At 66.4% G+C, this 226,740-nt stretch carries 211 protein-coding genes, 3 tRNA genes, 1 other RNA gene, 3 pseudogenes and 1 riboswitch (2 of these 219 only partly in view); of the genes and pseudogenes, 110 read left to right on the top strand and 108 right to left on the bottom strand.

Annotated features, from left to right (window positions below; all coding sequences use genetic code 11):
• The 5 genes from H681_RS22320 to H681_RS22300 form a co-directional block, all read right to left on the bottom strand.
• Positions 1–1,043, bottom strand: the 5' portion of a protein-coding gene (locus H681_RS22320) for a hypothetical protein (protein ID WP_015479160.1). It extends 751 nt beyond the left edge of the window; only the first 1,043 of its 1,794 coding nucleotides appear in the window; the start codon lies at positions 1,041–1,043; its stop codon lies beyond the left edge, outside the window.
• Positions 1,044–1,171: 128 nt separating this feature from the next.
• Positions 1,172–2,149, bottom strand: coding sequence for an HPP family protein (locus tag H681_RS22315; RefSeq protein WP_015479159.1), 978 nt, complete (start codon positions 2,147–2,149; stop codon positions 1,172–1,174).
• Positions 2,150–2,226: 77 nt separating this feature from the next.
• Positions 2,227–3,096 (bottom strand): archaetidylserine decarboxylase, encoded by an 870-nt coding sequence (asd, locus tag H681_RS22310; RefSeq protein ID WP_015479158.1) that lies wholly within the window; start codon positions 3,094–3,096, stop codon positions 2,227–2,229.
• Positions 3,097–3,099: 3 nt separating this feature from the next.
• Positions 3,100–3,912 carry a thiosulfate sulfurtransferase gene (gene rhdA, locus H681_RS22305; RefSeq protein WP_015479157.1) on the bottom strand — a complete coding sequence of 271 codons (813 nt, stop codon included), beginning with the start codon at positions 3,910–3,912 and terminating at the stop codon, positions 3,100–3,102.
• 141 nt (positions 3,913–4,053) lie between these two features.
• Positions 4,054–5,577: an HDOD domain-containing protein gene (locus tag H681_RS22300; protein WP_015479156.1), complete on the bottom strand. Its 1,524-nt coding sequence runs from the start codon at positions 5,575–5,577 to the stop codon at positions 4,054–4,056.
• Positions 5,578–5,698: 121 nt separating this feature from the next.
• Here H681_RS22300 and motA point away from each other — a divergent pair, with 121 nt between their 5' ends.
• Both motA and motB read left to right on the top strand, forming a co-directional pair.
• Positions 5,699–6,550, top strand: a complete 852-nt coding sequence (gene motA, locus H681_RS22295) for a flagellar motor stator protein MotA (protein ID WP_015479155.1) — start codon at positions 5,699–5,701, stop codon at positions 6,548–6,550.
• A 15-nt stretch (positions 6,551–6,565) separates the two neighbouring features.
• The gene (gene motB, locus H681_RS22290) at positions 6,566–7,621 is read left to right on the top strand and encodes a flagellar motor protein MotB (RefSeq protein WP_015479154.1); all 1,056 of its coding nucleotides are present in this window, start codon (positions 6,566–6,568) and stop codon (positions 7,619–7,621) included.
• 169 nt (positions 7,622–7,790) lie between these two features.
• On the opposite strand, the gene rsgA is transcribed toward motB, so the two are convergent.
• Positions 7,791–8,822, bottom strand: a complete 1,032-nt coding sequence (rsgA, locus tag H681_RS22285) for a small ribosomal subunit biogenesis GTPase RsgA (RefSeq protein WP_015479153.1) — start codon at positions 8,820–8,822, stop codon at positions 7,791–7,793.
• A gap of 89 nt (positions 8,823–8,911) precedes the next feature.
• On the opposite strand from rsgA, the gene orn reads away from it, so the two are divergent.
• Positions 8,912–9,454 (top strand): oligoribonuclease, encoded by a 543-nt coding sequence (gene orn / locus H681_RS22280; protein WP_015479152.1) that lies wholly within the window; start codon positions 8,912–8,914, stop codon positions 9,452–9,454.
• Positions 9,455–9,544: 90 nt separating this feature from the next.
• Here the strand turns inward: orn and queG are convergent, their stop codons facing one another.
• Complete coding sequence (queG, locus tag H681_RS22275; protein WP_015479151.1) at positions 9,545–10,606, bottom strand: tRNA epoxyqueuosine(34) reductase QueG; 1,062 nt, start codon at positions 10,604–10,606, stop codon at positions 9,545–9,547.
• A 104-nt stretch (positions 10,607–10,710) separates the two neighbouring features.
• Between queG and H681_RS22270 the strand changes: the two genes are divergently transcribed.
• From H681_RS22270 to H681_RS22215, 12 genes are all read left to right on the top strand, one after another.
• Entirely contained in the window at positions 10,711–12,207 is a 1,497-nt protein-coding gene (locus H681_RS22270; RefSeq protein ID WP_015479150.1) for a bifunctional ADP-dependent NAD(P)H-hydrate dehydratase/NAD(P)H-hydrate epimerase, read from the top strand.
• Positions 12,195–12,662, top strand: a complete 468-nt coding sequence (gene tsaE / locus H681_RS22265; RefSeq protein ID WP_015479149.1) for a tRNA (adenosine(37)-N6)-threonylcarbamoyltransferase complex ATPase subunit type 1 TsaE — start codon at positions 12,195–12,197, stop codon at positions 12,660–12,662. Before H681_RS22270 ends, tsaE begins: the two co-directional genes overlap by 13 nt.
• Before the next feature lie 8 nt (positions 12,663–12,670).
• A complete protein-coding gene (gene amiB / locus H681_RS22260; protein WP_041712214.1) occupies positions 12,671–14,101 on the top strand; it encodes an N-acetylmuramoyl-L-alanine amidase AmiB in 1,431 nt (476 codons plus the stop codon).
• On the top strand, positions 14,098–16,008 hold the full coding sequence (gene mutL, locus H681_RS22255; RefSeq protein ID WP_015479147.1) for a DNA mismatch repair endonuclease MutL: 1,911 nt from the start codon (positions 14,098–14,100) through the stop codon (positions 16,006–16,008). Before amiB ends, mutL begins: the two co-directional genes overlap by 4 nt.
• Before the next feature lie 98 nt (positions 16,009–16,106).
• Positions 16,107–17,060 (top strand): tRNA (adenosine(37)-N6)-dimethylallyltransferase MiaA, encoded by a 954-nt coding sequence (gene miaA, locus H681_RS22250; protein ID WP_015479146.1) that lies wholly within the window; start codon positions 16,107–16,109, stop codon positions 17,058–17,060.
• Positions 17,061–17,167: 107 nt separating this feature from the next.
• Positions 17,168–17,416: an RNA chaperone Hfq gene (hfq, locus tag H681_RS22245; protein ID WP_015479145.1), complete on the top strand. Its 249-nt coding sequence runs from the start codon at positions 17,168–17,170 to the stop codon at positions 17,414–17,416.
• 12 nt (positions 17,417–17,428) lie between these two features.
• The gene (gene hflX / locus H681_RS22240; RefSeq protein ID WP_015479144.1) at positions 17,429–18,730 is read left to right on the top strand and encodes a ribosome rescue GTPase HflX; all 1,302 of its coding nucleotides are present in this window, start codon (positions 17,429–17,431) and stop codon (positions 18,728–18,730) included.
• A gap of 95 nt (positions 18,731–18,825) precedes the next feature.
• Positions 18,826–19,992: an FtsH protease activity modulator HflK gene (hflK, locus tag H681_RS22235; protein ID WP_015479143.1), complete on the top strand. Its 1,167-nt coding sequence runs from the start codon at positions 18,826–18,828 to the stop codon at positions 19,990–19,992.
• A complete protein-coding gene (gene hflC, locus H681_RS22230) occupies positions 19,992–20,861 on the top strand; it encodes a protease modulator HflC (RefSeq protein ID WP_015479142.1) in 870 nt (289 codons plus the stop codon). The genes hflK and hflC overlap by 1 nt, the downstream gene beginning before the upstream one ends.
• Before the next feature lie 341 nt (positions 20,862–21,202).
• Positions 21,203–21,388 (top strand): DUF2065 domain-containing protein, encoded by a 186-nt coding sequence (locus tag H681_RS22225; protein ID WP_015479141.1) that lies wholly within the window; start codon positions 21,203–21,205, stop codon positions 21,386–21,388.
• A gap of 31 nt (positions 21,389–21,419) precedes the next feature.
• Entirely contained in the window at positions 21,420–22,598 is a 1,179-nt protein-coding gene (locus tag H681_RS22220; RefSeq protein ID WP_015479140.1) for an ATP phosphoribosyltransferase regulatory subunit, read from the top strand.
• Between the two features lie 66 nt (positions 22,599–22,664).
• Positions 22,665–23,960, top strand: a complete 1,296-nt coding sequence (locus H681_RS22215) for an adenylosuccinate synthase (protein ID WP_015479139.1) — start codon at positions 22,665–22,667, stop codon at positions 23,958–23,960.
• Between the two features lie 213 nt (positions 23,961–24,173).
• Here H681_RS22215 and H681_RS22210 read toward each other — a convergent pair.
• Together H681_RS22210 and H681_RS22205 are read right to left on the bottom strand one after the other, a co-directional pair.
• Positions 24,174–24,260 (bottom strand) — tRNA-Leu (locus H681_RS22210).
• A gap of 147 nt (positions 24,261–24,407) precedes the next feature.
• Positions 24,408–24,494, bottom strand: a tRNA-Leu gene (locus tag H681_RS22205).
• A gap of 205 nt (positions 24,495–24,699) precedes the next feature.
• Here H681_RS22205 and rnr point away from each other — a divergent pair.
• The 8 genes from rnr to alr all read left to right on the top strand — a co-directional run bounded on the left by rnr (position 24,700) and on the right by alr (position 33,163).
• Positions 24,700–27,438 carry a ribonuclease R gene (gene rnr / locus H681_RS22200; protein WP_015479138.1) on the top strand — a complete coding sequence of 913 codons (2,739 nt, stop codon included), beginning with the start codon at positions 24,700–24,702 and terminating at the stop codon, positions 27,436–27,438.
• Entirely contained in the window at positions 27,435–28,187 is a 753-nt protein-coding gene (rlmB, locus tag H681_RS22195; RefSeq protein WP_015479137.1) for a 23S rRNA (guanosine(2251)-2'-O)-methyltransferase RlmB, read from the top strand. Before rnr ends, rlmB begins: the two co-directional genes overlap by 4 nt.
• 259 nt (positions 28,188–28,446) lie before the next feature.
• Entirely contained in the window at positions 28,447–28,863 is a 417-nt protein-coding gene (rpsF, locus tag H681_RS22190) for a 30S ribosomal protein S6 (protein ID WP_015479136.1), read from the top strand.
• Between the two features lie 29 nt (positions 28,864–28,892).
• Positions 28,893–29,123 (top strand): 30S ribosomal protein S18, encoded by a 231-nt coding sequence (gene rpsR, locus H681_RS22185; RefSeq protein WP_003095634.1) that lies wholly within the window; start codon positions 28,893–28,895, stop codon positions 29,121–29,123.
• A gap of 34 nt (positions 29,124–29,157) precedes the next feature.
• Positions 29,158–30,027: a hypothetical protein gene (locus tag H681_RS22180; RefSeq protein ID WP_015479135.1), complete on the top strand. Its 870-nt coding sequence runs from the start codon at positions 29,158–29,160 to the stop codon at positions 30,025–30,027.
• Positions 30,028–30,048: 21 nt separating this feature from the next.
• Entirely contained in the window at positions 30,049–30,495 is a 447-nt protein-coding gene (rplI, locus tag H681_RS22175; protein WP_015479134.1) for a 50S ribosomal protein L9, read from the top strand.
• 126 nt (positions 30,496–30,621) lie between these two features.
• Complete coding sequence (gene dnaB, locus H681_RS22170) at positions 30,622–32,016, top strand: replicative DNA helicase (RefSeq protein ID WP_015479133.1); 1,395 nt, start codon at positions 30,622–30,624, stop codon at positions 32,014–32,016.
• 70 nt (positions 32,017–32,086) lie between these two features.
• Complete coding sequence (gene alr, locus H681_RS22165; RefSeq protein ID WP_015479132.1) at positions 32,087–33,163, top strand: alanine racemase; 1,077 nt, start codon at positions 32,087–32,089, stop codon at positions 33,161–33,163.
• Here alr and H681_RS22160 read toward each other — a convergent pair whose 3' ends face one another.
• Positions 33,164–35,035 (bottom strand): GGDEF domain-containing protein, encoded by a 1,872-nt coding sequence (locus H681_RS22160; protein WP_015479131.1) that lies wholly within the window; start codon positions 35,033–35,035, stop codon positions 33,164–33,166.
• A 199-nt stretch (positions 35,036–35,234) separates the two neighbouring features.
• On the opposite strand from H681_RS22160, the gene H681_RS22155 reads away from it, so the two are divergent.
• The 9 genes from H681_RS22155 (at position 35,235) to H681_RS22115 (ending at position 47,820) form a co-directional block, all read left to right on the top strand.
• A complete protein-coding gene (locus tag H681_RS22155; RefSeq protein WP_015479130.1) occupies positions 35,235–37,490 on the top strand; it encodes a YgiQ family radical SAM protein in 2,256 nt (751 codons plus the stop codon).
• Positions 37,491–37,679: 189 nt separating this feature from the next.
• Positions 37,680–38,924 (top strand): parallel beta-helix domain-containing protein, encoded by a 1,245-nt coding sequence (locus H681_RS22150; protein ID WP_015479129.1) that lies wholly within the window; start codon positions 37,680–37,682, stop codon positions 38,922–38,924.
• Positions 38,921–40,045: an SO2930 family diheme c-type cytochrome gene (locus H681_RS22145; RefSeq protein WP_015479128.1), complete on the top strand. Its 1,125-nt coding sequence runs from the start codon at positions 38,921–38,923 to the stop codon at positions 40,043–40,045. The genes H681_RS22150 and H681_RS22145 overlap by 4 nt, the downstream gene beginning before the upstream one ends.
• 110 nt (positions 40,046–40,155) lie before the next feature.
• Entirely contained in the window at positions 40,156–41,001 is an 846-nt protein-coding gene (locus H681_RS22140) for a mechanosensitive ion channel family protein (RefSeq protein ID WP_015479127.1), read from the top strand.
• A gap of 274 nt (positions 41,002–41,275) precedes the next feature.
• Complete coding sequence (pilV, locus tag H681_RS22135; RefSeq protein ID WP_015479126.1) at positions 41,276–41,851, top strand: type IV pilus modification protein PilV; 576 nt, start codon at positions 41,276–41,278, stop codon at positions 41,849–41,851.
• A 10-nt stretch (positions 41,852–41,861) separates the two neighbouring features.
• Positions 41,862–42,662: a PilW family protein gene (locus tag H681_RS22130; RefSeq protein ID WP_015479125.1), complete on the top strand. Its 801-nt coding sequence runs from the start codon at positions 41,862–41,864 to the stop codon at positions 42,660–42,662.
• A complete protein-coding gene (locus tag H681_RS25555) occupies positions 42,659–43,213 on the top strand; it encodes a pilus assembly PilX family protein (RefSeq protein ID WP_015479124.1) in 555 nt (184 codons plus the stop codon). Before H681_RS22130 ends, H681_RS25555 begins: the two co-directional genes overlap by 4 nt.
• A gap of 15 nt (positions 43,214–43,228) precedes the next feature.
• A complete protein-coding gene (locus tag H681_RS22120; RefSeq protein ID WP_015479123.1) occupies positions 43,229–47,386 on the top strand; it encodes a pilus assembly protein in 4,158 nt (1,385 codons plus the stop codon).
• Positions 47,383–47,820 carry a type IV pilin protein gene (locus H681_RS22115; protein WP_015479122.1) on the top strand — a complete coding sequence of 146 codons (438 nt, stop codon included), beginning with the start codon at positions 47,383–47,385 and terminating at the stop codon, positions 47,818–47,820. The genes H681_RS22120 and H681_RS22115 overlap by 4 nt, the downstream gene beginning before the upstream one ends.
• A 7-nt stretch (positions 47,821–47,827) precedes the next feature.
• On the opposite strand, the gene H681_RS22110 is transcribed toward H681_RS22115, so the two are convergent.
• On the bottom strand, positions 47,828–48,415 hold the full coding sequence (locus H681_RS22110; RefSeq protein ID WP_015479121.1) for a TIGR00730 family Rossman fold protein: 588 nt from the start codon (positions 48,413–48,415) through the stop codon (positions 47,828–47,830).
• A gap of 370 nt (positions 48,416–48,785) precedes the next feature.
• Between H681_RS22110 and azu the strand changes: the two genes are divergently transcribed.
• Both azu and trhA read left to right on the top strand, forming a co-directional pair.
• Positions 48,786–49,232, top strand: coding sequence for an azurin (gene azu / locus H681_RS22105; protein ID WP_015479120.1), 447 nt, complete (start codon positions 48,786–48,788; stop codon positions 49,230–49,232).
• 119 nt (positions 49,233–49,351) lie between these two features.
• A complete protein-coding gene (gene trhA / locus H681_RS22100) occupies positions 49,352–49,978 on the top strand; it encodes a PAQR family membrane homeostasis protein TrhA (RefSeq protein WP_015479119.1) in 627 nt (208 codons plus the stop codon).
• 39 nt (positions 49,979–50,017) lie between these two features.
• Here trhA and nadE read toward each other — a convergent pair whose 3' ends face one another.
• On the bottom strand, positions 50,018–50,845 hold the full coding sequence (nadE, locus tag H681_RS22095; protein WP_015479118.1) for an ammonia-dependent NAD(+) synthetase: 828 nt from the start codon (positions 50,843–50,845) through the stop codon (positions 50,018–50,020).
• Positions 50,846–50,943: 98 nt separating this feature from the next.
• A complete protein-coding gene (locus H681_RS22090; RefSeq protein ID WP_015479117.1) occupies positions 50,944–51,840 on the bottom strand; it encodes a LysR family transcriptional regulator in 897 nt (298 codons plus the stop codon).
• Between the two features lie 117 nt (positions 51,841–51,957).
• On the opposite strand from H681_RS22090, the gene amaB reads away from it, so the two are divergent.
• The 10 genes from amaB (at position 51,958) to H681_RS22040 (ending at position 63,601) form a co-directional block, all read left to right on the top strand.
• Positions 51,958–53,448 carry an L-piperidine-6-carboxylate dehydrogenase gene (gene amaB / locus H681_RS22085; RefSeq protein WP_015479116.1) on the top strand — a complete coding sequence of 497 codons (1,491 nt, stop codon included), beginning with the start codon at positions 51,958–51,960 and terminating at the stop codon, positions 53,446–53,448.
• Positions 53,449–53,610: 162 nt separating this feature from the next.
• Positions 53,611–54,894, top strand: coding sequence for an L-pipecolate oxidase (gene amaA / locus H681_RS22080; RefSeq protein WP_015479115.1), 1,284 nt, complete (start codon positions 53,611–53,613; stop codon positions 54,892–54,894).
• A 401-nt stretch (positions 54,895–55,295) separates the two neighbouring features.
• Positions 55,296–56,429, top strand: coding sequence for a branched-chain amino acid ABC transporter substrate-binding protein (locus tag H681_RS22075; protein WP_015479114.1), 1,134 nt, complete (start codon positions 55,296–55,298; stop codon positions 56,427–56,429).
• Between the two features lie 218 nt (positions 56,430–56,647).
• Complete coding sequence (locus H681_RS22070; protein WP_015479113.1) at positions 56,648–57,562, top strand: ABC transporter permease subunit; 915 nt, start codon at positions 56,648–56,650, stop codon at positions 57,560–57,562.
• A 5-nt stretch (positions 57,563–57,567) separates the two neighbouring features.
• The gene (gene livM, locus H681_RS22065) at positions 57,568–58,869 is read left to right on the top strand and encodes a high-affinity branched-chain amino acid ABC transporter permease LivM (RefSeq protein ID WP_015479112.1); all 1,302 of its coding nucleotides are present in this window, start codon (positions 57,568–57,570) and stop codon (positions 58,867–58,869) included.
• Positions 58,866–59,741 carry an ABC transporter ATP-binding protein gene (locus H681_RS22060; protein ID WP_015479111.1) on the top strand — a complete coding sequence of 292 codons (876 nt, stop codon included), beginning with the start codon at positions 58,866–58,868 and terminating at the stop codon, positions 59,739–59,741. Before livM ends, H681_RS22060 begins: the two co-directional genes overlap by 4 nt.
• Positions 59,738–60,454, top strand: coding sequence for an ABC transporter ATP-binding protein (locus H681_RS22055; protein WP_015479110.1), 717 nt, complete (start codon positions 59,738–59,740; stop codon positions 60,452–60,454). The genes H681_RS22060 and H681_RS22055 overlap by 4 nt, the downstream gene beginning before the upstream one ends.
• Before the next feature lie 116 nt (positions 60,455–60,570).
• Positions 60,571–61,494, top strand: coding sequence for an ornithine cyclodeaminase family protein (locus H681_RS22050; RefSeq protein ID WP_015479109.1), 924 nt, complete (start codon positions 60,571–60,573; stop codon positions 61,492–61,494).
• A gap of 513 nt (positions 61,495–62,007) precedes the next feature.
• Positions 62,008–62,769 carry an SDR family oxidoreductase gene (locus H681_RS22045; protein ID WP_015479108.1) on the top strand — a complete coding sequence of 254 codons (762 nt, stop codon included), beginning with the start codon at positions 62,008–62,010 and terminating at the stop codon, positions 62,767–62,769.
• Positions 62,770–62,872: 103 nt separating this feature from the next.
• A complete protein-coding gene (locus tag H681_RS22040) occupies positions 62,873–63,601 on the top strand; it encodes a GntR family transcriptional regulator (RefSeq protein WP_015479107.1) in 729 nt (242 codons plus the stop codon).
• Between the two features lie 177 nt (positions 63,602–63,778).
• Here the strand turns inward: H681_RS22040 and H681_RS22035 are convergent, their stop codons facing one another.
• Positions 63,779–64,723, bottom strand: a complete 945-nt coding sequence (locus H681_RS22035) for a PDR/VanB family oxidoreductase (protein ID WP_015479106.1) — start codon at positions 64,721–64,723, stop codon at positions 63,779–63,781.
• Between the two features lie 52 nt (positions 64,724–64,775).
• Positions 64,776–65,831 carry an aromatic ring-hydroxylating oxygenase subunit alpha gene (locus tag H681_RS22030; protein WP_015479105.1) on the bottom strand — a complete coding sequence of 352 codons (1,056 nt, stop codon included), beginning with the start codon at positions 65,829–65,831 and terminating at the stop codon, positions 64,776–64,778.
• Positions 65,832–66,192: 361 nt separating this feature from the next.
• Here H681_RS22030 and H681_RS22025 point away from each other — a divergent pair, with 361 nt between their 5' ends.
• Entirely contained in the window at positions 66,193–67,518 is a 1,326-nt protein-coding gene (locus tag H681_RS22025; protein ID WP_015479104.1) for an MFS transporter, read from the top strand.
• A 7-nt stretch (positions 67,519–67,525) separates the two neighbouring features.
• Here H681_RS22025 and H681_RS22020 read toward each other — a convergent pair whose 3' ends face one another.
• Entirely contained in the window at positions 67,526–68,422 is an 897-nt protein-coding gene (locus H681_RS22020; protein ID WP_015479103.1) for a LysR family transcriptional regulator, read from the bottom strand.
• A gap of 110 nt (positions 68,423–68,532) precedes the next feature.
• On the opposite strand from H681_RS22020, the gene mdlC reads away from it, so the two are divergent.
• The 4 genes from mdlC (at position 68,533) to H681_RS22000 (ending at position 74,352) form a co-directional block, all read left to right on the top strand.
• Entirely contained in the window at positions 68,533–70,119 is a 1,587-nt protein-coding gene (gene mdlC, locus H681_RS22015; RefSeq protein WP_015479102.1) for a benzoylformate decarboxylase, read from the top strand.
• A gap of 59 nt (positions 70,120–70,178) precedes the next feature.
• Positions 70,179–71,516 carry an MFS transporter gene (locus H681_RS22010; protein ID WP_015479101.1) on the top strand — a complete coding sequence of 446 codons (1,338 nt, stop codon included), beginning with the start codon at positions 70,179–70,181 and terminating at the stop codon, positions 71,514–71,516.
• 13 nt (positions 71,517–71,529) lie between these two features.
• Positions 71,530–72,999 (top strand): aldehyde dehydrogenase family protein, encoded by a 1,470-nt coding sequence (locus tag H681_RS22005; RefSeq protein ID WP_015479100.1) that lies wholly within the window; start codon positions 71,530–71,532, stop codon positions 72,997–72,999.
• A 96-nt stretch (positions 73,000–73,095) separates the two neighbouring features.
• Positions 73,096–74,352, top strand: coding sequence for an OprD family porin (locus H681_RS22000; protein ID WP_015479099.1), 1,257 nt, complete (start codon positions 73,096–73,098; stop codon positions 74,350–74,352).
• A gap of 59 nt (positions 74,353–74,411) precedes the next feature.
• Here H681_RS22000 and H681_RS21995 read toward each other — a convergent pair whose 3' ends face one another.
• The 5 genes from H681_RS21995 to H681_RS21975 all read right to left on the bottom strand — a co-directional run bounded on the left by H681_RS21995 (position 74,412) and on the right by H681_RS21975 (position 77,891).
• Positions 74,412–74,984, bottom strand: a complete 573-nt coding sequence (locus H681_RS21995; protein WP_015479098.1) for a HupE/UreJ family protein — start codon at positions 74,982–74,984, stop codon at positions 74,412–74,414.
• A 55-nt stretch (positions 74,985–75,039) separates the two neighbouring features.
• Entirely contained in the window at positions 75,040–75,654 is a 615-nt protein-coding gene (ureG, locus tag H681_RS21990) for an urease accessory protein UreG (protein ID WP_015479097.1), read from the bottom strand.
• Positions 75,655–75,664: 10 nt separating this feature from the next.
• Complete coding sequence (locus H681_RS21985) at positions 75,665–76,342, bottom strand: urease accessory protein UreF (RefSeq protein ID WP_015479096.1); 678 nt, start codon at positions 76,340–76,342, stop codon at positions 75,665–75,667.
• 84 nt (positions 76,343–76,426) lie between these two features.
• Entirely contained in the window at positions 76,427–76,927 is a 501-nt protein-coding gene (gene ureE / locus H681_RS21980; protein ID WP_015479095.1) for an urease accessory protein UreE, read from the bottom strand.
• A 328-nt stretch (positions 76,928–77,255) separates the two neighbouring features.
• Positions 77,256–77,891, bottom strand: a complete 636-nt coding sequence (locus tag H681_RS21975) for a TetR family transcriptional regulator (RefSeq protein WP_015479094.1) — start codon at positions 77,889–77,891, stop codon at positions 77,256–77,258.
• A 165-nt stretch (positions 77,892–78,056) separates the two neighbouring features.
• Here H681_RS21975 and H681_RS21970 point away from each other — a divergent pair, with 165 nt between their 5' ends.
• Together H681_RS21970 and H681_RS21965 are read left to right on the top strand one after the other, a co-directional pair.
• Positions 78,057–79,157, top strand: a complete 1,101-nt coding sequence (locus tag H681_RS21970) for a ferredoxin reductase (protein ID WP_015479093.1) — start codon at positions 78,057–78,059, stop codon at positions 79,155–79,157.
• A gap of 24 nt (positions 79,158–79,181) precedes the next feature.
• The gene (locus H681_RS21965; RefSeq protein ID WP_015479092.1) at positions 79,182–80,258 is read left to right on the top strand and encodes a fatty acid desaturase family protein; all 1,077 of its coding nucleotides are present in this window, start codon (positions 79,182–79,184) and stop codon (positions 80,256–80,258) included.
• A gap of 6 nt (positions 80,259–80,264) precedes the next feature.
• Here the strand turns inward: H681_RS21965 and H681_RS21960 are convergent, their stop codons facing one another.
• Together H681_RS21960 and H681_RS21955 are read right to left on the bottom strand one after the other, a co-directional pair.
• Positions 80,265–80,480, bottom strand: a complete 216-nt coding sequence (locus tag H681_RS21960) for a hypothetical protein (protein ID WP_015479091.1) — start codon at positions 80,478–80,480, stop codon at positions 80,265–80,267.
• Between the two features lie 103 nt (positions 80,481–80,583).
• Positions 80,584–80,826, bottom strand: a complete 243-nt coding sequence (locus tag H681_RS21955) for a DUF6868 family protein (protein ID WP_015479090.1) — start codon at positions 80,824–80,826, stop codon at positions 80,584–80,586.
• 209 nt (positions 80,827–81,035) lie between these two features.
• On the opposite strand from H681_RS21955, the gene H681_RS21950 reads away from it, so the two are divergent.
• Positions 81,036–82,346 carry an MFS transporter gene (locus H681_RS21950; RefSeq protein ID WP_015479089.1) on the top strand — a complete coding sequence of 437 codons (1,311 nt, stop codon included), beginning with the start codon at positions 81,036–81,038 and terminating at the stop codon, positions 82,344–82,346.
• 7 nt (positions 82,347–82,353) lie between these two features.
• Here the strand turns inward: H681_RS21950 and H681_RS21945 are convergent, their stop codons facing one another.
• The 3 genes from H681_RS21945 to H681_RS27305 all read right to left on the bottom strand — a co-directional run bounded on the left by H681_RS21945 (position 82,354) and on the right by H681_RS27305 (position 84,309).
• Positions 82,354–82,866 carry a GNAT family N-acetyltransferase gene (locus H681_RS21945; RefSeq protein WP_015479088.1) on the bottom strand — a complete coding sequence of 171 codons (513 nt, stop codon included), beginning with the start codon at positions 82,864–82,866 and terminating at the stop codon, positions 82,354–82,356.
• A gap of 110 nt (positions 82,867–82,976) precedes the next feature.
• A complete protein-coding gene (locus tag H681_RS21940; RefSeq protein WP_015479087.1) occupies positions 82,977–83,378 on the bottom strand; it encodes a hypothetical protein in 402 nt (133 codons plus the stop codon).
• 325 nt (positions 83,379–83,703) lie between these two features.
• Positions 83,704–84,309: a hypothetical protein gene (locus H681_RS27305; RefSeq protein ID WP_015479086.1), complete on the bottom strand. Its 606-nt coding sequence runs from the start codon at positions 84,307–84,309 to the stop codon at positions 83,704–83,706.
• Positions 84,310–84,854: 545 nt separating this feature from the next.
• Here H681_RS27305 and H681_RS21930 point away from each other — a divergent pair.
• Entirely contained in the window at positions 84,855–86,939 is a 2,085-nt protein-coding gene (locus H681_RS21930; RefSeq protein WP_015479085.1) for an AsmA family protein, read from the top strand.
• A 24-nt stretch (positions 86,940–86,963) separates the two neighbouring features.
• Here H681_RS21930 and H681_RS21925 read toward each other — a convergent pair whose 3' ends face one another.
• Complete coding sequence (locus H681_RS21925) at positions 86,964–87,419, bottom strand: GyrI-like domain-containing protein (protein ID WP_015479084.1); 456 nt, start codon at positions 87,417–87,419, stop codon at positions 86,964–86,966.
• A 111-nt stretch (positions 87,420–87,530) separates the two neighbouring features.
• Between H681_RS21925 and H681_RS21920 the strand changes: the two genes are divergently transcribed.
• Positions 87,531–87,914 (top strand): hypothetical protein, encoded by a 384-nt coding sequence (locus H681_RS21920; RefSeq protein ID WP_015479083.1) that lies wholly within the window; start codon positions 87,531–87,533, stop codon positions 87,912–87,914.
• A gap of 45 nt (positions 87,915–87,959) precedes the next feature.
• Here H681_RS21920 and osmE read toward each other — a convergent pair whose 3' ends face one another.
• The 3 genes from osmE to H681_RS21905 form a co-directional block, all read right to left on the bottom strand.
• Entirely contained in the window at positions 87,960–88,304 is a 345-nt protein-coding gene (osmE, locus tag H681_RS21915) for an osmotically-inducible lipoprotein OsmE (protein ID WP_015479082.1), read from the bottom strand.
• 92 nt (positions 88,305–88,396) lie between these two features.
• Entirely contained in the window at positions 88,397–88,615 is a 219-nt protein-coding gene (locus H681_RS21910; protein WP_015479081.1) for a hypothetical protein, read from the bottom strand.
• Between the two features lie 134 nt (positions 88,616–88,749).
• Complete coding sequence (locus tag H681_RS21905; RefSeq protein WP_015479080.1) at positions 88,750–90,015, bottom strand: Hsp70 family protein; 1,266 nt, start codon at positions 90,013–90,015, stop codon at positions 88,750–88,752.
• A gap of 207 nt (positions 90,016–90,222) precedes the next feature.
• Between H681_RS21905 and H681_RS21900 the strand changes: the two genes are divergently transcribed.
• Complete coding sequence (locus H681_RS21900) at positions 90,223–91,086, top strand: isocitrate lyase/PEP mutase family protein (RefSeq protein WP_015479079.1); 864 nt, start codon at positions 90,223–90,225, stop codon at positions 91,084–91,086.
• Between the two features lie 19 nt (positions 91,087–91,105).
• On the opposite strand, the gene H681_RS21895 is transcribed toward H681_RS21900, so the two are convergent.
• Positions 91,106–91,765, bottom strand: a complete 660-nt coding sequence (locus tag H681_RS21895) for a hypothetical protein (protein ID WP_015479078.1) — start codon at positions 91,763–91,765, stop codon at positions 91,106–91,108.
• Between the two features lie 180 nt (positions 91,766–91,945).
• On the opposite strand from H681_RS21895, the gene H681_RS21890 reads away from it, so the two are divergent.
• Positions 91,946–92,212: a DksA/TraR family C4-type zinc finger protein gene (locus H681_RS21890; protein WP_015479077.1), complete on the top strand. Its 267-nt coding sequence runs from the start codon at positions 91,946–91,948 to the stop codon at positions 92,210–92,212.
• 168 nt (positions 92,213–92,380) lie between these two features.
• On the opposite strand, the gene ureC is transcribed toward H681_RS21890, so the two are convergent.
• From ureC to H681_RS21770, 24 genes are all read right to left on the bottom strand, one after another.
• The gene (gene ureC, locus H681_RS21885; protein WP_015479076.1) at positions 92,381–94,081 is read right to left on the bottom strand and encodes an urease subunit alpha; all 1,701 of its coding nucleotides are present in this window, start codon (positions 94,079–94,081) and stop codon (positions 92,381–92,383) included.
• 151 nt (positions 94,082–94,232) lie between these two features.
• Positions 94,233–94,538 (bottom strand): urease subunit beta, encoded by a 306-nt coding sequence (locus tag H681_RS21880; protein ID WP_015479075.1) that lies wholly within the window; start codon positions 94,536–94,538, stop codon positions 94,233–94,235.
• Positions 94,535–95,041, bottom strand: coding sequence for a GNAT family N-acetyltransferase (locus H681_RS21875; protein ID WP_015479074.1), 507 nt, complete (start codon positions 95,039–95,041; stop codon positions 94,535–94,537). Before H681_RS21875 ends, H681_RS21880 begins: the two co-directional genes overlap by 4 nt.
• Before the next feature lie 59 nt (positions 95,042–95,100).
• The gene (locus H681_RS21870) at positions 95,101–95,403 is read right to left on the bottom strand and encodes an urease subunit gamma (RefSeq protein WP_015479073.1); all 303 of its coding nucleotides are present in this window, start codon (positions 95,401–95,403) and stop codon (positions 95,101–95,103) included.
• 1 nt (position 95,404) lies between these two features.
• The gene (locus H681_RS21865) at positions 95,405–96,238 is read right to left on the bottom strand and encodes an urease accessory protein UreD (protein ID WP_015479072.1); all 834 of its coding nucleotides are present in this window, start codon (positions 96,236–96,238) and stop codon (positions 95,405–95,407) included.
• Positions 96,239–96,532: 294 nt separating this feature from the next.
• Complete coding sequence (locus H681_RS21860) at positions 96,533–96,985, bottom strand: GNAT family N-acetyltransferase (protein WP_015479071.1); 453 nt, start codon at positions 96,983–96,985, stop codon at positions 96,533–96,535.
• Positions 96,986–97,143: 158 nt separating this feature from the next.
• Entirely contained in the window at positions 97,144–97,842 is a 699-nt protein-coding gene (urtE, locus tag H681_RS21855) for an urea ABC transporter ATP-binding subunit UrtE (protein WP_015479070.1), read from the bottom strand.
• A 172-nt stretch (positions 97,843–98,014) separates the two neighbouring features.
• The gene (gene urtD, locus H681_RS21850) at positions 98,015–98,860 is read right to left on the bottom strand and encodes an urea ABC transporter ATP-binding protein UrtD (protein WP_086009577.1); all 846 of its coding nucleotides are present in this window, start codon (positions 98,858–98,860) and stop codon (positions 98,015–98,017) included.
• Positions 98,857–99,936 (bottom strand): urea ABC transporter permease subunit UrtC, encoded by a 1,080-nt coding sequence (urtC, locus tag H681_RS21845; protein ID WP_015479068.1) that lies wholly within the window; start codon positions 99,934–99,936, stop codon positions 98,857–98,859. The genes urtD and urtC overlap by 4 nt, the downstream gene beginning before the upstream one ends.
• Before the next feature lie 124 nt (positions 99,937–100,060).
• A complete protein-coding gene (urtB, locus tag H681_RS21840; protein WP_015479067.1) occupies positions 100,061–101,635 on the bottom strand; it encodes an urea ABC transporter permease subunit UrtB in 1,575 nt (524 codons plus the stop codon).
• 171 nt (positions 101,636–101,806) lie between these two features.
• Positions 101,807–103,075 (bottom strand): urea ABC transporter substrate-binding protein, encoded by a 1,269-nt coding sequence (gene urtA, locus H681_RS21835; protein ID WP_015479066.1) that lies wholly within the window; start codon positions 103,073–103,075, stop codon positions 101,807–101,809.
• A 236-nt stretch (positions 103,076–103,311) separates the two neighbouring features.
• A complete protein-coding gene (locus H681_RS21830) occupies positions 103,312–103,905 on the bottom strand; it encodes a MarC family protein (RefSeq protein ID WP_015479065.1) in 594 nt (197 codons plus the stop codon).
• Between the two features lie 263 nt (positions 103,906–104,168).
• Positions 104,169–106,928 carry a hybrid sensor histidine kinase/response regulator gene (locus H681_RS21825; RefSeq protein ID WP_015479064.1) on the bottom strand — a complete coding sequence of 920 codons (2,760 nt, stop codon included), beginning with the start codon at positions 106,926–106,928 and terminating at the stop codon, positions 104,169–104,171.
• A 163-nt stretch (positions 106,929–107,091) separates the two neighbouring features.
• Positions 107,092–108,381, bottom strand: coding sequence for a phosphoribosylamine--glycine ligase (gene purD / locus H681_RS21820; RefSeq protein WP_015479063.1), 1,290 nt, complete (start codon positions 108,379–108,381; stop codon positions 107,092–107,094).
• 236 nt (positions 108,382–108,617) lie between these two features.
• Positions 108,618–110,225 (bottom strand): bifunctional phosphoribosylaminoimidazolecarboxamide formyltransferase/IMP cyclohydrolase, encoded by a 1,608-nt coding sequence (purH, locus tag H681_RS21815; RefSeq protein WP_015479062.1) that lies wholly within the window; start codon positions 110,223–110,225, stop codon positions 108,618–108,620.
• An 88-nt stretch (positions 110,226–110,313) separates the two neighbouring features.
• Positions 110,314–110,634, bottom strand: a complete 321-nt coding sequence (fis, locus tag H681_RS21810) for a DNA-binding transcriptional regulator Fis (protein ID WP_015479061.1) — start codon at positions 110,632–110,634, stop codon at positions 110,314–110,316.
• On the bottom strand, positions 110,631–111,572 hold the full coding sequence (gene dusB / locus H681_RS21805; RefSeq protein WP_051070489.1) for a tRNA dihydrouridine synthase DusB: 942 nt from the start codon (positions 111,570–111,572) through the stop codon (positions 110,631–110,633). The genes fis and dusB overlap by 4 nt, the downstream gene beginning before the upstream one ends.
• Positions 111,573–111,860: 288 nt before the next feature.
• Positions 111,861–113,498 (bottom strand): DUF3426 domain-containing protein, encoded by a 1,638-nt coding sequence (locus tag H681_RS21800; protein WP_041712206.1) that lies wholly within the window; start codon positions 113,496–113,498, stop codon positions 111,861–111,863.
• A gap of 58 nt (positions 113,499–113,556) precedes the next feature.
• Positions 113,557–114,435, bottom strand: a complete 879-nt coding sequence (prmA, locus tag H681_RS21795) for a 50S ribosomal protein L11 methyltransferase (protein ID WP_015479058.1) — start codon at positions 114,433–114,435, stop codon at positions 113,557–113,559.
• A 175-nt stretch (positions 114,436–114,610) separates the two neighbouring features.
• A complete protein-coding gene (gene accC, locus H681_RS21790; RefSeq protein ID WP_015479057.1) occupies positions 114,611–115,960 on the bottom strand; it encodes an acetyl-CoA carboxylase biotin carboxylase subunit in 1,350 nt (449 codons plus the stop codon).
• Between the two features lie 17 nt (positions 115,961–115,977).
• The gene (gene accB / locus H681_RS21785; protein ID WP_015479056.1) at positions 115,978–116,445 is read right to left on the bottom strand and encodes an acetyl-CoA carboxylase biotin carboxyl carrier protein; all 468 of its coding nucleotides are present in this window, start codon (positions 116,443–116,445) and stop codon (positions 115,978–115,980) included.
• Positions 116,446–116,469: 24 nt separating this feature from the next.
• On the bottom strand, positions 116,470–116,913 hold the full coding sequence (gene aroQ / locus H681_RS21780) for a type II 3-dehydroquinate dehydratase (RefSeq protein WP_015479055.1): 444 nt from the start codon (positions 116,911–116,913) through the stop codon (positions 116,470–116,472).
• A gap of 162 nt (positions 116,914–117,075) precedes the next feature.
• On the bottom strand, positions 117,076–118,941 hold the full coding sequence (locus H681_RS21775) for a protein-disulfide reductase DsbD (RefSeq protein ID WP_041712205.1): 1,866 nt from the start codon (positions 118,939–118,941) through the stop codon (positions 117,076–117,078).
• Positions 118,942–119,075: 134 nt separating this feature from the next.
• The gene (locus tag H681_RS21770) at positions 119,076–119,984 is read right to left on the bottom strand and encodes a LysR family transcriptional regulator (protein WP_015479053.1); all 909 of its coding nucleotides are present in this window, start codon (positions 119,982–119,984) and stop codon (positions 119,076–119,078) included.
• 109 nt (positions 119,985–120,093) lie between these two features.
• Here H681_RS21770 and H681_RS21765 point away from each other — a divergent pair, with 109 nt between their 5' ends.
• Positions 120,094–121,197, top strand: a complete 1,104-nt coding sequence (locus H681_RS21765) for a polyamine ABC transporter substrate-binding protein (protein ID WP_086009576.1) — start codon at positions 120,094–120,096, stop codon at positions 121,195–121,197.
• 121 nt (positions 121,198–121,318) lie between these two features.
• Positions 121,319–122,281, top strand: a complete 963-nt coding sequence (speB, locus tag H681_RS21760; protein WP_015479051.1) for an agmatinase — start codon at positions 121,319–121,321, stop codon at positions 122,279–122,281.
• Positions 122,282–122,426: 145 nt separating this feature from the next.
• Here speB and H681_RS27300 read toward each other — a convergent pair.
• Both H681_RS27300 and H681_RS21750 read right to left on the bottom strand, forming a co-directional pair.
• Positions 122,427–122,942: pseudogene (locus H681_RS27300) on the bottom strand (methyl-accepting chemotaxis protein); the annotation flags it as partial.
• Between the two features lie 1,572 nt (positions 122,943–124,514).
• Positions 124,515–126,128 (bottom strand): response regulator, encoded by a 1,614-nt coding sequence (locus H681_RS21750; RefSeq protein WP_015479049.1) that lies wholly within the window; start codon positions 126,126–126,128, stop codon positions 124,515–124,517.
• Between the two features lie 288 nt (positions 126,129–126,416).
• On the opposite strand from H681_RS21750, the gene H681_RS21745 reads away from it, so the two are divergent.
• The 4 genes from H681_RS21745 (at position 126,417) to speA (ending at position 130,890) form a co-directional block, all read left to right on the top strand.
• Positions 126,417–127,481 (top strand): DUF2333 family protein, encoded by a 1,065-nt coding sequence (locus H681_RS21745; protein ID WP_015479048.1) that lies wholly within the window; start codon positions 126,417–126,419, stop codon positions 127,479–127,481.
• The gene (locus tag H681_RS21740) at positions 127,481–128,023 is read left to right on the top strand and encodes an NUDIX hydrolase (RefSeq protein WP_015479047.1); all 543 of its coding nucleotides are present in this window, start codon (positions 127,481–127,483) and stop codon (positions 128,021–128,023) included. The genes H681_RS21745 and H681_RS21740 overlap by 1 nt, the downstream gene beginning before the upstream one ends.
• A 309-nt stretch (positions 128,024–128,332) precedes the next feature.
• On the top strand, positions 128,333–128,704 hold the full coding sequence (locus H681_RS21735) for a translation initiation factor Sui1 (protein WP_015479046.1): 372 nt from the start codon (positions 128,333–128,335) through the stop codon (positions 128,702–128,704).
• Positions 128,705–128,976: 272 nt separating this feature from the next.
• Complete coding sequence (gene speA, locus H681_RS21730) at positions 128,977–130,890, top strand: arginine decarboxylase (protein WP_015479045.1); 1,914 nt, start codon at positions 128,977–128,979, stop codon at positions 130,888–130,890.
• A 225-nt stretch (positions 130,891–131,115) separates the two neighbouring features.
• On the opposite strand, the gene H681_RS21725 is transcribed toward speA, so the two are convergent.
• The 4 genes from H681_RS21725 to pdxR all read right to left on the bottom strand — a co-directional run bounded on the left by H681_RS21725 (position 131,116) and on the right by pdxR (position 135,789).
• On the bottom strand, positions 131,116–131,814 hold the full coding sequence (locus H681_RS21725; protein WP_015479044.1) for an anaerobic ribonucleoside-triphosphate reductase activating protein: 699 nt from the start codon (positions 131,812–131,814) through the stop codon (positions 131,116–131,118).
• The gene (gene nrdD / locus H681_RS27075) at positions 131,811–131,957 is read right to left on the bottom strand and encodes an anaerobic ribonucleoside-triphosphate reductase (RefSeq protein ID WP_015479043.1); all 147 of its coding nucleotides are present in this window, start codon (positions 131,955–131,957) and stop codon (positions 131,811–131,813) included. The genes H681_RS21725 and nrdD overlap by 4 nt, the downstream gene beginning before the upstream one ends.
• A 40-nt stretch (positions 131,958–131,997) precedes the next feature.
• Positions 131,998–134,022 carry a ribonucleoside triphosphate reductase gene (locus H681_RS21715; protein WP_015479042.1) on the bottom strand — a complete coding sequence of 675 codons (2,025 nt, stop codon included), beginning with the start codon at positions 134,020–134,022 and terminating at the stop codon, positions 131,998–132,000.
• A gap of 336 nt (positions 134,023–134,358) precedes the next feature.
• A complete protein-coding gene (pdxR, locus tag H681_RS21710; protein WP_015479041.1) occupies positions 134,359–135,789 on the bottom strand; it encodes a MocR-like pyridoxine biosynthesis transcription factor PdxR in 1,431 nt (476 codons plus the stop codon).
• A gap of 256 nt (positions 135,790–136,045) precedes the next feature.
• Between pdxR and cbpA the strand changes: the two genes are divergently transcribed.
• Both cbpA and H681_RS21700 read left to right on the top strand, forming a co-directional pair.
• On the top strand, positions 136,046–137,014 hold the full coding sequence (cbpA, locus tag H681_RS21705; RefSeq protein WP_015479040.1) for a curved DNA-binding protein: 969 nt from the start codon (positions 136,046–136,048) through the stop codon (positions 137,012–137,014).
• On the top strand, positions 137,011–137,313 hold the full coding sequence (locus tag H681_RS21700) for a chaperone modulator CbpM (RefSeq protein ID WP_041712201.1): 303 nt from the start codon (positions 137,011–137,013) through the stop codon (positions 137,311–137,313). Before cbpA ends, H681_RS21700 begins: the two co-directional genes overlap by 4 nt.
• A gap of 35 nt (positions 137,314–137,348) precedes the next feature.
• Here the strand turns inward: H681_RS21700 and H681_RS21695 are convergent, their stop codons facing one another.
• Positions 137,349–137,909 carry an NADPH-dependent FMN reductase gene (locus H681_RS21695; protein WP_015479038.1) on the bottom strand — a complete coding sequence of 187 codons (561 nt, stop codon included), beginning with the start codon at positions 137,907–137,909 and terminating at the stop codon, positions 137,349–137,351.
• 197 nt (positions 137,910–138,106) lie between these two features.
• Between H681_RS21695 and H681_RS21690 the strand changes: the two genes are divergently transcribed.
• The 3 genes from H681_RS21690 to H681_RS21680 are packed head-to-tail and all read left to right on the top strand — an operon-like array spanning position 138,107 to position 140,195.
• Positions 138,107–138,847 (top strand): NAD-dependent epimerase/dehydratase family protein, encoded by a 741-nt coding sequence (locus tag H681_RS21690; protein WP_015479037.1) that lies wholly within the window; start codon positions 138,107–138,109, stop codon positions 138,845–138,847.
• A complete protein-coding gene (locus H681_RS21685; protein WP_015479036.1) occupies positions 138,844–139,326 on the top strand; it encodes a cupin domain-containing protein in 483 nt (160 codons plus the stop codon). The genes H681_RS21690 and H681_RS21685 overlap by 4 nt, the downstream gene beginning before the upstream one ends.
• Positions 139,327–139,349: 23 nt before the next feature.
• Positions 139,350–140,195, top strand: coding sequence for an arylamine N-acetyltransferase family protein (locus tag H681_RS21680; RefSeq protein ID WP_015479035.1), 846 nt, complete (start codon positions 139,350–139,352; stop codon positions 140,193–140,195).
• A gap of 9 nt (positions 140,196–140,204) precedes the next feature.
• On the opposite strand, the gene H681_RS21675 is transcribed toward H681_RS21680, so the two are convergent.
• From H681_RS21675 to H681_RS21655, 5 genes are all read right to left on the bottom strand, one after another.
• Positions 140,205–140,660: a DUF2214 family protein gene (locus tag H681_RS21675; protein WP_015479034.1), complete on the bottom strand. Its 456-nt coding sequence runs from the start codon at positions 140,658–140,660 to the stop codon at positions 140,205–140,207.
• A gap of 186 nt (positions 140,661–140,846) precedes the next feature.
• On the bottom strand, positions 140,847–142,196 hold the full coding sequence (locus tag H681_RS21670) for an MATE family efflux transporter (RefSeq protein ID WP_015479033.1): 1,350 nt from the start codon (positions 142,194–142,196) through the stop codon (positions 140,847–140,849).
• A 173-nt stretch (positions 142,197–142,369) separates the two neighbouring features.
• Positions 142,370–142,771 (bottom strand): YkgJ family cysteine cluster protein, encoded by a 402-nt coding sequence (locus H681_RS21665; RefSeq protein WP_015479032.1) that lies wholly within the window; start codon positions 142,769–142,771, stop codon positions 142,370–142,372.
• A 116-nt stretch (positions 142,772–142,887) separates the two neighbouring features.
• Positions 142,888–143,436, bottom strand: a complete 549-nt coding sequence (gene idi / locus H681_RS21660; RefSeq protein ID WP_015479031.1) for an isopentenyl-diphosphate Delta-isomerase — start codon at positions 143,434–143,436, stop codon at positions 142,888–142,890.
• A gap of 42 nt (positions 143,437–143,478) precedes the next feature.
• Positions 143,479–143,928, bottom strand: coding sequence for a DMT family transporter (locus tag H681_RS21655; RefSeq protein WP_015479030.1), 450 nt, complete (start codon positions 143,926–143,928; stop codon positions 143,479–143,481).
• Between the two features lie 90 nt (positions 143,929–144,018).
• On the opposite strand from H681_RS21655, the gene H681_RS21650 reads away from it, so the two are divergent.
• Positions 144,019–144,423, top strand: a complete 405-nt coding sequence (locus H681_RS21650; protein ID WP_015479029.1) for a hypothetical protein — start codon at positions 144,019–144,021, stop codon at positions 144,421–144,423.
• Positions 144,424–144,521: 98 nt separating this feature from the next.
• On the opposite strand, the gene H681_RS21645 is transcribed toward H681_RS21650, so the two are convergent.
• Complete coding sequence (locus H681_RS21645) at positions 144,522–146,549, bottom strand: NADPH-dependent 2,4-dienoyl-CoA reductase (RefSeq protein WP_015479028.1); 2,028 nt, start codon at positions 146,547–146,549, stop codon at positions 144,522–144,524.
• 189 nt (positions 146,550–146,738) lie between these two features.
• Here H681_RS21645 and H681_RS21640 point away from each other — a divergent pair, with 189 nt between their 5' ends.
• The 8 genes from H681_RS21640 (at position 146,739) to H681_RS21600 (ending at position 156,502) form a co-directional block, all read left to right on the top strand.
• Positions 146,739–146,927 carry a hypothetical protein gene (locus H681_RS21640; protein WP_041712200.1) on the top strand — a complete coding sequence of 63 codons (189 nt, stop codon included), beginning with the start codon at positions 146,739–146,741 and terminating at the stop codon, positions 146,925–146,927.
• Between the two features lie 153 nt (positions 146,928–147,080).
• Positions 147,081–150,158 carry a formate dehydrogenase-N subunit alpha gene (fdnG, locus tag H681_RS21630; protein WP_086009575.1) on the top strand — a complete coding sequence of 1,026 codons (3,078 nt, stop codon included), beginning with the start codon at positions 147,081–147,083 and terminating at the stop codon, positions 150,156–150,158.
• 8 nt (positions 150,159–150,166) lie between these two features.
• The gene (fdxH, locus tag H681_RS21625; RefSeq protein WP_015479025.1) at positions 150,167–151,099 is read left to right on the top strand and encodes a formate dehydrogenase subunit beta; all 933 of its coding nucleotides are present in this window, start codon (positions 150,167–150,169) and stop codon (positions 151,097–151,099) included.
• A 72-nt stretch (positions 151,100–151,171) separates the two neighbouring features.
• Entirely contained in the window at positions 151,172–151,798 is a 627-nt protein-coding gene (locus tag H681_RS21620) for a formate dehydrogenase subunit gamma (protein WP_015479024.1), read from the top strand.
• 125 nt (positions 151,799–151,923) lie between these two features.
• Positions 151,924–152,856, top strand: a complete 933-nt coding sequence (gene fdhE, locus H681_RS21615; protein WP_015479023.1) for a formate dehydrogenase accessory protein FdhE — start codon at positions 151,924–151,926, stop codon at positions 152,854–152,856.
• A gap of 122 nt (positions 152,857–152,978) precedes the next feature.
• A complete protein-coding gene (selA, locus tag H681_RS21610; protein WP_015479022.1) occupies positions 152,979–154,385 on the top strand; it encodes an L-seryl-tRNA(Sec) selenium transferase in 1,407 nt (468 codons plus the stop codon).
• Positions 154,382–156,298, top strand: a complete 1,917-nt coding sequence (selB, locus tag H681_RS21605; protein ID WP_015479021.1) for a selenocysteine-specific translation elongation factor — start codon at positions 154,382–154,384, stop codon at positions 156,296–156,298. The genes selA and selB overlap by 4 nt, the downstream gene beginning before the upstream one ends.
• A 108-nt stretch (positions 156,299–156,406) precedes the next feature.
• A tRNA-Sec gene (locus tag H681_RS21600) sits at positions 156,407–156,502 on the top strand.
• 81 nt (positions 156,503–156,583) lie between these two features.
• Here H681_RS21600 and H681_RS21595 read toward each other — a convergent pair.
• From H681_RS21595 to H681_RS21570, 7 genes and pseudogenes are all read right to left on the bottom strand, one after another.
• A complete protein-coding gene (locus H681_RS21595) occupies positions 156,584–156,919 on the bottom strand; it encodes a type II toxin-antitoxin system RelE/ParE family toxin (protein ID WP_015479020.1) in 336 nt (111 codons plus the stop codon).
• Positions 156,916–157,152 (bottom strand): type II toxin-antitoxin system ParD family antitoxin, encoded by a 237-nt coding sequence (locus H681_RS21590; RefSeq protein WP_015479019.1) that lies wholly within the window; start codon positions 157,150–157,152, stop codon positions 156,916–156,918. Before H681_RS21590 ends, H681_RS21595 begins: the two co-directional genes overlap by 4 nt.
• A gap of 41 nt (positions 157,153–157,193) precedes the next feature.
• Positions 157,194–157,445 (bottom strand): annotated as a pseudogene (locus H681_RS21585) (tyrosine-type recombinase/integrase); the annotation flags it as partial.
• A gap of 138 nt (positions 157,446–157,583) precedes the next feature.
• Positions 157,584–157,778 (bottom strand): type II toxin-antitoxin system RelE/ParE family toxin, encoded by a 195-nt coding sequence (locus H681_RS26105; RefSeq protein WP_015479017.1) that lies wholly within the window; start codon positions 157,776–157,778, stop codon positions 157,584–157,586.
• 85 nt (positions 157,779–157,863) lie between these two features.
• A pseudogene (locus tag H681_RS21580) lies at positions 157,864–158,123 on the bottom strand (antitoxin of toxin-antitoxin stability system).
• Positions 158,124–158,370: 247 nt separating this feature from the next.
• Positions 158,371–158,679, bottom strand: a complete 309-nt coding sequence (locus H681_RS21575; protein ID WP_015479014.1) for an excalibur calcium-binding domain-containing protein — start codon at positions 158,677–158,679, stop codon at positions 158,371–158,373.
• 131 nt (positions 158,680–158,810) lie between these two features.
• Complete coding sequence (locus H681_RS21570; RefSeq protein ID WP_015479013.1) at positions 158,811–159,014, bottom strand: hypothetical protein; 204 nt, start codon at positions 159,012–159,014, stop codon at positions 158,811–158,813.
• 237 nt (positions 159,015–159,251) lie between these two features.
• Here H681_RS21570 and H681_RS21565 point away from each other — a divergent pair, with 237 nt between their 5' ends.
• Entirely contained in the window at positions 159,252–159,743 is a 492-nt protein-coding gene (locus tag H681_RS21565) for a hypothetical protein (protein ID WP_041712735.1), read from the top strand.
• Between the two features lie 36 nt (positions 159,744–159,779).
• Here the strand turns inward: H681_RS21565 and H681_RS21560 are convergent, their stop codons facing one another.
• The 9 genes from H681_RS21560 to H681_RS21520 form a co-directional block, all read right to left on the bottom strand.
• Positions 159,780–160,475, bottom strand: coding sequence for a M15 family metallopeptidase (locus tag H681_RS21560; RefSeq protein ID WP_015479011.1), 696 nt, complete (start codon positions 160,473–160,475; stop codon positions 159,780–159,782).
• Positions 160,472–160,933: a glycine cleavage system protein H gene (locus H681_RS21555; protein WP_015479010.1), complete on the bottom strand. Its 462-nt coding sequence runs from the start codon at positions 160,931–160,933 to the stop codon at positions 160,472–160,474. The genes H681_RS21560 and H681_RS21555 overlap by 4 nt, the downstream gene beginning before the upstream one ends.
• Positions 160,934–161,072: 139 nt before the next feature.
• Positions 161,073–161,447, bottom strand: a complete 375-nt coding sequence (locus tag H681_RS21550; RefSeq protein WP_015479009.1) for a DsrE family protein — start codon at positions 161,445–161,447, stop codon at positions 161,073–161,075.
• The gene (locus H681_RS21545) at positions 161,434–161,928 is read right to left on the bottom strand and encodes a GNAT family N-acetyltransferase (RefSeq protein WP_015479008.1); all 495 of its coding nucleotides are present in this window, start codon (positions 161,926–161,928) and stop codon (positions 161,434–161,436) included. Before H681_RS21545 ends, H681_RS21550 begins: the two co-directional genes overlap by 14 nt.
• Positions 161,929–161,941: 13 nt before the next feature.
• On the bottom strand, positions 161,942–162,502 hold the full coding sequence (locus H681_RS21540; RefSeq protein ID WP_015479007.1) for a DUF4136 domain-containing protein: 561 nt from the start codon (positions 162,500–162,502) through the stop codon (positions 161,942–161,944).
• Between the two features lie 119 nt (positions 162,503–162,621).
• Positions 162,622–163,203, bottom strand: a complete 582-nt coding sequence (locus tag H681_RS21535) for a DUF4136 domain-containing protein (RefSeq protein ID WP_015479006.1) — start codon at positions 163,201–163,203, stop codon at positions 162,622–162,624.
• A gap of 53 nt (positions 163,204–163,256) precedes the next feature.
• A complete protein-coding gene (locus H681_RS21530; RefSeq protein WP_015479005.1) occupies positions 163,257–164,027 on the bottom strand; it encodes a methyltransferase in 771 nt (256 codons plus the stop codon).
• Positions 164,024–164,341, bottom strand: coding sequence for a nucleotide pyrophosphohydrolase (locus H681_RS21525; RefSeq protein WP_015479004.1), 318 nt, complete (start codon positions 164,339–164,341; stop codon positions 164,024–164,026). The genes H681_RS21530 and H681_RS21525 overlap by 4 nt, the downstream gene beginning before the upstream one ends.
• Positions 164,342–164,394: 53 nt before the next feature.
• Positions 164,395–165,252 carry a MaoC family dehydratase gene (locus tag H681_RS21520; protein ID WP_015479003.1) on the bottom strand — a complete coding sequence of 286 codons (858 nt, stop codon included), beginning with the start codon at positions 165,250–165,252 and terminating at the stop codon, positions 164,395–164,397.
• Between the two features lie 205 nt (positions 165,253–165,457).
• Between H681_RS21520 and H681_RS21515 the strand changes: the two genes are divergently transcribed.
• Together H681_RS21515 and H681_RS21510 are read left to right on the top strand one after the other, a co-directional pair.
• Complete coding sequence (locus tag H681_RS21515; protein WP_015479002.1) at positions 165,458–166,465, top strand: AraC family transcriptional regulator; 1,008 nt, start codon at positions 165,458–165,460, stop codon at positions 166,463–166,465.
• A gap of 65 nt (positions 166,466–166,530) precedes the next feature.
• A complete protein-coding gene (locus H681_RS21510; protein WP_015479001.1) occupies positions 166,531–166,935 on the top strand; it encodes an EF-hand domain-containing protein in 405 nt (134 codons plus the stop codon).
• A gap of 222 nt (positions 166,936–167,157) precedes the next feature.
• Here H681_RS21510 and H681_RS21505 read toward each other — a convergent pair whose 3' ends face one another.
• Complete coding sequence (locus H681_RS21505; RefSeq protein ID WP_015479000.1) at positions 167,158–168,513, bottom strand: 3-oxoacyl-ACP reductase; 1,356 nt, start codon at positions 168,511–168,513, stop codon at positions 167,158–167,160.
• 163 nt (positions 168,514–168,676) lie between these two features.
• Between H681_RS21505 and H681_RS21500 the strand changes: the two genes are divergently transcribed.
• The gene (locus tag H681_RS21500) at positions 168,677–169,954 is read left to right on the top strand and encodes an acetyl-CoA C-acetyltransferase (RefSeq protein WP_015478999.1); all 1,278 of its coding nucleotides are present in this window, start codon (positions 168,677–168,679) and stop codon (positions 169,952–169,954) included.
• Between the two features lie 315 nt (positions 169,955–170,269).
• Here the strand turns inward: H681_RS21500 and H681_RS21495 are convergent, their stop codons facing one another.
• On the bottom strand, positions 170,270–170,716 hold the full coding sequence (locus tag H681_RS21495) for an Lrp/AsnC family transcriptional regulator (protein WP_015478998.1): 447 nt from the start codon (positions 170,714–170,716) through the stop codon (positions 170,270–170,272).
• A 178-nt stretch (positions 170,717–170,894) separates the two neighbouring features.
• On the opposite strand from H681_RS21495, the gene yedA reads away from it, so the two are divergent.
• Positions 170,895–171,782 carry a drug/metabolite exporter YedA gene (gene yedA, locus H681_RS21490; protein WP_015478997.1) on the top strand — a complete coding sequence of 296 codons (888 nt, stop codon included), beginning with the start codon at positions 170,895–170,897 and terminating at the stop codon, positions 171,780–171,782.
• A 380-nt stretch (positions 171,783–172,162) separates the two neighbouring features.
• A complete protein-coding gene (locus tag H681_RS21480) occupies positions 172,163–174,202 on the top strand; it encodes an OPT family oligopeptide transporter (RefSeq protein WP_015478996.1) in 2,040 nt (679 codons plus the stop codon).
• Between the two features lie 166 nt (positions 174,203–174,368).
• Here the strand turns inward: H681_RS21480 and betT are convergent, their stop codons facing one another.
• A complete protein-coding gene (gene betT / locus H681_RS21475; protein WP_086009626.1) occupies positions 174,369–176,324 on the bottom strand; it encodes a choline BCCT transporter BetT in 1,956 nt (651 codons plus the stop codon).
• 774 nt (positions 176,325–177,098) lie between these two features.
• Here betT and H681_RS21470 point away from each other — a divergent pair.
• Positions 177,099–177,434 carry a hypothetical protein gene (locus tag H681_RS21470; RefSeq protein ID WP_015478994.1) on the top strand — a complete coding sequence of 112 codons (336 nt, stop codon included), beginning with the start codon at positions 177,099–177,101 and terminating at the stop codon, positions 177,432–177,434.
• Positions 177,435–177,502: 68 nt separating this feature from the next.
• Here H681_RS21470 and H681_RS21465 read toward each other — a convergent pair whose 3' ends face one another.
• The gene (locus H681_RS21465) at positions 177,503–178,480 is read right to left on the bottom strand and encodes a sigma 54-interacting transcriptional regulator (RefSeq protein ID WP_015478993.1); all 978 of its coding nucleotides are present in this window, start codon (positions 178,478–178,480) and stop codon (positions 177,503–177,505) included.
• Positions 178,481–178,702: 222 nt separating this feature from the next.
• Entirely contained in the window at positions 178,703–179,482 is a 780-nt protein-coding gene (locus H681_RS21460) for a MetQ/NlpA family ABC transporter substrate-binding protein (RefSeq protein WP_015478992.1), read from the bottom strand.
• A 479-nt stretch (positions 179,483–179,961) separates the two neighbouring features.
• On the opposite strand from H681_RS21460, the gene H681_RS21455 reads away from it, so the two are divergent.
• The 3 genes from H681_RS21455 to H681_RS21445 are packed head-to-tail and all read left to right on the top strand — an operon-like array spanning position 179,962 to position 182,572.
• Positions 179,962–181,401 carry a cytochrome ubiquinol oxidase subunit I gene (locus H681_RS21455; protein ID WP_015478991.1) on the top strand — a complete coding sequence of 480 codons (1,440 nt, stop codon included), beginning with the start codon at positions 179,962–179,964 and terminating at the stop codon, positions 181,399–181,401.
• A gap of 3 nt (positions 181,402–181,404) precedes the next feature.
• On the top strand, positions 181,405–182,412 hold the full coding sequence (gene cydB / locus H681_RS21450; protein WP_015478990.1) for a cytochrome d ubiquinol oxidase subunit II: 1,008 nt from the start codon (positions 181,405–181,407) through the stop codon (positions 182,410–182,412).
• A 10-nt stretch (positions 182,413–182,422) separates the two neighbouring features.
• Complete coding sequence (locus H681_RS21445; protein WP_015478989.1) at positions 182,423–182,572, top strand: DUF2474 domain-containing protein; 150 nt, start codon at positions 182,423–182,425, stop codon at positions 182,570–182,572.
• 210 nt (positions 182,573–182,782) lie between these two features.
• Here H681_RS21445 and H681_RS21440 read toward each other — a convergent pair whose 3' ends face one another.
• Positions 182,783–183,994, bottom strand: coding sequence for an MFS transporter (locus H681_RS21440; RefSeq protein WP_015478988.1), 1,212 nt, complete (start codon positions 183,992–183,994; stop codon positions 182,783–182,785).
• Positions 183,995–184,324: 330 nt separating this feature from the next.
• Between H681_RS21440 and H681_RS21435 the strand changes: the two genes are divergently transcribed.
• From H681_RS21435 to H681_RS21415, 5 genes are read left to right on the top strand one after another with little or no spacing between them, the layout of a single operon-like run.
• A complete protein-coding gene (locus H681_RS21435; RefSeq protein ID WP_015478987.1) occupies positions 184,325–187,156 on the top strand; it encodes a xanthine dehydrogenase family protein molybdopterin-binding subunit in 2,832 nt (943 codons plus the stop codon).
• Positions 187,149–187,688: a (2Fe-2S)-binding protein gene (locus H681_RS21430; RefSeq protein ID WP_015478986.1), complete on the top strand. Its 540-nt coding sequence runs from the start codon at positions 187,149–187,151 to the stop codon at positions 187,686–187,688. Before H681_RS21435 ends, H681_RS21430 begins: the two co-directional genes overlap by 8 nt.
• Positions 187,689–187,690: 2 nt before the next feature.
• Complete coding sequence (locus tag H681_RS21425) at positions 187,691–188,902, top strand: cytochrome c (protein WP_015478985.1); 1,212 nt, start codon at positions 187,691–187,693, stop codon at positions 188,900–188,902.
• A 3-nt stretch (positions 188,903–188,905) separates the two neighbouring features.
• Positions 188,906–189,877 (top strand): XdhC family protein, encoded by a 972-nt coding sequence (locus tag H681_RS21420; RefSeq protein WP_015478984.1) that lies wholly within the window; start codon positions 188,906–188,908, stop codon positions 189,875–189,877.
• Positions 189,874–190,440 carry a nucleotidyltransferase family protein gene (locus tag H681_RS21415; protein WP_015478983.1) on the top strand — a complete coding sequence of 189 codons (567 nt, stop codon included), beginning with the start codon at positions 189,874–189,876 and terminating at the stop codon, positions 190,438–190,440. The genes H681_RS21420 and H681_RS21415 overlap by 4 nt, the downstream gene beginning before the upstream one ends.
• Positions 190,441–190,544: 104 nt before the next feature.
• Here H681_RS21415 and H681_RS21410 read toward each other — a convergent pair whose 3' ends face one another.
• The gene (locus H681_RS21410; protein WP_236620497.1) at positions 190,545–191,408 is read right to left on the bottom strand and encodes an alpha/beta fold hydrolase; all 864 of its coding nucleotides are present in this window, start codon (positions 191,406–191,408) and stop codon (positions 190,545–190,547) included.
• 65 nt (positions 191,409–191,473) lie between these two features.
• Entirely contained in the window at positions 191,474–192,598 is a 1,125-nt protein-coding gene (locus tag H681_RS21405) for a methyltransferase (RefSeq protein WP_015478981.1), read from the bottom strand.
• A 340-nt stretch (positions 192,599–192,938) separates the two neighbouring features.
• On the opposite strand from H681_RS21405, the gene H681_RS21400 reads away from it, so the two are divergent.
• From H681_RS21400 to H681_RS21390, 3 genes are all read left to right on the top strand, one after another.
• The gene (locus H681_RS21400; protein ID WP_015478980.1) at positions 192,939–193,931 is read left to right on the top strand and encodes a TRAP transporter substrate-binding protein; all 993 of its coding nucleotides are present in this window, start codon (positions 192,939–192,941) and stop codon (positions 193,929–193,931) included.
• A gap of 107 nt (positions 193,932–194,038) precedes the next feature.
• Positions 194,039–194,815 carry a ferredoxin--NADP reductase gene (locus tag H681_RS21395; protein ID WP_015478979.1) on the top strand — a complete coding sequence of 259 codons (777 nt, stop codon included), beginning with the start codon at positions 194,039–194,041 and terminating at the stop codon, positions 194,813–194,815.
• A gap of 229 nt (positions 194,816–195,044) precedes the next feature.
• Positions 195,045–196,595: a TerC family protein gene (locus tag H681_RS21390; protein WP_015478978.1), complete on the top strand. Its 1,551-nt coding sequence runs from the start codon at positions 195,045–195,047 to the stop codon at positions 196,593–196,595.
• Positions 196,596–196,612: 17 nt separating this feature from the next.
• On the opposite strand, the gene mscL is transcribed toward H681_RS21390, so the two are convergent.
• On the bottom strand, positions 196,613–197,020 hold the full coding sequence (mscL, locus tag H681_RS21385) for a large-conductance mechanosensitive channel protein MscL (RefSeq protein WP_015478977.1): 408 nt from the start codon (positions 197,018–197,020) through the stop codon (positions 196,613–196,615).
• 154 nt (positions 197,021–197,174) lie between these two features.
• Between mscL and H681_RS21380 the strand changes: the two genes are divergently transcribed.
• The 3 genes from H681_RS21380 to radA all read left to right on the top strand — a co-directional run bounded on the left by H681_RS21380 (position 197,175) and on the right by radA (position 199,359).
• Positions 197,175–197,417 (top strand): YdcH family protein, encoded by a 243-nt coding sequence (locus H681_RS21380; RefSeq protein WP_015478976.1) that lies wholly within the window; start codon positions 197,175–197,177, stop codon positions 197,415–197,417.
• 76 nt (positions 197,418–197,493) lie between these two features.
• Positions 197,494–197,736: a hypothetical protein gene (locus H681_RS21375; protein ID WP_015478975.1), complete on the top strand. Its 243-nt coding sequence runs from the start codon at positions 197,494–197,496 to the stop codon at positions 197,734–197,736.
• 243 nt (positions 197,737–197,979) lie between these two features.
• Positions 197,980–199,359: a DNA repair protein RadA gene (gene radA, locus H681_RS21370; RefSeq protein WP_015478974.1), complete on the top strand. Its 1,380-nt coding sequence runs from the start codon at positions 197,980–197,982 to the stop codon at positions 199,357–199,359.
• A 108-nt stretch (positions 199,360–199,467) separates the two neighbouring features.
• Here the strand turns inward: radA and H681_RS21365 are convergent, their stop codons facing one another.
• The gene (locus tag H681_RS21365; protein WP_015478973.1) at positions 199,468–199,836 is read right to left on the bottom strand and encodes a PilZ domain-containing protein; all 369 of its coding nucleotides are present in this window, start codon (positions 199,834–199,836) and stop codon (positions 199,468–199,470) included.
• 191 nt (positions 199,837–200,027) lie between these two features.
• On the opposite strand from H681_RS21365, the gene H681_RS21360 reads away from it, so the two are divergent.
• The 4 genes from H681_RS21360 to yjiA all read left to right on the top strand — a co-directional run bounded on the left by H681_RS21360 (position 200,028) and on the right by yjiA (position 204,207).
• Positions 200,028–200,534, top strand: a complete 507-nt coding sequence (locus H681_RS21360) for a DUF3015 domain-containing protein (protein ID WP_015478972.1) — start codon at positions 200,028–200,030, stop codon at positions 200,532–200,534.
• 184 nt (positions 200,535–200,718) lie between these two features.
• Positions 200,719–202,785 carry a carbon starvation CstA family protein gene (locus H681_RS21355; RefSeq protein ID WP_015478971.1) on the top strand — a complete coding sequence of 689 codons (2,067 nt, stop codon included), beginning with the start codon at positions 200,719–200,721 and terminating at the stop codon, positions 202,783–202,785.
• Positions 202,786–202,797: 12 nt separating this feature from the next.
• Complete coding sequence (locus H681_RS21350; protein ID WP_015478970.1) at positions 202,798–203,001, top strand: YbdD/YjiX family protein; 204 nt, start codon at positions 202,798–202,800, stop codon at positions 202,999–203,001.
• Positions 203,002–203,208: 207 nt separating this feature from the next.
• Positions 203,209–204,207, top strand: a complete 999-nt coding sequence (yjiA, locus tag H681_RS21345; protein WP_015478969.1) for a GTPase — start codon at positions 203,209–203,211, stop codon at positions 204,205–204,207.
• 197 nt (positions 204,208–204,404) lie between these two features.
• On the opposite strand, the gene H681_RS21340 is transcribed toward yjiA, so the two are convergent.
• The gene (locus H681_RS21340) at positions 204,405–205,091 is read right to left on the bottom strand and encodes a GntR family transcriptional regulator (protein WP_015478968.1); all 687 of its coding nucleotides are present in this window, start codon (positions 205,089–205,091) and stop codon (positions 204,405–204,407) included.
• A gap of 84 nt (positions 205,092–205,175) precedes the next feature.
• Between H681_RS21340 and H681_RS21335 the strand changes: the two genes are divergently transcribed.
• From H681_RS21335 to H681_RS21320, 5 genes are all read left to right on the top strand, one after another.
• Positions 205,176–205,463 (top strand): ATP-binding cassette domain-containing protein, encoded by a 288-nt coding sequence (locus tag H681_RS21335; protein WP_015478967.1) that lies wholly within the window; start codon positions 205,176–205,178, stop codon positions 205,461–205,463.
• A gap of 37 nt (positions 205,464–205,500) precedes the next feature.
• The gene (locus H681_RS26795) at positions 205,501–205,761 is read left to right on the top strand and encodes a hypothetical protein (protein WP_157883349.1); all 261 of its coding nucleotides are present in this window, start codon (positions 205,501–205,503) and stop codon (positions 205,759–205,761) included.
• On the top strand, positions 205,739–206,332 hold the full coding sequence (gene cysC / locus H681_RS21330; RefSeq protein WP_015478966.1) for an adenylyl-sulfate kinase: 594 nt from the start codon (positions 205,739–205,741) through the stop codon (positions 206,330–206,332). The genes H681_RS26795 and cysC overlap by 23 nt, the downstream gene beginning before the upstream one ends.
• Positions 206,333–206,501: 169 nt before the next feature.
• Positions 206,502–207,173, top strand: a complete 672-nt coding sequence (locus H681_RS21325; RefSeq protein ID WP_015478965.1) for a YceH family protein — start codon at positions 206,502–206,504, stop codon at positions 207,171–207,173.
• A gap of 113 nt (positions 207,174–207,286) precedes the next feature.
• Positions 207,287–207,592, top strand: coding sequence for a hypothetical protein (locus tag H681_RS21320; protein ID WP_015478964.1), 306 nt, complete (start codon positions 207,287–207,289; stop codon positions 207,590–207,592).
• A gap of 172 nt (positions 207,593–207,764) precedes the next feature.
• Here H681_RS21320 and ssrA read toward each other — a convergent pair.
• The 10 genes from ssrA to H681_RS21275 all read right to left on the bottom strand — a co-directional run bounded on the left by ssrA (position 207,765) and on the right by H681_RS21275 (position 222,340).
• Positions 207,765–208,122, bottom strand: a transfer-messenger RNA (tmRNA) gene (gene ssrA / locus H681_RS26100).
• Positions 208,123–208,195: 73 nt separating this feature from the next.
• Entirely contained in the window at positions 208,196–208,873 is a 678-nt protein-coding gene (locus H681_RS21315) for a type 1 glutamine amidotransferase domain-containing protein (protein ID WP_015478963.1), read from the bottom strand.
• An 88-nt stretch (positions 208,874–208,961) separates the two neighbouring features.
• Positions 208,962–209,972, bottom strand: a complete 1,011-nt coding sequence (locus H681_RS21310; RefSeq protein ID WP_015478962.1) for a sodium:calcium antiporter — start codon at positions 209,970–209,972, stop codon at positions 208,962–208,964.
• A gap of 52 nt (positions 209,973–210,024) precedes the next feature.
• Positions 210,025–210,196, bottom strand: a riboswitch (yybP-ykoY riboswitch).
• Between the two features lie 38 nt (positions 210,197–210,234).
• The gene (locus tag H681_RS21305; RefSeq protein ID WP_015478961.1) at positions 210,235–213,519 is read right to left on the bottom strand and encodes an acetyl-CoA carboxylase family protein; all 3,285 of its coding nucleotides are present in this window, start codon (positions 213,517–213,519) and stop codon (positions 210,235–210,237) included.
• Positions 213,520–213,720: 201 nt separating this feature from the next.
• A complete protein-coding gene (locus H681_RS21300; protein WP_015478960.1) occupies positions 213,721–213,972 on the bottom strand; it encodes a hypothetical protein in 252 nt (83 codons plus the stop codon).
• An 85-nt stretch (positions 213,973–214,057) separates the two neighbouring features.
• A complete protein-coding gene (locus tag H681_RS21295; protein ID WP_015478959.1) occupies positions 214,058–215,464 on the bottom strand; it encodes a sensor histidine kinase in 1,407 nt (468 codons plus the stop codon).
• The gene (locus H681_RS21290) at positions 215,461–216,138 is read right to left on the bottom strand and encodes a response regulator (protein WP_041712195.1); all 678 of its coding nucleotides are present in this window, start codon (positions 216,136–216,138) and stop codon (positions 215,461–215,463) included. The genes H681_RS21295 and H681_RS21290 overlap by 4 nt, the downstream gene beginning before the upstream one ends.
• Before the next feature lie 177 nt (positions 216,139–216,315).
• Positions 216,316–219,138 (bottom strand): FAD-binding and (Fe-S)-binding domain-containing protein, encoded by a 2,823-nt coding sequence (locus H681_RS21285; RefSeq protein WP_015478957.1) that lies wholly within the window; start codon positions 219,136–219,138, stop codon positions 216,316–216,318.
• 166 nt (positions 219,139–219,304) lie between these two features.
• Positions 219,305–220,450 carry an FMN-dependent L-lactate dehydrogenase LldD gene (gene lldD, locus H681_RS21280; protein WP_015478956.1) on the bottom strand — a complete coding sequence of 382 codons (1,146 nt, stop codon included), beginning with the start codon at positions 220,448–220,450 and terminating at the stop codon, positions 219,305–219,307.
• Between the two features lie 213 nt (positions 220,451–220,663).
• Positions 220,664–222,340, bottom strand: a complete 1,677-nt coding sequence (locus H681_RS21275; RefSeq protein WP_015478955.1) for a lactate permease LctP family transporter — start codon at positions 222,338–222,340, stop codon at positions 220,664–220,666.
• 348 nt (positions 222,341–222,688) lie between these two features.
• On the opposite strand from H681_RS21275, the gene H681_RS21270 reads away from it, so the two are divergent.
• Positions 222,689–223,465: an FCD domain-containing protein gene (locus tag H681_RS21270; protein ID WP_015478954.1), complete on the top strand. Its 777-nt coding sequence runs from the start codon at positions 222,689–222,691 to the stop codon at positions 223,463–223,465.
• Positions 223,466–223,502: 37 nt separating this feature from the next.
• Here the strand turns inward: H681_RS21270 and smpB are convergent, their stop codons facing one another.
• A complete protein-coding gene (gene smpB, locus H681_RS21265) occupies positions 223,503–223,982 on the bottom strand; it encodes an SsrA-binding protein SmpB (RefSeq protein WP_015478953.1) in 480 nt (159 codons plus the stop codon).
• A 153-nt stretch (positions 223,983–224,135) separates the two neighbouring features.
• On the opposite strand from smpB, the gene H681_RS21260 reads away from it, so the two are divergent.
• The gene (locus H681_RS21260; RefSeq protein WP_015478952.1) at positions 224,136–224,570 is read left to right on the top strand and encodes a type II toxin-antitoxin system RatA family toxin; all 435 of its coding nucleotides are present in this window, start codon (positions 224,136–224,138) and stop codon (positions 224,568–224,570) included.
• On the top strand, positions 224,563–224,871 hold the full coding sequence (locus H681_RS21255) for an RnfH family protein (RefSeq protein ID WP_015478951.1): 309 nt from the start codon (positions 224,563–224,565) through the stop codon (positions 224,869–224,871). Before H681_RS21260 ends, H681_RS21255 begins: the two co-directional genes overlap by 8 nt.
• A 72-nt stretch (positions 224,872–224,943) precedes the next feature.
• On the opposite strand, the gene H681_RS21250 is transcribed toward H681_RS21255, so the two are convergent.
• A complete protein-coding gene (locus tag H681_RS21250; protein WP_041712194.1) occupies positions 224,944–225,480 on the bottom strand; it encodes an outer membrane protein assembly factor BamE in 537 nt (178 codons plus the stop codon).
• Between the two features lie 96 nt (positions 225,481–225,576).
• Here H681_RS21250 and fur point away from each other — a divergent pair, with 96 nt between their 5' ends.
• Complete coding sequence (fur, locus tag H681_RS21245; protein ID WP_015478949.1) at positions 225,577–225,981, top strand: ferric iron uptake transcriptional regulator; 405 nt, start codon at positions 225,577–225,579, stop codon at positions 225,979–225,981.
• A gap of 143 nt (positions 225,982–226,124) precedes the next feature.
• On the opposite strand, the gene recN is transcribed toward fur, so the two are convergent.
• Positions 226,125–226,740 carry the 3' end of a DNA repair protein RecN gene (gene recN / locus H681_RS21240; protein ID WP_015478948.1) on the bottom strand. It continues 1,061 nt past the right edge of the window, so the window shows 616 of its 1,677 coding nt (coding positions 1,062–1,677); the start codon falls outside the window, past its right edge — the gene reads right to left on this strand; the stop codon is at positions 226,125–226,127.

Here is a 226,740-nt window from a genome sequence, read left to right as displayed (position 1 = left end):
GCGAGGAAGTAGTGCAGGGCGCTCATGCCGATGCACAGGGTGAGCTGGCCGCGGCCGAGGGTGCGCTGGAAGGTCCGTTCGGCGATGTCGCCCCAGGCGGCGGCGAGGTGCTGCAGCAGGTCCACGGAGACGCCCTCGGGCACCTTCAGGCGCGCCTGGGCGCGGTTCTCCGGGAGGAGCAGCAGGTATTCCTTGATCAGGTCCACCAGGGGCTGCGGATCGATCCCCAAGCCACCCGGCAGTTCGCCTTCCTTGAACAGGGTGCGGTAGCGCGGCGCCCCGTCCACCTGGGGGGCGACGACGAACAGGGTCGAGGGCGCATCGGCGGACTGGACGCGTATCTGCGGGCCCCAGTTTTCCAGCACTTCCGCCAGGCGGGCGATGTTGTGCTGGCGCATCTGGTTGCAGCGCGCCGAGCCGAGCATCACGGCCACCAGGTAGGACTGCTCGATGGTCAGGCCCTGGGCGTCACGGGCCAGGGCGTCGCGGATGCTCAGGTTCTGCAGGCCGTGCTGGCGCGCCAGCTGGTACAGCTGATGGAGTTCCAGCCAGAGCCCTTCCGGTACCGGGCAATACAGCTGCGAGGCGCGGACCAGCGGTCCGCACAGGGCGCGGATGGCGCGCTGGATGGAGGCCGCCAGCAACTGCGCGCGCTCACGGGAAACGCGGCCCGCCTCGCGCACGACGATCAGCTTGTAGCCGATGGCCAGGTGGTTCTGCAGGGCCTGGCAGAGGTTGGCCACCTTGCGCGGGCGCTCGTCGAGGACGATGGACTGGTTGAGGAAGTGGCGTTCCAGGTGCTGGCAGACGAACTGGACTTCCGGGCGAAACAGCTCCAGCAACTGCAGGCGCGCTTCCACCGGCAGCTTCAGCTGGTTCAGCTCGATCAGCCCCTGATAGAGCTGGCGGGCGGTTTCGCCCAGATTGGCCTTGGGCAGGTGATCCAGCCAGTATTTCAGCTCGCGCGGGGTGGCGTTGCAGAAGCTCAGGCTTTCGTGCGTCGGAGTGGGGACGCGCAGAAACTGCTGGGGACTGTTGTCCATGCTGGGTTCGGATTCTCCACAATCTGGGCCGTTTGGTGGACCGGCCGGTCGTCACGCTCGGCTTTTTCCGAACTCTAGCAGCATCCGTCGCGCACCGCAGCCCATCGCTGGATGGGTGCGCCGACGGGTCACGGACGGGGAGTTTCGCCCCTGATCTGGCGCTGCAGGGCGTCGCTGGCGGAGGCTTGCGGAGTGACGCGCAACCAGCCGTCGCCCTGGGGAATCACCGCATGGGCGGCCCATTCGACCAGGTCCTGGCGACGGCAGGCGCCAGTGTTGCCCTTGCCGGCGCCGGCGACCACCTTGTAGACCAGCTGGTCCTGGCGCGTGCGCTTGCCGGGGTGGTCGTCGATCACCTGGCGCACCGCCCAGGCGTTGCCGCTCAGCGCGTTGCTGTAGCAGGCGCCCAGGAGGATGTCGTCGGGCGTCAGGCGCTGCGCCTGGGCGTGCTCCTGGGCCAGTTGGAGGATCTTCAGCAGGTCGTCGAACTGTACGTCGATGAACGAATCCATCTTGCGCAGCGCGTGGTAGAGGTCTTCCGGGGCGGGCCCCGCGGGCAGCTTCGGCGTGTCGGGCAGGCGCGCCAGAGGCGCGGGGTAGCGGCGCCAGGCGAACATGCCGTTGAAGGCCACGGCCACGGCGAGGATCAGCACCACGTTGAGCAGCACCGGGCTGAGCACGTAGTCGAAGCCCAGCGCGCTGATCGCCGGCCCGCCGGACACCGCCGCCAGCGCGGTGGCGCCGCCCGGGGGATGGATGCAGCGGGTGTAGTGCATGACCAGGATCGCCGCGCCGACCGCCAGGGCCGGGGTGAAGGGCTGCTCGGGGAAGAGTTTCTGGCAGATCACCCCGACGACGGCCGACAGCACCTGGCCGCCGAGCACCGCCCAGGGCTGGGACAGTGCGCCGTGGGGCACGGCGAACAGCAGCACGGCGCTGGCGCCCATCGAGGCGACGACCCAGATAGCCGCTTCGCTGGGCAATACCCAGTGAGTGACGGCGTAGATGGCGGCGAGGCCGCACAGCGCTCCGAGCGCGGAGAGCCACTTTTCCAGATGGCTGGTGGCGTTGGCGCGCCAGCCCATGAGGTGCAGGAAGCGTTTCATGGCAAGGGACAGCAAGGCAGTAAGGCAAGAAGCAGGGCGGGCGGCTCATTGGCCACCCGCCTTATAGGAAACGGGCGTCAGCCCTGGCGCGCGCCACCCAGGCGCTGTCCCATACGGACCGGGCTGGTGGCCGCCAGGTTTTCAGCCCAGCTGACCTGCTGCGGTCCGAACAGCACGATGGCGGTGGAACCCAGCTTGAAGCGGCCCAGCTCGGCGCCTTTCTCCAGGTGGATCGGCGCGCGGGCGGCTTCGTCATAGGCGAAGGACTTCAGCTCGCGCTTGGGCGGTGTGACCAAGCCGGCCCAGACGGTTTCGATGGAGGCGACGATCATCGCCCCGACCAGCACCACCGCCATCGGCCCGCGCTCGGTGTCGAAGATGCACACCACGCGCTCGTTGCGGGCGAACAGCTCCGGCACCTGCGCGGCGGTCAGCTGGTTCACCGAGAACAGCCGGCCCGGTACGTAGACCATCTCGCGCAGGGTGCCGGCCAGCGGCATGTGCACGCGGTGGTAGTCCTTGGGTGACAGGTAGACGGTGGCGAATTCGCCGCCCATGAAGGGCGCGGCGCGCTCGGCGTCGCCGCCCAGCAGTTCCATCAGGCTGTAGCTGTGGCCCTTGGCCTGGAACACGCGGCCGTGCTCGATCGGGCCGAGCTGGCTGATGGCACCGTCGGCGGGGCTCAGCACGCTGCCTTCGCTCTCGTCCAGCGGACGGGCGCCGTCTTTCAGGACGCGGGTGAAGAAGGCATTGAAGTGCTCATAGGCGCGCAGGTCCTCGACCTGGGCCTCGCGCATGTCCACCTGGTAGCGGCGGGCGAACCAGGGGATCAGGCGGTCCTTGAACCAGGGCGCGCGGCATTCGGCGGCGCAGCCGATCAGGCGCGACAGCAGGTGGTGCGGCAGCAGGTACTGGGCGAGGATGAACAGACGATCTTTGAACGACATTCCTTAAACCTCTACAGGGGTGTCGGGGTGGTTGCCCCATTCCGACCAGGAGCCGGCGTAGCCCTTGACCCGCGGATAGCCGAGGGCCTTGGCCACCAGGTAGGTGAAGCCGGAGCGGTGATGGGTCTGGCAGTGGGTGATCACTTCCTTGTCCTTGGTGATGCCCAGGTTCTGCAGAATCTGCGGCATATCGGTTCGGATGCGCAGGGCGCGGGCCGGGTCCATGCCGGCGGTCCATTCGAAGTTGACCGCGCCCGGAACGTGTCCGCCCTTGGCGGCGAGGACTTTCTGGCCGCTGTATTCGCTGGGGTTGCGCGCGTCCCAGATGGCCAGGTCGGCGGCGCCCAGGCGGCTCTGCAGGTATTCGCGGGTGGCGGTGGGCTCGTCGTGCAGGGTCAGCGGCAGCGGGTCGCCGGCCGGCGCCGGGACGTCCTGGCTCAGCGGCAGGCCATCGGCCAGCCAGGCATGCAGGCCGCCGTCGACGTAGTGGTAGTGGTGGTGGCCGATCACATCCAGTAGCCAGATGAAGCGGCCGGCCCAGCCGCCGCCCTCGTCGTCGTAGACCACGTAGACGGCGTCGGGGTTGTGGCCCAGTTCGCCGAACAGCGCTTCCAGGTCGGCCTTGGCCGGCAGCAGGCCCGGTGCCGGCCCGCCCAGCTGGGTGCGCGCCGGAGCGATGAAACGGGCGCCGGGAATGTGGCCTTCGGCGTAGCGCGCGGCACTGGTCAGGTCGACCAGGATCAGTTCGGCGGCGTCGAGGCGGCTGGCGAGGTCGGCCGGTTCGATCACCAGGGGCAGTGCGGAGAAGGCGGACATGTCGAAGTCTCCCGGTACGGCGGACGGCCCGCCGCGAGGGTGGACGCGGCGGCGTGAGCTGGCGGCCCTGGGCTGCCGTTGAGGGGCGATAGTCTAAAGGGGGACGCAGTGTACCGGAAATCCCGGCGATCGCCGCGCGGCTCAGGATGCGCTGCGGGACATTTGCCGCACGGCCTGCTCGATGCACTGCGCGGTGCGGCCGAAGGCCTGAGCGTGCAGGTCGCCCAGCGGCTGGCCGTTGCGGTCGGCGGCCAGCAGCATGATGACCCGGCTGCCGTTGCCGAGCGAGCGCAGCAGCAGGTGTTCGCTGGGCAGCAGCGCCTTCAGCGCGCCGGGCAGCACGGCGGAGAAGTCGGCCATGTTCGCCGGGCTCAGGCGCAGTTGCGCCGGCTGTTGCATCAGCTTGCGCAGCAGGGCGCTGGCCGCGACTTCCAGTTTCAACTCGCCGGCCTGCTCCGGCAGGCCGAAGTGGTGGCGGGTTTGCAGCCACGCCTGGCCGCGGTCGGCGAGCAGGATCAGGCCGCGTTGCAGGCCGCCGGCCTGGAGGGCGGCGCTGGCGGTGTCGAGCAACTGCATGGCGTTGCCGAACGGCGAGGGATTCTGCAGCAGGCGCGCGCAGTGCTGGCGCCACTCGCCGAGCGTATCCGGTGGCGTGGGCGCGCTCGCTGCAGGGGGGCCGAGCCAGCGTTGGCTGTCCCAGGGCCAGAGCAGCGCTTGCGCCGGATGCCAGAGCTGCGGTCGGGCGTGGCGTCGCGCGCTTTGCGCCGCGAGGCCGTGAACCTGCTGCTGCAGTTCGGCCAGCGGCATCTGCAGGTAGAGCGCGGTCAGGCGTTGCCAGCGCAGCATGTGCGGTCCGCCCCAGGACTGGTGCGCGGCCATCGCCAGGCTGTTGGCCAGCAGGATGGTGTTGGCCGGGCGGGTCAGCCAGCGGGCCAGTTCCGGATCGGCGTCCAGGCGTCGCTGCTGGCCCAGCGGCTCGGGCTCGGTGTGCGCCACATGCAGGGCGCGCACCAGCAGGCGGCGGTCATCGTTGAGCAGGATGAAGCCCTGGCCGATCCATTCGGGCAGCCGCCAGCGTTCGGCGAGCGCCCGGCACAGTGGCAACAGACGCATGCCCAGCAGCTCCTGTTCGACGTCGGAGCTGCTGCGTCCGAGTCCGCAGACCTGGCGCTGCCAGGTTTCCAGCAGGTCCGGCCGCGCGGTGGCCAGTGCCCACAGCGGCGCCAGGGCGAACAGGCTGCCCCAGTGGATTTCCTGCCAGAGTCGCGCCAGGCGGTTGGCGAACAGACCGCTGGCCTGCTGCATGGCATGGCGGCTGATCAGCAGGAGCTGGCTGAGGGCGCGGGGCATCTGCGCCTCGGGCTGGCTCGGCAGGTGTTCGAGCAACTGGGTGACCCGCGCCAGGCCCAGGCGGTTGAGGGCGACTTCCAGGCTTTCCGCCGGATTGTCGCGGGCGCTCTCGGCGCGGTTGGCCTCGCGCAGGATGGCCAGGGCCAGGGTCGGGCAGTCCTGCAACAGGTCGGCGATGTCGCGGATCGAGCGGTGGCTGTCATCCAGCGCCCGGCGAATGGCGTCGCGCTGCTCCTGGGGGACGGGCAAAGGCAGCTCTTCCAGCAGGGAGAGCCAGGCCGCGAGACGCTCTGGGTTGGGCACGGTGGTGGGCATGCGTGAGGCGCCGAACTGGTTTTTAGTGTTTTCGGCCTATAGTCTTGCCCGAATTCTCCGATAACAACAGGGAGGCAGGAAAAGTGCCTCCCTTTCTGTTCACAGTTTCAGTCCGGTCCCCATGTCAAAAATCATCGGCATCATCGTCATCCTGGGCAGTGTGCTCGGCGGATACATGCTCTCTGGCGGCAAGATCGCGGCCATCATCCAGCCGTTCGAACTGCTGATCATCGGTGGTGCGGCGCTGGGCGCCTTCCTGCAGGCGAACCCCGGCAACACCTTCATGACGGTGCTCAAGAAGGCGCCGAAGATGTTCAGCAACCGCTTCACCCACACCTTCTACCTGGAAGTGCTGGGCATGCTCTACGAGGTACTCAACAAGAGCCGCCGCGAGGGCATGATGGCGATCGAGGCGGACGTCGAGGATCCGGATGCCAGCCCGATCTTCAGCAAGTACCCGGCGGTGCTCAAGGATGAACGCATGACCGCGTACATCTGCGATTACCTGCGCATCATGTCCTCCGGCAACATGGCGCCCCACGAGCTGGAAGGCCTGTTCGACATGGAGCTGGGCAGCCTCAAGGAAGACCTCGACCACCCCGCCCACGCGGTGACCCGCGTGGCCGATGCCCTGCCGGGATTCGGTATCGTCGCCGCGGTGCTCGGCATCGTGATCACGATGGCGCTGCTCGGGCAGGGCAGCCAGGCGGAGATCGGTCACCACGTGGCCGCCGCGCTGGTGGGCACCTTCCTCGGTATTCTCGCCGCCTACGGTTTCGTCGGCCCGCTGTCCAACGCCCTGGAGCACGACGCCAAGGAAGAGCTGAACCTCTACGAAGCCATCAAGGCCTGCCTGGTCGCCTCGGCCTCGGGCATGCCGCCGTCGCTGGCCGTGGAGTTCGGCCGCAAGGTCCTGCTGCCGGCGCACCGCCCGAGCTTCACCGAGCTTGAACAGGCCGTTCGCGGTCGCTGACAGGTCGCCTGACGCATGGATAACAACCAGCCGATCATCGTCAAGCGGGTCAAGCGCTACGCCGCGGGTCATCACGGGGGCTCGTGGAAGATCGCCTTCGCCGACTTCGCCACCGCCATGATGGCGTTCTTCCTGGTGCTCTGGCTGTTGTCGTCGGCCACGCCGGAGCAGAAGAAGGCCATCTCCGGCTACTTCCAGGACCCCATCGGTTTCACCGAAAGCGCCAGCCCCTACGTCATCGACCTGGGTGGCACGCCGACGCCCGCGCCGGACAAGACCCTGAACCCGCAGATCCAGGCGCAGCCCGAGGCGGACGAAACCCGCGTCAGCCCGCAGGACGGGACCACGGTCAACGCCGAGCAGGCGGAAAATCTTGCCGAGAAGATCGAGCGCGAGCGCCTGGAACTGTTGCTGCAGGAGCTGCAGAACAAGGTCGACGAGAACCCCACGCTCAAGCGCTTCAAGGACCAGATCCTGTTCGAGATCACCCAGGACGGCCTGCGCATCCAGATCGTCGATTCCGACAACCGACCGATGTTCGACCTGGGCAGCGCGCGGCTGCAGCCGTACTTCGAGGACATCCTGCTGGCGCTGGCGGAGACCATCAAGCAGGTACCGAACAAGATCAGCATCAGCGGCCATACCGATGCCAAGCCCTATGCGGGCAATGGCGAGTTCGGCAACTGGGAGCTCTCCGCCAACCGCGCCAACGCCGCGCGGCGCGCGCTGGAGGCCGGCGGTTATCCGGAGGACCAGATCGCCCGCGTGGTGGGCTATGCCTCCTCGGCGCTGTTCGATCGCGACCAGCCGCTCAACCCGGTGAATCGCCGCATCGACATCATCGTCCTGACCAAGAAGGCCCAGCGGGCCATCGAAGGCCAGGACGGCGGGGCCGAGAAGCCGGCCGATGGCGCGTCGCCGGTGGCTCCAGGCTCGGCTGCACCCAATGCCGCTCCGGCCCAGCCGGCGGCCGGGCAGGGCGACCCGCTACCGCCGGACCAGCTCGAGCAGAAGCTCAACCTTTTCGACGACGGTGGCACGCTGAAGCTCGATGAGCTGAACAAGCAGTAGTGAGAAACGCGAAGGCCAGCTGAAAAGCTGGCCTTCTTCTTTGTGACTGAATCATGGGACTCTTCGTAGGAGCGAGCTTGCTCGCGAACCGCATCGCAAGGGACTGTTCGCGAGCGAGCTCGCTCCTACAGGTACGGGCAGCGTCGGCGCTTTGGGCAAGGCCCGCCGATCAATATTCGTCTTCCGGCAGGCTGGCGAGGATGTGTCGGTAGCTGGACATCCGTTGCGGCGAGACACGCCCCTCTTCCAGCGCCTTGAGCAGCGCGCAGCCCGGCTCGCGGTCGTGCTTGCAGTCGCGGAAGCGGCAGTGGCCGAGCAGGTCGTGGAACTCGATGAAGCCGGCTTCCACGTCGTCACGGCTCACATGGCCCAGGCCGAACTCGCGGATGCCGGGCGAATCGATCAGGTCGCCGCCGGCGGGGAAGTGGAACAGCCGTGCGGTGGTGGTGGTGTGGGTGCCCTTGCCGGTGACTTCCGAGAGGTCGCCGACGCGGGTGTCGACGCCTGGCAGCAGCGCGTTCACCAGCGATGACTTGCCAACGCCCGACTGGCCGACGAACACGCTGACGTGCTCGTTCAGCGCGGCGCGCAGGGCGTCCAGGGCCAGGCCGTTGAAGGCCGAGACCTCCAGCAGCGGGTAGCCGAGTTCGCGGTAGGTGCCCAGCAGCGAGTCGAGGAACGGAGCGTTCTCCTCATCGATCAGGTCGGCCTTGTTCAGCAGCAGCAGCGGCTTGATGCCGGCGTGCTCGGCGGCCACCAGGTAGCGGTCGATCAGGTTGGCGTGGGGTTCCGGGCGTGGGGCGAAGACGATCACGATGCGGTCGACGTTGGCCGCCACCGGCTTGAGCACGCCGCGCATGTCCGGGCGGCGCAGCTCGGAGGTGCGCGGCAACTGCGCGACGATCACGCCGATGCCCTGGTTGCCGGGGCGCCAGACCACCTGGTCGCCGGTCACCAGTGGCGGCAGGTTGGCGCGCAGGTGGCAGCGGAACACTTCGCCGGCGTGGTCGCCTTCCTGCGCCTCGACTTCCACCTGCACCCCGAAGTGGGCGATTACCTGGCCGGTCTGCTCCGGGCCGAGGTCGCCGCCTTCCAGCTCTTCCAGGGCGCGCGATTCGCGCTTCGCCGCGCGGGCAGCACGCTCTTCCTGGACTTTTTCGATCCGCCAGCTCTGCCGGCGGGTGAGGTGACGCTTGGCCATAGGGTATCCACAGGGAAAATCGCCGCGGAGTTTAGCATGCGTATGCCCGCTTCCCGCTAAACTAGAGGGCTGAGCTGAGGAGCCCCATCATGCAGAACCCACAGAACCTGATCTGGATCGACCTGGAAATGACCGGTCTGGACCCGGACAAGGACGTCATCATCGAGATGGCGACCATCGTCACCGACAGCGACCTCAATATCCTCGAGGAAGGCCCGGTGATCGCGGTGCACCAGAGCGAAGAACTGCTCGCCGGCATGGACGAGTGGAACACCCGCCAGCACGGCCAGTCCGGCCTGACCCAGCGGGTGCGCGAAAGCACCATTTCCGCCGCCGAGGCCGAAGCCATGACCATCGCCTTCCTGGAAAAGTGGGTGCCCAAGCGCAGCTCGCCGATCTGCGGCAACAGCATCTGCCAGGACCGCCGCTTCCTCTATCGGCACATGCCGAAGCTGGAAGGCTACTTCCACTACCGCAACCTGGATGTCTCCACCCTCAAGGAACTGGTCGCGCGCTGGGCCCCGCAGTTGCGTGACGGCTTCAAGAAAGGCAACACCCACCTGGCCCTGGACGACATCCGCGAGTCCATCGCCGAGCTGCGCTACTACCGTGAGCATTTCATCAAGGTGTAAGCCGGCAGCTCTTCGTAGGAGCGAGCTTGCTCGCGAACAAACCCCTGCTGCGAAGCTGTTCGCGAGCAAGCTCGCTCCTACAAATACCTTTCAGGCCTGATGCCGGCCCAGTGCCCACTCCACATGCTCGCGCACCAGTTCCGACGGGAACGCCCGGCGCGCCTTCAGCGCCTCGATCACCGGGATGGTGGACGGCGCATTGCCCAGGCCCACGGCCAGGTTCCTCAGCCAGCGCTCATAACCGGCGCGCCGCAGCGGCGAGCCTTCGGTGCGGCTGAGAAACTCCTCCTCCGTCCACAGGAACAGTTCCGCCAGCGCCGCGTTGTCCAGGCTGTGCCGGGGCTGGAAGTCGCCCTGGTCGGTGGCGCGGGCGAAGCGGTTCCACGGGCAGACCATCTGGCAATCGTCGCAGCCGAACACGCGGTTGCCGATCAGCGGGCGCAGGTCCTCGGGAATCGGGCCTTTCAGCTCGATGGTCAGGTAGGAAATGCAACGCCGCGCGTCCAGCACGTAGGGGGCGACGAAGGCGGCGGTGGGGCAGATGTCCAGGCAGGCCGAGCAGCGCCCGCAGTGCTCCGTGCCGTGGGACTCGTCCACCGGCAGCGGCAGGTCGGTGAACAGCTCGCCGAGGAAGAAGTAGCTGCCGGCCTTGCGGTTGAGCACCAGGGTGTTCTTGCCGATCCAGCCGAGGCCCGACTGCTCGGCGATGGCCTTCTCCAGTACCGGCGCGCTGTCGACGAAGGCGCGGAAGCCGAACGGCCCGACCTGCTGCTGGATGCGCTCGGCCAGTTGCTGCAGGCGCTTGCGGATCAGCTTGTGATAGTCGCGGCCCAGGGCGTAGCGCGAGACGTAGGCTTTCTCCGGGTTGCCCAGCACCTGTGCCATGCGGGTGTCGCCGGGCAGGTAGTCCATGCGCAGCGAGACCACCCGCAGCGTGCCGGGCACCAGTTCGTCCGGCCGCCAGCGCTTGCTGCCGTGGGCGCCCATGTAGTCCATCTCGCCGTGGTAGCCCGCTTCCAGCCAGCGTTGCAGGTGCTCGCCGTGCTGCTCCAGGTCGAGCCCGGCGATGCCGACCTGCTGGAAGCCGAGTTCGCGCCCCCACTCCTTGATGGAACGGGCGAGGTCGGTGTAGTCGAGTGTCGAATCGTGCATGGAAGGCGAGAAACGGAAGTCCGGGTGGGTATAATTCTGCCAGACCTTGCCGGCGTCGGCCCGTCCGTACGCCAAGGCGACACAATCTGCCGCCCGGAACAGCGATGACTGCCCACGACGATCTGCCCCTTAACCTCTACAGCGCCCAGCAGGTACGCGACCTCGACGCGCGCCTGATCGCCGCCGGCACGCCCGGCTTCGAACTGATGCGTCGTGCGGCCCACGCCGCCTGGCGTGCCCTGCGCCGGCACTGGCCGGACGCGGGCGAGATCAGCGTGCTCGCCGGCCACGGTAACAACGCCGGCGACGGCTACCTGATCGCCGCCCTGGCCCTGCGTGCCGGCTGGCGCGCGCGGGTGCTGGCGGTGGGGGATGCCGCGCGGTTGTCCGGCGACGCGGCGTCCGCCCACGGCGAGGCGCGGGCGGCGGGTGTGGATATCGAAGCCTGGAGTGACCGCGCGGAGCTGCGTGGGGTGCTGGTCGATGCGTTGCTCGGCACCGGTCTGGGCGGTGCGGTGCGCGAGCCTTATGCCTCGGCCATCGCCGCGATCAACGCCAGCGGCCTGCCGGTGCTGAGCGTGGACATCCCCTCCGGCCTGAGCGCGGACACCGGCCAGGTGCTGGGTTGCGCCGTTCGTGCGGACCTGACCGTGACCTTCATCGGCCTCAAGCTGGGGCTGTTCACCGCGAACGGGCCGGACCAGTGCGGCGAGCGGGTGTTCGACGCTCTGGATGCCGATCCGGCGCTGATTCCCGACGACTGCGTTGCCCGTCGTCTCGCTCCCGCATCCTTGGCTCGCCTGGCCGCGCGCCCGAAGGCCGCGCACAAGGGCCTGTTCGGCCACGCGCTGGTGATCGGCGGCGATACCGGCATGGGTGGCGCGGTGCTGCTGGCCGCCGAAAGCGCGCTGCGTTGCGGCGCCGGACTGGTATCGCTGGCGACCCGCGCGCCGCACGTCGTCGGTGCCCTGGCCCGCTGCCCGGAGCTGATGGCGCGTGGCGTTTCCTCGTCCGCCGAACTGTTGCGCGTGGCCGAGCGGGCCAGCGTGCTGGTGGTGGGGCCGGGTGTGGGGCGTGAGGCCTGGGGGCGTGTACTGGTCAGCGCGGCGGCCAGCCTGGAGCGTACCCAGGTTTGGGACGCCGATGCGCTCAACCTGTTGGCGGAGGGCCTGGTTTCGCGCCCGTCCGGCGACTGGGTGATGACCCCGCATCCCGCCGAAGCGGCACGATTGCTGGGCGTCTCCACGGCCGACGTTCAGGCCGACCGGCCGAGCGCGGCCCACGCGCTGGCGCAACGGTACCAGGCGGTTGTGGTGCTCAAGGGTGTCGGCAGCCTGATCGCCGCTCCGGATGGACGGCTGGCGCTGTGCAGTCACGGCCATCCGATCATGGCCGGCGCCGGGCTGGGCGACGTGCTCTGCGGCATACTCGGCGCGTTGCTGGCGCAGGGGATGCCCTGTTTCGATGCGGCCTGCCTGGCCGTCTGGCTCCACGCCCGCGCCGGCGAGTCGCTCGGTCCGCAGGGCAGGGGGCTGGCCGCCACCGATCTGATCCCTGCCGTTCGTCAGTTGCTCGAGGAGCACAGTCCATGCCTGAACTGAATCTGTTCGCCGAGGGCGAAGAGGCCATGTACGACCTCGGACGGAAGATTGCCTCGGCGACCGGCGGACGCGGCATCATCTATCTGCACGGCGACCTGGGCGCCGGCAAGACCACGCTGTCGCGCGGCATCCTGCGAGGATTGGGGCATGGCGGGGCGGTGAAGAGTCCGACCTTCACCCTGGTCGAGCCCTACGAGATCGGACCGGTCCGCGCCTTCCACTTCGACCTCTACCGCCTGGCCGACCCGGAGGAGCTGGAGTTCCTCGGCATCCGCGACTACTTCGAGGGTGATGCCCTGTGCCTGATCGAATGGGCTGAACGGGGCACAGGCATTTTGCCAAAGGCCGACATGGACATTACCATTACCCCGCATGCGGGCGGTCGCATGCTGCGCCTGACGCCGCAGGGTGCGCGGGGCGAAGCCTGGTGTGCCGCCCTGGCCACGGGAGCATGAGAAAAAAGATGGGTTGGGGGTTGCGCCTGCGGGCGCTATTGACGGGGATGACTGTTTTGCTGGCAATGATTGCCGGCGAGGCTTTTGCCGCCACGCAAATCAAGAGTGTCCGTATCTGGCGGGCGCCGGACAACACCCGCCTGGTGTTCGATCTGTCCGGTCCTGTGCAGCACAGCCTGTTCACGCTCAGCGCGCCTAACCGCATCGTCGTCGATATCAACGGCGCGCAGATGTCCACCGCGCTGGACAAGCTCAAGCTCGGCAACACACCCATTAGCGCGGTGCGCTCGGCCCAGCGTTCGCCCACCGACTTGCGCCTGGTGCTGGACCTGAAGAACCCGGTCACGCCCAAGAGTTTCGTGCTGGCGCCGAACCAGCAGTACGGCAACCGCCTGGTCGTCGACCTGTACGACCAGGGGGCCGACATCGCGCCGGACGTTCCGGCCACGCCGACTCCCGGCGTGCCCGCCGTACCTGTCAGTCCCGCACAGTCGGTGACCAGGATTCCCGCGCCCAGCACGGGCGGCAAGCGTGACATCGTCGTCGCCATCGACGCCGGCCACGGCGGCGAAGACCCGGGCGCCCTCGGTCCGAACGGCCTGCATGAAAAGAACATCACCCTGGCCATCGCCCGCGAGCTGCAGCGCCAGATCAACCAGATGAAAGGCTTCCGCGCGGAACTGACCCGTACCGGCGACTACTTCATCCCGCTGCGCGGGCGTACCGCCATTGCCCGCAAGAAGGGCGCGGACCTGTTCGTCTCCATCCACGCCGATGCCGCGCCCAGCCGCAGCGCCTTCGGTGCCTCGGTGTTCGCCCTGTCCGACCGTGGCGCTACCTCCGAAACCGCGCGCTGGCTGGCCGACAGCGAAAACCGTTCTGACCTGATCGGCGGCGATGGCGGCGTGAACCTCGACGACAAGGACAAGATGCTCGCCGGCGTGCTGCTCGACCTGTCGATGACCGCCACCATGTCCTCCAGCCTGGATGTCGGCCACAAGGTGCTGACCAACGTCGGCCGGATCACGTCGCTGCACAAGCGGCGCGTGGAGCAGGCTGGCTTCATGGTGCTGAAGTCCCCGGACATTCCGTCGATCCTGGTGGAAACCGGCTTCATCTCCAACCCGAGCGAATCGCAGAAACTCGCCAGCCGCTCGCACCAGCAAGCGCTGGCGCGCTCCATTGCCGGTGGCGTTCGCCAGTACTTCGTGCAGACGCCGCCGCCGGGCACCTATATCGCCTCGCTGCGCGACGGCGGCCAGCTCTCCAGCGGTCCGCGCGAGCACGTGGTGCGTCCCGGCGAGAGCCTGGGCATGATCGCCAGCCGCTATGACGTGAGCACCGCTTCCATCCGCAGCGCCAACAACCTCAAGAGCGACAGCCTGAAGGTTGGCCAGGTGCTGAAGATTCCGGGCACCGCCCTGGCGTCGCAGCAATGAGTGACGTTCGCCGTATCCAGCTGCTGACGCCGCGGCTGGCCAACCAGATCGCTGCCGGCGAAGTGGTCGAACGCCCTGCGTCGGTCATCAAGGAACTGCTGGAAAACTGCCTGGACGCCGGCGCCAAGCGCATCGATATCGAAGTCGAGCAGGGCGGCGTCAAGCTGCTGCGCGTGCGCGACGATGGCAGCGGCATTCCCGCCGAGGACCTGCCGCTGGCCCTGGCGCGCCACGCCACCAGCAAGATCCGCGAACTGGAAGACCTCGAACGGGTAATGAGCCTGGGCTTCCGTGGCGAAGCGCTGGCCTCGATCAGTTCCGTCTCGCGCCTGACCCTGACTTCGCGCACCGCCGACGCCGAGCAGGCCTGGCAGGTCGAGGTCGAGGGCCGCGACATGGAATCCACTGTGAAGCCGGCGGCCCACCCGGTGGGCACCAGCATCGAAGTGCGCGACCTGTTCTTCAATACCCCGGCGCGGCGCAAGTTCCTGCGCGCCGAGAAGACCGAGTTCGATCATCTGCAGGAAGTCATCAAGCGCCTCGCCTTGGCGCGCTTCGACGTGGCTTTCCACCTGCGTCACAACGGCAAGACCATCCTCTCGCTGCATGAAGCGAAGGACGAAGCCTCCCGCGCCCGCCGCGTCGGTGCCGTGTGCAGCTCCGGCTTCCTCGAGCAGGCCATGCCCATCGAGGTGGAGCGCAACGGTCTGCACCTGTGGGGCTGGGTCGGCCTGCCGACTTTCTCCCGCAGTCAGCCGGACCTGCAGTACTTCTATGTGAACGGCCGCATGGTGCGCGACAAACTGGTCGCCCACGCCGTGCGCCAGGCCTATCGCGATGTGCTGTACAACGGCCGCCATCCGACCTTCGTGTTGTTCTTCGAGGTCGATCCGGCGGTGGTGGATGTCAACGTCCACCCGACCAAGCACGAAGTGCGCTTCCGCGACAGTCGCATGGTCCACGACTTCCTCTACGGCACCCTGCACCGGGCGCTGGCGGAAGTGCGTCCGGACGACCAGCTGGCGCCGCCAGGGGCGACCACCCTGACCGTGCCGCGCCCGACCGGTGCGGAAGCCGGCGAGTTCGGCCCGCAGGGCGAAATGCGCCTGTCCGAGACCGTGCTGGAGGCTCCGGCCGCCGCGCGCGCCTGGCAGCCCGGCCCGGTTTCCGGCAGTTCTGGCTCCGGCGGTGGTGGCGGCTACGGTTATCAGCCGAACCGCCCGGAAATGCCGCCTATCCAGGAGGCGCAGGGCGCCTACAAGGCCTATTTCGCACCGCTGCCCGAGCAGGCGCCGCAAGCGCTGCCGGAAAGCAGCCAGGACGTGCCGCCGCTGGGCTACGCCCTGGCGCAGCTCAAGGGTATCTATATCCTCGCCGAGAACGCCCACGGCCTGGTGCTGGTGGACATGCACGCGGCGCACGAGCGCATCACCTACGAGCGCCTGAAGACGGCGATGGCCAGTGAGGGGCTGCGTGGCCAGCCGCTACTGGTGCCGGAGTCCGTCGCCGTCAGCGAGCGTGAGGCGGACTGCGCCGAGGAGCATGGGGAGTGGTTTTCCAGGCTCGGCTTCGAACTGCAACGGCTCGGCCCGGAAACCCTGGCGATCCGCCAGATTCCCGCGCTGCTCAAGCAGGCCGAGGCCACCCAACTGGTGCGTGATGTGCTCGCCGACCTGCTGGAGTACGGCACCAGCGACCGCATCCAGGCGCACCTCAACGAGCTGCTCGGCACTATGGCCTGCCACGGCGCCGTGCGCGCCAACCGCCGGTTGACCGTGCCGGAAATGAACGGCCTGCTGCGCGACATGGAAGTGACCGAGCGCAGCGGCCAGTGCAACCACGGCCGACCGACCTGGACGCAACTGGGCCTCGACGAGCTGGACAAACTGTTCCTGCGCGGACGCTGATCATTCCCGTAAGGTGGCGTTCAGCTTTCTGCAGTACACTGCGCGCCAAACGATTCAGCAGCGCGCAATAACCAGCAGTACGTAATAACGAGCTCTCGATGTCCTCCCTGCCTCCCGCGATTTTCCTCATGGGCCCCACCGCCGCCGGCAAGACCGACCTGGCGCTGGAGCTGGCGCGCCTGTTGCCGGTGGAGCTGATCAGCGTGGATTCGGCGCTGATCTACCGGGGCATGGACATCGGTACCGCCAAGCCGCCCCGCGAGGTGCTGGCAGAGTTTCCGCATCGCCTGATCGACATCCGCGACCCCGGCGAAGCCTATTCGGCGGCGGAGTTTCGCGCCGACGCCCTGGCGGCGATGGACGAGATCACCGCCGCCGGCCGCATTCCGCTGCTGGTCGGCGGCACCATGTTGTATTTCAAGGCATTGCTGGAAGGCCTGGCCGACATGCCCGGCGCCGACCCCGCGGTGCGCGTCGAACTGGAGGCCTGGGCCGAGGCCGACGGCTGGGGCGCCCTGCACGCGGAGCTGGCGCGCGTGGACCCGGAGTCGGCCGCGCGCATTCATCCGAACGATCCGCAGCGGCTCGTCCGGGCGCTGGAGGTCTATCGCGTAAGCGGTATGTCCATGACTGCACACCGCCATCGCCAGGCGAGTGAAAGTGCGGGTTTCGGCGGACAATTGCCGTATACTGTCGCCCATCTGGCGATTGCGCCTCTGCAGCGCCAGGTGCTGCACGCGCGTATCGCGCAACGTTTTGACCAGATGCTGGAACAGGGCTTCATCGCCGAGGTCGAACGCCTTCGCGCAAGAGGTGATTTGCATGCGGGGCTGCCGTCCATACGAGCGGTGGGTTACCGTCAGGTATGGGATTACCTTGAAGGCAAACTGTCCTACGCTGAGATGGTGGAGCGCGGCGTCATCGCCACGCGACAGCTGGCCAAGCGCCAGTTTACCTGGCTGCGCAGCTGGAGCCATCTACACTGGTTGGACAGCCAGGCAAGCGACAATTTGCCGCGTGCCTTGAAATACCTTGAGGCGGTCTCCATATAGGCTCGAGACCTTAATTCCGGCCGTCTATCCTTGGGGTTCAGGACGGCGTTAAGCCAAATTCGACTACTTACTAAATCAGCTTTTTACCCTTACAAGGAGTGCGGCATATGTCAAAAGGGCATTCGCTACAAGACCCTTACCTCAATACCCTGCGCAAAGAGCGCGTCCCGGTTTCCATCTATCTGGTCAACGGCATCAAGTTGCAGGGGCAGATCGAATCCTTCGACCAGTTCGTTATTCTGCTGAAGAACACTGTCAGCCAGATGGTCTACAAGCACGCTATCTCCACCGTTGTTCCCAGCCGTCCGGTGCGTCTGCCCAGCGGTGATCAGCCGGCCGAGCCGGGCAACGTTTGACGGGAGTCCGCCTTGTTCTTTGAGCGCCCGGGTGGTGGGGAACGGGCCATTCTGGTCCATCTGGAAGGTCAGGACCCCGAGGCGCGCGAAGACCCGCAGGAGTTCCAGGAGCTGGCACGTTCGGCGGGCGCGGAATCCGTAGCGTTCATCAGCATTTCGCGCCACCAGCCTTCAGCCAAGTACCTGATCGGCAGCGGCAAGGTCGATGAGTTGCACGACCTCGTCCATGCCGAGAAGGTCGAGCTGATCATCTTCAATCACACCCTTACTCCGAGTCAGGAGCGCAACCTCGAGCGTGCGCTCGAATGCCGTGTGCTCGACCGGACGGGGTTGATCCTCGATATCTTCGCTCAACGTGCGCGTACCCATGAGGGTAAGTTGCAGGTGGAGCTCGCCCAGTTGGAACACATGAGCACGCGCCTGGTGCGCGGCTGGACTCACCTCGAACGCCAGAAGGGCGGTATCGGCCTGCGTGGTCCGGGTGAAACCCAGCTGGAAACCGACCGTCGCCTGCTGCGCGGACGTATCCGCCAGATCAAGTCGCGCCTGGAGAAGGTCCGCAGCCAGCGTGAGCAGGCTCGTCGCGGCCGTCGTCGCGCGGAGATTCCTTCGGTATCCCTGGTCGGCTATACCAACGCCGGCAAGTCCACGCTGTTCAACGCGCTGACCACCTCCGAGGTCTATGCCGCCAACCAGCTGTTCGCCACCCTGGACCCGACCCTGCGCCGCCTGGAGCTGGATGACGTCGGACCGATCGTGCTGGCGGACACCGTAGGCTTCATTCGTCATCTGCCGCACAAGCTGGTCGAGGCGTTTCGAGCTACCTTGGAAGAGTCGAGCAATGCCGACCTGCTGCTGCACGTTATCGACTCCCACGAGCCGGAACGTGATGCGCAGATCGAGCAGGTACTGGCGGTACTGCAGGAAATCGGTGCCAATGAGCTGCCGATACTCGAGGTGTACAACAAGATCGACCTGCTGCCGGACATGCGGCCGATGATTCAGCGCGACGAACTCGGCAAGCCCGTCCGAGTCTGGGTGTCGGCGCGCGAATCCCGTGGGCTGGAGTTGGTGGAGCAGGCGGTCGCCGAGTTGCTGGGGGAGGACATGTTCGTGGGAACGCTCTGCCTGCCGCAACGCCTGGGACGACTTCGTGCTCAGTTCTTCGAGCTGGGTGCGGTACAGTCCGAGGGGCATGACGAGCAAGGATGCGCCGTGTTGCAGGTTCGCCTGCCGCGTGTCGAGTTGAACCGGTTGGTCAGTCGTGAGGGCTGGCAGCCGGCGGAGTTCATTGCGCAACACACTTTGCAATAAAGCCCGGAACACTGCTTTTGGCAGTGGCGGGGGCATTCGGTAGCATGGGTGGGCGCGCCGTGGGCGCGTTTTCGCGTTATCAGATGGAGAGCGCTATGGCTTGGAATGAGCCGGGTGACAACTCGAACAAGAACGATCAGGACCCTTGGGGTGGACGCCGTGGTGGCGGTCGCCAGGGTCCGCCTGATCTGGATGAAGCCTTCCGCAAGCTGCAAGACAGCCTGAACGGAATTTTCGGCAAGCCCAAGCGTGGCAGCGGTACTGGTGGTGGCGGCAGGGGCGGCAGCCTGGGGCTGTTCGGCATCGGCCTGGCGATCCTCGCCGTGCTGTGGCTGTACAACGCCGTCTACGTGGTGGATGAACAGGAGCAGGCGGTGATCCTGCGCTTCGGCAAGTACTACGAGACCGTAGGGCCCGGCCTGAACATCTACTTCCCGCCGATCGACAAGAAGTTCCAGGAGAACGTCACCCGCGAGCGTGCTTACAGCAAGCAGGGGCAGATGCTCACCGAGGACGAGAACATCGTCGAGGTTCCGCTGACCGTGCAGTACAAGGTCAGCAACCTGCAGGACTTCGTGCTCAACGTCGAGCAGCCCGAGGTGAGCCTGCAGCAGGCTACCGAGAGCGCGCTGCGCCACGTGGCGGGTTCGACGACTATGGATCAGATCCTCACCGAGGGCCGCGAGCAGATGGCCACCGAGGTGCGCGAGCGTCTTCAGCGTTTCATGGACACCTACAAGACCGGCATCGCCGTGACCCAGGTGAACATCCAGAGCGCCGCCGCGCCGCGTGAGGTGCAGGAAGCGTTCGACGACGTGATCCGTGCCCGCGAGGACGAGCAGCGCGAGAAGAACCAGGCCGAGGCCTACGCCAATGGCGTGGTGCCGGAAGCCCGTGGTCAGGCGCAGCGCGTCATCGAGGAGGCCAATGGTTACCGCGATGCAGTGGTGTCCCGCGCCCAGGGTGAGGCAGACCGCTTCACCAAGCTGGCCGCCGAATACCACAAGGCGCCGGAGGTCACTCGCCAGCGTCTGTACCTGGATACCATGCAGGATGTCCTGAGCCAGACCAGCAAGGTTCTGGTCACCGGCCAGCAGGGTCAGAACAACCTGATCTACCTGCCGCTGGACAAGATGATGGACGGCCGCGGTTCGGCAACCCCGAGCAGCACGCCGAGCACGACCAGCACTGCGCAAGACATCGGTTCGCGGGTGGCCAACGACCTGCAGCAGCGTGACATGCGTACCAGGGAGAGCCGCTGATGAGTAACAAGTCTCTGATTGCCCTGATCGCTGCTGTCGTTGCCGCGGTTGCGCTGTGGAGCACCGTCTATGTCGTCCAGCAGACCGAGCGCGCCGTGCTGCTGCGCTTCGGTCGCGTGGTCGACGCGGACGTGAAGCCGGGTCTGCACTTCAAGATTCCGTACGTCAACCAGGTACGCAAGTTCGACGGCCGCCTGCTGACCCTGGATTCGCCGACCCAGCGCTTCCTGACGCTGGAGAAGAAAGCGGTGATGGTCGACGCCTACGCCAAGTGGCGCGTCTCCGATGCCGAGCGCTTCTACACCGCGACCTCCGGCATGAAGCAGATCGCCGACGAACGTCTGTCCCGGCGCCTGGAAGCCGGTCTGCGTGACCAGTTCGGCAAGCGCACCCTGCACGAAGTGGTGTCCGGTGAGCGCGATGCGCTGATGGGTGACATCACCGCATCGCTGAACCGCATGGCGCAGAAGGAGCTGGGGATCGAAGTCATCGACGTTCGCGTCAAGGCCATCGACCTGCCCAAGGAAGTGAACCGCAGCGTGTTCGAGCGCATGAGCACCGAGCGTGAGCGGGAAGCCCGCGAGCACCGCGCCAAGGGTCGCGAACTGGCCGAAGGTATCCGTGCGGATGCCGACCGTCAGCGTCGTGTGCTGCTGGCCGAGGCCTATCGCGAGTCGGAAGAGACCCGCGGTGACGGCGATGCCAAGGCGGCGGCGATCTATGCCAAGGCCTACACCGCCGATCCGGAGTTCTACGCCTTCACCCGCAGCCTCAAGGCTTACCGCGAGAGCTTTGCCGACAAGAAGGACGTGCTGGTGCTCGATCCGAGCAACGAGTTCTTCCGTTATCTGGAAAAAGCTAAACCTTAAGGGTCCGTCGACGCTTCGTCGTGACCGCGCCGAACCCCGTGTTGCGAGTTGTCCCGATGCTGAATTGAGGTCCGGGCGCCGCGCAACACGGGGTTCGTCCCTTCGGGTTGCGCGTCAAATCACGCCATGCGTCGTTGCGGGACTAGGCAAGGGGCGGCCATTACCGTCGCCCCGCGTCTAGCCTGGCGTGATTTGCCGCGGCAACGCGATTCACGCCGAAACATCAACGGACCCTTGCAAGTCTCCGGCGGGCGGCAGCGCCCGTCGGAGAAATCGTGTTATCATGGGTCAGCCGGGAAATCCCGGCTTTTTTGCGTCCGCGAGAATGATGTACGAGAGCCATGTGGCAGGAATTCGGCAAGGCGTTCTGTCTGTTGCTGGTGCTGGAAGGCATCCTTCCATTCCTGTATCCGCGTGGTTGGCGCGACGCCGTGAGCGGGCTCGGGCGCCTTGGCGACCGCAGTCTGAGACTCATCGGGCTGGGCAGCATGCTGCTCGGCACCGTCTTTCTTTACTGCATTCATTGAAGTGCCGCCCGGCTGAAAGGGGAGAGGCGACATGGCAACGGTAGACCGCTGGCTACTGCCGGATGGGATCGAAGAAGTGCTGCCACCGGAGGCGGCGCGCGTTGAAGCAGCCCGCCGTCAGGTGCTGGACCTGTTCCAGCGCTGGGGTTACGAGTTCGTCGTCACCCCGCATATCGAATATCTGGAATCCCTGCTGACCGGTGCCGGCCAGGATCTGGACCTGCGTACCTTCAAGGTCACCGACCCGGCGTCCGGCCGCCTGATGGGCTTCCGCGCGGATATCACCCCGCAGGTCGCCCGCATGGACGCCCACAGCCTGCGTCGTGAAGGCCCGAACCGCCTGTGCTACGCCGGCAGCGTGCTGCACGCCCGTCCGCGTGCGCTGGCGACTTCGCGCAGCCCGATCCAGCTGGGTGCCGAGCTTTATGGCAATACCGGTTCGGCTGGCGACGTCGAAGTCATCAGCCTGATGCTCGACATGCTGGAAATGGCCCAGGTGCCGGACGTGCACATGGACCTCGGGCATGTCGGCATCTACCGTGGCCTGGCCCAGGCCGCCGGGTTGTCCGGCGAAGTCGAGCAGCTGCTGTTCGACGCCCTGCAGCGCAAGGCGGTGGACGAGGTCGCGGCGCTGACCGAAGGCCTGCCCGCCGAGCTTGCCGGCATGCTCCGTGCGCTCGCCGAGCTGTGCGGCAGCCGCGAAGTGCTGGACCAGGCGCGCGAAGTGCTCGCCGGCGCTCCGGCTGCGGTACAGGTCGCGCTGGCCGACATCACGGCCATCGCCGACTCGCTGGCCGCGCGCTTCCCGCAGTTGCCGTTGTACTTCGATCTCGGCGAACTGCGTGGCTATCACTATCACACGGGCGTGGTGTTCGCTGCGTTCGTGCCTGGGGTTGGCGAGTCCATTGCCCAGGGCGGCCGTTACGACGACATTGGCGCGGACTTCGGTCGCGCACGTCCGGCCACCGGTTTTTCTACCGACCTGAAGACCCTGGTCACTCTCGGCCGCGCCCAGCTCGACGAGCCGCGCACCGGAGTCTGGGCGCCGGCCGACGGGGCTGGCTTGTGGCGGGCGGTGCAGCAGTTGCGCCGTCAGGGTGTGCGCGTGGTGCAGGCGCTGCCCGGGCAGGATGCGGCTTCGGCTACCGAAGCGGGCTGCGACCAGCAATTGCTGGTTCGCGATGGCAATTGGCAGGTGGCTGCGCTCTGAGGCGTGCCACTTCGAGTTTCCGCCGGCCGCGGCCGGCACCGAACATCCACGATGGGGACAAGTGTTATGGGTAAGAATGTCGTAGTCCTGGGCACCCAGTGGGGTGATGAGGGCAAAGGCAAGATCGTCGACCTGCTGACCGACCAGGCTGCTGCCGTGGTGCGTTACCAGGGCGGCCACAACGCCGGTCACACCCTGGTGGTCGGCGGCGAGAAGACCGTTCTGCACCTGATTCCGTCGGGCATCCTGCGCGAAGGCGTGCAGTGCCTGATCGGCAACGGCGTGGTGCTGGCGCCCGATGCGCTGATGCGCGAGATCGCCAAGCTGGAAGAGAAGGGCGTACCGGTGCGCGAGCGCCTGCGCATCAGCCCGTCCTGCCCGCTGATCCTGTCCTTCCACGTGGCCCTGGACCAGGCCCGCGAGAAGGCTCGTGGCGACGCGAAGATCGGCACCACCGGCCGCGGCATCGGCCCGGCCTACGAAGACAAGGTGGCTCGTCGTGGCCTGCGCGTGGGCGACCTGTTCCATCGCGAGCGCTTCGCCGCCAAGCTGGGCGAGGTTCTGGACTACCACAACTTCGTCCTGCAGCACTACTACAAGGAGCCGGCCGTCGACTTCCAGAAGACCCTGGATGAGTGCATGGCCTACGCCGAAGAGCTGAAGCCGCTGATGACCGACGTGACCTCGACCCTGCACGACCTGCGTCGCAGCGGCGGCAACATCATGTTCGAAGGCGCCCAGGGCTCGCTGCTGGACATCGACCACGGCACCTACCCGTTCGTCACCAGCTCCAACACCACTGCGGGCGGCACCGCCACGGGTTCGGGCTTCGGTCCGCTGTACCTGGACTACATCCTGGGCATTACCAAGGCCTACACCACCCGCGTGGGCTCCGGTCCGTTCCCGACCGAGCTGTTCGATGACATCGGCGCACGCCTGGCCAAGGTAGGTCACGAGTTCGGCGCCACCACTGGTCGTGCTCGTCGTTGCGGCTGGTTCGATGCCGTCATCCTGCGTCGCGCCATCGAGATCAACAGCCTGTCCGGCCTGTGCCTGACCAAGCTGGACGTCCTCGACGGCCTGGAAACCGTACGCATCTGCACCGGTTACAAGAATGCCGCCGGCGAACTGCTGACCGATGCGCCGACCGACGCCGACAGCTACATCGGCCTGCAGCCGATCTACGAAGACCTGCCGGGCTGGAGCGAATCCACCGTCGGTGTCCAGTCGCTGGAAGGCCTGCCGGCCAATGCGCGCGCTTACATCAAGCGCATCGAGGAGCTGGTCGGTGCGCCCATCGACATCATCTCCACCGGCCCGGACCGCGCCGAGACCATCGTCCTGCGCCATCCGTTCGGCTGATTCGCGTTGTGGATCGCAGCGGGCCGCTTATGCGGCCCGTTGTCGTTTCTGGGGGTGCGAGCGAATCGGAGGGGCATGCTGCTGGTTGGGTTGAGGCTGATTCGCCGCGTGCCTGTCCGTACGCTGGGGTGGCGAGTGGGGGCGGAGAGGGGCTGAATTGCAGAAAGCCGAAAACGAAAAAGCCGAGCAGTGCTCGGCTTTTTCGTTTGAAGATGGTGCCCAGGAGAAGACTCGAACTTCCACGGTGTTGCCACCGCTAGGACCTGAACCTAGTGCGTCTACCAATTCCGCCACCTGGGCATGCTTTTCAGCATGGGGTGCGATGATCGCTCATCGTCTTGCGGTGATGCAACCCTTGGCTGCATCGGGCGGTCTATCGTTCGGTTATCAGGGTTCCGAACCCGCCGGGATGAAGTCTGTCATCGACTGACTTTATCCTTGAATAAGTGGTGCCCAGGAGAAGACTCGAACTTCCACGGTGTTGCCACCGCTAGGACCTGAACCTAGTGCGTCTACCAATTCCGCCACCTGGGCACGGGATGTGATGATCGCTCATCGCTTCCGTGTTACAACGTCTGTGTGACGCTGTGGGCGCGAACTATACGGAGCCAGGTTTCGCTTGTAAACCCCTGATGCGATAAAAAATTTATTCGTGCCCAAAGCTGACCGACGAGCGGATTTCGCGCTTCAATAAGCAGATGGCGAACCATCCCTATATAGATAAGGTGACCTCACTTTAATGGCCGATTGGCAAAACCTCGATCCCGAGGCCGCCCGCGAGGCGGAAAAATACGAAAACCCCATCCCCAGCCGCGAACTCATCCTGGCGCATCTCGCCGAACGCGGCGCGCCTGCCACGCGGGCCCAATTGCTCGATGAATTCGGTCTCTCCGGCGAAGAGTCGGAAGAGGCGCTGCGCCGGCGCTTGCGCGCGATGGAGCGCGACGGCCAGCTCATCTATACCCGCCGTGGCGCCTACGCGCCGGTGGACAAGCTCGACCTGATCCTCGGCCGCATCGCCGGCCACCGCGACGGCTTCGGCTTCCTGATCCCCGATGACGGCAGCGACGACCTGTTCCTCAGCCCGACGCAGATGCGCCTGGTGTTCGACGGCGACCGTGCCCTGGCGCGCGTGTCCGGCTTCGATCGCCGTGGCCGCCGCGAAGGTGCCATTGTGGAAGTGGTCGAACGCGCCCACGAGACCATCGTCGGCCGCTACTTCGACGAGAGTGGCATCGGTACGGTGGTGGCCGACAACCCGAAGATCCAGCAGGAAGTGCTGATCCCGCCGGGCAAGGCCGGCAAGGCCAAGCACAACCAGTTCGTCCAGGTGCGTATCGATGTCTGGCCGAGCGTGCATCGCCAGGCCCAGGGTGAGGTGCTGGAAGTGCTCGGCGACTACATGGCGCCGGGCATGGAGATCGAAGTCGCCCTGCGCAGCTACGACATTCCCCACACCTGGCCCGAGGCCGTGGAGAAGGAAGCGGCCAAGCTCAAGCCCGAAGTGGCGGAAAAGGACAAGGAGAAGCGCGTCGACCTGCGCGCCCTGCCTTTCGTGACCATCGATGGTGAGGACGCCCGCGACTTCGACGACGCGGTCTACGCCGAGAAGCGCAAGGGTGGCGGCTGGAAGCTGTTCGTCGCCATCGCCGACGTCTCTCATTATGTGAAGGTCGGCTCGGCCCTGGATGAGGAGGCGGCCAAGCGCGGCAACTCGGTGTACTTCCCCGGGCGCGTGATCCCGATGCTGCCGGAGATCCTCTCCAACGGCCTGTGCTCCCTGAATCCGCTGGTCGATCGCCTGGCCATGGTCTGCGAGATGAATCTCTCCAAGGCCGGCAAGATGACCGACTACCAGTTCTACGAGGCGGTCATCCATTCCCATGCGCGCCTGACCTACACCAAGGTCAGCCAGTACCTGGAAACCCCGGACAGCTCCGAAGGCCAGCGCCTGAAGGAGCAGTTGCCGGCGGTGGTGCCGCACCTGAACACGCTTTATGACCTGTACAAGGTGCTGGTCGGCGCGCGCCACGTGCGCGGGGCGATCGACTTCGAGACCCAGGAAACCCGCATCGTCTTCGGTGCGGATCGCAAGATCTCGGAGATCCGCCCGACCCAGCGCAACGACGCGCACAAGCTGATCGAGGAATGCATGCTGGCGGCCAACGTCGCCACCGCCAAGTTCCTCGAGAAGCACGCTATCCCGGCGCTGTACCGCGTCCACGACGGTCCGCCGCAGGAGAAGCTGAACAACCTGCGGCAGTTCCTCGGCGAACTGGGCCTGACCCTGTATCGCGGCAAGGGCGAGCCGACCCCGGCGGATTACCAGAAGCTGTTGGAGTCGATCCAGGGTCGCCCGGACCTGCAACTGATCCAGACCGTGATGCTGCGCTCCCTGAGCCAGGCGGTGTACAGCCCGGAGAACGCCGGCCACTTCGGCCTGAACTACGAGGCCTACACCCACTTCACCTCGCCGATCCGGCGCTACCCGGACCTGCTGACCCATCGCGCCATCCGCGGCCTGATCCGCTCCAAGGCGGCCTCCGAGCACGTACAGCGTGTCGGCGCCGCCAGCATGCCCAAGGCGCGCATCTATCCGTACGACGAAGTCCGCCTGGCGCAACTGGGCGAGCAGTGCTCGATGACCGAGCGCCGAGCCGACGAGGCGACCCGCGACGTCACCAACTGGCTGAAGTGCGAGTTCATGCGCGAGCGCGTGGGCGAGACCTTCCCCGGCGTGATCACCGCGGTGACCGGCTTCGGCATCTTCGTCGAACTGACGGACATCTATGTCGAGGGCCTGGTCCACGTTACCGCACTGCCGGGCGACTACTACCATTTCGATGCCGTCCACCATCGCCTCTCCGGCGAGCGTACCGGCCGTAGCTTCCGCCTTGGCGACACCGTGGAAGTGGTGGTGGCGCGCGTCGACCTGGACGAGCGCAAGATCGACTTCGAGCTCTCCGATAACGTGCTCAGCGCGCCCATCGGCCGCAAGAAGCGTGGCGAGAAGGCTGAGCCGGCCAAGGGCAAGGTTGCGAAGGGCAAGGCGCCCAAAGGTGCTGCAGCCAAAGAGAAGCCGGCCAAGGCCCGTCGTCAGGTAGCGGACGATCCGTTCTTCGCGCCCGACGTGGCCGTGGTGCCGTCGCACCAGCCGCGCAAGCGCAAGGTTGGCGTGGTCCAGGCGCTGCCTTCGGTGGCCCCGGAAATGCTGGCCAAGGCCGAGGAAATGCTTGGCAATACCGATGTGCGCAAGAGCCGCGAAGTGAAGAAAGCGCTGCTCGATGAAGCCAAGGTCGGCAGCAAGAAACCGGCCAACGGCAAAGGCAAGGGCGCGCCCGCTGCGGGCAAGCCGCGCAATCCTTCGAAACAGAAAGCCCGGTCCGCCAAGCCGACCAAGCATCGCAAGGGCTCGTCCGCGCCCAAGGCGGGTGCGGCGGGCGGCGCGCCGGCCAGCAAGCGTAAGGCGAAGAAATGAGTCAGTGGGAAAAGGTCTACGGGGTCCATGCCGTAGAGGCGTTGCTGCGCCATCATCCGAAACGGGTCAAGCAGCTGTGGTTGGCCGAGGGCCGGCATGATCCGCGCGTCCAGGCGCTGGTCGAGCTGGCCGGCCAGGTGCGCGTGCCGGTGGGCACGCGCGACCGCAAGGAGTTGGACGAGTGGGCCGAGGGCGTGCACCAGGGCGTGGTCGCCGAGGTCAGCCCGAGCCAGGTGTGGGGCGAGAACATGCTCGAGGAACTGCTGGAGCGCACGCCCGGTCCGGCGCTGCTGCTGGCCCTGGACGGAGTGACCGATCCGCACAATCTCGGTGCCTGCCTGCGCACCGCCGATGCGGCGGGCGCGCTGGCGGTCATCGTGCCGAAGGACAAGTCCGCCACCCTCAATGCCACCGTGCGCAAGGTTGCCTGCGGTGCCGCCGAAGTCATCCCGCTGGTGGCGGTGACCAACCTCGCGCGCACCCTGGAGAAACTCCAGCAGCGTGGTCTGTGGATCGTCGGCACCGCTGGCGAGGCGACCCAGATGCTCTACGAACTCGACCTCACCGGGCCGACTGTGCTGGTGATGGGCGCCGAGGGCAAGGGTATGCGCCGCCTGACCCGCGAGCATTGCGATTACCTGGCCAAGCTGCCGATGCAGGGCAGCGTCAGCAGCCTGAACGTCTCGGTGGCCACCGGCGTCTGCCTGTTCGAGATTGTCCGGCAGCGCCAGCCCAAGGCCGGCGCCTGACGTTGCTTTTGTAGGAGCGAGCTTGCTCGCGAACGGTGCCGGCTCCGTGCTTGCCCGGTTCGCGAGCAAGCTCGCTCCTACGAAAAGCCCGTTGTACAAATAATCGTCAATTGCCTTGCGCCACCTTCCCCCCTTCTCTAGAATGTCGGCCCTTGTCGTCCGGGCAGGCGTTCGCACGTCCTTCCCAGTGGCAAGGTAAAAATCATTCACTCCTTGCCTGACCGCTTCGTCGGCAGGCTGCAATCCGTAAGGAGCATTTATGCGTCATTACGAAATCGTGTTCCTGGTTCACCCGGACCAGAGCGAACAAGTCGGTGGCATGGTCGAGCGTTACACCAAGGCCATCGAAGAAGACGGCGGCAAAGTCCACCGTCTGGAAGACTGGGGCCGTCGTCAGCTGGCTTACGCCATCAACAACGTGCACAAGGCCCACTACGTTCTGATGAACGTCGAGTGCACTGCCAAGGCCCTGGCAGAAATGGAAGACAACTTCCGTTACAACGACGCCGTGATCCGTAACATGGTCATCCGTCGCGACGAAGCCGTTACCGGCCAGTCCGAAATGCTGAAGGCCGAAGAGAGCCGCAACGAGCGCCGCGAGCGCCGTGAGCGTCCCGAATCGAACGAGGGCGAGTCCGCTGACGGCGAAGATAGCCGCGACAGCGCTGACGAGTAATCCCGGACCAGTATTGAGGAGCCACACACATGGCACGTTTCTTCCGTCGTCGTAAGTTCTGCCGTTTCACCGCTGAAGGCGTGAAAGAGATCGATTACAAGGATCTCAACACCCTGAAGGCCTATGTTTCCGAAACCGGCAAGATCGTTCCGAGCCGCATCACCGGCACCAAGGCCAAGTACCAGCGTCAGCTGGCCACCGCTATCAAGCGCGCCCGCTACCTGGCCCTGCTTCCCTACACCGACAGCCACGGCCGTTGATCGGGCAGTCGACTGGAATTGATGGATAGATCGCATGCGCGCATTGGCTGAATTCGTCATGCGAGGCCGCATGCAGGCGACCCTGGTGGTCGTCGCAGCCGCGGTACTGCAGCCGTTGTTCTGGCTTGGTGCCGCAGCAGGCAGTCTGGTGCTGTTGCGTCGTGGTCCGCGTGATGCCTTTGGCATCCTGGCCTGGGCGCTGCTTCCGGCACTGGCCTGGTGGTACCTGGGTGACCCCAGCGTGAGTCTGGTTCTGGTGGGTAGTGCCGTGCTGGCGCAGGTTCTGCGCAGCAGGGTGTCCTGGAACCAGGTGATGCTGGCGAGCGTTGTGCTCGGTGCGGTGTTCGTGCTGCTGCTCAGCACGGTGTCGGCCGGGTTGGTCGCTGCTCTTGCCGATGCGTTCGGCAAGGCACTGCCGCAGGTTCTGGCCGAAGCCAAGCTTTCGCCGGAACAGATGGCCGCCCTGCAGGCGGAGATGGTTCCGACCATCACCGGCCTGATGGCAGCCTCGCTGCAGACGATCAGCCTGATGTGCCTGATGCTGGCGCGTTATTGGCAGGCAGTGCTGTTCAACCCGGAAGGGTTTGGCCGCGAGTTCCGCGCACTGCGCCTGTCGCCGGGCACGGCTATCGCGCTGCTGGTCGGTGTCGTGGCGCTGCCCTTCGCAGGTCCCGCGGCCACCATGCTGGCGCCGCTGTGCATGATCCCGCTGCTGTTCGCCGGGATCGCACTGGGCCACGGGCTGGTCGCGCTGAAGAAGCTTCCGGGCTTCTGGCTGGCACCGCTGTACCTGCTGGTATTCGTACTGGGCAATGTGATCTGTCTTGTCGCCGTAGTCGACAGTCTGTTTGATTTTCGCGGTCGTCTGGCGAAGCGCCAGGGTGCCGCGAACGGTGAAGGTTAAAAGTTAAGAGGTAAGACTCAAATGGAAGTCATCCTGCTGGAAAAGATCGCCAAACTGGGCAACCTGGGCGACAAGCTGAACGTAAAGGGCGGTTACGCCCGTAACTACCTGCTGCCGCAGGGCAAAGCCACCGCTGCCACCGCTGCCAACGTCGCTGCTTTCGAAGAGCGCCGCGCAGAGCTGGAAAAAGCCGCTGCCGAGAAGAAAGCCGCTGCTGAAGCCCGTGCTGCCCAACTGGCCGAACTGATCGTGACCATCGGCGCCCACGCTGGCGACGAAGGCAAGCTGTTCGGTTCGATCGGCACCCGCGACATCGCCGACGCCGTTTCGGCTGCCGGCTACCCGCTGGAAAAGAGCGAAGTTCGCCTGCCCGACGGCGCCCTGCGCGCTGTAGGCGAATACAACATCGAAGTGCAACTGCACATGGATGTTGATGCAACCCTGCACGTGGTTGTAGTCGCCGAGTAAGCGATCCGTCGCTAGGACGATTCACGCGGCTTGCCTGGGTGAATCAGTCCAATAACAATGGGCACGGTACCGATCCTCGGTCCGTGCCCTTTGTTTTTCCGCCGTTTCACACAACACGAAGAGCCCATGAACGACATCACCGTCCCCGAGCAATACGACCTGCAGACCGCTTCCCTCAAGGTGCCGCCGCACTCGATCGAAGCCGAACAGGCGGTGCTGGGTGGCCTGATGCTCGACAACAATGCGTGGGAGCGGGTGTCGGACGCGGTGTCCGATGGCGACTTCTACCGTCATGACCATCGGCTGATCTACCGCGCGGTTTACAAGCTCGCCGAAAGCAACCAGCCGATCGACGTGGTGACCCTCTCCGAGATGCTCGAACGCGAGGGCCAACTGTCCCAGGTGGGCGGTCTTGCCTACCTTGCCGAGCTGGCGAAGAACACGCCCTCGGTAGCCAACATCAAGGCCTACGCGAACATCATTCGCGAGCGCGCCACGCTGCGGCAGCTGATCGGCATCAGCAGCGATATCGCCGACAGCGCCTTCAATCCGGAAGGGCGCAGCGCCAACGAAGTGCTCGACGAAGCCGAGCGCAAGATCTTCGAGATCGCCGAAGCGCGCCCGAAGACCGGCGGTCCGGTGGGGATCAGCGATATCCTGGTGAAGACCATCGACCGCATCGACCATCTGTTCAACACCACCGATGCGCTGACCGGGATTTCCACCGGCTTCACCGATCTCGATGAAAAGACCAGCGGCCTGCAGCAGGCTGACCTGGTCATCGTTGCCGGCCGTCCGTCGATGGGCAAGACCACCTTCGCCATGAACCTGGTGGAGAACGCCCTGATGCGCAGCGACAAGGCGATCCTGGTGTACTCCCTGGAAATGCCCTCCGACTCCATCGTCATGCGTATGCTTGCCTCGCTCGGCCGCATCGACCAGACCAAGGTGCGTTCGGGCAAGCTGGACGACGAGGATTGGCCGCGCCTGACCTCGGCGGTGAACCTGCTCAATGACCGCAAGCTGTTCATCGACGACACCGCCGGCATCTCGCCCTCGGAAATGCGTGCGCGTACCCGCCGCCTGGCCCGTGAGCACGGCGAGATCGGCCTGATCATGGTCGACTACCTGCAGCTGATGCAGATTCCCGGTTCCGCCGGCGACAACCGGACCAACGAGATTTCCGAGATCTCCCGCTCGCTCAAGGCGCTAGCGAAGGAGTTCAACTGTCCGGTGGTGGCGCTCTCCCAGCTCAACCGCTCGCTGGAACAGCGTCCCAACAAGCGCCCGGTGAACTCCGACCTGCGTGAATCCGGAGCAATCGAGCAGGACGCCGACGTGATCATGTTCGTCTATCGCGACGAGGTGTATCACCCGGAAACCGAGTTCAAGGGTGTCGCCGAAATCATCATCGGCAAGCAGCGTAACGGTCCCATCGGCACGGTGCGCGTGGCCTTCCTCGGCCGCTACAGCCGCTTCGAGAACCTCGCCCCCGGCATGTACAACTTCGAAGACGAGTGACGCGGCCACATATCGCGTGATCGACGGGCGCCTTAATATGGGCGCCCGTTTCGTTTCAGGACCCGCAGCCATGCGTCCGCTCGTCGCCACCGTCGATCTTTCCGCCATCCGCCACAACTATGCCGTGGCCAAGCGCTGCGCGCCGGGCCGCCAGGCGTTCGCGGTGGTCAAGGCGAATGCCTATGGGCATGGCGCGCGAGAGGTGGTCAGCAGCCTGCACGATGAGGCCGACGGCTTTGCCGTGGCCTGCCTGGAGGAGGCGGCGGAAGTGCGCGCGCTGCATGCCGATGCACGCATCCTGCTGCTGGAAGGTTGCTTCGAGCCGGGCGAGTACCTGATCGCCGCGCAACTGCGCCTGGACGTGGCCGTGCAGGGGCCGGAGCAGGCCCAGGCGCTGCTCGCCACGCAACTGCCGAGCACGCTGAACGTATGGATGAAGCTGGATTCGGGCATGCATCGTCTGGGTTTCTCGCCCCAGGCGCTGCGCGACTGGCACCCGCGCCTGCGGCAAGCGGCGCAGGTGGCCGAGCTGAACCTGATGAGCCACTTCGCCAATGCCGACCTGCGCGGCGATGAGCTGACCGAAGACCAGGTAGCCTGTTTCCTCAGCGTGCTCGACCTGGATTTCGACCAGCGCTCACTGGCCAACTCCGCTGCCGTGCTGACCATTCCCGCCGCCCACATGGACTGGACTCGCCCCGGCATCATGCTCTATGGCGCTACGCCCTTCGCCGATATCGGCGCGGCCGAGCTGGGCCTGCGCCCGGCGATGAGCCTGGAGGCGCAGTTGATCGCGGTGCGCGAGGTACCGGTCGGGGAGTGTGTCGGCTATGGCGCGACCTGGGTGGCGCAGCGTCCGTCGCGCATCGGCACGGTCAGTTGCGGCTACGCCGATGGTTATCCGCGCCATGCGCCGAGCGGCACGCCGGTGCTGGTGGGCGGACGGCGGGTGCCGTTGGCGGGCCGGGTATCGATGGACATGCTGGCCGTCGATCTCACTGATCTGCCCCATGCGGTCGTCGGCGAGCCGGTGGAACTGTGGGGTGCGAGTCTCCCGGTGGACGAGGTGGCAAGCCACGCCGGGACCATCGGTTACGAGCTGCTGACCAAGGTTACTGCCCGCGTGCCGCGCCGCTATCGCAGCTGATCAGGCGCGGCCTTCCGTGGCCTTGTTGCCGTCTTGCCAGAGGTCGCTGGCGTCGTTGCCGCCCTCGTTGGCGATGGCGAAGCTGGCCCGGCCGTTGCCCTTCACGTCGTACAGCGCCTGATCGGCGGCCTTGTAGAGCTTGCTGAACTGCATCGCATGGCTGGGGTAGATGGCGACGCCGATGCTGGGCGTGACGCGCAGTTCGAGGGCGTCGAACTGCACCGGGCGCGACAGCTCGTTGAGCAGGCGTCTGGCGATCTCGCGGGCATGGCCTTCGGCGTCCGGGCCGGCGATCAGCGCGGCGAACTCGTCGCCACCCAGTCGCGCTACGCAGTCGCTGGCGCGCACGCATTGGCGCAGGCGGTGGCCGACGTTCTGCAGCATGAAGTCGCCGGCGTCGTGTCCGTGGCTGTCGTTGATCGGTTTGAAGTGGTCGAGGTCGATCAGCATCAGGGCCAGGGTTTCGCCGTTCTGCTGGGCGCGTTCCAGTGCATGCTCGGCGTGTTCGACCAGGAAGCGGCGGTTGGGCAGGCCGGTCAGCGGATCGTAGTGTGCTGCGTGCTGCAACTGGGCTTCGCGCTCGCGCAGCAGCTGGTTGCTCTGGGTCAGCTCGGCGGTGCGTTCGGCCACCGCCTTGGCCAGGTCGTGCTGCGCGCTCTGCATCAGCGTCAGGCGTGCGTTCTTTTCCCGGTCGGCCTGCTCCACGGCCTGCGCGCGCTCCCGCTTGAGGCTGCGGATGCGCGAGGTGAGGGCGAAGGAGAAGAGTATCGATTCCATAGCGACGACGATCGGGAAGATGTAGGTGGTGATCGGCGTGGGTTGCACGACCGCCAGGGCGCGCATCACCGAGATGCTGACGCTGCCCAGTACCAGGCCGAAGCCGAGCAGGTAGAGGAAGGCGGGGAAGCAGCCCTGACGCCAGCGCGTCAGCGCCGCTCCCATCGCCGCCGGCACGCCGATGAAGGTGATCGCCACCAGCATCCAACTGGCAATGCCGCGCAGTTGCAGAGCGCCGAGGGCAACGGTGAGCAGGTACAGCGCACAGTTCAGGTTCAGCAGGCGGTGTGCCCACGGCACGTACTTGCGGGTCTGCAGCAGGGTGATGGTGAAACGGTGCACGCACAGCCCCCACAGCGAGGGCAGGGTGATGCGGTCCAACCACCAGGGTACCGCGTGTTCCGGCCAGAGGTACTTGAAGCCGTGGCCGCTCATGCCGAGGCTGAACAGCAGCGCCGCGGCGGTGGTCAGCACGTACCAGAGGTAGGCGCGGTCGCGCAGGGTCAGCAGGATGAACAGGTTGTACAGCAGCAGGGCGGCGATCAGGCCGTAGATCACGCCGAGGAAGAGGTTGGTGTCGGCGCGATGGTCCTGCAGGTCGTCCAGTGTCCAGATGCGCAGGGGGAAGGAGTTGCCGGCGGGGTCATAGGTACGCAGGTAGAGTTGCAGCGGCCCGGTGCCGTCGGGCAGGTGGAAAACCGGACGCCGGTAACCACGGTCGCGGCCGGCGGAGAAGGGCACCGCTTCGCCTGAGAGCCGCTCGTCGTAGCGGCCCTGCTCATCGGGCAGGTACAGGCGCAGGTCCTTGAGGTTGACCGCGTCCACCTCCAGCCACCAGCCGCCGGGCGGTACCTGCCGGCGCTCGAGATCCAGGCGCAGCCACCAGGCGCTGGGGCTCTGGCCGACGCTGGTGCGACCGTTGGCCGGAATGAAATCACGACTACGCTGAACTTCGTCGAACGGCATCCCGCCGCTACGGTCCTCGAGGAGTTCCAGGCGACCATTGAGCCAGGTGCCGCTGGCGCCTGAATCCAGCTCGACTGCGGCGACCGGGCCGCTCAGCAGCGCGAGCAGTAGCACGAAAAGATGACGCACGACACGCACTCCCTGTGCCTTGTGGGTATCCCGGCACCTACTGCGGATAGTGGCTGAAGTATAGCTAGATGATGGCACTGGCAATCCGTCGCGCACCGGTTAAATCTGAGTTCATCGGTCGGATTTGTACACTTTTTGTGCTATATTCCGCGCCCGCGTTTTTTCGCGATACCTACTTCGAGATACCCCGGTGCCCGTGATGCAAGCCGCCAAACCGCTGTTCGACTATCCCAAGTTCTGGGCCGAGTGTTTCGGCCCGGCGCCGTTCCTGCCCATGAGCCGGGAAGAGATGGATCAGCTGGGCTGGGATTCCTGCGACATCATCATCGTCACCGGGGATGCCTACGTTGACCATCCGTCGTTCGGCATGGCCATCATCGGCCGCCTGCTGGAGGCCCAGGGCTTCCGCGTCGGCATCATTTCCCAGCCCGCCTGGCAGTCGAAAGACGACTTCATGAAGCTGGGCAAGCCGAACCTGTTCTTCGGCATCGCCGCCGGCAACATGGACTCGATGATCAACCGCTACACCGCCGACCGGAAGATCCGCTCCGACGACGCCTACACACCCGGCGGCGAAGCCGGCAAGCGCCCGGACCGCGCCAGCATGGTCTACAGCCAGCGCTGCCGAGAGGCGTACAAGGGCGTGCCGATCATTCTCGGCGGCATCGAGGCCTCGCTGCGCCGCATCGCGCACTACGACTACTGGCAGGACAAGGTCCGCCACTCGATCCTGATGGACGCCAAGGCCGACATCCTGCTGTTCGGCAACGCCGAGCGCGCCGTGGTGGAAGTGGCCCAGCGCCTGTCCGCCGGCGAATCCATCGACTCGATCACCGACGTGCGCGGCACCGCCTTCGTCCGTCGCGACACTCCCGAGGGCTGGTTCGAGCTGGACTCCACCCGCATCGACCGTCCGGGCAAGATCGACAAGATCATCAACCCGTACGTGAATACCCAGGACACCGCCGCCTGCGCCATCGAGCAGGAGAAGGGCGAGCAGGACGACCCGAACCAGGCCAAGGTCGTCGAGCTGCTACCGCACCCGCGCCTGGAGCGCGAGCGCACGGTGATCCGCCTGCCGTCCTTCGAGAAGGTCAAGAGCGACCCGGTGCTCTATGCCCACGCCAACCGCGTGCTGCACCTGGAAACCAACCCCGGCAACGCCCGCGCGATGGTCCAGCGCCACGGCGAAACCGACGTGTGGTTCAACCCGCCGCCCATCCCGCTGACCACCGAGGAGATGGATTACGTCTTCGGCCTGCAGTACGCCCGCGTGCCGCACCCGACCTACGGCGGCGCGAAGATCCCGGCGTACGAGATGATCCGCTTCTCGGTGAACATCATGCGTGGCTGCTTCGGCGGCTGCACCTTCTGCTCGATCACCGAGCACGAAGGCCGCATCATCCAGAGCCGCTCGGAAGACTCGATCATCCGCGAGATCGAGGAAATCCGTGACAAGGTCCCCGGCTTCACTGGCGTCATCTCCGACCTCGGCGGGCCGACCGCGAACATGTACCGCATCGCCTGCAAGGACCCGGAGATCGAGAAGCACTGCCGCAAGCCGTCCTGCGTCTGGCCGGGCATCTGCGACAACCTCAATACCGACCATTCCTCGCTGATCCAGCTGTACCGCCGCGCCCGCGACCTGCAGGGGGTGAAGAAGATCCTCATCGCCTCGGGCCTGCGCTACGACCTGGCGGTCCAGTCCCCGGAATACGTCAAGGAGCTGGTGACGCACCACGTCGGCGGTTACTTGAAGATCGCCCCGGAACACACCGAGGAAGGCCCGCTGTCGAAGATGATGAAGCCGGGCATCGGCACCTATGACGTGTTCAAGCGGATGTTCGAGAAGTTCTCCAAGGAAGCGGGCAAGGAACAGTACCTGATCCCGTACTTCATCGCCGCGCACCCGGGCACCAGCGACGAGGACATGATGAACCTCGCCCTGTGGCTCAAGCGTAACGGCTTCCGCGCCGACCAGGTGCAGGCCTTCTACCCCTCGCCTATGGCCACCGCCACGGCCATGTACCACTCGGGCAAGAACCCGCTGCGCAAGGTCACCTACAAGAGCGATGGCGTGGAGATCGTCAAGGGCGAACGCCGTCGCCGGCTGCACAAGGCCTTCCTGCGCTACCACGATCCGAACAACTGGCCGATGCTGCGCGAAGCCCTGAAGGAAATGGGTCGCGCCGACCTGATCGGCAACGGCAAGCACCAGCTCATCCCGACGCACCAGCCGACCGCTGATGGCGGCTACCAGAGCGCGCGCCGCAAGAACTCCACCCCGGTGGGCAGCAAGAAGACCGGCAAGCCGCTGCTGACCCAGCATACCGGCCTGCCGCCGCGCGCCAGCGATGGCTCCAAGCCGTGGAACAAGGCTGCGGAGGACAAGGCCAGCGGCTACGCCAAGGGCAAGAAACGCAGCACCAAGCGCCAGCCGAACATTCCGCGCTGAGCCTTCGTCGCCCTCGCCGCAATACCCCAGGCCCCGCACATGCGGGGCCTGTCTATTTCGGGGGATGGCTGGCCGGCCGCATGGCTGAAGAGCCCGGGCGGCGCGGCTTTCATGCACCTGGGGCTATCCATAGGAGTTACTTGGTACTATAGTTCCATAATCATAAGAACAAGACCGGAGTGCCCTGCCATGCGTCTCGCTTGCTTGTCCCTGATTGCCGTCTCCGTTGCCCTGGCCGCTTGCGGCGAAGGGGAGAAAACCGCCGCTGTCAGCAGCGACTTCCAGAAGGACCTGCAGGCCCGCCTGATCAAGGCCAAGGCTGGCGATGTCATCGACATTCCCGCGGGCACCTACCACCTCGATCGCAGCCTGAGCCTGAAAGTGGACGGCGTGACCATTCGTGGCGCCGGCATGGACAAGACCATCCTGAGCTTCAAGAACCAGAAGGCCGGCGCCGAAGGGTTGTTCGTCGACGCCTCCGACTTCACCCTGGAAAACCTCGCCATCGAGGACACCAAGGGCGACGGCCTGAAGGTCATCGGCGGCAAGAACATCGTCATCCGCAACATCCGCACCGAGTGGACCAACGGCCCGTCCACCGAGAATGGCGGCTACGGCATCTACCCGGTGCAGACCGAGAACACCCTGCTCGAGGGCAACGTCGCCATCGGCGCCTCGGACTCGGGCATCTACGTCGGCCAGTCGCGCAACGTGGTGGTGCGCAACAACCGCGCCGAGCGTAACGTCGCCGGTATCGAGATCGAGAACACCATCGGCGCCGACGTCTACAACAACGTCGCCACCGACAACACCGGCGGCATCCTCGTCTTCAACATGCCCAACCTGCAGCAGCCAGGGCGCGGCACCCGGGTCTTCGACAACGACGTGCAGGGCAACAACCACGACAACTTCGGCCACAAGGGCACCCCGGTGGCCAGCGTGCCGGCGGGCTCGGGCGTGGTGGTGAACTCCAACGACGACGTGGAGATCTTCAACAACAAGATCGGCAACCACAAGACCGCCAACGTCATCATCAGCAGCTACTTCAGCACCAACTACTCGGACAAGGCGACCCAGCCGAACTTCGACCCCTATCCCGAAGGCATCTACATCCACGGCAACACCTTCGGCCCCGGCGGCGACAGCCCCGACCACCTGGAGCTGAAGGCGCTGAAGGTCGCCAAGTTCGGTCTCACCGGCCGCCTGCCGGACATCCTCTGGGACGGCTACTTCAACCAGAAGAAACTGGTCGACGGCAAGCTGCCCGAGGCGCTGTCGATCTGCATCGACAATGGCGAAGCCGGTATCGTCAACGTCGACGGCCCCAACGGCTACAAGAACATCAGCACCGACATGAGCGTGCATCAGTGCAAGCTCAAGCCGTTGCCGAAGATCGAGCAGGCTGGCCTGGGCGAGAAGGGCGGCAAGGCATGATCAGACACGCTTCGTTCCTGTTGTCGCTCGCCCTGGCCGTGGGATTGGCCGGGTGCGGGCAGGAGAGCAAGCCACGTTATCAGCCCGAGGGCGACGACTACCCGGAAAAGCTCAGCGGTTGGGGCATGCTGCACCTGGCGGACGGCCACTTGACGCCGGCGGCCGAGGTGCTGCCCTATGACCTGAACACCTCGCTGTTCACCGACTACGCGCACAAGCTGCGCACCGTATGGATGCCCGAAGGACAGTCGGCGCAATACGCCGAGGAGCGCTTCGACTACCCCGTCGGCAGCGTGCTGACCAAGACCTTCTATTACCCCAGGGACGCCCAGGGCAACCTGTTGCAGAACAGCCAGGACGACCGCGATCCCAAGGCTGGGTTGGACATGGCCAGGGTTCATCTGGTGGAAACCCGCGTGCTGGTGCGCCAGAAGGATGGCTGGGCGGCGCTGCCCTATGTCTGGGACAAGGACCAGCGCGAGGCGCACCTGGAATTGGCCGGCGACAGCCCGGTGCTGGAACTGAGCGCCGAGGACGGCAGGAAGACCGCCTTCACCTACATGGTCCCCGACGCCAACCAGTGCTCCGAATGCCACGCCGAACAGAAGGGCGGCGGCATCGCCCCGCTGGGGCCCAAGGCGCGGCATCTGAACAAGGACTTCGCCTACGCCGAAGGCAACGAAAACCAGCTGCAGCACTGGCAGGCGCGCGGCTTCCTCAAGGGCCTGCCGGCGCTGGCGCAGGTGCCGCAGAACGCGCTGTGGGGCCATCCGCGAGCCGGAGAGGACCTGGAGAAACAGGCGCGCAGCTATCTCGACGCCAACTGCTCGCACTGCCACAACCCGAAGGGGGCCGCCCGCACCTCCGGCCTCTATCTTGACCCGCACACGCCGGTGTCCATCGCCTACGGCCTGTGCAAACCGCCGGTGGCGGCGGGTGGCGGCACCGGCGGGCGGCTGGAGGACATCCATCCCGGCCGCCCGGACAAGTCAGTACTCAGCTACCGCGTCGGCAGCGACAGGCCGGGCGACATGATGCCCGAGCTGGGGCGCACCCTGGTGCACCGCGAGGGGCTGGAACTGCTCAACCGCTGGATCAGCGGACTGCCCGGCGGCTGCTGACCGGGAATGGCCCGGAGCCCGCCAGGGCTCTGGGCTGCGCGCTGCGACGAGCAAATGGCTGGGGCCGTGCTAGTTTTCATCAAGTCCCTTTCTCTCGCAGGTGCGCTTCAATGGAAGATACGAACATCATCAATGTGGGTACGGAGAAGATCAACGCGCTATGGGCAACGGTTTCGCAGTACGCCTTCGCCTTCGGCATGAAGATTCTCGCGGCCATCGCCTTCTGGGTTATCGGTCGCTGGCTGATCGGCCTGGCCGTGAGGATGGTGGAGAAGGCGCTCTCCAGGCAGAGCGTTGACCCCACGGTACTGCGCTACGTCGGTTCCTTCATCACGGTCACCCTGAACATCCTTCTGGTGATCGGCATCCTCGGCTATTTCGGCGTGCAGACCACCAGCATCGCCGCGCTCATCGCCGCCGCGGGCGTCGCCATCGGCATGGCCTGGTCCGGGTTGCTGGCGAACCTCGCGGCAGGCGGCTTCATCATCGTGCTGCGGCCGTTCAAGGTGGGCGACTTCATCACCGCTGGCGGCGTCACCGGCACGGTCAAGGAGATCGGCCTGTTCGTCACCGCCATCAATACCCCGGACAACGTGCTGAGCCTGGTGGGCAACAACAAGATCTTCGGTGACACCATCCAGAACTACAGCCAGAACGACTTCCGCCGCGTGGACCTCAAGGCCCAGTTGTCCGGCGCGGCGGACTACCAGGCGGCAACCGCGGTGCTCAAGCAGCGCATCGCGGCCATCCCCAACGTGCTGAGCGACCCGCCGGTGGATGTGGAAATCCTCGAGTTCAACCTGGTCGGCCCGGTGCTGGCGGTGCGCCCGTACTGCCATAACGACAATTACTGGCAGGTCTACTTCGACACCAATCGCACCATCAAGGACGCCCTGGGCACCGATTTCCCGGCGCCGATGCCGGCACAAACGGTGATCGTGCAGCAGACGCAGTAAGCGTTCGACCCAATCCCTTGCGCCGCCCTCATGGGGCGGTTTTTTTATGTCCGGTCCTTTCCCCTCCGTCTTGCTCAACGACATGGCTAATACGGACGCGGTATTCCCATACCGATCCTTCCGTTCGCTGAGATTTGCTTTTCACACCGGGCGGACAAATCACCCTCGAACACCATCCCTGTCTGACTGACCCGGGCAGCTTCGCGGTCGCAGGCTATGCACACCCGGTGATTGGCAATTTCGCCGATTCACCTCTCCCGTGTGAGGCACAGCCATGTTCCTTCTCTGGCATCGCGCAGCTTCCAGCGCTGGTTCGCATGCCGCGCGAGCGGGAGCCGGGAAGCACTCCTTCGGCTTCAGCCTGATCGAGGTGCTGGTGGCGGTGCTGCTGACTTGCGTCGGGCTGTTGGGGATGGTGGCCTTGCAGGGCCGGACGCTGCAATACGTCCAGGACTCGGCGCAGCGCAACACGGCGGCGGCGCTGGCGAACGACCTGGTGGAGATGATCCGCCTGCGCAGCGGCGGCAAGCCGGTTCCGGCGGGTTACCTCAAGGCGCCCGGTGCGGGTTTTCCGAGTGCGCCCGCCAACTGTGCGGATACGCCCGGCGCTGCCGATCGGCAACTGGCGTGCTGGTCCAGGCGGGCGAGCGCGTTGCTGCCGGGCGCCAGGGAGTTGCTGGTCGACGAGTTTCATATCTGCCGGTCGAGTGGGGAAAACCACTGCGCCGCAGAGGGGAGTGTTCTGGAGATCCAGGTGGCCTGGAAGGTCAGGCCGGGCGAGTGCCTGGACCCGCATGCCGCTGAAGCGGCGGAGACGGTCTGCCGTTACCGATTGCGTACCCAAATCTAGGAGTCGAGGCATGGATGGCCCGCACCATCAGGGTGGATTGTCCCTGGTTGAGTTGATGATCGCGCTCGTGTTGAGCAGCTTTCTGGTTCTGGGGATCACCCAGGTCTATCTGGACAATCGGCACAGCTATCTCTTTCAGCAGGGGCAGTTGCAGAACCAGGAGAACCGGCGCTTCGTCTCGATGTTCCTGCAACAGGAACTCGGCAAGGCCGGTTACAGGCGAAGCCCGGCGATACAGGATATGGACGCGGCATTCAGCGAGACGTCCGGCGGTATCGTCAAAGGCTGCAGTTTTCCCCCGGGGCGGGCCGTGCAATACGTGGACAGGTCGGCGATCTGCATTCGCTATCAGCCACGGGACAAGTGGGATCGCGACTGTCTGGGCAATCGGGCGCCCAATCTTGCGGAGCTTGCCGAACCCTATACCGGCACCCGCTTCGTCTTCGTCGAAAAGCTCTACCTGGGCAGCGCCGGTGACTTGCGCTGCGCCAGCGCCCAGGGGGATGAGGCGCTGGTGGACGGGCTGGTCGATCTGGTTTTCCAGGTGGCGGTCGCCAGTGCCGCGCAACCCAGGCAAGTGTCGAGCTATATCAGTAGCGCCCTCGAGGATGGGCAATCCGTGGTCGGGGTGGGTTACAGGGTTTTGCTGCGCAGTAGCGGCAAGGGCCTTCGGGATGCTGTCAGCAAGACAACGGCTGTCGCCGACTGGAAGTTGCTGACCGGGGTGGAGGCCACCGGAGTACCTGGCGATTCCGGCCAGTTGTACCTGGTCGGCCAGGGGACCGTCATGCTGAGGAACCTCATGCCATGAGGCGCGCGCGCTATCGGACTTCCCAGCGTGGAGCCTCGCTGTTCGTCGCGCTGATCCTCCTGCTGATCATGACGATGCTTGCCTTGTCCGGCGCCAGGAACGCCGTGATCGAGTCGCGTATCGCCGGCCGCTCCGTCGAGCAGCAGCGGTTGTTCAATGACGCCGAGGCCGGCCTTCGCATGGCCGAGGCACGGGTGGGCTTCTATTCCGCCGCGGCGCTCGCTGCGCTGGCCATGAGTTGCAGCCCGCAACTGTGCATGCCCTACCGCGATGCCGTACGCAGTGGCGGCTATATCGCTCCACGTTTCGGGCAGGGTGATGAGGTCGCCACGTACACGGCCCTTTCCAGCGGCTCGGGCTCTTCCGAGGGACGGCCGGTCAGATGGTACGTGGCGTTGATCGGAGGCGGGGGCGACTGCGTCAGTACGGATTGCACGGCTGGCGGCAAGGGCGGGACCTTCCTGTATGAGGTCAACAGCTGTGCCGGCAATTGCTCTGGCAATGGTAGCCAGAAGCTGCGTTCGGTTTACGCCAAACACCACGATGATTGAGCAGGGAGGCTGCCGATGGATCTTCATCGTAATGGGCTCATGCTGCTGGCCGGACTGCTGGGCCAGGGCGTCGCGGCGGCGTCCCCGACCGTGGAGACGATACCCGCCACGGGGACTGCGCCGGCCCAGACACCGCTGTTCGTGAGCCCGTCCATGCCGCCCCTGAACCTTCTGGTGGTCGGTCTGGATCAGTCGTTGTTTCTTCCGGCCTATCCCGATGCCGTCGATATCCAGGGCAATGGCGTCCCGGCGTTTCACTACGACCCGACAACCGCCCATGACGGCTATTTCGACTCCGGAAAGTGCTATCGATATGCGGCTGCTGAGCAGTTGTTCATGCCGGTCGCGTTCACTGGCGACAAGACGTGCAGGACCAGCTCCGGGCGCTGGAGCGGAGACTTCCTCAATTATCTGACCGCCTCGCGGATCGACACTCTGCGCGCGATTCTCTATGGCGGTTATCGCTCGACGGACACCGAAGAAGAAACGGTGCTGGAGCGTGCGTCGATTCCCCGGAACGCTCTTGCCTGGGGACGGGAATATGCCGGTACGGCGGATGCCGGATTCGATCTGGCGGACTACACCCCCTTCTCTGCGCCCGCTGGGATGAACCGCACGCTGTTCGCCAATACCCCTGCCCACCTGAGCGTTCTGCCCGACGTCGCCAACCTGCATGTCTGGGATTGGCTGAGGCCGAGTGACGGAGACGAGCGGGTAGAGGGCGTGACGCCGGTCGACGTTGTCGTGAGGGTTCGGGTGTGTGTGCCGGGATTGCTCGAAAGCAACTGCAAGCAATATCCGAACAAGCGCTACAAACCGACGGGGTTGTTGCAGGCGTATGGCGAAGATAACCAGATGTATTTTGGTCTGATGGCGGGCTCGGGTACCCGCGACCTGCGCGGCGGCGTGTTGCGCAAGGCCATCGGTTCGTTCGCGGATGAGGTTGACGCGGACACCGGGATCTTCGCCACGAAAGGGACGGATAGGCCGGCCATCATTGCCAGCCTGGACGGCTTGCCTGCCCAGCTATCGGCGCTTTGCGGCGCCACGAACGGCCTGGCCTGCAGGACCGGGGCAAATCCCCTGGGAGCCGTCATGTTCGATGCGCTGCGTTACTTCAGCGGCGCCGGGAGTCCCGCTTCCGTCGATCGTCCCGCGATGGAAGGCGAGGTTTCCAACTGGCGTGATCCCTACGCATCGGACTTCGCCTACCGTTGTTCGAAGCCCCTGCTCACTGTCGTCAGTGAGGCGAGCCCCAGTTACGACTCACAGTTGCCAGGCAGCCCTTTCGGCCCGTCCGGGCAGGCCAGTGGCACCTTGGCAAAGCTGGACGTTTCCGCGTTGGGCACAACCCTCTGGGATCACGAGCTGGGCAGCGGTGCAAAGCGGATCTCCATCGGGGAAGTCAGTGGCGGCGCCACGGATGCCGCGCCGACCGCCAAGCTGGCCAGCAGCTTCGGCAGCATTCGCGGGCTGCCTGAAGAGCCGGCGCGGGAAGGAACCTACAACGCCGCCGCCGTCGCCTATTACGGGAACCTGCAACCCATCACCACGACCGGCCTGTCGGTCAGGACATTCGCCGTTGCCCTCTCAACGCCCTCATCCAGCATTCGGATTCCCGTGGGCGACGGCACGGCAACCCTGATTCCCTTCGCCAGGGTCGTATCCCCGGACAAGCCCCCGGCGCCCGCGCAAATGAGCGCATTCTTCGTGCAGTCGATGCACAACATGCCGGGGCAGAAGGTGGCCGCGGAAGTAAATGGCGGGCGTCCGGAGATCGTGCTCCGTGTGGCGTTCGAGGGTGACGACGGCGATGCCAGCCTTCTGTACAGCGCCCGGGTGAATGCGGACAACACGCTGAGCGTCACGCTGAAGACCCTGCGCGCCGACAGGGGCACGGTATTGCACCTGGGGTACGCGATGGCCGGGACTACGCGGGATGGCCTCTATCTCGAGGTCACCAACGAAAGTGCCGGCACTCTGAGCGATCCGTTCGACACGCCGTCCGGGCGATGGGCGGGCGAGTGCCGGATGTCCGGCAGCACCTGCCCGCCGCTGGAGCCCACTAGTTCCGTCCGCACCTTCATCCCGACTGGGAACAACCCCGTCACCCCGTTGCATGACCCGCTCTGGTACGCCGCCAAGTGGGGTGGATTCGATGCGCAGCGGTCGCCGCTTCCGGTCGATGGCGACTGGGATTCGCACAAGCCAGGCACCCCGGACAGCTACTTCCAGGTGACCGATGCGGCTCATCTGAGGACTCAACTGTCCAGGGGGTTCAGCCCAATCCTGCAACGCCAGATGTCCATCGCCGCTCCCATCGCCCTGCAACAGGCGCTCGGAGGGGACGGTTTCGAGCTGTACACCACGCAGTTGGAAGTGGCGACCTGGGGCGGTGACCTGCTCAAGCGCGTGGCGCCCAGGGCTGGCAGCTCCGCCGCTGCACTGCTCGCATGGAAAGCCAGCGACCGACTGCCACGCTGGAGTGAGCGCCGTATCCTGATGGCCAATGCCAGTGGAACCGGTTTGCAGGATTTCACCTTCGAGAACCTGGCGGGACGCAGTTTCGCCGGGGTGGGGCTGCAGGACCATCTGGACGCCCCCCGCGTGAACTTCCTCAAGGGTGATACCCGTCATGAGGACCGCTATCGCAAGCGCACGACGCTGATTGGCGACATCGTCAACTCGGCCCCTGTGCTGGGGAGCAAGGCGCGCCTGCTGGCGGGCGTTGCCGAGGGCCTGGATGGCGGCAACGGAGAGTATCGGGCATTCGCTGCGGCGCAGGCGCGGCAGGACGACCAGGTCTACGTCGGGGCCAACGACGGCATGCTGCATGCTTTCAACGCCAGGTCCGGGGAGGAAACCTTTGCCTACATTCCTACGCCGGTCATCCCGCATCTCCACCTGCTGGCCGACCGCCGATACGCCAGCGAACCGGAGCGTCACCGCTATTACGTGGACGGCTCGCCGGCCGTCGCCGATGTGTATTTCAGCGGCGCATGGCACAGGGTGCTGATCGGTACGCTGGGGGCGGGAGGGCGTGGTGTCTTTGCGCTGGATATCAGCGATCCCGACGCCGCCTCGTTGCTGTGGGAGTTCACTGCGCAGGACGATCCCGAACTGGGCCATGTGCTTTCGGCCCCGGTAATCGCCCGTCTGCACAGCGGCCAATGGGCTGTCCTGCTGGGCAACGGCTATGGCGGGGACGACGGGAAGGCCAGCCTGTTCCTGCTCGATGTGGCCAATGGACGGCTGTTGACCAAGCTCACGACGGCGGAAGGTGGGGCCAATGGCCTTTCGGCGGTCAACGCCGCGGACGTGAATGGCGATGGCATCGCCGACTATGCCTATGCGGGCGACCTGCTGGGCAATCTGTGGCGCTTCGACCTGCTCGATTCGGCGGCCGTTGACGGGCCGACGGCGGCGGTGAGCACTTCCCGTTTCGTCGTCGCCTTCGGCAACCAGCCGCTCTATCACGCAACCGTCAGCGCATCGGACCCGACTGCCCAGGCGATCAGCGCCGCCCCGGCCTTCATGAGGCATCCGTCTGGGCAGGGGCTGATGGTCTACTTCGGCACCGGCCGCTATTTCACCGTCAGCGACAAGGCCTCCCGTACGCTGCAATCGATCTACGGCATCTGGGACCCGCAGGCCGCTGGCAAGACTGCCGAGATGACGCGACATCTCACCCGCGCCGATCTGCGCGTGCAGGCATTCGAGAGCGAGAGCCCGACGGGAACCCGCCAGGTGAGCCAGGGGACCATCGACTGGACGCGCGACTCCGGCTGGGTGCTGGACCTCGAGGTTGGCGACCGCCTGAGGGGCGAGCGGGTCATCGCGGCGCCCAGGGTGCGCGGGAACCTGCTTCAGGTCGTGACCGTGACGCCCAATGCCGATCCCTGTTCACCCGGCCTGGAGGGGCATGTCCTGGCGCTGGGCGCGAATGCGGGAGGGGCGACGCCGTTCCCGGTGTTCGACCTGAATGGCGATGGTGAGGTGGACGACCAGGACCGGGTGGACGGTACGGTTCCCAGCAGCGTTCCGCTTGCCGCGGGTGGTGTGACTTTCAGTGGCGATTCGCTGTTCGACGCCAGTGGCGCGCAGCACAGGCTCGCATTCGGCGAACTGAACGGTCGGCAGACCTGGACTGTGATGCCGGAGACCGGGCAATGAAAGGACCACGGGAGGCCGGCGTTACCCTCATCGAACTCATGATCGTGGTGGCTATCGCCGCCATTCTGGCGGCGGTCACCTACCCCGGTTATCGACAGTACATCCTGCGCGCCAATCGCACCGAGGGGCAGGCGCTGCTGCTCGACGCGGCGGCGCGGCAGGAGCGCTACTTCGCCCAGAACAGCCGCTACGTCGTGGCTACCGGCGAACTCGCCAGCTTGGGGTTGCCCCGCGCGGGCGCAAAGGGGGCGGCTTCTCCTGGCGGCTGGTACCTGCTTACCGTCGAGCCGGGGACGGAGGCGGACGGCGGCTATCGGCTCACCGCCACCCCGCAAGGCGCCCAGGCACAGGACCTGCATTGCGCTGCGCTGAGCCTGAATACCCTGGGAGAGCAACGCTCGACGGCGGGGGAAACCGCCGATTGCTGGCGCTGAAGCGGGCTCAGGTGGGGTTTCGGTCCACCCATTTGGGCGCCGCCGAGGGCGTCCAGGCTTGCAGGGCGTCGACCAGTTCGGCCGGCGTGCTGGCGCGCTGGAGCATCTCGCGGTGCTGCGGGCGTACGAAGCGCTCCTGCACCAGGTGATCGAGGAAGGTCAGCAGCGGCTCGTAGAAACCGTTCACCTCCAGCAGCCCCAGCGGTTTGCCGTGGTAGCCCAGTTGACCCCAGGTCCAGACCTCGAACAGCTCTTCCAGCGTGCCCAGGCCGCCGGGCAGGGCGATGAAGGCGTCGCTCAGTTCGGCCATGCGTGCCTTGCGCGCGTGCATGCCGTCCACCACTTCCAGGCGCGTCAGGCCCTTGTGGCCGATTTCCGCTTCTTTCAGGCTCTGCGGAATGATGCCGATGACCTCTCCGCCCGCCGCCAGCGCGGCGTCGGCCACCATGCCCATCAGGCCGACCGCGCCGCCGCCATAGACCAGGCGGATGCCACGTTCGGCCAGATGGCGGCCAAGGGCCTCGGCGGCTTCCTGATAGATCGGAGTGGCGCCGGGGCTGGCGCCGCAGAATACGCAGATGGAACGCAAGGCCATGAAAAACTCCCACACTTGTGAAGGTCGTCAGGGTAGCGGCAGATGCGAGAGCGACCAAGACTTGCGCGACGGAATTCAGCCGTGCTGACCGCCACCACCGGAGGCGGCCAGTGCGTAGCTGACGAGCAGGCTTTGTAACAGGGCGTGAAGTTTCACGGTGCGGATTCCTGTGATGCCGGGGTGTGGCGTCTATGCTAGGCGGGGTGCGCTGATCTGCCTCGTTGATGATATGGATGAGCCTGATAGATATTTAGAGGCTTGCGCCGAGGTCGACGACCTGTATGTCGTTGACCTGAATCAGGGGAACTCGACCGTTCATCGCTCGGTCTCCCCTTCAGGTTTCTCCGCCCAACCTGCCTAGGAGGCTTGTATGTTCCGTAAACTCGCTGCTGTATCCCTGCTCGGCCTGTTCAGTGCTCCGCTGCTGGCTGCCGAATGCTCCGTGGACATCCAGGGCAACGACCAGATGCAGTTCAGCACCAACGCCATCACTGTCGACAAGAGCTGCAAGACCTTCACCGTCAACCTGTCCCACCCCGGCAGCCTGCCGAAGAACGTGATGGGCCATAACTGGGTGCTGACCACCGCCGCCGACATGCAGGGCGTGGTGACCGACGGCATGGCCGCCGGCCTGGACAAGAACTACGTCAAGGATGGCGACACCCGCGTGATCGCCCACACCAAGATCATCGGCTCCGGCGAGAAGGACTCGGTGACCTTCGATGTGTCCAAACTCAAGGCCGGCGATGCGTACGCCTTCTTCTGCTCCTTCCCGGGGCACTCGGCCATGATGAAGGGCACCCTGACCCTCAAGTGATCCCTGCCTGGCTTTAGTACGAAGAGCCGACGATACGAAAAGCCCGACACATGGTCGGGCTTTTTATTTCATGCAACCGGGATAGGGTGTCTCTGGTCGAATCCGCAGCGGGAGACTCCATGTACCACGGTGAACGCTTCAACGCCTGGACCCACCTGATCGGCGCCGTGCTGGCGCTGGTGGGCGGTATCTGGCTGCTGGTTGCCACCAGCCTGCTCGGCGAGCCGCTGCGCATCGTCAGCGTGGCGGTGTATGGCACCACGCTGACCATGCTCTACAGCATCTCCACGCTTTACCACAGCGTGCGTGGGCGGGCGAAGGTGATCCTGCGCAAGCTCGACCACCTGTCCATCTACCTGCTGATCGCCGGCAGCTATACGCCGTTCTGCCTGGTGACGCTCAAGGGCGCCTGGGGCTGGACCCTCTTCGGCATCGTCTGGAGCATGGCGGTGATCGGCATGCTGCAGGAGATCAAGCCGCGCTCCGAGGCGCGGGTGCTGTCGATCATCATCTACGCGGTGATGGGTTGGATCGTGCTGATCGCCGTGGGCCCGTTGTACCGGGCGCTGGGCGGTGCCGGGTTTGCATGGCTGGTCGGCGGCGGCGCCTTCTACACCATCGGCATCATCTTCTTCGCCTATGACAGCCGCTTCCGCCACTGGCATGGCATCTGGCACCTGTTCGTGATCGCCGGCAGCCTGCTGCACTTCATCGCCATCTGGCGCTACGTCATTCCCCAGCATTGAGCCACAACGACGCGGGATTGCTCCCGCGTCGGCGCTTGCTTACGGCGCGGTCGGCAACGCGCGCTTGTGGCGGGTCTTCTCGAAGGTGCGGACGATGATGTCGAACGCCTCCTGGCTGACCTCCTGGCCGTGCAGGAAGGCGTCGATTTCCTGGTAGGTCACGCCGTGGGAGTGCTCGTCCGGCTTGCCGGGGGCGAGGTCCTCGAGGTCGGCGGTGGGCACTTTTTCCACCAGGCCTTCCGGCGCACCGAGGGTGCGGGCGATGCTGCGTACCTGGTTCTTCACCAGGCCGGTGAGCGGGGCGAGGTCGCAGGCGCCGTCGCCGAACTTGGTGAAGAAGCCCATCACCGCCTCGGCGGCATGGTCGGTGCCGACCACCAGGCCCTGGCGGGCGTTGGCGATGGTGTACTGGGCGACCATGCGGATGCGCGCCTTGGTGTTGCCCAGGGCGAAGTCGCGGGTGGCTGGGGCCAGGCCTTCCAGCGCCTGGGTTTCGGCAGCCAGCGCCTGCACCGACGGGCCGATGTTCACGGTGTGGCGCTCGTCCGGGGCGATGACGTCCACCGAGTCCTGGGCGTCCTGTTCGTCGCCCTGCACGTTGTAGGGCAGGCGCACGGCGAGGAAGCGGTAGTCCTGGTTGCCGGTCTCGGCGCGCAGGCCTTCCACCGCGCGCTGGCAGAGCATGCCGGCGGTGAGCGAGTCGACGCCGCCGCTGATGCCCAGCACCAGGGTCTTCATCCCCGAGCTCTTCAGGCAGTCCTGGATGAAGCGCACGCGGCGCTGGATTTCCGCCTGGACGTCGTCCGGGCCCTGGAACGGCGGCTGGACATTCAACTCGGTCGCGATGGCTTGCTGGGTGGCTTTCATGGATGTACCTCGATCCGGACAGTGACAGGCCAGCGCCTGTCGGAATGCAGGAAAAATACCAGTGACTGCGGCGCTGGGTCGATGGTCAATTGCGCCAATCAGGGCGCCTGCAGGCGGGCCTGGATCCATTCCACGAAGGCGCGCACCTTGGGGACCGCCGCCGCATGCTCGGGGTAAGCCAGATAATACCCGCTGCGGCTTTCCAGCCCGTGCTCCCAGGCAACCACCAGCTTGCCTTCGGCCAGCTCCTCTTCCACCAGGAAACGCGGCAGCAACGCCACGCCACAGCCGGCCTGGGCGGCGCGGATGCACATGTAGAAGGTGTCGAAGCGCGGGCCGTGGTAGCTGTGCTCGCTGCGCTTGCCCAGGCTCTGGAACCACTCGTGCCAGGCTTCCGGGCGGGTGGCGTTCTGCAGCAGAACCCGTTCGGCCAACTGGGTCGGATCGGCCAGCGGCTGCTCCGGGAGGAGGTCCGGCGAGCACACCGGCAGCATTTCCTCGCCGAACAGATGCAGGCATTCGGCGCCGGGCAGGGTGCCGGCGCCGAAGAAGAACGCGATGTCGCAGCGCGATTGCAGCAGGTCGCTCGGCTCCAGCTCCTGGCGCAGGTCCAGGTGGATGTTCGGGTGCAGATGGCGCCAGCCATTGAGCCGCGGGATCAGCCAGCGCGCGCCGAAGGTGGGCGGCGTGGCCACGCGCAGGACTTCGGTTTCCCCGCCGTAGGAGAGCAGGTAGTGAGTGGAAATCTCCACCTGGGTAAGGATCTTGCGCACCTCCAGCAGGTACAGCTCGCCCGCCGGGGTCAGTTGCAGGCGACGCCGCACGCGGCGGAACAGCAGGTGCTGCAGCATTTCCTCCAGCTGCGCCACCTGTTTGCTGACCGCGCTCTGGGTCAGATTCAGCTCTTCCGAGGCGCGGGTGAAGCTCAGGTGCCGGGCTACCGCTTCGAAGCATTGCAGGGCGGTCATGGAGGGCAGATGGCGTTTGCTCAGCATGTTGGTAGTTCATGAATTTACGGAATGATGTGCATAGGAAACGTCGTTTGTTGTGCCTCGGCAAGCCGTTTATTACTGCTGGCATTCCAGATGGTTCTGAACCCCACAGGAGTCCGCATGATTTCCGCACTGCTCGAATCCCTCGGCGTCGACGCCCGCCTGGCTACCGCTGGCGACCAGGTCATCCACTCTCCCATCGACGGCAGCCGCCTGGGCGCGGTGCGCCTGGAAAGTGCCGCCGAGGTGGAGCAGAAGATTGGCCGCGCCGCCCATGCTTTCGACGCCTGGCGCAAGGTGCCGGCGCCGCGTCGCGGCGAGCTGGTGCGGCTGTTCGGCGAGGAGCTGCGGGCGAGCAAGGCGGCCCTTGGCGAACTGGTGTCCTGGGAGGCCGGCAAGATCACCCAGGAAGGCCTGGGCGAGGTGCAGGAGATGATCGACATCTGCGACTTCGCCGTCGGCCTGTCGCGCCAGCTCTATGGCCTGACCATCGCCTCCGAGCGCCCCGGCCACCACATGCGCGAAACCTGGCACCCGCTGGGCGTGGTCGGGGTGATCAGCGCCTTCAACTTCCCGGTCGCGGTGTGGTCGTGGAACACCGCGCTGGCGCTGGTCTGCGGCAACTCGGTGGTGTGGAAACCCTCGGAGAAAACCCCGCTCACCGCGCTGGCCTGCCAGGCGCTGTTCGAGCGTGCGCTGAGCAAGTTCGGCGACGCACCGGCGCATCTCAGCCAGGTGGTGATCGGCGATCGCAGCGCCGGCGAGGCGCTGGTGGACGACGCGCGCGTCGCCCTGGTCAGCGCCACCGGCAGCACCCGCATGGGCCGCGAAGTCGGCCCGCGCGTGGCGGCGCGCTTCGGCCGCAGCATCCTCGAGCTGGGCGGCAACAACGCGATGATCCTGGCGCCCAGCGCCGATCTGGACATGGCCGTGCGCGCCATCCTGTTCAGCGCCGTCGGCACCGCCGGGCAGCGCTGCACCACCCTGCGCCGGCTGATCGCCCACAGGTCGGTGAAGGACGAGATCGTCAGCCGGCTGAAGGCCGCCTACGCCAGGGTGCGCATCGGTCATCCGCTGGAAGGCAACCTGGTCGGCCCATTGATCGACGAGCGCAGCTTCCTGGCCATGCAGGGCGCGCTGGAGCAGGCGCGCGGCGAGGGCGGCGTGGTGTTCGGCGGCGCGCGGCAACTGGCCGACAAATTCCCCGAGGCCTATTACGTGTCGCCGGCCATCGCCGAGATGCCGGAGCAGAGCGACGTGGTGCGCCACGAGACTTTCGCGCCGATCCTCTACGTGGTGCCCTACGAGACGTTCGACGAGGCGGTGGCGCTGAACAACGCCGTGCCCCAGGGCCTGTCGTCCTGCATCTTCACCACCGACCTGCGCGAGGCCGAGGCCTTCCTCTCGGCGGTGGGCAGTGATTGCGGCATCGCCAACGTCAACATCGGTCCGAGCGGCGCGGAGATCGGCGGCGCCTTCGGGGGTGAGAAGGAAACCGGCGGCGGCCGCGAGTCCGGCTCCGATGCCTGGAAGGGCTACATGCGCCGGCAGACCAACACCGTGAACTACTCGCGGGAACTGCCGCTGGCCCAGGGCATAGTCTTCGACTGAGGTTGCTCTTCGTAGGAGCGAGCTTGCTCGCGAACGGAGTCCGGTGGGGCTTCAGCGTTATGCGGTTCGCGAGCAGGCTCGCTCCTACAGGAAGCCCCCGGCTCGCAATGGGGGCTTGCAGTACAGAGTCATTCACAAAGGTTCGCGTAGAAGGATCGCTGGATGTCGCTTCGCCAAGAGTGCCTGTGGGAATACCTGACCCCCGAACGCCCGGAAGCTCCGATGTTGCGCGGGGATCGCAAGGTCGACGTGTGTGTCGTCGGCGCGGGCTTCACCGGCCTGTCCGCTGCGTTGCATCTGCTGGAGCGGGACCAGAAGGTCTGCGTGCTGGAGGCCCATACCACCGGGTACGGTGGCTCCGGGCGCAACGTCGGGCTGGTCAACGCCGGCCTGTGGATTCCCCCGGACGAGATCGAGGCAGGCATGGGTGTGGAGATCGGGCAGCGGGTCAACCGCATGCTCGGCAATGCCCCTTCGCTGGTGTTCTCGCTGATCGACAAGTATGCCATCGATTGCCAGGCGCGCCGCGAAGGCACGTTGCACATGGCGCACAACGCCCGTGGCCTGGCCGACCTGCGCAGCCGCTGCGAGCAATGGGGCCGTCGCGGCGCCCCCGTCGAACTGCTGACCGGCGCCGAGTGCGAGCAGGCCTGCGGCACCGACAAGATCGCCGGTGCGCTGCTCGACCGCCGCGCCGGTACCCTCAACCCGATGGCCTACGTCAGCGGCCTGGCCCGCGCGGTGGTCGGCCTGGGCGGCGAGCTGTACCACCACTCCCCGGTGGTCGGGCTGGTACGCGTCGGTAACGCCTGGAACGTGATCACCCAGGGTGGCGTGGTGACCGCCGGGCAGGTGGTGATCGCCTCCAGCGCCTACACCGAAGGCGAGTGGACTCAGCTGCGGCGCACCTTTTTCCCCGGTTACTACTACCAGGTCGCCTCACGCCCGCTGGAGGGCGCCGAGGCTGCGCGCATCCTGCCGGGTGGGCAGGGCTCCTGGGACACCCGCCAGGTGCTCAGCAGCATCCGCCGCGATGCCGACGGTCGCCTGTTGCTCGGCAGCCTCGGCAAGGGCACCGGCAAGCCGGCGTGGTTCCTCAAGAGCTGGGCGGACCGCATCCAGCAGCACTACTTCCCGAAGCTGGGCAAGGTGGACTGGGAGTTCACCTGGACCGGCTGCATCGACTTCACCCCCGACCACCTCATGCGCCTGTTCGAGCCGGCGCCGGGGCTGGTCGCCATGAGCGGCTACAACGGTCGTGGCGTCACCACCGGCACGGTGGTGGGCAAGGCCTTCGCCGACTTCCTGCTGGGCGGCGACGCCAGCGTGCTGCCGATGCCGCTGCGGCCGATGGAGGAGATTTCGGCCGCTGGCCTGCGTAGTTGCCTGTACGAAACGGGGTTCTCGCTCTACCACGCCGGGCAGTGCCTGCGGGTGGTGATCTGAGCCAGGCGAGGCGTGGGCGGGGCCCTCCCGCCGCGTCTGCCCCGACGCTCGCTGCACTTTGGTCTAGCCTCTTATGGTGCGTTACCCCTGCGGGTCTGCACCGTGGATGTGCAGTTCGGTGACAGCGATGGTTACGGATGGGGTTGCGCCTGTGGTGGCTGGTTGTGTCAGCTCACGGGAAGGAGGGTTGCGCCTTTTCGATTTCACGGTTGCACCTTCTGTTTTCGATGGGTTGCACATGTCTAGCGCTGATGCCTGCCAGCTCTGGCTGTTTTTGCTGTAGGACTTGGTTAATAACAAAAACGAATGGCACGCGGCTTGCTGTCGATAAATCGCTGAATCAAGAAAATCGCCAACACTCGTTCGTACGCCATTACAAAAACCCTCAGGAGCAAAACTCCATGTCGCAGAAGATTTTCAGAAAAGGCTTTCTGGCCCTGGCGGTAACTACCGCGCTGGGCGTGTCTTCCTTTGTCGAGGCTGATGTCGTTATCGGGGTCGCGGGACCGCATACCGGGGCGAACGCCTCGTTCGGCGAACAGTACTGGCGGGGGGCCAATGCGGCCGCCGACGTGATCAACGCCGCCGGCGGCGTGAACGGGGAGAAGATCAAGCTGGTGAAGGCGGACGATGCCTGCGAGCCCAAGCAGGCCGTGTCGGTCGCCAACCGCCTGGTCGACCAGGACAAGGCCATCGCCGTGGTCGGCCACTTCTGTTCGTCCAACACTATCCCCGCCTCCGAGGTGTACGACGAGGCCGGCATCATCTCCATCACCCCCGGCTCGACCAACCCGAAAGTCACCGAGCGCGGCATGACCGGCATCTTCCGCATGTGCGGTCGTGACGACCAGCAGGGCGTCGTCGCCGGCAACTACATCGTCAACGTGCTGAAGGCCAAGAAGGTCGCGGTGATCCACGACAAGGACACCTACGGCCAGGGCCTGGCCGATGCGACCAAGGCGCAACTGAACAAGCTGGGCGTCAAGGAAGTCCTCTACGAGGGCCTGACCCGTGGCGAGAAGGACTTCAACGCCCTGGTCACCAAGATCCGTGCCTCGGGCGCGGAAGTGGTGTTCTTCGGCGGCCTGCACCCCGAAGCCGGTCCACTGGTACGGCAGATGCGCGAGCAGGGCCTGAACACCGTGTTCTTCTCCGACGACGGCATCGTCACCGACGAACTGGTCACCACCGCCGGCGGCCCGCAGTACACCAAGGACGTGCTGATGACCTTCGGCGCCGACCCGCGCCTGATCCCGGACGGCAAGGCCGTGGTGGACAAGTTCCGCGCCGACGGCTTCGAGCCCGAAGGCTACACCCTGTACGCCTATGCCTCGCTGCAGGCGCTCGCCGCGGCCTTCAACGGCGCCGGCAAGAACGATCCGCAGGCCGCCGCCAAGTGGCTGCACAGCAACCCCGTGCAGACCGTGATGGGCAAGAAGGAGTTCGACGAGAAGGGCGACCTGAAGGTCTCCGACTATGTCGTCTACCAGTGGGACGACAAGGGCAAGTACCACCAGTTGGAAAAACAGCAGTAAGCGTTCGCGATCTGTGACCGGTCCCGTCGCGCGCCGCCCGCTTCATCCGGCCTGGGCGGCGGGGCTGGCGCAGGTTGCGTGCTCCGCGCCCGACCTGCCGGCAGCGCCACGAGCGCTGCCGGCATCCCCGCAGGTCGGCGCTTGCCCGGCGACGGTCACGAGCCGTTCAGCCCGCTTGCCGCCCGCCTTTCCTGCCCTGTCTGTGTGAGTACTCAATCGTGGACGGTATCTTTCTCCAGCAAATGATCAACGGGCTGACCCTGGGGTCGGTCTACGGCCTGATCGCCATCGGCTATACGATGGTCTACGGCATCATCGGCATGATCAACTTCGCCCACGGCGAGGTGTACATGATCTCCGCCTACCTCTCGGCGGTCGCCCTGGCGCTGCTGGCCTTCTTCGGCCTGCAGTCCTTCCCGCTGCTGATCCTCGGCACCCTGGTCTTCACCATCTTCGTCACCGGTGTCTACGGCTGGGTGATCGAGCGCATCGCCTACAAGCCGCTGCGCAACTCCACGCGCCTGGCGCCGCTGATCTCCGCCATCGGCATGTCGCTGATCCTGCAGAACTACGTGCAACTGGCCCAGGGCCCGCGCCAGCAAGGCGTGCCGACCCTGCTCGACGGTGCCTTCAAGTTCCACATCGGCGAAGGCTTCGTGCAACTGACCTACACCAAGGTGTTCATCCTCATCGCTGCCTTCATCGGCATGGCGGCACTCACCTACGTGATCCAGTACACCAAGCTCGGGCGCATGTGCCGCGCCACCCAGCAGGACCGCAAGATGGCCTCGATCCTGGGGATCAACACCGACCGGGTGATCTCCTACGTGTTCGTCATCGGCGCCGCGATGGCCGCGCTGGCCGGCGTGCTGATCACCATGAACTACGGCACCTTCGACTTCTATGCCGGCTTCATCATCGGCATCAAGGCGTTCACCGCCGCAGTGCTCGGCGGCATCGGTTCGCTGCCCGGCGCGATGCTCGGCGGGCTGATCCTCGGGGTCGCCGAGGCGCAGTTCTCCGGGATGATCAACACCGACTTCAAGGATGTGTTCGCCTTCGGCCTGCTGGTGACCATCCTGATCTTCCGACCGCAAGGGCTCCTGGGGCGTCCCCAGGTATCGAAGGTGTGAGCATGATGGCCGTTTCCCAGACCACCGCCGCGCCGAAGACCGCGCGCATCGATATCAAGAAGAGCGTCGTCGATACCGTGCTCGCCGGCCTGATCGCCCTGGTGGTGTTCGGCCCCATCGTCGGCGTGGTGCTCGATGGCTACAGCTTCAACCTCGAACCGGTTCGCCTGGCCTGGATGGTCGGCGCGGTAATGCTCGGCCGGCTGCTGCTCAGCCTGTTCATGCAGACGCCGGCCGGCCTGCGCATCATGGATCGCTTCGAATCCTCCGATTCGGGCATCACGGTGCTGCAGCCGGGCTACAAGACGCGCCTGCGCTGGATCGTCCCGTTGCTGATCGTCGCGGCGGTGATCTTTCCGTTCTTCGCCAGCAAGTACCTGCTCACGGTGATCATCCTCGGGCTGATCTACGTGCTGCTGGGCCTGGGCCTGAACATCGTGGTCGGCCTCGCCGGCCTGCTCGACCTCGGCTACGTGGCCTTCTACGCCATCGGCGCCTATGGCCTGGCGCTGGGCTACCAGTACCTGGGCCTGGGTTTCTGGACTGTGCTGCCGCTGGCGGCCGTCACCGCCGCGCTGGCGGGAGCGCTCCTGGGCTTCCCGGTGCTGAGGATGCACGGCGACTACCTGGCCATCGTGACGCTCGGTTTCGGCGAGATCATCCGCCTCGTCCTCAACAACTGGCTGTCCTTCACGGGCGGCCCGAACGGCATGTCGGTGCCGTCGCCGACCTTCTTCGGCCTGGAGTTCGGTCGCCGGGCGAAGGAGGGCGGCACGCCGATCCATGAGTTCCTCGGCATCGATTACAACCAGAACCTCAAGTTCATCTTCATCTACGCGGTGCTGTTCCTGGTGGTGCTGCTGGTGTTGTACATCAAGCACCGGCTGACCCGCATGCCGGTGGGCCGCGCCTGGGAAGCGCTGCGCGAGGATGAGATCGCCTGCCGCGCGATGGGCCTGAACCACGTGCTGGTGAAACTCTCGGCGTTCATGCTCGGCGCCTCCACCGCGGGCCTCGCCGGGGTGTTCTTCGCCAGCTACCAGGGCTTCGTCAACCCGTCGTCCTTCACCTTCTTCGAGTCGGCGCTGATCCTCGCCATCGTGGTGCTCGGTGGCATGGGCTCCACCGTGGGCGTGGTGATCGCCGCCTTCGTCCTCACCGTGGCGCCGGAACTGCTGCGCAGCTTCGCCGACTACCGGGTGCTGCTGTTCGGCATCCTCATGGTGCTGATGATGATCTGGCGCCCGCGCGGGCTGATCCGCATCAGCCGCACCGGTTTTGCCGTCCGCAAGGGGGTGGCGCCATGAGCGGTGACAAGATCCTCAGCGTCGAGCACCTGATGATGCATTTTGGCGGCATCAAGGCGCTCAACGACGTCAACCTCGACGTGGAGCGTGGCTCCATCACCGCGCTGATCGGCCCCAACGGCGCCGGCAAGACCACGGTGTTCAACTGCCTCACCGGTTTCTACAAGGCCACCGGCGGCAACATCCTGCTCAACACCCAGGGCGGCACCACCGACGTCATCAAGGTGCTCGGCCAGCCGTTCCAGGGCAGTGATTTCGTCAACCCGGCGCGGCTCGGCAACCGCGTCTTCTACAAGATGTTCGGCGGCACGCACCTGGTAAACCGCGCCGGTTTGGCGCGGACCTTCCAGAACATACGGCTGTTCCGCGAGATGTCGGTGGTGGAGAACCTGCTGGTGGCCCAGCACATGTTCGTCAACCGCAACCTCATCGCCGGCGTGCTCAACACCCCCGGCTACCGTCGTGCGGAAAGCGAAGCGCTGGACCACGCCTTCTACTGGCTGGAAGTGGTGGACCTGGTGGACTGCGCCAACCGCCTGGCCGGCGAGATGTCCTACGGGCAGCAGCGTCGCCTGGAGATCGCCCGCGCCATGTGCACCCGGCCCGAGCTGATCTGCCTGGACGAACCCGCCGCCGGCCTCAACCCCGCCGAGACCCAGGCGCTGGCGCGCATCGTCCGTTACCTGCGCGACCACCACGGCATCACCGTCCTGCTGATCGAACACGACATGGGCATGGTGATGAACATCTCCGACCACATCATCGTGCTCGACCACGGCGTGGTCATCGCCCGTGGCGCGCCGGACGAGATCCGCCACAACGAGAAAGTGATCGCCGCCTATCTCGGCGCAGACGAAGAGGAGTTGGCATGACGGCGCCGATGTTGGAATTCCGTGAGGTCGATGTGTTCTACGGGCCGATCCAGGCGCTGAAGAAAGTCTCGCTGACCGTCAACGAAGGGGAAACCGTGGCGCTGATCGGCGCCAACGGCGCGGGCAAGTCGACGCTGCTGATGTCGATCTTCGGCCAGCCGCGCGCGGCGTCCGGCTCGATCTTCTACAAGGGCCAGGACATCCGCCAGAAATCCGCGCACTACGTGGCCTCCAACGGCATCGCGCAGTCGCCGGAAGGGCGCCGGGTGTTCCCCGACATGACCGTGGAGGAGAACCTGCTGATGGGCACCATCCCCATCGGCATGGAGCACGCCCAGGAAGACATGCAGCGCATGTTCGACCTCTTCCCGCGCCTGAAGGAGCGGCGCAACCAGCGTGCCATGACCATGTCCGGCGGCGAGCAGCAGATGCTCGCCATCGCCCGCGCGCTGATGAGCCGGCCCAAGCTGCTGCTGCTCGACGAACCCTCGCTGGGCCTGGCGCCCATCGTGGTCAAGCAGATCTTCCAGACCCTGCGCGAGCTGGCGAAGAGCGGAATGACGCTGTTCCTCGTGGAGCAGAACGCCAACCATGCGCTGAAGCTGTCCGACCGTGGCTACGTGATGGTCAACGGCGAGATCCGCCTGAGCGGCACCGGCGCCGAGCTGCTGGGTAACCAGGAGGTTCGCAACGCGTATCTGGGGGGGCACTGAAGTCCATTGCTCTTCGTAGGAGCGAGCTTGCTCGCGAACGGCTCCGCAGCAGGGCTGGTTCGCGAGCAAGCTCGCTCCTACAGGGGCGTTCACCGCAATCCCCTGGAGGGGCCTTCATGCAAGACCTCCGCTTCCTCACCAACGCCGACGTCGCCGAACGCCTGGGTTATCCGCCGCTGATCGAGGCCCTGCGCATCGGCCTCGCCGGAGCCTGCGAAGCCCCGGTGCGCGGCTGCCATGCGCTACCCGACAACGCCTCGCTGCTGACCATGCCGGTCTGGCGGCCGGGACAGGACATCGGCGTCAAGCTGGTCACCGTGTTCCCCGGCAACGGCGCGAAGAACCTGCCGGCGGTGGCCGCGCTGTTCTGCCTGTTCGACGGCGCGACGGGCCTTCCGCTGGCGATGCTCGAAGCTTCCGAACTGACCGCCCGGCGCACCGCCTGCACGTCGGCGCTGGCCGCCGACTACCTGGTGCGCCGCGATGCGCGGCGGCTGCTGGTGGTCGGCAGCGGCACCCTGGCGCCGCACATGGTCCGCGCCCATTGCTCGGTGCGCGAGTACGAAGACATCGCCATCTGGGGCCGCCACGAGGACAGGGCTCACGCACTGGTGAAACGCCTGCAGGACGAAGGCTACCCGGCGCATGCCTGTGCCGACCTGCGCGGCGCCGTGGCGGCGGCGGATTGCATCAGCTGCGTGACCACTTCCCGCGAGCCCATCGTGCACGGCGAATGGCTACGCTCGGGCTGCCATCTCGATCTGGTCGGCGCCTTCCTGCCGAGCATGCGCGAGACGGACAACGAGGTCGTGCGTCGGGCGCGCATCGTGGTCGATACCCGCGAAGGGGCATTGGAGGAGGCAGGCGACCTGCTGATCCCGATGGGCGAGGGAGTGATCGACGAGAGCGCCATCCACAGCCAGCTCGCGGACCTGTTGCAAGGTCGCGGTACGCGCAAGGACGACAGCGAGATCACCCTGTTCAAGTCGGTGGGTCATGCGCTGGAAGACCTGATCGCGGCGCGCCTTCTCGTGCCGTGAGGTTGTCCAGAAAATCTGTGGACCGGCCTGTGGATAAGGTTTGGACGAGTCCGTGCAAGCCCCGTGGTCAGGGGCTTTGTCGAGGGCGACTGATTTCTGTTCGATTGCCCTGGAGCCCTGTATGGATGGACAGTTACAGCATTCCGGAAAAGTTCCCGGAGGCGCCCGGTTGTCCACGCCAGTCGTTGAAAGAGCTGTGGATAACCTTGGGAAGAGCTTCCCTGGCGCAGGACTGGCGCGGCTTGCGGCTAGGCGTTCGAAATTCGTCCAGCGAAAATGCGCCGCCGCGCTTGCCCACAAAATCCGTGGAGCAGCCTGTGGACAAGGTGGGTGCAACTGCGAACGGCCCCGCAGCGACGGGGCTTTCGGCCAGCTGTGCGGGTTTTATCCAGCGCCGCTGTAGCGCAACGGGTTGCGGTCAGGCTGTTATCCTGCGGAAACCGATAAGAACGCGCCCGCCATGACACGTCGACATCGACCGGCGGAACGAGGGCCAACCAAGAGGATCACGCGATGACTTCCACCCTGTTCATTACCGGCGCCACCTCCGGCTTTGGCGAGGCCTGCGCGCGCCGTTTCGCCCGCGATGGCTGGTCGCTGGTGATCACCGGCCGTCGCGAGGAGCGCCTGAAGGCGCTGGCGCAGGAGCTGTCGGCGCAGACCGACGTGCTGCCGCTGGTGCTCGACGTGCGCGACCGTGCGGCGATGACCGCGGCGGTGGACAGTCTGCCGGAGAAATTCGCCACGCTGCGCGGCCTGATCAACAACGCCGGCCTCGCGCTGGGCGCCGACCCCGCGCAGGACTGCGACCTGGACGACTGGGACACGATGGTGGACACCAACATCAAGGGCCTGATGTACGCCACCCGCCTGCTGCTGCCACGCCTGATCGCCTACGGGCCGGGCGCGAGCATCCTCAACCTCGGCTCGGTGGCGGGCCGCTGGCCCTATCCGGGCGGTCACGTGTACGGCGCCACCAAGGCGTTCGTCGAGCAGTTCTCGCTGAACCTGCGCTGTGACCTGCAGGGCACCGGCGTCCGCGTCACCAACCTCGAGCCCGGCATGTGCGAGAGCGAGTTCTCCCTGGTGCGCTTCGGCGGCGACCAGGCGAAGTACGACAAGACCTACGCCGGCGCCGAACCCATCCAGTCCGTCGACATCGCCGAGACCATCCACTGGATCCTGAACCAGCCGCCGCACATCAACATCAACACCCTGGAACTCATGCCGGTGAGCCAGGCCTGGGCGGGGTTCGCGGTGCACCGCAAGGGCTGAGGCGCAGCCGGCGCGCAGGGCGGAAAAGCGTTCCTGGTTTTCCGCCTGAACGTCCCCGTGCGCGTTATCATGCGCCGCCTCCTCCCGCCACAAGAGCCTTCCGATGAGTAAACCGGGCCAACGCGTGCTGGCTGAACTGCGCAAGATGATCGCCTCTGGCGAGCTGGCCGCCGGCGAAAGAATCGTCGAGATTCCCACCGCCGAACGCCTGCAGGTTTCGCGCATGCCGGTGCGCATGGCATTACGCACGCTGGAACAGGAAGGCTTGCTGATCAAGGCCGGCAGCCGTGGCTACACGGTGCGCGAGGTCACCGAGCAAGACATCTCCGGCGCGGTGGAAGTGCGTGGCGTGCTGGAAGGGCTGGCAGCCCGCCAGGCCGCCGAACAGGGTGTTTCGGAGGAAACCCGGGCGCTGTTGCAGGCCTGCCTGGACGAAGGGGATCGCATCTTCGACAAGGGCCATGTGTTGCCCGAGGACCTGGAGGCGTACCACAGCCTCAACATGCGCTTTCACCAGGCGATCATCGAAGCCAGCGGCAACCGCGCCATCGCCGAGGCGCTGGCGCGCAACGACCACCTGCCGTTCGCCTCGGTCAGTTCGCTGGCGGTGGATCGCGACAATCTCAAGCGCGAGTACCAGCGCTTCAACTTCGCCCACCAGCAGCACCACGCCGCCTTCGATGCCCTGATCAACGGCCAGGGCGCGCGGGCGGAGGCGATCATGCGCGAACACGCCAACGCCACCCTGCGCTACGCCGAATACTTCAATCCGCGGCGCGAGGGCGTGGCGGTGCTGAAGAAGTCCGCGACGACGGAAAACGACAGATCATAGCAACTGCCGTTCTGGCGGCACCGATAGGCTATCTGCACCCGCAGGAGCGACCGTCCCGGCATATTCGCAGGATGGGTATCGCAAGCTCTGCCGGTGGCTGATTTCGATTCCAGCAGGCGATGCCTTCGTCACTATGCGTAGGGCGGATAACCGCTCGCGGTAATCCGCCGCTGGCACCTACAGGTCGAGCACCAGGCGCGGGCTGCGCGAACGCGAGCAGCAGGGCGTGAACTGGTCGTTGGCGGCTTGCTCGTCCTCTGTCAGGTACTGGTCCCGGTGCTCCGGCACGCCGTCCAGCACACGGGTCAGGCAGGTGCCGCAGATGCCCTGTTCGCAGGCTACCTGCACCTCCACGCCGACGCCGCGCAGCGCTTCCACCACGCTCTGCCCGTCCTCCACGCGCACCACCTGGCCGCTGCTCGCCAACTGCACCTCGAAGGCTTCGCCGCCGACATCCGCTTCGGCGCCGAAATGTTCGTGGTGCAGGCGCGATTCTTCCCAGCCCAGGGCGCGGGCGCTGTCCAGCACGTGCGCCATGAAGCCGGCCGGGCCGCAGGTGTAGAGCTGCGCGTCGCTTGCCTGGGGCGCCAGCAGCGCCGCCATGTCCAGGCGTCGCGCCGGGTCGCCATCGTCGAAATGACATTGCACTCGGGTGGCGAACTCGCACTGCGCCAGGTGCGCGACGAAGGCCGCCTGAGCAGCCGAGCGGGCGCAGTAGTGCAGTTCGAATTCGGCGCCCTGGCGGGCCAGGTGTTCGGCCATGCTCAGCAGCGGCGTGATGCCGATGCCGCCGGCCAGCAGCAGGCGCCGGCCGGTGCCCTCGGCGAGAGGGAACAGATTGCGCGGCGGGCCGATTCGCAATGCCTGGCCGGCGGCCAGTTCGTGCACCGCGAGCGAACCGCCGCGCGAGTCGGCGCAGCGCAGCACGGCGATGCGGTAGCGGTGGGTTTCCTCCGGTGCATTGAACAGCGAGTACTGGCGCACCAGCCCGTTGGGCAGGTGCAGGTCGATGTGCGAACCGGCGCTGAAGGTGGGCAGGGGGCCGGCATCGGCGCGGGCCAGTTCGAGGCTGAGGATGTCCGGGGTTTCCCGCGTGAGGCGGGTGATGACGACGTCTAGCACGGCGATGTTCTCGTGGCTGGCCGGCCTCGCGGGCCGGCGCTGGAAGAGGGAGTCAGGCGCTGGCGATGAGCGCACTGGCGGGCTGCTGCTCGGCTTCGCAGAGCCGTTCGAGGATGCGCCGCGACTGCACGCCGCCGGCATCGATGTTCAGCTTCAGCAGTTGCCGCTGCGGGTGCAGCAGCAGGTTCTGCTGCTGCCGTTCGAGCATCTCCAGGTCTTCGCCGAAGATCCTTCCCTGTCCCTCGCGAATGGTCGCGGTGAGTGCGGCGTCCTGCGGCTGGAAGTTGCGTGCCATGCCCCAGAAGTACCAGATCGAGGTCTCGGTCTCGGGGGTGATGAAGTCGACCACGATGCTCGACGCCTTGTGCTGCGCCGGCGCGTGGTAGCCGCCGTGGCCGGCGTGGGCCACGCCCACTTCGATCAGCACGTGGCTGGGCGGGGTGAAGCGGCAGATCTGCCAGCGGTCCACCGGCACCTCGTCGGCCAGGCCGTTGCCGCGCAGGGCCATGCGCCAGAACGGCGGGGCCATGACGTTCTCCATGTGCCGCTCGGTGATCACCTCGTCACCTTCCACGCGGGTCTTGGGCGCCGCCTCATCGATCTCCTTCTGGCCAATGCTGCTGGCGTGCACGTAGGTCTCATGGGTGAGGTCCATGAGGTTGTCGATCATCAGCCGGTAGTCGCACTGGATGTGGTACAGGCCGCCGCCGTAGGCCCAGTCCGGGTTGTCGGCCCATTCCAGGTGGTGGATCAGCGCCGGATCGGCCTCGGCGGCGTCGCCCGGCCAGACCCAGATGAAGCCGTAGCGTTCTTCCACGGCGAACTTGCGGATCGCCGGGAAACCGCGCACGCGCTGGCCGGGCATGGACTCCGTGTGGCCCGAGCAGCCCATCGCCAGGCCGTGGTAGCCGCAGATCAGCTTGCCGTCCTCGACGAAGCCCAGCGACAGCGGCGCGCCACGGTGCGGACAGAAGTCTTCCAGCGCCGCCACGCGACCCTCGGCGCCACGGTAGAAGACCATCTTCTCGCCGCACACCTGCCGCCCCAGGGGCTTCTCGGTGATCTCGTCGGGCGTGCAGGCAACGTACCAGGCGTTCTTCGGAAACATGGGGGCGATCCTCATCTTTTGGTTTTTATTGGATCCAATGGTTTGCTTTGAGGCGAAGACCTGTCAACCCGAAGAGGGGCGAGTGCTCGAAAAATAATCAGTTCGATGATCGCACGAATTCGCCTGGAGGCCTGTAGGTGCCGGTGTAGGCGGTGCGCGGCTCCGATACGGTCTGGCGCAGGGTGCAGGCATGCACGTGTTATGGGTTGCTTGGGATCCAATCTGGCTTGTTTTCGGGGTCCACTGCTGCCAGGGTGTGCGCCACCAAGCCTCCACAACAAGAAAAAGAGGAATCTGCCATGCCGGCCCTGCCTTGCCTGCGCTGTGCCTTCCACCGTGTCTCCCTCGCGGAGGTGCGCCCATGAATCGCGATCTGCGCGGGGCCCTGGAACAGGGGGCGATGAACCGCTTCCAGTGGACTGCCATCGGCGTCTGCATCGTGCTCAACATGATCGATGGCTTCGACGTGCTGGTGATGGCCTTCACCGCTGCATCGGTCTCCGCCGAGTGGGGCCTGAACGGTGCACAGGTCGGCCTGCTGCTCAGCGCCGGGCTGTTCGGCATGGCGGCCGGATCGCTGTTCATCGCCCCGCGCGCCGACCAGTTCGGCCGTCGCCCGCTGATCCTCTTCTGTCTGCTGCTGTGCGGTGTCGGCATGCTGCTCTCGGCCCTGAGCCAGACGCCGACGCAGCTTGCGCTACTGCGCGGCCTCACCGGCCTGGGCATCGGCGGCATCCTCGCCAGCAGCAACGTGATCGCCGCCGAGTACGCCAACAAGCGCTGGCGGCCCCTGGCGGTGAGCCTGCAATCCACCGGCTACGCCCTGGGCGCTACCTTTGGCGGGTTGCTGGCGGTGTGGCTGATCGACCATTGGGGCTGGCGTTCGGTGTTCCTCGCCGGCGGCCTGATTTCCCTGGCGGCCATCCCGCTGGTGCTGGCGGGCCTGCCGGAATCCCTCGACTTCCTGCTGGCGCGCCGTCCGGCCAATGCCCTGGCGCGGGTCAACGCCCTGGCCAGGCGACTGGGCCTGGCGAGCCTGGACGCGCTGCCCGAAGCCCGTGCCCGCGAGCAGGGCGGGGTGGCGATGCTGCAGTTGCTGGCGCCCGAGCTGCGCCGTCCGACCCTGCTGATCTGGCTGCTGTTCTTCCTCGCCATGTTCGGCTTCTACTTCATCATGAGCTGGACGCCGAAGCTGCTGGTGGCTGCCGGCCTGACCGCGCAGCAAGGCATCACCGGCGGCGTGCTGCTGAGCATCGGCGGGATATTCGGCGCGGCGCTGGTCGGCGCGCTGTCGGCACGGCTGCCGCTGGCGCGGGTGCTGCAGGGCTTCATGCTGGTCACCGCCGCGCTGCTGGTGCTGTTCCTGGCCTCGGCCACTTCGCTGGCGGCCGCGCTCGGCCTGGGGCTGCTCATCGGTCTGTTCGCCAACGGCTGCATTGCCGGGCTCTACGCGTTGTCGCCGCTGGTCTATCCGACCGGCGTGCGGGCCACAGGTGTGGGCTGGGCGATCGGTGTCGGCCGCCTGGGCGCGATTCTCTCGCCGACCGTCGCGGGTGTGCTGCTCGACGATGGCTGGCAGCCGCTGCACCTGTACGGGCTGTTCGCCGTGGTCTTCGTGCTGGCCGCCGGGGTTCTGCTGGGGCTGCGCCCCGCGGCCCGGTCCGCCGAGCCGCTGGCCGCGCACTGAGGGCGCGTCAATGCTGACCGTCGATGATCGCCTCGGCGATGGTGTTGCGGAACCAGTCCAGCGCCGCCGAATGCTCGCTGCTCGCGCGCCAGTGCAGGGAGACCTCGAACGCTGGCACGGCAAAGGGCAGTTCGAGCATCTTCAGCCCGCCCTCGGTGACGAACATGCGGGCGATCTGCGCCGGCAGGATGGTCAGCAGGTCGGTGCCGGGAATGATCTTCGGCAGCACCGAGAAGTGCGGTACGCGCAGGGCGATGCGGCGCTCCAGCTTCATTGCCTGGAGCACGTCCTCGGCGATCCCGTGGCCGGAGGTGCGGGTCACCACCACGTGGCGCTCGCCGAGATAACTGGCGAGGTCCAGGCGGTCGGCGATGCGCGGGTGATCGGCGCTCAGCAGGCAGACGTAGCGTTCCTCGATCAGCACCTGGCTGCGGCTGCCGGGTACCGCCTGGCGGCAGATGGCGGTGTCGACCTTGCCGCTGGCCAGCCAGTCGCCGACCTGATCCACCTGCAACGCCAGCACCTCCACCTCGGCCAGCGGCGCCTCACGGTTCAGCCGCGCCAGGATCAGCGGCAGGAAGCCCAGCTCGCCAAGGTCGGAGAGGGCGATGCGGAAGCGTCGTTCGGTGCTCGCCGGGTCGAACTGGCGGGTGCTCTGCACGGCGCCCTCGATGCGCGTCAGCGCCTCGCGCAGGGTGCCGTACAACTGCTCGGCGACGAAGGTCGGCTGGATGCCGTCGCGACTGCGGCTGAACAGCGGATCGTCGAACAATTCGCGCAAGCGGGCCAGGGCATAGCTCACCGAGGGCTGGGTGACGAACAGGCGTTCGGCGGCGACGGTCACGCTGCCGGCCTCGTAGAGGGTGACGAAGGTGCGGATCAGGTTGAGGTCGGTCTGGGCCATGACATCCACATAGATGGTTTTTATTTTCGATAGAAAGACTATCGATTTGATCGATTATCAGGCCGCTGCGAGAGTAGCGCAAACCCTAAGAACGAGCCTGAAGGGCCAGTATGAAAACCGTCCATAACGCCTCCTACGACATTCTTCGCCGCCACGGCCTGACCACGATCTTCGGCAACCCCGGTTCCAACGAGCTGCCGTTCCTCAAGGATTTCCCCGAGGATTTCCGCTACATCCTCGGCCTGCACGAGGGCGCGGTGGTCGGCATGGCCGACGGCTTCGCCCTGGCCAGCGGCAAGCCCGCCTTCGTCAACCTGCATGCCGCGGCCGGCACCGGCAACGGCATGGGCGCGCTGACCAACGCCTGGTACAGCCATAGCCCGCTGGTGATCAGCGCCGGCCAGCAGGTGCGCTCGATGATCGGCGTCGAGGCCATGCTGGCCAACGTCGATGCGGCGCAACTGCCCAAGCCGCTGGTGAAGTGGAGCGCCGAGCCGGCCTGTGCCCAGGACGTGCCGCGCGCGCTGAGCCAGGCGATCCACATGGCCAGCCTGGCACCCAAGGCTCCGGTGTATCTGTCGATTCCCTACGACGATTGGGCGCAACCGGCGCCGGTCGGTGTCGAGCACCTGGCCGCGCGCAGCGTTGCCAACGCCGGGTTGCCCTCGGCGGCGCAGTTGGGCGAGCTGGTCGAGCGCCTGTCGCGGGCGAACAACCCGGTGCTGGTGCTCGGCCCGGATGTCGATGGCGCCAACGCCAACGAGCTGGCCGTGCAACTGGCGGAGAAGCTGCGGATGCCGGCCTGGGTCGCGCCGTCGGCCTCGCGCTGCCCGTTCCCGACGCGCCATCGCTGCTTCCGTGGCGTGCTGCCGGCGGCGATCTCCGGCATCTCCAGGCTGCTCGACGGGCACGACCTGATCCTGGTGGTGGGCGCCCCGGTGTTCCGCTATCACCAGTTCGCTCCGGGCGACTACCTGCCCGCCGGCGCCGCGCTGGTGCACCTGACCTGCGACCCCGGCGAGGCCGCGCGCGCGCCGATGGGCGATGCCCTGGTCGGTGACATCTATCTCACCCTTGAAGCCCTGCTGGAGTCGGTGCGAACCAGCCAGCGCCCGCTGCCCGAGGCGCTGCCGCGCCCGGCGCCGCGTGCCGCCGAGGAAGGCACACTGCACCCGGAAACGGTGTTCGACGTGATCGACGAGCTGGCGCCGGAGGATGCCATCTTCGTCAAGGAGTCCACTTCCACGGTCAGCACCTTCTGGCAGCGTGTGGAGATGCGCCAGCCGGGCAGCTACTTCTTCCCGGCGGCCGGCGGCCTGGGCTTCGGCCTGCCGGCGGCGGTCGGCGTGCAACTGGCGCAGCCGCAGCGGCGGGTCATCGGGATCATCGGCGATGGCTCGGCGAACTACGGCATCACCGCCCTCTGGACTGCCGCGCAATATCGCGTGCCGGCGGTGTTCATCATCCTCAAGAACGGCACCTACGGCGCGCTGCGCTGGTTCGCCGGGGTGCTCGACGTACCCGACGCTCCGGGCCTGGACGTGCCGGGCCTGGACTTCTGCCAGATCGGCCGTGGCTACGGCGTGCGCTCGGTGCAGGCGGCCGACGCCGCGACCCTGCGCGAGGAACTGGCCCGTGCCCTGGCCGGCGACGAGCCGGTGCTGATCGAGGTTCCCACCCTGACCATCGAACCCTGAGGCGTGCGCGCCCTGCCTGGGGCGCTCTCCATGACCGACAAAAATAACAAGAGGTGGCTATGCACAAGACGACCGTTGCGGCGGTGATCGACTCCGCCCGATTCAACCGCACCCACTGGCTGATCCTCGCCTGGGGCTGCTTCATCATGCTGTTCGACGGCTACGACATGGTGGTGTACGGCTCGGTGGTGCCACGGCTGATGCACGAGTGGCAACTCAGCCCGGTAGAGGCTGGCACGCTGGGCAGTTGCGCGTTGTTCGGCATGCTCTTCGGCGGGACGCTGCTGGCGCCGCTGGCCGACCGTTTCGGCCGGCGCCGTCTGGTGATCCTCATGACCCTGCTGGCGAGCCTCGCCGCGTTCCTCACCGGCCATGCGCGCACACCGCTGGAACTGGGCGCCTGCCGTTTCGTCACCGGCCTGGCGCTGGGCGCACTGGTGCCCAGCGCGGTCAACCTGATCAGCGAGTTCGCCCCGGCCGGGCGCCGCGCCACGCTGATCACGGTGATGTCCAGCTTCTACTCGGTGGGCGCCGTGCTGTCGGCGCTGGTCGGTATCGCGTTGATCCCGCAGTGGGGCTGGCAGTCGGTGTTCTATGTGGCTGTGCTGCCGGTGCTGGCCGTGCCGCTGATGCTGCGCTATCTGCCGGAGTCGGCGGCCTTCCTCGAACTCAAGGGACGTCGCGCCGAGCTCGATGCGCTGCTGGTGAAGGTCGACCCGGCCTACCGTCCCGGCACCGAGCTGGTGCTCGCAAGCCTGGATGCCGATGCCGAAAAGGCGCGCCTGCCGCAACTGTTCGGCGCCGGTCAGGCGCTGGGCACCTTGCTGCTGTGGGTCGGCTTCGCCATGTGCATGCTGATGAGCTACGGCCTCAATACCTGGCTGCCGAAGCTGATGGCCAACGGCGGCTATCCGCTCACCTCCAGCCTGGTGTTCCTGGTCACCCTGAACGTCGGCGCGACCCTCGGCGCGCTGTTCGGTGGCTGGCTCGCCGACCGCCTGGGCACCCAGCGCACGCTGGTGCTGTTCTTCGCCCTGGCCGCGGCCTCGCTGGCGGCGCTGGGCATCAACCCCGGCCCGTGGCTGCTCAACACGCTGCTGGTGATCGCCGGCGCCACCACCATCGGCACCCTGGCGGTGATTCACGCCTACGCCGCGCAGTTCTACCCGACCCACGTGCGCTCCACCGGTGTCGGCTGGGCCGCCGGCATCGGTCGGCTCGGCGCCATCGCCGGCCCCATGCTCGGCGGCAGCCTGCTCGCCCTGGAGCTGCCGTTCCAGGAGAACTTCCTCGCCTTCGCCCTGCCCGGTGTGGTGGGTGCGCTGGCCATCGGTTTCATCCGCGTGCGACCGCGCGAGTCCGCCGGCGCCTTCGTCGCCCGCGAAAAATCCGTTTGAAAGGAGAACGTCCATGACCGCTTCGACCTACACCGATTTCCACCTGCAGCCCCTGGCCGGCGAATGGCGTACCGGCAGCACCGGCAGATCGCTGCGCGACTGCAATCCGTATGACGGCAGCCTGCTGGTGGAGATTCCCCAGGCCAGCCGCGACGATCTCGATGCCGCCTACCGCAAGGCCGCCGAGGTGCAGCCGGCCTGGGCCGCGCTGCCGCCGGCGGAACGCGCCGCGCTGCTGCACCGCGTGGTGGCGGTGTTCGACAAGCGCCGCGAGGAGATCATCGACTGGATCATCCGCGAGTCCGGCAGCACCCGCCTGAAGGCCACGCTGGAGTGGGGTGCGGCGCGCGCCATCACGCTGGAATCCGCCTCCTTCCCCAGCCGCGTGCATGGGCGCATCGTCGACTCCAACGTCCCCGGCAAGGAAAGCCGCGTGTACCGCAGTGCCATCGGGGTGGTGGGTGTCATCAGCCCGTGGAACTTCCCCCTGCACCTGACCCAGCGCTCGCTGGCGCCGGCCCTGGCGCTGGGCAATGCGGTGGTGGTCAAGCCGGCCAGCGACACCCCGGTGTGCGGCGGCCTGCTGCTGGCGAAGGTTTTCGAGGAAGCCGGGCTGCCGGCCGGCGTGCTCAGCGTGGTGGTCGGCGCGGGCAGCGAGATCGGCGATGCGTTCGTCGAGCATCCGCTGCCGGGGCTGGTGACCTTCACCGGGTCGACCCCGGTGGGCCGCAACATCGGGCGTATCGCCAGCGGCGGCGCGCACCTCAAGCATGTGGCGCTGGAGCTGGGCGGCAACAGCCCGTTCGTGGTGCTGGAAGACGCCGACCTCGAACAGGCGGTGAATGCCGCGGTGTTCGGCAAGTTCCTGCACCAGGGCCAGATCTGCATGGCGATCAACCGCATCATCGTCGCCGACGCGCTGTACGACGTCTTCGCCGAACGCTTCGTCGAGCGGGTGAAGCAGGTGAAGGTCGGCGACCCGCAACTGGCGGAGACGGCGGTTGGCCCGATCATCAATGCGCGCCAGCTCGAAGGCTTGCTGGAGAAGGTGGCCCTGGCGCGCCGCGAGGGTGCCAGGCCGCTGTACGAAGGTGGCGTGCAGGGGCAGTTGCTGGCGCCGCATGTGTATGGCGAGGTCGGCCCGGAGATGGAGATCGCCCGCGATGAAATCTTCGGCCCGCTGATCGGCCTGCTGCGCGCCCGCGACGAGGAGCATGCGCTGGAGCTGGCCAACGCCAGCGAGTACGGCCTGGCCAGCGCCGTGTTCACCCGCGACCTCGACCGTGGCGTGCGCTTCGCCCGCCGTATCCACGCGGGCATGACCCATGTGAACGACATCCCGGTCAACGACGAGGCCAACGCGCCATTCGGTGGAGAGAAGAACTCCGGCCTCGGCCGCTTCAACGGCGACTGGGCGATCGACGAGTTCACCCGCGACCACTGGGTGAGCGTGCAGCGGGAGGCGCGTCACTACCCCTTCTGAATGCCTGACCGGTAACACCTCAGATCCAGCCCAGGGCGTGTCCGCGCGGACGCGCCCCGGGTCGCTGCACCCCTGAAAAAACGGAGAACAATAACAATGATCAGCCGTCACACCCGCGTACTGCCGTCCCTCGCCTGCGCGGCCCTGCCGCTCCTGGCCTGCACCCACGCACAGGCCGCCGAGGAGGGTGGCTTCTTCGAGGACGCGCGCACCGACCTGGTGCTGCGCAACTACGCCTTCAACCGTGATTTCCGCGACCACAGCGCCGGCAAGAGCCTGGTCAACGAGTGGGCGCAGGGCTTCATTCTCAAATTCACCTCCGGCTATACCCGTGGCCCGCTGGGCTTCGGCGTCGACGCCCTGGGCCTGTACGGCGTGAAGCTGGACAGCAGCCGCGACCAGAGTGGTTCCGAACTGCTGCCGGTCCATGACGACGGCAAGGCCGCTGACGAATATGGGCGCGTGGCAGTGGCGGCGAAGCTGCGGCTGTCGGCCAGCGAGCTGAAGATCGGCGAGATGCTCCCGGACATCCCGGTGTTGCGCTACGACGATGGCCGCCTGTTGCCGCAGACCTTCCGTGGCGCCGCGCTGGTGTCGCGCGAGTGGGAAGGCGTGAGCCTGTACGGCGGGCGCTACGACCAGGTCAGCCTGCGCAACTCGGCGGACCTGCAGGACCTGTCGTCGTGGTCGGCTCCGACGGCGAAGTCCGATGCCTTCAACTACGCTGGCGCGGAGTACCGCTTCAACGACCAGCGCACCCTGGTCGGCGCGTGGTATGCGCAACTGGAGGACATCTACACCCAGAGCTACTTCAACCTGCTGCACAAGCAGCCGGTGGGCGACTGGGTGCTGGGCGCCAACCTCGGCCTGTTCTTCGACCGCGACGATGGCCGCGCCCTGGCCGGCGACATCGACAGCCACACCGCCTACGCGCTGCTCTCGGCCAATCGCGGCGGGCACACGGTCTACCTCGGCCTGCAGAAGGTCGGCGGCACCGGCATGTGGCAGTCGGTCTACGGCAGCAGCGGGCGGACGATGGGCAACGACATGTTCAACGGCAACTTCACCAACGAGGACGAGCGCTCGTGGCAGGCGCGCTACGACTACGATTTCGCCGCCGTGGGTGTGCCAGGCCTGGTGAGCATGGTGCGCTACGGCAAGGGTGATAACGCCACCACCAAGGCGGGCAGCGGCGGCAAGGAATGGGAGCGCGACGTGGAACTGGGCTACACGGTGCAGAGCGGGGTGCTGAAGAAGCTCAACGTGCGGGTCAACCACGCCAGCAACCGGCGCAGCTTCAACAGCGATTTCGACCAGACCCGGTTGATCTTCAACTACCCGATTTCACTCTGACGGCACGCAGGGGCGTGTGGCTGGCGAGCGGGTTGCCTCGCCAGCCCGATGACGGCGGCTCAGCCCGCCAGCAGCCACGCCCCGGCGCCCGCCGACGCCAACCCGGCGCAGCGCACCAGGGACGAAGCCGCCTGCGGCAGCACGCGCACGATCCCGTACCCCGCCGCATGCAGCGCGGCGGTGGCAGCGACGAAGCCCGCCGCATACAGCCACGGACTGCTCAGCTCCGGCAGTTCCAGCCCGTGGGCCACGCCGTGGGCGAGGGCGAACAGTGCGGTCGCGCCCATCGCCAGGAATAGCGGCGGACGCACCGCCAGCGCCACGCACAGCCCCAGCGCCAGCACCGAAGCGGCAATGCCGGTCTCCATGAATGGCACCTGCAGTCCTTCGAAGCCCACCAGCCCGCCGGCCAGCATGGCCGCGACGAAGGTGCACGGCAGCGCCAGCCGTGCAGCGCCTTGCTGCTGTGCTGCCCAGAGGCCGACGGCGAACATCGCCAGCAAGTGGTCGAGGCCGGTGACGGGGTGGGCGAGGCCGGCGATCAGGCCGTGGTCGCCGTGGCCGGGATGGGCGAAGGCCACCGCCGGGGTGAGGAGCAGCGCGATACTGTAGAGGGCTTTGCGCAGTTGCATGGAAGACTCCCTGGTTCTTCTCGTGGGGCGGCCGGCATCCGCGGCGGCGAAAAAGTCAGGCGGCGCTCAGCAGGCCCTGGCGCTCGATGAAGGCGATGATTTCGGCCAGGCCCTGGCCGGTCTTCTGGTTGCTGAACACGAAGGGCTTGTCACCGCGCATGCGCGTGGCGTCCTGGTCCATCACGTCCAGCGAGGCGCCCACCAGCGGGGCCAGGTCGATCTTGTTGATCACCAGCAGGTCGGACTTGCAGATGCCCGGCCCGCCCTTGCGCGGGATCTTGTCGCCGGCGGACACGTCGATCACGTACAGCGTCAGGTCCGACAGCTCGGGGCTGAAGGTGGCCGACAGGTTGTCGCCGCCGGACTCCACCAGGATCAGGTCCAGTCCGGGGAAGCGGCGGTTGAGCTGGTCCACGGCTTCCAGGTTGATCGAGGCGTCCTCGCGGATTGCGGTGTGCGGGCAGCCGCCGGTTTCCACGCCGATGATCCGCTCCGGCTCCAGGGCCTCGTTGCGTACCAGGAACTGCGCATCCTCCTGGGTGTAGATGTCGTTGGTGACCACGGCGATGTTGTAGCGCTGGCGCAGGGCGCGGCACAGCGCCAGGGTCAGGGCGGTCTTGCCGGAGCCCACCGGGCCGCCGATGCCGACGCGAAGAGGTTGAGAGGTCATGGCAGTTCTCCTAGGAGCGGAACAGACGGCTGTATTGGGTTTCGTGGTTCATGCTGGCCAGCGCCAGGCCGAAGGGCGCGCCGCCCGTCGGCGGGTTGGCGAGTGCGCTGCGGCAGGCCTGGTCAAGGTCGGGGAGCAATTGCGAGGTGAGCTTCTGCGCGGCCAGTTGGCCCAGCGGCAGGGTCTTCATCAGCACCGCCAGCTGGTTTTCCAGCCAGCTCCACAGCCAGGCGCCGAGGGCCTGCTCCGGGGATAGACCCCAGGCGCGGGCGGCCAGCGCCCAGGCGGCGGCGAAGGAGGGTTCGGCTTGCGTGGCGAGCCACTCGCGCGCGGTCTCGTCCAGTTCGGGCAGCGCTTCGAGCAATTGGCCGAGGGAGAAGCCCATCTGCCGGTTCTCCAGGCCCAGCTCGCGGGTCTCGCGGCTGGCGCGGTGACGCTCGGCGGCGTCGCGCAGGGCGTCCCAGTCGGCGGCTTGTGCGGCGCGCAGCAGCTCGGCCAGCAGCGGGCCCTCGAAGCGTGCGAGGTTCAGGTGCAACTGATCGGCGAGCCAGGTACGGGCTTCGTCGGCGTCTTTCACCTGAGCCTGGTCGATGGCGCTTTCCAGGCCCTGGGAGTAGCTGTAGCCGCCGATGGGCAGCTGCGGACTGGCCAGGCGCAGCAGCGACCAGAGTCTTGAAAGCTCAACCATGACGACAGGACTTCACAAGCACAGCGGACAGCTCCCTCTCCCTGAGGGAGAGGGCTGGGGTGAGGGGGATGCGCCGGCGCAAAGTCACTGGCGCACTCCGAACTGGTGCAGCTTCGGCGCGTAATTGAACTGCTCTTCGCCATGGTGCGAGTGGTGATGGCCGCCACCGTAGGCGCCGTGCTCGGGCTGGAAAGGCGCTTCGATGGCCTCCACCGTGGCGCCGAGCTGGTCGAGCATGGCCTTGAGCACGTAGTCGTCGAGCAGGCGCAGCCAGCCCTCGCCGACCTGCAAGGCGACGTGGCGGTTGCCCAGGTGATAGGCCGCGCGGTTCAGCTCGCGGGCGTTGGCGCAGGTAACGTGGAGGAGCTTTTCCGGCGCCGCGCAGACGCGCACCACGCGACCGTCGTTGGCCAGCAGGCACTCGCCGTCCGCCAGCGGCGCCTGGCCGCGTTCGAGGAACAGGCCGACATCTTCGCCAGTACTGGTGAAGCAGCGCAGGCGGCTCTTGCTGCGCGCCTCGAAGTTCAGGCGCAGTTCGGCGTCCCAGTGCTCGCGGGGTTCGGTTCGTTGGTGGATGACCAGCATGGCAGCGTCCGGCAGTAGCAATGGCGGTGCTACAGCAAGGGGCTTGCCAGTGCGGGCCCGCGTCAATGCTGGCGCGGGCTGCAGCGCTTGTCCGAGCGATCAGGAGTGGTGCTTGCGCGCAAGGATGGTGCGCACGAAAACGGTGCGCACCAAGGCGGGGCGGATGTGCTTTTTGTAGGCGCGAGGGGGACGCCCAGTCATTGCTCGCGAACAGAGTCCGCTGCGGGTTGGTTCGCGAGCAAGCTCGCTCCTGCAGGGAAGCCCCTGCGCTCGGGTCAGTGCGTAGGGCGGATAACGCTTGGGGCGTTATGCGCCCCATGGGAATTGGTCAGGGCCGAGAACCTATCCCCGTCCAGTGCTTGGCGCCGATCATGATGAAGCGCAGTTGCTGGGTGACCTTGGCCTCCGGCGACAGGTGCGTGGGCAGCGTGTCGGCCGGCGGGTCGATCAGCTCGGGCAGGGTGGCGAATACCGTCTTCACCACCAGGTCGGCGATCACGTCGAGGTCCTGTGCCTGCAGGTGCGGCAGCTTGTTCAGCAGCACGAGGTCGGCGGCGAGGTCGTCGGTGATGCGCTGGCGCAGCTCGCCCACGGCCTGGCGGATCGACAGCGAGCCGCCATACTGCTCGCGGGCGAGGAAGAGGAACTGGGTGCGGTTGGCGCTGACCGCGTCGAGGAAGATGCGTACCGAGGCTTCGATCACGCCGCCCAGCTCGAACTCGTTGCGTCGCACCACGCGCAGGGTCTGGCGGAAGGTTTCGTCGACGTCGGCTACCAGCGCGAGGCCGAGCTGATCCATGTCCGCGAAGTGCCGGTAGAAGCCCGCCGGCACGATGCCCGCCGTCTTCGCCACTTCCCGCAGGCTCAGGCTGCCGAAGCCGCGCCCGCTGTCCATCAGACTCCGGGCGGCATTCATCAGGGCCAGGCGGGTCTGCTGTTTCTGTTCGGCGCGGGGAGTGGACATACGGCGATGCGTTCCATGGCGAAGGCTGAGGCGAGAGCGCAGGCACTCTAGCAAATGCCGGTTGGCGCAGGGGAAGTTCCTACATAACACAGTGAACATGTGTTGACTGAAATCTCCCATGCATGAGATGTTTAGTGAACATCTGTTTACTATTCGGTGTCGCTCATGTCGATCCTTCCTTTCGCCGGCTTGCGCCTGCTCCGGCCGCTGCTCGTGCCCTTGCGCGCCCTGGTGCGCGGCCAGTGGCTGCGCGAGTCGGATGTCGATGCCGTGCTGCGTACGCTCAATCCCGGCTGGGCGCTGGACAGGGTGTACGCTCGAGTCGAGGCGCGGCAATGGGTGGCGGACGACATGCTCGAACTGCGCTTGCGGCCGAACGCCCATTGGAGCGGGGCGCAGCCCGGCCAGCACGTACAGTTGTACATCGAGCGCGATGGCGTGCGCTGCAGCCGCAGCTACAGTCTGACCCGCATCGCCGCGGACGGTTGCCTGGAATTCGCGGTGAAGCTGCAGCCCGGCGGCCGCGTGTCCTCCTACCTGCTGCACCAACTGGCGGTGGGCGAGGTGCTGGAGCTGGGCCGGCCGGACGGCGACCTGAGCTGGCCGCAGGACGGGCAGGGTGTACTGCTGCTGGCGGCGGGCAGTGGGCTGACGCCCCTGCTCGGCCTGCTGCGCGAGGCGCTGGCGCGTGGCTATAACGGGCCGGTGACGCTGCTGCATTACGTCCGCGAACGTGGCCAGCGTGCGTTCGTCTCCACGCTGGAGACGCTGGCGCGGCAGCATCCCAACCTCGAACTGCGCTGGGCCCTGAGCGGCGATGCGCCGGTGAGCGGCGAGTTGCGCGGGCGTTTTCACCTTGAGCATGTCCAGGCGCTGGGCGAGCGCCATGTACTGGCCTGCGGCCCCGGCGGCTTCGTCGACAGCGTGCGCCAGGCGCTCGGGGCGAGCAGCCGCAGCCTTCAGCTGGAAAGCTTCAGCCCGCCGCGCTGGAACGAGGGTGAGCCCGCCAAATCGGTGAGCCTACGCTTTGCCCGCAACGCGCTGGAAGTCGCCGGCGACAGCCGCCGCAGCCTGCTGGAACAGGCCGAAGCCATCGGCCTGCGTCCGGCCCACGGTTGCCGCCAGGGCGTCTGCGCCAGCTGCACCTGCACCCTGGTCAGCGGCTGCGTGCGCGACCTGCGCAGCGGCGAGCTGTTCAGCGAGCCGGGTCAGCCCATCCGTATTTGCATCAGCGCGCCCCAGGGCGACCTGACCGTCGACCTCTGATCCAGGCCCAGGAAAAAATTCCCCATGCGCGACGACCGCGATCTATCCGCCGCCGAGCTGGCGTCCTTCGGTGCCGAACTGGACGCCCTGCGCCAGCTCACCCTGCACGATCTGGGCGAGACCGACGCCCGCTACATCCGCCGCATCCGCGCGGCGGTGCGCTTCTGCTGCTGGAGCGGCCGTGCGCTGCTGATGGCCGGCTGGTTCCCGCCCACCTGGCTGCTCGGTACCTTCCTGCTCGGGCTGGGCAAGATCCTGGAGAACATGGAGCTGGGCCACAATGTCATGCATGGCCAGTACGACTGGATGAACGATCCGGGGTTCGCCGGCCGCCACTACGAGTGGGATATCGTCGGCCCCTCGGACTTCTGGCGGCATACCCACAATCACATCCACCACACCTACACCAACGTGCTGGGCAAGGACGACGACGTCGGCTACGGCGTGGTGCGCCTGTTCCCCGAGCAGAAGTGGAAACCCTTCTACCGCTGGCAGCCGCTGTGGGTCACGATCCAGGCGTTGCTGTTCCAGTACGCCGTGGCCATCCAGCACCTGCGCCTGGACAAGTACCTGAAGGGTCGCATGAGCCGGGACGAGCTGCGCCCGCTGCTGCGCCAGTTCAACGCCAAGGTGCTGCGCCAGTGGCTCAAGGATTACGCGGTGTTCCCGCTCCTGGGGCTATTCAGCGGGGCGTTCGGCGCGGTACTGCTGGGCAACGTGATCGCCAACCTGATGCGCAACCTGTGGACCTTCACCGTGATCTTCTGCGGCCACTTCACCGAGAAGGCGGCGGTGTTTGCGCCGCAGGTGCTGGAGAACGAGACGCGCGGCCACTGGTACCTGCGCCAACTGCGCGGATCGAGCAACCTGGAGGGCGGGCGGCTGTTCCACATTCTCACCGGCAACCTCAGCCACCAGATCGAACACCACTTGTTCCCCGACCTGCCGGCGCGCCGCTACGCCGAGCTGTCGCGCCAGGTGCGCGAGATCGCCGCGCGCTACGGCCAGACCTACAACAGCGGCCGGCTGTCCGCACAGTTCGCCACGGTCATCCGGCGAATCTGGATCTACCGCCTGCCCAACGCGGCGGCGAATGGGTGAGGCGGATCAGGCGCGCCGGCTCAGCGGCGCGTTGACTTCCTCGCGCAGGGCGCGCAGGTCGGTGGCGTCCTGGTTGAGGTGGTGGATGGCTTTGAGCAACTTCTGCCGCAGCAGGTCGTCCTGGACCTGATCGACGGCTCGCATGATTTCCAGCGCCGTGGCTTCGTTGTTGGCGGCAACGGCGTCGAGGGTTTTTCGCAGGCTGCGAGTAGCGTGGTGCACGGGGATCTCCTTCAAACTGCGTGCACCCTACGACACGAATATTTCCAATAAATTTCAGCACTTAGCTATTGGACGGGCGGTCATTTCGTCGCAGGGCGCGGTGTCACTGGATCAGGTGGAGGGCGATCAGCGGCGCCAGATTCAGCACCAGCACGCCGATCTTGTACACGGCCATGCCGCCATAGTGCAGCGCGTCGAAGTGCTCGGGCGAAATCTTGAACCAGCGCGAATGCAGGCGATAGAGACCGTCGTGGGCGAAGCTGAAGGCGGCGAACCAGATCAGCAGGATGACGTAGTTGATCAGGGTGCAGTAGAGCAGGAACGGCTTGAGATCCTGGAGCAGCATGGCGATTCTCCGGCCACATACTGCGTTGGAGGGGCCGGCTGGCGGAATGGTTTCCCCGATTTGCCGGCGGACGCGCAGCCGATAGCCGGCGCACCGGTCGCCGGCCATAATGCGCTCGGCGTCACGCCATGTGATCTTTGCCGGGCGGCCGCTGTCCGATGTCGGACGGTCATCTCGCCGCCCCATCCCCACTATCTGCCGGACTCGCCATGTTCAGCCCGCTCGTCACCTTTCCCGCGCTTTATACCGCCACCTTGCTGATGCTGGCCGGCTCCGGCCTGTTCACCACCTACATGGGCCTGCGCCTGACCCAGGAAGGCGTCAGCGACCTGTGGGTCGGTGGCCTGATGGCCGCCTACTACTTCGGCCTGGTCTGCGGCGGCAAGTTCGGTCACAAGCTGATCGCCGGTTTCGGCCACATCCGCTCCTACGTGGCCTGTGCGGGGCTGGCGACGGTGATCGTGCTGATCCACGCGCTGGTCTCGCAGCTGGAAGTCTGGGTGGTGCTGCGCTTCGTGATGGGCGCGGTGATGATGAACCAGTACATGGTCATCGAGAGCTGGCTCAACGAGCAGGCCGAAGGACACCAGCGCGGCAAGGTGTTCGCCGGCTACATGGTGGCGGTGGACGCCGGCCTGGTGATTGGCCAGGGGCTGCTGGCGATGAGCCCGGCGCTGGACTACAAGCCGCTGCTGCTGGTCGCCATGTGCTTCTCCTCCTGCCTGATCCCGCTGGCGCTGACCCGCCGGGTGCATCCGGCCAAGCTGGTGGCGGCGCCGCTGGAGATCGGTTTCTTCTGGAAGCGCGTACCGCAATCGCTGGGCACCATCTTCGTCGCCGGCCTGATGGTCGGCGCCTTCTACGGCCTGGCGCCGGTGTATGCGGCGCGCAACGGCCTGGATACCTCGCAGTCGAGCCTGTTCGTTGGCATGTGCATCATCGCCGGCTTCTGTGCGCAGTGGCCGCTGGGCTGGCTGTCGGACCGGATGAACCGCAGTTGGCTGATTCGCGGCAACGCGCTGCTGTTGTGCCTGGCGTCGGTGCCGATGTGGGGGCTGGTTTCACTGCCGTACTGGGCGTTGCTGGCCAATGGTTTCGTGACCGGCATGCTGTTGTTCACCCTCTATCCGCTGGCGGTGGCGCTGGCCAACGACCATGTCGAGCAGCCGCGCCGCGTGGCGTTGTCGGCGATGCTGCTGACCACCTACGGCGTCGGCGCCTGTATCGGCCCGCTGTTCGCCGGCGCGATGATGCGGCACTTCGGGCCGGGCATGTTCTACATGCTGGTGTCGGCCTATGCGCTGGTGCTGATCTTCTGGGTCCAGCCCAAGCGCGTGACCGGCGTGCACCGCGTCGACGAGGCGCCGCTGCACCACGTGGCCATGCCCGATACCGTCAGCCCGATGGCCGCCACCCTCGACCCACGCGTCGACGAGGTGCCGGAGGAACTGGTGGTGGAAGCACCGGCGACCATCGGCCGCTCCGATGGCGAGCCGGATAGCGCCGAAACCAAGGCCTGACGCTACTTCACGGGTTCAGCTCGCGCTGCAGGTAGACGGTGTCCACCCAGCGGCCGAGCTTGAAGCCGACCTTCTCCAGCACACCCACCTCGCGGAATCCGAAACGCCGATGCAGCGCCCGCGAGGCGTGGTTTTCGCTGTCGCCGACCACGGCGATCACCTGCTTCCACGGGCCGCGCCCGCAGCGCGCCAGCAGTGTCCGCAGCAGGGCGCTGCCGACTCCCTGGCCGCTTGCATCGTGGCGCACGTAGACCGAGTTCTCCAGGGTGAAGCGGTAGGCCGGGCGCTGGCGGAACGGCGTGGCGTAGCAGTAGCCCAGCACCTCCCCCTCGCGCTCGGCCACCAGGTAGGGCAGGCCGCTGGCGACGACGCCGGCGTACCGCTGTTCCAGCTCGGCGGTTGTGGGCGGCGTTTCCTCGAAGGTGGCACAGGAGTGCAGCACGTAGTGGCGGTAGATCGCGGCGATGGTGGACAGGTCATCCGGGTGGGCGTCGCGGATGTTCAGGGGGGATGCGTGCATGGGCGGCTCCTTGGGGTGTCGTCGTGACGATGCAAACCCCGGACCGCTTCGGAAATAAGAAAGCCCGGCACAGGCCGGGCTTTTCTGGCGCCTTGCGGCGTACTGCTGGATCAGGCTTTGAGGTGGGCGTCGAAGACGATATCGCCACCGGATTCGGCAACCATGTTGCCGTGCAGGCGATCGACGCTGTGTTCGGAGCCATTCTCGGCGACGCGAACCTGGTTCATTTCCTGGTGCAGACGGTCGATGGTGTGCTCGGAACCGTTGGCGGCGACACGGGCCTCTTCACTCATCTGCTTGTGCAGACGATCGATGGTGCGTTCGGTGCCGTTGTCGGCCACGCGGACTTCTTCGCCCATCTGCTTGTGCAGGCGGTCGATGGTACGGTCGGAACCGTCCTGGGCGATGATTTGCGGCTGGGCGGCGGGAGTCAGGATGGCCGGGGCGGCGAAGACGGCGTTGGCGGTCATCAGGGAGGTGAGTGCAAGGCTGAGGGCGATCTGACGTTTCATTTTGTGCGGCTCCAAAGGGGGAGGAAGTTTCTGGCTACGGGTTCATTTTCCCTTCGGATTAATCGATTTAAAAACGATGCTTCTCAATACAGTGGATCAACGATGTCGATTATTTAGGGGGCTAATTTCAACTATCGCTGGAAATGATGGAGCGACGGAAAGCACTCTGGGGCGGTGCTTCCAGGCGTTCGCGGCGATGCGCTGGGTAGGATGCCGTTACAAAACCGGACTGGCCTTGCATCGAGGGTGCTGTTGCAGCGACCCCGGGCATAAGAAAGCCCGGCGTGGCCGGGCTTTTCTGGCGCCTTGCGGCGTACGGCGTGGATCAGGCTTTGAGGTGGGCGTCGAAGACGGTATCGCCACCGGATTCGGCGACCATGTTGCCGTGCAGGCGGTCGATGGTCTGGCTGGAGCCGTTTTCGGCAACGCTCATGTTCCTGTGCAGACGGTCGACCGACTGGCTCGAACCGTTCTCGGCAACGCCCAGTTGCTTGTGCAGACGGTCGATGGTCTGGCTGGAGCCGTTTTCGGCAACGCTCATGTCCTTGTGCAGGCGGTCGACCGTCTGGCTCGAACCGTTCTCGGCAACGCCCAGTTGCTTGTGCAGGCGGTCGATGGTCTGGCTGGAGCCGTTTTCGGCAACGCTCATGTCCTTGTGCAGGCGGTCGACCGTCTGGCTCGAGCCGTTCTCGGCAACGCCCAGTTGCTTGTGCAGACGATCGATCGATTGGCTGGAGCCGTTTTCGGCAATGCGGGCCTTGGCTGCGTCCAGTTGTTTCTGTTGTTGATCCAGGGTGCGTTCGGCGCCGTCCTGGACCAGCATCTGAACGTGGCTGGCGTTCACGACCGGGGACTCTTGCTGGGCGCCGGCGAAAGCGGCATTGGCAGCAAGTACGGAGAGGGCAAGGCCAAGTACGAGGGTGCGTTTCATGATGCGGCTCCAGAAAGAGTGGGGGAGTTCGTTGGACACGGGCTCAGTATCTGTTCTGGATTGTCGATTGGAAAACGATCTGGGGAGATAGTCTGTATCGATGTCGATGATTATTATATTTATCCTTTTAAAACAATTAGTTGATAATTAAATCTGTCATCTATCAATGGCCTCGATGGAGGCTATCGGTGTAATCGTTAATATTTAATTGATCGATATATTTCCCGAAAAGCTACCCAGGATCGCTCTGGAACGCCACTTTCACTGTTTCAGCGGCGGGCTGTGGAGCGGCGGAGTCTGGCGAGAGGTCCCAGGGGGTTTGCAGGCTTTCCTTCCCTGGCAGGAGGCGTTTCGTACGCCGGCGTCGGTCGTTGTACCGCCTGTTGCGGGAGATTTACCCCGGCAACGGTGGTCCAAACTGACGGACCAAGGGAGAATGCCGACACGGCGGACTCCGGCGACCGTGGTTTCATCGCACCCCATGCACGGGCTCTGGCGCCGGGATGCCAGGCCTTCCACCGACGCGGCAACCAGGGAGTTCATGTATGACGCGCGGCCAGCGAATCTGCCTTTGGACCGTCACCGGCTTCGTCGCGCTCTTCGCGGCCTTGCTGGTCTTCATCGCCACCTTCGATTGGAACCAGGTGAAGCCGATGATCAACGAGAAGGTGTCCGCCGAACTGGGGCGCTCCTTCGCCATCAACGGCGACTTGCAGGTGCTCTGGCGTACCGAGCCGGAAGAGGGCGGCTGGCGGGCCTGGGTGCCCTGGCCGCATTTCAGCGCCGCCGACATCACGCTCGGCAATCCCGATTGGGCCACCCGCCCGGACAGCCAGGATCGGTTCGCCAGCCTGGAAAAGGTCGAGTTCCGCCTGGCGCCATTGCCGTTGCTCTGGCGGACCGTGAAGATCCCGCAGATCATCCTCACACGCCCCAGCGCGGACCTGCTGCGCCTGGCCGACGGCCGCGCCACCTGGACCTTCGAGCTGCCCAGGCGCGAGGCGGAGCCCAGTCCCGAGCCGTCGTCCTGGACGCTGGAGATCGGCGAGATCGGCTTCGACAAGGGACGCATCACCCTCGATGACCGGAGCCTCGGGACCCGTCTGGAGCTACTGGTGGACCCCCTCGGCAAGCCGGTGCCCTTCGGTCAGTTGGCCGGCAAGGCGCTGGCCGGGGCGGGCGCGGCGGATATCCAGGATTATGTGTTCGGCTGGAAGCTCAAGGGCGAGTACAAGGGCCTGCCTTTGAACGGTGCCGGCAAGGTGGGCGGCATGCTGGCGTTGCAGGACGCCGCCAAGCCCTTCCCGGTGCAGGCGGATATCGCCGCCGGCAGCACCCGCGCCAGTGTGGTCGGCCGGCTGACCGATCCGCTGAACCTGGGCGCGCTCGACCTGCGCCTGAAGCTGGCCGGCAGCAGCATGGCCAACCTGTTCCCGCTCACCGGCGTGACCCTGCCCGATACCCCGGCCTACGAGACCGACGGCCGCCTCACGGCGCAACTGAAGGACCCCGACGGCGCGACCTTCCACTATGAGGACTTCAACGGCAAGGTCGGCGGCAGTGATCTCCACGGCAGCCTGTTGTTCGTCAATCGCCAGCCGCGTCCCAAGCTCTCCGGCAAGCTGCGTTCCGAGCAGTTGCGCATGGTCGACCTGGGCCCGCTGATCGGTGCCGATTCGAACAAGGACAAGCAGGCGCGCGGCCAGGCCAGCCGTCAGCCGCCGGACAAGGTGCTGCCGGTGGAAGCCTTCCGCACCGATCGCTGGCGCGCGATGGATGCCGACGTGGAGTTCACCGGCAAGCGCATCGTGCACAGCAACAAGCTGCCGATCAGCGACCTCTATACCCACCTGGTGCTCAACGACGGCCAACTGACCCTGGAGCCGCTGCGTTTCGGCGTGGCGGGTGGCGCGCTGGATGCACACATCCGCCTGGACGGCGGCAAGACGCCGATGCAGAGCCAGGTGGAACTGAAGGCGCGCGGCTTCAAGCTCAAGCAATTGTTCCCCAGCTTCGCGCCAATGCAGACCAGCTTCGGCGAGCTCAACGGCGACGCCGCGCTCAGCGGCACCGGCAACTCGGTGGCGAGCATCCTCGGCGGCGCCAACGGGCAGATGAAACTGCTGATCAACGATGGGCGGATCAGCAAGGGGCTGATGGAGATCGCCGGCCTGAACCTGGGTAACTACGTGGTGGCCAAGCTGTTCGGCGATGACGAGGTGAAGATCAACTGCGCCGCCGCCGATGTCGGCATCACCCGGGGCCTGGCGCAGCCACGGGTGTTCGTGTTCGACACCGAGAACGCCATCATCAACGTGCAGGGCACCGCCAACTTCGCCACCGAGCAGCTGGACCTGGACGTGATTCCCGAGAGCAAGGGTCTGCGCATCTTCTCGCTGCGCTCGCCGCTCTACGTCCAGGGCACCTTCAAGAATCCCCGCGCCGGAGTACACAGCGGGCCGCTGGTACTGCGCGGCGCGGGCATGCTCGCGCTGGGCGTGGCGGTGGCGCCGGCCGCCGCGTTGCTGGCACTGGTGGCACCCAGCCAGAAGGACGACAACCAGTGCGGGCCGCTGCTGCAGCAGATGAAGCAGCCGGCGAAGGCGCCGGCGCCGGGCAAGCGCAAATAGAGGCGGGGCTGGCGGCAGCCTGGGTCAATAGACCGGAATGTACAGGTCGGTTTCCGAGGCCGGATTCTCCGGGCCGAGGAAGCGTTCGGTGTAGCGTTCCAGGTCGATCCCCTTGCGCGGCGTGAGACCGGCGCGGGCGAGCAGACTGGAATAGATGGCCTGGAAGCTGTCGGCGATCCCCTGTACCGGGCCGATGTGGGTGAATACGGCGTATTTCTGCGCCGGCACCTCGAACTTCAGCATGCCGTCGGGCACCGCGGCGTCGGCCTCCACCGGCAGCGCCGCGATGTAGTGGAACTCGCCGCCCGGCAGCTGGGTGCAGACGCCATAGGCGTTCTTGTCCCGGGCGCTGGCGCCGATTTCGTGCTCGCGCGGCAGGAAGCGCTGCCAGAGCTGGCCGATGCTGTCGCCGGGGGCGTTGCCCCGATACTCCAGGCCCACCACGGTGAAGGCGGGCAGTTCGATGATCCGGTGTTTCATGGTGTGGGGCTCCTGGCTGGGTGTTCGCATGATAGACGGCGGCACATCGGAGTGAATATTTCAACGCGGGGCCGGTCCACTCCCGGTAGACCTTCGAGCAAGGAGAATGTCATGCCCCGTGGAGACAAGAGCCTGTACAGCGCCCGCCAGAAGCGCAAGGCAGCGCATATCGAAGAGAGCTACCGGCACCTGGGAATGAGCCGCGAGGAAGCCGAGGCGCTGGCCTGGGCCACGGTCAATCGCCAGTCCGGCGGCGGCGAACGCAAGGGTGGCGGCGCTCAACGCAAGAGCGAAGAGGCCAAGGGCATGGCCCGCAGCGCCTCGGCACGGCGCGCGGCCAAGGCCCGCAAGGGCACATCGCCCAAGCCCGGCGGGCGGAGCCTGGCACCCCTGGCGGAGCTGACCCGCGAGCAGTTGCTCGAGCGGGCCGGGCGCAAGGGCATCCGCGGGCGCTGGCGCATGCGCAAGGATGAACTGATCGAGGCGCTGCGCTGAGCGGCGGGAGACGGCCCTCGTCCGGAAGGGACGAGGGCCGTGGGCTCAGGGCTGGTAGTCGCGCTCGTGGCGGTCCAGTTCGGAACAGCTCATGAAGCCCGAGCCATCGACCTTGCCGCTGCCGTCGAAGCTGACGTAGAAGGGCTGCTGCTGGCCATCCTTGCTGAGGATGTAGCTGTTGCAGCTACCGGGATTCATCAGGCGCTTCTGCGTGGCCGAGGGTGGCCCGCCGATGCGCAGCACCTGTTCCCCGGTCATGCCTTTGTCGACATTGCGGACCAGCGGCTCGTCGCGGAAGGTGATGTAGTTGACCGGGTTCTGCACCCTGGTGGAGGCGCAGCCCGCCAATGACGCCAGTACGAGCAATGCCAGCAGTGATCGTTTGTCCATAGGGCTCTCCTGGGTTCGAAGCGGCTTGGTGTGAGCGACACACTTGCACAACTTGGAGCGGCAACGCGGCCGGGGAGTTCGAGAAATCTGCGCTATTGCGCGTCTTTCAGCGCATCGTCCAGGCGTTGCTGGTTCTGCACATTGGCCTGGTCGATCTGCTGTTGGATCTGTTGCATCTGCTGCTGGGCCTGTTGCGCCCGCTGGGCTTGCAGGCTGGCCGCGGTGGTTGCGGTGGCGGCCGTTTCGCCCAGGCCGCAGGCGGCGAGCGCACACGGCAGGCTGACGAGGATGGCGAGACGGAGGAGTGACATGGCGGCTTCCAGCGTGAGGGGATGATTCTCAACGCTAGCGCAAGGCGGGACGGGCGTCAGTGCGCTCCGGCGCAATCCGCGCACGGCGGGGGCGGCGACGGCCCCGGGGCGAGGGGCCGCCGGGGCAGCGCTGCTCAGCCGTAGCGCTTCTTCGCTTCGATGGCCAGGCCGCTGCCGATGCCGCCGAAGCGGTCGCCGTCCACGTGCCGGGCGTTGGGCAGCATCGCCGCCACGCTCTGGCGCAGCGCCGGTACGCCGGACGAGCCGCCGGTGAAGAACACGCTGTCGACCCGCGCCGGCTCCACGTCGGCGGAGTTGAGCAGTTCGCCGATGCTGCCGCGCACGCGCTCCAGCAGTGGGCCGATGGCGCCTTCGAACAGCTCGCGGCTCAGCTCGGCGACCAGGCCGGCCTCGACGCGCGCGAGGTCGATATCGCGGCGATCGGCGTCGGACAGTTCGATCTTGCTGGCTTCCACCTGCATCGCCAGCCAGTGGCCGGCGCGCTGCTCGATGAGCTTGAACAGGCGGTCGATGCCGGTGGCGTCGACGATGTCGTAGCGCATGTTCTGCAGCGCCAGCTGGGACTTCTGCGCATATACCGCGTTGATGGTGTGCCAGGTGGCGAGGTTGAGGTGGTAGCTGGTCGGCATGAAGGCGTCGCTCTTCATCCGGCTGCCGTAGCCGAACAGCGGCATTACGCCCTGGATGCTCAACTGCTTGTCGAAGTCGGTGCCGCCGATGTGCACGCCGCCGGTGGCGAGGATGTCGCCGTGGCGGTCGGCCACTTCACGGCGCTCCGGCGACAGGCGCACCAGCGAGAAGTCGGAAGTACCGCCGCCGATGTCGACGATCAGCACCAGTTCTTCGCGCTGGATGCCGCGCTCGTAGTCGAAGGCCGCGGCCAGCGGTTCGTACTGGAAGGAGACCTCCTTGAAGCCGAGCTTGTGCGCCACGGCCACCAGGGTGTCCTGGGCTTCCTGGTCGGCCTTGGGATCGTCGTCGACGAAGAACACCGGACGGCCCAGCACCACGGCGTCGAACTCGCGGCCGGCGACGGCCTCGGCACGTTTCTTCAGCTCGCCGATGAACAGCCCCAGCAGGTCCTTGAACGGCATGGCACTGCCCAGCACGGTGGTCTCGCTTTTCAGCAGCGAGGAGCCCAGCAGGCTTTTCAGCGAGCGCATCAGGCGGCCTTCGTAGCCTTCCAGGTACTCGTGCAGGGCCAGGCGGCCGTACACCGGGCGACGCTCCTCGACGTTGAAGAAGATCACCGAGGGCAGGGTGATCTTGTCGTCTTCCAGGGTGATCAGCGGTTCCGTGCCCGGACGCCACCAGCCGACGGTGGAGTTGGAGGTGCCGAAGTCGATGCCCAGGGCGCGGGCTTCAGTGGTCTGGAACATGGTGCGCGGGTGTCCGGAGAAAAAACGGCCGCGCAGTTTACGCGAGCGTGTGGGGAAAGCCAGGGTATCTGTCGGGAAGCGGTGGTGGCAAAGAGGGCTTGGGGAGTAGCTTGTAGTTTTGCTACATTGCGTTCCTGTAGTTTTCCTACAAGAGTTTTTGCCCACTGATTTTTCTTTCCCACCCCGTATAAGCCGTTGGACCCCACCATGCACAGAGCCTCCTTTCACGAATTGCGCAAGGAATTTCGCGCCTTACTGACTTCCTCCTCCTGCTACCACACCGCCTCGGTGTTCGATCCGATGTCGGCGCGCATCGCCGCGGACCTGGGGTTCGAGGTAGGTATCCTGGGTGGTTCTGTAGCTTCACTACAAGTTCTGGCGGCGCCGGACTTCGCCCTGATCACCCTCAGCGAGTTCGTCGAGCAGGCCACCCGCATCGGCCGTGTGGCTCGCCTGCCGGTGCTCGCCGACGCCGACCACGGCTACGGCAACGCGCTGAACACCATGCGCACCGTGGTCGAGCTGGAACGCGCCGGCGTGGCCGCGCTGACCATCGAGGACACCCTGCTGCCGGCGCAGTTCGGCCGCAAGTCCACCGACCTGATCAGCGTGGAAGAAGGCGTGGGCAAGATCCGAGCGGCCATCGAGGCGCGCATCGACGAAGACATGGCGATCATCGCCCGCACCAACGCCGAAGTGCTGGAAGTGGACGACGTGATCCGCCGCACCCTGGCCTACCAGGCCGCCGGCGCCGACGGCATCTGCATGGTCGGTATCCGCGACTTCGACCACCTGGAGGCGATCTCCCGCCACCTCTCCGTGCCGCTGATGCTGGTGTCCTACGGCAACCCGGCGCTGCGCGATGACCAGCGCCTGGCGGAATTGGGCGTGCGTATCGTGGTGGACGGCCACGCCGCCTACTTCGCGGCGATCAAGGCGACCTACGACTGCCTGCGCGAGCAGCGCGGCGTGCACGCCTCCGATCTCACCGCGTCGGAGCTGGCGAAGAAATACACCCTGCCCGAGGAGTACCAGATCTGGGCACGGGAATACATGGAAGTGAAGGAGTAAGACTGCTTCCGTGCCCCACTCAGCTTTGGGGGATATGGCTGCTGAGGTACTCGATCTGCGCGTTGAACGGGTAGAGCAGGGTGCCACCGGCCGCCTGGCTCTTGCGCAGGAATGTCCAGTGCGCCATCAGGCTGTCGCGCGCGGGATTGTCCGGCAAGGCCTCAAGGCGGGACTGCAGGCTTGCACACAGCGCTTCGATGCGCTCGCTCTGCGTCGCGGACGGCTCACCCAGTAACTTGCGGTTGGCCTTCCGGGCTTCCAGCAGCGCCAGTTCGCGCAGTTCTCCGCGCATCGACGGTACGCTGTCCGAGGAACTCTCCAGGAAGCTGTCGAACAGATCGGCGACCTCCTGGGTCTGCTGCAATGCTTCTTTCAGATCGACGTCCTTCTTGGTGTGAGCATCGCGCACCTTGCTCAGCGTCTGCTGATGCAATTGCCAGATGTCCTTCAGCGTCCTGGCTTGCTTCTGCTCGCCGAGCTGGCTTTCGAACACCACGCCAAGGCTGTCCAGCCGAGTCAGGAAGCGATCATCGCCGGTGGCCGCGTAGAGCAGCAGATAGCGCTCGATATCCTGCAACAGCGGATCGGTCTGACGGGCGCTGGCCTCGGCAGCGGATACGAGGCCGGGCAGCGCTCCCGTCAGCATCAGACCGGCGAACAGCGCGTAAACGAATCGCATGATGGGTTCCTTGGATGACGTGGAGGGCGTCATTCTCGGTTTCATGCTCCGCTCTGCCTGTAAGATGAGTCCGATAATGCTGGTGTAATGCGCCGTTTCGCCTCAGGACGACGACCCCTTGCAATTGCCTCAGACACCCTTCATATCTGTATGAATAGTGATCAATCGACGGAGGTCGCCATGGCCAGCGGCTGGGCAAACGACGGAGCGGTTCAGGAGCAGATCGACAGCACCATCGAGGACGCCATCGCACGGGCGCGCAACCAGTTGCCCAAGGGCGAGAGCCTGACCCATTGCGAGGAATGCGATGCGCCGATCCCCGAGGCGCGGCGCAAGGCTATCCCCGGCGTGCGCCTGTGCGTGAACTGCCAGGCCGAGCATGACAAGGAGCAGGCGGCCTATTCCGGTTACAACCGACGCGGCAGCAAGGACAGCCAGTTGCGCTGAAATGCCTCGGTCCGATTATGAAAGCGGCGCCCGACAGCGCCGTTTTCTGTTTCCGGACGTCGGCGCGGTCGGTCTCAGCGGCACCAGCACGCTACCGTCGGCCTGTTCGACCTCGATCCGTCCACCCCTGCTCTCGTTGCGCCGTGGCCGAGCACGGAGGAGCCTGCCTCAAAAGAGAAAATACCGCTGCGCCATCGGCAGCACGTCAGCCGGTTCGCACCACAGCAACTGACCGTCGGCGCGTACCTGGTAGTTCTGCGCGTCGACCTCGATGTGCGGCAGGTAGGCGTTGTGGATCAGGTCGGTCTTCTGCACGCTGCGGCAGCCCTTCACCACGCCGATGGCCTTGCGCAGGCCCAGTTCGTGGTGCACGCCGAGGTCGAACGCGGCCTGGCTGAGAAAGGTCAGGCAAGTGGCGTGGCGGCTGCCGCCGTAGCTTGCGAACATCGGTCGGTAGTGCACCGGCTGTGGCGTCGGAATCGACGCGTTGGCGTCGCCCATCAGGCTCGCGGCGATGGCGCCGCCCTTGAGGATCAGGCTTGGCTTCACACCGAAGAACGCTGGACGCCAGAGCACCAGGTCGGCCAGCTTGCCCACTTCGATGCTGCCCACTTCATGGGCGACGCCGTGGGTGATCGCCGGGTTGATGGTGTACTTGGCGATGTAGCGCTTGGCGCGGAAGTTGTCGTTGCGCGCGCCGTCGCCGTCCAGTGCGCCGCGCTGTTTTTTCATCTTGTCGGCGGTCTGCCAGGTGCGCGTGATCACTTCGCCGACGCGGCCCATGGCCTGGCTGTCGGAGCTGATCATGCTGAAGGCGCCGAGGTCGTGGAGGATATCCTCGGCGGCGATGGTCTCGCGGCGGATGCGCGACTCGGCGAAGGCCACGTCCTCGGCGATGCTCGGGTCGAGGTGGTGGCAGACCATGAGCATGTCCAGGTGTTCGTCGATGGTGTTGCGGGTGAAGGGCCGGGTCGGGTTGGTCGAACTGGGCAGCACATTGGCGAAGCCGCAGGCCTTGATGATGTCCGGCGCGTGGCCGCCACCGGCGCCCTCGGTATGGTAGGTGTGGATGGTGCGGCCCTTGAACGCGGCGAGGGTGGTTTCGACGAAGCCGGACTCGTTGAGGGTGTCGGTATGGATCGCCACCTGCACGTCGAGGCGGTCGGCCACCGAGAGGCAGTTGTCGATGGCCGCCGGGGTGGTGCCCCAGTCCTCGTGCAGCTTCAGGCCGATGGCGCCGGCGCGCACCTGCTCTTCCAGCGGCAGCGGCAGGCTGGCGTTGCCCTTGCCGGTGAAGCCGATGTTCATCGGGAAGGCATCCGCGGCCTGGAGCATGCGCGCCATGTGCCAGGGACCGGAGGTGCAGGTGGTGGCGTTGGTGCCGGTGGCCGGCCCGGTACCGCCGCCGATCATGGTGGTGATCCCGCTCATCAGCGCCTCTTCGATCTGCTGCGGACAGATGAAGTGGATGTGCGTGTCGATGCCGCCGGCGGTGAGGATCATGCCCTCGCCGGCAATCACTTCGGTGCTGGCGCCCAGGGCGATGGTCACGCCGGGCTGGATGTCCGGGTTGCCGGCCTTGCCGATGGCGGCGATGCGCCCGTGCTTGAGGCCTACGTCGGCCTTGACGATGCCCCAGTGGTCGAGGATCAGCGCGTTGGTGATCACCGTGTCGACGACCTGCGCGGCGCACAGCTGGCTCTGGCCCATGCCGTCGCGGATGACCTTGCCGCCGCCGAACTTCACTTCCTCGCCGTAGACGGTGAAGTCCTGCTCCACCTCGATCCACAGGCCGGTATCGGCCAGGCGCACGCGGTCGCCGACGGTGGGGCCGAACATGTCGGCGTAGGCTTGTCTGCTGATCTTCATCGGGGCTCCCTGATCGATCCGTGCATTGGCGCTGCCCTCACCCCAACCCTCTCCCAAGGGGAGAGGGGGCTGATCGGCGCGCTGAACTATCCCGCTGCAGCGGGCTGCTTTTCTCCCTCTCCCTCCGGGAGAGGGCCGGGGTGAGGGGCTTTCAGAGTGCGCCCATCACCCGTCCGGCAAATCCATACACCTTGCGCTCGCCTGCCAGCTCCACCAACTCCACCTCGCGGCTCTGCCCCGGTTCGAAGCGCACCGCGGTGCCGGCCGGGATGTTCAGGCGCATGCCGCGCGCCGCGTCACGGTCGAACAGCAGCGCGTCATTGGTCTCGAAGAAGTGGTAGTGCGAGCCGACCTGGATCGGCCGGTCGCCGCTATTGGCGACCGTCAGGCCGAGCGTGCGGCGGCCGGCGTTGAGCTCGATCTCGCCGCTCTGGATGTCGTATTCGCCAGGGATCATGGGGAGCTCCGTGGGTCGAGGATCAGTTGCATGAAGGTCAGGTCCAGCCAGCGGCCGAACTTCTGGCCCACCTGCGGCATCTGCCCGCGGGTGATGAAGCCCAGACGCTCGTGCAGACGGATCGACGCGATATTGCCGCTCTCGATGGCCGCGACCATCACGTGCAGGCCCTGGGCGCGGGCGCGCTCGATCAGCGCCTGCATCAGCAGCGGGCCGAGGCCCTTGCCGCGTTGGTCGGCGCGCACGTAGACCGAGTGCTCGACCGTCTCGCGAAAGCCGTCGAAGGCGCGCCACGGGCCGTAGCTGGCGTAGCCCACCACTTCGCCGCCGTCTTCGGCCACCAGCACCGGGAAGCCCTGCTGCGCGCGCAATTCCAGCCAGGCGCGGCGGTTCTCCAGGTCGATGGCGACCTCGTTCCAGATCGCGGTGGTGTTGAGCACGGCGTCGTTGTAGATATCGCGCAGACTGCCGAGGTCGGCTTGGCTGGCGTCGCGGATGAGCATGTCGGTTCCTTCTTTCGTAGGGCGAATAAAGCGGAGCGCTTTATTCGCCGAATGGGGCGTCAAGCGATGGGCTGGTGCACGGTGACCAGCTTGGTGCCGTCCGGGAAGGTGGCTTCCACCTGGATCTCCGGGATCATCTCCGGCACGCCTTCCATCACCTGTTCGCGGCTCAGCAGCGTGGTGCCGTAGTGCATCAGGTCGGCGACCGTCTGGCCATCCCGCGCACCTTCGAGCAACGCGGCGGAGATCAGCGCCACGGCCTCCGGGTAGTTGAGTCTTACACCTCGGGCGAGGCGGCGCTCGGCGACCAGGCCGGCGGTGAAGATCAGCAGCTTGTCCTTCTCGCGGGGAGTCAGGTCCATGTCAGGTGCTCCAGATTCGGGGAGGAACGGCCTCGCGGCCGAGCAGCGCCGGCCGCAGCCGGCGCCAGAGTTCGATGAGCCAGGCGCGGGCGTGCAGCGCCTCGTGGGCGAGGCAGCGGGCGACCACCAGGCCGGGCAGTTGGGTGAGGTTGCCACGCCCCTGGCAGGGGATGGCGCGACAGGCTTCGATCAGCGCCGCGTCGATCTGCCCGCTGGCGATCAGCGTGGCCATCACCGGGTGGCCGGCCAGGCCGATGGGCGAGTCGAGCAGGCGGTCGTTGCCCTCCACGCGCTGGCGCTCGTGCCACAGGCGCTGGCCGTCGCGGCGAATGTCCAGGGCGGCGGCGAAGTGGCCGTCGTCGAAGCGCTCGCCGCTGGCCGGGCGGCCGAGGGCGACGACGTCCCAGTAGAACAGCCGGGCATCCGCTTCGAGGTCGATGCGGGTCGTCAGCTCGGCCTGCGCGCCGGAGTAGACGATGGTTTCCTGCGGCAGCCATTCCAGCGTGGCGCCGGGACCGACGCGCACGTTCAACTGCTGTTTCGCCGGGCAACCGGCGCGGTACCACTTGGCCGCGCCGGGGCTGGTGAGCTGCGCCCAGCCGTCCTGACCGGCGTGGATATCGAGGTTCAGCGTATCGCCGCCGGCGATGCCGCCGGGCGGGTGCACGACGATGTGCTGGCAGACCTGCGGCCCTTCCGCGTACAGGTGCTTCTGCACCCGCAACGGGCCGAGATGACGCCGGGTGACCGGCCGCGTGCCGTCGCCGACGCGGGCGTAGGCCAGCTCCAGCTCGGCGTGCCAGGCGGGGTGGAAGAGGGTGGCCGGTGCGTTCATGGGCAGCTTCGAAACGAAGGATGCTCAGGACAGAGCAAGCAGCGTGCCGGGCGCGCCAGGATAGTGCGCTGTTCGCTGTCGAGGACGAGCAGGTCAGGCGGGGCGAGGGATCGAGACAGAAAAGTGGGCTTGTCCGATCGGTCAGGTAAGGGCGCTTTTGCGGTGCGTCATCGACATGAATGCACCTGATCGGTGCGTAGATCCCTGTAGGAGCGAGCTTGCTCGCGAACCGGCCTGAGCTTCGACGCCCGCCGGTGTTCGCGAGCAAGCTCGCTCCTACAAAAAAGCCGGGTCTCAGCCCAGTTGCTTGCGCATGTACACGCGGTGGAAGCCGCTCTCCAGCCGGCGCGCGTATTCCTGATAGCCGTTCTTCGCATACAGCTCGATGTTCTCCACCATGCGTTCGTTGGTGTAGAGGTACAGCGACGGGTAGCCCAGCTTTGCGGCGGCTTCCTCGGCGTGCACCAGCAGCTCGCGACCGATACCCTGACCGGCGCACTCGGGCAGCACGGCGATGTTGTCGAGCAGGAAGCCCTCGTCGGTCTCGCGCATCACCAGCAGGCCGACCGGTGCGCCGTCCTGCTCGGCGATCAACACACGGTCCTCGGCGATGATGGCGTGGTAGTCGTCCAGCATCGGTCCCGGCTTTCGGCCGAGCCTGGGAATCCACTGGGCGTAGGCGGCTGCCACGCAGACTGCGGCGAAACCGGCGTCGTCATTGACGGCTGGACGCAGGACGAGGGGCATGACCAACTCCGGAAAAGCCGATACGGGCCTGGCAGCTTGCCACCCGCCACGGTCGTTCGCCAGTGACAGGTCGTCTCGGTGTGGACCTGGGTTCGCGAGCAAGCTCGCTCCTACAAGGAGCACCCATACTGATCCTGTAGGAGCGAGTTGCCCTCACCTCAGATGGCTACCAATCCGCGCACGCCCTCGGCTTCCATGTCCGCGCCGCGCCCCTGCTGGACGATCTCGCCACGGGACATCACCAGGTACTGGTCGGCCAGTTCGGCGGCGAAATCGTAGAACTGCTCCACCAGCAGGATGGCCATGTCGCCACGTTCGGCGAGCTTGCGGATCACCGCGCCGATCTCCTTGATCACCGACGGCTGGATGCCTTCGGTGGGCTCGTCGAGGATCAGCAGGCGTGGCCGGCTGGCCAGGGCGCGGCCGATGGCGAGCTGTTGCTGCTGGCCGCCGGAGAGGTCGCCGCCGCGCCGCTGCTTCATTTCCCGCAGCACCGGGAACAGCTCGTAGATGGGCTCGGGCACCGTCTTGGCCTGGCCGGCGCTGAACCGCGACAGGCCCATCAGCAGGTTTTCCTCCACCGTCAGGCGCGGAAAGATTTCCCGCCCCTGCGGCACGTAGGCGATGCCGGCATGCACGCGCTGGTGCGGTTTGAGGCCGGTGATCGGCTTGCCCTCCCAGCTGACCATGCCGTCCTTGGCCGGCACCAGGCCCATCAGGCAGCGCAGCAGGGTGGTCTTGCCCACGCCGTTGCGCCCGAGCAGGCAGGTGACCTCGCCGATCTTCGCGTCGAACGACAGGCCACGCAGGATGTGGCTGCCGCCGTAGTACTGGTGCAGATTGTCGACTTGCAGCATGGATTGGTTCCTGGGCTCTTGGCTTTGAGAACGCCGTTGTAAAGGGCCGTGATCGCGCCTGTGGATGCAAGGCGCCGGACACTTCACCCAGCGGAGTTGCCGACTGGCAATGAGCATGGGGGAAGTGTCCGGCAACGCCGCAGACGCGGGTGCGAGCGCGGCCAATTCAGAACTAGCGGCCGAGATAGACCTCTATGACCTGCTCGTTCGCCTGCACTTCCTCCAGTGAGCCCTCGGCCAGTACATGCCCCTGGTGCAGCACGCTGACGTGGTCGGCGATGCTGCCGACGAAGCCCATGTCGTGCTCCACCACCATCAGCGAATGCTGGCCGGCGAGGGATTTGAACAGCTCGGCGGTGAACTCGGTCTCGGCGTCGGTCATGCCCGCCACCGGCTCGTCCAGCAGCAACAGTTGCGGCTCCTGCACCAGCAGCATGCCGATCTCCAGGAACTGCTTCTGCCCGTGGGAGAGCAGCCCGGCGGGGCGGTTGCGCGACTCGCGCAGGCGGATGGTGGTGAGCACTTGCTCGATGCGGTCCTTCTGCTCGCCGGAGAGCTTCGCCCGCAGGCTGGCCCATACCGACTTGTCGGTCTTCTGCGCGAGCTCCAGGTTCTCGAATACCGAGAGCGCCTCGAACACCGTGGGCTTCTGGAACTTGCGGCCGATGCCGGCCTGGGCGATTTCCACCTCGCTCATGCGGGTCAGGTCGAGGGTTTCGCCGAAGAACGCCTTGCCGTTGTCCGGACGGGTCTTGCCGGTGATCACGTCCATCAGCGTGGTCTTGCCCGCGCCGTTGGGGCCGATGATGCAGCGCAACTCGCCGACGCCGATATACAGCGTCAGGTCGCGCAGGGCGCGAAAGCCATCGAAGCTGACGTTGATGTCTTCCAGGGTGAGGATGGTGCCGTGGCGCACGTCCAGCAGGCCGCTGGCGCTCGAACCGATGCCGATGGCATCGCGGCTGGCGCCCGACGGGTCGTAGGCCGGCTCCAGCATCAGGTGGGGGACCGCTCTCATTGCTCTTTCTCCCGCTTGATCAGGCCGAGGATGCCGCGCGGCAGGTACAGGGTGACGACGATGAACAGCGCGCCGAGGAAGAACAGCCAGTACTCGGGAAAGGCCACGGTGAACCAGCTCTTCGCGCCGTTCACCACGCCTGCGCCGAGCAGCGGGCCGATCAGCGTGCCGCGCCCGCCGAGGGCGACCCAGACGGCGGCCTCGATGGAGTTGGTCGGCGACATTTCGCTGGGGTTGATGATCCCCACCAGCGGCACGAACAGCGCGCCGGCGAGACCGCAGAGCACGGCGCTCAGGGTCCAGACGAAGAGCTTGTAGCCGCGCGGGTCGTAGCCGCAGAACATCAGGCGGTTCTCGGCATCGCGCAGGGCGGTGAGCACCCGGCCGAACTTGCTGCGCGCCAGGGCGAAGCCGATGGCCAGGCTTGCCGCCAGCAGCAGGACGATGGCGATGAACAGCGCCGCGCGGGTGCCCGGCGCGGTGATCGGAAAGCCCAGGATGCTGCGGAAGTTGGTGAAGCCGTTGTTGCCGCCAAAACCGGTCTCGTTGCGGAAGAACAGCAGCATGCCGGCGAAGGTCAGCGCCTGGGTCATGATCGAGAAGTACACGCCCTTGATCCGCGAGCGGAAGGCGAAGAAGCCGAACACCAGCGCCAGCAGGCCGGGCGCCAGCACCACCAGGCACAGCGCCCAGAGGAAGTGCTGGGTGCCGGCCCAGTACCAGGGCAGCTCCGTCCAGGAGAGGAAGGTCATGAACGGCGGCAACTGGTCGCCGGCGGCCTCGCGCATCAGGTACATGCCCATGGCGTAGCCGCCCAGGGCGAAGAACAGCCCGTGGCCCAGCGACAACAGGCCGGCATAGCCCCAGACCAGGTCCAGGGCCAGGGCGACGATGGCATAGCAGAGGATCTTGCCGGTGAGCGTCAGCCCGTAGGCGGAGAGGTGCAGCGGATTGCTCTCTGGCAGCAGGTGCAAGAGCGGCAGGGTCAGCAGCGCGACGAGCGCGGCGCCGACGAGGCCGGCGGTGAGTTTCGGGCCGGCCTTCTGCGCGGCCGTCACGGTGAGTGGCTGGTTCATGGGCAAGTTACCTGTAGGAGCGAGCTTGCTCGCGAACAGATTTTCCGGCGGCGCCGCGGCTGGGCGGGTTCGCGAGCAAGCTCGCTCCTACGAAGAGCAATCAGCTCCCATATGGTTTTTTTCATCAATCGATGACCCTCCCTTTCAGAGCGAAGAGCCCCTGCGGACGTTTCTGGATGAACAGGATGATCAGCGCGAGGATCAGGATCTTGCCCAGCACCGCGCCGATCTGCGGTTCGAGGATCTTGTTCGCCACGCCCAGGCCGAAGGCGGCCAGCACGCTGCCGGCGAGCTGGCCGACACCGCCGAGCACCACCACCAGGAAGGAGTCGATGATGTAGCTCTGGCCCAGGTCCGGGCCGACGTTGCCGACCTGCGACAGCGCCACGCCTCCGAGGCCGGCGATGCCCGAGCCGAGGCCGAAAGCGAGCATGTCCACGCGGCCGGTGGGCACGCCGCAGCAGGCGGCCATGTTGCGGTTCTGGGTGACGGCGCGGACGTTCAGGCCCAGCCGCGTGCGGTTGAGCAGCAGCCAGGTAAGCGCGAGCACGAACAGCGCGAAGCCGATGATGACGATGCGGTTCCACGGCAGCACGAGGTTGGGTAGCACCTGGATGCCGCCGGACAGCCACGCCGGGTTGGACACCTCGACGTTCTGCGCGCCGAACAGCACGCGCACCAGTTGGATCAGCACCAGGCTGATGCCCCAGGTGGCGAGCAGGGTTTCCAACGGTCGACCGTAGAGATGGCGGATCACCGTGCGCTCCAGCGCCATGCCGATGCACGCGGTGACCAGGAAGGCCACCGGCAGGGCGAGCAGCGGGTACAGCTCCAGCACACCAGGCGCGTAACGCTGGCAGAGCAACTGCACCACATAAGTGGAGTAGGCGCCGAGCATCAGCATTTCTCCGTGGGCCATGTTGATCACCCCGAGCAGGCCGTAGGTGATGGCCAGGCCCAGGGCGGCCAGCAGCAGGATCGAGCCCAGCGACAGGCCGCTGAACGCCTGGCCGAACAGATCGCCCATCAACAGGCGGCGCTTGACCTGGCCGAGGCTGGTGGCGGCGGCGGTGCGCACCGAGTCGTCCGGTTCGACGGCGGGGTCGAGGAGGTTTTCCAGGCGGGTGCGCGCCTGCGGATCGCCGGACTCGCCCAGCAGGCGTACGGCGGAGAGGCGCACTGTGGGGACGGGATCGGCCAGCTGCAGGTTGGCCAGGGCCAGTTGCAGGGCAGCTTTGACGTCGTTGTCGGACTCTTCGTTGAGGCGATATTCGAGCAACGTGCGTTGCGCCGGACGGGCGCTCTTCTGCAGCTGACGCGCGGCGTCCAGGCGCACGGAGGGACTGTCGGCGACCAACTGGTGGCTGGCCAGTGCGGTGTTGAGCAGCCCGCGCAGGCGGTTGTTCAGGCGCAGCTTCTGCGGCTCACCATCCGCAGCGGCATCGCCTTCGGCGGCGTGGTACTGACCATCGTCACCGAGCAGGAAGGCGCTGTTCTGCGCATCGACGGCGACGCGGCCGGATTGCAAGGCGACGAGGAAATCCAGGCGTGCGGCATCGGGAGCGGCGGCCCAGGATTCCAGCAGCTTCGCCTGCTCGGGAGCGTCGGCGCGGGTGAAATCCTGCGCGGGGGTGGCCAAGGCTGGATTAGCCAGCAGCAGGGCCAAGAGCAAGACGCAGGTGTGGATAAGTTGGGGCATTAGGATTTTCCTGGTGGAACTGATGCCAGACGATTCCCTCACCCCGGCCCTCTCCCGGAGGGAGAGGGGGCAGATTGGCGTCAGGATGAATGCCGTGCCAACCGACAACTCCGAACAGTCCCCTCTCCTGAGGGAGAGGGCTAGGTGAGGGTGCTCTCGCGCCGAAAAGAATCAGTTACCGCGCACCGCGTAATCCGGCTTCTTGTCGTTGCCCGGAATGAAAGGGCTCCACGGCTGCGCGCGGATCGGCTCGGGGGTTTTCCAGACCACGTTGAACTGACCGTTGTCCTCGATCTCGCCGATCATCACCGGTTTGTGCAGGTGGTGGTTGGTCTTGTCCATGCTCAGGGTGAAGCCCGACGGCGCCTTGAAGGTCTGCCCGGCCATGGCCTCGCGGACCTTGTCGACATCGGTGCTGCCGGCCTTCTGCACGGCCTGCGCCCACATGTGGATGCCGACGTAGGTGGCTTCCATCGGGTCGTTGGTCACGGCGGTGCTGTAGTTGGGCAGGTTCTTGGCCTTGGCGTACGCCTTCCAGTCAGCGACGAACTTTGTGTTCTCCGGGTTCTTCACCGACTCGAAGTAGTTCCACGCGGCGAGGTTGCCCACCAGCGGCTTGGTGTCGATGCCGCGCAATTCTTCCTCGCCCACGGAGAAGGCCACCACCGGCACTTCGGTGGCTTCCAGGCCCTGGTTCGCCAGCTCCTTGTAGAACGGCACGTTGGAGTCGCCGTTGACGGTGGAGATCACTGCGGTCTTGCCGCCGGCGGAGAACTTCTTGATGTCGGCGACGATGGTCTGGTAGTCGCTGTGGCCGAACGGCGTGTAGACCTCCTGGATGTCCTTGTCGGCCACGCCCTTGCTGTGCAGGAAGGCGCGCAGGATCTTGTTGGTGGTGCGCGGGTAGACGTAGTCGGTGCCCAGCAGGAAGAAGCGCTTGGCGCCGCCGCCGTCCTCGCTCATCAGGTATTCCACCGCCGGGATGGCCTGCTGGTTCGGCGCCGCGCCGGTGTAGAAAACGTTGGGCGACATCTCTTCACCCTCGTACTGCACCGGGTAGAACAGCAGGCCGTTGAGTTCCTCGAACACCGGCAGCACGGATTTGCGCGACACGCTGGTCCAGCAGCCGAAGACCACCGCGACCTTGTCCTGGGTCAGCAACTGGCGCGCCTTCTCGGCGAACAGCGGCCAGTTGGAGGCCGGGTCGACCACCACCGCTTCGAGCTGCTTGCCGTTCACCCCGCCCTTGGCGTTGATCTCGTCGATGGTCATCAGCGCCATGTCCTTGAGCGAGGTCTCGGAGATCGCCATGGTGCCGGACAGCGAATGCAGGATGCCGACCTTGATGGTCTCGGCGGCCTGGGAGCTGAACGGGAACAGACCGGTGAGCAGCAGGGCGCTCATGGCCAGCGTACTTTTCAACAGCGGACGACGTTTCATCGCGGCAGCCTCCTTGGCTATCCAGGGGCGGGGAGTTGCCGGTGCGGCAGCTTCCCCGGAAATGGGGCGACCCCGAGCGGGATCGAAGCTGCCATCGCAGCATCCGTGCCAAACAGGCAAAAGCCTTGGCGCAGATGGGTTGGACGCGATTTTCTGTCGTAGGAGTGGGTTTTTTTAGTGCGCGGCTTTGGTGCGCCGAACACGCTTTGGCGCACGGCGCTCCCCAATGGTGCGCATTACTGCGGAATGAAGTAGCCGCGCACGCCGGTCATGATGATCTGTGCCGCCAGGGCGCAGACGAACAGGCCCATCAGCCGGCTGACGATCTGCAGGCCCTGGTCGCCGAGGATCTTTTCGATCTTGTCGGAAAGGTACAGCATGATGCCCAGAGTCAGGCAGGCGAGGAAGATCGCGGCGATGGCCAGCAGCTTGTTCTCCCATTCCTGGTTCACCCCCATGACCAGCAGGGCTCCGATGGTGCCGGGGCCGACGGTGATCGGGATGGTCAGCGGGACGATGGTGACGTCCTGCTGTACGTTGTCGCTCTGCACCGCCGAGCGTCCCTGGGCCATGCTCAGCGCGGAGATGAACAGCACGCTGCCGGCGCCGATGCGAAAGGCGTCGGCGGTGATGCCGAACAGGGTGAAGATGTAGCGCCCGAACAGGTACAGCAGCACGCTGGCGACCAACGCCGCCAGGGCCACGCGCCACGCCATGTGCTTGCGATCGCGCGGACCGAAACCACGGCTCAGGCTGATGAAGCAGGACAGCACGAAGAAGGGGCTGTAGAGCACCAGCATCTTCAGGTACACGCTGGACAACACATGCATGGGGGAAACTCGTCCGGGTTGAGAGAGGTGTGGCAGGCAAAGCATAGCGGGTGGGGCGGTGCGGGAGAAATGCCCTGGCGTGTAGGAGCGGACTCTGTCCGCGATCCCGCATGGCACGCTGCATGATCCATCGCGGACTAGGGTTGGGCGAAGTGCCTGGGTGACGGGAAGTGCCTGTAGGAGCGAGCTTGCTCGCGAACCAGCCCCCCGCAGCGGAATCTATTCGCGAGCAAGCTCGCTCCTACGAAAAGCCGAAACCGGGATCAGGACGGCAACGCGTCGCTCTGCTGGCGCAGCCGGCGGTCGCGCTCGCCGACCCAGTAGGCCACCAGCTCGCGCAACTGCGACAGCTCCACCGGCTTGGCCATGTGGCCGTCCATCCCGACCAGCCGCGCGCGCTCTTTGTGCTCGCTGAGGATGTGCGCGGTAAGCGCCACCACCGGGGTGTGCGGCCGGTGTTCGTTGGCTTCCCAGGCACGCAGGCGCTCGGTGGCGGAGAAGCCGTCGAGCACCGGCATCTCGCAGTCCATCAGTACCAGGTCGTACTGCGTGGACTTCATCGCCGCCAGGGCTTCCTCGCCATTGCTGGCGGTGTCCGGCTGCAGGTTGAGCTTGCTCAGCATGCCGCGGATGACCTTGGTGGAGATGCTGTTGTCCTCGGCCACGAGGATGCGGAAATCGCCCGGCAGTACCGCCGGCGCCGGTTCGCTGCTGGGCTGCAGGTAGTTGCTCACGCCGCTGGGGCCGCGTCGCGCCAGTTCCTCGGCAAGGGTTGCCTTGAGGGTGTAGCCGGCCACCGGTTTGGCGAGGATGCGCTTGATCCCGGCGTTGCGGGAGATGATCTTGCTCGGCGCGTTGCTGATGCCGGTGAGCATGACCAGCAGGATGTCGTGGTTGAGGTTGGGGTCTTCCTGGATCTTGGTGGCCAGTTGCATGCCGGTCATGCCGGGCATGTCCTGGTCGAGCAGGACCACGTCGAAGTACTCGCGCAGGTGCGCCTTGGTGCGCAACTGGGCCAGCGCTTCCTTGCCGGAGGAAACGGCGCTGACGTTCATGCCCCAGGCGCTGCACTGCTGCACCACGACCTTGCGGCAGGTCTGGTTGTCATCCACCACCAGAATGCGTGCGCCCTGCAACGGGCTGTCGAGGTCGGCGGAGGGTTGCTGCAACTGCTGTGGGTCCAGCGGCAGGCTCAGCCAGAGCAGGTTGCCCGTGCCTTCGGCCATGCCGCCGCTTTCGATGCCGTTCTCGATACCGAAATCGCCAGACATCAGGCGGATCAACTGGCGCGCGATGATCAGCCCGAGGCGGCTGCTCAGGCGGGTGGCGGAGAGGAAATCGCGGCTGTGCAGTTCGGCGGTGAGCAGAGCCTGACGGTCGGCGCTGTCCAGCGGGCGGCCGCTGTCCTGCACGGCGATGCGCAGGCGCGGATGTTCCGGCGGGCCGTCGAGCGCGACCACCAGCAGGATCTCGCCTTCGTCGGTCTGCTTGAAGGCATTGTCCAGCAGGCTCAGCACGGCCTGGCGCAGGCGCGTCGGGTCGCCGCTGACGATGCGCGGCACCTGCGGCTGGGTGAAGCTGATCAGCTCGACCTTCTGCTGCTCGGCCTTGGCGCGGAAGATCGCCAGGCAGTCTTCGATCAGCGCGCCGAGGTCGAACTGCACTTCGTCCAGCTCGATCTGCCCGGACTCCAGCTTGGAGATGTCGAGGATCTCGTTGATCAGTGCCAGCAGTTCGTTGCCGGCACTGTGGATGGTCTGTACGTAGTCGCGCTGCTTGGCCGACAACGGCGTGCCGAGCAGCAGTTCGGTCATGCCCAGCACGCCGTTCATGGGGGTGCGGATCTCATGGCTGATCTTGGCCAGGAAGTCGCCCTTGGCCTTGAGTTCGGCGACGCTGGCGGCGCGCTGGCGGCTGGCGGCGAACTGCTCGTCCTGGAGTTTGCGCTGGCGTTCGGCGAGGGCGAGGCTGAGCAGGAACCCGACCAGCGCGGTAAGACCGAGCAGGCCACTGCCCAGCCATTCGGCGCGGGTCGGCAGGTAGCCCAGCAGCGAGGGCAAGCTCAGGCACCAGACCAGCACGAAGAGGCCCATGCCCACGGCGAACAGGCGCGCCGGATGGTAGCCGTGGGTCCAGTAGTAGACCGCTACCGAGAGCATGCCCAGGCTGACCAGGGTGATCAGGCCGTAGACCAGGTCGCTCAGCGGCAGCGCGAGCAGCAGGTGCGCAGCCGCGCCGAGGACCATCAGGGCGGCGGTGCCGCCCAGCAGCAGCCGCTTGAGCGGCAGGCGCGGGGCGAGGCCTGTGAAGAAACTGGCGGTGTAGCCCAGGGCGCAGAACAGCGCCAGCATCAGGCTGAACTGTGCGGTGAGCGGCTGCCAGGTCTGATGCGGGCCATACCAGGGGCTCAGCAGGCCGAACAGGGTGAGGCAGGCCAGCAGCAGGCTCGCATGCACGCCGGCGAGCCACAGGCCGCTGGGGACGCGGGTGTAGGCGAAGCGCACGAGGTTGTAGATCAGCAGCATGGAGAGGCAGCCGATCAGGATGCCGAAATGCAGCGGGCGCTGCTCGTTGTCCGGCTGGCTGGCATCCTCGATGCTGATGTTGGGCCGCAGCGGCTGGCTGGAAGCCAGGCGCAGGTAGAGGTCCAGGGGCGCGGCGGCGTTGCGCAGCGGCAGGACGATGTCGCTGCTCAGCAGCGGGCGCTGCAGCGGTGACAGGTTGCCGGCGCTTTTCTGCTCCAGCACCGTCTGGTCCTGGACGATGAAGAGTTCGAGGCTGTCCAGGCTGGGGGCGAAGAGACGCAGTTGCCGGGGTGATTCGCTGACGGGCAGGCGGTAGTGCAGCCAGGTGCTGCCAGGGCCGGCGGGCGCGTGCAGTTCGTTGATGTTGAGCGGGCTGAAGAGTGTGCTGTAGCGCGGGGAGAGGATGTCCTGCAACTGCAGGCGGGCTTCGCTGTCGTGGAGTTGCGACCAGCCGGAGTCCTGGCTTGCCGCATGACAGACCAGAGCGGCCAGCAGCAAGCTGACGAGGAGTCCTGTGGCAGTCCAGAGCCGACGCACGGCGAAGTCCCTTCGGTAGTGAGTGGCCCGATTATAGCCAAGTGCGCAAAGGGCAGTAATCCACACGGGCACGCGGGGACCAGGGGCCGGGAGCGTCGCGGTCGGACGCCCCGGCAGCCGGGTTTCAGCCCTCGCCGCGCTCGCGAGCGATGGCGCGATAGCCGATGTCCTTGCGGTAGAAGCAGCCGTTCCAGCGGATCTTTTCCGCCAGGCGGTAGGCCTGCTCCTGGGCCGAGGAAACGTTCGGGCCGATGGCGGTGGCGCAGAGCACGCGGCCGCCGCTGGTGACGATCTGGCCGTCCTTGAGCGCGGTACCGGCGTGGAACACCTTGCCGTCGAGCTTCGCGGCTTCGTCCAGGCCCTCGATCACATCACCCTTGGCGTAGTCGCCCGGGTAGCCGCCGGCGGCCAGCACCACGCCCACGGTCGGACGCGGATCCCAGGTCGCCTCGACCTTGTCCAGCGCCTTGGCCAGCGCGGCCTCGACCAGCAGGACCAGGGACGACTCGAGACGGACCATGATCGGCTGGGTTTCCGGGTCGCCGAAGCGACAGTTGAACTCGATGACCTTGGGTGCGCCGCTCTTGTCGATCATCAGGCCGGCATAGAGGAAGCCGGTATAGACGTTGCCTTCCTCGGCCATGCCGCGCACGGTCGGGTAGATCACTTCGTCCATCACGCGCTTATGCACGTCCGGGGTCACGACCGGGGCCGGGGAATAGGCACCCATGCCGCCGGTGTTCGGGCCGGTATCGGCGTCGCCGACGCGCTTGTGGTCCTGGCTGGTGGCCATCGGCAGCACGTTCTGGCCATCGACCATGACGATGAAGCTGGCTTCCTCGCCGTCGAGGAACTCCTCGATCACCACGCGCGAACCGGCGTCACCGAAGGCATTGCCGGCAAGCATGTCGCGCACGGCGTCTTCGGCTTCCTGCAGGGTCATGGCGACGATCACGCCCTTGCCCGCGGCCAGGCCGTCGGCCTTGATCACGATGGGCGCGCCTTTCTCTTTCAGGTAGGCCAGCGCCGGCTCGACTTCGGTGAAGTTCTGGTAGTCGGCGGTGGGAATCTGGTGGCGAGCCAGGAAGTCCTTGGTGAAGGCCTTGGAGCCTTCCAGCTGGGCGGCGCCGGCAGTGGGGCCGAAGATGTCCAGGCCACGGGCGCGGAACAGATCGACCACGCCTTTGACCAGCGGCGCCTCGGGGCCGACGATGGTCAGCTGCACGTTCTTCGCGGCGAAATCGGCCAGCTCTTCCAGGGCCAGCACGTCGATGGCGACGTTCTCGCACTTGGCTTCGGTGGCGGTGCCGGCGTTGCCCGGCGCGACGAAGACCTTCTGCACGCGCGAATCCTGCGCGACCTTCCAGGCCAGCGCGTGCTCGCGACCGCCGCTGCCGATGATGAGTACGTTCATTGGAGTTCTCCTGAACAGTTCCGGACCTGCCGGATTCCCGGGTAGCGTTTCGCTCCACCCAGGCTACGAATTCTCATGACCCGTCCGCTCTTCGCAAACCGATCTCAAGGGGCGCGATGAAGCGGGTAGATGCAAGGCGCCCGAGCGTTCACCAAGCGGAGTTGCCTACTGGCAATGAGCATTGGGGAACGTTCGGGCAACGCAGCAGATGCCTGCTTCAGTGCGTCCCACCCACCTTAGTGGCGGAAGTGGCGCATACCGGTGAAGACCATTGCGATTCCCGCCTCATCCGCTGCGGCGATCACCTCGTTGTCACGCATCGAGCCACCCGGCTGGATCACCGCGGTGATGCCGGCCTTGGCCGCGTTGTCGATACCGTCGCGGAACGGGAAGAAGGCGTCGGAAGCCATGACCGCACCCGCAACGATCAGGCCGGCATGCTCGGCCTTGATGGCGGCGATGCGGGCGGAGTTCACGCGGCTCATCTGGCCGGCGCCAACGCCGACGGTCTGGCGCGCCTTGGCGTAGACGATGGCGTTGGATTTGACGAACTTGGCGACTTTCCAGGCGAAGATCAGGTCGTGGATTTCCTGCTCGCTCGGGGCGCGCTGGGTGACGATCTTCAGGTCATCGGCGGTGATCATGCCGATGTCGCGGCTCTGTACCAGCAGGCCGCCGTTGACGCGCTTGAAGTCCCAGCCCGGCGCACGCTCGGCCGGCCATTCGCCGCATTCGAGCAGGCGCACGTTGGCCTTGGCAGCGACCACGGCACGGGCGGCTTCGGAGATTTTCGGGGCGATGATGACTTCGACGAACTGGCGCTCGACGATGGCCTGGGCGGTCTCGCCGTCCAGCTCGCGGTTGAAGGCGATGATGCCGCCGAAGGCCGACTCGGTGTCGGTGGCGTAGGCCAGGTCGTAGGCCTTGCGGATGCCGCCTTCGTTCTCCGGAACCACGGCCACGCCGCACGGGTTGGCGTGCTTGACGATGACGCAGGCCGGCTTGACGAAGCTCTTCACGCACTCCAGCGCGGCGTCGGTATCGGCCACGTTGTTGAACGACAGTTCCTTGCCCTGCAGCTGGATGGCGGTGGAGACGCTGGCCTCGCCCTTCTTCGCCTCGACGTAGAAGGCCGCGCTCTGGTGCGGGTTCTCGCCGTAGCGCATTTCCTGCGCCTTGATGAACTGGCTGTTGAAGGTGCGCGGGAAGGCGCCGCGGTCGGCGGTGGACAGGGTGTCGCGCGCCTGGTCGATGGTGCCCAGGTAGTTGGCGATCATGCCGTCGTAGGCGGAGGTGTGCTCGAACGCCTTGAGCGCCAGGTCGAAGCGCTGGGCATAGGTCAGGCCGCCGGCCTTCAGGCTCTCGACCACGCCGGTGTAGTCGCCGGCGTTGACCACGATGGCGACGTCCTTGTGGTTCTTCGCCGCGCTGCGGACCATGGTCGGGCCGCCGATGTCGATGTTCTCGATGGCGGTCGGCAGGTCGCAGTCGGCCTTGGCCACGGTGGCCTCGAACGGATACAGGTTGACCGCCACCAGGTCGATCGGCTTGATGCCGTGCTCTTCCATCACCGCGCCGTCGAGGTCACGACGGCCGAGGATGCCGCCATGCACCTTCGGATGCAGGGTCTTCACCCGGCCGTCCATCATTTCCGGGAAGCCGGTGTAGTCGGCCACTTCCACGGCGGCGATGCCGTTGTCCTTGAGCAGCTTGTAGGTGCCGCCGGTGGAGAGGATCTCCACGCCGAGGGCAGCCAGCTCACGGGCGAAATCGACGACGCCGGTCTTGTCGGAAACGCTGATCAGGGCGCGGCGGATGGACAGGCGGGTGGTTTGGTCGGTCATAACGGATTCCACAAAGGCTACGGGCTTCCGGTATCGGGCGAGGGGGCCGGGCGACCGCTGGGTCGCGGCCCATCGCCTGCTACCGTGGTCAGAGAAGGTCGTACTGCTTGAGTTTCTTGCGCAGGGTCCCGCGGTTCAGCCCCAGCAGTTCGGAGGCTTTGGTCTGGTTTCCCTTCACGTAGTTCATGACGGTTTCCAGCAGCGGCGCTTCGACTTCGCAAAGCACCATGTTGTACACGTCCGTGACCGGCTGCCCTTCGAGATGGGCGAAATAGTTGTGCAGTGCCTTTTCCACGCTGTCGCGGAGGGTCTGACCCTCCTGCGTCGGAGCGGTCAGGTGCTGTTTAAGGTTGGCGTTGTCGCTCACGGGTGTCATTCCACTCACTAATGTCTCGGTCATCGTTGTCATGCGGCCACCCCTTCTCCGTTATTGTGGCGCTCGGCGAAGAACTGCCTGACGCTGGCGCTCTGTGCATCCGTGTCCTGCAAACGATTGAACAGGGTGCGGAACTCCGCCGCACCCGGCAGGGTAGCGAGGTACCAGCCCACGTGCTTGCGGGCAATTCGCACACCCATGTCTTCCCCATAAAACGCATGCAATGCAGCGAGGTGTTCGAGCAGGATGCCCTCCACTTCGTGCAGGCTCGGCGCCGGCAATGTCTCGCCGGTGCCCAGGTAATGATCGATCTCGCGGAAGATCCAGGGCCTGCCCTGGGCGGCGCGTCCGATCAGCAGGGCATCCACCCCGGTCTGTTCGAGCACTTGCCGTGCCTTGCGCGGCGAGTCGATATCACCGTTGGCGAAGACCGGAATGGAAACCGCCTGCTTGATCGCTGCGATGGTTTCGTACTCCGCTTCGCCGGTGTAGAGGTCGGCACGGGTCCTGCCGTGCACCGCCAGCGCCTGGATGCCCGACTGCTCGGCGATCCGCGCCACCGTCACACCGTTCTTGTTCGACCGGTCCCAGCCGGTGCGAATCTTCAGGGTGACGGGAACCTCCACGGCCGCGACCACCGCCTCGAGGATGTCGGCCACCAGCCGTTCATCCTTCATCAGTGCGGAACCCGCGGCCTTGTTGCACACCTTCTTCGCCGGGCAACCCATGTTGATGTCGATGATCTGGGCGCCGAGCTCCACATTGCAGCGGGCGGCTTCCGCGAGCATCTGCGGGTCGCCGCCGGCGATCTGCACCGAACGCGGCTGGTCCTCATGGTCGTGCTGCAGGCGCAGGCGCGACTTGCGGCTGTTCCACAGGCGGACGTCGCTGGTGACCATCTCCGACACCACCATGCCGGCGCCGAGACGGCGGCACAGTTGGCGGAACGGACGATCGGTGACGCCGGCCATCGGGGCCAGGATCAGTCTGTTGGGCAGTGTGTAGGAGCCGATGCGTACCACCGACCTGAGTTCCCTGGTTAATGGGGCGGGAACGCCGATGCGCCGCGCGTTGTAAGACTCGCGGGTGCGTTTCGGGGCCTGCCACCGGTGCTAGCAAAAAAGGGAGGGCATGATACCCGCTCTCGATGACCGGATAAAGGCGAATCTGGATAAATTCTGAACAGCCGAAGGCTTATCACCCAGGGTTGGAAGACGAGCGGAACTGGCGCCGGACGGCCTTCTGAGCTATGCGCCGGATCACTCCGGCGAATGGAAGCTCAGGCTGTAGTTCACGGCCTTCGGACCCGGGTCGAGGATGTCCAGGGAAATATGGATCGGCGTCTGTGGCGGCATCTCGTTCTGCCCGGCCAGCTCGCCCGAAAGGTATTCGCTGGGCTTGAAGCGGCGGCTGGCGATCAACTGGCCGTTCAAGTCGGCGAAGCGCATCTCCAGCAGCGGGAAGGGCTGCGAGAAGTTGGCGCGGTTGTAGATGATCGCGTCCACCACCAGGGCGCCGCTGAAGTCCGGGTGGCTGCGCACCACCAGATTGCTGCTGCGGATCTGCTCCACGTCCACCTTGGAGGGCAGCGTGCAGCCCAGTTCCGGGCAGGCCTGGGCGAACCAGGGGCGGAACTGGTCCTGGCGGGCCAGTTCCTCGAAGTGGTAGGCGATGTACTGCCCGGCCAGGGCGGCCAGGGCCAGCAGCACCAGCAGCAGCCAGAACAGGCGGCGACCCCAGCGGCGCTTGGGTTTCTGCCAGTCCAGTTGCAGCGGCTCGTCGCTCAGGTCCTGCAGGCCGTCGTTGCGCAGTGCGGGGTCGGCACGATGACTGTCGGTACGCGGGGCGGCGACGGTGGGTTCGTCGTCGTGGTCTTCCTCGACGTGCTCGGGCTCGTCGTCGTCGCGACGGGCGCTGAAGGTTGGCAGTCCGTCATCATCATCCGTGGTGTCGATGCGCGACGTGGCTGGCGCTGCTGCTTCCGGCTCCTGTGCGGAGGCGGGAGCTTCGTCAGGCGGGGGAAGAGGGCTGGAGGCCGGCTCTTCCGGCTCGTCGGCCGACCGGTGGTCGAGGCTGGGCTCCTGGCGGGCGGCGCGGTGGCTGCTGGGCTGTTCCGCTTGCAGCAGGGCTTCGGCCCAGCGTTCGTCATGCGGGTCGCGCTTTTCGTCCTGTTTGACCTGCAGTGCTTCGCTGGGGCCGGGGGCGCGATCGATGCTGAGGAATTCCTGGGACAGCTCGAACTCATCCAGCTTGGCCAGTTCTTCATCGAGGTTGAGGTTGTCCAGATCCAGATCGTCGTGGATCCACAGCGTCTCGTCCTTCTTCGCGGAGGCGGTTTCGGGACTGGCCGATTCGTCGGTGACTGGCGCCGCCGCCATGACCGGGGCTGCCGGGGCTGCCGCCACTGCGGGCGCTGGCTCGGGGCGAGGCTCCGGCCGGGGTTCCGGAACAGGGGCGGGCGTGGCTTCCGGCATGGGCTTGGGGGCGACGATTTTTTCCGCGACATCACTGGAGTGCCGCGCCGCGTGGGGAGCCAGCGGCCAGCCGAGGGTGGCGGCGCCGGAGACGGGGGCGGGGACCGGTTGCGATTTTTCCGGGGCGAAGGCGGTGAAGGCCGGCGCAGGGACGGGCGCTGCCTCGGCGGTGGCGGGTGCCGCCGGTTCGATCGCGGGTTTCGGCGCGGGTGCAGGCGTCGGCGACGGCGGACTGACGGGGGGCGGAACCACGGCCGTCAGGATCGGGGCCGGTGTCGACTCGCCCAGCATGTTCTGCGGGGCGTTGAAGACCTTCAGGCAGGTTCCGCAGCGCACCGCCCCGCTGGCCGCGCCCAATTGCGCCGAGTTGACGCGGAAGCGGGTCTGGCAATGGGGGCACTGTGTGATGAAGCTGTCACTCATGCGGCGGTCCGGCGAAAAACAAACGGTTAGTCTAACCCAAGCCCCTTGCGGCGGGCACTCAGCGGCGGCGACCGGTAATGCGGATCCAGCCTTCGTGCTCGGCGGTCGGGTCGAGGTCGAAGGCGCCGGCATAGGCCGCGCGCACTTCCTCGGCCTGCTCGGCAAGGATGCCCGAGAGGGCCAGTCGGCCACCGGGCTTGACCAGCCCGGTGAGCTGCTCTGCCAATGTGACCAGCGGACCGGCCAGAATGTTCGCTACCAGGACGTCCGCCGGCTCCTTTGGCAGATCGGCGGGCAGGTAGACGGGGAATCTGGCCGGGTCGATGCCGTTGCGCGAGGCGTTGTCGCGGGAGGCTTCCAGCGCCTGCGGGTCGATGTCGGTGCCGGCGGCGCGTTCGGCGCCCAGCAGCAGCGCGGCGATGGCGAGGATGCCCGAGCCGCAGCCGAAGTCCAGTACGTACTGGCCGGCCAGCTCCTGGCTGTCCAGCCACTGTAGGCAGAGCGAGGTGGTCGGGTGGGTGCCGGTGCCGAAGGCCAGGCCCGGATCGAGCAGCAGGTTCACTGCGTCCGGCTCCGGCGCGTCGTGCCAGCTGGGCACGATCCACAGGCGGCGGCCGAAACGCATCGGCTTGAAGTTGTCCATCCAGCTGCGTTCCCAGTCCTGGTCCTCGATCCGTTCGATCTGGTGCTGCGGCAGCTCGCCGCCGGTCAGCAGGGTGAGGTGGGCGAGCAGCGCGGCTTCGTCGGTATCGGCTTCGAACAGTGCGAGCAGGTGGGTATGGCTCCACAGCGGGGTGGTGCCCAGGTCCGGCTCGAAGATCGGCTGGTCTTCGGCGTCCATGAAGGTCACCGAGACGGCACCGACTTCCAGCAGCGCATCTTCGTAGGTTTCCGCCTGATCCGGGGTGATGGCGAGTCGGACTTGGAGCCAGGGCATGGGGCGGGACCTCGATGCTGCTGAAAGGACGACGGGCCGTTTGGAAGGCCCGCAAATAAAGGCGGCAAGCTTACTGCACGGCACCCCGCCATGCCAGCGTGCGGGGGCTGCAAAGCACAAGGGCCGCCCGGAGGCAGCCCTTGTGTCGAAGGTGAAGCAGGCTTTCAACAAGCGCTTAGTGCTTGTCCATGCCCAGCTTCTTCTCCAGGTAGTGGATGTTCACGCCACCTTTGCAGAACTCCTTGTCGCGGACCAGATCCTTGTGCAGCTCGGTATTGGTCTTGATGCCGTCGACGATCAGCTCGTCCAGGGCATTGCGCATGCGCGCCAGGGCTTCGGCTCGGTCCTTGCCGTAGGTGATGACCTTGCCCACCAGCGAGTCATAGTTCGGCGGTACGGCGTAGCCGCTGTACAGGTGCGAATCGACGCGCACGCCGTTGCCGCCCGGCGCGTGGAAGTGCTTGACCTTGCCAGGGCTCGGCATGAAGGTCTTCGGGTCTTCGGCATTGATCCGGCATTCCAGCGCATGGCCACGGATGACCACGTCTTCCTGGCGGATCGACAGCTTGTTGCCCGAGGCGATGCTGAGCATTTCCTTGACGATGTCGATACCGGTGACCATCTCCGACACCGGATGCTCCACCTGGACGCGGGTGTTCATCTCGATGAAGTAGAAGCGGCCGTTCTCGTAGAGGAACTCGAAGGTGCCGGCGCCACGATAGCCGATCTCGATGCAGGCCTGGACGCAGCGGGCCAGCACTTCTTCGCGGGCCTTCTCGTCGATGCCCGGGGCTGGGGCTTCTTCCAGTACCTTCTGGTGACGACGCTGCAGGGAGCAGTCGCGGTCGCCCAGGTGGATGGCGTTGCCCTGGCCGTCGGAGAGCACCTGGACTTCCACGTGACGCGGGTTGGTCAGGAACTTCTCCAGGTAGACCATCGAGTTGCCGAAGGCCGCGCCCGCTTCGGTACGGGTCAGCTTGGCGGACTTGATCAGGTCTTCCTCGTGGTGCACGACGCGCATGCCGCGACCACCGCCGCCACCGGCGGCCTTGATGATCACCGGGTAGCCAACCTCGCGGGCGATCGCCAGCGCGGTCTCTTCGTCTTCGGGCAGCGGGCCGTCGGAGCCCGGTACGGTCGGCACGCCGGCTTTCTTCATGGCGTCCTTGGCGGACACCTTGTCACCCATCAGGCGGATGACGTCGGCGCTCGGGCCGATGAAGGTGAAGCCCGAGCGCTCGACCTGCTCGGCGAAGTCGGCGTTCTCGGCGAGGAAGCCGTAGCCGGGATGGATACCCACGGCACCGGTGACCTCGGCCGCGGCGATGATCGCCGGGATGTGCAGGTAGGACTGCGCAGCCGGGGCCGGACCGATGCAGACCGCTTCGTCGGCCAGCGACAGGTGCATCAGTTCGCGGTCGGCGGTCGAATGCACAGCCACCGTCTTGATGCCCAGCTCCTTGCACGCGCGCAGGATGCGCAGCGCGATTTCGCCGCGGTTGGCGATCAGTACTTTTTCCAACATCGCAGGCTCCCCGCGGCTTAAACGATGGTGAACAGGGGCTGGTCGAACTCGACCGGCTGGCCGTTCTCCACGAGGACTTGACCGATCACGCCGCTGGTCTCGGCCTCGATGTGGTTCATCATCTTCATGGCTTCGACGATGCACAGGATGTCGCCTTTCTTCACGCTCTGGCCGACTTCGACGAAGTTGGCGGAGGTCGGCGAGGCGGCGCGATAGAAGGTGCCGACCATCGGCGAGCGCACGGCGTTGCCGTTGAGCACCGGTGCGGCCGGAGCGGCTTCGGCGGTCGGGGCTGCGGCGGCAGCGACCGGAGCGGCTGCGACGGGAGCCGGGGCGTAGGCCGGGGCGGCGGCGTAGACCGGCTGGGCGGCGGTCTTGCTGTGACGGCTGATGCGTACGGACTCTTCGCCCTCTTTGATCTCCAGTTCGTCGATGCCGGATTCTTCGAGCAGTTCGATCAGTTTCTTGACTTTACGGATGTCCATCAGTGTTCGCTCTCCCAGGTGAGGTCACGGGCGTTCAAGTTGTTCGAGGGCGGATTCCAGGGCCAGGCGATAGCCTGTGGCGCCCAGACCGCAGATCACCCCTACCGCCACGTCGGAAAAGTAGGAGTGATGCCGGAAAGGTTCGCGTTTGTGCACGTTGGAAAGGTGCACTTCGATGAATGGGATGCTCACTGCGAGCAATGCGTCACGTAGGGCGACACTCGTATGCGTGAACGCGGCCGGATTGATGAGGATGAAGTCCACGCCTTCGTTGCGCGCGGCATGGATCCGGTCGATCAATTCGTACTCGGCGTTGCTCTGCAGGTGCATCAGGTGATGGCCGGCCTCGCGGGCGCGGCGCTCCAGGTCCTGGTTGATCTGCTCGAGGGTGACGGAGCCGTACTTGTCGGGCTCGCGGGTGCCCAGCAGGTTGAGGTTGGGCCCGTGCAGTACCAGTAAGGTCGCCATCTGGATGCTCTTGTCCTTCTTCATGGGCGGAAAAAGATAGGGCGGGACTATGCCGGAAAGCTGGCGTGACTGTCCAGTCATGCCGGTTTTGCCGTAGATGTCGGCATGTTGCCAGCCGATTACGGCAAAACCATTGCGGCGGAGGGCGCGAGCGCAGAGGGCTCAGCTGCGCGAGGAGGCCTGGCGCAGACGTTCGGCGAGGGTGGCGGCATCGGTTTCGCCGATGATGCGCAGATCGCTCCATTCGTCGCCTTTGGGCGAGAAGAACAGCAGCGCCGGCGGGCCGAACAGGTTGTAGCGGTCGAGCAGGGCCCGCTGTTCCTCGGTGCTGGCGGTCATGTCGAAGCGCAGCAGGACGAAGCCGGGCAGTTGCGCCTGGACTTCCGGGGTCGGCAGCACCTGGCGCTCGATGATCTTGCAGCTGATGCACCAGTCGGCGTACCAGTCCAGCAGCACCGGCCGACCGGTGGCCTGGGCGCTGGCCAGGGCGGCGTTGAGCTGGGCCGGGGTAGTGACGTTCTGCCAGTCGCCGGGTGTCGAGGTTGGCGGGCCGGCGTGCAGGCCCGGAGCGCCGCGGCCCAGCGGGTGCATCGGGTCGGATTCGCCGCGCAGGGCGCCGGTCCAGGCGGCTACGGCGTAGACCAGCAGCATCAGGCCGAGCAACTGGCCGAGGCGCTGCAGCGGCTTCTTCGGTCCCAGCTCCAGTGTGCCGATGGCCAGGGCGACGCCACCGGCCAGGGTGCCCCAGAGGGTCAGCGCCACGGGGCCTGCGACCAGGCGTTCGAGCATCCAGATGGCCACCGCCAGCAGCATCACGCCAAACACGTTGCGCACGCCGTTCATCCAGGCGCCGCTCTTGGGCAGCAGCGCCCCGCCGCCGACGGCGAAGATCACCAGCGGCGTGCCCATGCCCAGGCCCAGGGAGAACAGCAGCATGCCGCCGCCCGCTGCATCGCCGGTGCTGCTGATATAGAGCAGCAGGCCGGCCAGCGGGGCGGTGACGCAGGGCGAGACCAGCAGGCTGGACAGCACGCCGAGCGTGGCGGCGCCGGCGATGGAGCCGCCACGGGTGTTGTTCGCCATGTTGTCCAGGCGCTCGCGCAGGAAGCCTGGCAGGCGCATCTCGAACACGCCGAACATGGCGATGGCGAAGACCACGAAGAAGGCCGCGAAGGGGATCAGTACCCAGGGCGACTGCAGCATCGCCTGCAGGTTGAGCTTGGCGCCGAACAGGCCCATCAGGGTGCCGAGCACCGCGTAGCAGGCCGCCATCGGCAGCACGTAGGCCAGCGACAGCGCCAGGCCGCGCATGCCGCCCGGACGGCCGCGCAGCACGACCCCGGAGAGGATCGGCAGCATCGGCAGCACGCAGGGGGTGAAGGTCAGCGCCAGGCCCAGCAGGAAGAAGATCGCCAGGGCGCGGCCAAGCTTCTTGATCTTGCCCGGCTCGTGGTCGCCGAGCAGGCTGGCCAGCGGGCTGTCGCTGGTCGCTGCCTTGGCGGCGCTGCCACTGGCCACGGTGGCAGCCGCGGCGGCGGTGGCCAGGCTGGCGGCCTGGCCGTCGGCGATCCGCAGGCGGGTGGTTTCCGGTGCGTAGCACAGGCCCTTGTCGGCGCAGCCCTGGTAGCTCACCACCAAGGTGAAGGGCTTGTGCTGCGGGTTGTTCAGCGGCACATCGAGGTCGGTGATGGCGTAATAGACGATGGTGTCGCCGAAGTAGTCGTCATGGTGCTGCTTGCCCGGCGGCAGCTTCACCTCGCCCACGGTCACGCCGCTGCCGGCCGGCTCGACCTTGAAGCTGAAGCGGTGCTGGTAGAGGTAGTAGCCGTCGGCATTGATGAAGCGCAGCTTCACCTGCTGGCTGTCGCTGTCCTCGACGCTCAGGCGGAAGGCCTCGGCCACCGGGAGAAAATCGCCCTTGGCGGGCTGTCCGACGGAGAAGCCGCCCTTGTCGGCGGGCTTGTCGAACAGGCCAGCGGCAGCGGGCAGGGCGACGAGGAGCAGGAGCAGGGTGAGCAGGCGGCGCATGGACATCTCGCGGACTACGTAGGTGGCGGGCATGATAGCGGAAAGCGCCCGGCACGGCCGGGGCAGCTGTGACAAGAAGTGAGCAGGCCGTTGGGATTGCGCCGCAGGGCCCGTGTTCCCGTTCATCGACTGCGTCAATCGGCCGCGGATTGGCCAAAGGCCGCCAGCAGGTCGCTGGCGAAGGCCTGCTCGGCATCGCCGGGGTGCCGGCCACGGTGGCGGGTCAGGCTGAAGGCCACGTCGAATCCCAGCTCGCCCGGCAGCAGTTCGCGCAACTGGCCGCGTTCCAACCAGGACGCGGCGACATGTTTCGGCAGGTAGCCGACGTGCTGGCCGGAAAGGATGAACGACAGGCTGCCGTCCACCTGCTCGCAGCGTGCGCTGCTGCGGCTGGTCTGTAATGGCTGGTCGGCGTCGATGAAGCGGTAGGGGTGGTGCACCTGGTCGGCGTCGGCCAGGGAGTCGCGGCTGGGGCCGGGGGCGTCGAAGGCCGGGTGGCCGATACCGCAGTACAGGCCCTGGGGCTCGCTGAACAGCGGCACATGCTCCAGCGCCGACTGGGTGCCGGCGAAATAGCCGATGGCCAGGTGCAGGCGGTCTTGCAGCAGCAGGCGCTCCAGCTCGGCGGGCGTGGTGGTCACCAGCTCCAGCGTTACCGCCTCGTTGCGCTGGCGGAAGTGCCGGACCGCCTCGGACAACTGCGCCAGCACCCGTTCGTCGAGGGCTTCGGACAGGCCGAGGCGCACCTCGCCCAGCAGCTTGTCGGCGACCCCGCGAGCCTCGTTGCGAAAGCCTTCGATGGCGACGAACAGCCGGCGGGTCGCCTGCAGCAGGTGTTCGCCCTTGGGCGTCAGGCGGAAACCGCCCTTGCCGCGTTCGCACAGGCGATAGCCCAGGCGCGTCTCCAGCTTGGCCATCTGGATGCTGATGCTCGGCTGGCTCAGCCCGAGTTCGCCTTGTGCCGCGCTGAAGCCGCCGCATTCGACCACGGTGACGAACAGGCGCAGCAGTTGCAGGTCGAGGTCGCGCAGTTGGCTGAGCATGGCCGTCTCCAAACATTGTCCTGATGATATGCCAAAGTAATTAACTTTGTATTTTTGAAAAGTAAAGCTCCCGGCATGCTCGCCCCATAACCACAACAAAGCCGAGGCGATGATCATGCGTGCGTTCTTCCGGGCGACTCTTGCGGCCCCCCTTGTCGCGTTGCTCGTAGCCGTGCCCCTGCAGGCACAGGAACGAGTGCTCAACCTGTACAACTGGGCGGATTACGTCGGCGCCGATGCGCTCAAGCGCTTTCAGGCCGAGACCGGCATCCGCGTGAAGTACGACACCTTCGACAGTGCCGAGGTGCTCGACAGCAAGCTGATGACCGGCGCCAGCGGCTACGACGTGGTGTTCCCCGCCAGCAGCGGGCTGGCCCGGGCGATCCAGGCCAAAGCCGTGCAGCCGGTGGACAGCGCGCAGCTGAAGAACTTCGCCAACCTCGACCCGGAGCTGTTGGCCAAGCTGGCCACCGTCGACCCCGGCAACCGCTTCGGCGTGCCCTATACCTGGGGCACCGTGGGCCTGGCGATCAACAAGGAAGCGGTGCTCAAGCGCATCCCCGATGCTCCGCTGGACAGCCTCGACCTGCTGTTCAAGCCCGAATACGCCAGCCGTCTGGCCGACTGCGGCATCTCGCTGATCGACTCGCCCCAGGAAGTCATCAGCGTGGCGCTGAACTACCTGGGCAAGCCGCCCTACAGCACCGACGCGGCCGACCTCGCCCAGGTCCGCGAACTGCTGGCCAAGTTGCAGCCCAATGTGCGCTACGTCGCCAGCGGCAAGCACATCAACGACCTGGCCAACGGCACCCTCTGCGTCGCCCTGACCTACACCGGCGATGCGCTGATGGGGGCCGCGCAGGCGAAGCAGGCGAACAAGCCGTTCGAGGTGATCTACCGGATTCCGAAGGAGGGCACGCTGATCTGGTTCGACACGATGGCCATCCCGGTGGATGCCCCGCACCCGCAGGAGGCCCGCGCCTTCATCGACTTCATGCTGCGCCCGGAGTCCATCGCCGAGCTGACCAACACCCTGTACTTCGCCAACGCCAACCAGAAGGCCACGCCGCTGCTCGCACCCGAGGTGGCTGGCGACCCGGACATCTATCCGCCGGCCGCCATGCGCCAGAAGTTGTTCGGCGAGCAGTTGCTGACCTTGAAGCAGCAGCGCGAGCGCACCCGGCTGTGGACTTCGTTCCGCACCCGCACCTGAACTTCATTGCAGGAGCGGACTCTGTCCGCGATCCGGCCGACAGGCCGGTGCTGCAATCGCAGACAGAGTCCGCTCCTGCGAGAGCAACCCTGACCCACAGATGACTCAAGACGAGAACGCTATGGACCAAGCCCACGACAACGACCAGGCCATCACCCGCGATAGCCTTTACGGCACCTCCGCCGAAGCGACCTACGCCGGTATCACCAGCTTCATGCGCCGCCGCTATAGCCGCGACCTGCGCGGCGTCGACCTGGTGGTGAGCGGCGTGCCGTTCGATACCGCCACCACCAACCGTCCCGGCAGCCGCTTCGGACCGCGGGCGATCCGCGCCGCCTCGGTGCAGATGGCCTGGGCCCGGCATTTCCCCTGGGAGTTCGATCCCTTCGACCACCTGGCGGTGATCGACTACGGCGACTGCGATTTCGACCACGGCGTGCCGCAGGAAACCCCGGAAGTCATCGAGGCCCACGCCGCACGCATCCTCGATGCCGGCTGCGCGCTGCTGACCCTGGGCGGCGACCACTTCATCAGCTACCCGCTGCTCAAGGCCCACGCGAGGAAGCACGGCCCGCTGTCGCTGATCCACTTCGACGCCCACAGCGACACCTGGCCGGACGAGGATTGCCAGCGCATCGACCACGGCACCATGTTCTATCACGCCGCCCGCGAGGGACTGGTGGACCCTTCGCGCTCGGTGCAGGTCGGCCTGCGCACCACCAACGACGACGTGATGGGCTTCCAGGTGCTGGACGCCCGCGAGGTGCACCGCAACACGCCGCAGGCCATCGCCGAGCGCATCCGCGAGCGGGTGGGCGACAACCCGGTGTACCTGACCTTCGACATCGACTGCCTCGACCCGGCCTTCGCTCCGGGCACCGGCACGCCGGTGTGTGGCGGGTTGAGTTCGCACCAGGCGCTGGAAATCCTCCGCGCGCTGCGCGGCATCAACCTGGTGGGGATGGACGTGGTGGAAGTCGCGCCGCCCTACGACAGCGCCGAGATCACCGCCCTGGCCGGCGCGACCCTGGCGATGGAGATGGTTTGCCTGTACGCGGCGCGGCACAAGCTCGGCGAGCGTTGAGCCAGGCCTGAAAGGCGTTCGCGAGCAAGCTCGCTCCTACAAGTCGAGCTCCGGCATCTTCCTGTAGGAGCGAGCTTGCTCGCGAACCGCCCGGCACAAGAGCATCGCGGACGAAGTCGCTCCTACGCGAACAGAGCCGCCGGCCTCACACCCGAAACGCCCGCACCGCGGTATGCAACGCGCCGCCCAGCTCCTGCAGTTGCTCGCCCTGGCTGCGCCCCTGGCCGATCAGGCGCAGGTTCTCGCTGCCCAGTTCGTGGATGCGCTCGCTGTGGGAGCGGATCTCGCTGACCGCGCCACTCTGCTGCGCCGAGCCCTCGGCAATGCGTTCGGCCATGCTGGCGATGGTGCGGATGGCCTCGACCACCTCGTCCAGCGCGCCTTCGGCGGCACCGGCCTGGTTGGCGGTGACTTCGGCGTGCTCGACCTGGCTGCGCATCGCCTCCACCGATTGCCGCGCGGCCTGTTGCAGGCGGGCGGTGAGCTGCTGGATTTCCTCGGTGGCGCCGGCGGTGCGCAAGGCCAGCGAGCGCACTTCCTCGGCGACCACCGCAAAGCCGCGCCCTTGTTCGCCCGCGCGGGCTGCCTCGATGGCGGCGTTGAGCGCCAGCAGGTTGGTCTGCTCGGCGATGGAGCGGATCACCCCCAGCACGTTGCCGATGGTGGCCGATTCCTCGGCCAGGTTCTCGATGGCCTGGGCGTTGTTCTGCACCTCATCGACCAGCGCGCGCATGCCGCTGAGGCTGTTGCCGATCACCCGCTGCCCCTGCTCGACCGCCACGCCGGCGGCCTGGCTGGCCGATGCCGCCTGGCTGGCGTCGCCGGCCACCTGCCGGATCGCCGCTTCCATATGGCCCAGCGCATCGCGGATTTCCCCGGTGTCGCTGGCCTGGCGCTCGGCACCGGCGTGCAGGCCGCCGCTGAGTTCGGCCAGGGCGCGGCTGCTGCCGGCCACTTCCTCGGCGCGCTGGTGGATGGTGCCGACCAGGGTGCCGAGGAAGTCGCGCAGGCGGTTCAGCGATTCCTGCAGTTCCACCAGGTCGCGGGTACGGGTGGCCAGGGCGATGGGTTGGTTGAAATCACCCCGGGCCCAGGTCGAGAGCGCCGGCACCAACTGGCCGAGCACGCGCGCCAGGCGGCGCTGCAGGGTGTCGATGAGCAGCGCGGTGGCGAGGATCAGGGCGATCAGCGCGCCCTGGATGACGCGCACCTGCGCCTGGATCTTCGAGCGCTCCTCGCGGACCTGCGGCTCCAGGGTCGCCAGGGCCTGCTGCACGGCGCCCAGGCGCTGGGCGGTGGCGTTGGCCAGCTCCTGGCGCTGGGCGATCAACTGGCGGGTGCGGTTCAGTTCGTCGGGGTAGCGGCGCAGCACGCTGGCGAGATCGCGCCTCAAGGTGACGCCACGGTCCTCGCTCTGCGCCTCGGCGGCCGGCTGGGATTCCAGGCCCATCATCGCGGCGAAGTCGTCGGAGGCTGAGGCCTGTTGTTCGAGGACGCCGAGCAGGGGCAGGGCGTCGATGCGTTCTGCCAGTTGGCGCAGGCTCTCCAGCTCGCGCAGGGTGTCCTCGGCCAGTGCCGGGTTGCCGCTTTCCACCAGCTTGGCGCGGGCGTGGGCCAGGCGGGTCAGGTGCAGGCTGGCCTGCAGCAGCGGGGTACGGTATTCGGCGGCGGCGGGGTGCTGGCTGGCGTCGGCATAGGCGCCGAGCTGGTCCAGCGCGGCCAGCAGGTCGCGTTCGGCCTGCAGCAGCAGACCCTGCGGGTCGCCGGCCAGCTTGCCGGCGGCGAGCAACTGGTTGCCGCTGAACTGGCGCAACTCGTCGAGGCGCTGGCCGAGCAACTGGCTGAGGCTGTCCGGCAACTGCGGCAGTCCCAGGGCCAGTTCGTCCAGCGCCTGCTGGGCGGCCTTCTGTTTCAGCGCGTCGCCGTTGGCGAGGTAGGCCTGGATGTTCTGCGCCACCTGATGCTCGAAGCCCTGGGAGAGCTCCAGGTAGCGGTCCATCAGGGTGAAGGGACGCTCCAGCGCGCGCTGCGACCACCACAGGGTGGCGCCCAGCGCGAGGCACACGAGCAGGAGCAGGAAGGTGTTGAGGTTGGTGAGCAGCTTGAGGCGCATGGCAGGTCTCGACCGACAGCGGAAAACGGCGAGCCTGACCCTATTGCAGTTTGGTTACTGGCTGATGACAGAGTGCCATTAGTTCGTCGGGGCACGGCGCGGCAGAGCACCGCGCGCGGATCAGCCGAACACTTCCACCCGGTTGCGACCGCCGTGCTTGGCGCGGTACAGCGCCTCGTCGGCCTGCTTGGCCAGGGTCTTGATGTCCATGTCCTCGTCCAGTTCGGCGATGCCGCAGCTGAAGGTGCAGGTCAGGTCGCCGGGTTGCGCGGGGTAGTGGATGTCGGCGAAGCGCTGGCGGATTTCCTCCAGCACCCGGCGCGCCGAGGCGGCGTCGGTGTCGGGCAGCACCACGGCGAACTCCTCGCCGCCGTAGCGGCCGATGTGGTCGGTCTTGCGCAGGCGCTGCTTGAGGAACAGCGCCAGGCTCTTGATCACCCGGTCGCCCATCGGATGGCCGAAGGTGTCGTTGACCTTCTTGAAGTGGTCGATGTCGAGCATCGCGAAGGTCAGCGGCCGGCCCTCGCGGCGCGCACGGAAGCGGGCGTCGTCGAGCAGTTGCAGGGTATGGGTGTGGTTGTACAGGCCGGTGAGGCTGTCGCGCACCATCCGCGCCTTCAGGCTGCGCGCGCGGGCGGCGCGGTTGCGCACGGTGGCGATCAGGTGGCGCGGCTTGATCGGCTTGGTGAGGAAGTCGTCGCCGCCCTCGCTCATGGCGTCGAGCTGCTTGTCCAGGTCGTCCTCGGCAGACAGGTAGATGATCGGCACACTGACGTAGCGCTCGTGCTGGCGGATCACCTTGGCCAGCTCGGTGCCCAGGCACTCGGGCATGTACATGTCGAGGATGATCAGGTCCGGCTGGAATTCGGCCAGCTCGGCCATCACCGACAGCGGCGCGGTCAGCGCGCGGGTGACGACGCCGGCGTTGTTGAGGACTCGCTCGGTGTGCGCGGCCTGGGCCCGCGAGTCGTCGACGATCAGCACGCGGAAGGGTTCGTAGTGCGCGACGCGGGTCAGGGTTTCGATCTTCTCCAGCAGGGCGGAGGCGTCCAGCGCGCCGCTGAAGAAATCCTGGCCGCCGGCGCGGGCGGCGGCCAGGCGGGTCGGGGTGTCGGTGTCCTCGTGGCTGAAGAACAGCACCGGCAGTTTCTGCCTGAGCCCGGTCTGGGCCTCGCCGGCCAGGGTCAGACCCTGGCCGGGGCCGGCGAAATCGATTTCCATCACGATGGCTGCCGGGTGGCGCTCGGCCATGCTGGCTCGGAAGACGCTGGCGTTCGAGCAGAGCTGCGCGGCCATGCCGAAGAACTCCAGCTGCTGGGCCAGGCGCTCGGCGCGCTCCTGGTCCTGCAGGGCCAGGTAGACCGGCTTGCGCAGCGGCGGCAGGCTGGTCTGCTCGAACTGGTCGCCGTGGCGCAGGCCGGTGCGCGACAGGCGCTGCATCAGGTGGTTGAGCTCGGTGATCAGCTCGCTGGAGAGGCGTCCGCGGTTGTCCTGCACGGCGCGCAGGCACTGGTCGATGGCCCTGCCCAGGTCGGCGTGCTCGGCCTGCTCGAAGCGTTCGGCATAACGTTGCAGGCGCAGGCAGGCTTCGGCCAGTTCGGCCATCCCGGCGCTGCTCCACTCCGAACGCGACAGGCGTTGCCAGACTTCCAGCAGATGCCGGGCCTGATGGATCACCCGCTGGGCGAAGTGATGCTTGAGGCGGTCGAGAGGGGGATCGTCGAGCTCGTTCATGGCGTGCTTCTTTATCGGGGCCGTACGCTGGGCATGCGGGGCGGAGCGTGTCCGCCGTGATACACGATGATGGCTCTATGCTATCAACTCTGAATGACAATACCAGTGCCTTCGGTCAAGCGACGTGCGCTTTGTAATTCGCGGCGTTACCGCGCACCATGCGCAGGGTGGGCTGCGCTGAGCCGCCGGGTGCGGCATGCTTGTGCGGCAGGATCGTTTCGCCAGGGCACGCCCGGGGCGGAATCGGGTCCAACCCCTCTTCGTTTTCGTGATGCTAAGGACTTTGCCATGTGGAACTGGAAGAAACGCGGCTCCGTGCGTGATCGCGTCGATGACTCGGTGGACGACGTGCGCGCCTACTTCGGCGGGCCCTGGCTGAGCCGAGTGCTCGGCGGTCTGCTGGGCGTCTACCTGCTGGTCTGCGGTGTGGTCGGCTGGTACTGGAGCCAGGAGCCTGGTCTCTTCCCCGTGCAGCAGAACGCCCAGGCCGCGGCCGAGCGTTCCGGCCGCCAGATGGTGATCGGCTACACCACGGTGGAAACCCTCAAGGAAGTGGTCGCCACGCTGCTGGACAAGTCGGGCGGCTATCTCTCCAACGACATCTTCCCGCCGGGCCTGTGGCTGGACAACATGCCCAGCTGGGAATACGGCGCCCTGGTCCAGGTGCGTGACCTGTCCCGCGCGCTACGCAAGGACTTCGCCCGCTCCCAGTCGCAGTCCACCGAGGACGCCGACCTGGCGCGCGCCGAACCGCGCTTCAACTTCGACAACAAGAGCTGGGCGCTGCCGTCCTCCGAGTCGGAGTACGGCGAAGGCATCAAGTCGCTGGACCGCTACCTGGCGCGTCTGTCCGCCGACCCCGCGGGCGCGCAGTTCTATCCCCGCGCCGACAGCCTGAACAACTGGCTGGGTGACGTCTCCACCCGCCTGGGCTCGCTGTCCCAGCGTCTCTCGGCCAGCGTCGGCCGGGTGAAGCTCAACACCAACATCAAGCCCACCGCGCCGGTGGTGCCGGGCGAGGCGCCGCAGGTCGAGGAAGAGCTGCAGGAAACCCCGTGGCTGCAGATCGACAACGTATTCTACGAAGCCCGTGGCCAGGCCTGGGCGCTGTCGCACATCCTGCGCGCTATCGAGGTGGACTTCGCCGACGTGCTGGCGAAGAAGAACGCCACCGTCAGCGTGCGCCAGATCATCCGCGAGCTGGAGGCCGCCCAGGCGCCGCTGTGGAGCCCGATGGTGCTCAATGGCAGCGGCTTCGGCGTGCTGGCCAACCACTCGCTGGTGATGGCCAACTACATCTCCCGCGCCAACGCCGCGATCATCGACCTGCGCCAATTGCTGGCCCAGGGCTGATGATGGACGGGATCAGCGACAAGGAAGCCGCCCACCGGGCGGCTTCGGATGCCGAGTTGGTCGCCTGGGTCAACCGGAACGACGAACCCAGGGGCAGCCTGCCGCGCGCGGAGCTGCGCGAGCGCGGGCTGATCGGCCGGGGCACCTTCATCCTGCTGTTCAATACGGTCGGCGAGCTGTGCGTACACCGAAGGACGCTGAGCAAGGCGATCTACCCCGGCTACTGGGATCCGGCCGCCGGCGGCATGGTGCTGGCGGATGAAACCTATGCCCAGTCCGCCGCCCGTGAGTTGGAAGAGGAGCTGGGTATCGCCGGCGTCGAGTTGCGCGAGCATGGTTCGTTCTTCTTCGACCAGCCGGACAACCGCCTCTGGTGCGCGGTGTTCTCCGCCGTTTCCGACGCGCCGCTGAAGTTGCAGCCCGAAGAAGTCATGGAAGCGCGCTTCATCGATCCGCACCAGGTGCTGGCCGAGGCCAGGGCGGGCACGCCGTACTGCCCGGATTCGCTGGCGGCGTTGCGCAAGTACCTGGTGAGTTTCTGACGCATTGATCCGCTGCGGACTGCTCTTCGTAGGAGCGAGCTTGCTCGCGAATGGCCCCGCAGTGAGGTCGGTTCGCGAGCAAGCTCGCTCCTACAGGTTCCCCGCCGCCGGCCCATGTCGCCAAACCGCCGATCAATGACGCATTTTCGCTCTTAGCATTTGCCTTCAATGCTGCTAAATTGCGCGACCTTTCCGGCCGGGTCCTCCGCCGGGAATTGCGCAGCCCCTGCCTGAGTGGGGCGTCGCGGTCGGCGCCAGCCGGCCATTCGTTGACCTGGCCCGAAGAGGCCAATCCTGGGGAAACGCCCGGTGGTCAAGAAAGCATCCTCCCTGTCCGCCTTGGGCGGGCTCGTCTACTCCACTGATTCCGGCCGGCATTGCCCGGACTGCAATCAGCCCATTGGCGCGTGCATCTGCAAGCAGGCCGAGATTCCGGCCGGCGATGGCATCGCTCGCGTGCGTCGGGAAACCAAGGGCCGCGGTGGCAAGACCGTGACCACGGTGACCGGCGTGCCGCTGGCGGCCGATGCGCTGAAGGACCTGGCCACGGCGCTGAAGAAGCGTTGCGGCACGGGTGGGGCACTCAAGGACGGCATCATCGAGATCCAGGGCGACCACGTCGACCTGCTGCTCGAAGAGCTGACCAAGCGCGGCCTCAAGGCGAAGAAATCCGGCGGCTGAGTCACTCGGCCAACAAGCTGCTCCCCTGTCGAGAACGGGTTCCAGGCGATGCGCGTCGAGCGCATCGCCGGCAAGCCCTTTCCCTAGATGGGAGATATTTCGACGCGCCCTGGGCGTGTCGTCGGATTTTCCTAAACTTACCGCCAACCCCGGCGGTCAACACGGCAACGTCACGAGGTCCGGCTAGGTTTACACCACCGGGCCTTGACGACTCACCCGCACGCCGGGCGGGCGCCTGCACACATTCGCGCAATCTGAGGAGACCACCCCGCATGGCCGCTAGACGGACCCGCAAAGACGACGGCAGCAACTGGACCGTGGCAGACAGCCGCAGCATCTACGGAATTCGCCACTGGGGCGCTGGCTACTACGCCATCAACGACGCCGGTAACGTGGAAGTTCGCCCGCAGGGCGCCGATGCCCAGCCGATCGATCTGCACGGGCTGGTCGAGCAACTGCGCGAGGCGGGCCTGTCGCTGCCGCTGCTGGTGCGCTTCCCGGACATCCTCCAGGACCGCGTGCGCAAGCTCACCGGCGCCTTCGACGCCAACATCGCGCGTCTCGAATACGGCAGCCGCTACACCGCGCTGTACCCGATCAAGGTGAACCAGCAGGAAGCGGTGGTGGAAAGCATCATCGCCACGCAGAACGTCTCCATCGGCCTGGAAGCCGGCTCCAAGCCCGAGCTGATGGCCGTGCTGGCGCTGGCGCCCAAGGGCGGCACCATCGTCTGCAACGGCTACAAGGACCGCGAGTTCATCAAGCTGGCGCTGATGGGGCAGAAGCTCGGCCACAACGTGTTCATCGTGATCGAGAAGGAATCCGAGGTGCAGCTGGTGATCGAGGAGGCCGCCAACGTGGGCGTGCTGCCCCAGGTCGGCCTGCGCGTGCGGCTGTCTTCGCTGGCGTCCTCCAAGTGGGCGGACACCGGTGGCGAGAAGGCCAAGTTCGGTCTGTCCGCCGCGCAGCTGCTGTCGGTGGTCGAGCGCTTCCGCGCCGCCGGCCTGGACCAGGGTGTGCGCCTGCTGCACTTCCACATGGGGTCGCAGATCGCCAACCTGGCCGACTACCAGCACGGCTTCAAGGAAGCCATCCGCTACTACGGCGAACTGCGTGCCCTTGGCCTGCCGGTGGACCACGTGGACGTCGGCGGCGGCCTGGGTGTGGACTACGACGGCACCCACTCGCGCAACGCCAGCTCGATCAACTACGACATCGACGACTACGCCGGTGTGGTGGTGGGCATGCTCAAGGAGTTCTGCGACGCGCAGGGCCTGCCGCATCCGCACATCTTCTCCGAGAGCGGCCGCGCGCTGACCGCGCACCACGCGGTGCTGATCACCCAGGTCACCGACGTCGAGCGCCACAACGACGAAGTGCCGAAGATCACCGACCTCGCCGAACAGCCGGAGATCGTCCAGTGGCTGGCCGACCTGCTCGGCCCGACCGATGCCGAGATGGTCACCGAGACCTACTGGCGCGCCACCCACTACATGAGCGACGCCGCCGCGCAGTACGCCGAGGGCAAGATCAGCCTGGCGCAGAAGGCCCTGGCCGAGCAGTGCTACTTCGCCATCTGCCGTCGCCTGCACAACCAGCTCAAGGCGCACCAGCGCTCGCACCGCCAGGTGCTCGACGAGCTCAACGACAAGCTGGCCGACAAGTACATCTGCAACTTCTCGGTGTTCCAGAGCCTACCCGACACCTGGGCCATCGGCCAGGTGCTGCCGATCCTGCCGATCCATCGCCTGGGCGAGGAGCCGACCCGCCGCGCAGTGCTGCAGGACCTGACCTGCGACTCCGACGGCAAGATCACCCAGTACGTCGACGAGCAGAGCATCGAGACCAGCCTGCCGGTGCACGAGGTGAAGGAAGGCGAGGAGTACATGATCGGCGTGTTCCTGGTCGGCGCGTACCAGGAAATCCTCGGCGACATGCACAACCTGTTCGGCGACACCGACTCGGTGAACGTCTACCAGAACGCCGACGGCAGCTTCTACCACGCCGGCATCGAGACCCACGACACCATCGAGGACATGCTGCGCTACGTGCACCTGTCGCCCGAGGAACTGATGACCCACTACCGCGACAAGGTCGCCGGGGCCAAGCTCACCGCGCGCGAGCGTACCCAGTTCCTCGACGCGCTGCGCCTGGGGCTGACCCGCTCGGCTTACCTGTCGTCCTGATGGATCGCCGGTTCGCGTAAGCAAAAGCCCCGCCTCGGCGGGGCTTTTTGCTCTTCGTAGGACCGAGGGGGCGCCTAGCCCTTGCTCGCGAACAGCTTCCGCAGCGGAGCCTGGTTCGCGAGCAAGCTCGCTCCTACAAAAGCGCTTGAGGCGGAGTTGAATTGTAGGAGCGCGCCATGCGCGCGATCGCGGGCATGGCCCGCTCCTGCAAGGGAACACTGGCGTTCAGGCATCACGCAGTTCGAAGGATGGAAACAGCGCATAAAGCTCCCGCCAGAGATCGATGGCGCCTTGGGGCGCCGGCGTGGCGATCAGTTCGGGATCGAGCTGCCGACCACTGCGAGCCAACTGCACGACGAAGTTTTCCACTCCCCTGCCGCGTAACTGCGTCGCCAGTTGGCGCAGGCGCTCCAAGTCGAACAATTGCCAGTGCACAGTCGTGCGGCACTCGTAGCCAACGCCGCTCTCCAGCAACAGCTCCAGGCTGCGCCAGTTGGCGGGCCCGCTGCGTTTGACGCCGGTGATCGCATCCATGTCCTCGGCCAGTCCCTTCACGTCGAAGCCGACCCAGTCGGCATGGGGCAGCGCCCGCGAGAAGGCGTCCGGGCGGATGCCGGCGCTGTGCAGGCCCGTGCGGAAACCCAGTTCGTGCACGCTGGCCATCGCACTCGGCAGCGCGGCTTGCAGCGTCGCCTCACCGCCGCTGAACACCACTGCCTGCAACAGGCCCTGGCGTCGTCGCAGGAAGGCCAGGATGTCGTCCCAGTGGATCTCCGCTTCGCCGCGCGGCGGAATCAGCTCCGGGTTGTGGCAGTAGCGGCAGCGCCAGGCGCAGCCCTGGCAGAACAGCACGCAGGCGAGCAGGCCGGGATAGTCGAGGGTGGTCAGGGGCACGAGGCCCCCGACCCTGAGCACACTGCTCATCGCGTCTCGCGGAAGTGACGGCGTTCGCGGTGCTCGGATTGCTTGCCGGCGTTGAATGCCGTCACCGGGCGGTGATAGCCCATCACGCGGGTCCATACCTCGCAGCGTTGGCGCTGGCTTTCGGGCAGTTGGTTCGCGGTCATCGGTAGTGCTCCTTTTGCGTGGATGAAAGTGAAAGGGGAATCAGCCGCCACAGCCGCCGCAGCTCTTGGTCGCGGCTTTCTGCAACGCGGCTTCGTCGCACCTGGGGCAGAACTCGTGCTCGCCGGCGAGGTAGCCGTGCACGGGGCAGATGGAGAAGGTCGGCGTCACCGTCAGGTAGGGCAGGCGGAAGCGCCCGAGGGCGGTACGCACGAGGGTCTTGCAGGCCTCGGCGCTGGAAATGCGCTCGGCCATGTACAGGTGCAGCACCGTGCCCCCGGTGTATTTGCATTGCAGGGCGTCCTGCAGCTCGAGGGCCTCGAACGGGTCGTCGGTGAGGCCTACCGGCAGCTGTGACGAGTTGGTGTAGTAGGGCGCTTCCGGTGTGCCGGCCTGGAGGATGTCCGGGTGGCGTTTCTGGTCCTCGCGGGCGAAGCGGTAGGTGGTGCCTTCGGCGGGCGTGGCCTCGAGGTTGTAGAGGTGCCCGCTGTCCTCCTGGAAGCGCACCAGCCGCGCCCGCACATGGTCCAGCAACTCCAGCGCCATCTGCCGGCCGGCCTCGGTGTGCAGGCCTTCGCGGTCCTCGGTGAAGTTGCGCAGCATCTCGTGCAGGCCGTTCACGCCGATGGTGGAGAAGTGGTTGCGCAGGGTGCCCAGGTAGCGCTTGGTATAGGGGTAGAGCCCGGCGTCCATGTGCTGCTGGATGACCTTGCGCTTGACCTCCAGGCTGTCGAAGGCCAGTTCCAGCAGATAGTCGAGCTGCCGGTAGAGGCCGACCAGATCGCCGCGATGGCGATAGCCCAGACGCCCGCAGTTGATGGTCACCACGCCCAGCGAGCCGGTCTGCTCCGCCGAGCCGAACAGCCCGTTGCCGCGCTTGAGCAACTCGCGCACGTCCAGTTGCAGGCGGCAGCACATGGAGCGCACCTGGTTGGGCTGCATGTCCGAGTTGAGGAAGTTCTGGAAGTACGGCAGGCCGTAGCGCGCGGTCATCTCGAAGAGGCGCGTGGCGTTGTCGCTGTCCCAGGGGAAGTCGTGGGTGATGTTGTAGGTCGGGATCGGGAAGGTGAACACCCGGCCGTGGGCGTCGCCGGCCTGCATCACCTCGATGTAGGCGCGGTTGATCAGGTCCATCTCGGCCTGCAGCTCGCCATAGGCGAAGGGCATTTCCACTCCGCCGACGTAGGGAATCTGCTCGCGCAGGTCTTCCGGGCAGACCCAGTCGAAGGTCAGGTTGGTGAAGGGCGTCTGGGTGCCCCAGCGCGAGGGCACGTTGAGGTTGTAGATGAACTCCTGCAGCGCCTGGCGCACCTGTTGATAACTCAGGCTGTCGTTGCGCACGTAGGGCGCCAGGTAGGTGTCGAAGGAGCTGAAGGCCTGGGCGCCGGCCCACTCGTTCTGCAGGGTGCCGAGGAAGTTGACCATCTGCCCCAGCGCGCTGGACAGGTGCTTCGGCGGCCCGGCTTCGACCCGCCCCGGCACGCCGTTCAGGCCCTCGCTGAGCAGGGTGCGCAGCGACCAGCCGGCGCAGTAGCCGGCGAGCATGTCGAGGTCGTGGATGTGCAGGTCGGCTTCGCGGTGGGCGACGGCGATGCCTTCGCTGTAGACCTCGTCCAGCCAGTAGTTGGCGGTGACCTTGCCGGACACGTTGAGGATCAGCCCGCCCAGGGAATAGCCCTGGTTGGCGTTGGCGCGCACCCGCCAGTCCTCCCGCGACAGGTATTCGTTCATCGACGCGGCGACGTCCACCAGCGTCTTGCGCTCGCGGCGCAGGCGGCCGTGGCGTTCGCGGTAGACGATGTAGGCGCGTGCGGTGGGGTAGTGGCCGGCTTCCATCAGGGCGCGCTCGACGACGTCCTGCACCTGCTCCACGTCCAGGTCGTTCCGGGCCGGCAGGCGGGCCAGCACGCGACGGGTCAGCTCCCCGGCGTGGGGCGCGGTGAACTCGCCGCTGGCCTCACCGGCGGCGGCAATGGCGCGTTCGATCTTGCTGGCATCGAAGGCAGCAGAGGCGCCGTTGCGTTTGCGCAGACTGGCGGGAAGAGGGGCGGTCCGTGTCAGGGGCATTGGCTTGATTCCACAACATGCTGTGTCTCGAGTTATTCAAGACAACAAGATGTTGTGGGAATCTAACGGCATCGTCCGTAGGGAAATTGACCTCGGTCAACGTTGAGTGCCGGTCAATTTTCGCCATCGGAGGTATTGACCGGCACACGCCCCGGAATCAGCCGAACAGGGGCGCCAAAGGCTTTTTCTGGCGGCTAGCAAGGGACCCATCGGTGATTTGGCCGAGTCGGTTCGCGAGCAAGCTCGCTCCTACAGGGGAACACCGGCATGCCCTTCGTAGGAGCGAGCTTGCTCGCGAACGGGACGTGCCGGACACTATTGCGTCGCCAGAGAGCTTCAGCCGAGCAGGGGCGCCAGCCGCTCTGCCAGGCGCCCGGCGAGCTGTTCGTCGGTGACGTTGGTGAAGCTCATGATCAGCGCCGGCTCGCGCCTGGCCTCGACGCACCAGGCGTTCAGCGCCTGCAGGCCGAGGCCCTCGGCATGGGCGCGGTGGGCGACGGCGAGGTCGTCCTGGTCCAGCGTGCCGATCAGGTGCAGGCCGCCGGGCGTGTCGGCGAAGCGCAGACGCTCGCCGAGACGTTCTTCCAGCGCGCTGCGCAGCCACTGGCGGCGCCGGGCGTAGAGTGTGCGGGTGCGCTTGAGGTGGCGGGCGAAGTGGCCTTCCTGCATGAAGTCGCACAGGGTCGCCTGCAGCAGCTCCGCGCAGCCGGAGGAAAACACCTGCTGGGTGCGCACGAAGTCCTCCACCCGTTCTGCCGGCACCACCAGATAGCCCAGGCGCAGGGCGGGGTAGAGCACCTTGCTGAAGGTGCCGGTGTAGAGAACGCGGCCAGCACGGTCGAGGCTTTTCAGCGCCGGCAGCGGGAAGCCGGCGTAGCGGTACTCGCTGTCGTAGTCGTCCTCGACGATCCACGCGCCTCTGCTGGCTGCCCAGTCCAGCAGGGCCAGGCGGCGCGGCAGGCTGAGGGCGACACCGGTGGGGCTTTGCTGCGACGGTGTGACCAGGGCGAAGCGCGCCTCCGGTGCGCGGGCGATACCGTCTTCCACGCGCAGGCCATCGGCGTCCACCGCGATGGGTACCGGCACGCCGCCGGCCCGGCGCAGCAGTTCGCGGCCGCGCGGGTAGCCGGGGTCTTCGTGCCAGAAGCGCTGGCCGGGTTCGAGCAGGGTGCGGCTGATCAGGTCCAGCGCGCCCTGATAGCCGGCGCAGATGAATACCTGCTCCGGGGCGCAGACGATGCCGCGAGAGACGCCCAGGTAACCGGCGACCGCCTCGCGCAGCGGCCCGTAGCCGCAAGGCTCCGGGTAGGCCAGCATGGACGCGCTCTGCTGGCGCAGACGGCGTGCGCACAGGCGCGCCCAGAGCGCGCGGGGGAAGGCATCCAGCGCCGGCACGCCGAGCTGGAACGGTCGCAGGATCGGGCCGTGGGCGATCAGGCCGGGTAGGCTGCGTTCTACCGTCGCCGGATCGACCCGGATGGGCGGCGGGGCACTGCTACGCCCCGCCAGTTGCGGTGAGACCACGGTGCCCGCCGGCCCACGCGCCAGCAGGTAGCCCTCGCTGGTCAGCAACTGGTAGGCCAGCTCCACCGTGCCGCGCGCCACGCCCAGTTCGCCGGCCAGCCCGCGCACCGGCGGTACGCGTTCGCCGGGGCGCAACGCACCACGGGTGATGGCATCGCGGATTCGCTCGTAGAGCTGGCGGTAGATCGGCAGTTCATGGCTCGGGTCCAGCGGTTGGCGCAACGAATCGAAGGGCGCGGTCATGGCCTATCCAGGGCGGCGATTAATCCAGAAGACGACTATGCCATGACCGGCATCAAGGCGTCCCGGCGACCGCGATGCAGGATCAGCGTCTAGGCTTGCAGGCAGTGTTGAAAAGCCGGCGCCGCGACTCCATCTGTTGTCGCAGAAGCCCGTTTTTTCCACCTGTTCGCCTCGCAGTGCGCGCAGCGGCTCCGGCTGCCCGCGCGAATCCCCCGTGTCCCAGGCGCCGACAGGTCCAACGCATGTGAGGAGATCGATGGAATTCAAGGACTATTACGCCGCGCTCGGGGTCGAGCCCGAGGCGGACGAGAAGGCGATCAAGACTGCCTACCGCAAGCTCGCGCGCAAGTACCACCCGGACGTCAGCAAGGAGCCGGACGCCGAGACGCACTTCAAGGAAGTCTCCGAGGCCTACGAAGTGCTGAAGAGCCCGGAGAAGCGCGCCGAGTACGACGAACTGCGCAAGTACGGCGCGCAGGGGCCGCAATTCGAGGCGCCGCCCGGCTGGCAGCCGCGCGGTGGTTTCGACGGCCCGTCGCCGGGGCACGAGCAGGACTTCAGTGACTTCTTCGAGCAGATCTTCGGTGCCCGCGCCGGCGGCTCCCACGGTGGCTTCGGCGGTGCGCGCCAGCCGCAGGCCCACCGTGGCCAGGATGTGGAGATGGAAGTCCCGCTGTTCCTCGAGGAAACCCTTTCCGGGGACAGCCGGCCGATCAGCTTCAGCCTGCCCAGCTTCGATGAGTACGGCCGCAAGCTGCCGCCGCAGAACAAGACGCTGAACGTGAAGATCCCCGTGGGCACCGCCGACGGCGAACGCATCCGCCTCAAGGGGCAGGGCGCGCCGGGCATCAACGGCGGGCCGGCGGGCGACCTGTACCTGGCGATCCGCCTGGTGCCGCACCCGGTGTTCGACGTCGATGGCCGCGACCTCGTCGTCACCGTGCCGGTGGCACCGTGGGAAGCGGCGCTCGGCGCCAAGGTGGAAGTGCCCACGCTGGGCGGGCGGATCAACCTCGGCATCCCGGCCAACAGCCAGGCCGGCCAGCGCCTGCGCATCAAGGGCAAGGGCCTGCCGAACAAGGGCGAGGCCGCCGCCGGCGATCTCTATGCGGTGCTCAAGGTGGTGATGCCGAAGACGGCGGACGAAGCGACCCGCAAACTCTGGGAAGAACTGGCTGCCAAGGCGGCCTTCGACCCCCGTGCCGATTGGGGTAAACGCGCATGACGACGACAGTGATGGTGGTGGACCTCGACGAGCTCTGCCAGTCGGTGAACCTCCCCCGCGACGTGCTCGTCGAGATCGTCGAGGTGGGTATCGTGGAGCCCCGCGAACAGCGCGCCGGGCATTGGCTCTTCGATTACCAGGCGGTCAGCGTGGTGCGCCGCGCGGTCCGGCTGCGCCGCGAGTTCGAGCTGGACTGGCCGGGCATCGCCCTGGCGTTGCGCCTGCTGGACGAGGTGGACGAACTGCGCGCGGAGAACCGCTACCTGCGCCAGCGCCTGGCGCGCCTGCTGGAGGAGTGATCACGAGAGCCGGCTCCTGGGCCGGCTCCTGGGGATCAGCGCGGCTGGTTCTGTTCGATCCAGCGCGAGAACGCATCGATGATGCTCTGCAGGAAGGGCTGGGTCTTCTCGGACAGCTTGCCGGCCTCGTCGAAGAAGCTGCCGGCGCCGCCCAGGTAGGCCTCGGGTTGTTGCAGTACCGGCATGTTGAGGAACACCAGCGACTGGCGCAGGTGATGGTTGGCGCCGAAGCCGCCGATGGCGCCCGGCGATGCGCTGACCACGGCGCAGGGTTTGCCGCCCCAGGCGCTCTTGCCGTACGGGCGCGAGCCGACGTCGATGGCGTTCTTCAGCACGCCGGGCACCGAGCGGTTGTATTCCGGGGTGACGAACAGCACTGCGTCGGCGCGGGCGATGCGCTCGCGGAAGGCAGCGTAGCTGGCCGGCGGGGTGCCCGTGTCGTGCTCCTCGTTGTACAGCGGCAGATCGCCGATCTCGACGATTTCCAGCTTCAGGTTGGCCGGCGCCAGTTCGGCGAAGGCCTTGGCGATCTTGCGGTTGAGGGATTCCTTGCGCAGGCTGCCGACGACTACGGCGACATCGAAGACTTGGCTCATGACGACTCCTTCAAGAACGGGTATTGAGCCGTTTGTTATAGACGATGGCGGCGGCTCTGCCCGGATCTGGATCAAATGTGCTGGCGTCATGTCCCAGTGGGTTTGCGTGATCTTGGCTCTGTGGGCTGGGGCATGGCGGTCCTAGAGTGAACCCATTCTTCACTCACCCGAGCCATCCGCCCGTTTCGAGGTCGACCATGTGCATGAAAGTGTTCTTCGCCGGCGCCAGCGGCGTCATCGGCAAACGCCTGCTGCCGCTGCTGCTGGAGCGCGGCTACCAGGTGCTCGCGGTCAGCCGTTCGCCGCAGCGCGCCGCCGCGCTGGAGGCGGTGGGCGCCCAGGCGAGGGTGCTGGACGTCTATGACGCTGCCGCATTGCAGGACGCCCTGCGAGCGTTCCAGCCACGCTGGGTGATCCATCAGCTCACCGACCTGCCGGCGGGCCTGGACCCGGCGCAGATGCCTGCCGCCCACCCGCGCAATGCCCGGCTGCGCCGCGAAGGTACCGCCAACCTGGTGGCCGCTGCCCTGGCCGCTGGCGCCGAGCGCATGGTGGCGCAGAGCATCGCCTGGGCCTATGCACCGGGCGAGGCGCCGTTGCACGAGGAGCAGCCGCTGGACCTGGCGGCCGCCGGCAACCGTGCCGTGAGTGTCGGCGGCGTGGCCGCGCTGGAAGCCGCCGTGCTCGGCGCCACGCCGATGGAAGGCATCGTACTGCGCTACGGTCGCCTGTATGGGCCGGGTACCGGCAGCGATGCCCCCGACCCACGCCTGGCCGTGCATGTGGATGACGCCGCCCGCGCCGCGCTGCTGGCGCTGGAGTGGGGCGTCCGTGGTTGTTACAACGTGGCCGAGCGGGACATCGAGGTCAGTTCGGCCAAGGCCCGCCATCGCCTGGGGTGGCAGCCGGGCTTCCGCCTGGAAGGAGCCCTCCCATGAGGCCCGTGCCGAGCCACGAAACCCGCGTCGGATGGCTGCTGGCCGCCGCCGTGGCGGCGGGTGCGCTGCTCTGGCAGCCGTGGTCGCGCCCGCTGGTGCAGCTCGCCGACGGTCCCGCGCAGCCTCGGGCCGATGCCAGGCCGAGTACCCAGGTCAGCCGCCTGTCCTGCGAGCCGCTGGCGGAGGTTCCCGGCAAGGTCGTCACCACCTTGCAGGTGGACTTTCCGCCCGGCGCCCACACGCCGGCGCACCGGCATCCGGGGGCGTTGACCGCCATCGTCCTGTACGGCCAGGTGCGCTCGCGGATGCAGGGCCTGCCGGCGCGGACCTACGGTCCCGGGGAAACCTGGTTCGAGCCCCGCGGCGAGCTGCACCTGTTCGCCGAGAACCCCAGCGCCAGCACGGCGACCCGGCTGCTCGCGGTGATCATCAGCGACGAGCACTGCGGCCCGCTGGTGATCCCGGAACCCACTCATTGAATGCTTCGCGAAAGGAGATTCGCATGACCCCGCTCACCCCCTTCAGCGCCGCCCAGCTCGACGCCACGCTGGCCCGCCTCGGCCTGCCGGCTGCGCGCCCGGCGCCGACGCTGGCGAACCTCGATCGGCTGATCGACGCGGCGCTGCACCGGCTACCGTTCGAGAACCTCGACGTGCTGCTGGAGAAAACCGTGGACATCGATCCGCAGGCGGTCTTCGCCAAGTTGGTGGAACAGCGTCGCGGCGGCTACTGCTTCGAGCTCAACAGCCTGTTCGCACGCCTGCTGACCAGCCTCGGCTACCGGGTGACGCTGCTGGTCGGGCGGGTGCGCTGGGGGCTGCCGGCCGATGCGCCGCAGACCCCGCAGACGCACCTGCTGCTGCGTATCGACCTCGCCGACGGTGCGTATCTGGTGGACATCGGCTTCGGCGGGCCCGCATCGTCCCGCGCGCTGCCGCTGCGGGTGAACGAGGAGCTGCCCGGCGGCTGGCGGCTGACCGGCGAGCCGGACGGCGAACTGGAAATGGCGGCGCGTTCCCCATCCGGCTGGCAGACGCTGTACCGCTTCACCCTGCAAGCGCAGCAATGGGTCGATTACGTCATGCGCAACTGGTACACCTCGACCTATCCGCAGAGCGTGTTTCGCCGCTTCCTGCGCGTGGCCGTCAGCGAGGGCGGTGCGCGGCTGTCGTTGAACAACGGCCAGTTCACCCGGCGTACCGTCGACGGCAACGTCGAGCAGCGCAGCATCGAGGATGCGGACGAACTGCTGACGGTATTGCGCGAGCGTTTCCGCCTGTGGCCGGCGGAGCGAGAGTTACCGGCCTTGCGCCAGCGCCTGGCGGGGCTGCTCGCGCCCCGGGAATGAGCGTCGGGGTCAGCCGATCATTCCGTAACCACGCGCCATCAGGCTGGCCAGCAGCGGCAGGATCAGCAGGACCAGCAGTTCCAGGCGGATGGTCATGGTCACCAGCCTGGCCTGGCGCGCGCCGACCTGCGGGACGCGGCCGGCCTTGAGGTCGTTGCGCCAATTGAGGAAGGTCATGGTCGGCAGGATCGACAGCAGCGCGACCAGTACGAACAGTCCGATCTTGGCGTGGAACAGGCTGTTGTGCAGGTAATACTCGGTGCCTTTGGCGAACCACACCACCCGCGCCGCGCCGGTCAGCAGCACCGCGCCGGCACAGGCGCCGTAGGCGATGTCGACGACGATCAGGCTGCGCGCGCGTTCCAGGTCCAGCGGCAGGCGGAACAGGCGGTGTTCCAGCACCAGCAGGGCGAACAGGACGAAGATCGACAGGTAATGCAGGTAGGCGGCAATGGCTTGGGCCATGAGGCGTGTCCTTCTGGTGGGGCCTTCGATGGGGTGCGCGATGGATCCTGCGGGCAGCGCCCGAGCGCCGCGCGGCCACGTCCGGCGTGCCTGGCACTGTAGAGGGCGGAATCCGCGCGTTCCAGCGCAGCCCCCACTTTTTCCCCACGCGCCGCCGCTCGACGTGACGCGCCTTCGTCCCGTGCCTTACGTCTCGGCGGGCGCCTGCCAGGCGTCGTGGCGCGTCAGTCTCCAGGCGTAGGCGCCGAGAATCAGCCCGCGCAGCAACATGAAACTGAGGAAGGTCAGCCACAATCCGTGATTGCCGAAGGGTTGCAGCAGCAGGCCCAGCGGCAGGCTGGCGGCGCAGGCCAGGAGCATGGCGTTGCGCATCTCGCGGGCGCGGGTGGCGCCGATGAACAGGCCGTCCAGCAGGTAGCTCCACAGGCCGATCAGCGGCAGGCAGGCGAGGTAGGGCAGGTACTGGTCGGCGGTGGCGCGCACCTCGGGAATGTCGCTCTGCAAGGCGATGAACAGATGTCCGGCGAAGGTGAAGAACGCCACGAACAGCAGGCTGGCGATCAGCGACCAGCCGCAGGCCACCACCAGTGAGCGGCGCAGCGCGGTGCGGTCGCGACCGCCGATGGCGTGGCCGCACAAGGCTTCCACGGCGTGGGCCAGGCCGTCCAGCGCGTAGGAGGTGACCATCAGGCCGTTGAGCAGCAGCGCGTTGGCGGCCACCGTGGCATCGCCCAGGCGCGTGCCCTGCACGGTGAGCAGGAAGAACACGCCCTGCAGCGCCAGGCTGCGGATGAAGATGTCGCGGTTGACCATCAACAGCGGCCGCCAGCTCATCCACGCGCGCAGGCGCGACCAGTCCGGCTGGCCGGGATAACGCCTGAGCGCGCCACGGGTCAGCGCCAGGCCGAGTAGCGCGCCGCTCCACTCGGCGATCACCGAGGCGCGCGCGGCGCCGGCCACGCCCCATTCCAGGCCGAGCACGAACCACAGGTCGAGGGCGATGTTGATCAGGTTGGTGGTCAGCAGGATCGCCAGCGGTGCGCGGGCGTTCTGCGTGCCGAGGAACCAGCCGACCAGCGCGTAGGTGGCCAGCGCCGCCGGCAGGCCGAGCAGGCGGATGTGGAAGAACTGGCGGGCCAGTGTGTCGAGTTCGGCGGACGGGCGCATCAGTGCCAGGGCGGGATCGCTCAGCGGCAGCGCCAGCGCGCCGAGCAGCAGGGCCAGCCCGAGCGCGAGCAACAGTCCCTGGCCGAGAATCCGCCGCAGCGCGCCGCCGTCGCTGCGGCCGGCGGCCTGGGCGGCGAAGCCGGTGGTGCCCATGCGCAGGAAGCCGAGCACGCCCACCAGCAGGGTGTAGAGCCCGCCGCCGACGGCCACCGCGCCCAACTGGTGGGCATGCGGCAGATGGCCGATCACCGCGCTGTCAACCAGCGTGACCAGAGGGACGGAAATGTTGGAGAGGATCATCGGCGCGGCGAGCGCCCAGACGCGACGGTGGGTCGGCGAATGACGCCAGGCTTCGAGCAGGGGGTTCATGCGGGGCTCCTGAGCAGGCCCGCAGTATAGCGAGCCGGTTCAGGCGCGGGCGCCACCGGTAGGAGCGAGGGGGACGCCATCGTTATTGCTCGCGAACCGCATGGCACCGTGCCTTGCAGGTTCGCGAGCAAGCTCGCTACGAGAAGACACGAAACGGCTTAGCTGCCCGGCGCTCAGGCAGTCTTCTTGCGGTAGGCGCAGTAGCCGGGGCGCGGGCCGACCTGCGGGTGGTTGCGGCAGGTGTCCGGGCGCTTGGCGTAGATGGTGCACAGGCGGGTCTTGCGGTCGAGGAAGTAGCAATCGCCGTTGCTGGAGCGGGTCAGGGTAAATATGCCGCTCTTCTGGTTGAAGCGCTCGACGACGCCTTCCTTCAGCAGGCGCTTGGCGATGTTCTTCGCCGGTTCGTCGCGCTCGAATTCGTCGACGATGCCGATACGGATCAGGTCGTTGACGTTCACTTCCGCCGGCATGGTGCAGCAGGTGGCGTTGCAGTCCTTGCACAGGCCCGAGGTGTACTTGGCCCAGGTTTCCAGGCGGTCCAGTTCGGCGTTGGCGATCAGCGGCGGTTTTCTCATGGCGGCATTCGGCGGGGTGTTGCGAAGGCGCGCATCATAGTGGCCGGCGCGAAGAATTGCGCGGTCTTTCGACGAAGAGAAGGGGCGACGAACAGCGCGGGCGCGAACCGCGGGCTTCAGTCCGTCGACAGGACCGTGAGTCCGCCGTGGTCGCGCAGGTACTGGCGGAACGTCGGGTAGCAGAGGCGGAACCAGGGGGTGAAGCGCTCGGGCTGCGCCGCCATCTCGGCGTCCAGATCGGCCAGGGCGACGTAGCGGAAGTCGTCGGCTTCCTCGGGATCAGGCCGCGGCGGCTGGTCGTCGATGGCGCCGAACAGGTGGCCGTACTCGTGCTCGGTCATGCCGTTGGGCAGCTCCAGGCGGTAGCTGAACTCGAACAGCTTGCGCAATGCGACCTGTACGCCCATTTCCTCGCGCAGCCGGCGTTCGGCGGCGTGCCGGGCCGATTCATCCGGGTACGGATGGCCGCAGCAGCTATTGCTCCACAGCCCGCCACAGTGGTACTTGCCCAGCGCGCGGCGTTGCAGCAGCAACTCGCCGGCGCGGTTGAACAGGTACACCGAGATGGCCCGGTGGCGCAGCCCCAGGTGGTGCGCCTGGTGCTTCTCCATCGTGCCCGTCGGGTTGTCGTGTTCGTCGACCAGGATCACCTGGATATCGGTCATGGGATTCTCCTGCGAGCCTGCCGTGCGCCGCCCTCCAGCTTATCAGCCCTTGCGGATCATCCAGATGCCGACGGCAATGGCGGCCATGCCGGCGATCTTCAGCCCGCTGACCGGCGCTTCGCGGAATCCGGCCCAGCCGAAGTGGTCGAGGGTCATGGCCATGCCCAACTGGCCGGCGAGCACCAGCACCATGAACATCAGCGCGCCGACACGCGGGGCGGCGAAGGCGGCAATGAAGATGAAGAACATGCCGAGGAAGCCGCCGCACCATTGCCACCAGGGCAGCTCGCGCAGGGCGGCGAGGCTGGGGAAGTCGCGGTTGGCCAGGGTCAGCACCAGCAGGCCCATGGTGCCGACGAAGAAGGAAATCAGCGCGGCGGCCAGCACGCTGGACACCTGCTTGGCCAACTGGCCGTTGATGCCGGCTTGCAGCGGCAGGCAGGCGCCGGCGATCAGGGGTAGTACGAACATCCACCAGGGCGGCGTGGGCATGGAGGGACTCCTGGGCAATCGAAGCGGAAAGGGCAGCCGGCTAGTATGCACCAGACTGGAGCATCTCTGCGCCCGATCCCTGGAGCCGCCATGACCACGTTGCCTTCCCGCACCCTGAGTGTCCGTATCGAGCGGCGCTGGGGCGAGACCTATGACTTTCTCGCCGAACCGGCAAACTTCCCCCGCTGGGCCTCCGGCCTGTGCACTGCCATCGAGCCGCTGGAGGGCGAGCTGTGGCTGGCGCAGACAGCCCAGGGCCCGCTGCGGGTGCGCTTCTCGCCGCGCAATGCCTTCGGCGTGCTGGACCATGCGGTGCTGCCCGAGGACAGCCCGGCGATCCACATCCCGCTGCGCTTGATCGCCAATGGCGACGGCTGCGAATTGCAATTGACCCTGCTGCGTCAGCCGCAGATGGATGACGCCACCTTCGAGCGGGATGCGCGGTGGGTGGAGAAGGATCTGCAGGCGATCAAGGGGCTGCTGGAGTCAGCGTGATGCCGGTGCGTCCCCTGTAGGAGCTCGCTCGCGAATCGTCCGGCACCGCAGCAGCAGGGAAAACTGTTCGCGAGCAAGCTCGCTCCTACGAAGAGCCGTCAAAGGCGTGCGGCCAACTCCGCGCCTTCGCGGATCGCCCGCTTGGCGTCCAGCTCCCGCGCCACGTTGGCACCGCCGATGACGTGGTAACGCAGGTTCTCCGCCGGCAGCGTCGGCTGCAGTTCCAGCAGCGGCTCCTGTCCGGCGCAGATCACCACGTTGTCCACCGCAAGACACTGCTCCCTGCCGTCGATACGCACGTGCAGCCCGTCGTCGTCGATGCGCAGGTACTCCACGCCACCGTGCATCCGCACGCCGTGGTGCCGGAGGTGCGCGCGGTGCACCCAGCCGCTGGTCTTGCCCAGCCCGGCGCCGGGCTGGCCGGCCTTGCGCTGCAGCAGCCAGAGTTGCCGGCGCGGCGCGGCGGCGACCGGTGGGATCAGCCCGCCCGGCGTGGCGTTGTCCAGGTCGATGCCCCACTGGCCGAGCCAGTCGCCCAATGGCTGCGGTCCGTCACGCTCGGCCAGGAGGAAACTGGCGACGTCGAAGCCGATGCCGCCGGCGCCGATCAGCGCGACCTTCTCGCCCACCGGCGCGCCGCGCAGCACGTCGAGGTAGCCCAGCACCTTGCCGTGAGCGATGCCCGGAATCTGCGGCGTGCGCGGGCGTATGCCGGTGGCGACGATGACCTCGTCGTACTCCCCCCGCAGCTCGCCCCGGATGATGCGCCGGCCCAGTCGCACGTCGACGCCCAGTTCGCGCAGGCGCACGGCGAAGTAGCGCAGTGTCTCGTGGAATTCCTCCTTGCCCGGCACGCGCCTGGCCAGGTTGAACTGCCCGCCGATCTCGCCGCTGGCCTCGAACAGCGTCACCCGGTGCCCGCGCTCGGCCGCCACGCAGGCGGCGGAAAGCCCCGCTGGCCCGGCGCCGATCACGGCGATGCGCTTGGGTATTCGCGCCTTGCGGTAGCGCAGCTCCGTCTCGAAGGCCGCGCGCGGGTTCACCAGGCAACTGGCGCGGCGGTTGGCGAAGGCGTGGTCGAGGCAGGCCTGGTTGCAGGCGATGCAGGTGTTGATCGCGTCGGCGCGCCCGGCGGCGGCCTTGGCCACGAACTGCGGGTCGGCCAGCAGCGGGCGCGCCAGGGAGACCAGGTCGGCATGACCGTCGGCGAGCAGTCGTTCGGCGACTTCCGGCGTATTGATGCGGTTGCTGGCGATCACCGGCACGCGCAGCTCGCGGCGCAGGCGCGCGGTGATCTCGGCGAAGGCGGCACGCGGCACCGAGGTGACGATGGTCGGCACCCGCGATTCGTGCCAGCCGATGCCGGTGTTGAGCAGGTCGATGCCGGCGCCTTCGAGGGCTCGCGCAACGGTGCGCACCTCGTCCCAGCGGTTGCCGCCGTCCACCAGGTCGAGCAGCGACAGCCGATAGCTGATGATGAAGCGCTCGCCCAGCGCGCGGCGGATACGCCGGACGATCTCCAGCGGCAGGCGCATGCGGTTGCCCAGGTCGCCGCCCCAGCGGTCCTCGCGCTGGTTGGTGCGCGGGCTGAGGAACTGGTTCAGCAGGTAGCCCTCGCTGCCCATGATCTCCACGCCGTCATAGCCGGCGGCCTGGGCCAGCTTCGCGCAGCGGACGAAGGCGGCGATGGTGCGCAGGATGCCGCGCTCGGAGAGTTCGCGCGGGCTGAACCAGCTGATCGGCGATTTGACCGGCGAGGCGGATACCACCAGAGGGTGATAGCCGTAGCGCCCGGCGTGGAGTATCTGCAGGAGGATCTTGCCGCCTTCGCGCTGCACCGCCTGGGTCAGGCGCCGGTGCGCCGGAACCTGCAGGCCGCTGGTGAGGCTGCTGCCCAGCGGCAGCAGCCAGCCTTCGCGGTTGGGGGCGAAACCTCCGGTGATGATCAGCCCGACGCCGCCGCGTGCCCGTTCGCGGTAGTAGGCGGCGAGCTTGCCGAAATCCCACAGGCGGTCCTCCAGTCCGGTGTGCATCGAGCCCATCACCACGCGGTTGCGCAGTTGGGTGAAGCCCAGGTCGAGCGGGGCGAGCAGGTGGGGGTAGGGCGGGGTGGCGGCGCTGGGCATGGACGGAACCGTGGGCAGGTGAGGTCCCATCACCCTATTGGCTTGCCGTGCGTCGGTGAACGGCCCGGCTGCCGGCTCATTCAGGCATTTCGGTCAAGCCGGCGGTTGACAGCTGGCGGATAGGTTCCAGACTTTCCCTTATGGCAGGGTCCTGTGCCCCGATCGCAGGCTGAAGTGACGGAGGTCGTCATGAAAGCGATAAGAAGAAGACATGCGCGCCATTACCTGCTCGCCATCCTCATCGGGCTGGCACTGCTGGGCTTGCACGAGTCCCTCCAGCGTGACCGCCTGCAGTCCGCCTGCCGCCCGGACGGCAACGGTATCTCCTGTTCCTACCCGCCGACTGCCCATTTAGGCGTATTGACCAGTCCGTTCTGAGTGACGTCCTGACGCGCGTCAATGCGCCGCAAGAAACCCGCGTGCATGGTCTGCCCCGCTCAAAGCTGGCGCATTGCCCCGGCTTGGCTATCTTTTAAGCAGCAAGGGTCCGGCGATGTACCGGACGTACGCTGCCTGATCAGGAGACGCACGATGGATATGAACCGTCGGCAATTCTTCAAGGTTTGCGCTGTAGGCCTTGGAGGATCGAGCCTGGCGGCACTGGGGGTTGCACCCCCGGATGCCTTTGCCGACCAGGTCCGCCACTTCAAACTTGCGCGCACCGTCGAAACCCGCAATACCTGTCCGTACTGCTCGGTGGGTTGCGGCATCCTGCTGTACAGCCAGGGGGATGCGGCGAAGAACGTTGCGCAGAACATCATCCACATCGAGGGTGATTCCGATCACCCGGTGAACCGCGGCACGCTCTGCCCCAAGGGCGCGGGCCTGCTGGACTTCGTCCACAGCCCCAACCGCCTGAAGTATCCGGAGATCCGTGAGGCCGGTTCCAGCGAGTGGAAACGCATCGGCTGGGACGAGGCGCTCGACCGCATCGCCAAGCTGATCAAGGAAGACCGCGACGCCAACTTCATCGAGAAGAACGCCCAGGGCCAGACGGTGAACCGCTGGCTGACCACCGGTTTCCTGGCCGCGTCGGCGTCTTCCAACGAAGCGGGCTACATCACCCACAAGGTGGTGCGTTCTCTCGGCATACTGGCGTTCGACAACCAAGCACGTGTCTGACACGGCCCGACGGTGGCAAGTCTTGCCCCGACGTTTGGCCGTGGAGCCATGACCAACCATTGGACCGACATCAAGAATGCCGATCTGGTCCTGATCATGGGCGGCAACGCTGCTGAAGCGCACCCGTGCGGCTTCAAGTGGGTGACCGAGGCCAAGGCGCACAACAAGGCGCGCCTGCTGGTGGTCGACCCGCGTTTCACCCGTTCCGCCGCGGTGGCCGACTATTACGCGCCGATCCGTACCGGGACCGACATCGCCTTCCTCGGCGGTCTGATCAACTACCTGCTGGAAAACGGCAAGTACCAGAAGGAGTACGTGCACAACTACACCGACGTCTCCTTCATCGTGAAGGAGGGCTTCGGCTTCGAGGACGGCCTGTTCAACGGCTACGACGCCGAGAAGCGCACCTACCCGGACAAGTCGTCCTGGCAGTACGAACTCGGTGAGGACGGCTTCGCCAAGGTCGACCCGACCCTGCAACACCCGCGCTGCGTGTTCAACCTGATGAAGCAGCACTACAGCCGCTATACGCAGGACGTGGTGAGCAACATCTGCGGCACGCCCAAGGACATGATGCTCAAGGTGTGGGAGGAGATCGCCACCACCGCCGCGCCCGACAAGGTGATGACCGTCATGTACGCCCTGGGCTGGACCCAGCACTCGGTGGGCGCGCAGATGATCCGCACCGGCGCGATGGTCCAGCTGCTGCTGGGCAACATCGGCATGCCCGGCGGCGGCATAAACGCCCTGCGCGGCCACTCCAACATCCAGGGCCTGACCGACCTTGGGCTGCTGTCCAACTTGCTGCCGGGCTACCTGACCCTGGGGATGGACGCGGAGCAGGACTACGATACCTACATCGCCAAGCGCACGGCCAAGCCGCTGCGCCCGGGGCAACTGTCCTACTGGCAGAACTATGGCAAGTTCCACGTCAGCCTGATGAAGTCCTGGTTCGGCAAGGCCGCCACCAAGGACAACAACTGGTGCTACGACTGGCTGCCCAAGCTCGACATGCCGGGCGCCGGCTACGACGTGCTGCGCTACTTCGACATGATGTACCAGGGCAAGGTCAACGGTTACTTCTGCCAGGGCTTCAACCCCATCGCCTCCTTCCCCAACAAGGCCAAGGTCAGCGCCGCGCTGGCCAAGCTGAAGTGGATGGTGGTGATGGACCCGCTGGCCACCGAGACCTCCGAGTTCTGGCGCAATGCCGGCGAGCACAACGACGTCGATACCAAGGCCATCCAGACCACGGTGTTCCGCCTGCCCACCAGTTGCTTCGCCGAGGAAGACGGCTCCATCGTCAACTCCGGGCGCTGGCTGCAATGGCACTGGAAGGGCGCCGAGCCGCCGGGCGAGGCGCGTACCGACATCGCGATCATGGCCGGCCTGTATCACCGCCTGCGCAATGCCTACGCCAAGGACGGCGGCAAGTTCCCCGACCCGATCCTCGGCCTGGACTGGAACTACCTCAAACCCGACGAGCCGGGCCCGGACGAGCTGGCCAAGGAGTACAACGGCAAGGCCCTGGCCGACCTGGTCGACCCGGCCAACGGCATGCTCCTGGCGAAAGCCGGCGAACAGCTGCCGGGCTTCGCGCTGCTGCGCGAGGACGGCAGTACCGCCAGCGGCTGCTGGATCTTCGCCGGTTCCTGGACGCAACAGGGCAACCAGATGGCCCGCCGCGACAACAGCGACCCATACGCGATGGGCCAGACCCTGGGCTGGGCCTGGGCGTGGCCGGCCAACCGGCGCATCCTTTACAACCGCGCCTCCGCCGACCCCAGCGGCAAGCCCTGGGATCCGGTGAAGAAGCGCCTGGTGTGGTGGAACGGCAAGGCCTGGGGCGGCACCGACGTGCCGGACTACAAGGTCGACGTACCGCCGGAAGCGGGGATGAACCCATTCATCATGAACCCCGAAGGCGTGGCGCGCTTCTTCGCCGTCGACAAGATGGCCGAAGGCCCGTTCCCCGAGCACTACGAGCCGTTCGAGACGCCGATCGGCATCAACCCGCTGCACAAGAACCCGCAGGCGATCAACAACCCGGCAGCGCGGGTGTTCAAGAACGACATGGAACTGTTCGGCAAGGCCGACGAGTTCCCCTACGCCGCGACCACCTACCGGCTCACCGAACATTTCCACTTCTGGACCAAGCATTGCCGTCTGAATGCGATCATCCAGCCGGAACAGTTCGTCGAGATCGGCGAGGCGCTGGCCAAGGAGCTCGGCATCAAGGCCGGCGACCGCGTGAAGGTCTCCTCCAACCGCGGCTTCATCAAGGCGGTGGCGGTGGTGACCAAGCGCATCCGGCCACTGCAGGTCAACGGCAAGACCGTGCACCACGTGGGCATCCCCCTGCACTGGGGCTTCTCCGGGGTTGCGCGCAACGGCTACCTGACCAACACCCTGACCCCCTTCGTGGGCGACGGGAACACGCAGACGCCGGAGTTCAAATCCTTCCTCGTCAACGTGGAAAAGGCGTGAGGTGAAGCATGAGTAGCCAAGACATCTACGCCCGCTCCGCCACCACCACGCCGATGCCCTCGGTGCGGCGCGAGGAGGAAGTGGCCAAGCTGATCGACGTGTCCAAGTGCATCGGCTGCAAGGCCTGCCAGGTCGCCTGCTCGGAATGGAACGAGCTGCGCGACGAGGTGGGCCACAACCACGGCACCTACGACAACCCGCTGGACCTGACGGCGGAATCCTGGACGGTCATGCGCTTCACCGAATACGAAGCGCCGGCCGGCAACCTGGAGTGGCTGATCCGCAAGGACGGCTGCATGCACTGCGCCGAGCCGGGCTGCCTCAAGGCCTGCCCGAGTCCGGGGGCGATCGTGAAGTACGCCAACGGCATTGTCGACTTCAACCAGGACCACTGCATCGGCTGCGGTTACTGCATCACCGGCTGTCCGTTCAACATCCCGCGCATCTCGCAGAAGGACAACAAGGCGTACAAGTGCACCCTGTGTTCCGACCGCGTGGCCGTGGGCATGGAGCCGGCCTGCGTGAAGACCTGCCCGACCGGCGCCATCGTCTTCGGCACCAAGGAGGACATGAAGGAGCATGCCGCCGAGCGCATCGAGGACTTGAAATCGCGCGGCTTCGAGCATGCCGGCCTGTACGACCCGGAAGGGGTGGGCGGCACCCACGTGATGTACGTGCTGCACCACAACGACCAGCCGTCGCTGTACGCCGGACTGCCCGACAAGCCTGCGATCAGCCCGCTGGTCAGCCTGTGGAAAGGCATCACCAAACCCCTCGGCCTGCTGGCGATGGGCGCGGTGGTGCTGGCCGGCTTCTTCCACTACACCCGCACCGGTCCCAACCGGGTGGAGGAGGATGAGCCGGGTGGCTCCGATCCGGAGGCTCCGGTGAACAAGGTCGACCCTTCGGTGCATGACTATGACCCGCGTAAGCGCCCGTGACCTCCCTGGCAGTCGCTTTTGCCCCCTCTCCCCCTGGGAGAGGGCTGGGGTGAGGGCTACGAGGATCGAGAAATGAAAAAAGATATCCAGCGCTACAACGCCAACGAACGGAGCAACCACTGGATGGTGGCCATTCTGTTCTTCCTCGCCGGCCTCTCGGGGCTGGCGCTGTTCCACCCAGCCATGTTCTGGCTGACCCACCTGTTCGGCGGCGGGCCGTGGACGCGGATCCTCCACCCCTTCCTCGGGGTGGCGATGTTCCTGTTCTTCCTCGGCCTGGTGATCCGCTTCGCCCATCACAACCTGATCGAGAAGCGCGACACCCAGTGGCTCAAGCAATGGCGCGACGTGGTCAACAACCGCGAGGAAAACCTCCCGGAAGTCGGCCGCTACAACGCCGGACAGAAGCTGCTGTTCTGGACCCTGCTGCTGTGCATGCTGGTGCTGCTGGCGACCGGTTTCGTGATGTGGCGGGCGTACTTCAGCCACCTCTTCGGCATCGACCTCATCCGCCTCGCCTCGCTGCTGCATGCCTTTGCCGCCTTCGTGCTCATCTGCAGCATCCTGGTGCACATCTACGCCGGGATCTGGGTGAAGGGCTCGATGGGCGCCATGCTCTACGGCTGGGTCAGCCGCGGCTGGGCGCGCAAGCACCACAACGGCTGGCTGAAGGACGTGGAGAAGGGCAAGGGCCACTGACCTTTGACGTAACCGCCGGCTGGCGCGAGAGCGTCGGCCGGCACGAACAGTCCCCTTTCCCTCCGGGAGAGGGCTAGGGTGAGGGGCTTTTGACGCTCCGATCCGCTATCAACAAGGAGTCCTGCGTGTCAGGCCGAATCCTCGAACCCGGGCAGATCGAAGCTGCCGCCAACATTCCCCCGCTGTTCAATCTGCCGTCCCCCGATCTCTTCAGCCGGCGCGCCGTGCGCCTGCGCCAGTTGGCGCCGGGCAATCCCCTGCAGGGCTATCTCGAACTGATCGCCGGTGTCTGCGCCGCCCAGCAGGCGCTGCTCGACCGCAAGCTGCCGCTGCCGGGCCCGGATGCTGCCGCGCTGGCTCGCAGCCGAGAACACCGCATGCCGCCGCTGGCTTACGAAGTGCTGGTGCGTGAAGGAGCCTGGCTGCCACTGCTGGACGCTTTCCTCGACGCCTACGAGCCCACTGCCAACCCGGCCATCGTCCAGGCGCTGCAGGCCCTGCGCGGTGCCGATGAAGGCCAGCGCAAAGCCTGGGTGCTGGGCCTGCTCAACGGCCAGTTCGACCTGTTGTCGCCGGCGCTGGTGCCTTTCCTCGGCGCAGTACTGCAGGTTGCCTTCAGCCAGTGGCTGCTGGCGCTGCCCGACGACAGCCTGGGCGAAACCGACAGCCAGACCCTCTGCCCGGCCTGCGGCGCGCCGCCGGTGGCGGGGATGATCCGCCATCGCGGCAAGTTCGCCGGACTGCGCTATCTGTCCTGCTCGCTGTGTTCCTGCGAGTGGCACTACGTGCGGGTGAAATGCAGTCACTGCACCGAAAGCAAGGGCTTGGCCTACTACTCGCTGCAACGCGACGGCGTGGCCAGCGACCAGGCATCGCTCAAGGCCGAGACCTGCCCCGGCTGCCAGTCCTACCTCAAGCAGTTCTACCTGCAACACGACGAGCACGCCGAGGCCCAGGCGGACGACCTGGCGAGCCTCGCGCTGGACATTCGCCTCGCCGAGGACGGCTACCTGCGCACCGCGCCGAACCTGCTGCTGGCGCCGGGCGGTTCTTCGTAGGGCGGATAACGCGGAACGCGTTATGCGCCGCCGTCTTCACGTCGAGGTAGCCGGCGGATAACCGCGAGCGGTTATTCGCCCTACACTGACTCCAGCCAACGCCCCCAGCACAAGGCCCGTCCATGACCTCGGTACGCCTGCCTTCCATCGACCGCCTGCTGCGCAGCCTGGCCTGCCAGCCGCTGCAACAGCGCTATGGCCGCGAGGCCCTGCTCAAGACCCTGCGCGACCTGCTCGATGAACTGCGTGAACCCGCGCGCCACGGCCAACTGGCCGCCGCCGAACTGCAAGATGCGGTGCTCGCCGGCCGCGCCGGCGAGCGCCTGGCCGCGCACCATACCAGCCGCGTGCGCCGGGTGTTCAACCTCACCGGCACCGTGCTGCACACCAATCTCGGCCGCGCCTTGCTGCCGGAAGAGGCCATCGAAGCGATCACGCTGGCCGCGCGCTACCCGCTCAACCTGGAGTTCGACCTGGCCACCGGCAAGCGCGGCGACCGCGACGACCTCATCGCCGGGCTGATCCGCGAGCTGACCGGTGCCGAGGCCGTCACCGTGGTCAACAACAATGCCGCCGCCGTGCTGCTGGCGCTCAACAGCCTGGGCGCGCGCAAGGAAGGCATCATCTCCCGTGGCGAACTGATCGAAATCGGTGGCGCCTTCCGCATCCCCGACATCATGGCCCGCGCCGGCGTGAAACTGGTCGAGGTCGGCACCACCAACCGCACCCACGCCAAGGACTACGAAGCCGCCATCGGCCCGCGCTCGGGCCTCTTGATGCGCGTGCATACCAGCAACTACAGCGTGCAGGGCTTCACCGCCAGCGTCGCCACCTCGCAACTGGCGCAGATCGCCCACGCCCACGGCCTGCCGCTGCTGGAAGATCTGGGCAGCGGCACCCTGGTCGATCTCACCCGCTGGGGCCTGCCCAAGGAGCCCACCGTGCAGGAAGCCCTGCGCGACGGTGCCGACATCGTCACCTTCAGCGGCGACAAGCTGCTCGGCGGCCCGCAGGCCGGGCTGATCCTCGGCAGCAAGGAACTGATCGGCAAGATCAAGAAGAACCCGCTCAAGCGCGCCCTGCGGGTGGACAAGCTGACCCTCGCCGCCCTGGAGGCCGTGCTCAACCTCTACCGCGACCCCGATCGCCTGGCCGAGCGCCTCACCAGCCTGCGCCTGCTCAGCCGGCCGCGGACCGACATCCGTGCCCAGGCCCAGCGCCTCGCCCCGGCATTGGCGACGTTGCTGGGTCAGAGCTGGAACGTCAGCGCCGTGGATGCCCTGGGCATGATCGGCAGCGGCGCCCAGCCGGTCGCCCGGCTGCCCAGCGCCGCCCTGTGCCTGCGCCCGAACCAGCCCAAACGCCAGCGCGGCCGCGCGCTGCTGGACCTGGAAGAGCGCCTGCGCTGCCTGCCGATCCCGGTGCTCGGCCGCATCGACGACGACGCCCTCTGGCTCGACCTGCGCCAGCTCGACGACGAGCCCGGCTTCGTCGCGCAGTTGCCGCTGCTGGCCGAGGGCGATTCGTGATCGTCGGCACCGCCGGGCATATCGACCACGGCAAGACCTCGCTGCTGCGTGCCCTTACCGGTATCGAAGGCGACCGCCGCCCTGCCGAGCGCGAGCGTGGCATCACCATCGACCTCGGCTATCTCTATTCCGACCTGGGCGATGGGGCGCTCACCGGCTTCATCGACGTGCCGGGGCACGAGCGTTTCGTCCACAACATGCTTGCCGGCGCCAGCGGCATCGACCTGGTACTGCTGGTGGTGGCCGCCGACGACGGCGTGATGCCGCAGACCCGTGAACACCTCGCCATCGTCGAGCTGCTGGGTATCCGTCGTGCCATCGTCGCGCTGACCAAGGCGGACCGCGTGCCCGCCGAACGCCTGGAGCAAGCCGCGCGCGAAGTGCGGGCGCTGCTCGCCGAGGGGCCGCTGGCGGGCTCACCGGTCCATGCGGTTTCCAGCCTCCGCGGCGAGGGCATCGAAGCCCTGCGCGAGGCGCTCACCGACGCGGCGCGAGACATCCGCGAGCGCACCGCAACCGGTGGCTTCCGCCTGGCCTTGGACCGTGCCTTCAGTGTCAGCGGCGCCGGTGTCGTCGTCACCGGCACCGCCTTCGCCGGCACCGTGACGGTGGGCGATGAACTGCTGCTCGGCAGTGCCGGTCGTCGCGTGCGAGTGCGCGGCCTGCATGCGCAGAATCGCGAGGCGCAGCAAGCGCATGCGGGGCAGCGCGTGGCGCTGAACATCGCCGGCGAACGCCTGAGTCTCGAGCAGATCCATCGCGGCGACTGGTTGATCGCGCCGGACCTGCACGCACCCACCACGCGCATCGACATCGAACTGCACGTGCTGCCCAGTGAAACGCGGGCCGTCGCCCACTGGACGCCGGTGCACGTACACCTTGGCGCCCAGGACGTCACCGGCCGCGTTGCCCTGCTCGAAGATGAACGCCTGCAACCGGGCGAGCGGACCTTCGCACAATTGGTGCTGAACGCGCCCTGTCACGCTGTGCACGGCGATCGCCTGGTGCTGCGCGACCAGTCCGCCCAGCGCACATTGGGGGGCGGCCGCGTGCTCGATCCCTTCGCTCCAGCACGCAACCGGCGCAGCGCGGAACGCCTGGAACAACTGCGCGCGCTGCAGGGTGACAGCCTGGAAAGCGCGTTGCCGACCCTGCTGGCGCACGCCGGCAATGGCCTCGATCCGGCGCTGCTGGCGCGCCAGTTCAACCGCCCGCGAGAGGGCTGGGCGCTGCCTTCCGAACTGGTCGAAATCAACACGCGTCTCGGCGCGCGGTTGTTTGCCGCCGAGCGCTGGTCCGCGCTGCAACGGCACCTGCTCGACGCCCTGCAGCGCTTCCACGAAGAAGCTCCCGACGAACTCGGCCCCGACCGCGACCGCCTGCGCCGCTACGCTTTTTCGCAACTGGAACGCCCCGTCTTCATCGCCCTGTTGGAAAGCCTGCTGGCGACCCCGCGCATCGACAGCAGCGGCCCCTGGATTCACCTGCCCGATCACCGCGTACAACTGGGCGAGGCTGACGAGCGCCTGCGCGAACGCCTCTGGCCGTTGCTGCTCGCCGGCGCCTTCGACCCGCCCTGGGTACGTGACCTGGCCCGCGAGGTCGGGGCCGAGGAAGGCGATGTGCGCCTGCTGCTGCGCAAGCTCGCCCGCCTGGGGCAACTGCACCAGGTGGTGAAAGACCTGTTCTACCCGGAGGCCACCCTCCGCCAGCTCGCCGGCCAGGCCCTGCACCTGCGCGGCGAAGCCGGCATCATCCGCGCCGCCGCCTTCCGCGACCGCATCGGTATCGGCCGCAAGCGCTGCATCCAGTTGCTGGAATACTTCGACCGCATCGGCTTCACCCGTCGCTTCGGTAACGAACGGCGTATCCGCGAGGATTCGGCGCTGGCTCAGGCCGAGCGCGCCGACTGACGATCCTGAGCCCGCTGCGGCATCGCCACGCTGGCATCTGTCGGGGCAATGATGGCAACATCCAGGCTCCCGATCCGCCGACGCGCTCCAGCGCCGGCGCCAGTCCAGGGAAGGCAACCACGCCCGGTGGCGTGGCCGGGCTTCAAACCCGGTGGGGGACGGCAGCCGTTCCTGGGTGGGTTCGACTCCCACTGCCTTCCGCCAACTCTCCCCTCTACAGCCCGCGTGACTCTGGGCTTCCGGCTCTGCCTGGGAAGACGTTTCGGCGTAAGTGTCGAAAGACTTTCAGTGAGGTGTACCCTCGCCAGCCTGCATCCAGGAAGGGATGTCGTTCATGCCGTGGAGTACGCGCCACACATCGATGTGATCGTCTCGCTCGACGTAGAACACCAGGTAGGGGTAGCGCTTGAGGGGCCAGCAATGCAGCCCCGGCAAATCCAGCTCATGGACATAGCGGGATGAGCCACTGGCAGGGTGCCGGGCGATATGGGCGTATGCCTTTTCCAGGGCATCGACAAACCCCAGGGCTGCCTGTTCGGCGTCTTCGCTCAGGTAGTAATCGACAGCCGCTTCAACGTCCTGATTGGCGAGTACTCGCGGAATGACGGGCTTTGCCTTCATCCACGGGCCTTCCGTACCCGCGTGCGGAGCGATTCGAAGTAATCACTGTCGGCAGGTGCTGCAGGCATCGACTCTGCGCCGGCGATCAGCAAGCCCCGCAGACGCTGACGGTCCTGATCCTTGCGAATCAGCTCGCGCACGTACTCGCTACTGGTGCCGTAACCACGCTGGCTGACCTGTTCATCGACGAAACTCTTGAGCGTATCCGGCAGGGAAATGTTCATTGTGCTCATGGGGCCGGTCTCTCGGGAATGGCAAAATTTGCCAAAACATACTAGCACCCGTGATCCTCCCCGGTATCGAGCAGGTGACGAAAGCCCCTGATCGGACCCAACGTCAACACGTCCAGCAGGTGATCTGGCGCGAGGTGTGCGTAGCGCATGGTCATGTTGAGCGAGGCGTGGCCGAGCACCCGTTGCAGCGTCAGGATGTTCCCGCCGTTCATCATGTAGGGACTCGCGAAGGTGTGGCGCAGCACGCGTGCCTTCTGGCCCGACGGCAGGTTCACGCCTGATATTTTTACCGCGTGAGGGTAAATATTCGAAGTAGAGCGAAGGATGTCGAAATCACTTGCCGTCACTCGCCAATGCCCTGAATGGCCCTGCTGAACGCCCCGATCTCAGTGGTGTTAGCCAGAGATGACCAAAAACGGGTTCAAATCCCCTCACTGCTGCAATGGTGGCCACATTCTGGCGGTATGCACCAAAGCCAGAATCCACGCGCTGTCCCTGCCGATCTGGTAGGCCGGCCTGTAGCTTTCGTGTGGGATCAGCTCACGGGGGCCGGGAGTCTTTCCCGGCTTTCCCATTTCGAGGAAGTCGGCCAGCTTGGCTGCTGTGGCACTGAACAGCGAGTCCACGCGCACGGTTGCGGAGGGGTGTCGATGGCGATGAAGTCCCAGATATCGAAACGGTCCTGCTCGGCCTCAGGTGTCCAGTAGACTTTCATTCGTGGCCCGATGCCTGGGCCCGTCGGGCGGCGAAGGCGGCTTCGACATCATCGTTGGAACGGCCACGCCCCGCTTCCATCGAGGCACGTCCCGCCTCGACCTTCTGGCGCAGGTATTCGTCATAGTCCTGGGCCTGCCGCTGTTGGTGGATGAATTCGCGCATCATCCGGGACGCTGGGCAACCTCGGCAGCCGCCATGAAATCAGCGCGCAACTCGGGCTCAAACTTCATGGTGAATACGGCTTCTTTGGACATGGGCTGCCTCTCTGGGTGATGAAGACGTATATACCTCGTTCACTCTGTGCCATATCCCATACCAGCCGGAAGCCCTCAGCAGACCAGCGGAAGCACGCCAGAAACCGTCGAAAAAGTGTCGAAATCAATGACCGGAACAGGAAGGCGAAAATCCTGCCTGCCACTGATATTGGTCTGCATAGTGTATTGATAAACAAGGCATTTTAAGGGGCGACTCCCACTGCCTTCCGCCACTTTCCTTCCTCCGCTACATCTGGCACCACTGCTCCTCGCAGGGAATGCCGTCGCCATCGCCATCCATCTTCATGCCCGGACAACTTCTCAGGAAAGCCTTGGCCTCCGCGCAGGAGGTCATCTGCGAGCAGTACTGGCGACCGTCGCAGCGTACGTTGGGCGTTGACTCTGCCTGGGGCGCTGGCTCTGGCGAGGTGTCGGCGGGCTGGGAGCTCGTGAGCGGGGTGGGGGACGAGCGGAAGAACCGGGACTGCCAATCGGGGTTGTCCATGTATTGCCAGGCGAGCACGGCCAGGGCGGCAAGGACGATCCATTTCTTCATGGGCGGTCACCGGAGTTGTGTTGCGTGACATTCTAGCGGGCCGCTCGATTGGCTTCCTGTCGCTTCACCTCATGGGGTTCCGGCGCTTCCCGACAGCCGTGGCGGCCACGGTCTGTCGAGGTCATGCGGCGTCATTGCCCCCACATCATCCGCTGCTGCTGTGCCGAGTAGTCGTCGTTCTGCAGTTGGATGCGGGTGGGCTGGCGTTCGAGGTTGTCTTCGCCGAAGGATTCGCGCACAGGCGATTCGATGGCGCTGAAGTGGTTGTAGCGCGGGGCGTCGGCGCAGCCGACGAGGGTGATGCAGGCGAAGGTGACCACGGAGAGCTTGAGCATGGGGGAGTCCTCCTGGGGGGAGTCTCGAGAGTCGGCTGGGAGGATTAACGGCGGATTAAGGGGGACGCTTGCCACTGGCTACGGCGAGTCGAACGCGCGGCCGACAGGGACGCTGTTACGCGCGTCTGCGAGCTCCTGTCTGAGAACTCCTGGGCATTTCGTCGGACGGCGCGAACCGCGCGGGCCGCAGCGAGTCTGATGGTTATCTCAACCCCCGCCCTGGAGGGCGCCTCGATCATGAAGAAATCCCTGGTTGTAGCAATAGCCTGTGCGTTTGCGCTCGGGGCGACAGCCTTGCTGCCTGCAGACCTGTCTCCAATCGGCTCCGTCTACGCCAAAGGGAATGGCGGTGGCGGCGGTAATGGTGGTGGCAACGGCGGCGGCAATGGCGGCGGTCACGGCGGTGGCCAGGGGGGGGCCGGTCATGCGGGCGGCAAGTCCGACGGTAACTCGGGTGTCCACGGTGCGAAGAGCAACGGCAGGACCGATGGCGTAGAGCACGCCGGCAAGTCCACTCGCGACCACGGCCTGAGCGGTAACCACTACGGCAGCAGCAAGAACGACAGCAACGGGCATGGTTCGACGACTTCGTCCGTGGCCCATTCGAAGGATACCCGTGGCCTGTCCAAGGCAACGGCGATCTCCGACACCACGCCGGGTACTCACAATACCAAGGGCCTGGACAATGCTTCCGATAACTCCACGAAGAATGACCACGACGACGATTGAGTCGTCCTGCGGCCAGGGACGGCCGCTATCCCTCCTTCAGCGCACCGGAAAATCGAAATACCTCGACGGATAAGGCTCGGCCTTCAGTCGGTAATGCCACCATTCCGCGGCGTAGGGTTCGAAGCCGTGGCGCAGCATGGCCTGGCGCAGGGTTTCGCGGTTGCGGGTCTGCGTCGGTGTAATCAGTGCGGTGCCGTGTCGGGAGATGGGGCCGAAGAAGTCGAAGCGGCTGCCCATGTCCAATTCTTCCCCGGTCCTGGTCTCCACCAGCGTCAGGTCGACGGTGCTGCCGCGCGAGTGCGCTGAATGCTGGGCGATGTAGCCGTCGCGAAACAGGGTGCGCTTGTCCTGGTCCGGGTAGTAGCGGGCTTTCTGCTGAGTGTCCTGCGAGGTGGCGGCCCAGCGCCTGAAGGCTTCCACCGCGCGCTGCGGACGATAGCCGTCGAAGATTTTCAGGGACAGGCCGCTGAGCGCCAGGTCGTGTTCGACGTTTTCCAGGGCCCTGGCCGCAGGCTCGGTGAGGATGATGCGCGCGACAAGGTAGCCATCGATCGGTGCGCCGACGAAGTTGTCGTTGCCGGCGTAGCGCACGTCGTAGCGCGCGGATTTCAGGATCTGGTCGAGGTAGACGAAGCCGGGCTGGGCCGGTTGGTCGGCCTGCAGCGGCAGGCTGGCGAACAGGCACGTCAGGAGCGGCAGGCGCCAGCGTCGTGCCGCGCCTGCCTGGCTCATGGGCGCAGGGCCTGGACCCCGTCGTCATCGGGGTCGTAGTTGTCCAGGTACATGCGCTGGGCGAAGGCGTCCCGCGCGACCTGGCCTTGCAGGAGACGGGCACGGACGGTGGCCCAGTCGTCGGGCTTCAGGCGCACCATCCAGCCTTCGCCGTAGCAATCCTGGTTGATCAGCCCCGGTCGCCGCACTACGGCCTCGTTGCTGGCGAGGATGTGGCCGTCCAGCGGGCAGCGGGCGGACGAGGCGGCCTTGGCGAACTCGACCACGCCGAAGCTGCGGTCACGTTCGATGTGCCAGCCGTCGCGCTTGGGGGTGAAGGCGAAGATCTGCCCGTAGAGTGCGCAGCCATAGGCGGTGAGGCCGAGGGTGACGGCGCCGCCGGGTTCCTCGCGCAGCCAGAGGTTGTACTCGGGGGCGTAGAGGAGGTCGTCAGGAAACTCCAGGCCATGCAGCTTCATTTAAGCCTCTCGTAGGGTCTGCGCTTTGTCGATGCTGCGTCAGACGCCGCTTCGAAATGCTCATTTACGTGGATTGTGAACTCCGCTTTCTCAGCGGCGTCTTCCTTGCCTCAACTTCGCTCGACGCCTCCGAAGTGGCTTAAAGGGTCAGCACCCGGTCGTATTCGAGGATCATCCGCGCCAGCTCGCCGCCGCTGGCGATTTCGTCGACTTCCTCGATCAGCCGGCTTTCGTCGATGGCCACGCCCGGTGCGCGGCACATCAGCAGGCGCGCGCCGGCTTCCTTGGCCTGCTGGATGAAATGGCTGATGGGCTCTCCCCCCTCGGCGGCGTAGAGGTGGTCGGCGATGTCCTGGAAGGCCAGGCGCGTGCCTTCGCCGCTGAGGAACAGGGTGACCTGGGCGTCCATGCAGGCCAGTAGGGTGGCGGTGTAAAAGGGCGCCGCGCAGCGCGCCGGGGTGCTCGGGCCGCTGCCGACGATGATCAGCACCCGCTGGCGGTCAGATGGGCTCAAGGGTTTTCTCCAGTTGTACCAGGGCGATACGCCGGCCCTGTGGGTCGTCGCGCTCGACGATGGCCTGCGGCCGGTAACCCAGCCGAGTGTAGAGCAGCAGCCCGGCAGCGTTGGCGTTGAAGCAGGACACTTTCATCACCCGTGCCTTGTACTGGTCGCGGGCGAGGTTCTCCATGACTTCGATCAGGTACTGCGCCACGCCGTGCCGGCGCGCCGAGGGCGCGACCATCATGTTGCCCAGCGCGCAGTATTCGCGCGGTTGCCACTGGTAGAAGTTGGCGAAGCCCGCCGCGCGCCCGTCCAGCAGGGCGAGGGTGCTGCCGCGGCGTTCGGCCATTGCGGCGGCGAGCTGGCCGACGGTCAGCGGCCAGCTCGCCTTGGGATAGCAGTAGAAGAGCTCGTCGCGATCCTGTGGAAAGCGCACCACCTCGTCGAGGTCGCCCGCGGCGGCGGGGCGGTGGGTGAGGACTGGATGTTCCACGTGGGCTCCCGGCTCAGTGCGGCGGATACTGGGCGATGACTTTCTGCACCGTCTCGCGGATCGCCGCTTCGCGCTCGGCGGGCGTGGGCGGGCTGCTGCGCATGATCTGCTCGCCGCTGCCGCGCCAGACCAGCTTGCCGTCCTTGCCGTCGAACAGGTCGACCTGGATGGTGGCGACCTTGTAGGTGACGGTGCGGGTCTCGGCCATTGGCGGCGGGCCCCAGTAACCTCCCCAGTAGCCGTTCCAGTAGCCACCGCTGTAGGAGGTGACCTGGTCCTGGCGTTGGTCGACGATCAGGTAGGCGCGCACTCTCACGTCGCCGATATTGCCGCCCTGGGCCTGGCGCAGGCCGCGCTGGTCGAGCTGGTCGGCGACCGCCTGGCTGATGCGCTGTTCGGTGAGATCGCTCTTGATGCGCGGGTCGTCCGGGCGGTACTCGAACGACGGCTGCGCCCAGCTCCAGCTCTGGTAGCGGGAGAAGTCGCGGGTGGTGTCGTAATCGCGGCTGAGGCTGGTGGTTTCGCAGGCGGCCAGGCCCAGCATCAGGCCCAGAAGCAGTAATCGGCGGATCATGATGGAATTACTCCTGACAGAGTTCTCATCCAAGCGCAGAGTCCGCGCAAAGGCAAGCGGCAGAGCGGTCGCGCCGGGATGCCGGGGCGGGAGGCGGCATGTTCTCCTGCCGCGAGCGATCAGCCCGGCGGGTAGCCGTCCAGGGCCTTGCGCGCGGCCTCGCGCAGGGCGTTCGCCTGCTCACGCTGGCCGTCGCCGTTCTCGTATTCGGCGCTGCCGCTCCACACCTGCTGGTGGCTGCGGGTGTCGAACAGGGCGATGCGCACCACGCTGACGGTGACCACATAGGTGCGGGTGACCGGATAGTAGCCGCTGCCGTACCAGGGGTCGCCCCAGCCGCCGTAGTAGCCGCCACCGTAGTAGTCGGTGGTCTGCCGGGTGCGCTGCTCGCTGGACAGTTGCGCGCTGACGACCAGGTCCGCCGGCGCATCGCTCCGTGCCGGGCGCAGGCCGCGCTGGTCGAGGGCTTCGCTGACGGCGTCCTGCAGCGGGCCGCCGAGGCCGGCGCCGTCGGCCCAGCTCCACGAGCGATAGTGTCCGTAGTCCAGCGGCGGCGCCGGGTAGCTGCCGGGGTCGAGGCCGGGATTGGCCGCCGACGCGGGCGCCGGTGGCATTGGCAGTGAGGTGGCGGTGTACGGGTTCTGGCTCTGGCAGGCGGCCAGGGCGGCGAACAGTGGCAGGATCGGCAGGTAACGCGGCATGACGGACTCCCGCACGCCCGGACCGGTTGGCGTGCGCAACGACAACTATGCACTCAATCCTGCGGTCGGCACAGCCAGTGCAGGTAGCGGCCCAGGCCGGCGAAGGCGGGATGTCGACGGTATTGCACCTCCATCTCCACCAGGTCCAGCGGCTCGGCCTTGTGCTGGAACTCCACTGGCATGTAGTCGTGGAACACCCGCACGCCGCTACGCGCCTCGATGCGCCAGTGCCCATTCATGGCGTCTTCCAGCACGCGCGGGTCGAGCGGTTCCTGCGGGGTGAGGCTCTGGCCTTCGCCGGCGAAGCGGTTCTTGCGCAGCTTGCGGAAATGCCCCTTGAGCAGGTTGCGGTAGATCAGCGCATCGCGGTTGTAGAAGGCCAGGGACAGCCAGCCGTCGGCGCGGGTCAGCTGGTGCAGCACGGGGAGGATGGCCAGCGGTTCGGCCAGCCATTCCAGCACGGCGTGGCAGATCACCAGGTCGTAGGGCTCGTTGAGCTGGCCGAGCAGGTCCTGCCAGGGCGCCTCGATGAAGGTGGCGGGAAGGCCGGCCTCGGCGAAGCGCTGGCGTGCGCCTTCGAGCATCGGCGCGGCGGGTTCGGCGAGGGTGACGTCATGGCCGCGTCCGGCCAGCCACAGCGACATGTGGCCCAGGCCCGCGCCGATATCCAGCACGCGCAAGGGGCGGTCCGGCAGGGCTTCGGCAAGGTCGGCCTGCAGCACCGCGAGGCGGATCGCGCCCTTTGCGCCGCCGTAGATCTTCTCGGCGAAACGCGTGGCCAGTTCGTCGAAGTGGCGGTCGCCGGTCTTGGGAGGCTGGCTCACTTGGCGCCTCCTTCGATGAAGCGCCGCTCGCTGTCGGCCAGCTTGGCGCGCACCGCCTGATCCATGTCGATACCCAGCTCGGCGCACAGCAGCAGGAGGTAGAGCACGATGTCGCCGACTTCCTGCCCGGCGTGGGCGAGCTTTTCCGGCGGCAACTGACGGGATTCGTCCTCGCGCAGCCACTGGAAGATTTCCACCAGCTCGGCCATCTCCACGCTGGCGGCCATCGCCAGGTTCTTCGGGCTGTGGAAGCGGCTCCAGTCGTTGTGGTCGCGGATGGCGTGCAGGCGCGCGGTGAGTTCTTCGAGGTTCATGCAGATGGGGCTCCAACGTGAGCCCCATAGCTTCAGGCTTCGGGCGGACGCCTTCAAGCGTCGAGCGGGCTCCAACTGCCGGCCATGTGCGGCAGGTCGTCCTTGCCGCGCAGGCTGAACTGCCCGGCCGGCGCCGGTTCGCTGGCCAGCAGGCTGACCGAGGAGGGCAGCAGCACCGGCTTCTGGAAGCGCACCTCGACCCGATAGCCGGCCATCGGCAACTGCTCGCCCAGCGCCGCCAGGCTGCGCGCCTTGTTCCACAGGCCGTGGGCGATGGCGCGGGGGAAGCCGAACAGCCTGGCGCTGGCGGCGGACAGGTGGATCGGGTTGTAGTCGCCGGCGACGCGGGCATAGCGGCGGCCGATGTCCGCCTGGCAACTCCAGGCGTCGATCTGCTCCAGCGGCAGTTCGGCGTTCTCGGTACGGGCCGGCGGCGTGCCGTCCAGACGCATGCCACGGAACAGGATGCGGCTGTCGCCTTCCCAGAGCAGGCCGAGCTGGTCGTGCAGCTGGGTGATGATGCTGAAGGTCACGCCTTTTTCGTGGGGCTGCAGGTTGTCCACCCGCACGCTGACGTTGAACGGACCGAGCCCGCCCAGTGGGCGCAATACGCTGATACGGTTTTCCAGGTGCACCAGGCCCAGCAGCGGGAAGGGGAAGCGCGCGTCGGTGAGCAACCCCATCTGCAGGCCGAAGGCCAGGATGTGCGGGTAGGTGGGCGGCAGCAGGTGGTTGTCGGCGAAGCCGCAGACCTTGCGATAGCGCTCCAGGTGCTTCGGATCGACCGTGACCGGGCAACGCAGGCCGCGGGTCGGCAGGCTGCGGCCACGCACGCCGCGGCGCACGGCAGCGCGGACGAACAGGCCGGTGAGGGCGGGGGGAGCGGACAGGTCGAGCCAATCGCGGGACATCGGGTATCTCCTGACGAGTATTCAATCAGCTTAGCCGCCGCTCACCGGCGGGCATTGGCCGTGGTTTCGCGGCGTGCGGCAGGCAAGTCAATCTGACCGTCCGATTGCTCGGAGATTTCGTTCAAGTGCCGTCCTGATTCTCTTGAGGGGCGACAGGAAAGCTGCCTAAGATGGGCCCGCCTCATGGATAACTAGAAAAAACACCATGCGTGATCTGACCGACGATGTGGCGCTGATGCGCCCGGTGATCGACGCCCTGCGCGCCAGCGGCACCGACCCCGACCGCGTCCTGGCGCGCGTCGGCCTGCCCGCTGGCAGCCTGCCCGCCGGACGTTTCCCCCACAGCGCCCAGAACCTGTTCTGGAAAGCCGCCGCCGAAGAGTGCGGCCAGGAGCACGTCGGCCTCTACCTGGCCGGCCACCTGCCGGCGTTCCACGGTTTGCTGCTGGAGTACCTGTTCCTCTCCAGCGCGACCTTCGGCGAGGGCCTGCGCCATGCCCTGCGCTATGTGCGCCTGCTCTCCGACACCCTCAATGCCCGCCTGGAAATCGAGGGCGAGCGCGCCGTGCTGCTGCTCGGCCATACGGCCGGGACCAACCGGCACTTCCCGGAAATGCTCGCAGGCGCGGTGGTCCGTCTGTTCCACGCCCTCACCGAGGGCGATTTCAATCCCCATGAAGTGCAACTGATGCACGAAGAAGGCGCGCCCGCCGAGCGCTACCGTGAGGTCTACGGTTGCCCGGCCGTGCTGGGCGCCGAGCGCTACGCCCTGGTGTTCGACGCCGCGGTGCTGGACAAGCCTTCGCGCCACGCCGCCCCCGAGCTGCTGCGCATGCACGAGTCGCTGGCGCGCCGGCAACTGGCGGAGGTCGAGCGCCTGGACCTGGTGCGCAAGGTGCGCGAACTGATCGGCGTGCTGCTGGTGGACGGCGGTGCGACGCTGGAGCAGGTCGCCGCCCGCCTGGACATGCCGGCCCGCCGCCTGCGCGAGCGCCTGGCGATGGCCGGGGTGCGCTTCAACGATCTGGTCACCGACTATCGCTGCCGCCTGGCCAAGGAGCTGCTGCTCAAGACCGACGAGCGCATCGAGGTGATCGTCGAACGCACCGGTTTCTCCGAGCCGAGCACCTTCTACCGCGCCTTCAAGCGCTGGGTCGGCGAGACCCCGGTGGAGTTTCGCCGCCGTGGCCGTCCGCAGACGCCGGCGGAGTGATCGAATACCTTCGAGTGGACTGCTGAGTAGGCTTTGCGCGCCTTTCCCAGTCCAAGGAGTTCTCGATGCGAAGCCGAATCCGTCATGCCCTGCTGTGCAGTGTCGTTCTGTTGGGCAGCCAACAGGCGCTGGCCGGTGAAATGGGCGAAACGGCCTTTTCCCGCCTGGACCGCGATGCCAATGGCTATATCGAGGCCAGTGACATGGCGGCGATGCGTGAACGCATGTTCCATCGGCTGGACCGTGACCAGAGCGGTTTTCTCAGCCGCGAGGAACTGACCCCGCCGAGCCAGAGCAGCCACCCGGCGCCGAATGCCGTGGTCTGGCCGGACAAGGATGGCGACGGCAAGGTCAGCATCACGGAGTTCCTGGCCCAGGAACCGGCGCTGATCCTGCGCGGCGATCGCGATGGCGATCACCGGTTGAGCGCGCAGGAGTTCCAGCAGTTGATTGCGGCGCATGGACGGTGAGTGCGGTGGCGGAATAGTCCCGGGCTGAGTTCGACTGCGGAAGGCGATGCTTGCGTAGGAGCGGAGCTTCTCCGCGAAATCCCGGCGAAGCCGGGGCAGTCGTTGTGGCCGGCCTTGCGGCGGGATCGCGGATAACTCCGCTCCTGCAACAGCCGATTCACCCCGAGACGGTTTGAGAGGTGAATCGGCGTACAACCGCGAACGGTTGTACGCCCTACGCGGTCAGGCGCCCAGCAGGCTCTGCCCGCACACCCGCAGCACCTGCCCGCTCACCGCGCCCGAGCCCGGCTGAGCGAACCAGGCCACGGCTTCGGCGACATCCTGCGGCAGGCCGCCCTGGCCCATCGAATTCATGCGCCGGCCGGCCTCGCGGATGGTCAGCGGAATGGCAGCGGTCATCTGGGTCTCGATGAAACCCGGCGCCACCGCGTTGATGCTGATGCCCTTCTTGCCCAGCGCCGGCGCCCAGGCCTGCGCCAGGCCGATCAGGCCGGCCTTGCTCACCGCATAGTTGGTCTGGCCCATGTTGCCGGCGATGCCGCTGATGGAGGCGAGCAGCACCACGCGGCCGTCGTCGTGCAGCTTGCCGGCATCCAGCAGGGCCTGGGTCAGCACCTGCGGGGCCTTGAGGTTCACGTCGATCACCGAGTTCCAGAACGCCTCGCTCATCTTGGCGACGGTCTTGTCGCGGGTGATGCCGGCGTTGTGCACCACGATGTCGACGCCATCGGGTAGTGCCTCCACCAGTTGCGCGCCGGCGTCGGCGGCGCAGATGTCCAGCGCCACGCCACGGCCGCCCAGGCGCGCGGCCAGCGCATCGAGGGCATCCTTGGCCGGCGGTACGTCCAGCAGCACCACGTCGGCGCCGTCGCGGGCGAGGGTTTCGGCAATCGCCGCGCCGATGCCACGGGCGGCGCCGGTCACCAGCGCGCGCTTGCCCACCAGCGGGCGGCTCCAGTCCTGCACCTGCTGGCCGTAGGCGGACAGGCGCACCACCTGCCCGGACACATAGGCGCTCTTGGGTGAGAGGAAGAAGCGCAGCGCACCTTCGAGCTGGTCCTCGGCGCCCTTGCCGACGTACACCAGTTGCACGTTGCCACCGCGGCGGATTTCCTTGCCCAGGGAGCGGCTGAAGCCTTCCAGGCTGCGCTGCACGCTGGCGGCGATGGGGTCTTTCAGCGATTCCGGCGCGCGGCCGAGGATCACCACGTGAGGGCACTTGTCCAGGCCCTTGAGCGCGCCCTGGAAGAAGGTGCGCAGCTCGATCGTCTGCTCGAAGCGGGTCAGGCCGCTGGCGTCGAAGACGATGGCCTTGAGCTTGGGGCCATGCTCGGCGGTCCAGCGCGACAGGCCGTACTGGCCTTCGGCGAAGGCGAACAGCGCGTCGGTCAGGCGTTCGGCGAACGGTAGCAGCGCCTCGTTCAGGTTGCCCACGCCGCCCAGCAGCAGCGCTCCGTCCACCGGCCGCGTGCGCCCGGCGCTCCAGCGCTCCAGACGGACCGGCGCGGGCAGGCCGAGGGCGCCGACCAGGCGGCGGCCGACGTTGGAGTTGGCGAAGGCAATGTAGCGATCGGTCATGGAACGGGCTCCTGCACGGATTCTCGAAGTGGGATCACTTTACGCAGCCGCCGGATCGGCGCAATTGACCGTGCTGACCTGTGCGACGGCGGGGCGGCCAATGCGGCACAAGCGGCTAAGGTTAGCCTTGAGCGCACTTCAACGCTCATTTCAGGAGCCCTGCATGACCCAATTGCGCCGGGTCGCCATCGTCGGCGGCAACCGTATTCCCTTCGCCCGCTCCAACACCGTGTATTCCACGGCGAGCAACCAGGAGATGCTGACCTGTGCGCTGGACGGCCTGATCGAGCGCTACAAGCTGCACGGCGAGCGCCTGGGCGAGGTGGTCGCCGGCGCGGTGCTCAAGCATTCGCGCGACTTCAACCTGACCCGCGAATGCGTGCTCGGCACCCGCCTGGCGCCGGAAACCCCGGCCTACGACATCCAGCAGGCCTGCGGCACCGGCCTGGAAGCGGCCATTCTCGTCGCCAACAAGATCGCCCTGGGGCAGATCGAGTGTGGCATCGCCGGCGGCGTGGACACCACCTCCGACGCGCCCATCGGCGTCAACGAAGGGCTGCGCAGGATTTTGCTGGAGGCCAATCGCGGCAAGTCCAACGGCGAGAAGATCAAGAGCCTGCTGAAGATTCGCCCGCGTCACTTGATGCCGCACATCCCGAGGAACGGCGAGCCGCGCACCGGGCTGTCGATGGGCGAGCACTGCGAGCAGATGGCGCAGACCTGGGCCATCCCGCGCGACGAGCAGGACAAGCTGGCTTTCGAGAGCCACCACAAGCTGGCCGCCGCCTACGACGAGGGCTGGCAGAACGACCTGATGACGCCGTTCCGCGGCCTGGTGCGCGACCAGAACCTGCGCCCGGACATCAACCTGGAGAAGATCGGCACCCTCAAGCCGGTGTTCGAACGCGGCTCGCGCGGCACGCTGACGGCGGCCAACTCCACGCCGCTGACCGATGGCGCCTCCGTGGTGCTGCTGGCCAGCGAGGAGTGGGCCAAGGAACGCGGCCTGCCGATCCTGGCGTACTTCAAGGATGGCGAAGCGGCGGCGGTGGATTTCGTCGGCGGCCACGAGGGCCTGCTGATGGCGCCGGTCTACGCAGTGCCGCGCCTGCTGGCGCGTAACGGCCTGAGCCTGCAGGACTTCGATTTCTATGAGATTCACGAAGCCTTCGCCGCCCAGGTGCTGTGCACCCTCAAGGCCTGGGAGGACGCGGAGTACTGCAAGGAGCGCCTGGGACTGGATGCGCCGCTGGGCTCCATCGACCGCAGCAAGCTCAATGTGAAGGGCAGCTCGCTGGCCGCCGGTCACCCGTTCGCGGCCACGGGCGGACGCATCATCGCCAACCTGGCCAAGCTGCTGGATGGCGCCGGCAAGGGACGCGGATTGATCTCGATTTGCGCGGCGGGCGGCCAAGGTGTGACCGCGATCGTAGAAAAGTAATCCAATACACCGGGGCGGCCCTGGTCGCCCCCACGATGTAGCAACTCCGTGACTTCAGGCGGTGCCGCGCAAGCGGCGCCGCCTTTTTTTATCTGCAGATTGCAGAACCTGTAGGAGCGAGCTTGCTCGCGAACCGCCCTGGCTTTGGAGCCGACCGGTGTTCGCGAGCAAGCTCGCTCCTACAACAAACCGGCAATCGCGGGATTTATCCGCTCCTACGAAAATTCCGTGCGCAAGAAGTCCGCAACGTAGGGCGGATAACCTGGAACGGCCAATAACGCTGGCGCGTTATGCGTCCTGCGAAGAGGCGGCAGCTCAACCGTCCTGCAGCATCGCCGGATGCACGCGCGCGGAGAACGGCGTGGACAGCACCAGCGAGGTCCTGCTGGTGCCGAATTGCGCCAGGCGGTCGATCAGCTCTTCCAGCTCGCGGGTGCAGCTCACCGCGACCTTGAGCATCACGCAGGCCTCGCCGGTGATGCGGTAGCAATCGATGATCTGCGGGATTTCCAGCAGCGGGTCGAGCATGGTCTTGCTGCGATGGTCGTTCAGGCGCATCTCGATCAGGCACTGGATCGAGCGGCCCATCTTCGACAGGTCTACGCTGGCGTGGTAGCCAGTGATCACCCCGTCCGCCTCCAGGCGCGCCACGCGGTCGGCCACCGCCGGTGGCGAGAGGTTGATGCGCCGGGCCAGTTCGGCAAAGGACATCCGGCCATCTTCCAGCAGGGCGGCGAGCAGGGCGCGGTCGTATTTGTCCATCGGGGTAACCTCGGCTTTGGGGCGATATTCGATTCAACGGAAAGTCGCCTGAAAATCCATCGAATGAAAAGTGTTATGCCTGCTTTGGCGTTGTCTGTGCCTTATCCAGCGCTATCGGCCCCCATAAAATGAAGCGCTCCGCCTGCCTTGTCGAGCCTTTCCCATGACCACGATGCCCATGCCCAGAGCCCGCGTCTCCCTGACCCTGATCGCCGCATTCTTCGCCCTGTATTTCATCTGGGGCTCGACCTACCTGGTGATCCGCATCGGCGTCGAGTCCTGGCCGCCGATGTTGATGGCGGGCTGCCGCTTCATCATCGCCGGGACAATCCTGTTCGCCTGGATGCTCTGGCGCGGCGCACCGTTGCCCAGTTTCAGGCAGTGGCTGTCGGCGGGTGCCATCGGCATCCTCCTGCTCAGTTGCGGCAACGGCGGGGTGACGGTCGCCGAGCACTGGGGCGTGGCCTCGGGCGTGGCGGCGCTGGCGGTGGCCACGGTGCCGCTGTTCACCCTGGTGTTCGGGCGCTTCTTCGGCAACAAGACCAATGCGCTGGAGTGGGCCGGCATCGCCCTGGGGCTGTTCGGCATCGTCCTGCTCAACCTCGGCTCCAACCTGCAGGGCAGTCCGGCGGGCGCGGCGCTGATCATCTTCGCGGCGGCCACCTGGGCCTTCGGTTCGGTGTGGAGCCGGCGCCTGTCGCTGCCGGCCGGTCCGATGGCCAGTGCGGTGGAAATGCTGGTGGGCGGTGGGGTGCTGCTGCTGGGCAGTCTCCTCAGCGGCGAGCGCATGACCCAGATGCCGACGGCGGCCGGCTGGGGCGCGCTGGCGTACCTGGTGGTGTTCGGCTCGATCATCGCCTTCAGCGCCTACATGTACCTGCTGGCCAACGTGCGGCCGGCGGCGGCCACCAGCTACGCCTACGTCAACCCGGCGGTGGCGGTGATGCTTGGCGTGATGTTCGCCGGCGAGCACATCGGCCTGGCGGAGTCCCTGGCGATGGCGGTGATCATCAGCGCCGTGGTGCTGATCGGCCTGCCGCAGTGGCGGCGCCAGGGCGCGGCATGAGCTAGGCCAGATAGGTTATTTCGCGCGTTTCGCCAAGGTATGAAACGGTCTCCGCAGGGAGGTCGTTTTCCTTTCTCAAGTACACCCACGCGCCAGTCGTCCAGGCGCTGACCGACAACGAGTGGGGGACAAACCGTTCTGAGGGTTCCTGTGTAGGAGCGAGCTTGCTCGCGAACCACATAACGCTGGTGCCATGCCAGAATCCGTTCGCGAGCAAGCTCGCTCCTGCAGGAGTACCCCGCGTCATTTATTTCCCGCCATCCCCCTGACTTGCGGCAACGAAGCCGCACCCCAGACCGCATTCGTCGCCATTCTGGGTCGCAGCCGCAGGCTCACTGTCCTACGCTTTGGCAGTTCCGCTTCATTATGAGACTGCCTACATGCAAGAAAGGATTCCCGACGAGTCCAACCTCGCCGAGCTGACGGTTCGCGGCCTGATCCTCGGCGCGCTGATCACCGTGGTGTTCACTGCCTCCAACGTGTACCTCGGCCTCAAGGTCGGTCTGACCTTCGCTTCGTCGATCCCCGCGGCGGTCATCTCGATGGCCGTGCTGCGCTACTTCTCCGGCTCCAACATCCTCGAGAACAACATGGTGCAGACCCAGGCCTCGGCGGCCGGCACCCTGTCCTCGATCATCTTCATCCTGCCCGGCCTGCTGATGATCGGCTACTGGAGCGGCTTCCCGTTCTGGCAGACCGCGGCGATCTGTTCCATCGGCGGCATCCTCGGCGTGCTCTACACCATTCCGCTGCGGCGGGTGATGGTGGTGCAGAGCAACCTGCCGTACCCCGAAGGCGTGGCGGCGGCGGAGATCCTGCGGGTCGGCAGCCATGACGAGGAACAGGAAAAGGCCGGCAAGTCCGCGAAGTCCGGCGGCCCGGGGCTGCGCGATATCCTCGCCGGCGGCTTGGTCGCGGCGGCTTTCAGCCTGCTCAGCAGCGGCTTCAAGGTGCTCGCCGAGGGCTTCAGTTTCTGGCTCAGCGCCGGGCAAGCGGCCTTCCGCCTGTCCACCGGGTTCTCCCTGGCGCTGGTCGGCGCCGGCTACCTGATGGGCATCACCGCCGGCATCGCCATCCTCATCGGCGTGGTGATCGCCTGGGGCGTGGCGGTGCCGCTGCTCTCGGTGAACAGTGTGCTGGCCGCCGGGCAGAGCCTGCCGGAGCTGGCCACCAAGCTGTGGAGCAGCCAGGTGCGCTTCCTCGGCGCCGGCACCATCGGCATTGCCGCGCTGTGGACCCTGGCCACCCTGTTCAAGCCGATGGTGCAGGGCGTCTGGTCGTCGCTCAGCGCAGTGCGCGGTCGCGGCGAAGTGAGTGACCTGCGTACCGAACAGGACCTCTCGGCCAAGTGGATCGTGACCATCGCCGCCGTCCTGCTGGTGGCGCTGTTCGGAGTGTTCGCCGCCTTCCTCGGCGAGGCCGCGCCGGACCTGCGCGGGTTCGCCTTCTGGGGCCTGGTGGCGGTCTGCGTGATCTTCGCCTTCTTCTTCGGCTTCCTGATCGCCGCCGCCTGCGGCTACATGGCCGGCCTGGTGGGATCTTCCAGCAGCCCGATCTCCGGCATCGGCATCATCGCGGTGATCCTGGTGTCGCTGCTGATCCTCGGCGTCGGTTCCCTGGAGGACGGCTTCCTGGCGTTGGAAGGCGGCAAGCTCGCCATTGCCCTGGCGCTATTCACCACCTCGGTAGTGATCGCCATCGCGGCGATCTCCAATGACAACCTGCAGGACCTGAAGACCGGCTACCTGGTCGGCGCGACCCCGTGGCGGCAGCAGGTGGCGCTGATCGTCGGCTGCCTGGTGGGTGCCCTGGTGATCCCGCCGGTGCTGGAACTGCTGTTCAACGCCTACGGCTTCACCGGCGCCCTGCCGCGCGAGGGCATGGACCCGAACGCCGCGCTGGCCGCGCCGCAGGCGACGCTGATGACGGCGATTGCCAGCGGGATTTTCCACAACGCGCTGAACTGGAACATGATCCTCATCGGCGTGGCGCTGGGCATCGCGCTGATCCTGGTGGACGTGCTGCTGCGCCGTACCGGCAAGGCCAGCCTGCCGGTGCTGGCGGTGGGCCTGGGCATCTACCTGCCGCCGACCATCGGCATGACCCTGGTGGTCGGTGCGGTGCTGGCCTGGCTGCTGGAATCGGCACTGAAGAAGCGCGCCCTGGCGGCCGGCATCAACGAGGAGAAATTCTCCGACGAACCCAGGCGCCGTGGCGTGCTGCTGGCGTCCGGCCTGATCGTCGGCGAGAGCCTGATGGGTATCTTTCTCGCCGGGGTGATCGGCACCACCGGCAAGGATGCGCCCCTGGCGCTGGTCGGCGCCGGCTTCGAGGACACCGCGCAATGGCTGGGCCTGGTGGTGTTCGTGGCGATCTGCGTGCTGTTCTACCGCAAGGTGCTCACCGGCACGCGCGGCTGATCCCGAGCGGTGATGCGAAGGCGCCTGCGGGCGCCTTTCGCATTTGGGTTTTTCGTAGGAGCGAGCTTGCTCGCGAACCGCCCGGCATCGGAGCTGCCGGTGAGGCCGTTCGCGAGCAAGCTCGCTCCTACAGACTTACGTCATGCCCAGCGCAGGAGGCCATGCCTCAGCGCACCAGATGCAGGAACTGCAGGTGCCGCTCGTACTGGTCGAGCATGTCGTTGATGATCTGTTCCTTGCTGTAGCCCATCAGGTCGTAGTCCTGGCTGCCTTCGGAAAGGTGCACCTCGGCGCGGAAGTAGCGGCGATTCTTCAGATGCAGGCCGCCCATGCCGGCGCGGGCGAAGGACGGGGTGAAGTAGCCGCGCATCGACACCTGGTAGAGGAACGGATGCTGCGCGCCGTGGCCGATCTCCAGGCCGATTTCCAGGTTGCCCAGGTCCAGGTCGGAATCCACCTGCAGGCCCTTCTCGCGGAACACTTCGGAAACTTCGGCGATCGCCGGGCTGACCACGTCGACCATGTAGCGGTACACCTCGTCGCGGGTGGGGAAGTGCACCGCCTGGGAGATGCGCCGCTTCCAGCCGCCGGGCTTGGCCGAGGGCGGCGGTGCCAGAGAATGGGTGCGCGCGCGCTGGCGCTGGGATTCCAGATAGAACGCCTTGTGCAGGCCCCACATCATCAGTAGCAGGATCAGCGAGAACGGCAGCGAGGTCAGCACCACGGCTGACTTCAACGCATCGATGCTGCCGGCGAACAGCAAACCGCCGGTGACCAGTGCGGTGGCCACGCCCCAGAACACCCGCAGCCACTTCGGGCCGTCGTCGTCGGCGCTGCCGCCGTGGGCGGATAGGGTGGAGAGCACCACGGTACCGGAGTCGGCCGAGGTGACGAAGAACACGAAGCTGACCAGCACCGTTACCGCGATCACCACGCGGCTGCCGGGGTAGTTCTGCAGCAGTTGGTAGAGCGCCATCGACGGTTCCTCGATGGCCACGCGGCCCAGTTCGCTGAAACCGTGGTTGAGCACCTGGTCCAGGGCGCTGTTGCCGAAGATCGACATCCACGCCAGGGTGAAACCGAGCGGGATGAACAGCACGCCGAAGACGAACTCGCGGATCGTCCGCCCGCGCGAAATACGTGCGATGAACAGGCCGACGAAGGGCGCCCAGGCGATCCACCAGGCCCAGTAGAACACCGTCCAGCCACCCAGCCAGTCGCTGCCTTCGCCATAGGCGTAGAGGTCGAAGCTCTTGGTCGGCAGGCTGCCGAGGTAGTCGCCGACGTTCTGCACCAGGGTATTGAGCAGGTGTTGCGTGGGGCCGGCGAACAGCACGAAGAGCAGCAGCGCGCAGGCCAGCAGCATGTTGATGTCCGACAGCAGGCGGATGCCCTTGTCGACGCCGGAGATGGCCACCAGGATCGCCGCGCCCATCATCAGCGCGATCAGGGTCATCTGCACCGGATGGCTGTGGGCGACGCCGAACAGGAAATCGAGGCCGGCGTTGAGCTGCAGTACGCCGAAGCCCATGTCCGCGCCCAGGCCGAACACCGTGGCGATGATGCCGAAGCAGTCCACTGCGTAGCCGATGGGGCTATTGATGCGCTTGCCGATCAACGGGTAGAGCGCCGAGCGCAGCGCCAGCGGCAGGTTGTGCCGGTAGGCGAAGTACGCCAGCGCCATCGCCACCAGGGCGAACACGCCCCAGCCGTGCAGGCCCCAGTGCAGGAACAGCAGCTGCATGGCCTGACGCGCCGCTTCCGGGGTTCCGGCTTCGCCCTGCGGCGGCTGGGCCAGGTGGGTCAGCGGCTCGGACACACAGAAGAAGAACAGGGTAATGCTGATGCCGGCGGCGAACAGCATGCCGGCCCAGGACAGGTAGCTGAATTCCGGCTCGTCGTGGTCGGCACCGAGCTTGATCTTTCCGTAGCCGGAAAGCGCGGTGACCACCACGAAGATCAGGTACAGCGTCATCGCCAGCAGGTAGTACCAGCCGACGCTCCCGGCGGCCCAGGTCTGGGCGGCGAGCAGCCATTCACCGGCCGGTTGCGGCAGGCCGATGACGACGAGGGCGAAGATCAGGATCAGCGCCGCCGCACCGTAGAAGACCGGTGGGTTCATGCGCATGGAGGGACAGGGTGTTACGGGCGGGGTGGGGGATTGTGCAGCGGACAAAACGGGCGGGGTTCCTCGTGTTTTTCCTTGAACAAGCATTCAATGAAAACACGGGATGGCCTTGCAAGGCCAATCGGCGGGACCGATGGTCCCGCCGCCGGCCCTGTACGAGGGCCGAGCGGAGCGGGTACTGCTTTACTTGCGGCGGTTCTTTTTCGCCTCACGGATCTCACGGCGTTCCGGGTCGACCTTCGCGGGCGCGGTCAGGAAAGCGGTGGCGGCGAAGAAGTTAGCAAGAGCGGCAAAGCTGGTCACGATAGTCTCCAATGGCGCCGGGGAAAATGGGTCCCGACCGCCTGATAGCCATTTTCCCTGAAGATTGTGACGAAAAGAAGTGAATGGTCTTGATGAGGGGTATTGATCTGGTCGATGGGACTGCTTTTTTCGATATTTGCGGGTAATCGACCTTATTTTGACTCTTTGCTCAGGATTCCCTCCTGCCGACCTGCAACTCGGCAAAGCCTTTCACTGCGACCGTTCGTCGCGAAAGGTGAAACGGTTCAGCGTCATTCGTGGCTTTGCCACGATTACCGGCTGTCAGGCCGGTGAAACAGTTCTCCGCATAGCACAGTTACCGGAATAGAGCGGGTTCCAGTCCGGAAACTTGAACGGATGTGCAATTTTTCGTGAAAAACATGTGAAACGGCTATGGCGATTGACTTGCCGATTCCGTTAGTCTCCCCGGCAGGACAAAAAAACACCAACAGGGAGCATCTCGAGATGGACTTCAAACGCATTGCCATTGCCACTGCGCTCTTCGCTTCGCTGGCCGGTTGCCAGACCATGACCACCAACCAGGCCATCGTTCCGCTGCAAGCCGCTACCGCCCAGATGATCGGCCTGGCTTCCTCCGACGAGCTGGTTGTCAGCGACGTCAAAGCCGGTCAGCCGGACGCTCTGGGTGGCCAGGAACTCTCCTACGTCGCCACCACCACCAAAGGCCGCGTGTTCAACTGCACCTCGCGCATGATGCCGGGCTTGCTGACCGATCCGGCCAAGCTGACCAACCCGTCGTGCACCCCGGTGGTCGCTCACTCGAACACCGCTACCAAGTAACACCCCAGTTGCATGCAGTCGCCCCTGCGCGGCCCTTCGGGTCGCGCTGGCGACTACAGCGCGGCGGCTCAGCCGCGCTCGTGCTCCAGGCGTTGCAATAGCGCACGCAGCTGCGCTTCGACGCCGGGCTGGCGCAGCAGACGCCCCAGCGCCTCTTCGCTTATCTGCGTTTTCCCGCCAGTTCCGGCCACGCCGCCTGATCCTGCTACGCCGCCTGACCCCGCCACGCCGCCTGAAAAGTTCAGGTGCTCCGGGCGTATCTCCTCGTCCGGGCTGACCAGCAGGGCGAAGTGGATGACGTTCTCCAGCTCGCGGATGTTGCCCGGCCACGGGTAGCTTTCCAGCACCCGCTGGGTGTCGCCGGCGATCTGCGGCACCGGTAGTTCCAGGCGCTGCGCGTGCACGCCGAGGAAGTATTCGGCCAGCGGTTGGATGTCCCCGATACGCTCGCGCAGCGGCGGCAGGGTCAGGTTGCCGTCGTGCAGGTACTGCTTGAGGCCTTCGAGGAACTTCCCCGCCTTCACCGCCTGCCCCAGGTCGACGCTGGTGGCGGCGACCAGACGCACGTCCACTGGCACCGGCTCGCGCGCGCCGACGCGCAGCACTTCGCGCTCCTGCAGCACGCGCAGCAGTTTCTGCTGCAGCGACAGCGGCAGGTCGGCGATTTCGTCCAGGTACAGGGTTCCGCCGTTGGCCGAGCCGAACCAGCCGGCGCGGCTGCCCACCGGACCGTTGTGCGCGCCCGGCGCGTAGCCGAACAGTTCGGTCTCGGCATAGTTGCGGCTCAGGGCGCCGCAGCTTACCGCGACGAACAGGCCGGGCCGTTCGCTGGCGCGGTGGATGTGGCGGGCCAGCAGCTCCTTGCCGGTACCGGTTTCGCCGTGGATCAGCACCGGTTGCGGGAGCGGCGCCAGGCGTTCCACTTCGTCGCGCACCTGGTGCGAACGCGGGTCGAAGAACACCAGCGCCTTGGCGCGGATGCTCAGCGGGCTCTTGTCGGCGTCGGGGAAGGTCAGCAGCGGCGCCGGCGTGTGCGGGGCGTTCATGGGGGTTCTCCTTCTACTTCTGCGCCAGGGCGCGTCCAGCGTCCGCGGGACGTCACGAATGGCGCGAGCCCGCATGCGCCCTGTCCGTGCCGCCCCCGGCGGTCCTGGACGGATTCCAAGAAAAACGCCGGTGGAACCTGCCCACCGGCGTCGAAGCGGGGGCGCGATCAGACGCGCGCCAGCCTGGGAGTCGTTGTGCCCGGCGGCTTGCCGGGCGGCGGATCAGAAGGCCGGCACCACGGCGCCGTTGTACTTCTTCTCGATGAAGGCCTTGACTTCCGGACTGGTCAGGGCGGCGGAGAGTTTCTTCAGGGCATCGCTGTCCTTGTTCTCCGGACGCGCCACCAGGTAGTTCACGTAGGGCGAGTTGCGGTCTTCGAGGATCAGCGCGTCCTTCACCGGGTTGAGCTTGGCTTCCAGGGCGTAGTTGGTGTTGATCAGGTCCAGGTCGACCTGGTCCAGCACGCGCGGCAGCAGGGCCGATTCCAGTTCCTTGAACTTCAGGTGTTTGGGGTTCTCGGCGATGTCTTTCGGGGTGGCCAGGGCGTTGCTCGGATCCTTCAGCTTGATCACGCCGGCCTTCTGCAGCAGGAGCAGGGCACGGCCGCTGTTGCTGCCTTCGTTGGGGATGGCGACGGTGGCGCCGTCCGGCAGTTCGGCCAGGGATTTGTACTTCTTCGAGTAGCCGCCGAAGGGCTCGACGTGCACCCCGGTCACGGTGACCAGGTGGGTGCCCTTGCCGGCATTGAAGTTGTCCAGGTACGGCTTGGTCTGGAAGTAGTTGGCGTCCAGGCGCTTTTCGGCGACCTGCACGTTGGGCTGTACGTAGTCGGTGAAGACCTTGATCTCCAGGTCCACGCCTTCCTTGGCCAGGGTCGGCTTGATCAGTTCGAGGATCTCGGCGTGGGGAACCGGGGTGGCGGCGACGATCAGCTTTTCATTGGCGAAGGCCGAGGTGGTGAAGGCAGCGGCGAGGGCGCTCAGAAGCAGCAGCTTTTTCATTGCGATGTCCTTGTGGGGCAGGTGACCGCGGGCATCCGGGCCGACCGGGATGGGGCCTTCGAACGGGCGCTGGAGTCATGTTCCGCCGCTTCAGTGGCGGTGGTCGATGCAGACGTTAGCGATCTTTTTTATTCCAATAAAATACTAATTTTTCATTTTGATATTCGAATTTGTTCATGTGAGCGGCCTATGACGAGCTGTATGAGACATGCTGTCGCGCGACACCCCGCCGCGCGGCAACCCACCACGGCGGCCTCGGGGCGCGTCGGGCGTAACATCGAATCAATTTCTTGAGCGGCGTCAATGCAGATGGTGGTCCATTCTGATTGGGCGGCGAAAAGAAGCCGAACCGACAGCAGATCGGTGGCTCGAAACTGAGCCATTAGAAAAGACAGACTCACGCAAGAACGCCCTGCGCATGCGCAAGGCACGGTGCCCAACCACCTCGGTGGCGGGCGTCAGCCTGAAGAGGAATCGTCATGTTCGGACTAGAGGCGCTCGACCTGGCCCGGATCCAGTTCGCCTTTACCGTATCCTTCCACATCATCTTCCCTGCCATCACCATCGGCCTCGCCAGCTACCTCGCGGTGCTCGAAGGCTTGTGGCTGAAGACCAGCGACGAGGTCTATCGCGACCTCTATCATTTCTGGTCGAAGATATTCGCCGTCAACTTCGGCATGGGCGTGGTCTCCGGCCTCGTCATGGCCTACCAGTTCGGCACCAACTGGAGCGCCTTTTCGGCGTTCGCCGGGAGCATTACCGGCCCGCTGCTGACCTATGAAGTGCTCACCGCCTTCTTCCTCGAAGCCGGCTTCCTCGGCGTCATGCTCTTCGGCTGGCACCGCGTCGGCCCCGGCCTGCACTTATTCGCCACGCTGATGGTGGCCATCGGCACGCTGATCTCCACCTTCTGGATCCTTGCTTCCAACAGCTGGATGCAGACCCCGCAGGGCCACGAGATCGTCAACGGCGTGGTGGTGCCGGTGGACTGGGTGGCGGTGATCTTCAACCCGTCCTTCCCCTACCGCCTGCTGCACATGGCGATCGCTTCCTTCGTCGCCACCGCCTTCTTCGTCGGCGCCTCGGCGGCCTGGCACCTGCTGCGCGGCCGCGACAACCCGGCGATCCGCAAGATGCTCTCGATGGCCATGTGGATGGCGCTGATCGTGGCGCCGATCCAGGCGATGGTGGGCGACGCCCACGGTCTCAATACCCTCAAGCACCAGCCGGCGAAGATCGCCGCGATGGAAGGTCACTGGGACAACAGCAGTGGCGAGGCGACCCCGCTGATCCTGTTCGGTTGGCCGGACATGGAGCGCGAGGAAACCCGCTTCAAGGTGGAGATCCCGGTCCTCGGCAGCCTGATCCTCAATCACAGCCTGACCGAGCCGATCCCGGCGCTGAAGGACTTCCCCAAGGCCGACCGACCCAACTCCACCGTGGTCTTCTGGTCGTTCCGCATCATGGCCGGCCTGGGCATGCTGATGATCCTGGTCGGCCTGTGGAGCGTCTGGCTGCGCCTGCGCAAGCGGCTCTACCAGAACCGCGCCTTCCTCCGGCTGGTGCTGTGGATGGGGCCGTCCGGCCTGATCGCTATCCTCGCCGGCTGGTTCACCACCGAGGTCGGCCGCCAGCCCTGGGTCGTCTATGGGCTGATGCGCACCGCCGATGCGGTGTCCAACCACAGCGTCACGCAGATGAGTCTGACCCTGGTGATGTTCGTGCTGGTGTACTTCTCGCTGTTCGGTGTGGGCATCGGCTACATGATGCGCCTGGTGCGCAAGGGCCCGGTCACCCATGAGGGCCGCGAAGCCAGCCACGGTGGCGCCGGGCAGAAACGTACTCCGGCGCGTCCATTGTCGGCCACCGCAGAGGGCTTCGACGACGATGACAGCGCCAGTCCGGCAGGGAGGAACTGAGTCATGGGAATCGATCTTCCACTGATCTGGGCAATCATCATCATCTTCGGCGTGATGATGTACGTGGTGATGGACGGCTTCGACCTGGGGATAGGCATGCTCTATCCGTTCTTCAAGGACGAAGGCGACCGCGACGTGATGATGAACACCGTGGCGCCAGTCTGGGACGGTAACGAAACCTGGCTGGTGCTGGGCGGCGCGGCGCTGTTCGGCGCCTTCCCGGTGGCCTACTCGGCCGTGCTCTCGGCGCTCTACCTGCCGCTGATCCTGATGCTGGTGGGGCTGATATTCCGCGGCGTGGCCTTCGAGTTCCGCTTCAAGGCCAAGCCGGCCAAGCGGCACATCTGGGACAAGTCGTTCATCGCCGGTTCCCTGGTGGCGACCTTCTTCCAGGGCGTGGCGCTGGGCGCCTTCATCGAAGGCATTCCGGTGGAGAATCGCGCCTTCGCCGGTGGCGCACTGGACTGGCTGGCACCGTTCCCGCTGTTCTGCGGTCTCGGCCTGGTCGTCGCCTATACGCTGCTGGGCTGCACCTGGCTGATCATGAAGACCGAAGGCCGCCTGCAGGAGCGCATGCACGACCTGGCCAGGCCGCTGGCGCTGGTGCTGCTGGCGGTGATCGGCATCGTCAGCCTGTGGACGCCGCTGGCCCACGAGGATATCGCCCAGCGCTGGTTCAGCCTGCCGAACCTGTTCTGGTTCCTGCCGGTGCCCCTGCTGGTGCTGCTGACCTTCTACGGCCTGCTGCGCTCGGTGGCCAACAACGACCATGTGCAGCCCTTCGTGCTCACCCTGGTGCTGATCTTCCTCGGCTACAGCGGCCTGGGGATCAGCCTGTGGCCGAACATCGTGCCGCCGTCGCTGTCTATCTGGGACGCGGCCGCGCCGCCGCAGAGCCAGGGCTTCATGCTGGTGGGCGCGCTGTTCATCATCCCCTTCATCCTTGGCTACACCGCGTGGAGCTACTACGTGTTCCGCGGCAAGGTGAAGCATGGCGATGGCTACCACTGAGGGCTGCGCGATGACCCATGAGGAGCAAGGCAAGGCGCCGCTGCGCAAGCGGCTCGGCTGGCTGGTGCTGATCTGGGCGTTGAGCGTTGCCGCCCTCGGCGTGGCGGCCTGGCTGATGCGCCTGTTCATGAGCGCGGCGGGCCTGGGCACGCCGCACTAGTCCGCACAATCGATCCCATCCGGGCGCTGTTCTTGGCGCCCGTTCCCACATCCCTCGCCGGTGCTTCCAGCGAGGGATTTTTTTGCCTCGGTGGGTGGGGTTGGGTTTTATGTAGGAGCGAGCTTGCTCGCGAACATACTCACCGGCAGAACCGATGTTGGGCGGTTCGCGAGCAAGCTCGCTCCTACGAAAAGCGGGACGGCGAAGCTGTCAGTGCAGCTTGTCCCGCTTGGCCAGGGTGGGGAACAGCTTCATCCAGACCCCGGTAACGATCAGCGTCCCCACGCCGCCGAGCACCACCGCCGGCACGGTGCCGAGCCAGTGGGCGGTGACGCCGGACTCGAACTCGCCCAACTGGTTCGAGGCGCCGATGAACAGACCGTTCACCGCGCTGACCCGTCCGCGCATCTCGTCCGGGGTTTCCAACTGCACGAAGGCGCCGCGGATGACCATGCTGATCATGTCCGCCGCGCCCAGCACCACCAGTACCGCCAGGGAGAACCAGAACGAGGTCGACAGGCCGAAGGCGATGGTGGTGACGCCGAAGATACCGACGGCGAGGAACATGATCCGCCCGACGTTGCGCTCGATGGGGAAGCGCGCCAGCCAGAACGACATCAGCAGCGCGCCCACCGCCGGCGCCGAGCGCAGCAGGCCCAGGCCCCAGGGGCCGGTGAGCAGGATGTCCTTGGCGAACACCGGCAGCAGCGCGGTGGCGCCGCCCAGCAGCACGGCGAACAGGTCCAGGGAAATGGCGCCGAAGATGTCCGGGCGGCTGCGGATGAAACGGATGCCGGCCAGCAGCGACTCCAGCGTGGCCTTGCCCTGGACGGCCGGCGCCTGGCGCGCGGGCAGGGTGAGCACCAGGCCGCAGGCGATGAAGTACAGCATCGCGGTGGGCGTGTAGACCCAGAAGGCGCCGAAGGCGTAGAGCAGGCCGCCCAGGGCCGGTGCGGCGATGGTCGCTGCCTGCATGGCCGAGGCGGAGGCCGCCACTGCGCGGGGGAACAGCGCGGTGGGCACGATGTTCGGCAGCAGTGCCTGGGTGGTCGGCATCTCGAAGGCTCGCGCGGTGCCCAGCAGGAAGGCCATCACGAAGATCATCTCGCGGGTCACGTTGTCGGTGCTGGCGCCGATCACCAGCGCGACGGCGATCAGGCCCTGGCCAATCTGGCAGAGCGAGGCGATGCGCCGGCGGTCGTAGCGGTCGGCTACATGGCCGGTGTGCAGCATGAACAGCACGCGCGGCAGAAACTCCACCAGCCCCACCAGGCCGAGGTCGAGCACGTTGTGGGTCAGCTCGTAGATGTGCCAGCCGATGGCCACGGTGATCATCTGGAAAGCGCTGGCGGTGCAGACGCGGGCGAGCCAGAAGGCGAGGAAGGGGCGGTGACGCAGCAGGGACGTGGCTTCGGCGGTCATGGAAAGTGCTTTTGTTAGGAGGCTAAGCAAGGGCTGCGCAGCGTAACACGGTGTAGCACTTATCCGGTTGTATTGCGCAGGAGGCGCGGAGTTGAGGCCCGCGCGCGGGAGCTGATGAGTGGTCATCAGATTGGGCGACAGCGCGACAAGTTGCCTGCTTGACTTTGCCTGGAGGGGCGCGAATGGGGTAAAGTTGACGAATGAGTCAGGTTTTTCTGTGGTTTCCCACTCCGACGTCGACTCCGAAACGTCAATGATTCCGCACCCTCCGAGCTCTCTCCAGCATTAGAAAACGACATGGGCGGGCCTTCACCGTCCAGAGGATGAACCATGTCCAACCGTGATATTTCCCGGCGTGCCTTCCTGCAGGGCGGGCTGATCGCTGGCGTCGGCGTAACGCTCGCGCCGCTCGGCAGCCGGGCTTTCGCTGCCCTGATGGAAAACAGCGTCACCGTCTCGCCGCAGCAGTGGATGGGCCACGACGGCAAGGCGCGTTTCCGCAACGACGCGCTGTCCAAGGTCTGCGGCAACAAGGTGTTCGCCCGCGACATCCGCTCCAGGGACATGCCCGGCTGGCCGCAGCAGCAGGGCCACGCCATGCTGCTCAAGACCATCAAGGCCGACCGCATTTTCGAGGGCATCGACCTCGCCTGGCTGGGCGCCGACCTGCAGCCGGACCGCATCGTCACCGCCGCCGACCTGGACAAGGACGGCATCGCCTTCCCCGAGGCCCACGCGCCGGATCCGCTGCTGCCGCCGGGCAAGGTACCGATGTTCATCGGCCACCCGGTGGCGATCCTGATCTGGAACGACTTCGAGCGTTTCCGCAAAGCCAAGCTGAAGATGAAGTTCAACGACAAGGCGATCCGTTACGGCGCGAAGGCTCCGCTGTACCAGGGCGATCCCTACGGCAGCTTCCGCTACGTGCGCGTCGGCGGCGCGACCTCGGCCGATCCGGACGAGTTCTCCAGCCTCAAGGACTCGATCCTCTTCCCGATGATCCGCGAGCGCAAACCGGTGTGGAACCAGCAGCCCAATCAGCACGGCGACCTCACCGAGCAGGGTCTGTTCTACGCGCAGAAGATCAAGGAGCAGATCGACAACCCGCCCCAGGACTGGCTGATCTTCGACGAGCGCTACAAGACCCCGTCCATCGAGCCGGCGGCGATGGAGCCGGACAACGGCAACGGCTGGTACGACCCGGCGAGCAAGACCCTGCACTTCGTGGTCGCCACCCAGTGCCCGTTCGAGGCGGCGTACGAGACGGTGCTGATGATCAAGCCGTCGCGCTTCGGCCTGGCCCAGTTGAACATGCACCCCGGCTACACCGTGGGGTACGGTTCCAAGGACCACAACATCTTCGTCTACTACGCGGCCCTGGCGGCGCTGTACGGCAACGGTGTGCCGGTGCGCCTGGCCAACGACCGCTACGAGCAGTTCCAGAGCGGCATCAAGCGCCACCCGTTCGACATCCACTACCAACTGGCGGTGGACAAGAAGGATCTGACCTTCAAGGTGTTCCGCTCCGAGATGAGCGTGGACGGTGGCGGTCGCATCAACTACAGCCCGTCCGTGGCGGCGGTGGGCGCCACTGCCGCGCAGTCGATCTACTACATGCCGCAGAACGACCTGCAGGTGACTGCCTACCATTCCCGCGCCGTCGAGGCCGGTTCCATGCGTGGCTACGGCACCCTGCAGAGCATGGCCGCCACCGAGATGATGGTGGACGAGATCGCCGGCCGCCTGGGCGTCGACGCCATCGAGCTGCGCCGTGTCAACGCGCTCAAATCCGGCATGAAGAACACCCAGGGCGCGATTCCTGCCGGCGCCCTGCGCCTGCACGAGATCCTCGACAAGGCTGCCGCCCACGAGTGGTGGAAGACTCGCGACGCGCGCAAGAAAGAGATGGACGCCAAGGACCCGGATCACTGGTACGGCGTTGGCTTCGCCATCTGCCAGAAGGACTTCGGCACCGGCTCCGAAGCGCCCATGGCGAGCATCGAGTTCGATGCCCAGGGCAAGGTGCACATGCGCCATATCGGCATCGAGATCGGCACCGGCATGTCCACCTCCCAGGCGCTGGTGGTGGCCGACTTCCTCGGCAAACCGGCGGACGAGATGAAGACCGCCGAGACCGAGTGGCCGGAACTTCAGCTGCTCAGCGGCGAAGATCCCTACACCATGAGCCAGCCCACCCAGGACGAGAAGCTGCGCAACCCGCGCTGGGTCGGCAAGTACGCTTCGGCGTCGTCGGCGACCAACTCGGCCTACTACTTCAGCCACGCCACCCGTGAAGCGGCGCGCGTGCTGTTCAACCACGGCCTGTGGCCGGCGGCCCTGGAAATCTGGCGTCGCGGCCCGTTCAACGGCGCGGCCAACCCGCTGGTGGTGCGCCGCGAAGACGCCCACTGGGTCGACGGCAAGCTCACCGCCAACGGCCTGCAGCCGCTGTCGTTCGCCGAACTGGCCCAGGTCGCCCACGACAAGGGCCTGGTCACCGGCGCCACCGTCCACGGCTTCAACCGCTGGAGCTGGGCGGAGTGCGACTACGTCATCGATGGCGTACGCGACCGCCTGCCGCTGGACGCCCTGGCCGTGAAATACGGCGACGGCGCGCCAAGCGTGAAGAAGGCGCAGATGAACAGCGCCGGCTTCCACCTGCTGGATCGCCAGAACGTGGCCTATCCGCCGGTGCAACTGAACAACGCCGCAGTGACCTACTACAGCCCGGTGGCGACCATCGTCGAGCTGAAGGTGAACAAGGGCAACGGCGAAGTCAGCGTGCTCAACCACCACAGCTGGATCGAGTGCGGCCGCGTGCTGGTGCCCGAGCTGGTGAAAGGCCAGATCGAAGGCGGCACCGCGATGGGCATCGGCCATGCGCTGCTGGAAGACATGCCGCTGTACGAGGGTGGCCCGGGCGAGGGCGACTGGAACTTCAACCGCTACCGTCTCCCGAAGGCGAAAGACGTGGCCGTCTGGCAGCAGAGCTCGGAAATCCTTCCGCCGCTGTCGCCCAGCGACCCGTCCAAGGGCATCGCCGAGGTGGTGATGATCCCGGTGGTCGGCGCCATCGGCAACGCCGTGGCCCACGCCATCGGCAAGCGCGTCCGCGACCTGCCCATCACCCCCGCTCGCATCAAGGAGGCCCTCAATGGCTAACCGTCCGCTCAACCTGACCATCAATGGTCAAACCGTCGGTCCGGTCGAGGTTCCCGAGGACCTGCCGATGATCGACTACCTGCACGAATACCAGAACCTCACCGGTTCGCGCCTGGGCTGCGGCCAGGGCATCTGCCACGCCTGCGTGGTGATCGTCGACAACCCCGACGGCACCAGCGAGGAAGTGCGTACCTGCATCACCGGCGCGCACTACTTCGAAGGCAAGAAGGTGCGCACCATCGAGGGCCACGCCAAGCGCGAGGACGACGGTTCGGTGAAGGAACTGAACCCGATCCAGCAGAAGTTCGTCGACCGTTTCGCCTTCCAGTGCAGCTACTGTGCACCGGGCTTCGTCAACGCCGCCACCGTGCTGGTGGAGAAGGCCCAGCGCCAGCCGCTGAAGAAGAGCGAACTGGAATCGACCATCGAGGCGAGCCTCGGCCATCACATCTGTCGCTGCACCGGGTACGTGCGTTACTACGACGCCACCCGCGAAGTGCTGACCGATCTCGGCCTGGTCAAGGAGGGCTAAGCATGCAGCGCATTCTTTCCGGCCTCACGCTGGCTGTCGGCCTCGGCCTTGCGGTCACTGCCCAGGCGGCCGACCAGGAACTGATCAAGCGCGGCGAGTACGTCTCCCGCGCCGCCGACTGCATGGCCTGCCACACCGCCGAGGGCGGCGCGCCGTTCGCCGGCGGCCTGCCGATCCACTCGCCGTTCGGCACCATCTACGGCAGCAACATCACCCCGGACAAGGACTTCGGCATCGGCAACTACAGCGCTGACGACTTCTTCGCTGCCCTCACCGAGGGCAAGCGCAAGGACGGCGCCAACCTCTACCCGGCCATGCCCTACACCTCGTACCACCTCATCAAGCGCGAGGACAGCGATGCCCTTTACGCCTACCTGATGAGCCAGACGCCGGTGCACCGCGCCGCTCCGGAAACCAGCCTGAGCTTCCCGTTCAACGTGCGGATGGGGCTGTCGGGCTGGAACATGCTCTACGGCAAGAGCGTCCAGCTCGAAAGCACCGAGGGTAAGAGCGACGCCTACCAGCGCGGCCAGTACCTGGTGGAAGTGCTCGGCCATTGCGGCGAGTGCCACACCCCGCGCAACAGCATCGGCGCGCTGCAGCAGGACAAGCGCCTCACCGGCGGCCTGCTCAACGGCTACAGCGCCCCGAGCCTGCTGGCCCAGGACCTGGCCGAGCGCGGCTGGACCAGTGCCGACCTCACCGGCTTCCTCAAGCACGGCATGAGCCCCCAGGGCAGCATGTTCAACGAGATGTTCCCGGTGATGCACCTGAGCACCCAGCACCTGGGCGACGAGGACCTGGCTGCCATGTCCACCTACCTGCTGGGCGATCAGCCGCCGCAGGCCAAGGTGGTCCAGGCAGTTGCCCAGGACCAGCTCAGCGACAGCGCCAAGCGTGGCCGCCAGCAGTACCTCAACGTCTGCGCCGGTTGTCACGGCAACGACGGCGAGGGCAAGCCGCACATCGCCGTGGCCATGCAGGGCAATACCACCTTGCGCCTGGCCGATTCGCGCAACCTGGCCAAGGTCATTGTCGAGGGCATCCGCGAGCAGCAGTTCACCGGCTTCGAGCGTATGCAACCGATGCCGGGCTTTGCCGACAAGCTCAGCGACGAGCAGCTCACCGACCTGATCAACTACCTGCGTCAGGCCTGGGGTGGCTTGCCGGGCGACATGGGCGTACAACAGGTCGCTCAACTCAAGGCGGAGTGAGTCGTGCAGCATCTCGATCTGCAAGTAGTCCGACAGGCGCTCCAGTGGTCCAACGCCGGGCAGCGCGTGTGGCTGTGCAGCGTGCTCTTCACCTACGGCTCGGCGCCCCGCGCGCCGGGCTCGCTGCTGGCGGTCAACGCCAGCGGCCAGTGGGTGGGTTCGCTCTCCGGGGGCTGCGTCGAGGATGATTTCCTCGAACGCGTCGCCGAGGGCGAGTTCAGCGAACCGGTGGTCGTCGTGCGCTACGGCGACGGCACCGACACCCGCACGAACATCCGCTTGCCCTGCGGCGGCATCCTCGACGTGCTGGTGGAAAACCTCGTGCCCGATTGCGACGTGCAGGCCCACCTGCGCGAGCTGGAATCGGCGCTGCTCGGCCAGCGCCGCCTGCTGCGCGAAGTGAACCTGCAGGACGGCAGCCGCCGCCTGAGCGACGACCACGAGCACGGCCCGCGGGTCGAGCGTGACGAAGCCCGCGTGCGTCTGCGCGTCGGCGCTGCGCAGCGCTTGCTGCTGGCCGGGTACTCCAGCGTCGCGCACTTCTGCGCGGAGTTCGGCAAGGGGCTGGGCTTCGAAGTCATCCTCTGTGATCCCCGCGAAGAAGCGCTGGACGGCGTGGTGCTGGACGGCATCGAAATCCGCCGCGAACTGCCGTCGATCTTCATCGCAAACGGCGGCTGCCACGCGGACACCGCCGTGGTCGCCCTGACCCACGACCCGAAGATCGACGACCTGGCGATGCTCGAGGCCGTGCGCACCGAGGCCTTCTACATCGGCGTGATGGGTTCGCGCACCACTTCCGAAAAGCGCCGCGAGCGCCTGGTACGGGTGGGAGGCCTGAGCGAGACCGAACTGGCGCGCATTCACGCGCCCATCGGCCTCAACCTGGGCAGCAAGACCCCGGCGGAAATCGCCCTGGCCGTGCTCGCCGACATCCTGCGCACCCGCAGCGGCATCGCCCGCGAGGCGCTGTGACGGTCGTGGCGCTGGTCCTGGCTGCCGGCCAGGGCTCGCGCTTCGGCGCGGACAAGCGCCGCGCGACCTTGCCCGACGGGCGCAACCTGCTGGCGCATAGCGTTGAACGCGCGCTGGCGGTGTTCGCTGAAGTACGGGTGGTGCTGCGTGACGGCGAGCGGGCGGAGGATTTCGGCCTGCCCGCCGGCTGCCGGGTTATCCACAGCCCGCAAGCGGCGTTCGGCATGGGGCACAGCCTGGCAGCCGGCGCGGCTTCTCTGGTGGACTCCAAGGCTCAGGCCGTGGCCATCCTGCTCGGCGACATGCCGTGGATCGCTCCTCAGACTCTGCGTGCGTTGAGCGAGGCGGCCAGCGCCTCGACCATTCTCTTCCCGCTTCACGATGGCCAGCGTGGGCATCCCGTGCTGTTCGGGCGCGATTTCTGGCCCGAACTCTCTCGCCTCTCTGGCGATGAAGGCGCGCGCGCCGTGGTGCAGGCGCACCGCGATCGCTGCCTGACCTTGAACGTCGCTGATGCCGGCGTGCTGCGCGACGTGGATACGCCGGATGCTCTGAGCGGCTGAACGGGTTCGCGAGCAAGCTCGCTCCTACAAGGTGGAGCGAATCGCATCCGCAGGCCGAATCGGTAACGCTTTTCGTAGGAGCGAGCTTGCTCGCGAACCAGGGCTTAGTGCTGCGCCAGCCACTGGCCGATGCGCGGCCAGACTTCCGCGCTGGCATTGCGCGACAGCAGCAGGCGGTTGTGGCTGTAATCCTCCCGCGCACCGGTCGCCAGCCCGAACAGCTCCAGCTTCGCCTGCGCACCGCCAAAGGCATTCACCAGCGCCTCGCACCCCGCCACCGGCGCGATGAAGGTATCGCCGCTGCCCGCCACGCCCAGCACCGGCAGCTCGACGCCGCCCAGCCCGGCCAAGTAGTCGAAGCCCTCCAGCGAATCGAAACGCCGACGGAAATTCCACTGGCACCACTGGCGCATCAGCCGTGCACTCTCTGCCTCGGGGCCGACGCTCTTCGCCCGGCTGGGCGCGATGCGCCGCCAGCGCAGCATCCAGTCGAACGCCTGGATCGCCAGCCAGTGCCGTGGGCTGGCGCCGGCCGCCGTGGCCTGGGAACCGATCAACACCAGCGAGCGCAACCTCCGCTGCGCCAGTTCGGGATTACGCGCCGCCCACATCGAGACGATCAGCCCGCCGCCTGAGTGGCCGACCCAGTGCAGCGCCGTCTGTCCGGTACGCTGGCTCACCGCATCGAGTATCGCCGGCACGTCCTGCTCGGCCACGTCATCGAAGCTGTGCAGGAAGTCATTGCGTCCGCTGTCGCCATGCCCGCGCCAGTCGAACACCCAGCAGGCGAAGCCCTGGCTGCCCAGGTAATTGGCCAGCCCCAGGCAACTGCGGTGGTTGGAGAAGGTGCCGTGGGTCAGCACCACCGGCACGCCGTCCTCCGGGCCAACGCGGCGCAGGGCGAGATCGACGCCGTCGGCGGTGCGGATCAGTTCGGGTGGGAGGAGAACGGCTTCTTGGGCGGTCATGGCGCGCATCCGGGTGGGGGCGATCCATGCTGCTCCGGCGCGCTGGCCGGAGCAATCCCGAGCGCTTATTTGGTCGCTTTCAGCACCACGAATTTCGGATTTGCCGCCACTTGCTCGACGCCGCGGAACAGGCGCTTGAGCTTGGCGTGGTAGCCCAGGTGGCGGTTGCCGACGATCCACAGCTCGCCGCCGGTGACGAGCGCGGCGCGGGCCTGCTGGAACATGCGCCAGGCGAGGAAGTCGCCGACCACCTGCTGCTGGTGGAAGGGCGGGTTGCACAGCACCAGGTCCAGGGAGTCTGCGGCCTGGCTGGCGAGGCCGTCGTCGGGGTGGATATCCACAGGGCGCTCGCCCAGGGCGGCCTGCCAGTTCTCCCGTGCGGACCGCACCGCCATGTAGGACTCATCCACCAGGGTCAGTTCGGCCTGCGGGTTCAGCAGGGCGAAGGCGATGCCGAGCACGCCGTTGCCGCAGCCCAGGTCCGCCGCGCGCACGGCGTGGTGTACCTGCGGCAGGTGCGGGAGGAAGGCGCGGGTGCCGATGTCCAGGCCCTCGCGGCAGAACACGTTGGCGTGGTTGACCAGCGTCAGCGCGGGTTTGTCCAGGCGATAGCGGCTGGGGTAGGGCGAGGTTGGCGACGGCCGCTGTTCGGCGGTGGCGATCAGCAGGCGGGCTTTCTTCACCGCCAGCGAGGCCTGCATCGGGCCGATGTATTTTTCCAGCAGGTCGCCGGCGGCGCGCGGCAGGTGTTTGATCATGCCGGCGGCGACCACTTTCGCGCCCGGCGCGAGCTGGTCGTGCAGGCGGATCAACTGTTCTTCCAGCAGCGCGAGGGTCTTGGGCACGCGCACCAGGACGTAGTCGAACGGGCCTTGCGGCGTTTCGCTGGAGGGCACGAAGGTCGGCGCGGCGTCGCTCAGCCCGTTGCGTTCCAGGTTGCGTTGCAGGGCGATGAAGCCCAGGTGCGAGTCGCCGCTGCTGGTCAGGCGCACATGGGGCGCCAGGCTGGCGGCGAGGGCGCCGAAGCTGTCGTTGAGCACCAGCACACGGCTGTCGGCGGTTACGCCTTGCTCATGCAGATGACCGAGCAGGTACTCGTCGGCCGCATCGAAGGCCTGCAGCGGGTCTTCGCGCTGTTCGGGGTGGCGGACCAGGTCGAGCTGGGCGAAGGGGCTGGCGAGGACGGGCATGGGACTCTCGAACGAAGGTGTCTGGCTGAAGTCGCGGAACAGGGTGGATGGCAATAACGGAGGGCTCACTGCAATCGCATTGTCATGAAACTGAGACGTGGTTGGCTGTCGGCGACTTGTGTGGACCGGCTGGATACCGAAAAATTATCGCCTATCCGCCCCGCCTTCGTCTGCGTTGCGGATTACCAATAATAACCGGGCGCTGCGTGCGACCCGGTAGGGCCGGATCCCGGGACCGCTGTCCCGCCGACCTGCGGCCACTCCCCTGACAAGTCTTCACGGAACCTCGATGCGCGAACCTGTTCGCGCGCCGGGCTATTGCTATTGCATAAGGATATCGATGTACAAGTCGTTTCTCGGGGTGGCGTTGTCCGTCCTGTTCTTCCCGGTCCAGCCGGCCTTCGCCGATGCGCCCATCGTGATCAAGTTCTCCCACGTCGTCGCCGACGACACCCCGAAGGGCCGCGGCGCACTGCTGTTCAAGAAGCTGGTGGAGGAGCGCCTGGCCGGCGAGGTGAAGGTCGAGGTATTCCCCAACTCCACACTGTTCGGCGATGCCGACGAGTTGCAGGCGCTCAGGGACGGCAAGGTGCAGATGCTGGCGCCGTCGCTGTCGAAGTTCGAGGGCTACACTCGGCAACTGGAGGTTTTCGACCTGCCGTTCCTGTTCGATGACCTGGAGGCGGTGAAGCGCTTCCAGAAGCGCAGCATGAGCCGCGAGCTGCTGCATTCGATGGCCACGTCCGGCATCTATGGCCTGGCCTACTGGAACAACGGCATGAAGCAGCTTTCCGCCACCCGCGAGCTGCGCGCCCCGGCGGACGCCAAGGGGCTGAGCTTCCGCATCCAGCCGTCGTCGGTGATCGATGCGCAATTCGGCCTGCTCGACGCCAAGGCGGTGAAACTGCCCTTCGCCGAGACTCTCAAGGCGCTGCAGGACGGCAAGGTACAGGGCACCGAGAACACCTGGTCGAACATCGGCAGCCAGAAGCTCGACAGCGCCCAGCCGTTCATCACCGAGACCAACCACGGCGTGCTCAGCTACATGCTGATCAGCAACCAGAAGTTCTGGAACAGCATGCCGTACCCGGTGCGCACCCAACTGGAAAGCATCATCGAAGAAGTCACCGTCGAGGTGAACAAGGACGCCGAGGCGCTGAACCAGAAGGAGCGCGAGCAGGTGCTTGCCAACGGCAAGGCGCGCATCGTCGCCCTGACCCCGGCTGAGCGCGACGCCTGGCGCGCCGCCATGCAGCCGCTGTGGAAGCAGTTCGAGGGTGAGATCGGCAGCGATGTGCTACGCGCCGCCCAGGTGGTGAACCGCAAGCACTGATCCAGAGCAGGCTTGTGGCGATCTACCCGGATAGCCACAAGCCTTGCGGGTGTTTCTCCGCGTGCCAATACGGGAAAATAGCTTCGTTCCCGAGAAAGGAGTGGACGATGACCGCCAGCGAAGAGAAGTTCACCCGCCAGGCCCTGGTGGAGGTGCAGACGCTTACCCCTAGCCTGTTCACCCTGCGCACCACCCGCGACAGCGGCTACCGCTTCCGCGCCGGGCAATTCGCCCGCCTGGGCGTGTACAAGCCCAGCGGCAGCATCGTCTGGCGCGCCTACTCGATGGTCTCGGCGCCTCACGACGAGTTCCTCGAGTTCTTCTCCATCGTCGTTCCCGGCGGTGAGTTCACCAGCGAGCTCAGCCGCCTGCGCGTCGGCGACCAGTTGCTGGTGGATCGCCAGGCCTTCGGCTTCCTCACCCTCGACCGCTTCCCCGATGGCCGCGATCTCTGGCTGCTGGCCACCGGCACCGGCCTTGCGCCGTTCCTGTCGATCCTGCAGGACTTCGAGGTGTGGGAACGCTTCGAGACCATCAAGCTGGTCTACAGCGCCCGCGAGGAGAAGGAGCTGGCCTACCGCGACCTGATCGCCAGCTTCGGCGCGATGGAGCATCTGGCCGAACATATCCACAAGCTGCAGTTCATCCCGGTGGTCACCCGCGAACAGGTGCCCGGTTGCCTGAGCGCGCGGATCACCACGCTGATCGAGAACGGCGAGCTGGAACGCGCCGCCGGTCTGGAACTCAGCCCGGAACATTCGCGGGTGATGCTCTGCGGCAACCCGCAGATGATCGAGGACACCCGTGCCGTGCTGAAGGCCCGCGGCATGAGCCTGGCACTGACGCGCAAGCCCGGCCAGATCGCCGTGGAAAACTATTGGTAAGGTCGGCTCGATAGATTTTGAAAAGATTGTCCCCTTAGGGCAGCGAGGCTTTGCCCTTAGGATGGGCGTCCGTTTCCCTTTTTTCGGACCTCATGGACAGTCAAAGTACGACGCCGACCCCGATGCCTACCCCGGTAGAGCCGGCGGTCGGCGAACCTCCCCCGGCATCCGCGCTCGCGGATGATCCTTCCCAGCCTGCCCTGGCGCGCACCCAGCGAGGTCGTCCGGCATGGAATGGCTGATGGACCCCACGGCCTGGCTCGGCCTGCTCACCCTGATCCTGCTCGAGCTGGTGCTCGGCATCGACAACCTGGTCTTCATCGCGATCCTCGCGGACAAGCTGCCGCCGCACCTGCGCGACCGCGCGCGGCTGATCGGCCTGTCGCTGGCGCTGCTGATGCGCCTGGGCTTGCTGGCGAGCATCTCCTGGCTGGTCACGCTCACCGAGCCGTTGATCGAAGTGCTGGGCAAGACCTTCTCCGGCCGCGACCTGATCATGCTGTTCGGCGGTCTGTTCCTGCTGTTCAAGGCGACGCTGGAGTTGCATGAGCGCCTGGAAGGCCGCGTGCACACTTCCAACGGCAAGCGCACCTACGCCGCCTTCTGGCCGGTGGTCGCGCAGATCGTGGTGCTGGACGCGGTGTTCTCCCTCGATGCAGTGATCACCGCCGTGGGCATGGTCGAGCAGTTGGAAGTGATGATGATCGCGGTCATCTTCTCCATAGGCCTGATGATGATCGCCAGCAAGCCGCTGACCCGCTTCGTCAACGCACACCCCACGGTGATCATGTTGTGCCTGGGCTTCCTGTTGATGATCGGTTTCAGCCTGACTGCCGAGGGCCTGGGCTTCCACATCCCGAAAGGCTACCTGTACGCCGCCATCGGCTTCAGCCTGCTGATCGAGATGGCCAACCAGCTGGTGCGCTGGAAGCGCCAGAAGAGCCAGCGCGGGCAGCGCGGCCTGCGCCAGCGGACCGCCCACGCCGTGCTGCGCCTGATGGGCGGCAAGGTCGACGCCGACGAGGTGGGCGAGGACATCGCCGACCTGGTGGGCCCGGAGGAGGGCGGCGACGCGCCGTTCGACCGCCGCGAGCGGGTGATGATCAGCGGTGTGCTGGGCCTGGCCGAGCGTCCGGTGAAGGCCGTGATGATCGACCGCCAGCGGGTGCACGGTATCGACCTGGCCGACGACCCGGATGCCGTGCGCCGCGCGCTGCTGGAGTCGCCTTACTCGCGCCTGCTGGTGATCCGCGAAGGCAACATCGACGAGCCGCTGGGCTATGTGCACAAGAAGGAGCTGTTCTCCGTCCTGCTGCAGGGGCGCGAGCTGGACATCCTGCCGCTGCTGCGCGAGCCGCTGAGCCTGCCGGACAGCAGCACGGTGCTGGGCGCCCTGGAGCTGATGCGCGAGGCCTCGACCCACCTGGCCTTCGTGGTCAACGAGTTCGGCGGCTTCGAGGGCATGCTGAGCATGACCGATATCCTCGAGGCGATCGCCGGCGAGCTGCCGGATGCCAGCGAAGTGTCTGGCACGGACATCGAGCCGGACGCGCAGGGGTATCGGGTGGACGGCGCGGTGACGATGGCGGCGTTGGCCGCGCGGGTGGGCTTCCGCGCTCGCTCGACCGCGGAGTACCAGACCCTGGGCGGCCTGGTGCTCAAGCACCTGGGCCGCTTGCCGGCCAAGGGGGACACGCTGGAGCTGGCCGGCTGGCGCCTGGAGGTGACGGACGTCAGCGAGCGGCGGATCGGCCGCGTGCGGCTCACCCCGCCGCTGTGACGGGGTGAGTCGGGGGCTCAGGGAGCGCGGTTGCGCTGCTCCTTGAGCAGGTCCCGGATTTCGCTCAGCAGTTCCTGATCCTTGGTCGGCGCGGCCGGCGCGGCTTCTTCCTCGCGCTTGAAGCGGTTGATGGCCTTCACACCCATGAAGATCGCGAAGGCGACGATGATGAAGTCCAGGCAGGTCTGAATGAACTTGCCGTAGGCCAGGACCACGGCGGGCACGTCGCCTTCGGCAGCCTTGAGCGTGATCGCCAGGTCGGAGAAGTCGACGCCACCGATCAGCAGACCGATAGGGGGCATGATCACGTCGCCGACGAAGGACGAGACGATCTTGCCGAACGCGGCACCGATGATGATACCGACGGCCATGTCGACCACGTTGCCCTTGACGGCGAAAGCCTTGAACTCGCTAAGCAGACTCATGCAGGAACTCCTTGTAACTGAGGGGGACAGGTGGGCAGTTTAGCGGCCCGCCGCGGTCCGATCACCCCGAATCGTTCAATGACCGGCGGTGCTGGGCGCTTTTGCCGGGTGGGCTAGGCTTAACGGGCAACCCATCCACTGACGGAGGTCCGCCATGCCACTCGAGCATCATCCCTTGTCCCGAGAGTTTCCCGACCAGAAGGCACTGATGACCCGGTTGCACGGGAAAGACGCCACCTTCACCCGCCTGGCCTCCAGCTATGAGGAGCTGGACAGGAAAATCTACGACATCGAGGACGGCCGCCAGGCGATGGATGACCTCGCCCTCAACTCCCTCAAACTGCAACGCGTGACACTGAAGGACGAGATCGCCGACCTGCTCAGGCGATCTTCCTGAGCTTGATTGATGTCAAGGGTGTGGGTCGGAGCGAGGCGTAGGCTCCCGTCATCCATTTCCAACCGGTGCCACCGCCATGCGTAAAGCCATTTCGTCCTCTGGCAAGTCCGTCACCAAGTCCGCCAAACGCAACGTCGAAGCCCTCCGCGCTCAGGAGCGCCTGGTCCGCCTGAAGCTGCAGTACGAGCTGCTGGACCAGCGCATCGGTCGGGTGGAAGAGGGCGTCGAGCGTCCCGACTGCACCCTGGCGTCGCTGCTCATGCGTCGCGAAAGCCTCAAGTACGATATGGAGTGCCAATATCGCCGCCTGGCGGGCTGAGGACCTGCTTACGGTCTGCTTCGCGTCGGCACAACTGCGTTGAGGTCGGTTTCGGGCTGCGCGCAAACTCCGCTCCCTCAACCGGCTGATTCGCTGCGCTCGCCCTTCGGACCAGCCTGAAGGTTGTTACTCCCGTTGGCCGTTGCGCCAGGTTCTGCTCTGGCTTGCCGGATCGTAAACAGGTCCTGAAGCGCGTGGCCCGATTGGCTATGATGCGGACTTTGTCTTCGACGGAGTCCGCTCATGGCCAAGGCCAAGCGCATGTACGGCTGCACCGAGTGCGGCGCCACCTACCCCAAATGGGCCGGCCAATGCCCTGATTGCGGCGCCTGGAACACCCTGGTCGAGACCGTCATCGACACCACCCCCACCGGCGGCTCGGGCAGCAGCTCTTCCGGGCGCGGCGGCTGGGCCGGCCAGCAGGCCAACATCAAGACCCTCGCCGAAGTCAGCGTCGAAGAGATGCCGCGCTTCACCACCGCCTCGGCGGAGTTGGACCGCGTGCTCGGCGGCGGTCTGGTCGACGGCTCGGTGGTGCTGATCGGCGGCGACCCCGGCATCGGCAAGTCCACCATCCTCCTGCAGACCCTCTGCAACATCGCCGCGCGCCTTCCCGCGCTCTATGTCACCGGTGAAGAATCACAGCAGCAGGTCGCCATGCGCGCCCGCCGCCTGGGCCTGCCGGAAGACAAGCTCAAGGTCATGACCGAGACCTGCATCGAAAGCATCATCGCCACCGCGCGCCAGGAGCAGCCGAAAGTGATGGTGATCGACTCGATCCAGACCATTTTCACCGAACAACTGCAATCGGCCCCCGGCGGCGTCGCCCAGGTGCGCGAGAGCGCGGCCCTGCTGGTGCGTTTCGCCAAACAGAGCGGCACGTCGATCTTCCTGGTCGGCCATGTCACCAAGGAAGGCGCGCTGGCCGGCCCGCGCGTGCTGGAGCACATGGTCGACACCGTGCTGTATTTCGAGGGCGAGTCCGATGGCCGCCTGCGCTTGCTGCGGGCGGTGAAGAACCGTTTCGGCGCGGTGAACGAACTGGGCGTGTTCGCCATGACCGACCGGGGGCTGAAGGAAGTCTCCAATCCTTCGGCGATCTTCCTCACCCGCGCCCAGGAATCGGTGCCGGGGAGCGTGGTCATGGCCACCTGGGAAGGCTCGCGGCCGATGCTGGTGGAGGTGCAGGCGCTGGTGGATACCAGCCACCTGGCCAACCCCCGTCGCGTCACCCTGGGCCTGGACCAGAACCGACTGGCCATGCTGCTGGCGGTGCTGCACCGCCACGGCGGCATCCCGACCTACGACCAGGACGTGTTTCTCAACGTGGTGGGCGGGGTGAAGGTGCTGGAAACCGCCTCGGACCTGGCGCTGATGGCGGCGGTGATGTCCAGCCTGCGCAACCGGCCGCTGGATCATCAGTTGCTGGTGTTCGGCGAGGTGGGGCTGTCCGGCGAGGTGCGTCCGGTGCCCAGTGGCCAGGAGCGCCTGAAGGAAGCGGCCAAGCACGGCTTCAAGCGCGCCATCGTACCCAAGGGCAATGCGCCGAAGGAGGCGCCGGCCGGCTTGCAGGTGATCGCGGTGACGCGCCTGGAGCAGGCGTTGGATGCCTTGTTCGAATAGCGGCTTTCTGTAGGAGCGAGCTTGCTCGCGAACTCTCACCGGCGGCTCCGGTGTCAGACGGTTCGCGAGCAATAACGATGGCGTCCCCCTCGCTCCTACAAGGTTGGATCAATGCTCGCTGAGCAGCGTCAGCTCCCGCTCCAGCAGTGATTCGTCACCCAGGTTGAGCTCCACCAGCCGCCGCAGGTGGCTGATGGACTCCAGGTCGATGTGCCGGCAGGCGAAGCCCAGCAGGCCCTCGCGCTCCCAGGCCAGGTCGGCTTCCATGTAGACGTTGGCGTCGAAACCCAGGTAGATGCGCACGTGCACCGGCTCGCCGGCCACCACGTTCCAGTGTTCGGGGCGCTCCACCAGTACGCCCTGCAGTGACAGGTCGAGCAGCGTCACCTTCCAGCGCTGGTCGCCCTGGCTGATTTCCGTGCCGGCATCGAAGGCGATGCGCTGGAAGCGCCGGCGCTCGGCGTGATCGTCGCTCATGTCCTGACTCTCCGGCCAATCGGGTTCGCCTCACTATAGACAAGCGGCGCAGGCTTCGTCGGACGGTTATCGCTCGGACGGAAACCGTAGGCCTTTCGTCTGTCCGGCACGGCTGGTGGCGGTTTGACAGGGCGCCGGCTCTAGCCAAAGCTCCTTGGGCACGAACCAACACCCACTGCGGAGCGCAGAATATGGACAAGAAACTCCTGAGCAAGGGCCTGATCCTTGGTGTTTTGAGCGCCACCAGCCTGTTGGCGCAAGCCGACGAAGCCGGCGGCAAGGGATGCGGCTGGGGCAACATGGTGTTCGAGGGGCAGCGCGGCCTGCTGCCGCACCTGCTGGCCACCACCACCAACGGCACGTCGGGCAACGCCACCTTCGGTCTGACCTCGGGTACCAACGGCTGTGACTCCAATGTGCGCATCGGCTACGGCGGCCGCTCGATCTTCGCCATGAACGGCATGCTCGACAACATCGCCGAGGACATGGCCAAGGGCCACGGAGAGGCGCTGGATGCCTACGCCGTCCTGCTGGGCATCCCGAGCGAGGACCGCGCGCACTTCGCCCAGGTGACCCAGCAGCACTTCGGCGAGATATTCGCCACCCAGGACAGCACCGGCGAGCAGGTGCTGAACAATACCCTGGCGGTGATGAGCCGCGATCAGGTGCTGTCGCGCTACGCCAAGCAGCCAGTCTGATCCCCCGCGCCCCCGAAAAGCCCGCTGCAGATGCGGGTTTTTCTTTTGCATCGTCCGGCTGGTCGATTTTGAGCTCAGGCAATAAGCACGTAACCGCTCTAGACTAAGGTCGTATGAATGGGTCGTGGGAAAAGATTAGAATTTTTCTGCGAATTCTCGCCTTCAAACTGTCGGAAGCCTCGCTATGAACAATAACAACAACCTGCTGCGTCACCTCGCATGGCTGGTGGTGGCGATAGTCGGTGCCTTTGCCTTAGGAGTCGTGGCGTTGCGCCGCGGCGAAGCCATCAACGCATTGTGGATCGTCGTCGCAGCGGTCGCCATTTACCTGGTCGCCTACCGCTACTACAGCCTGTTCATCGCCACCAAGGTGATGCAACTGGATCCCAACCGAGCGACCCCCGCGGTCCTCAACAACGACGGCCTGGACTACGTCCCGACCAACAAGCACATCCTCTTCGGTCACCACTTCGCCGCCATCGCCGGCGCCGGCCCGCTGGTCGGTCCCGTGCTCGCGGCGCAGATGGGCTACCTGCCCGGCACGCTCTGGCTGATCGCCGGCGTGGTGCTGGCCGGTGCCGTTCAGGACTTCATGGTCCTGTTCATCTCCAGCCGCCGCAATGGGCGCTCGCTGGGTGAACTGGTGCGCGAGGAAATGGGGCAGGTGGCGGGGACCATCGCCCTGTTCGGCGCGTTCCTGATCATGATCATCATCCTCGCGGTACTCGCCCTGATCGTGGTGAAAGCCCTGGCCGAAAGCCCGTGGGGCATGTTCACCGTGCTGGCGACCATCCCGATCGCGATCCTCATGGGCGTGTACATGCGCTACATCCGCCCGGGCCGCATCGGCGAGATTTCCGTGGTCGGCGTGGCGCTGCTGCTGGGCTCCATCTGGTTGGGCGGGCAGGTCGCCGCCAGCCCGGAATGGGCGCCGGTCTTCACCTTCCACGGCGTGCAGATCGTCTGGATGCTGATCGGCTACGGCGCCGTCGCCTCGGTGCTGCCGGTGTGGCTGCTGCTGGCGCCGCGTGACTATCTGTCGACCTTCCTCAAGATCGGCACCATCGTCGCCCTGGCCATCGGCATTCTGATCGTCATGCCGGAGCTGAAGATGCCGGCCCTGACCCAGTTCACCGACGGCACCGGCCCGGTGTGGAAGGGCAGCCTGTTCCCGTTCCTGTTCATCACCATCGCCTGTGGCGCCGTGTCCGGCTTCCACGCGCTGATCTCCTCCGGCACCACGCCGAAGCTGCTCAACCGCGAGCCCGACGCCCGCTACATCGGCTACGGCGGCATGCTGATGGAGTCCTTCGTGGCGATCATGGCGATGGTCGCCGCCTCGGTGATCGAGCCGGGCATCTACTTCGCCATGAACAGCCCGCCGGCCGTGGTCGGTACCGACGTCAACGCGGTGGCCGCCACCGTCAGCAGTTGGGGCTTCATGATTTCCCCCGAGGTGCTGACCCAGACCGCCAAGGATATCGGCGAAACCACCATCCTGGCCCGTGCCGGCGGTGCGCCGACCCTCGCCGTGGGTATCGCGCACATCCTTCACCAGGTGCTGCCGGGTGAGAATACGATGGCCTTCTGGTATCACTTCGCGATCCTCTTCGAGGCGCTGTTCATCCTCACCGCGGTGGACGCCGGTACCCGTGCCGGTCGCTTCATGCTGCAGGACCTGCTGGGCAACTTCGTCCCGGCACTGAGGAAGACCGACTCCTGGGGCGCCAACATCGTCGGCACCGGCGGTTGTGTCGCGCTGTGGGGCTGGCTGCTGTACCAGGGCGTGGTCGATCCGCTGGGTGGGATCAACACGCTGTGGCCGCTGTTCGGCATCTCCAACCAGATGCTCGCCGGTATCGCGCTGATGCTCGCCACCGTCGTGCTGATCAAGATGAAGCGTCAGCAGTACGTCTGGGTGACCGCGCTGCCGGCCGCCTGGCTGCTGATCTGCACCACCGCGGCGGGGCTGATCAAGGTCTTCGACAGCAACCCGGCCGTGGGCTTCGTCGCCCTGGGCAAGAAGTACAGCGCCGCGCTCGATGCCGGGCAAGTGCTGGCGCCGGCCAAGGATATCGGCCAGGTGCAGGCGGTGATGATGAACGCCTACATCAACGCCGGTCTCACCGTGCTGTTCCTGCTGGTGGTGTTCAGCGTGCTGGTGTACTCGATCAAGGTGGGCGCCAGCGCCTGGAGCAAGAAGGAGCGCACCGACAAGGAGGCGCCGTTCCAGCCGATCCCGGACGCCTGACGGAGGTAGATCATGTTCAACGACCTCAGCCGCATGGGTAAGTATCTCGGGCAGGCCGCACGCATGCTGGTCGGCATGCCCGATTACGACACCTACGTTCAGCATATGCAGAACAAGCACCCGGACAAGACTCCGATGACCTACGAGGAGTTCTTCCGCGAGCGCCAGGAGGCTCGCTACGGTGGTGGCAAGGGGAGGCCGATCCGCTGCTGCTGATGCGATGAAACTGGCTGCGTGGCCGATGCTGCGTTGCCAGTGGCCGGAAAAATGCTCATCTACTGAAGTAGACTCCGCTTTTTCCGGCCACTGGCGCCTTGCCTCGCCTGCCTCGCCGACGTTTCATAAGTAGAGATGCGGGCCGCGAGCGATCGCGGTCCGTTTTCATTTCTGCCTGTTTTCTTTTCTGATTGCCTGGATGTTCCCATGACCGATTCCGCAAGCGCGCCGCAGATTCCGGTGACCGTCCTCACCGGCTTCCTCGGGGCCGGCAAGACCACCCTGCTCAAGCACATCCTCAAGGCCGAGCACGGTCTGAAGATCGCCGTGATCGAGAACGAGTTCAGCGAGACGCCGATCGACGCTCAATTGCTCGGCGACGACGCGGTTCAGGTGACGACGCTGTCCAACGGCTGCGTCTGCTGCACCATCAATAGCGACCTGGAGCGCACGCTCTACGTCCTGCTGGAGCGCCGCGACAATGGCGAGCTGGACTTCGACCGCGTGGTGATCGAGTGCACCGGCCTGGCCGATCCGGCCCCGGTGGCGCAGACCTTCTTCGTCGACGAGACCCTGCGCGAGCGCTACCTGCTCGACGGCATCATCACCCTGGTGGACGCCGCCAACGCCGAGCGCCACCTGCAGGAAGCCATCGCCCAGGCCCAGGTCGGCTTCGGCGACCGCATCCTGGTAAGCAAGAGCGACCTGGTGTCGCCTGCACAATACGAGGCGCTGGTCGAGCGCCTGCAGCGCATCAACCGCCGCGCCGAAATCCACGCCGTGAAGCACGGCGCCATCGAGCTGGAACGCCTGCTCGACGTGCGCGGCTTCAACCTCAACGCCGACCTCGGCCTGCGCCCGCTGCTGCGCCCCGTGCGCCCGGCGGCGGACACCACCGACCGCATCACCACCCTGGTGCTGCGCAGCGACAACCCCCTGGATATCGAACGCCTCAGCGAATTCATGGACGACCTGCTGCAATGGCACGGCAATTCGCTGCTGCGCTACAAGGGCGTGCTGAATATCGCCGACGAGGCGCGTCGCCTGGTGTTCCAGGGCGTGCTGCGGCTCTATGGCTTCGATTGGGACTCCGAGTGGAAGGGCGACGAGAAGCGCGAGAGCGTGATCGTCTTCATCGGTGACAACCTGCCGGAAGAGCAGATTCGACAGGGCTTCGAAGCCATCGCGGGCGAGCCTGCCGCCTGACCGAAACGCCCGGCCAGCGCCGGGCGTTTTTCTCTGCCGCTCTTTGTAGGAGCGAGCTTGCTCGCGAACAGTTGCTCCCGGCTAACGCCATAGTGCAATCACGCACCGACCGGTCCTCTTTCGCTGAGGCGTGGGGATGGGATTCGGTATCAACGGGGCGCCTCGGTTCGCGAGCAAGCTCGCTCCTACAGTAAATCTCAGCCGCCGATCAGGTGCTTGAGCGGGTGGTAATCCGCCTTCAGGTTCCCCGCCGCCCTGAGGATGGCCTGCTCGATGGCGTTGAGGTGCATGCAGGTCAGCTCGATGGCCGCCGCCTGGTTGCCCGCCTCGATGAACTCGATCAACCGCAGGTGCTCGTTGCCCCGGCAGGTTTCGTGGTGCTCGTCGTCCAGGGTGGTGGCGTAGAGCGAGGCGCGCTCGATCAGCTTGCGGAAGAAGTCCAGCAGCACCGGATTGTGCAGCGCCGCCGCGAGCTTGAGGTGAAACTCCCCGAGCAGGTGGACGAACTGCGCATGGTCGCGGCCGTGGGCCGCATCCTCCAGCGCCACGTGGTCGCGCAGGTCCTGGAAGATCGCGCTGTCGGCTCGGCGGCACAGTTCGCTGACGATGCCGATCTCGATCAGCCGCCGCGTTTCGAACAGCGAACGGATCTCCTCGTCGCTGGGGAGCGACACCCAGGCACCCTTGTTGAGCGCGCTGGAGACCAGCCCGTCCGCTTCCAGATGTTTCAGCGCCGCGCGCACCGAAGTGCGGCTGACCTTGAACAATTCCGCCAGCGCCGCCTCGCCCAGCTTCATGCCGGGGCGCAGGGTGCGCTTGCTGATGGCCTCGTAAACCCCTTGGTAGACGCGTTCCACCGTGGACTCGGGGTGTTTCTCCGTCATGACCGACTCCGCCTCTTGCTTGACCCAGGAAAGGATGCCGCAAACCGTCCGTGCAAAACCTGTTGCGGAAGAAAAATAAACTCGTTGGTCGATGTCCGTCGGGTCAGCAAACGCTCCACCGACGCGCCCCGCCTCAACGAGGTCTCCACCTTGCTGGGGACGTCGGGTTGCGGCAAGACCGCGCTGCTGCGCAGCAGCGCCGGCGTCGAGAACGTCACCTCCGGCGACATCCTCATCGGCGGCGAGCAGGTCAACGACCTGCCGTCATATCGCCGCCGCATCAGCAGCGTGTTCCAGAGCTGCGCGCTGTCCCCGTACATGTCGGTGAGCAGTGCCATCGCCTATCCCAACGGCATCTGGTCCAGGCTCTAGGGCTGACGAGCCGCTTTCGCTTTTCTTCGGAGCGAGCTTGCTCGCGAACGGATTCTGCTCCGCCACCGGAGTCATGCAGCTCGCGAGCAAGCTCCTGCAACAAGATGCGCATTGGCACATCGATGGAGCACGAAAAACGCCCGGCAACTCATTGCCGCACTCCCTTTCACGCCGCCATGTCGGAAGTTTCTGCCTGCACCTGGTGGAGGCGCCGCATTGGAACCACTTCCCCTATTCGTCAGCCTTGTTCGTTTCCTCGGGACGAGAAGGCAACCATGTCGAACGGGTTGAGCAGTGAGGTGCGCTGGCACGAACAGAAGGTCACGACGCAGATGCGCGCCGAGGTCATGCAGCAGCGCGGAGCATGCATCTGGTTCACGGGCCTGTCGGGAGCCGGCAAGTCGACGCTTGCCAATGCGCTGGACGTGGCGCTGTATGCGGCCGGCAGGAAGACTTATCTGCTCGATGGCGACAACGTGCGCCACGGGCTCTGCCGTGATCTGGGCATGGCAGAGGCGGACCGGGCGGAAAATATCCGGCGCGCAGGCGAAGTGGCGAAACTCATGGTGGACGCCGGCCTGATCGTGCTCTGCGCCTTCATCTCGCCGTACCGGCGCGACCGCGAGCGACTGCGGGCGCAGTTCCAGCCGGGGCAGTTCGTCGAAGTCCATGTTTCCACGCCACTCGATCTCTGCGAGCAGCGTGATCCCAAGGGGCTGTACAGCAAGGCGCGACAGGGGCTGATCAGCGATTTCACCGGCATCGATTCCCCCTATGAAGTGCCGCCTGCGCCGGAGTTCGTCGTTGATACCAGCCTGGAGCCGCTGGACCTGTCCATTCGACGATTGCTCGGCGCCTGCGCGTACTGAGGCGCCCGTTGGCGCACGCTGGAGCGTAATGCGCAGGAGCGCGAGCAGGCGTCGGCGGAAAGGAACATCGAACGACCACTGAACCGTCGCCCAGCCAGAGCCGCCTGAAGCTGCCAAACGCCGCGTAAACGGCTAGGCTAGGGCGGTTCCCTCATCGACGGATACCGCCATGAGCCAGTCGCTCGACACCCTCTCCGATTTCGAACCCCTGAGTGCCGTGGATGCCCGCGTTCTCGGGTGCCTGATCGAAAAGCAGCTCACCACCCCCGAAGCCTACCCGCTGACCCTTAACGCCCTGGTTACCGCGTGCAACCAGAAGACCAGCCGCGACCCGGTGATGAACCTCACCCCCGGCCAGGTCGGCCAGTCCCTGCGCCATCTGGAAGGGCGCGAGATGACCCGCCTGGTCATGGGCAGCCGCGCCGACCGCTGGGAGCAGCGCTTGGACAAGGCGCTGGAACTGGTCAAGCCGCAGGTCATCCTGCTCGGCCTGCTGTTCCTGCGCGGCCCACAGACTCTCAACGAGCTGCTCACCCGTAGCCAGCGCATGCACGACTTCGACGACACCGAGGAAGTCCGCCACCAGCTCGAACGCCTCGCCGGACGTGGCATGGCCGTGCAACTGGAGCGCCTGAGCGGCCAGCGCGAAGACCGCTACATGCACCTGCTGGGTACCGAGGAAGACCGCGAGGCCGCCATCGCCGCCAGCGGCAGCCGCGCCTCCAGCGAGCGCAGTGACGGCGGCGGGCACGACGAGTCCCGCCTGGTCGAGCTGGAGGCTCGCATCGCCGCCCTGGAGGAGCGTCTTGCCCTGCTGGAACTGGGTGTCTCGCGGGATTGAGTCAGGTCTTTTCCACTGGCCGGTCGACTTTGGTCGGCCAGCCATCCGACTAATCAAGCGTTAACATTCGGCGTCGATAGTCACAGCTTTACCCGCTATACCCGGAGTTCACCATGAGTCGTCGAAAACCCTCCCAGGCCCAGTTGACCGCCGTGCTCAGCCAGCTTTCGGAAATCGACTTCAAATCCGTGAACGAGCTCACCGGGCATCGCGAGAGCAATCTCCTCGCCATTCGCGCACTGTTCCGCCAGGGGCTGATCAAGGGGGTGCTGATCGATGATCCGTTCGGGGCCGAAGACGACGCGGGCCCCTTGCTCCACAGTGCGGAACGGCTGCGCCTGGCCCGGCGCCTGAAGGAGGCCGTTGTCGTTGTGGAGGCTCCGGAGGAGTTGGTGCGCTGGGGAGCCTTGCTGGTCTAGCGCCTGCTTCCCTGTCTGCATACCGTGGCTCGCTCATTTCGCGGAACGGGTCGACTACGTATTGAGTACGGTATTGGCCAAGCCTGTGGCTTCGTCCCTGCCGCAAGCTGGCGCTGTAACGAAAAAGCCCCTGAAGTTCGCTAGGAAAATCAGGGGCTTCTCGTCTTGCGTTTGGTGGAGCCGGGGGGATTTGAACCCCCGTCCGCCAGTTCTCCGCTGTCGGTTCTACATGCTTAGCCATCTCTACTGAGTTAACTCCGCGCCGCCCGAGTGGCAGGGTGCTTGGAGCGAGCTGTATGAGTTTTAGCCGTTACGTCTACAGCGAACTTGGCGGCGATCCTGTTCTATATGACAGACCTAATCGTCGGGTTTACAGGCATCCCCTAGGGTCTGCTAGCGGCACTTAGGCTGCTAGGGCGTAGTTGTCGTCGTTGGCAACTATAAAGTTGTGGCAGCTGATTTACGAGAACTGTCACCTACTCGGCATGCCCCTCGAGTTTTGTTACCGGCGTCGAATCCTAATCGGCCCCAAAACCTTTGAAGGTCGTGACCATTCTACGGTAAAGCCGCCCCGAGGTCCAACCAGGGCGGTGCAAACCATTGTCAGGTCAGGAATTTCAGTACGGCTTCGGCCACGGCTTCGGAGGAGGCGGGGTTCTGGCCGGTGATCAGTCCCCGGTCGACTTCGACGTGGCTCTGCCAGTCGGGGCCTTTGCTGTAGCGGGCGCCGTTGGCCTTGAGCATGTCCTGGACGAGGAACGGCACCACGTCGGTGAGGCCCACCGCTTCCTCCTCGTTGTTGCTGAAGCCGGTGACATGCCGGCCCTGCACCAGTGGACAGCCGTCCAGGCCGCGCGGATGGCGGAATACGGCGGGGGCGTGGCAGACGGCGGAAACGGGTTTGCCGCTGGAGTGGAAGGCTTCGATCAGCGCCACCGAGGTGCGGTCCTCGGCCAGGTCCCAGAGCGGGCCGTGACCGCCGGGATAGAAGAGGGCGTCGTAGTCGTCGGCCTGTACCTCGCTGAGCTTCACGGTGTTGGCCAGCGCGACCTGCGCATCGCTGTCCTGGCGGAAGCGGCGGGTGGCCGGGGTCTGCGCGTCCTCTGCGTCGCTCTTGGGGTCGAGCGGTGGCTGGCCGCCCTTGGGCGAGGCCAGGGTCAGGGTGGCGCCGGCATCCTTGAACACGTAGTAGGGAGCGGCGAACTCCTCGAGCCAGAAGCCGGTTTTTCTGCCGGTGCTGCCGAGCTGGTCGTGGGAGGTCAGGACTACCAGGATTTTCATGCTCACTCCTTCGGCGTATCTCGATGACAAGGGGCTGCCGCAGCATCGGCAGCCCAGACTGGTCAGTGTAGGCGGTACGCCGCAGGCGTCAGCGTGACAGGGTGATGCCCAGATAGGCGGCGTACAGCACGCCGTTCAGCAGCAGCACCCAGACCGGCAGTCCATCGCGCTGCGCATTGAGACGCAGCCAGAGCGTGGCGCCGAGGGTGATCAGTACGCCGGTGAGCACTTCGATGCGCGGTTGCCAGGGGGTGAGCAGGATGCCGATGGCGGGCAGCAGGGTGCCCTGGAACACCATCGCGCCGCTGATGTTGCCGAAGGCCAGGGTGTCCTTGCCGCGGCGGACCCAGAGGATGCTGTTGATCTTCTCCGGCAACTCGGTGGCAATCGGGATGATCAGCAGCGACAGCAGCAGGGCGGAGAGGCCCAGCAGGTGTGACAGTCCCTCCACTCCGTGGATGAAGCCCTTCGCTCCCAGCACCAGCAAGCCAAGGCCCAGCAGCAATTGCAGCAGGATGGTCGCCAGGTTGGTCGGCAGGCCGAGGCGCGACAGGTACATGTGGTGATCGGCTTCAGTGCCGTGGCCGTTCTCCACCAACTCCTGCGAGGCCCGCAGCGTAAGGGTGATGTAGGCGACATAGGTGAGGACCAGCAGCAGGCTCAGGCCGATGCGGAGGGGCAGGAACTGCGTCGGTACGAACATGGCGATGGCGGCGATGCTGAAGGCGATCAGGAAGAAATTCAGGTCGCGCTGCAGTCCGCTGCGCTCGGGGCGAACGCGGCCGGCCAGCCCGCGCGCTCGCCAGGCGAAGCAGGCCATCAGGCAGGTGGACAGGGTCGACAGCATCAGCGGCGCGCCGAGAATGGCGCCCACGCCGACTTCCTGGTTGAGGTTCACGTTCCGGGTGCCGGCAAACAGGGCCAGCAATGGGATCAGGGTTTCCGGAAGCGCAGTACCGATGGCGGCGAACAGTGAGCCGGTGGCGCCTTCGGAGATGCCCAGGCGTTCGCCGAAGTGTTCCAGCGCGTTGGTGAAGAGTTCGGCGGCGATCAGGATCACCAGCAGCATGCCGAGCAGTTCGAGGATGAAGGTCAGCATGCGCGAGGCTCCAGACGGATGGAGCGGGAGATGAGGCGGTGCGTCACGGTGAAGACTCCCGGCCGGTCCGATACCCATGACCACGCGCTCCCCGGCCGCTCGGAGGCTGCGTGGTCAAAGGTCTTGCCAGGCGGATCGCTGGCGACGCCATAGCCTTGTGGGCCAAGTGTGTTGACGTCGCCCCCGCTCGCATGAGCGGTCGGCTACTCCCCAATGACGATGCGCATTTTAGCCAATCAGGAGCTTAGCTCAACCCGCTGGGTCACCAGGTGTCGATCAGTGGACGCTTCTTGCCCTGGCGCGGAGCCGGGCGTGGCACTGAGGCGAGCCCGCGCAGCAGCCAGCGGCGGGTGTCGGCGGGGTCGATCACGTCGTCGATCTCCAGGTAGCTCGCCATGTTCAGGCCCTTGCCGTTGCGGTAGGCGGCGGCGACCAGCTTGTCGAACAGCGCCTTCCGCTCTTGCGGGTCCTCCAGCGCAGCCAGCTCCTTGGCGTAGCCGAGGCGGATCGCGCCTTCCAGGCCCATTGCGCCGAACTCGCCGCTGGGCCAGGCGACGGTGAACAGCGCAGCGTGGAAGCTGCCGGCAGCCATTGCCTGCGCACCCAGGCCGTAGCCTTTGCGCAGCACCACGGTGAAGAAGGGCACGGTCAGGCTGGCGGCGGTGACGAACATGCGCGAGACGTGGCGTACGGTGCCGGTCTTCTCTGCCTCCGGGCCGACCATGAAGCCGGGGGTGTCGCACAGGGAGATGATCGGCAGGTCGAAGGCGTCGCACAGCTGCATGAAGCGCGCGGCCTTGTCGCCGGCCTCGGCATCGATGGCGCCGCCCAGGTGCATGGGGTTGTTGGCGAGCAGGCCGAAGGGCTTGCCTTCGATGCGCACCAGCGCGGTGATCATGCCGGCGGCGAAGTGCCGGCGCAGTTCCAGCGTCGAGTCGCTGTCGGCCAGTTGTTCGATGACCTGGCGGATGTCGTAGACGCGCAGGCGGTTCTCCGGCACCGCGTGGCGCAGCCGGCGCTGGTCGGCGCATTGCCAGTCGGCGCTGTCGCCCTGGAAGTAGGCGAGGTACTGGCGGGCGATGCGGGTGGCTTCGGCCTCGTCCTCCACCAGCACGTCGATCACGCCGTTGGCGCTCTGCACGTCGCTGGGGCCGACTTCCTCGGGGGCGAACCTGCCCAGGCCGCCGCCCTCGATCATCGCCGGGCCTGCCATGCCCAGGCTGGTATCGCGGGTGGCGATGATCACGTCGCAGCAGCCCAGCAGGGCGGCATTGCCGGCGAAGCAACGGCCGGAGACCACGCCCACCAGCGGCACCAGCCCGGAGAGCCGCGCCAGGCCGACGAAGCTCATGTTGTCGAGCCCGGCCACGCCGACGAAATCGGTGTCGCCCGGCCGCCCGCCGCCCCCTTCCGCGTAGAGCACCAGCGGGATGCGCCATTGCTCGGCCAGGTGCAGCATGCGGTCGGTCTTCTTGTGGTTCATCACGCCCTGGGTGCCGGCGAACACCGTGTAGTCGTAGGCCAGCACCAGGCAGCGGGCCTTCTCGTCGCCGAACTGCGCGGCGTTGATGCTGCCCAGGCCGCTGACCAGGCCGTCGGCAGGACTGCTGGCGATCAGTTCCTCGACGCTGCGGCGACGGCGCTGGGCGGCGATGGCCAGGGCGCCGTACTCGATGAAGCTGCCGTCATCGAGCAGATCGGCGAGGTTCTCGCGGGTGGTGCGCTTGCCGATCCTGTGGCGCTTGGCGACGGCCTCCGGGCGGCGCTCGTCGAGGCCGATGGCATGGCGTTCAAGGACTTCGGCGAGGTCGGCGCGGATGGCGTCGAGGTCGATGGCGGCAGCGCTTTCATGGTCCTGCGCTTCGACATCCGCCGGTTCGACGAACAGCAGCGGGTCGCCCTCGCCGAGGCTGTCGCCGGGCGTGGCGGCGAGACTGTGGACGATGCCACTGGCGCTGGCCTTCACTTCGAACTCCATCTTCATCGCTTCGATCACGGCGATGGTCTGGCCCTGGGCGACCGCGTCGTCGGGGATGACGTTCAGGCTGACCAGCACACCAGCGCTGGGCGTTCCCAGCGCAATGCAACCGGCGGGCGCCTCGCTGGTGCGCTGGATTTCCGGCGCCGCGCCGGCATGTTTGAAGAAACGGTGCGGATGGGCATGTTCCTGCGCGCCGAGCAGCGTGGGCAGGTGTTCTTCGATGTAGCGCGTGGTGACCTGGTTGTCCGCCACTGCCGGCTGGCGCAGCAGGTTGAGCAGCAGCGGGATGTTGCTCGCCACACCCTCCAGGCGGAATTCGCAGAGGGCGCGGTAGGCGCGCTGCACCAGTTGTGGATAACCGCCGTTGCCGTGGACGATCAGCTTGGCCAGCAGCGAGTCGTAGCCGGCGCTGTTGCGGTAGCCGGCGTAGCCGTAGCCGTCCACGCGCAGGCCGGGGCCGCTGGGCGGTTCGTAGGCGCTGAGGGTGCCGCAGGCGAGGTGGGGCGTGCCGTCGCTGGCGAGGTTTTCCAGGTTGATCCGCAGTTGCAGGGCGTGGCCGCGCGGCGCGGGGATCTCCGCCTGGGTCAGGTTCAGTTCGGCGAGGCTGGCGCCAGCGGCGATGCGCAGTTGCGCCTGGACCAGGTCGATGCCGGTCACCGCTTCGGTGACGGTGTGTTCCACCTGCAGGCGTGGGTTGGCTTCCATGAACACGAAGTCACCGCTGTCCTCGTCCAGCAGGAACTCGAAAGTGCCCAGACCGCGATAGTCCACGGCTTCGGCCAGGCGCACGGCGGCGGCGAGGATGGCGCCGCGCAGGCGCGGGTGCAGGTTGGGGCTGGGGGCGATTTCCAGCAGCTTCTGGTTGCGCCGCTGCAGGGTGCAGTCGCGCTCCCAGAGGTGACTGACGCTGCGGCCGTCGCCGATCACCTGCACTTCGATATGGCGGGAGCGCTGGATCAGGCGCTCCACGTAGAGCCGATCATCGCCGAAGGCCGCGCGGGCCTCGGCCTGGCAGCGCGCGTAGGCGTCGGCAATTTCCTCGGGGCTGCGTACTGCGCGCATGCCGCGTCCACCGCCGCCGGCCAGGGCCTTGATCATCATGCCGGACCCGCCGGGCAGTTCGCGGAAGAAGCGCTCGGCGTCCTCCAGCGCAGTGGCGCGGTTGCTGCCCGCGGCCAATGCCACGCCGTGCGCGCTGGCCAGGTCGCGGGCGCGGGCCTTGTCGCCGAAGCACGCGAGCACGTCCGCCGAGGGGCCGACGAAGGTCAGGCCGGCCGCTTCGCAGCGGCGGGCGAAGTCGGCGTTTTCGGAGAGGAAGCCATAGCCCGGATGTATCGCGTCGCAGCCGTGCGCCAGGGCGATCTCGATGATCTGCTGCTGGTCGAGATAGGCGCTGGCGCCACGCCCTTTCAGGGCCGCGGCCTGGTCGACCTGGCGCGTGTGCAGCGAGGCGGCGTCGTCCTCGGCGAAGATCGCCAGCGTCTGGATACCCAGCTCGGCGGCGGCACGGGCAATGCGGATGGCAATCTCGCCACGGTTGGCGATGAGCAGGTGCGTCAGGGGCATGGCGATTCCGGTTGTGATTATTGTCGATCGGCAATCGCTACATCTTAGGGAGGTGGTCGGGCGGAGGAATGAACTGCTTTCTCGCGAATGGCGAGAGCTTCGTGGGGCTTATCGGTGCAGGAAACCCGCGCGAGCGCCTCGGTGCGGCAGGCGCACGGGAAATGGGGCGGCCGGCCGGTCCGACCGGCCGTCGAAGCGGGATCAGGACTTACCGCTCTGCTTGAGCAGCTTCAGGGCTTTCTCGGTCTGTGCGATGCAGGCCTTGGTATCGCCCGACTGCTGGGCCTGGATAGCTTTTTCCTGCAGGCGCATGGCTTGATCCTGGGTTTGTGCGGTGCCGGCGTTGGACTGCACGGCAGCGTCGATTTTCTGCAGATTGTCGCTGCACAGGTCGGCGGCGAAGGCCGGCGACGCCAGCAGGGCGGCGGTAATGAGCAAGGCGGTACGTTTCATGGCTGTACTCCTGGCAAATTGACCGGGTTATCGCGGACCGTTCACGCGGACCGTACAGGGTCGACTGCCGGGCTTTTCGCCAGGTTCAGTCTTTTTCGCCAGTGGTTGCCGGCAGCTCGACGCACACGCCCAGGCCGGCGCCATCCAGCCCTTCGTGCAGGCTGATACGGCCGTGGTGAATCTCCACGATGCGCTTGACGATGGGCAGCCCGAGTCCGCTGCCGGCGCTGTCGGCCACGCTGGGGCTGCGATAGAAACGGGTGAAGATGGCTGCCTGCTCGGCCTGCGCCACGCCGGGGCCGTTGTCGCGCACCCAGAGTGCGAGCGTGTCGTCCGTGCGTTCCAGGCTCACCTCCACGCGGCCGCCCTCGGGCGTATAGCGCAGGGCGTTGCCGACCAGGTTGGTGAGGATCAGCCCGAGCCAGACCGGTACGCCCATCAGGGTACAGCCCGGATGGGCGTCGAGGGTGAGTTCGAGGTGCCTGTCGATGGCCTGGGGGGCGAGTTCGGCAATGGTTTCCTCGGCGAGCGGACCGAGATCGATGTGGCTGAAGGTTTCGTGCAGTTCTTCGCCGTCGAGTCGGGCCAGCAGCAGGATCTGCTCCATCAGCGCACTGATGCGCTCGACGCTGCGGCTGACCTGCTGCAAGCCGTGGGCGTGGGCCGCCGGGTCGGCGGAGCGCAGCGCGACCTGGGCGTGGGTGCGCAGGCTGGCCAGCGGCGTACGGATTTCGTGGGCGGCGTCGCTGGTCAGGCGGCGTTCGGCTTCCATCGCCGAGTGCAGGCGCTCCAGCAGCAGGTTCAGTTCGTTGACCAGGCTGTGCACTTCCACCGGCGCCCGGCTCAGCGACAACGGATGCAGGCTCTGGGCGGTGCGCAGGTGGACCTGGTCGATCAGGCCGCGCAGTGGCGCCAGGCCCTGGCGGACGCCGAGCCAGACCAGGATGAGGAACAGCGGCAGCGCCAGCAGCAACGGGAACAGCGCGCTGAACAGCAGCAGACGCAGGGTTTTCGAGCGGTAGTGCAGGTCTTCGAAGACCCAGATGCGGACTTCGCCGGCGCCTGGCGAGGCGATCTGCAGGACACGCCAGTTCACGTCGTCGCGTTGCAGGCCGGAGAAGCCCGGCGGCTGGGCTTCGATTCCGCGCGGCGGGCTGTGGGTGGCGATCAGGGGTTGGCCGTGGTACCAGATGGCATAGCCGAGGGTGGCTTCGCGGCGGATCAGCGGTAGCCCCTCGATGGCGTTGCGGCTGCGGGCGAGGATTTCCATTGCGTCGCTGGACTGCGGGTCGACGGCGTCGGCGATGTTCACCAGGCTCAGCGCGGCCTGGCCGAAGTCGATCATGTCCTGGTCGTAGAGTTGGTTCACCTGCTGACGGGTCAGGTGGTAGGTGAACAGGCCCGCGACCAGCCAGCACAGCGAAATGCCGCCGATCAGCAGGAGCAACAGTCGGCGGCTGAGCGAGCCGACGCGGCGCGGGGCGAGACTCACGGCTGGGAGGGGTTGCCGGGCCGGTCGATGCCGTAGCCGATGCCGCGTACGGTGCGGATCAGGCCGTTGCCCAGCTTGCGGCGCAGGTGGTGGATGTGGACCTCGATGGCGTTGCTCTCCAGGTCGCCGTCCCAGCCATACAGGGCCTCCACCAGGCGGGTGCGCGACAGCACTTTGCCGCGTTGTTCCAGCAGTAGGCGCAGCAGGGCGTACTCGCGCGGGGCCAGGTCCACCGGTGTACCGGCGAGGTTGACCTGATGGGTGGCGGGGTCCAGCATCAGTTCGCCGTGCTGCAGCAGCGGCACGGCACGGCCGGTGCGGCGGCGGGTGAGGGCGCGGACGCGGGCGAGCAGTTCGTCGAGGTCGAAGGGTTTGGTCAGGTAGTCGTCGGCGCCGGCGTCGAGGCCAGCCACGCGGTCGGCCACCTTGTCGCGGGCGGTGAGGATCAGCACCGGCGTCAGGTCGCCGCGCCGGCGCAGGCTGCGCAACACGTCCAGGCCGTCCTTACGCGGCAGGCCGAGGTCGAGCACCAGCAGGTCGAACTCGTCGGTCTGCAACGCCTGATCGGCGGCCAGGCCATCATTGACCCAGTCCACGGTGTCGCCTTCCAGACCGAGCCCCGCGCGAATGCCATCGCCCAGCAACTGGTCGTCTTCCGCCAACAGGATTCTCATCGATGTCCCCTCAACCGGCCTTGTGCAGCAGGATAGCCGGTCGCTCTCGTTTCCGGCAGAGGGTGGCAATGATGGATTAAGAGCGGGTTAATTCGGGGGGATCGTAGGGCGAATAACCTGGAACAGGTTATCCGCCGTCCGCAGAGACGGCGGATAACGCTTGGGGCGTTATCCGCCCTACGGTTGCGCGTCCGTCGCTCTAGCTCGGGTCACGCGATCCACCAGGTAGACCACTCCGCGATAGTCGATACCGCCGTGGGTGGACAGGCCGATTTCGCAGGTGCGGCTGGTGGAGACGCCTTCCTCGCAATGCCGCACCGCGTCCTTGAGCGTGCGCAGCGAGTGCGCATTCAGCTCGGGGGTGGTGAAGCCCTTGTCGCCGGCGAAGCCGCAGCAGTGGATGCCCTCGGGGATCACCACTTCGCGGGTGCAGCGCCCGACCAGGTCGATCAGCGCCTGGCTCTCGCCCAGGTGCTGGGTGCTGCAGGTGACATGCACGGCTACCGGCTTGTCCTGTGGCTGGAAGTCCAGGCGCTCGACCAGGTGGGTGCGGATGAACTTCACCGGGTCGTAGATTTTCAGCCGGTCGTCCGCCAGGTCCTGCATCAGGCGCAGGGTGCAGGGGCTGGTGTCGCAGTAGATCGGGTCGAGGCCGCCACGGCTGGCGCGCAGCAGTTCGGCGAGCAGTTCGTCGCGCTTGGCGTCGGCCTGGTCCTTGTAGCCCTTGGAGGCGAACGGCTGGCCGCAGCAGAGGTTGTCGGCGTTGTCCGGGAAGACCACCTGGTAGCCGGCTTTCTCCAGCAACTGGCGAGTCTTGTCGATCAGCGGCATCTGCTCTTCGTCCGCCGCCGCCGGGCCCATGGCGCGGGATACGCAGGCGGTGAGGTAGACGACGCGCGGCTTGCCGTTATCCACAGGCTGCGAAGCGGCAGCCAGGCGCACGGGCTGCGGCATGGACGGCGTCCACTGCGGCACGCGGCCCTTGCTGGCGTGACTGATGCAAGCGCTGAGGCGGGCTAGGCGCGGCGCGCCGAGCACCATGCGCGCACCGTTGGCAGCGTGCAGCATGAACTTCGCACCCTTGAGTGCGGTGGCGAAGTTGCGTGCCAGCCAGGTGGCGGTGCCGGCGTGGTGCGCTTCTTCACCGCGCAGCTTGCGGACCAGCTCGCCGGTGTTGATGTTCACCGGGCAGCGCTGGGCGCACAGGCCGGTGGCGGCGCAGGTGTCGATACCCTGGTACTGGTAGTCGCGCTCAAGCTCGGTGGTGTCGACGCCGGCGCGGCGCTTGGCCTGGATGTCGCGCCACATGACGATGCGCTGGCGCGGGCTGAGGGTCAGCCCCTTGGACGGGCAGACCGGCTCGCAGAAGCCACACTCGATGCACTTGTCGACGATCTCGTCGGCGGCCGGCAGCGGTTTGAGGTTCTTCAGGTGCAGCTGCGGGTCGTCGGTCAGCACCACGCCGGGGTTGAGGATGCCGGTGGGGTCGAGCAGGCGCTTCAGCTGCCACATCAGTTGGTAGGCGTCGTGGCCCCATTCCAGCTCGACGAAGGGCGCCATGTTGCGCCCGGTGCCGTGCTCGGCCTTGAGCGAGCCGCCGTATTCCACGGCGACCAGGTGCGCGACGTCGTCCATGAAGGCCGAGTAGCGCGCGATCTGCTCAGGCGATTCGAAACCCTGGGTGAAGACGAAGTGCAGGTTCCCTTCCAGCGCGTGGCCGAACAGGATGGCCTCGTCGTAGCCGTGCTTGTCGAACAGCTCGATCAGGCGGTTCACGCCTTCGGCTAGCTGTTCGACGGGGAAGGTGACGTCCTCGATGATCACCGTGGTGCCAGTCTCGCGCACTGCGCCGACGGCCGGGAAGGTGTCCTTGCGGATGCGCCACAGCTGGTTGTAGACCGCCGGGTCTTCGCTGAAGTCGACCTGTTTCTCCACCGGGTAACCGGCGATGGAGGCGCTGATCTGTGCGAGTTGTTCGTGCAGCAGCGACTGGGTCGCCGCACGGGATTCGATGAGCAGCGCGCAGGCATTCGCGGACAGGCTTTGCACCCACTCGGGCATGCCCTGCATGTTCTCCACCGAGCGCAGGCTGCGACGGTCGAGCAGTTCCACGGCGGACACCGGCTGCTGCTTGAGCACGGTCACGGCCTTGCAGCAGGTCTCCACGTCGGGGAAGACGATCAGCGCGCTGGCCTTGTGCGGGTGGTCCGGTACGGTGTCGTAGGTCACCGCGCTGATGAACCCCAGGGTGCCTTCGGAGCCGACCATCAGGTGGGTGAGGATATCCAGCGGCTCGTCGTAGTCGACCAATGCATTCAGGGACAGCCCGGTGGTGTTCTTCAGGCGGTACTTGTGGCGGATCTTCGCGGCCAGTTCGGTATTGGCGCGAGTCTGCCGGCCCAGCTCGGCGAGTTGCTCGAGCAGTGCGCCGTGGCTTGCGTGGAAGGCGGCGACGCTGGCGGGCAGCTCGCTGTCCAGCAACGTGCCGTCGGCCAGCAACAGACGCATGCCGGCCAGGGTGTGGTAGCTGTTCTGCGCGGTGCCACAGCACATGCCGCTGGCGTTGTTGGCGACGATGCCGCCGATCTTGCAGGCGTTGATTGAGGCCGGGTCGGGGCCGATCTTGCGGCCGAACGGAGCAAGCCAGGCGTTGGCCTGGGCGCCAATGACGCCGGGCTGCAGGCGGATCTGCGTGCCGCCGTCGCGGATGTCGCGGCCATTCCAGTTGTCGCCCAGCACCAGCAGCACCGAATCGCTCACGGCCTGGCCGGAGAGGCTGGTGCCCGCGGCGCGGAAGGTCACCGCGACCGCGTTGGCGTGGGCGGCCTTGAGCAGGCTGGCGACTTCGTCTTCGCTCTCGACGCGGATCACCAGCTTGGGGATCAGCCGGTAGAAGCTGGCGTCGGTGCCGAAGGCCAGGGTCGAGAGCGCATCGTCGAAGCGGCGCTCGCGGGGGATCAGGTGTTCTACCGTGTCGATGAACGCGGCGGGCAGGCTCATGGCGGCTCCAGTCATCATCGGTGAGCGTGGACCGCTGGACGGCCCATCGGTGTTTTTTCCAGCGCGCCATTGCGCGCTTTTCCTGTAGGAGCGAGCTTGCTCGCGAGCCCGGGGGCGCGGAGTTGGGCAGGTTCGCGAGCAAGCTCGCTCCTACAGGTTTGGGCTCTCAGGCGCCCAGTTCGCGCACCAGCGAATCACGGGTGATCTCGCTGATGGACTTGGCGCCGGTCAGCACCATTGCCACGCGCATTTCCTTCTCGAACAGGTCCAGCAGGTTCTTCACGCCGGCCTCGCCGTGGGTCGCCAGGGCGTAGAGGAAGGCGCGGCCGATGAGCACGGTGTCCGCGCCCAGGGCAATCATCCGTACCACGTCCAGGCCGTTGCGGATGCCAGAGTCGGCGAGGATCTTCAGGTCGCCCTTCACCGCATCGGCAATTGCCGGCAGGGCTCGGGCGCTGGAGAGCACGCCGTCGAGCTGGCGGCCGCCGTGGTTGGACACGATGATGCCGTCGGCACCGAATTTCACCGCGTCTTTCGCGTCATCGGGATCGAGGATGCCCTTGATCACCATCGGGCCGTCCCAGAAGTCGCGAATCCACTCCAGGTCCTTCCAGGAAATCGACGGGTCGAAGTTGGCGCCCAGCCAGCCGATGTAGTCGGCAAGACCGGTGGGGTTGCCACGGTACTTGGAGATGTTGCCCAGGTCGTGGGGCTTGCCCAGCAGGCCGACGTCCAGCGCCCACTGCGGGTGAGTCATGGCTTGCCAGACACGGCGCAGCGGCGCGTTCGGACCGCTCATGCCGGAGTGGGCGTCACGGTAGCGGGCGCCGGGCACCGGCATGTCGACGGTGAACACCAGCGTAGTGACGCCAGCGGCCTTGGCGCGCTCCAGGGCGTTGCGCATGAAGCCGCGGTCCTTGAGCACGTAGAGCTGGAACCACATGGGCCGGTCGATGGCCGGGGCGACTTCCTCGATGGGACAGACCGACACCGTGGACAGGGTGAACGGAATGCCTTTCGCGGCGGCCGCACGGGCTGCCTGCACCTCGCCGCGCCGCGCGTACATGCCGGTCAGGCCGACCGGAGCCAGGGCGACGGGCATGCTCAGCGTTTCGTTGAACAGCGTCGTCTCGAGGCTCAGTTCGGACATGTTCTTCAGCACGCGCTGGCGCAGGGCGATGTTGGCCAGGTCGTCGACGTTGTTGCGCAGGGTGCGCTCGGCGTAGGCGCCGCCGTCGGCGTAGTGGAAGAGGAACGGCGGCAGCTTGCGTTGGGCTGCGGCGCGGTAGTCGGTAGAGGCAGAGATGATCATTGGGCTCTTCCGTTTTGAGAGAAAAGTTTTGGATCGAGCGAGCTAGAGCGAGACAAGGCGGAAATGGCCGAGGGAGCGGAGCCTACAACTGTAGGTGAGCATGACTCGCTCCACTCGCCCCTTCGGGGCCGCACTGAAGTGCGTTAGCCGCAAGCGGCTTTCCGAGGCCATTTCCAACGCAGTATCGCCGACGCGCAGCCGATCAGCGCTCGGTCAGTGAACCAGCATGCCGGTGAAGATGTAGGCCTGCGCGAGGGTGATCAGACCCACCATAGCGGCGAACATCAGGCTGTGCTTGAGGGTGAAGCGGAACAGGTCGGATTCCTTGCCGACCATGCCGGTGGCGGCGCAGGCCACGGCGATGGATTGCGGCGAGATCATCTTGCCGGTCACGCCGCCGCTGGTGTTGGCGGCCACCAGCAGGGTGTCGTTGACCCCGATCTGGTGTGCGGTGGTGGACTGCAGCGAGCTGAACAGGGCGTTGGAGGAAGTATCCGAACCGGTGAGGAACACGCCCAGCCAGCCGAGGAACGGCGAGAAGAACGGGAAGGCCGCGCCGGTGCCGGCCAGGACCAGCGCCAGGGTGGTGGACATGCCCGAGTAGTTGGTGACGAAGGCGAAGGCCAGCACCATGCCGATGGAGAGGATCGGCCATTTCAGCTCGACCAGGGTCTCCTTGAAGGTGGTCAGACCAGTTTTCGCGCCGATGCGCAACACGAACATCGAGATCACGGCGGAGAGGAAGATCGCGGTGCCGGTGGCCGAGATCGGGTCCAGCTTGAACACGGCGGCGATCGGCGTCGGGTTGGCGACGATGGGCGCGGTCTTCACCACCAGTTGGTCCAGGTGCGGGATGGCGAAGTTGAACACCAGGCTGTACAGCGTGCCGCCCGGCGCGAACATCGCCTTGAACGGCTTCAGGGTCCAGATGGTGACCAGCACGGTGAGGATCAGGAAGGGCGACCAGGCCTTGAGGATTTCACCGAAGTTGTAGGGCGAAGGCTCGGCGCCGCGGGAGCCGTTGCCGCCCATGACGGCGGCGCCGCCGGCGGTGGCGACCACTTCACGCTCGCTGGCCGGCTGCCAGACCTTGAGGAACAGGGTCAGGGAAATCAGGCTGACCAGGGCGGAGGTGATGTCCGGCAGTTCCGGGCCGATGAAGTTGGAGGTGAAGTACTGGGTGATGGCGAAGCTGCCACCGGCGACCAGGGCGGCCGGCCAGGTTTCCTTCACGCCCTTGAGGCCGTCCATCATGAACACCAGCCAGAACGGCACGAGGATCGACAGGAACGGCAGTTGGCGGCCGGTCATGGCGCCGATCTTGAAGGCGTCGATGCCGGTCACCTGGCCGGCCACGATGATCGGGATGCCCAGGGCGCCGAAGGCCACCGGTGCGGTGTTGGCGATCAGGCACAGGCCGGCGGCGTACAGCGGGTTGAAACCCAGGCCGACGAGCAGGGCGGCGGTGATCGCCACCGGCGCGCCGAAGCCCGCCGCACCTTCGAGGAAGGCGCCGAAGGAGAAGCCGATCAGCAGCACCTGCAGGCGCTGGTCGCCGGTGATCGACAGCACCGAGCTGCGGATCACTTCGAACTGGCCGCTCTTGACCGTGAGTTTGTAGAGGAACACCGCCGCGACGATGATCCAGGCGATCGGCCACAGGCCGTAGGCGAAGCCATAGCCGGCGGCGGCGATGGCCATGTCGGCGGGCATGCCGAAGGCGACGATGGCGATGATGATCGAGAGGGCGAGGGTGATGCTGCCGGCGACGTGGCCCTTGAGGCGGAACACGGCGAGGGCGAGGAAGAAGAACACGATCGGGATAACGGCGACCAGCGCGGACAGGCCAAGGCTGCCGAGCGGGGTGTAGATCTGCTGCCAGGTTTGCATCTGGTTGGCTCCCTAATTGTTTTTGGGTGGAGGGCCTGGTTGCCGGTCGGGCGATTCCGGTGCGCTTGTGGCGCGTTGGGCAGACGGTCGACTGATCGCGGCTTGTTGTCTTTCGTGCATGTGTTGTCGTGCAATCCGGATTCCGGTAAATTGGTATGACCAATTTACAAATCCGAGCGCTCAGAGTAAAAGCCCTGCTGGCGGCATGTCAATTTGCTGTGGTTCAACTTTTGTCGATGGCGCCCGGAGGGATGGGGTGGTCTTGTTGCCGGCTTCCGGGCTGGTTAGGCTGCCGCGCTCGGCGCGCAGGTCGCGGCGCAGAGCGTTTTGTCGTGGGAGAGCACGAAGATGGGTTTTGGTCAGGTCAAGCAGCGCCGTCTGTCGGATGACATCGTCGAGCGGCTGGAGGCGATGATTCTCGAGGGCACCCTCAAGGCTGGCGAGCGCCTGCCGGCGGAGCGTGTGCTGGCCGAGCAGTTCGGCGTGTCGCGGCCGTCACTGCGCGAGGCGATCCAGAAGCTGGCCGCCAAGGGGCTGCTGGTCAGTCGCCAGGGTGGCGGCAACTACGTCAGCGAAGGGCTGGGTTCGATGTTCAGCGATCCGCTGCTGCATCTGCTGGAAAGCAATCCGGAGGCGCAGCGCGACCTGCTGGAGTTCCGCCATACCCTGGAGGGCTCCTGCGCCTACTACGCCGCGCAGCGTGCGACCGAGGTGGATCACCAGCGCCTGAAGCAGGCCTTCGACACCCTGCAGGACTGCTACCAGAGCCCCGGCAAGGTCGGTCGGGCGGAGGAGGGCGCGGCGGATGCGGCCTTCCACCTGGCCATCGCCGAGGCCAGCCACAATGCCGTGTTGCTGCACACCATCCGTGGCCTGTTCGACCTGCTCAAGCGCAACGTGGTGACCAATATCGGCGGGATGTACGCGCAACGCGACGAGACTCGCGAGCAACTGATGCGTCAGCACCGCGAGCTATACGAGGCGATTGTCGGCGGGCACGCGGAAGCGGCGCGGAAGATTTCCCAGCGGCATATCGACTACGTGCAGGAAGTGCTGGCCGAGGCGCAGGCGCAAGAGGTGCGTCTGCAGCGCGCGCAACGACGCCAGGGGGCGGTGGACGCCTGATGTGATCGCGCCCTCTCGGGTGGAGGGCGCGAAGGCGTCAGTCGTCCTTGCCGTGACGCATGGCGCGCTGGATTTCCCGGTTGGAGTCGCGCTCCTTCTCGGTGTCGCGCTTGTCGAACTCTTTCTTGCCCTTGGCCAGTGCGATCTCGCACTTGATCAGGTGCTTCTTCCAGTAAATCGACAGCGCGACACAGGCGTAGCCTTTCTGCTGCACGGCACCGAACAGCTTGCCCAGCTCGCGTTTGTGCAGCAGCAGCTTGCGCGTGCGCACGGGGTCGGCGATGACGTGGGTGCTGGCGGTGGTCAGCGGCGTGATGTGGCTGCCCAGCAGCCAGGCTTCGCCATCCTTGAGCAGCACGTAGCTGTCCACCAGCTGCGCCTTGCCGGCGCGCAGGCTTTTGACTTCCCAGCCGGCCAGGGCGATGCCCGCCTCGAAGCGCTGCTCGATGAAGTAGTCGTGCAGAGCCTTCTTGTTCTGCGCGATGGTCCCCGAAGGGTGTTTTTTCTGTTTAGCCATAGGCCGCGCATTATAGGGAGTCGCTCGCCGCGCCGCTATCGGGACGGTGCATGCCGGCATGCACGCTTGAGGGGGCGTGACTAATCTCGGAGAATGCGCGCTGTTTTTTGATCGGCGGGCATTCGAGCCGCCCCATGACAAAGCGAGACGTCTATGAGCACGCATATCCAGCGTTCGGCGCTGCTGCCCTATCCGGCGCAGGCTCTGTACGACCTGGTCAACGATGTAGCGCGCTATCCGGAGTTCCTGCCCTGGTGCTCGGCTTCCACCGTGCTGGATGAGAGCGAGGTGTCCATGCGCGCCGAGCTGACCGTGGCCAAAGGCAGCATCACCCAGCGTTTCACCACGCGTAACGTGCTGGTGCCCGGCCAGAGCATCGAGATGAATCTCGAGGAAGGCCCCTTCACCCAGCTGCACGGCGTGTGGACCTTCAAGGCCCTGGGGGACAAGGCCTGCAAGATTTCCCTCGACCTGACCTTCGATTACGCCGGCGCCCTGGTGAAGGCCACCCTCGGCCCGCTGTTCACCCAGGCAGCGAACACGATGGTCGATGCCTTCTGCCAGCGCGCCAAGCAGTTGCATGGCTGAGCCGGCGAGTATCGCCATCGAGGTGGTCTATGCGCTGCCCGAGCGGCAATCCTTGCTGCGCCTGAGCGTGCCCTGCGGTACGCGGATGCGCGAGGCGGTGCTGCTGTCGGGCATCGCTGCGCAGTTCCCCGATCTGGATGTGCAGCGGTGCCCGTTGGGGATCTTCGGCAAGGTCGTGGCCAGGCCCGATGAGCGCGTACTGGAAGAGGGCGAGCGGGTGGAAATCTACCGGCCGCTGATCGCCGATCCCAAGGAAGTGCGCAAGCAGCGCGCCGCCCGCGCGAAAGCCGCCAGGGGCTGAGTTCTCGAGTCATGAAATAACAGGCAACAAAAAGCCCGGCATTGACCGGGCTTTTTCGTTGGGGCAGGCCCCTTATTGCGGGTTCACGTCCAGCGGTTCTGGAGTCGGGATCGGTACGGTTTCGACCTGGTCCACTTCCTTCTGGATCTGCTCTTCTACGGAGCCGGGCTTGGCCGGTTCTTCCTTGGGTTGCTCGGGTTGCTGCTGGGTCGGTTGCGACGGCGCGGTGGCCGGGCTGCCTTCCTTGCCGAGGATCGACTCGTCACGGCTCACGCCGGGCATGAAGTCGCCGTTGAGGCCAACCAGTTGGTCGCTGTCGCTGAAGTACAGGCTCATGCGTTCCTGCTGGCGCTGACCGCCACCGGGCTGGATGCTGTACAGGTAATCCCAGCGATCAGGGTGGAAAGTGTCGGTGATCAAGGGGTTACCCATGATAAACCGCACTTGGCGTCGGGTCATTCCAGGCTTCAACTGGTCTATCATGTCTTGTGTTACGACGTTGCCCTGCTGGATGTCGATTTTGTAAACCCCCGGGAAAGAGCAACCGGCGAGTGCGGCGAGTCCCAGCGTGAAAGCGAGACTGGTCAGCATGAGCTTGGCATTTTGCATCGGGGGGTGACTTCCACTATCTTGGCTGAGCGACGAAATCCCGATCATACCTGCATTGAGGGAAGCTGCGAAGCATCCCGCGCCGAGAAAGCACACATGGTTGAAAATAGCGAACTGCGCAAAGCCGGACTGAAGGTCACGCTGCCGCGCGTCAAGATCCTCCAAATGCTCGATTCCGCCGAGCAACGCCACATGAGCGCGGAGGATGTCTACAAAGCGCTGATGGAGGCGGGGGAGGACGTAGGTCTGGCCACTGTCTATCGCGTGCTGACCCAGTTCGAGGCCGCCGGCCTGGTGGTTCGCCACAACTTCGACGGCGGTCATGCCGTCTTCGAGCTGGCGGACAGCGGTCACCACGATCACATGGTCTGCGTCGATACCGGCGAAGTGATCGAGTTCATGGACTCGGAAATCGAGAAACGCCAGAAGGAGATCGTCCGCGAGCGCGGCTTCGAGCTCGTCGATCACAATCTGGTGCTCTACGTGCGCAAGAAGAAGTAAGCGCACGCGGATGCAGAAACGGCGACCCAAGGGTCGCCGTTTTTATTTTCGGGCGTCTTTCATGTAGGAGCGAGCTTGCTCGCGAACCGCTCAGCGCTGGAGTGGCCGGACGCACGTTCGCGAGCAAGCTCGCTCCTGCAGGATCAGCCCTGTAGGGCGGAATCCACCATCTTGCGCGCGTGGGCCAGGGATTCCTTGGTCAGGTCGACGCCGCCGAGCATGCGGGCGATTTCCTCGATGCGTTCGGCCTTCTTCAGGTTGGCCACGGCGGTGCGGGTTTCGCGGGTGTCGCGATCCTTGTGCACGAACAGGTGCTGGTGGCCCTGGGCGGCAACCTGCGGCAGGTGGGTGACGGTCAGTACCTGGCCGCGATCGCCCAGGCGGCGCAGCAATTGGCCGACCACTTCGGCGGTGGGGCCGCCGATGCCGACGTCCACTTCGTCGAAGACCAGGGTGGGGATGCGCGAGGTCTGCGCGGTGATCACCTGGATCGCCAGGCTGATGCGCGACAATTCGCCACCGGAGGCGACCTTTGCCAGGCCCTTGATGGGTTGGCCGGGGTTGGCGCTGACCAGGAACTCCAACTGCTCCAGGCCGTTGACCTGCGGTTCGTCCGAGGTGGCGTCGCGCAGTTCGATGGCGAAGCGCCCGCCCGGCATGCCCAGGCGCTGCATTTCCACCTCCACGGCCTTGGCCAGTTGCGGCGCGGCGCCCTGGCGGAGGCGGCTGAGTTCGTCGGCCTTCTCCTGATAGTGGCGG

Origin of the sequence: Pseudomonas sp. ATCC 13867, from assembly GCF_000349845.1 — a bacterium.
Lineage (GTDB): Bacteria > Pseudomonadota > Gammaproteobacteria > Pseudomonadales > Pseudomonadaceae > Pseudomonas.
Note: the sequence above shows the minus strand (reverse complement) of the source record. Positions and strands in the feature narration are given on the sequence as shown.

Coding starts and splice junctions, on each gene's coding strand:
- H681_RS22315 (WP_015479159.1), bottom strand. CDS start 2,149: ATGAAACGCTTCCTGCACCTCATGGGCTGGCGCGCCAACGCCACCAGC.
- asd (WP_015479158.1), bottom strand. CDS start 3,096: ATGTCGTTCAAAGATCGTCTGTTCATCCTCGCCCAGTACCTGCTGCCG.
- rhdA (WP_015479157.1), bottom strand. CDS start 3,912: ATGTCCGCCTTCTCCGCACTGCCCCTGGTGATCGAACCGGCCGACCTC.
- H681_RS22300 (WP_015479156.1), bottom strand. CDS start 5,577: ATGCCCACCACCGTGCCCAACCCAGAGCGTCTCGCGGCCTGGCTCTCC.
- motA (WP_015479155.1), top strand. CDS start 5,699: ATGTCAAAAATCATCGGCATCATCGTCATCCTGGGCAGTGTGCTCGGC.
- motB (WP_015479154.1), top strand. CDS start 6,566: ATGGATAACAACCAGCCGATCATCGTCAAGCGGGTCAAGCGCTACGCC.
- rsgA (WP_015479153.1), bottom strand. CDS start 8,822: ATGGCCAAGCGTCACCTCACCCGCCGGCAGAGCTGGCGGATCGAAAAA.
- orn (WP_015479152.1), top strand. CDS start 8,912: ATGCAGAACCCACAGAACCTGATCTGGATCGACCTGGAAATGACCGGT.
- queG (WP_015479151.1), bottom strand. CDS start 10,606: ATGCACGATTCGACACTCGACTACACCGACCTCGCCCGTTCCATCAAG.
- H681_RS22270 (WP_015479150.1), top strand. CDS start 10,711: ATGACTGCCCACGACGATCTGCCCCTTAACCTCTACAGCGCCCAGCAG.
- tsaE (WP_015479149.1), top strand. CDS start 12,195: ATGCCTGAACTGAATCTGTTCGCCGAGGGCGAAGAGGCCATGTACGAC.
- amiB (WP_041712214.1), top strand. CDS start 12,671: ATGGGTTGGGGGTTGCGCCTGCGGGCGCTATTGACGGGGATGACTGTT.
- mutL (WP_015479147.1), top strand. CDS start 14,098: ATGAGTGACGTTCGCCGTATCCAGCTGCTGACGCCGCGGCTGGCCAAC.
- miaA (WP_015479146.1), top strand. CDS start 16,107: ATGTCCTCCCTGCCTCCCGCGATTTTCCTCATGGGCCCCACCGCCGCC.
- hfq (WP_015479145.1), top strand. CDS start 17,168: ATGTCAAAAGGGCATTCGCTACAAGACCCTTACCTCAATACCCTGCGC.
- hflK (WP_015479143.1), top strand. CDS start 18,826: ATGGCTTGGAATGAGCCGGGTGACAACTCGAACAAGAACGATCAGGAC.
- hflC (WP_015479142.1), top strand. CDS start 19,992: ATGAGTAACAAGTCTCTGATTGCCCTGATCGCTGCTGTCGTTGCCGCG.
- H681_RS22225 (WP_015479141.1), top strand. CDS start 21,203: ATGTGGCAGGAATTCGGCAAGGCGTTCTGTCTGTTGCTGGTGCTGGAA.
- H681_RS22220 (WP_015479140.1), top strand. CDS start 21,420: ATGGCAACGGTAGACCGCTGGCTACTGCCGGATGGGATCGAAGAAGTG.
- H681_RS22215 (WP_015479139.1), top strand. CDS start 22,665: ATGGGTAAGAATGTCGTAGTCCTGGGCACCCAGTGGGGTGATGAGGGC.
- rnr (WP_015479138.1), top strand. CDS start 24,700: ATGGCCGATTGGCAAAACCTCGATCCCGAGGCCGCCCGCGAGGCGGAA.
- rlmB (WP_015479137.1), top strand. CDS start 27,435: ATGAGTCAGTGGGAAAAGGTCTACGGGGTCCATGCCGTAGAGGCGTTG.
- rpsF (WP_015479136.1), top strand. CDS start 28,447: ATGCGTCATTACGAAATCGTGTTCCTGGTTCACCCGGACCAGAGCGAA.
- rpsR (WP_003095634.1), top strand. CDS start 28,893: ATGGCACGTTTCTTCCGTCGTCGTAAGTTCTGCCGTTTCACCGCTGAA.
- H681_RS22180 (WP_015479135.1), top strand. CDS start 29,158: ATGCGCGCATTGGCTGAATTCGTCATGCGAGGCCGCATGCAGGCGACC.
- rplI (WP_015479134.1), top strand. CDS start 30,049: ATGGAAGTCATCCTGCTGGAAAAGATCGCCAAACTGGGCAACCTGGGC.
- dnaB (WP_015479133.1), top strand. CDS start 30,622: ATGAACGACATCACCGTCCCCGAGCAATACGACCTGCAGACCGCTTCC.
- alr (WP_015479132.1), top strand. CDS start 32,087: ATGCGTCCGCTCGTCGCCACCGTCGATCTTTCCGCCATCCGCCACAAC.
- H681_RS22155 (WP_015479130.1), top strand. CDS start 35,235: ATGCAAGCCGCCAAACCGCTGTTCGACTATCCCAAGTTCTGGGCCGAG.
- H681_RS22150 (WP_015479129.1), top strand. CDS start 37,680: ATGCGTCTCGCTTGCTTGTCCCTGATTGCCGTCTCCGTTGCCCTGGCC.
- H681_RS22145 (WP_015479128.1), top strand. CDS start 38,921: ATGATCAGACACGCTTCGTTCCTGTTGTCGCTCGCCCTGGCCGTGGGA.
- H681_RS22140 (WP_015479127.1), top strand. CDS start 40,156: ATGGAAGATACGAACATCATCAATGTGGGTACGGAGAAGATCAACGCG.
- pilV (WP_015479126.1), top strand. CDS start 41,276: ATGTTCCTTCTCTGGCATCGCGCAGCTTCCAGCGCTGGTTCGCATGCC.
- H681_RS22130 (WP_015479125.1), top strand. CDS start 41,862: ATGGATGGCCCGCACCATCAGGGTGGATTGTCCCTGGTTGAGTTGATG.
- H681_RS25555 (WP_015479124.1), top strand. CDS start 42,659: ATGAGGCGCGCGCGCTATCGGACTTCCCAGCGTGGAGCCTCGCTGTTC.
- H681_RS22120 (WP_015479123.1), top strand. CDS start 43,229: ATGGATCTTCATCGTAATGGGCTCATGCTGCTGGCCGGACTGCTGGGC.
- H681_RS22115 (WP_015479122.1), top strand. CDS start 47,383: ATGAAAGGACCACGGGAGGCCGGCGTTACCCTCATCGAACTCATGATC.
- H681_RS22110 (WP_015479121.1), bottom strand. CDS start 48,415: ATGGCCTTGCGTTCCATCTGCGTATTCTGCGGCGCCAGCCCCGGCGCC.
- azu (WP_015479120.1), top strand. CDS start 48,786: ATGTTCCGTAAACTCGCTGCTGTATCCCTGCTCGGCCTGTTCAGTGCT.
- trhA (WP_015479119.1), top strand. CDS start 49,352: ATGTACCACGGTGAACGCTTCAACGCCTGGACCCACCTGATCGGCGCC.
- nadE (WP_015479118.1), bottom strand. CDS start 50,845: ATGAAAGCCACCCAGCAAGCCATCGCGACCGAGTTGAATGTCCAGCCG.
- H681_RS22090 (WP_015479117.1), bottom strand. CDS start 51,840: ATGCTGAGCAAACGCCATCTGCCCTCCATGACCGCCCTGCAATGCTTC.
- amaB (WP_015479116.1), top strand. CDS start 51,958: ATGATTTCCGCACTGCTCGAATCCCTCGGCGTCGACGCCCGCCTGGCT.
- amaA (WP_015479115.1), top strand. CDS start 53,611: ATGTCGCTTCGCCAAGAGTGCCTGTGGGAATACCTGACCCCCGAACGC.
- H681_RS22075 (WP_015479114.1), top strand. CDS start 55,296: ATGTCGCAGAAGATTTTCAGAAAAGGCTTTCTGGCCCTGGCGGTAACT.
- livM (WP_015479112.1), top strand. CDS start 57,568: ATGGCCGTTTCCCAGACCACCGCCGCGCCGAAGACCGCGCGCATCGAT.
- H681_RS22060 (WP_015479111.1), top strand. CDS start 58,866: ATGAGCGGTGACAAGATCCTCAGCGTCGAGCACCTGATGATGCATTTT.
- H681_RS22055 (WP_015479110.1), top strand. CDS start 59,738: ATGACGGCGCCGATGTTGGAATTCCGTGAGGTCGATGTGTTCTACGGG.
- H681_RS22050 (WP_015479109.1), top strand. CDS start 60,571: ATGCAAGACCTCCGCTTCCTCACCAACGCCGACGTCGCCGAACGCCTG.
- H681_RS22045 (WP_015479108.1), top strand. CDS start 62,008: ATGACTTCCACCCTGTTCATTACCGGCGCCACCTCCGGCTTTGGCGAG.
- H681_RS22040 (WP_015479107.1), top strand. CDS start 62,873: ATGAGTAAACCGGGCCAACGCGTGCTGGCTGAACTGCGCAAGATGATC.
- H681_RS22030 (WP_015479105.1), bottom strand. CDS start 65,831: ATGTTTCCGAAGAACGCCTGGTACGTTGCCTGCACGCCCGACGAGATC.
- H681_RS22025 (WP_015479104.1), top strand. CDS start 66,193: ATGAATCGCGATCTGCGCGGGGCCCTGGAACAGGGGGCGATGAACCGC.
- H681_RS22020 (WP_015479103.1), bottom strand. CDS start 68,422: ATGGCCCAGACCGACCTCAACCTGATCCGCACCTTCGTCACCCTCTAC.
- mdlC (WP_015479102.1), top strand. CDS start 68,533: ATGAAAACCGTCCATAACGCCTCCTACGACATTCTTCGCCGCCACGGC.
- H681_RS22010 (WP_015479101.1), top strand. CDS start 70,179: ATGCACAAGACGACCGTTGCGGCGGTGATCGACTCCGCCCGATTCAAC.
- H681_RS22005 (WP_015479100.1), top strand. CDS start 71,530: ATGACCGCTTCGACCTACACCGATTTCCACCTGCAGCCCCTGGCCGGC.
- H681_RS22000 (WP_015479099.1), top strand. CDS start 73,096: ATGATCAGCCGTCACACCCGCGTACTGCCGTCCCTCGCCTGCGCGGCC.
- H681_RS21995 (WP_015479098.1), bottom strand. CDS start 74,984: ATGCAACTGCGCAAAGCCCTCTACAGTATCGCGCTGCTCCTCACCCCG.
- ureG (WP_015479097.1), bottom strand. CDS start 75,654: ATGACCTCTCAACCTCTTCGCGTCGGCATCGGCGGCCCGGTGGGCTCC.
- H681_RS21985 (WP_015479096.1), bottom strand. CDS start 76,342: ATGGTTGAGCTTTCAAGACTCTGGTCGCTGCTGCGCCTGGCCAGTCCG.
- ureE (WP_015479095.1), bottom strand. CDS start 76,927: ATGCTGGTCATCCACCAACGAACCGAACCCCGCGAGCACTGGGACGCC.
- H681_RS21975 (WP_015479094.1), bottom strand. CDS start 77,891: ATGTCCACTCCCCGCGCCGAACAGAAACAGCAGACCCGCCTGGCCCTG.
- H681_RS21970 (WP_015479093.1), top strand. CDS start 78,057: ATGTCGATCCTTCCTTTCGCCGGCTTGCGCCTGCTCCGGCCGCTGCTC.
- H681_RS21965 (WP_015479092.1), top strand. CDS start 79,182: ATGCGCGACGACCGCGATCTATCCGCCGCCGAGCTGGCGTCCTTCGGT.
- H681_RS21955 (WP_015479090.1), bottom strand. CDS start 80,826: ATGCTGCTCCAGGATCTCAAGCCGTTCCTGCTCTACTGCACCCTGATC.
- H681_RS21950 (WP_015479089.1), top strand. CDS start 81,036: ATGTTCAGCCCGCTCGTCACCTTTCCCGCGCTTTATACCGCCACCTTG.
- H681_RS21945 (WP_015479088.1), bottom strand. CDS start 82,866: ATGCACGCATCCCCCCTGAACATCCGCGACGCCCACCCGGATGACCTG.
- H681_RS21940 (WP_015479087.1), bottom strand. CDS start 83,378: ATGAAACGTCAGATCGCCCTCAGCCTTGCACTCACCTCCCTGATGACC.
- H681_RS27305 (WP_015479086.1), bottom strand. CDS start 84,309: ATGAAACGCACCCTCGTACTTGGCCTTGCCCTCTCCGTACTTGCTGCC.
- H681_RS21930 (WP_015479085.1), top strand. CDS start 84,855: ATGACGCGCGGCCAGCGAATCTGCCTTTGGACCGTCACCGGCTTCGTC.
- H681_RS21925 (WP_015479084.1), bottom strand. CDS start 87,419: ATGAAACACCGGATCATCGAACTGCCCGCCTTCACCGTGGTGGGCCTG.
- H681_RS21920 (WP_015479083.1), top strand. CDS start 87,531: ATGCCCCGTGGAGACAAGAGCCTGTACAGCGCCCGCCAGAAGCGCAAG.
- osmE (WP_015479082.1), bottom strand. CDS start 88,304: ATGGACAAACGATCACTGCTGGCATTGCTCGTACTGGCGTCATTGGCG.
- H681_RS21910 (WP_015479081.1), bottom strand. CDS start 88,615: ATGTCACTCCTCCGTCTCGCCATCCTCGTCAGCCTGCCGTGTGCGCTC.
- H681_RS21905 (WP_015479080.1), bottom strand. CDS start 90,015: ATGTTCCAGACCACTGAAGCCCGCGCCCTGGGCATCGACTTCGGCACC.
- H681_RS21900 (WP_015479079.1), top strand. CDS start 90,223: ATGCACAGAGCCTCCTTTCACGAATTGCGCAAGGAATTTCGCGCCTTA.
- H681_RS21895 (WP_015479078.1), bottom strand. CDS start 91,765: ATGCGATTCGTTTACGCGCTGTTCGCCGGTCTGATGCTGACGGGAGCG.
- H681_RS21890 (WP_015479077.1), top strand. CDS start 91,946: ATGGCCAGCGGCTGGGCAAACGACGGAGCGGTTCAGGAGCAGATCGAC.
- ureC (WP_015479076.1), bottom strand. CDS start 94,081: ATGAAGATCAGCAGACAAGCCTACGCCGACATGTTCGGCCCCACCGTC.
- H681_RS21880 (WP_015479075.1), bottom strand. CDS start 94,538: ATGATCCCTGGCGAATACGACATCCAGAGCGGCGAGATCGAGCTCAAC.
- H681_RS21875 (WP_015479074.1), bottom strand. CDS start 95,041: ATGCTCATCCGCGACGCCAGCCAAGCCGACCTCGGCAGTCTGCGCGAT.
- H681_RS21870 (WP_015479073.1), bottom strand. CDS start 95,403: ATGGACCTGACTCCCCGCGAGAAGGACAAGCTGCTGATCTTCACCGCC.
- H681_RS21865 (WP_015479072.1), bottom strand. CDS start 96,238: ATGAACGCACCGGCCACCCTCTTCCACCCCGCCTGGCACGCCGAGCTG.
- H681_RS21860 (WP_015479071.1), bottom strand. CDS start 96,985: ATGCCCCTCGTCCTGCGTCCAGCCGTCAATGACGACGCCGGTTTCGCC.
- urtE (WP_015479070.1), bottom strand. CDS start 97,842: ATGCTGCAAGTCGACAATCTGCACCAGTACTACGGCGGCAGCCACATC.
- urtD (WP_086009577.1), bottom strand. CDS start 98,860: ATGAGAGCGGTCCCCCACCTGATGCTGGAGCCGGCCTACGACCCGTCG.
- urtC (WP_015479068.1), bottom strand. CDS start 99,936: ATGAACCAGCCACTCACCGTGACGGCCGCGCAGAAGGCCGGCCCGAAA.
- urtB (WP_015479067.1), bottom strand. CDS start 101,635: ATGCCCCAACTTATCCACACCTGCGTCTTGCTCTTGGCCCTGCTGCTG.
- urtA (WP_015479066.1), bottom strand. CDS start 103,075: ATGAAACGTCGTCCGCTGTTGAAAAGTACGCTGGCCATGAGCGCCCTG.
- H681_RS21830 (WP_015479065.1), bottom strand. CDS start 103,905: ATGCATGTGTTGTCCAGCGTGTACCTGAAGATGCTGGTGCTCTACAGC.
- purD (WP_015479063.1), bottom strand. CDS start 108,381: ATGAACGTACTCATCATCGGCAGCGGCGGTCGCGAGCACGCGCTGGCC.
- purH (WP_015479062.1), bottom strand. CDS start 110,225: ATGACCGACCAAACCACCCGCCTGTCCATCCGCCGCGCCCTGATCAGC.
- fis (WP_015479061.1), bottom strand. CDS start 110,634: ATGACAACGATGACCGAGACATTAGTGAGTGGAATGACACCCGTGAGC.
- dusB (WP_051070489.1), bottom strand. CDS start 111,572: ATGGCCGGCGTCACCGATCGTCCGTTCCGCCAACTGTGCCGCCGTCTC.
- H681_RS21800 (WP_041712206.1), bottom strand. CDS start 113,498: ATGAGTGACAGCTTCATCACACAGTGCCCCCATTGCCAGACCCGCTTC.
- prmA (WP_015479058.1), bottom strand. CDS start 114,435: ATGCCCTGGCTCCAAGTCCGACTCGCCATCACCCCGGATCAGGCGGAA.
- accC (WP_015479057.1), bottom strand. CDS start 115,960: ATGTTGGAAAAAGTACTGATCGCCAACCGCGGCGAAATCGCGCTGCGC.
- accB (WP_015479056.1), bottom strand. CDS start 116,445: ATGGACATCCGTAAAGTCAAGAAACTGATCGAACTGCTCGAAGAATCC.
- aroQ (WP_015479055.1), bottom strand. CDS start 116,913: ATGGCGACCTTACTGGTACTGCACGGGCCCAACCTCAACCTGCTGGGC.
- H681_RS21775 (WP_041712205.1), bottom strand. CDS start 118,941: ATGCGCCGCCTGCTCACCCTGCTCCTGCTCCTCGTCGCCCTGCCCGCT.
- H681_RS21770 (WP_015479053.1), bottom strand. CDS start 119,984: ATGCTCAGCCAACTGCGCGACCTCGACCTGCAACTGCTGCGCCTGTTC.
- H681_RS21765 (WP_086009576.1), top strand. CDS start 120,094: ATGATCATGCGTGCGTTCTTCCGGGCGACTCTTGCGGCCCCCCTTGTC.
- speB (WP_015479051.1), top strand. CDS start 121,319: ATGGACCAAGCCCACGACAACGACCAGGCCATCACCCGCGATAGCCTT.
- H681_RS21750 (WP_015479049.1), bottom strand. CDS start 126,128: ATGAACGAGCTCGACGATCCCCCTCTCGACCGCCTCAAGCATCACTTC.
- H681_RS21745 (WP_015479048.1), top strand. CDS start 126,417: ATGTGGAACTGGAAGAAACGCGGCTCCGTGCGTGATCGCGTCGATGAC.
- H681_RS21740 (WP_015479047.1), top strand. CDS start 127,481: ATGATGGACGGGATCAGCGACAAGGAAGCCGCCCACCGGGCGGCTTCG.
- speA (WP_015479045.1), top strand. CDS start 128,977: ATGGCCGCTAGACGGACCCGCAAAGACGACGGCAGCAACTGGACCGTG.
- H681_RS21725 (WP_015479044.1), bottom strand. CDS start 131,814: ATGAGCAGTGTGCTCAGGGTCGGGGGCCTCGTGCCCCTGACCACCCTC.
- nrdD (WP_015479043.1), bottom strand. CDS start 131,957: ATGACCGCGAACCAACTGCCCGAAAGCCAGCGCCAACGCTGCGAGGTA.
- H681_RS21715 (WP_015479042.1), bottom strand. CDS start 134,022: ATGCCCCTGACACGGACCGCCCCTCTTCCCGCCAGTCTGCGCAAACGC.
- pdxR (WP_015479041.1), bottom strand. CDS start 135,789: ATGACCGCGCCCTTCGATTCGTTGCGCCAACCGCTGGACCCGAGCCAT.
- cbpA (WP_015479040.1), top strand. CDS start 136,046: ATGGAATTCAAGGACTATTACGCCGCGCTCGGGGTCGAGCCCGAGGCG.
- H681_RS21700 (WP_041712201.1), top strand. CDS start 137,011: ATGACGACGACAGTGATGGTGGTGGACCTCGACGAGCTCTGCCAGTCG.
- H681_RS21695 (WP_015479038.1), bottom strand. CDS start 137,909: ATGAGCCAAGTCTTCGATGTCGCCGTAGTCGTCGGCAGCCTGCGCAAG.
- H681_RS21690 (WP_015479037.1), top strand. CDS start 138,107: ATGTGCATGAAAGTGTTCTTCGCCGGCGCCAGCGGCGTCATCGGCAAA.
- H681_RS21685 (WP_015479036.1), top strand. CDS start 138,844: ATGAGGCCCGTGCCGAGCCACGAAACCCGCGTCGGATGGCTGCTGGCC.
- H681_RS21680 (WP_015479035.1), top strand. CDS start 139,350: ATGACCCCGCTCACCCCCTTCAGCGCCGCCCAGCTCGACGCCACGCTG.
- H681_RS21675 (WP_015479034.1), bottom strand. CDS start 140,660: ATGGCCCAAGCCATTGCCGCCTACCTGCATTACCTGTCGATCTTCGTC.
- H681_RS21670 (WP_015479033.1), bottom strand. CDS start 142,196: ATGAACCCCCTGCTCGAAGCCTGGCGTCATTCGCCGACCCACCGTCGC.
- H681_RS21665 (WP_015479032.1), bottom strand. CDS start 142,771: ATGAGAAAACCGCCGCTGATCGCCAACGCCGAACTGGACCGCCTGGAA.
- idi (WP_015479031.1), bottom strand. CDS start 143,436: ATGACCGATATCCAGGTGATCCTGGTCGACGAACACGACAACCCGACG.
- H681_RS21655 (WP_015479030.1), bottom strand. CDS start 143,928: ATGCCCACGCCGCCCTGGTGGATGTTCGTACTACCCCTGATCGCCGGC.
- H681_RS21650 (WP_015479029.1), top strand. CDS start 144,019: ATGACCACGTTGCCTTCCCGCACCCTGAGTGTCCGTATCGAGCGGCGC.
- H681_RS21645 (WP_015479028.1), bottom strand. CDS start 146,549: ATGCCCAGCGCCGCCACCCCGCCCTACCCCCACCTGCTCGCCCCGCTC.
- H681_RS21640 (WP_041712200.1), top strand. CDS start 146,739: ATGAAAGCGATAAGAAGAAGACATGCGCGCCATTACCTGCTCGCCATC.
- fdxH (WP_015479025.1), top strand. CDS start 150,167: ATGAGTAGCCAAGACATCTACGCCCGCTCCGCCACCACCACGCCGATG.
- H681_RS21620 (WP_015479024.1), top strand. CDS start 151,172: ATGAAAAAAGATATCCAGCGCTACAACGCCAACGAACGGAGCAACCAC.
- selA (WP_015479022.1), top strand. CDS start 152,979: ATGACCTCGGTACGCCTGCCTTCCATCGACCGCCTGCTGCGCAGCCTG.
- H681_RS21595 (WP_015479020.1), bottom strand. CDS start 156,919: ATGAAGGCAAAGCCCGTCATTCCGCGAGTACTCGCCAATCAGGACGTT.
- H681_RS21590 (WP_015479019.1), bottom strand. CDS start 157,152: ATGAGCACAATGAACATTTCCCTGCCGGATACGCTCAAGAGTTTCGTC.
- H681_RS21575 (WP_015479014.1), bottom strand. CDS start 158,679: ATGAAGAAATGGATCGTCCTTGCCGCCCTGGCCGTGCTCGCCTGGCAA.
- H681_RS21570 (WP_015479013.1), bottom strand. CDS start 159,014: ATGCTCAAGCTCTCCGTGGTCACCTTCGCCTGCATCACCCTCGTCGGC.
- H681_RS21565 (WP_041712735.1), top strand. CDS start 159,252: ATGAAGAAATCCCTGGTTGTAGCAATAGCCTGTGCGTTTGCGCTCGGG.
- H681_RS21560 (WP_015479011.1), bottom strand. CDS start 160,475: ATGAGCCAGGCAGGCGCGGCACGACGCTGGCGCCTGCCGCTCCTGACG.
- H681_RS21555 (WP_015479010.1), bottom strand. CDS start 160,933: ATGAAGCTGCATGGCCTGGAGTTTCCTGACGACCTCCTCTACGCCCCC.
- H681_RS21540 (WP_015479007.1), bottom strand. CDS start 162,502: ATGATCCGCCGATTACTGCTTCTGGGCCTGATGCTGGGCCTGGCCGCC.
- H681_RS21535 (WP_015479006.1), bottom strand. CDS start 163,203: ATGCCGCGTTACCTGCCGATCCTGCCACTGTTCGCCGCCCTGGCCGCC.
- H681_RS21525 (WP_015479004.1), bottom strand. CDS start 164,341: ATGAACCTCGAAGAACTCACCGCGCGCCTGCACGCCATCCGCGACCAC.
- H681_RS21520 (WP_015479003.1), bottom strand. CDS start 165,252: ATGTCCCGCGATTGGCTCGACCTGTCCGCTCCCCCCGCCCTCACCGGC.
- H681_RS21515 (WP_015479002.1), top strand. CDS start 165,458: ATGCGTGATCTGACCGACGATGTGGCGCTGATGCGCCCGGTGATCGAC.
- H681_RS21510 (WP_015479001.1), top strand. CDS start 166,531: ATGCGAAGCCGAATCCGTCATGCCCTGCTGTGCAGTGTCGTTCTGTTG.
- H681_RS21505 (WP_015479000.1), bottom strand. CDS start 168,513: ATGACCGATCGCTACATTGCCTTCGCCAACTCCAACGTCGGCCGCCGC.
- H681_RS21500 (WP_015478999.1), top strand. CDS start 168,677: ATGACCCAATTGCGCCGGGTCGCCATCGTCGGCGGCAACCGTATTCCC.
- H681_RS21495 (WP_015478998.1), bottom strand. CDS start 170,716: ATGGACAAATACGACCGCGCCCTGCTCGCCGCCCTGCTGGAAGATGGC.
- yedA (WP_015478997.1), top strand. CDS start 170,895: ATGCCCAGAGCCCGCGTCTCCCTGACCCTGATCGCCGCATTCTTCGCC.
- H681_RS21480 (WP_015478996.1), top strand. CDS start 172,163: ATGCAAGAAAGGATTCCCGACGAGTCCAACCTCGCCGAGCTGACGGTT.
- betT (WP_086009626.1), bottom strand. CDS start 176,324: ATGAACCCACCGGTCTTCTACGGTGCGGCGGCGCTGATCCTGATCTTC.
- H681_RS21470 (WP_015478994.1), top strand. CDS start 177,099: ATGGACTTCAAACGCATTGCCATTGCCACTGCGCTCTTCGCTTCGCTG.
- H681_RS21465 (WP_015478993.1), bottom strand. CDS start 178,480: ATGAACGCCCCGCACACGCCGGCGCCGCTGCTGACCTTCCCCGACGCC.
- H681_RS21460 (WP_015478992.1), bottom strand. CDS start 179,482: ATGAAAAAGCTGCTGCTTCTGAGCGCCCTCGCCGCTGCCTTCACCACC.
- H681_RS21455 (WP_015478991.1), top strand. CDS start 179,962: ATGTTCGGACTAGAGGCGCTCGACCTGGCCCGGATCCAGTTCGCCTTT.
- cydB (WP_015478990.1), top strand. CDS start 181,405: ATGGGAATCGATCTTCCACTGATCTGGGCAATCATCATCATCTTCGGC.
- H681_RS21445 (WP_015478989.1), top strand. CDS start 182,423: ATGACCCATGAGGAGCAAGGCAAGGCGCCGCTGCGCAAGCGGCTCGGC.
- H681_RS21440 (WP_015478988.1), bottom strand. CDS start 183,994: ATGACCGCCGAAGCCACGTCCCTGCTGCGTCACCGCCCCTTCCTCGCC.
- H681_RS21435 (WP_015478987.1), top strand. CDS start 184,325: ATGTCCAACCGTGATATTTCCCGGCGTGCCTTCCTGCAGGGCGGGCTG.
- H681_RS21430 (WP_015478986.1), top strand. CDS start 187,149: ATGGCTAACCGTCCGCTCAACCTGACCATCAATGGTCAAACCGTCGGT.
- H681_RS21425 (WP_015478985.1), top strand. CDS start 187,691: ATGCAGCGCATTCTTTCCGGCCTCACGCTGGCTGTCGGCCTCGGCCTT.
- H681_RS21410 (WP_236620497.1), bottom strand. CDS start 191,408: ATGACCGCCCAAGAAGCCGTTCTCCTCCCACCCGAACTGATCCGCACC.
- H681_RS21405 (WP_015478981.1), bottom strand. CDS start 192,598: ATGCCCGTCCTCGCCAGCCCCTTCGCCCAGCTCGACCTGGTCCGCCAC.
- H681_RS21400 (WP_015478980.1), top strand. CDS start 192,939: ATGTACAAGTCGTTTCTCGGGGTGGCGTTGTCCGTCCTGTTCTTCCCG.
- H681_RS21395 (WP_015478979.1), top strand. CDS start 194,039: ATGACCGCCAGCGAAGAGAAGTTCACCCGCCAGGCCCTGGTGGAGGTG.
- H681_RS21390 (WP_015478978.1), top strand. CDS start 195,045: ATGGAATGGCTGATGGACCCCACGGCCTGGCTCGGCCTGCTCACCCTG.
- mscL (WP_015478977.1), bottom strand. CDS start 197,020: ATGAGTCTGCTTAGCGAGTTCAAGGCTTTCGCCGTCAAGGGCAACGTG.
- H681_RS21380 (WP_015478976.1), top strand. CDS start 197,175: ATGCCACTCGAGCATCATCCCTTGTCCCGAGAGTTTCCCGACCAGAAG.
- H681_RS21375 (WP_015478975.1), top strand. CDS start 197,494: ATGCGTAAAGCCATTTCGTCCTCTGGCAAGTCCGTCACCAAGTCCGCC.
- radA (WP_015478974.1), top strand. CDS start 197,980: ATGGCCAAGGCCAAGCGCATGTACGGCTGCACCGAGTGCGGCGCCACC.
- H681_RS21365 (WP_015478973.1), bottom strand. CDS start 199,836: ATGAGCGACGATCACGCCGAGCGCCGGCGCTTCCAGCGCATCGCCTTC.
- H681_RS21360 (WP_015478972.1), top strand. CDS start 200,028: ATGGACAAGAAACTCCTGAGCAAGGGCCTGATCCTTGGTGTTTTGAGC.
- H681_RS21355 (WP_015478971.1), top strand. CDS start 200,719: ATGAACAATAACAACAACCTGCTGCGTCACCTCGCATGGCTGGTGGTG.
- H681_RS21350 (WP_015478970.1), top strand. CDS start 202,798: ATGTTCAACGACCTCAGCCGCATGGGTAAGTATCTCGGGCAGGCCGCA.
- yjiA (WP_015478969.1), top strand. CDS start 203,209: ATGACCGATTCCGCAAGCGCGCCGCAGATTCCGGTGACCGTCCTCACC.
- H681_RS21340 (WP_015478968.1), bottom strand. CDS start 205,091: ATGACGGAGAAACACCCCGAGTCCACGGTGGAACGCGTCTACCAAGGG.
- cysC (WP_015478966.1), top strand. CDS start 205,739: ATGTCGAACGGGTTGAGCAGTGAGGTGCGCTGGCACGAACAGAAGGTC.
- H681_RS21325 (WP_015478965.1), top strand. CDS start 206,502: ATGAGCCAGTCGCTCGACACCCTCTCCGATTTCGAACCCCTGAGTGCC.
- H681_RS21320 (WP_015478964.1), top strand. CDS start 207,287: ATGAGTCGTCGAAAACCCTCCCAGGCCCAGTTGACCGCCGTGCTCAGC.
- H681_RS21315 (WP_015478963.1), bottom strand. CDS start 208,873: ATGAAAATCCTGGTAGTCCTGACCTCCCACGACCAGCTCGGCAGCACC.
- H681_RS21310 (WP_015478962.1), bottom strand. CDS start 209,972: ATGCTGACCTTCATCCTCGAACTGCTCGGCATGCTGCTGGTGATCCTG.
- H681_RS21305 (WP_015478961.1), bottom strand. CDS start 213,519: ATGCCCCTGACGCACCTGCTCATCGCCAACCGTGGCGAGATTGCCATC.
- H681_RS21300 (WP_015478960.1), bottom strand. CDS start 213,972: ATGAAACGTACCGCCTTGCTCATTACCGCCGCCCTGCTGGCGTCGCCG.
- H681_RS21290 (WP_041712195.1), bottom strand. CDS start 216,138: ATGAGAATCCTGTTGGCGGAAGACGACCAGTTGCTGGGCGATGGCATT.
- H681_RS21285 (WP_015478957.1), bottom strand. CDS start 219,138: ATGAGCCTGCCCGCCGCGTTCATCGACACGGTAGAACACCTGATCCCC.
- lldD (WP_015478956.1), bottom strand. CDS start 220,450: ATGATCATCTCTGCCTCTACCGACTACCGCGCCGCAGCCCAACGCAAG.
- H681_RS21275 (WP_015478955.1), bottom strand. CDS start 222,340: ATGCAAACCTGGCAGCAGATCTACACCCCGCTCGGCAGCCTTGGCCTG.
- H681_RS21270 (WP_015478954.1), top strand. CDS start 222,689: ATGGGTTTTGGTCAGGTCAAGCAGCGCCGTCTGTCGGATGACATCGTC.
- smpB (WP_015478953.1), bottom strand. CDS start 223,982: ATGGCTAAACAGAAAAAACACCCTTCGGGGACCATCGCGCAGAACAAG.
- H681_RS21260 (WP_015478952.1), top strand. CDS start 224,136: ATGAGCACGCATATCCAGCGTTCGGCGCTGCTGCCCTATCCGGCGCAG.
- H681_RS21255 (WP_015478951.1), top strand. CDS start 224,563: ATGGCTGAGCCGGCGAGTATCGCCATCGAGGTGGTCTATGCGCTGCCC.
- H681_RS21250 (WP_041712194.1), bottom strand. CDS start 225,480: ATGCAAAATGCCAAGCTCATGCTGACCAGTCTCGCTTTCACGCTGGGA.
- fur (WP_015478949.1), top strand. CDS start 225,577: ATGGTTGAAAATAGCGAACTGCGCAAAGCCGGACTGAAGGTCACGCTG.